Source organism: Bifidobacterium sp. ESL0790 (genome assembly GCF_029395435.1).
Classification (GTDB): domain Bacteria; phylum Actinomycetota; class Actinomycetes; order Actinomycetales; family Bifidobacteriaceae; genus Bifidobacterium.
In genome coordinates this window covers 1,095,758-1,326,443 of sequence record NZ_CP113915.1, presented here as the reverse complement: position 1 = coordinate 1,326,443, position 230,686 = coordinate 1,095,758, and the positions used below count along the sequence as shown (strand labels likewise).

The window sequence follows — 230,686 nt, the reverse complement described above, 5'->3', positions numbered from 1 at the left end:
TGGAACGTGGTGACGTTGACGCTTTCCGGTGCTCTCTCGGCCGTGGGCTGCTGGGGCTATACGTTCCTCACGCACTTGCAGGGCTTCCAACTCACGGGCGCGTACGGCGTCTGGAACCTCGTCGCCACGCTCATCTCCGGCGGCCTGGTGGCGGGCCTGCTGATGTGGTACCTCTATATCGCCATCGCGAGGACGGGCGCGATCGACAAGTTCGCCTCGGGCCGGCAGGTTCGCGTGTCCAACAAATAGGTGTCGCGTCGTCAAAGGAATGATGACGGACTATATTGACGGTATCGGTGGCAAGCACAAAGGGACGTATGCGTAGCAACAGGAGAATGTCTCCCGGCGATGGCGGGGACGCACGGCTGTCGGGAGGCCAGGGGGAGACCCGGACCTCACCGACGGTCGATGGCGCGGGCGATGCCGGTACGTCAACGGTTTTGCATGGCCGTCAGGGTGTAGAAAGTTCTACCGATGCAAGCGTTCGCCGTCCGGCCGAACCTGCTTCGATCCGTTTCGACGATTGGGGTTACCGCCACGCCTCACGCCGCCATTTCGCCGTGCGCGGCCTGAACCTTGAGATTCGGGCGGGGGAGCGTGTGCTGTTGCTGGGCGCCTCAGGCATTGGCAAATCCACGATTCTGGAAGGTGCCGCCGGACTGTTGGGCGAGGGAATCGCGCAGCAGGAAGCCGTTGCCGAACACAGCGAGAAAGAGAGCGAATCGCCCGAGACCATCGCCGTCGAGGATTCCGAGGGCGGTGTCACCGAAGGGCGGATTCTCATCGATGGCGTGCCGTCGGCAAACGCCCGTGGTCGCGTGGGACTGGTGCTGCAGGACCCGGACGCGCAGACGATTTTCGAGCGTCTCGGCGACAACGTGGCCTTCGGCCCGGAGAACATGGGCGTGCCGCGGCCTCAAATTTGGCAACAAGTGCGCGAAAGCCTTGCGGCAGTTGGGCTTGATGGCTTGCAATTGCACCGTTCCACCATGCACCTGAGCGGCGGACAGATGCAGCGGTTGGCGCTCGCCGGCGCGCTCGCGATGAGACCAGGCGCTTTGCTGCTGGACGAGCCGACCGCGAACCTCGACCCTGATGGGGTGGCGCAGGTGGTCGACGCGGTTCGCCACGTCCTCGATGATACGAAATCGACGATGCTCTTGGTTGAGCACCGCGCCGGCCCCTGGATCGACATGGTAGACCGTGTGATCGTGCTCGGCCTCGAGTCTCGTGACCAGCAGTGCGCTCGCGTCACCCAAGTCGGCGCGGACTCCGAAATCGACCACAGTGGATTCCGGCGCACCATCGTGGTCGCCGACGGCACGCCCGATGAGGTCTTTGGCGACAAAGCCTTGGATTTCGCGGCACTCGGCATCTGGGTGCCCGGCAAATACCGCCGCTCCGAAGACGAGATCCGTCGCGTCCACACCGATGACGAGCCCGCAAGCGGCCCGGCCATCGGCGACGCCAAGGCGTTGCTGACCACCCATGACCTGTCGATCGGACGTGCGGGCAAGGCCATCGCCAGTCACATCGACATCTCCTTCGCCGCCGGCCAGATCACGGCGCTCGTCGGTCGCAACGGCGTTGGCAAATCCACGTTGTCACTGACGTTGGCGGGGCTCTTGGAACCGGTATCAGGGAGCGTTGAGGCGTCCCCTGAGCTGGCCCGGGGTGCCGATGGAGCCTCGCCAATCACTTGGAAATCAAGGGATTTGGCGGCCCGTATCTCCTACGTGTTCCAGAATCCTGAGCACCAATTCGTCCGTGGCACCGTGCTCGAGGAGGTCATGCTGGGGCTGTTGCGCACCGGCAGCGACGAGGATGGGGCGAAAGCGAAAGCCCGTGCCCTGCTGCGCCGCTTCAGCCTCTCGCAGTACGCTTCGGTCAATCCTTACACGCTTTCCGGCGGCGAGAAGCGCCGCTTGACGGTGGCGGCAGCGCTGGCTTCGGCCCCCCGCGTGATCATCCTCGATGAGCCCACCTTTGGCCAAGATCGCCGTACTTGGATGCAGATCGTCGGTCTCATCCACTCGTTGCGCGGCGATGGTGTGAGCGTCATCGTCGTCACCCATGACCGCGACCTGGTCACGGCTTTGGGCGCGCGCGTTATCGAATTGGAAGCTGAGTCCGAGAATGCCGTAGCCTCTGAAGGCAGTGCCGACGTCGATATCGACGCCAACGCCAATACCAGTATCGATTCAACCAAATCCGGTGACAGCGGCTCCGAAAACCGCGAATCTTTTACCCAAAGCCAGACATCTGCGTCAACTTCAAGCAGCCCCATTCCGGTATCCTCGAGCGAAACCACCATCATCGTCAGCCCGGTCAACGAGCGTGACGAGCAGCCAAGGCCATCGAGCCGCTCGCCGTTCCTGGCCTCCCTCAACCCCTCGTTCCGCCTTATCGGCGGATTTGTCGCCGCCCTGCCGCTGATTCTGAGCCTCGATTGGGTCTCCGCCAGCGTCGCGTTGGCGCTTGAAGTCGTCATCCTCGCCTTCATTGGCTTCTCGCCATGGCGTGTCGTCAAATCGACCTGGCCCGTCTTCATCGGCGCCCCGTGGTCGGCCCTCGCCGTGCTGCTCTACGGCAAGCAGGGCGGCAGAATCTGGTGGCATTGGGCGATGATCACCGTCACCGACCGCTCCGCCACGCTCGCGCTGGCCACCGGCATCCGCATCCTGGCGATCGGTATCCCAGCCATCATCGCCGTGCTCGGTGTGGAGACCACCGACCTGGCCGACTCCTTCAGCCAGATTCTCCACCTGCCCGACCGTTTCGTCTACGGCGGCCTCGCGGGCATGCGCCTCTTCTCCGTGCTGCGAGACGACTGGGCCGCGCTCACCGCCTCCCGCCGCTCGCGTGGCCTCGGCGACGAGAACAAGGTCAAAGCCTTCTTCCCGCAGGCTTTCGCGCTGCTGGTCCTCTCCATCCGCCGCTCCACCATGCTCGCCACCGCGATGGAGGCCCGTGGCTTCGGCGCCGACACCCCCCGCACCCACGCCCGCGTGAGTCGCGTGAATCCGCGCGATTGGGCCTTCGTCATCGTCTGCGCCCTTATCCCCACGCTCGCCCTGATCGCCGCCGCCTTCACCGGTCATTTCGTCTTCTTCGGCGGCTGAGCCCGGCAAGTCACGTGGTTCGGTTTCAGAGCCGGACTTGTTTGCCCTGCAACCGGCCAGTTGCCTCAGCGGTCGCGTAAGCTATGGGTTATGCCTTTCAACCAGCACATCATCGACAATCCGAAATCCGAGCGCGTGCGCCGCGTGGCCGAGCTCGAGAAGACCAAGGCCCGCAAGAAGTCCGGACGCTTCATCGTCGAAGGGCCGCAATCGGTGCGTGAGCTCGTACGGTGGATGCCCAACGTGGTTGAGGATTGCTATGTGCAGTTGGGGGAGCGCCAAGGCGGTCTGATTTCGGAGGTTGTGGACGCCATCGCCCGCGAGGCCGACGACCAGGGCCTCTATATCCACCAGGTCACCGAACCGGTGATGCATCATATGAGCACGGATTCGCAGGGCATCGTCGCGGTCGCCGATCTGGACGCCATGCGTGGACGGATGGCCAACGCCTTCAACAACGGCAATGGCAACGGTAATGGCGATGGCGATAACGACCAGGGCTCCACAAACGGCACCATCGCGGCGTTCTGGCAGATACGCGACCCGGGCAACGCGGGCACGGTCATCCGCTCGGCCGATGCCGCCGGCTGCAAGGCCGTCATCTTCGTCGACGAATGCGTCGACCGTTTCAACCCGAAGGTCATCCGATCCACGGCAGGCTCGCTCTTCCATCTGCCCGTGGTGACGATGGGCACCGACGAGTTCTTCGCTTGGGCGCAGGTCCAGAGTCTCGGGGTGATGGCCGCCGACGTCTATGGCACGCCTGAGGTCAGACCGGAATCGTTGATCGATGTGATCGCGCGATCCAGCGGCTCGCAAGAAAACGACACCAGCATGGCTGGCGGCCGAAAGAACGATGTGTCTGATGCCGGTCCCAAGGATTCCTCGCGCGTGATCATTTTCGGCAACGAGGCCCGTGGCCTGCCCGAGGACGTGTTGCGGCGCGTGCAGTGCATCGTCTCCATACCCCTCTATGGCAAGGCGGAATCGCTCAACCTGGCCACCAGCACCTCGGTGATGCTCTTCTCCCTGGCGATGGCCGACCACGCCCGCGCAAACGGCAGATAAATAGGCAAAACACACTCGCGTTTCGACCTCGCCGAATCGCGGAATCCCGCCTTCTCCAACGCCTGTTATGTCGAGTCATATTGGGAGAATGAAAAGGTTGCAAACGCTTGGATTCCGCGTGTTTCACGAGGCTGGTGCAAGGTGTTTGAAAAGTTGTGAATCAAGGAAAATTGAAGGAAAGGGTACTCGTGGCACAGAGTGCGGTATTCGATGCCGGAGCGGTGACCGACGCGGTCGCCGAGGGCATCGCGAAAATCAAAGAGGCCTCCACGATGGAGGAGCTCAAAGCCATCAGAACGCAGTACGCCGGAGCGGATTCAGCGATGACGCAGGCGAGCCGGGCCATTGGCGGGCTGCCGAAGGATGAGAAGAAGGGCGCGGGCCAGCTCATGGGCAAGCTCCGCGCCGATTTCGGCCGCGCCTTCGGATTGAAGGAGAAAGAGGTCGAAGCCGAGGAGGAGGCCCGCAAGCTGGCCAGCGAGACCGTCGATATGACCCTCCCCGTCAACCGCAAGCCGCTCGGCGCACGCCACCCGCTCGCCAAGGTCATGGAGGACGTCGAGGACCTCTTCGTCTCCATGGGCTGGCAGATTTCCACGGGTCCCGAGGTGGAGACCGAATGGTACGACTTCGACGCCCTGAACTTCGGGCCCGACCATCCCGCCCGCCAGATGCAGGACACGTTCTACGTCAAAGGCAACCAGGCCAAGGACGCCGCCGGATTCGTCGGCTCCAACATGGTGCTGCGCACCCAGACCTCGTCCGACCAGGTGCGCGCGCTGCTCAACCGTGGCGTGCCGCTTTACATCGCCTCTCCCGGCCGTGTGTTCCGCACCGACGAGCTCGACGCCACCCACACCCCGGTCTTCCACCAGTGCGAGGCGCTGGCCGTCGACAAGGGCCTGACGATGGGCGACCTCAAGGGCGTGCTCGACAAGCTCGCCGTCGCGATGTTCGGCCCCGAGGCCAAGAGCCGCCTGCGCCCGAGCTACTTCCCGTTCACCGAGCCCAGCGCCGAGCTCGACCTCTGGTTCCCCGACAAGAAGGGCGGTCCCGGTTGGATCGAATGGGGCGGCTGCGGCATGGTCAACCCGAACGTGCTGAAGTCCGCGGGCCTCGATCCCGAGGTCTACACCGGCTTCGCGTTCGGCGTGGGCATGGAGCGCACGCTGCTGCTGCGCCATGATATCAACGACATGCATGACCTGGTCGAAGGCGACGTGCGTTTCAGCAAACAGTTTGTGATGGGGGAGTGAACCAACTATGCCAATGGTAGATATTGACTGGCTCAAGGAGCATGTCGAGGTTCCGGCCGGTCTGACGTATGAGCAGCTTGCCAAGGATCTGGTTCACGTCGGCCTCGAGGAGGAGGAGATTCACGCCTCGCAGGTCACCGGTCCGATCGTGGTCGGCTATGTGGTCGATTGCACGCCCGAGCCGCAGAAGAACGGCAAGATCATCAACTGGTGCCATGTCGACGTCGGCGACAAGTACAACGACACCGATGAGAACGGCAACAAGGTGCCGCGCGGCATCATCTGCGGCGCGCCCAACATGGCCGCCGACGAGAAAGTCGTCGTCACCATCCCCGGGGCCGTGCTGCCCGGCGATTTCAAGATCGAGCCGCGCAAGACCTACGGCCACATCTCCAACGGCATGTGCGCCTCGGAGCGTGAGCTGGGCCTCGGCGACAACTACGACGGCATCATCCTGCTCAACCACTACGGCCTCGACAAGGACGTGGTCGACAACCTCAAGCCCGGCGACGACCTGATGCACCTGCTGCATCTCGACCAGCCGCTGCTCGAGATCAACATCACCCCCGACCGTGGCTACACGCTGTCCTACCGCGGTGTGGCGCGCGAATACCACCATTCCACCGGCGCCACCTACACCGATCCGGTCGACGCGCTCAATGCCGAGACCCCGCAGGCGAAGCCCAGCGGCGAAGGCGACATCGCCGTCGAGATCGAGGACGACAACCCGATCCACGGCGTGCCCGGCTGCGACCGCTATTACGCCCGTATCGTGCGCGACTTCGATCCCTCGGCCCGCACCCCCAACTGGATGCGCCGCCGCCTGGTCCGCGCCGGCATGCGCTCGATCTCGCTGGCCGTCGACGTCACCAACTACGTGATGATGGATCTGGGCCAGCCGATGCACGCCTACGACCTCGACAAGATCGAGGGCCCCATCGTCGTGCGCCGCGCCAAGCCGGGCGAGACCCTGACCACGCTGGATGGCAAGAAGCACGAGCTGAGCGTCGAGGACCTGCTTATCACCGACTCACCCGAAGGCAGGCGCAGCTCGCGCATCCTTGGCCTGGCCGGCGTGATGGGCGGCCTCTATGGCGAGGTGACCGCCGACACCAAGAACATCCTCCTGGAGTCCGCGCACTTCGACCAGGTGACCATTGCCCGTTCGGCCCGCCGCCACAAGACGCCGTCCGAGGCGTCCAAGCGCTACGAGCGTGGTGTCGACTACGAGCTGCAGCCCGCCGCCGCCCAGATGGCCGCCGACCTGATGGCCAAGTACGGCCACGGCAAGCCCTCCGACACACCTGTCGACGTCGACAATACCCAGCCGCGCGAGGCCATCGATTTCAAGCTCACCGAGACCAAGCGCCTCACCGGGCTCGACACCTCCGACGATCGCATCCGCGAGATCCTCACCGACATCGGCTGCGAGGTCACCGACGGCAAGTCCGCGGGCCACGTCAGCGTGGTGCCGCCCACCTGGAGGCCCGACCTCAACGAGCCGTGCGATCTGGTCGAGGAGATCGCGCGTCTGGTCGGCTACGACGAGATTCCGATCACCATGCCCCCCGCCCCGGTCGATGGGGAAGTGGGGCTGACGCAAGACCAGATCCACCAGCGCCAGGTCGCCGACGAGCTGGCCGAATACGGCTTGGTGGAGACTTTGAGCTACCCGTTCGTGGGTGAGGCCGACTTCAAGGCGTTCGAGTACGATCCGGACGAGATCGAGCCGGTGAGCGTCGAGGTCGCCAACCCGCTGGCGGGTGATCGCCCCTACCTGCGCCGCACCGTGCTGCCCACGCTCGCGCAGACCGTGCAGCGCAACCTGCGCCGCGGTCTTGAGAACATCTCGCTCTACGAGCTTGGCCACGTCTATCTCTGGGACCCGAACGCCCCGGCCATCCCGGCCCTGCCTGGCGGCAAGAAGCCGACCGACGAGCAGCTGAAGGCGCTTGACGCCGGCCTGCCCGACCAGCCGCTGCACGTCGCCGCCATTCTGACAGGCTCGGCCCTTGAGCCCAGCTGGATGGGCGAGGGCCGTGACGTCGATTGGAGCGACGCCGTCGAGGCGATGCGCCGCGTCACCGACAGGCTTGGCGCCAAGGTCTCCCTTGAACAGCCCAAGCCCGAAGACATGCCCGCGCAGTGGCATCCGGGCCGCGCCGCCAAGGTCATGGCCGGAGGCAAGTGCGTCGGCATGGTCGGCGAGCTGCACCCGCACGTCAACGCCGCGCTCGGCTTCCCCGAGCATTCCGCCGCCTTCGAGCTCAACCTGACGGACCTCTTCGCCACGCTCGACGGCAAGCCCGTGCAGGCCAAGCCGATCGCCACCTTCCCGCCGGTCAAGCAGGATCTGGCCTTCACCGTTGACGAGTCGGTCACCGCCGCGCAACTGCAGCAGGTGATCGAGGAGGCCGCCGGTGACAATCTTGAGTCGATCAGCCTCTTCGACGTCTTCTCGGGCGACCAGCTCGGCGAGCACAAGAAGTCGCTGGCCTACGCGGTCACGTTCCGCTCTGCGAAGAAGACGCTGACCGGTGACGACACGGAAGCCATCCGCAAGGCTATTGTCGATAAGGCGGCCGCGTTGGGCGCGCAGCTGCGAGCCTGAAACGCAAGATATAAGGAAGCACCATGAGCGAACCGCAAGACCAATATCCGGCAACCAATCCCGCCAACCAGCCGGGGCAGCCAATCGTCCCCGACCCACAGGCCGCCCCCAACGGAGCCGGCGACGGCGTTGGCTATGGTGAGGTCTCCGCGGTTCGCCCGCAATCCCAGCAGTTGCAGCCCCAGCAGTCCCAGCAGCCGGAATACGGGCAGATGAAGCTCCCCGAATACGGCGCCTTGGCCAGCCAGTTCCCACCGGACTATGATCCGTACGTCTACGGCAGGCCGGACGACGACAAGTCCAAATCAAACGGCAACGGCAATGGCGGGCAGCCGCGTCACCGGCAGGGGAGCCGCGCCGCGAACGGCAACGGCAATGATAACGGTTGGCCCTTCCCCTATACCGGCAACAACAACCAGCCGCAGAACGGCAACCCGTCCGACGGCCATACTCCCGACATGCACAACGGCGTCGATTTCAACGATCCGAACCAGAACCCGCTGCTCGGCCGCTGGGACTCGATATCGATTCTCTCGTTCGTCTTCTCGTTCCTAATCCCCGTCGTCTCGCTGATCTTCGGCGGCATCGGGATCTGGCGCACGCGCAGGTTCCACATGAAAGGCATCGGTTTCGCCATCGCCGGCCTCATCCTGAGCGTGCTGAGCATCGCGGCCGAGATATGGCTGCTCACACACGGCCTCAACCTGGATCAGCTCTCGCAGCAGATGCTCAACCAGACCATGGGCGGCTCCGCGGGTGACGGCTCCGCCAACGCCTGAAGTCCCGGCTTCGCAGAGCGGTCGCGGCCTCTGGGCTGATAACAAGCTGCGTGTAATATTCTTTATCGAACGACAGAGGTGAGTCATATCGACTGCTCTGGTTGACAAGTGTGGGAAAGGCCAACATGGTGGACCAAATACGAGATGACGGGCGTGAAGGCGACGCGGACAAGGGGAGTGCGCGAAACGTGCGTGCCACGGGTTCATCGCCGAGCGGCAAGACCGTCGGCGCCAACGCCCACGATTACCTGCACCGGCCGCCGACCAGGGCGGCGCGCCTTGTGGCGATCGAGGAGATTCTCACCCATCATGTCGTCGAATCGCAGTCCATGCTCTCCAAAATGCTCCTGGACAAGGGGTTCAAGGTAACCCAGGCCACGCTGAGCCGTGATCTGGACGAGCTGAGCGCCGTCAAGGTCCGTCTACGCAACGGCCGCATGGCCTACAAGGTCGGGCGCATGCAGGACCAGGACGGTGTGGAGGCCGAGAAGATCGAGCACCAGCTTTCCCGTGGTTTCTCCACACTCATCGTCTCCGTGGCCTGCGCCGGCAACATCGTCGTGGTCCACACGGTCGATGGCGCGGCGCAATACCTGGCCACCGTGATGGACAAGCAGGAGATCGAGAGCGTTTTGGGCACGTTGGCCGGAGACGACACGCTGCTGCTGATCTGCGCCAGCGACGAGGCGGCCGTGCACCGCTCGAAATGGCTGCTCGACATCGCCTCCAAGGAGCCACGGCAGCGCAAATAGACTCTCCGGAGCCGGTTTCGGGCCTCACAAACGAATAGGGTCTGATCTCGTGATGATGAAAACGAGATCAGACCCTATAATTATTTGTGAAGGTTATGTGAAAACCTTATAAATTAATCCGATATGTGTGTTTTATACACGCTATGAACATACCCCGGCCGAGTAGGTTGTGGACCTGTTCGTGAATTGTATATCTGAAAAATCAGTAATTTTCGTCACACGGGGGAGGCGTTGTCCCTACTGCCTTTTGGGCATCGCCCTAAATGTGATGAAAACGACAAAATCGATGGTTCAATTGTATACAATACGGGGGCTTTATCTCAAAACTAGTCCATGACCATATCGAGATGTGGAATGTTGTCCTCGAGGTAGACGTCCGAGACCGGCTTGAAGCCGAAGGACTCGTAGAACTTCTGCAGGTAGCTCTGCGCCTGGATCTTGATGGACTCGCCGGGCCGGTTGGCACGGATCCAGTCGATCGTCGCCTGCACGACCTGTCTGGCATAGCCGTTGTGGCGGTGCTGCATGGGCACCAGCACGCGTCCGAAGCTGATGTGCTCTCCGTCGTCATGGGGCACGATGCGAGTGTAGCCAACGAGTTCGCCGTCCAGACGCAGCATGACGTGGATCGCCTCGTCGTCCTTCTCGTCGACTTCCTGGTAGTAGCAGGTCTGTTCCACGACAAAGACCTTCACGCGCTCACGCATGATGTCGACCACTTCCTTGGGCCCCAGCTCCGCCGTCGAGCGCACATCCAATGTTGTATCTGCCATGTCTAACTCTCCTTTCGTGATAAGCCCTTCGATTATAGTTTTCCTTCGTGTAACGGTTGTGTAACACCGGTATTTTTGGGCGTAGATTGTATACAATCAGGGTCTAAATTTGTAAAACATAGCGACTTTTCAAAATCGTCGATTTCGCGTTTTCGGGGGTATTCAGAGCCTGATTTGACGCTAGGAAACTTGAGTACCGGCTGTTGCCGGATTTGATGATTTGTGCTGTTTTTGACCTGTTTTACGTCGCGACAAGCCGCAAAACGGCGGAGTTTCAGGCATTTCACGTCAATGGTTGACGAGGGTGGGTCAAGTCGGTATATTTCGAATGGTCCAAGCAATAAATGAAATCAGTTAAGGAGGATTGATTTTATGACTGGTAGACAGGATTCTGTCCCCGATTATGGATACGAAACCCCGATTCACGACAATTCCGAGATTGGCAAGCTGAAGGCCGTCATTCTCAAGCGCCCGGGGCGCGAAGTCGAGAATCTGACGCCCGACACGATGCCGCGTCTGCTTTTCGACGATATTCCGTATCTGCCGATCGCGCAGAAGGAGCATGACTTCTTCGCCCAGACCCTTCGCGACACGGGCACCGAGGTTCTCTACCTCGACGACCTGGCCGCCGATGCGCTGCGTGACGAGTCCGTCCGCACCGAGTTCATCGACCGCATGGTCAAGGAGTCCGGCTTCGATCGGGGTATGACCTATGAGGCGCTCAAGGAGTACCTCGGCAGCATGGATCCCGCCACGATGGTCACCACTGTGATGCAGGGCGTTCGCAAGACCGATCTCGATCTGAACTTCGCCGACCTGCGTCTGCTTTCCGAGGATGCGGACTATCCCTTCCTCATGGACCCGATGCCGAACCTGTACTTCACCCGCGACCCCGCGGCGTCCATCGGCAACGGCCTGTCGATCAACCACATGACCTTCCCGGCCCGCCAGCGCGAGTCGATGTTCATGGAGTACATCATCAAGCACAACCCGCGCTTCGCCAACAAGGGCCTGCACGTGTGGCGCGACCGCAACCACAGCACCCGCATCGAGGGTGGCGACGAGCTCGTGCTGAGCGACCACGTGATGGCCATCGGCATCTCCCAGCGCACCTCCGCGGACGCACTGGAGGACATCGCCCGCAACCTGTTCAAGGAATCCAACTTCGACACCGTCATCGGCCTGAAGATTCCTCACAACCACGCGATGATGCATCTCGACACCGTCTTCACGATGATCAACTACAACCAGTTCACCGTGCACCCGGAGATCCTCGACGGCGGCAAGATCGACATGTGGATCCTGCACCCCGGCAAGGATGGCGAGATCACCAGCGAGCACCGCACCGACCTGGTGGAGGTCCTCAAGCAGGTCCTCAACCAGACCGAGCTCGACCTGATCCCGACCGGCAACGCCGATCCGGTCATCGCTCCTCGCGAGCAGTGGAACGACGGTTCCAACACCCTGGCGATCGCGCCTGGCGAGGTCGTCACCTATGACCGCAACTACGTCTCCAACGAGGCGCTGCGCAAGCATGGCATCAAGGTCCACGAGGTCATTTCCAGCGAGCTCTCCCGTGGTCGCGGCGGCCCGCGCTGCATGTCCATGCCGATCGTCCGCGAAGACCTCTAAGTCCTAGCGAGCCGAAGGTCAGGGGAATACTCGCATAGCCGTGAGAACCATTTTCCCTGGCCCTTATGGGGAGTCGCCGGACCCGATGATGAACAGTCCGGCACTCCCGGCTATGTGAGTTTTTAGACATTATTCAGCTAAATGTTGTATAATGATTGTGCTTTATGCTGTCAAAAACGACGGTGTCAAGAGCGCAATTTGCAGTAGTTATCTAACAAAGGTAGTAATTTATGGTACAAGAGTTTCTTGGTAAGGAAGAGAACGTTTTCCAAGGACGTAGCATTCTCGCTGAGACATCGATGACCCCCGCCGAAATGGAGTATCTCATCGATTTCGGCCTGCATCTCAAGTATCTGCGCAAGCACAACATCCCTCATCGTTACCTTGAGGGCAAGAACATCGCGCTCCTCTTCGAGAAGGGCTCCACCAGGACCCGTTCCTCGTTCGTGACCAGCGCGGTCGAGCTGGGCGCCCACCCCGACTACATGGGTGTCAACGACATCCACCTCGGCAACAAGGAGAGCGTGGAGGACACCGCGCGCATCCTCGGCTCCATGTTCGATGGCATCGAGTTCCGTGGCTTCAAGCAGTCCACGGTCGAGGGCCTCGCGAAGTTCTCGGGCGTCCCGGTCTGGAACGGCCTCACCGATGAGTGGCATCCCACCCAGACCATCCCGGATCTGATGACCGTCAAGGAGAACTTCGGCCATCTCAAGGGCCTGACCCTCACCTACATGGGTGACGGCCGCAACAACGTGGCGAACTCCCTGCTCGTGGCCTGCTCCATGGTGGGCATGAACGTCCACATCGTCACCCCGAAGGAGCTCAACCCCTCGGAGAAGCACGTGGCCATCGCCAAGAAGAACGCCGAGGTCAGCGGCTCCGAGATCCTCATCACCGATGACATCGACAAGGGTGTCAAGGGCTCCAACGTCATCTACACCGACGTGTGGGTCTCCATGGGCGAGAAGAACTGGGAAGAGCGCGTCAACCTGCTCAAGCCCTATCAGGTCAACATGGAGCTGATGAAGAAGACCGGCACCCCGGACGATCAGCTCATCTTCCTGCACTGCCTGCCCGCCTTCCACGACACCAACACCACCTATGGCGAGGATGTCTACGAGAAGTACGGCATCAAGGAGATGGAAGTCACCGACGAGGTGTTCCGCAGCGATTACTGCCGCGCCTTCGAAGAGGGCGAGAACCGTAAGCACGGCATCAAGGCCATCATGGCCGCCACCCTCGGCAACCTCTTCATCCCCTCGGTCGCGCTGCACTGAGCCTGAGTGAGGAGTTAAGAGAATAATGTCGAAAAGAATTGTCGTAGCACTAGGCGGCAACGCGATCGTGACCAAGGACGGCTCCGCCGCCTCGCAGATGGCCTCGATTCGCAAGACCGCTGAGGTCCTGGCGCAGTTCATCAAGGCTGGCGATCAGCTGGTGATCACCCACGGCAACGGCCCGCAGGTCGGCAATCTGCTGCTGCAGATGACCAACGGCCAGGCCGAGGGCAATCCACCGATGCCTCTGGACACCGCTGGCGCGATGACCCAGGGCAGCATCGGCTACTGGCTGCAGAAGAGCCTCGACGACGTGTTCGCCGAGGACGGCATCGACAAGAAGGCCGTCACGATCGTCACCCAGACGATCGTCTCCGGCGACGATCCCGCCTTCGAAGCGCCCAGCAAGCCGATCGGCCCGTTCTACTCCAAGGAGCAGGCGGCCGATGAGAAGGCGAATCATCCCGACTACACGTTCGTCGAGGACGCGGGCCGTGGATATCGCCGGGTCGTGCCTTCGCCGCGCCCGATCGAGATCAAGGAGGCCCCGGTGGCCTCGCTGCTGCTCAACAACGGTATGGTCCCGATCGCCTCCGGTGGCGGCGGCATCCCCGTCGTCCAGAACGCCAAGGGCCAGCTCAATGGTGTTGAAGCCGTCATCGACAAGGACTTCAGCGCCGCCAAGCTCGCCGAGAATGTGAAGGCCGATGAGCTGATCATTCTCACGGCGGTCGACAACGCCTGCATCAACTTCGGCAAGCCCGACCAGAAGAAGCTCGAGGGCACCACGGTTGATGAGATGAACGGCTACATCAAGGATGGCCAGTTCGCCGCGGGAAGCATGCTTCCCAAGGTTCAGGCCGCCTGCTCGTTCGTCGAGCGCACCGGTGGCAAGTCCATCATCACCTCGCTGGAGAATGTCTCCAGCCTCATCGCCGGCGAATCCGGCACGGTGATTACCAAGTAATTCCACTGGATAAGTGACGAAAGGGAGCGCGGCATAACTGTTTATGTTGTGTTTGTGCTCCCTTTTTCTTTGCCCATTTGTGGGGCATATTCGAATTTTTGCGGCTGAAATATCAAGTATGGCCGCGTAAAAAAGAGAAATGAAGGAAAAACAATGGCAACTGAAAAGAAAGGTATCGGCAAAGGCGAACTCGTCGCGCTGATCGTCAGTTCCTCGATTGGAACCGGCGCCTTCGGCATCATGAGCGATCTGGCCGGCGCCTCCGCACCTGGCCCCATGCTTCTCGCATGGCTCTTCGTCGGCATCGGCATCTTCGCCCTGGTCATGTCCCTCAACAACTTGGGCGCCAAGCGTCCCGAGCTCGACGCGGGCATCTTCAGCTATCCTGGCGAGCAGTTCGGCCCCATGGGCGAGTTCGTCTCCGGCTGGCTTTACTGGCTCTCCGCCTGGCTGGGCAACATCGCCTTCGCCACCATGCTCATGAGCTCGTTCGGCACGTTCTTCCCCATGTTCAAGGGCGGCCAGAACATCGCCTCGATCCTCGTGGCGATCGTCTTCGTGTGGCTGCTGACCATGCTGGTCAACAACGGCGTTGAGAGCGCGACGTTCATCAACACCATCGTCACCGTCTGCAAGCTCATCCCGATCTTCATCTTCGCGGTCTTCATGGTCATCAGCTTCAAGGCCGGCGTCTTCACCGCCGACTTCTGGGGCAATGTGGCCAGCAACTTCCCGGGCAACCAGCACGTCTCCATCTTCAACCAGATGAAGGGCTCCGTCATCGTGATGCTCTGGGTCTTCGTCGGCATCGAGGGCGCCTCCGTGCTCGGCAACCGCGCCAAGAAGAAGTCCGACGCCCGCAAGGCCACGACCATCGCTTTGGTCGCCCTGCTCGCCATCTACGTGCTCATCTCCCTGCTGCCGTTCGGCGTCTTCAGCCAGGCCAAGCTCGCCTCGATGGGCCAGCCTGCCATGGGCGAGATTCTCAAGGCCGTCGTCGGCCCCTGGGGATCCATCCTCATCAACGTCGGTCTGATCATCTCCACCTTGGGCTCCTGGCTCTCCTGGACGATGCTGCCAGCCGAGACCACGATGCTCATGGCCCGCGACAAGACCCTGCCGCAGTACTGGGGCAAACTCAACAAGAAGGGCGCTCCCACCACCTCGCTGATCATCACCGGCGTGCTGCAGACCGTCTTCCTCTTCTCCCTGCTCTTCACGGAGTACGCCTACAAGTTCGCCTATAGCCTCTCGACCGCCGCGATTCTGATCTCGTGGTTCCTGGTCGGCTCCTATCAGGTGCAGTACAGCTACAAGCGCAAGGAATGGGGCCAGTTCGTCATTGGCCTCATCGCCGCGGGCTTCCAGCTGCTGGCCATGGTGCTCTCCGGCTGGCGCCAGATGCTCATGGTCTCCATCCTCGTGGTGCCCGGCTTCATCTTCTACTACCTCTCCGGCAAGGAAAACGATCGTCCGCTCACCCGCAACGAGAAGCTGGTCATCGCGGCCTTCGTGCTGATCGCCATCGTCGCCATCGTGCTCATCTGCACCGGCGTCGTCGCGATCGGCTGATAGCCGCTCCATATTGTTCGGTCGCCGGCCGGGAGTCATGCTCGGCCGGTGATTGGACGCTCCTTTGATTATTGCGTTCATTGGGCAAGGCACATTCTTCTTCATGTGCCTTGCCGTTTTTTATATTCAGACGTTGTATCTAGGCAGCGCATTTCTGATGCTTAGGGATATTGGACATCTTGGATGTCTCTGGAACCCTTGGTACCCCGGATATTTCGAGGCATAGGCCACTTCGTGGTGTTTTAGGATTCATATTGTTGTCAGGTGTTGAAATCTGTCTCCTCATGGTCATGATTGCTGGTAATAGCAGAATGGCTGTTTTTCTACGGTTTTCTCAACATTCAGTGCATCGGTTTTCGGTATTCGCGCTCATTTCTGAATCGTTTCGGAGAGATTAAATAACCTCCGACTTTTCCTCGTAAAAAAAGCAGTATGAAACAGCCACTCTTGTAAGGCCGAACTTTAATCATAAACACCACGTTCTGGCTTATAATTCGGTATTTCGTAAGCATATCTTCATGGTTCTTGGTCCCATTTTTGGGATTCTGTCTGTGTATGACAACAACAATTCCATTTCCTTATTGTTATGGGCAGGGGAGTGGCGATTGAAGTCCGAAGAACGGTTTTGTGTGTCGTGCGATACCTTGCCGCGAGTAGGATTTGCCATGGAGAGCCATACGTTTCAAGGGGCAAGGGGAGAAGTTTGGACGGCATGAATCTACTCGTCATCTCGGGGGCGTGCGTCTCCGCGGCGTTCAGCTGCTCCTACGTCATCTCGACCATCAAGGGGACCGTCAAACCCAACCGTGTCACCTGGCTGCTCTGGTCGGTTTCCCCGATGATCGCCACTGCGGCGGCGCTCTCCACCGGCGTCACCTGGTCGATCCTGCCGGTGTTCATGTCCGGCTTCATGCCGTTTCTGGTATTCCTTTCCAGCTTTCTCAACAAGAAGAGCTTCTGGAAGATCGGGCCCGTCGACGTGTGCTGCGGAGCGTTGTCTCTGATTGCGCTGGCGATTTGGGCGATGACCAAGGAGCCCAACATGGCCGTGCTTCTTTCGATACTTTCGGACGCCCTCGCCGCGCTGCCCACCTACATCAAGATTTTCAAGGCCCCGCAGACCGAGCGGGCCTATTTCTACCTCGGCGGTCTCTATTCGGCGACCACGAGCCTCATCGCTGCGCCAAATTACCATTTCTCGACCATCGCCTTCGCGGTCTATCTGGTATGCCTTGACGGCTCACTCATGCTCTCCATCATCCTATGCAACCACATTCGCAAGCGCAGGATCGCTCGTGAAAATATGCAACAGGTTGAGACGCGGCCAAAAGCGTAGCCGCGACTAGACCTGGGTAGTCCCAGTATCTTATTTCAAGCATTGGCAAAAACACCATCAAAAACGCGGCGCCCCGAAGTGGTCCATCACTCCGGGGCGCCGCGAAATTCGTTACGACAGGCCCTCAACTACGCGGGCAGTCATTTCCAATTATCGTAAAGCGCGTAGATGCCGTTCCAGTGCACGTCCTCGATGTAGTGGCGCAGTTCCGAGCCGTCCTTGGCGCGGAAGAGCTTCAGAATCTGGCGGTGCTCGTCGTTGGAGACCAGAAGCAGATCCTTGAGTTTCGGCGAATTGACATGCTCGTAGGTCTTGCCCACGAAGGCGCTTTTCTTCGTCTTGAGGTCGGCCACCAGGTATGGGTTCGGGTGCTTCTTGATATAGATGTTGTGGAATTGCGCCTGCAACTCGTTATATTTGGTATACAATCCGTTTTCCACCGCGGAGTCCATGCTGTCGATCAGGAAGCTCATCAGCGAGAGATCCTCCTCGCTCATCAGGTCGACGGTGCCCTCGGCCACCTTGCCGTCGAGCAGGCCGATGAGCTGGTAGAGGTCCCTGGCGTCCTGCTTAGTGTAGCGCCTGAAGCGGTAGCCCCGGCGGGGGATCTTCTCGAGGATGTTCTCGGCGGACAGCTCGACGAGCGCTTCCCGCACGGGAGTGCGGCTCAGGCCGAGGTTATCGGCCAGGTACTGCTCGGTTATATAGTCGCCGCGCTCGATCTCCCCCTTGCTCAGCGCATCGGAAAGAAAATCGTACACTCTGCTCGTCGTATCCAACATGATTCCCCTGGTATAACTCTAGTCATCTATAGTATTTGACCATTCAATTATACATCATTCCCTGTCGTCTTGGTGGTTTGTATCCAAAGGTATACATCGTGATTTACGACACGCTTGGGAGCGTTTTGACTAGTTCGTATGTTCGTTGTATACTATCTAGTACCACCTCAAATGAAAGGAAGTTGGTACTATGTTCACCAATGTTGTTGTTAGAGTGCCGGGCAAGTCTTTGGCTGATGGCCTTTCGGGTGCCGATCTCGGCAAGCCGAATTACACGAATGCCATTGTTCAGCATGAGTATTACATCAACGCGCTCACCAAGACCGGCGTGAATATCACCGTTCTGCCTCCGATGGAGGAGTTCCCTGATTCTTGCTTCATCGAGGACAACGCGCTGTGCACGCCGAAGTGCGCGATCATCAGCCGTCCTGGCGCCCCGACCCGTCGCAAGGAGGTCCAGTCCCCGGACCTGCGTGCCACGCTCGAGCAGCACTATGATCACATCGAAGAGATCAAGGCTCCTGGCACCATCGAGCCCGGCGACATCATGATGGTCGGCGATCACTTCTACATCGGCCTGTCGGCCCGTACGAACAAGGAAGGCGCCGAGCAGATGATCGGCTACCTCGAGAAGTACGGCATGTCCGGCGAGACCGTGACCATGAAGGAAATGCTGCACCTGAAGACGGGCGTCAACTATCTGGAGCACAACAACCTGCTGATCTCCGGCGAGTTCAAGTCCGATCCTCGCTTCGATAAGTTCAACAAGATCGAGATTCCGGAGGACGAGGGCTACGCGGCCAACTGCATCTGGATCAACGATTATGTGATCGTCCCCAAGGGCTATCCGAAGACCAAGAAGGCCATCGAGGATCTCGGCCAGTACAAGGTTCTCGAGTGCGACACCTCCGAGTACAAGAAGGTTGATGGCGGCCTGAGCTGCCTGTCGCTGCGCTTCTGATCTCCTTTACGTAGTAGTAAACCTATAGAAACTTGTGCAAAGATGGAACGTTATGCGCCCGTGTTTGCACAAGTTTTTATTGTATTTGTTCAACGACGAGCTTTGAATTACATTGAATACAAGGAAGAGGATTATGGTGTCCAGTTTTCCTAAATTAATTGTGCATACAAAGAAAATCGAACATAACGCACGCGTCGTCGTCGACCTGTGCGCGAAGAACGGAATCACCGTCTCCGGGGTGATCAAGGGCGCCAGTGGCCTCTTGCCCGTCGCCAACGCGTTCCGCAAAGGCGGGGTGACCTCGCTGAGCAGTTCGCGCATGCCACAGCTGCGCGCCATCAAGGAGATCTGGCCTGACGAGGAGACGTTGCTGCTTCGCATCCCCATGATGTGCGAACTCGACGAAGTGGTGCGTTACGCCGACGTCAGCCTGGAAAGCGATGTGCAGACACTCAAGGCTTTGGACGAGCGCTGCGTCGCACTCGGCCGCACCCATCGCGTCATCCTCATGGTCGATCTGGGGGACCTGCGCGAAGGCTTCATGGACGACGACGAACTCTATGCCGCCGCCGAACAGGTCGAGAACGCCAAGGGCCTCGTCCTCGAAGGCGTGGGCACCAATCTCGGCTGCTACGGCTCCATCGAGCCCGACGTGACCAACCTTGGCCGCCTGTGCTCGCTCGCCGAGCATATCGAGGCGAAGATCGGACGAAAGCTCAACACCATCTCCGGAGGCTCGACCACCAGCATCCCCATGTTGCTCAACAACGTGATGCCGGAGCGCGTCAACCAGCTGCGCATCGGCACCGAGGTGCTGATGCGCGACGAGCAGGAGGACCACAACTTCGAGGTCCCCGGCATCTACGGCGACGCGTTCACCCTCGAGGCGCAGATCATCGAGAAGAGGCGCAAGCCCACCTTCCCGATCGGCACCCTGAGCGTCGACGCGTTCGGCAACAAGCCGCACTATGTCGACGAGGGCAAGCGCGTGCGTGGCCTGATCGCCGTCGGCCGTCAGGACGTGGGCGACATGACCCAGCTGCATCCCCAGGACCAGCGCATCAGGGTCTATGGCGGTTCGAGCGACCACACCATCCTCGACTTGAACGACTGCGCGGACGATTACGGCATCGGGGACGTCGTGAGCTTCACGATGGACTATGAGAACCTGATGCACTGCTCGCTCAGCCCCTATGTGTCCAAGGAATTCGTCGACGACTGACGAAACCAAATCGATAAAAAGACATGGGAAGATGAACCAGGCCCGCAAGGGCCCGTTGCGCGACGACACCAAACATCGTGACGCGTGATGGGCCCGGTGCCGGCCGCATCGCAACCATGCGGAGAACGGAAGGAAAAGTAATGTCAGATTATCCACAACTTACCGTCAATCTGACCAAGCTGCGTGAGAACGTCAAGACCGTGCTGGGGTTGTGCAGCGAGAACGGCATCGACGTGGCCGTGGTCATCAAGGGCGCCAACGGGCTCATGCCCATCGTCAGCGCCTACCGCGACGCCGGCGCCAAGACCATCGCCAGCTCGAGGCTCCCCCAGCTCGAGGCCGTGCGCGACATGTGGCCCGACCAGCAGACCCTCGACCTGCGCATTCCCATGCAAAGCGAGCTGCAGGAGATGGTCGACTGCGCCGACATCAGCCTGGAGAGCGAGCTCGAGACCCTGAAGATGCTCGACGAGTTGTGCGTGAGTCAGAACCGCACCCACCGCGTCATCCTCATGGTCGACCTGGGCGACCTGCGCGAGGGCTTCTTCAAGGAGGAGGACCTCTACGAGGCGGCCAACTTCGTCGAGAAGTCGAAGGGACTGGTGCTCGAGGGCATCGGCACGAACCTCGGCTGCTACGGCTCCATCGAGCCCGACGAGACCAACCTGGGCAGGCTCTGCGAGCTGGCTGAGCACATCGAGGGCGAGATCGGGCGCAAGCTCAACGTCGTCTCTGGCGGCGCATCCACCAGCCTGACGCTCCTGACCCACCACACCATGCCCAAGGGCATCAACCACCTGCGCATCGGCGACAACATCCTGCTGCGCGACATGGAATACTACTTCGACTACAAGCTGCCGGGCCTCAACGGCGACGCATTCACCCTGCAGGCGGAGATCGTCGAGAAGCGCGAGAAGCCGACCTACCCGATCGGCCACATCAGCGTCGACGCCTTCGGCAACACCCCGGAGTATGTCGACGAGGGCATCCGCACCAGGGGCCTGCTCGCCGTCGGCCGCCAGGACATCGGTGACATGACCAAGCTGCATCCCATCGACAAGCGGATCAAGATCTACGGCGGCTCCAGCGACCACACGATCATCGACCTGACCGATTGCAAGGACGACTACCAGCTCGGCGACACCGTCGACTTCACGCTCGAATACGAGAACGTCCTCTATTCGACAGGCTCGCCGTACATCCACAAGAACTACGTCGACTAGCAAACCTCAATATTCTCAACAATTGGGAGAAAGAATATGGAAAAAGAAGAGAAAAAGGTAGGCCTACTGGGCCTCATCGCCCTGACGGTCACCTCGGTGGTCGGCGGCGGCGTGTTCAACCTGATGAGCGACATGGCCAAGAACGCCTCAGTCGGCCCCATCATCATCGCCCTGCTCATCTCCGGGCTCGGCATGGGCATGTTCGTGATGTGCCTTAACCAGTTGACCACACGCTTCCCCGAGCTCAACGCCGGCATCTACAGCTTCGCGCAGAAGGGATTCGGCAACTTCGTCGGGTTCGTCAGCGCGCTGGGCTATTGGGCCTCCATCTTCATCGGCAACGTGGCCTTCGGCTGCCTGGTCTTCAGCGCCCTGGGCTATTTCTTCCCGATCTTCGGTGACGGGCAGAATGTCTACGGCGTCATCGGCGCGACCGTCGTGCTGTGGCTGATGCACTTCCTGATTCTCCGCGGCTCCGATTTCGCCTCGAAGATCAACGGCTTCATCACCGTGGCCAAGATGGTGCCGCTGGGCATCTTCGTGCTCACGATGATCATCGCCTTCAAGTACAACATGTTTACGGCCGACTTCTGGGGCACCGTGAGCGGCAACTTCGAGTGGGGCCAGGTGCTCCCGCAGATCCGTAAGGCCATGGTCTCCGTGGTCTGGGTGTTCGTCGGCGTCGAGGGCGCTGTGGTCTACTCCGCCCGTGCGAAGAGCAAGAAGATCGTCGCCAAGGCGACCGTGCTGGCCTTCGCCATCATCACCTCCATCTACCTGCTGTGCACCGTGCTCTCCTTCGCCGTGATGTCCCGTTCGAACATCGCCAAGCTCGACAAGCCCGCGATGGCCGGCGTGATGGAAAGCGTGGTCGGTCCCTGGGGCGCGATCCTCATCAACATCGGCGTGGTGATCTCCGTGCTTGGCGCCTGGTTCGCCTGCACGATGTTCTCCGGCGAGATCCTCTTCCAGGCCGCCGAGGGCCAGATCTTCCCGAAGATCTTCACCCACACCAACAAGCACGGCGCCCCGTCCTACGCGCTGCTGCTGAGCGATGGCCTCGTGCAGTTCTTCCTGCTCTCGCTGCTCTTCAGCAAGAGCGCCTACAACCTGATGGCCCTTCTGGCCTCCAGCACCATGCTGGTGCCGTACTTCTTCGTCTCGCTCTCCTTCTTCAAGCTGAGCGTGCAGGAGAAGACGAAGAACGTGGGGCACATCATCATGGGCGCGCTGACGACGATCTACATGGGCCTGGTGCTCTACCTGTCGGGCTTCAACTATCTGTTCGTCACCACCTTGCTCTTTACCCCGGGCATCCTCGTCTACATCTGGGCCCGCAAGGAGAACAAGCTGAAGGTGTTCAACAAGCCCGAGGCGGTGGGCGCGATTCTGCTGGCGATCTGCGGCATCCTGTGCGTCGTGTTCATGGCCACCGGCACCATCGACATCACCCAGATGTAGCGATGGCTATGTCTATGGCTCGTTGAGCCTGCAATCCAATTCGTTTCGCCCCCGCCGGGTCTCTGGCGGGGGCGAAACGAGTATCTGCGCGGCTTGTTTGGGTATGGCGCGTGTGGGCGCGCCGGCGCGTGGGTAGGCCTGTTTAATATAATGAATAATGACAACCGATAATGAAGGAAGAAAAAGGTATGGCTAAGAAGTTTGTGGTCGATGATTCGTTCTGGAAGATCTTCCCGGAGGTGAGGATCGCGGTGATCGAGGCGAAGGGGATCGACAACACTGATTACTCCAACATGCCCGACGACCTACTCAAGAAGGCAAACGCCGAGGCGGTCAAGTGGGTGCCCGACGACCCGATCAGCGCCAACAAGATCGTCGCCGACTGGCGCGAGGCCTACCGTAAGTTCAAGACCAAGAAGGGCGCGCGCTGCGCCGTCGAGGCGCTGCTCAAGCGAGCCAAGCAGGGCAAGGGCGTCTCCAAGATCAACCCGGTGGTCGACATGTACAACTCCGTGACGTTGCGCTGGGCGTTCCCCATCGGCGGCGAGGACCTCGACAACATCGAGGGCGACGTGCGCCTGACCGTGGCCAAGGGCGGGGAGAAGTTCTGGCCCATCTCCGACGAGGACGGCGATCCGCAGGAGGCGCTGCCCGGCGAGGTCATCTACGCCGACGATCACTCCGTGCTCAGCCGCTGCCTTTCTTGGAGGGACAGCGCCCGCGCCGAGGCCCGCGAGACCAGCCACAACATCCTCTTCTACATGGAGAACATCACCCCCGAGCGCGCCGACGATCATGAGAAGGCCACCCAGGAGCTTCTGGGCAAGTTGCACGACTACTTCGGTGTCGACGCCACCTCGTGGGTCGTCTCACGCGACAATCCGACGATCGAGCTGCTCTAGCCCAGTCGTTGAGGCTGTAGGCTCGGGCGTCGGCCCAAGATTGCGGCAATCCTTTTTCGGTGACGGTGCATATTTGCACGAAAGGGGAGTCCGAATAGTGGGCAGCCTGGGTTGGCCGGGCCCGGCACTGTAGAATCAAGGACCAGGACGCTTGTCCCGGTCCTTTTTTATGATGTACACAATCGACATCGTAAGCAGACGATTAAGGAAACAAGATGATGGCAGAGAGCTTGACTGTATACCGCATCGCACGTCCGTCTGCCGCAAGAGAGTCCTCACGACGACGTCGTCGCTCACGACGAGTCCGTTGATTTGATGTTCCTTCATTGATTCCACGTTCCAAAGCGCAAGGCCGGGCTTTGCTGTGCCTCGTAAGGGTTGGCGCAAGGTTGTGCCTTTGCGGATGGAATCGGTCATAGGAATTTCGCATTCTCGATTCGCGCACTCAAATCCATCCCTTGAAGCCATGACATTCCATTGGCTTTCAGTCGTCGGAATCACCGCATATAACGATTGACAATTTGACCGACAACAAGGTTGGCGGCGCAGCGCACCCAAACGATTTTCACCATAACAATAAAAGACGAACCAAATAATCAATCCAAGAGAGGATTATCATGGCAGACAACAAACCCATCGTTCTGGCGTATTCTGGAGGACTCGACACCTCCGTGGCCATCTCGTACCTGAAAGAGCAGACCGGCAAGGACGTCGTCGCCGTCTCCCTCGACGTCGGACAGGGCGGCGAGAGCCTCGAGACCGTCAAGCAGCGTGCTCTGGCGTGCGGGGCGATGGAGGCCTATGTGGTCGACGCGCGCGAGGAGTTCGCCAGCCAATACTGCATGCTCGCCCTCAAGGCCAACGCCAAGTACGAGGGGGTCTACCCGCTGGTCTCCGCCATCTCGCGTCCGCTCATCACCAAGCACTTGGTGCGCGCCGCCCACCAGTTCGATGCCGACACCATCGCCCACGGCTGCACGGGCAAGGGCAACGACCAGGTGCGTTTCGAGGTCTCCGTGGCCTCCATCGACCCGACGCTCAAAGCCATCAGCCCTATCCGCGACCTCTCACTGACCCGCGACATCGAGATCCAGTTCGCCAAGGACCACAAGCTGCCCATCACCCAGACCGAAAAGAGCCCCTTCTCCATCGACCAGAACGTGTGGGGCCGCGCCATCGAGACCGGATTCCTCGAGGATCCGTGGAACGGGCCGACCAAGGACTGCTATACCTACACCGACGACCCGGCCTTCCCGCCCGTGGAGGACGAGGTGACCATCGAGTTCAAGCAGGGCGTTCCCGTCAAGATTGACGGACGCGACGTCACGCCGCTGCAGGCCATCGAGGAGATGAACCGCCGCGCCGGAGCCCAGGGCATCGGGCGTATCGACCTGATCGAGGACCGCCTGGTGGGCATCAAGTCCCGTGAGCTCTACGAGGCGCCGGGCGCCGTGGCGCTCATCACCGCCCACGAGGAGCTCGAGAACTGCTGTCTCGAACGCGAGCAGCACCGCATCAAGCGCGACATCGACAAGCGCTGGGGCGAGCTGGTCTACGACGCGCAATGGTTCTCGCCCGCGGTCCGCTCGCTGGACGCCTTCATCGAGGAGACCCAGCGCTACGTCTCCGGAGAGATTCGCATGGTCATGCACGGGGGGAGCGCCGTGGTCACGGGGCGTCGCAGCGACACCTCACTCTACGACTACAAGCTCGCCACCTACGATTCGGGCGACACCTTCGACCAGAACGCCTCCAACGGATTCATCGAGATCTACGGCATGCCCGACAAGGTGGCCGCCGCCCGTGACGTCAAGTTTGGCAACGGAATAGAGGTGCCAGACAACTCTGTGGAGTGATTCAATTATTCCCTTAGTAAGATTTGATAGCTGACAACACTGTTTAGCAATCCTTATCCATGAGGTCTCTTGATGTGGGGAGGGGTTGGAATATACGATGTTCGACACGCTCCGGGCCGCTCGGCCAAGTCATACGGTCGAACATCGTATATTCCAACCCCTCTTTGACTTATGAAATCTTCTAGATTAATCAGGTGAAGAATTGTAATTTATAAGGGTGTATGGCAATAGTTGATTGAGGTCTGGAGATATGCGTTGTTACGGCATAAGACATGGCCGAGCGGCCAAGGAGCGTCCGGAACAACGCATATCTCCGGACCTCCGCACAGTTAGAATATGTATATAGTCATGGAAATGATACGAGAAGGGGATTCGATGACGCAGGGCGAAAAAGGCAATGAGGGGGAGCATCTGGCGCTTTGGGGTGGACGCTTCAAGGCCGGGCCCTCGCCGGAGTTGGCTCGACTCTCGAAATCGACGCAGTTCGACTGGCGGCTGGCGGACGACGACATCGCCGGTTCGCGAGCGCACGCACGGGCGTTGGGGCGCGCCGGGCTGCTGAGTGCCGACGAGCTCAAGCGTATGGAGGAGGCGCTCAACCAGTTGCAACGGATGGTGGATTCGGGGGAGTTCACGCCCGTCGCTGGTGACGAGGACGAGGCCACCGCCTTGGAGCGCGGGCTGCTCGAGATCGCGGGGGACGAGCTCGGCGGCAAGCTTCGTGCTGGGCGCTCGCGCAACGACCAGATCGCCACGCTGATTCGCATGTGGCTGCGGCGCAACGCGCGCTATGTGGCGAGGCTGGTGCTGGGTGTCGTCAACGCGCTCATTGGGCAGGCCGAGAAGGCCGGAGAAGCGGTGATGCCGGGGCGCACGCATATGCAGCACGCCCAGCCGATTCTGCTGGCCCACCAGCTCATGGCGCATGTCTGGCCGCTGCTGCGTGATGTGGAACGGCTCGCCGACTGGGACAAGCGCATGGACGAGAGCCCGTATGGCGCGGGGGCGCTCGCGGGCAGCACGCTTGGCCTTGATCCGGAGGCGGTGGCCCATGAGCTGGGCTTCTCGCGCGTCAACTCGAACTCCATCGACGGGACGGCCAGCCGTGACGGTGTGGCCGAGTTCTCGTTCATCGCCGCGATGATCGGGGTGAACTTGAGCCGTTTGGCCGAGGAGATCGTCATCTGGAACACGCAGGAGTTCGCCTTCGTGCGCCTCGACGACGCCTATTCCACCGGCTCGTCGATCATGCCGCAGAAGAAGAACCCCGACATCGCCGAGCTCACCCGTGGCAAGGCCGGCCGGCTCATCGGCGACATGACTGGGTTCATGGCTACGCTCAAGGGGCTGCCGACCGCCTACGCGCGCGACCTGCAGGAAGACAAGGAGGCCGTCTTCGACCAGGTCGACACGCTTGAGGTCGTGCTGCCGGCGTTCGCGGGCATGGTGCGCACCATGGTCTTCGACAAGGACCGTCTCAAGGCGCAGGCGCCCACCGGGTTCGCCCTGGCTACCGACATCGCCGAATGGTTGGTCAAGCAAGGGGTGCCGTTCCGTCACGCCCACGAGCTTTCAGGAGCTTGCGTAAAACTGGCCGAGGGGCGCGGCGTGGAGCTCTGGGACTTGGCCGACGACGATTTCGTCACGATTTTCAAAGGGTTCGTCTCACCTGAGCTCGCTCCCCAGGTGCGCAAGGTGCTCTCCGTGGAGGGTTCGGTTGACCAGCGCAACGAGAAAGGCGGCACCGCTCCCGAGCGGGTGCGTGAGCAGATCGCCAAAGCTAAGCGGATCGCCGCGAAGGCCCGGCTGTTCGCCGATTCCAGCAGCGATGGCCCGGCATACGTCGCTTCGGGGTCGCTCAAGTGAGTGGATGGTGATCCGTGACCGGCGTCGTGTCGGTGTGGTGAATGAGGTCACGTTCCGTTTTGCGCGGGGCGTGGCCTTTCCTTTCTGTTTGGGTCTTGCTTTGCCGTTTGTAATGGCCGCTTCGGTTGTTTGTTTCGGTTGTTTTTAAAGAGGATACGTTCACGTTGGTCTGTGTGTGACGGCACATCACTGGTTTGGATAATTAGAGATGAGAACATGAGAATAAGGTATGCGATAACTAGGCAATGACATGCGATTTGTGACGATTAGGGAATGCCGGTGACATCCATTCCCAACTGTGGAGGCGACGAAACCTATAATAGGGTACGAATTTGTGCAATTACGAAAGGTGTGGAATCGCTATGACGTTGGGGATCGGGACTCCTGTGGCGACACTCGAGGCTTTGTGGGCGAAGCATACGGTGCATCTGGCCGAGGCGCCCGGGGGAGAGCCGTCCGGCGTCAAGCGGTTCGAGGGCTCCGATGGCGAGGCTGGCGAGCCCCTCACCATGTGCGCCGTGGGCGACTCCATGGTCGCGGGTTGCGGCACGGACGATCAGAGCGAGGGGCTCGTTCCCGACATCGCGGCCGGTCTTGCCGAGCGGCTGCATCGCGATATCGCCTGGCAGGCGCATGGCAAGCTCGGGGCCACGATGCGCCGTGTGCGTTATCGTCTGCTTCCCGAAGTGCTCAAGGAAGGCAAGAAATTCGACATCCTCGTCATCTGCGCGGGCTCCAACGACATCATGGCCAACCGCACGCTCGACGAATGGCGGGCCGATCTCGGGGCCGTGCTCGACGAGGCCAAACCGCTGGGCGAGCATATCTTCGTGCTGAGCCCCGGGCAGATGCAGCACGAGCTCTCGCTGGGGCATGCGCTGCGACGCGCGCTCGAGCATGAGATGGACGAGCAGGCGGCCGTGAGCGAGGAGGTCTGCAAGCAGCATGGCGTGGCGTACGTCAACATGATCCATGAGGACGTGCACGCCGACGCGCCCGACTTCTTCTCGCCCGACCATTTCCATCCCAGCGCCGCGGGCTACCGCTACATGTCTTCCGGCGTCGCCGACAAGTTCTGCAGCCTGATGCGCGGGCGCGATTACGACGAGTGAAGGAATAGCTACATCATTATCTGCTCATCCATGTTTGGCCATGACGGGCGGATGGAATCTTCCAGTCCGTCACCGAACTGGAATAATCCGTGTGCTTATCGCCGTTTAGCGTATGGAATCATCCAGTCCGTCACCGAACTGGAATAATCCGTGTGCTTATCGCCGTTTAGCGTATGGAATTGTCCAGTTCGATTGGGACTGGAACTATTGGTGCTCTTGGGTCTGAGCAGCGGATGGAATCATCCAGTTGGCGGTGCGGGAAGTGTTGCCGTATTGTGATACAAGCGAAGAGGTAGTCTGGTGATTACCTGCGGCTGCGGGATGGCGTGGTGTCGCCGTCTCCTGCGAAAATAGGTAGGTTCGAGAGCGTTCTGCTCTCATGGCTTCTGACAAACGAATAGGGGAATACGGTTATGGCTCACGTCACCAACTTCAAGGAAGCGGGATTCGACTCCCTCTTCGATGAATTGACTTGGCGCGGGCTGATTTCCCAGTCCACGGACCGGGATCAGCTCGCTGAGGCGTTGAATGGCGGGCCGATCACCTACTATTGCGGGTTTGACCCGACGGCGGCTTCGTTGCATATTGGCAACTTGGTGCAGTTGATCAACATGCGGCACCTGCAGGAGGCCGGGCATCATCCCATCGCGCTGGTCGGCGGGGCCACCGGTCTTATCGGCGACCCGCGCCAGAGCGGTGAGCGCACGTTGAATCCGAAGGACGTCGTCGCCAGCTGGGCCAAGCGCCTGCAGAAGCAGATCGGCGGCATCCTGCGCAGCGATGGCGACAATCCGGTGCGTTTCGTCTCCAACTACGATTGGACCGCGCAGATGTCGGTCATCGACTTTTTGCGTGACGTCGGCAAGAACTTCCGCATGGGCACCATGCTCGCCAAAGACACCGTGGCGCGCAGGCTCAAATCCGATGAGGGCATCTCCTTCACCGAATTCAGCTACCAGGTGCTGCAGGGCAACGATTTCCTGCACCTCTACGACGAATACGGCTGCACGCTCGAGCTCGGCGGCTCCGACCAGTGGGGCAACCTGACCAGTGGCCTCGACCTCATCCGCAAGGTGCATGGCGAGTCCGTCAACGTGTTCACCAGCCCCATCATCACCGACGCGCAGGGCAAGAAGTTCGGCAAGTCCGAGGGCAACGCCGTCTGGCTCGACCCGACGATGCTGAGCCCCTACAAGTTCTACCAGTTCTGGTTCAACCAGCCCGACGGCGAGATGGTGAAGCTTTTGAAGGCGTTCACCTTCCTGCCCAAGGACGAGATCGAACGGCTCGGCCACGAGGTCGAAGTCAATCCCGGCGCGCGTGAGGCGCAGAAGACGCTGGCCTGGGAGGTCACCAGCTTTGTGCACGGCGAGGAGGCGACCCGTCAGGCGCTCGACGCGGCGGCTGCGCTCTTCGGGCGTGGCGGGGACATCACGGCCATCTCGATGGAGGTCCTGGAGCCGTCCATCGAAGGCCTGAAAGTCGAGAACGAGGAAGGTGGCAGGGAATTCGCCAAGGTCGTCGTCGGTGAGCGCGTGGCGCAGGCCGGCGTGGCGGCGGGGCTGTTCAAGTCCGTCTCCGAGGCGCGCAAGACCATCAAATCCGGCGGCGTCTACGTCAACAATAAGCGTGTGGAGACCCCGGACCAGGAGCTTTCCGGCTCGGACTTTTTGCACGGCAAGTTCGTGCTGATCCGCCGCGGCAAGAAGGCGATTGGCGCGGTGGAGCTCGGCTGAGCCCGGCCTTTCGGCCCGTCCATCGGCCGCGTGTTTCGGGGCCCGCGGCTGATACCATTCAATCCCCGTTCATTCTCAACGAGATTTCATTCATCTCCCTGGCCCATGACCTATCACAGGCCTGCGAGCCAGGGACAGTCAAACAAAAGGTATAAGGCATTATGGCGCAAGAACAGCACGGCAACCGTGGCGGCAACTCCTACGGTCACGGATCCTCACATTCAGGCGGTTATCGCGGGCATGGCGGCGGCTCGTACGGCGGCCATCGCGGCGGGTTCCACAAGGGTGGCGGCCACGGCGGCTACCGGGGCAACGACCACCGCGACGGCGGGCACCGCGATTTCCATCGTGACGGCGAGCGTGGCGGCTACCGTCACGACGGAGAGCGCAGGGACTTCCACGGCCACCGCGACTTCCACAAGGATGGCGAGCGCGGGGGTTACCGAGGCAACGGCGGCGGGCGTGACTTCCACCGCGACGACAGGCGTGGCGGCTACCGTCACGACGACCGCAGGGATTTCCACCGTGATGGGGATCGTCGTGATTTCCATAAGGATGGCGAGCGTGGCGGATACCGCCATGACAACGACCGCCGCGATTTCCACAGGGACGGTGGCCAGGGCGGTTACCGTGGCAACGGCGGCGGACGCGGTGGATACCGTGGCCGTGACGACCGTCGTGATTTCCATCGTGATGGCGAGCGTGGCGGCTATCGCAGCAATGGCGACGATCGCAGGGACTTCCACCGTGACGACAGGCGCGGTGGGCGCGACGGCTACCGTTCCGGCGGCTACCAGGGGCGTCGCGACGACCGCAGGGGCGGCGGCTACCGTGGCCGTGACGACCGTCGTGATGGTGGCCGCAGGGATTTCCGCAGGGATGACCGCCGTGACTTCAAACGCGACGACAGGCGTTCGGATCGCCGTGATTTCCATCGCGATGATCGCCGTGACGACCGCCGTGGCGGCTTCTACGACAACGGGCGCCGCGCCTATATGGAGAACGGCCCGCGCCGCAACTCCGACGGTACCATGTCGTTCCCCTCGCAGAACCCGTACACCGACCGTCGTCCGGGCGAGCCGCGCATGCCCAAGGGCATGGAGTGGTCCATGCTCTCCAAGGACGAGAAGGAGCGCCTGAGGGGGCTCTCCAAGGAGCATGCCGAGAACATCGGCCTGCACATCCTCGCCGCCTACGCGCTTGAGGAAAGCGATCCGAAGGCCGCGCTCGACCATGCGAAGTGGGTGGCCCGCCAGGCCTCCCGCATCGATTTCGCGCGCGAGACCCTCGCGTTCATCGCCTACCGCCAGGGCGACTACAAGACCGCCCTGCGCGAGTTCCGCACCGCCCAGCGCATGAACGGCTACGACGATTACACGCCGTTCATCGCCGACTGCGAGCGTGGCCTCGGCAATCCCAAGAAGGCCGTCGAGATCGCGCTGTCCGACGAGGCCAAGGAGCTCAATGGCGAGGCGAAGGCCGAGCTGTTCCTGGTCTACGCGGGCGCGCTGGGCGACTTGGGCCTGTGGGACAAGGCCATCGAGGTGGTCCACAAGCTCGGCACCTCCAAGGGTCTGCCTGGCGCCTACCGCATGCGCGCGCTGCAGGCCGAGCAATACTTCCTCGAGGAGGCCGGACGCGGCGACGAGGCGGCCGACCTTGACCCCGTTCTGGAGAAGCTCGAGCAGCGTTACGCCGATGTGGACGAGGACGATGAGGACGCCGAGGAGGTCGTGATCGACTATGACCTCGAGCGCCTGCCTGACGACATGATGGAGGAGCTCGGCATCACCGAGGACGACTCCCAGTACGCTCCCGAGGAGCCGGAGGACGAGTACGACGACGAGTATCGCGACGATGACTATCGTGGCGACGACTCCGAGCAGGATGACGATTCCGATCGTGGCGACGATGGCGAGGACCACGAGTCCGATCAGGCGGCCGAGGCGGCCACCGAGGCCAAGGTCGAGCAGGCCGTGGCTCAGGTGGCGGGCGACGAGCTCGACACCGACGCCGTTGAGGATGACCAGTCGGCCACCGCGCTTGACCCGGAGACCGCCGAGGCCGAGGAGAGCGCGGCCGGCACGGTCGCCGAGGACCCGGAAGGCTTCGAGGTCGCCTCGGACCCCGCCGAAAAGGCGCAGGAGGCCGAAGGCCAGGCCGAGCGATCCGCCGACGCCGATGAGACCGTTCTGCCCGCCGTGGAGACCGACGAGGGTGTGGATAGCCCCGCCGATCCCATCGCCCACCAGGACCGCGTCGACGCCAAGGACGAGGCCGGCGACGAGGAGTAATTCTCGCAATAATCCTCATTAGAAAAGGAGTCGCGAATGCTTAAGGGAACCCGACAGCCGCTGAGCCAGGCCTACGGACTGGCGTTGCTGGATCTCGATGGTGTGGTCTACCGGGGCAAACTGCCGGTGGCGCACGCCGCCCAGAGCATCCGCGACGCCGAAAGCGCGGGCATGGTGGTGGAATACACCACCAACAACTCCTCGCGCGACCAGGCCACCGTGGCCGACCAGCTCAAAGGTTTCGACCTCGATGTCGAGCCACACCAGATCATCACCTCGTCCATCGTCGCCGCCCGCATGGTCGCCCACGCCTTCCCCCAAGGCTCGAAGGTCATCATGTCGGGAGCGCCGCACCTGCGCGAGGAGATCGAGCGGCAGGGGCTCACGCTGGTCGACCACGTCGAGAACGGGCCGGTGGCCGCCATCCAGGGATGGTGCCCGACCATGACTTGGAACGCGTTGGCGAACATCGCCTTCGCCGTGGAGCATGGCGCCGAATACTACGTCACCAACCGCGACCTGACCATTCCCCGCGAGCTTGGCATCGCGCCGGGCAGTGGATCGATGGTCGAGGCGGTCATCACCGCCACGGGTGTCCAGCCGGTCGGATCGGCTGGCAAGCCCGAATCCGCGATGTACGACGAGGCGCGTGCGCTTGCGGCCGAGGACGGCGAGCAGATGGTCGCCAAGGAACGTTGCCTCGCCATCGGCGACCGTCTGGACACCGATGTGGAGGCGGGCAATAGGGGAGGCTACGACTCGCTGGTCGTGCTGACCGGCGTGGCCACACCCCATCAGATCATCCTCGCGCCACGGCATCAGCGGCCGACGTTCGTGGCGGTCGATTTGCGCGACCTCGCCTCGCCGATGCCTGAACCGCAACAGGTCTCGGAGAACGAGTGGACTTGCGGCGACGCCACCGCGCGGCTTGACGGCAAGGCCCTTACGGTCAGCGACGCCACGGATATCAACGCGCTGCGGGCCGCGTGCCAGCTGATGTGGTCGCTCGCCGACGGTGACGCCGATTTCGACGTCTCCGCAATCACACTTCCCGAATTCAAGCTGGGGCGCTGAGATGTCCGACAATGAAACCACATCCACCGATGCCATGAACGAGCCACAGGCGACCCCGGTCGAAAAGCTTTGCGAACGCTACCCGGAACTGGAGCATCTCGACGAGCAGGACGACGAGGAGAGGATCGAGTCCTTCCGTTCCGTCCTTTCCGGCCTGAAGCGTGAGCTGAACGAGGAGTGAACGCCGAAGAACAACCGACGGAGCGGCTTGACACCCTCATCGCGGATCAGGGCCTCGCGCACAGCCGTTCCCAGGCCCAGCGCCTCATTCGCGACGGACATGTGCTGGTCGACGGCGAAATCATGCGCAAGCCGTCCACCCACGTCGATATCTCAGCCAATCTGCGCGTCGACAAAGGCGACGACTATGTCTCGCGCGGCGCCTACAAGCTCAAGGGCGCGTTCGAATGTTTCGCGGCCGATGGTCTCAACGGCCCGCAAGGCAAGCAATGCCTCGACATCGGCGCGTCGACCGGCGGGTTCTGCGACGTGCTGCTGCGTGGGGGAGCCAGCCAGGTGATCGCCCTCGACGTGGGGCATGGCCAGCTCGACCCCCGTATCGCCGACGACCCGCGCATCATCGAGATGAGCGGCGTCAACATCCGCGACGTCGCCGTCGACGACCTGCCGTTCAGGCCCCAGCTGGTCGTCTCCGACGTGTCCTTCATCTCGTTGACCTTCGTCATCCCCGTCATCGCCCGTGTGGCGGCGCCGAAGGCCGATGTGGTGCTGCTGGTCAAACCGCAGTTCGAGGTCGGCCGTGGCCACCTGGGCAAGAACGGCATCGTCGAAGACGACAACGAGCGTCAGGAGGCCTTGCGACGTGTGGTCTCGTGCGCGGCGGACAACGGATTCGACGTGCGGCGCACCGACGTCTCACCCATCGCCGGAACCCACGGCAACATCGAATACCTGCTTTACGCCACCTTGCGCTGAGCCTCGACATCCCGCTCGCCCTCATCGTCGCGGACGCGCCGCATCATGATGACGTTCGAGGAGCGGTCGTAGTTCAGATCGTTGCCATAGATCACCTCCTTGGCACTTGTGTGGGCATTGAGCTGCACGTTCTCGGCCGTTATCTTGCCGCAATCGCAGTTCCAGAGCCGCACGCTATGCGCCTCCGCGCTGTGTATCTCGCTTTTGCCGATATAGTCGCGCATGCCAAAACGCTCGAACATGGCGCTTCGTATCGGTTTGACCACGATATGGTGGGCGCGCAGCAGGGGAGACTCGCCACGGCCGACGAGCTTGAGACCCTCCCGCGCGGCGATGCTCGAGGCGTGCGCGTACCCGACGATGCGCAGCGCGCCCCGGCAGCGCAGGCCGCCATTCACGTTCATCTCGCCGATGAACCGCATCGTCTCGCACCGAAGCCCGCCCGCCACATGGCAGCGCCCGTGGCCCTGGATATCTTCGACATCCACGTCGCCTGAGCAGGTGAGCATCCCCGAGTCGAAGACCACGGCGCCTCCCACGCATTCCGCCGTGTCGACCACCCCATGGATGACCAGTGTGCGGAACCTGACGCCGGGCTCGAGCGTGGAGGTGCCATGCGCGATGATGACGTCGTAATGGCCGGCCTTGATGACGCCGCCGAACGTGTTCAGGTTCATGATTCCTCCTCTCAAAATCGGCCACGGGCCGTGTGTGGTTCCAGTCATACAAGCAATCGGGATCAGAGCCAAGGCCTTGTGGACGTATCTTGTGGATGCATCTTGTGGACGTGGTGGGGGATTGCCGGGAATCCTAGCGATCGCGCCGCGGAAGGGCCGCTTTTGCCCACCAGTGAACATGGTTGCGGGCATGGCTTTGTGACGGTGTTCGGATAGGATTGTGGGTGTTTGGCATAAACGAAAGGCGCGTCATGGCGAAAAGAAGGCATGCGGTGGTGGTGACCCACACCCGGTTGCGCGAAACCAGCCTCGTGGTGCGCGAGGCGGTCGAGCAGCTGCGTCATGTCGGCTTCGAGATCACCATGATCGACGAGCTCAAACCGCCGAAATTCGGCGAGCCCGCGCCCCACGTCGACGACGACACCGAGATCGTCGTGGTGCTCGGTGGCGACGGCACGATTCTTGGCGCCGCGGAACTGGTGCACGGCACCGGAGTGCCCATCCTCGGTGTGAACCTGGGGCACGTCGGCTTCCTCGCCGAGTTCGAGAGCTTCCAGCTGAGCGAGGCCATCAGGCGCGTGGCCGACCATGATTACTCCATCGACGAGCGCATGCTCGCCAGCGTCTCCGTGCTCTCGCCTCGCGGCGAGGTGGTCGCCTCCGACTGGGCGCTGAACGATATCGCCATCCAGCAGGACGACCGCGACCATATGATCGAGCTTTCCGTGGGCGTGGACGGGGTGGAGACCAGCTCGTTCGGCTGCGACGGCGTGGTCGTCTCCACACCCACGGGATCCACCGCCTACGCGTTCTCCGCCGGCGGACCCATCATCTGGCCCAACGTCAAGGCCCTGCAGCTCATCCCGCTGGCCGCCCACGCGCTGTTCACCCGCCCGCTCGTCATCGGCGACGGCTCCACCTTTTCGGTGGACATCCTGCCCGACTCCATCACCGACGGCAGCATCTGCTGCGACGGCAGGCGCAAGATGACCGTGTCGCGGGGCTCGCGCATCACCGTGCATTTCTCGTCGTTGACCCTGCGCCTGGCGAGTCTTTCGGGCGTGCCGTTCACCAGCAGGCTGGTCAAGAAATTCAACCTGCCCAGCGTCAGCCTGCGCGAGCGGGCGCGTCGCGAGGAACGCCAGCGCGAGCAGGTTATCGCCAAGGGCGAGGACAAGGAATCGTTGGCGCAACGGCCGCCGAGGTACGCCGGGGACGACGGATACTTGGAATATCTGCGCAGGACCGGTGACGGCGAAGCTGGTGGTGGTGACGGCGGTGGCCGTAGCGGTGGTGACGGTGACAGTCGTGATGGCCGTGATAAGCAAGACGGTAATGATGACAACGTGAAAGGCCATGCCAAAGGTGGCGACGCGAGCCGCGATGGAGGTGGAGACTGATGTTGGAGGAGCTTGAGGTCCGCAATCTGGGGCCGATTCGCGCCGCGATGCTGCGGCCCGGCAAGGGGATGACCGCCATAACCGGCGAGACCGGCGCGGGCAAGTCCATGCTCCTGAGCGCGGTGCGCATGATTTCCGGCGAATCCGCCAAGGTGGCACGCATCGCGCCCAAGGCGGAGAAGGCCTGGGCGCAGGGCGTGTTCGACGTCGACCCGAACGGTGTGGCGGCTGAACTGGTGAGGGATTCTGGCGTGCTCGCCGACGATGACGAAGGCGACCCCGACCCTGACGAGGCCGGGCATATCGAGCTTTTTTTGACAAGGACGGTGCCGGCTTCCGGGCGCTCGCGTGCGGTTTTATGCGGTCATAGCGTGCCCCGCTCGGTGCTGGGCAATGTGGCGCGTGAGCTGGTGACGATCCACGGGCAGGCCGACCAGCTGCGTATCGCCTCGACGGCGCGCCAGCGGGAGTTCCTCGACATGGTCGCCGACGACGACAAGGAGCTCGCGGATTATCGGGCCGCCTGGGCCGCGTTGCAAGAGATCGACGAGCATCTGTCCAAACTGAGCGGGCAGGAGGCTTCGGCGCGGCAGCGCGCGGATTACCTGCGTGACTCAATCAAGCAGATCAACGCCGTCGACCCCAAACCGGGAGAAGAACAGGAGCTCAAGGAGAAGCGCTCGCGCATCGAGCATTCCACCGAGATCGCCAAGGGTGTGGGCTCCGCCCTTTCCGCGCTCGACGCCTCGCAGGTCGACGCCGATTCGGATTCGACCGGGGCCTCGGACGCCATCACCCACGCCATCCAGGCGTTGCGCACCATCCACGCGGGGGAGGCGTTCGGCGAGGTTGCCGACCGTTTGGAATCGCTCAACGCCGACCTTTCGGATATCGTCTTCTCCTTGTCCAACGAGGTCGACGAGGACGTGAGCGACGAGGGCCTCGACGCCATCAACTCGCGCATCCACGAGCTTGACGAGCTGACGCGGCGTTGGGGGCCTGAGCTGGAGGACGTCATTGCTTGGCGAGACAAGGCCGTTTTCGAAGTCGAGGATCTGGACGCCTCGCCGGAGAAGGTGGACGAGCTGCGCAAGGAACGCCAGGCCGCGTTCAACAAGGCATTGAAAGCCGCGCGGGCGCTGGATGTCAAACGCAAGACCGCCGCTTCTGATCTGGCCGAAACCGTCACTCGTGAACTCAAGTCGCTGGCGATGGCTGGAGCGAAGCTCGAGATTTTGGTCAAGCCGCGGGATGGTGCTGGTACTGGCACAGCTTCTGCTACTTCTGCTTCCGACACTGATGTCCGTCGTTCGGCCACTTGGCCTTTGGACGCCAGCGGCTGCGATGATATCGAGTTCCTGTTCACCCCGTTCCCGGGTTCGCCCCGTCTGCCCATGGGCAAGAGCGCGTCCGGCGGCGAGCTGAGCCGTTTGATGCTCGCCCTCGAGCTTTCGGCCGCGGAGAAGCGTTCCGATTCGTCGGCGTCGTCCGACATGACGTTCATTTTCGACGAGGTGGACGCCGGCGTCGGTGGCAAGGCCGCCGTCGAGCTGGGCCGCAGACTCGCCCGTCTCGCCCAGAGCTCGCAGGTCATAGTCGTCACCCACCTGGCCCAGGTCGCCTCGTGGGCCGGCACCCAGTTCGTCGTTGCCAAAGGCACCGCTGGCAAGGGTTCGACCGTGAAGCCAAAGGCAGCCAAGACCGAGGGCGAAAGCCCGATGGTCGAGACCACGGTCACCGAGGTGACCGGCGAGCCCCGCGTCCACGAGATCGCCCGCATGCTCTCCGGCAGCGAGTCCGAAACCTCCTTGGACCACGCCCGGGAACTCCTGGATTCAAGCAAGCTGTAAAAGTAATGCGTCTGGTTGGCCGCTGTCGGCGCTGACTCGCGGTGTGATACACCTCGGCCCCGATGTTCGTTGTCAAACATCGGGGCCAGCGGCATAAGCAGTGGGATGGAATAGACACCCCAATCCGTCACGGCCTCAACGGGTAAAAGCTTTATGGGCCAGCTAGATTCCGGTGAGTCACCCCCGTAACGGACAAACCCAGTATATCATCAGCCGGGATATATATACCCATTTCACGATAGGATGAGTCCTGCCGTCAAGCTCCTCACCAAAGCTTGTACGACCGTGCGGCTTTCCGGCCGTATCGACCTCGCCGCGCCCGTCGTGGCGTGGCATAAGCAGAAGGACATATTATGTCCCAAAATAGAAAGGGTTCTGACTACCCCGAGGCCATCCAGGCCATCGTGGCGCTGGCCGTCGTTCTGTCGGCCAACGCGGATAACGCGGTGGTGGACGTGCTGCTCGTGATCGTTGTCGGTTGCGGGCTGATCGTCATCTGGAGGTGCCGCAGGCAATAGTTAGAGCCGGCCCGGCGCCGGGCGACCTGCGTCGGGCACTTCCACCTTCTCCCTCTCTGCCGAGATTGCCAGCTACCAGTTCTTGCCGTTCGGGTCCTTGCTGACTTGTTTGGCGTGGTTGATGATGGAGGAAGATACAAGTTAAGTGATTTTAATTTAAAATTATCGATTTATAGCTACAACATTATAAAACCGTGAAGATAGATTTCTCAAATATTATTTATCCGCTCCAGGCCGTGATCTTTGCGCAAGTGAGTACGGTCAGTTTCCTGTAACATGAGCTGGTGGTTGGCATAGACGATGTTCGGGCGTAGGCTTGGCCGAACGGCCTTGAGTGTCCCGAACATCGTCTATGCCAACCACCAGCGACACCGTGTTGATAGAGGAGGAAGAGATGGGGACGAACGAAGGCAAAGCAGCCATCTTTGATTTGGACGGGACTCTTCTTGACTCCATGGACGTGTGGCACCAGGTCGACGTCGACTTCTTCCGCAGCCGCGACATCGAGCTCACCGACGACTACATGGGCATCGTCAACGCGATGCGTCCCGATGAGGTGGCCCGCTATACGATCGAACATTACGGCTTGGACGACACTCCCGCCGAACTCACCAAGCTGTGGGATTCGATGGTGCTCGAGGCCTACGGCCATACCGTCGAGGCCAAGCCGCACGCGGTCGAATATCTGGACTATCTGAAGTCGAGCGGCGCGCGCCTGGCGGTGGCCACTTCGCTCTCGCCGCAGGTCCGCGGGATCGGCATGGAGCATGTGGGCATCCGGCGGTTTTTTGACGTGGTGATCAGCGTGGAGGACACCGACGCGCGGAGCAAACACAGTCCCGAGGTCTATCTGGCCGCCGCCTCGCGTCTAGGAGTCGCCGCGCAGGATTGCACGGTGTTCGAGGACCTGCTGGTGGCGGTGAAGGCCGCGAGGTCCGCCGGCATGCATGTCTGGGCGATGGAGGACGACTATTCGCTCGCCGACCGTCCCGCGATTCGCGAGGCCGCCGATGGTCTCATCGCGGATTTCGCCGATGCTCCCAGAAAGCTGTGAAATCCCGAATAGCCTCTTGTAGGTTTCCTGTCGCTGAGTTGGCAGCGAACGATAGGAAACAAACGAAGATTCACGACACAACTGTTATGGTGACGAGTTGCACAGTTGATTTATCTGTTATATAGTGTTATGTAACAGTTAAGTCAGTGTTGGTTGTAGGATATCTGCGATGGCTTTACTGGATGCAATGAACAGAAAGGGGCATAGATGAAGCTGATCATCTCATCCGTGTCCGGAGAACCGATATACGAGCAAATCAAACGCCAGATTCGCGGGGCGGTGCTGGCCGGCGAGCTCAAGGGCGGCGACCCGTTGCCGAGTCTGCGCAAGCTGGCCCGCGAGCTGCGTGTCTCCGTGCTGACGGTCACGCGAGCGTATAACGAGCTGGCCGACGAGGGCATCGTCGTCAACATGCAGGGCAAGGGTTCGTTCGTCGCCGAAAAGGGCGATGCGCGGATGAAGAAGAAGCTCACCGGCCAGGTGCGCAACGCCCTGCGCCAGGTGGGTGTGGCTGCCAAGGCGGCCGACATCCCGCTCATCGACCTGATGGATATGCTCGAGCAGGCCTACAAGAAAGCCAAGTGATTCTGCTTTACTGCGGGATCACCGATGCGGGAGCCAATACGGTAGCGCGTTGCCGCGTTCGTGCCGCAGGTGTTCCAAGGGCTCCCAGCGTAGGCGGTATCGGTTCGTCGGAGAAAGGAAGGGGAGACGATGATGACCCAGTCATCACCCACAGTGGCGGAGCGAAATCCGCTTGGTGCCTTCGCCGCTGACGACAACGGCAAGGAGCCCATGGCGCTGAGCGTCACCGATGTGACGAAGAGCTATGGTTCCGGTTTCGCGCTTGGCCCGGTGACTTTCGACCTGCCGATGGGCTATATCATGGGGTTGATTGGCCCGAATGGCGCCGGCAAGTCCACGCTGATCAAGCTCATTCTCAACATGGTCCATGGCGATGGCGGTTCCGTCAGCGTGCTCGGCCTCGACAGCGTCGCCGACGAGGTGAGAGTCAAAGAGCAGCTGGGCATCGTCTTCGACACCAGCTATTTCTCAACCTACTGGACGGTGAGGATGGCCGAGGAGTCGATGGCCGCGGCGTATCCCACATGGAACCACGAGTTGTTCGCAAGCTATCTCGAGCAGTTCGGCATCGATATGAAAAAGAAGGTCAAGGACCTTTCGCGCGGCATGCAGATGAAGCTGATGCTCGCCTCCGCTCTGAGCCACGACGCCAAACTGCTGATTTTGGACGAGCCGACGAGCGGCCTCGACGTGCTGGCGCGCGATGACCTGATGGACATCCTGCAGCGCTACATCGAGGACGGGCGCCACAGCGTGCTCTTCAGCACCCATATCACTTCGGACCTCGAGCATGCCGCCGACCTGATCACCTACATCACCCAAGGCAAGCTTTATTTCACCGGCTCCAAGGACGAGTTCGACGACGCCTTCAGGCTGGTCAAGGGAGGCCCCGACGAACTTGACGCCGTCGGTCCGGTCGCGGTGGGTGTGCGCAGCTATTCCACGGGCTTTGACGCCTTGGTCCACACGGAGGAGGTCTCCGCGCTCGCGCAGGCTTATCCGGAGCTATGCGTCGAGCCGGTGAACATCGACGACATCATCAGGCTGACGAACGGACGCGCCTCGTACGCCAGCGGCAAGGGCAAGGGAAAGGTTGTGCGATGAACACCATGAATGTCGAACAGATCAAACGCTCCATACACGTCGATTTCCTGCGTCTTTCGGCATCGGGCAAAAGCTCGGTGTGGATTTTCATCCTGCTTCCTTTCGTGTTCGCCGTGATGGGGCTCATCAGCGGCGACCGGGGAGTGGAGCTGAGCATGACCGGTTCGGTCGCGGGAATCTGCGCGTTGTACGCCGTGTTGATGGGCATGATGATCTTCGCCAACGAGGACATGACGGGCAACATCTCCATGAACGGGATCCTGCCCGTCTCCAGGAGCAACCAGGTCTCCGCGCGTTACGCGCTCATGGCTGTGTTCTCGCTGGTCGCGGCGGTGGAGACGGTGGTCTGCGTGGTGATGCTGTTGCATGAGGACCTGCCCTCGCCGTGGGTTATGGCTGGGATTGGCTGCGGAGTGCTGTTCGTCGCTCTCTTGTTGGGTGGCTTGGTGGTGCCGATCTTCTACCGTTTCCCGATCACCCAGGCCATGGGTTGGGCTTTCGGAGGGCTCGGCGCGTTGTTCCTTCTGGTGTTCATGGTGGTCAGATTCATGCCCAATGACAAGCTCCACCGTGTTGTGGAATGGGTGACCACCACGAAACTGGGCGCAGTGCCATGGGCGGCCATCATCGGAGCCGTGATCTGCGTCGTGGTGTTCGTCGGCTCGTTGCTGATCTCGTCGCGCATCTACCGGCGCAAAGAGCTTTCGTGAGTGAGGTGAAATGAGCTTTGCGGGCTGGATAAACTGTGTAAACGCTGACTGATGAGATTTAATCTGCGCCGTGGATGGTTTCGTCAATCGTTGAGGGGCGTTTGCCTCGCCAAGGGGACATGCGGCCCTCAACGATTATTGGTGACTGTGAGGGCATGGTCGGCTGGTCGAAGAAGCCGGTTCTACAACGTTTTATACGACCGTTGGTGGGAGAGGTTTCTGTGATTTACGTCAGTTTAGCGGGGAAGCTGTAGGCTCCGTCGGTGCAACCACAAGCGCCGTTTCCACGCAAGGCAAGTGTTGACATGAGGCGTTTTACGAGGTGTCGATTGTGATGCACTTGGAGGTTGGAAAGCGTTGGACTGGTTGGCCTTTCGTCATGTTAAGCTTGTTGTTCGTAATGGCATGTTGACTGGTGTCAATCGGTTTGCTGCCAAGAGCCAGCAAAAGCGGGAGGGTCATGGCGGAGGAGTCATCAGCGGTGCCGACGGCGGATAATGATGGAATCTCACCCGATCAGGCGGTGGGGCAGAACGGTGTTCCCGCTGCGTTGAACGACGGGGAAGGCTCACCCGATAAGCAGAATGAGCAGAGCGATGAATTCATGGTGCTGAGCAACGAAGGGAGTTCACCCGACCAGCCGGCAGCGCAGAGTGATGAGCATACGGCGTTGGGTGACGAGGGGAAGTCGTCCGATCATCTGACAGGAGAGTCCGCTGTGCCGATGGCGTTGAGCGACGAAGGAAATTCGCTCGATGAACAGGCTGTTCAGAACGTTGCTCCCACCGCGTTGGGTGATAAGGCGAGTTCACCCGATGGGCAGGCAAACGAGTCCGCCGAGCCCATGGCGTTGAGCGTCGTCGAGGTGACGAAGAGTTATGGTTCCGGTTTTGCGCTCGGGCCAGTGACCTTTGACCTGCCGATGGGCCGCATCATGGGGCTGATTGGCCCTAACGGCGCAGGCAAGACCACGCTTATCAAACTCATCCTCAACATGATCCATCGCGACGGCGGTTCGATCAGCGTGCTCGGCCTCGACAACCTCGCCGAAGAGGCGAAGATCAAGAACGAGCTTGGCGTCGTCTTCGATACCGGCTACTTCTCCGAGACATGGACCGTGAAGATGGCCGGGAAGGTCATCGCGGGCATGTACGACACATGGAATCAGGCGGCTTTTCAGCGATATGCCAAGCATTTCGGCCTTGACATGGGCAAGAAGGTCAAGGATCTCTCGCGGGGCATGAAGATGACGTTGATGCTCGCCGCCGCCCTGAGCCACGACGCCAAGCTGCTGATTCTGGACGAGCCGACCATCGGCCTGGACGTGCTCGCCAGGGACAAGGTGATGGACGTCCTGCGCCAATACGTCGCCGACGGCCGGCACAGCGTGCTCTTCAGCACCCACATCACCGCCGACCTCGAGCATGTCGCGGACCTCATCACCTACATCACCAAAGGCCGGCTGTACTACACCGGGCCCAAGGACGAGTTCGAAGGGGAGTTCCGCCTTGTCAAGGGCGAGCTGGACAAGATCGGGGCCATCGAGCAAGACGCCGTGGGGATTCGTCGCTTCGACACCGATTTCGAGGCGTTGGTCCACCGGGATGTCGCCCTGCGGGTGCTGCTTGATGGCCCAGGATTGGTCTGTGATCCGGTGTCCATCGACGACATCATCCGTTTGACCAATGTCGATTCCGCCGACTTGAGCGGCGAGGGGGAGTAACGATGGATTCGGAACAGATAGGCAAGGCGCTCCGCCTCGATTGGTTTCGCCTGACGCAGATCAACAAGGCTTTGTCCGCCCCGGCATTGCTGGCGCTCGCGCTGGTCCTGTCGATCATCGCCCGCCTGACCAGGAACGGTCTGGTGGGGGCGATCGTCTTCGCCATCTTCTTCATCATGCCGGCGACATCCGGTATTTACCTTTCCGCCTACCAGAAGAAGACCAGCAGCGGGCCGCTCAACGGAATGTTGCCAGCAACTCGCCTCAACCAGGTGGTCGCCAGGTATTTCCTCGTGTTCCTGTTGCTCATGATGACGTTTGTGGCGCAGCTGGTGTGCATGTCCATCATGTATCTGCCGGGTTATCCCCTGTTCGTGTTCGCCGCCAGCCTGCTGGAGTTGGTCGTGGGCATCATCTTCAACGCTCTGGTGCTGCCCGTCGGCTATCGTTTTGACGCCCGGAAGGCTGCCATCGTGATGTTGCTTGTGCTGATGGCGGTGGTCTTGCTCATGTCGCTCGATCCGAACCGATACATCAACGGCATCATGAGCTTCAAGCTGTTCTCGGTCGTCATGCCCATGCCTTGGACATCCGTATTCTGGATCCTCATCGCCATCGTGCTGTTCGTGGTCTCCTGCTTGGCGTCCGTCAGCATTTACGAACATAAGGAAATGTGAATATCGTCAGATATTCGATATCCGAGCCTTACAGCCGACTTACTATTTCAGCCGGCTGCATGGCCATGGACTTGGCTCGAATCTAGAGCCGCCGTGAGGCGTCGCCGACATAATCGCGCATCCGGTCGATGGCGATGACGTCGGTGAACCGTTCCGCGGCGTTTTCGAGACCACGCAGGTTCTTCGGCGCGGTGGTGGCGGTGGCGGAAGCCAGGCGATCCATGCACGCGAAATCACTGCCGGAAGTGTCGAGGCCGAGCGCTTCACCGACCACACGTGGGAATTTGTAAGGGCTGGCGGTGCTCAGCAGCACGCGCGGCATGGCTTCTTTGCGTGCCGTCTGGCCCAGCACATGGTAGCCGCAGGCGGTGTGCGGGTCGATGACGTAATGGTTGTCGTTCCAGCAGTCGGCGATGGCCTGGCTGACCTCATCCTCGTCGGCCCAGCCGCAGGAGAACAGCGTGCGGATTCGGTCGAGCAAAGAAGCGGGAATGGTGAACGATCCTTTAGTCTGCAGGTCATCCATCAGCGAGCTGATAAGCTCAGTGTCGCCATCTGAGAAGTAATAGAGCATGCGCTCGAGGTTCGATGAGACCAGGATGTCCATCGAGGGCGAGGTGGTCTCAAAGAACGGGCGCTCGCGGTTGTAGGTGCCGGTGGTCAGGAAGTCGAAGAGCACGTTGTTGCGGTCGCTGGCCACGGTGAGCCGGCCGACGGGCAGGCCGAGGCGCTTGGCGTAGTAACCGGCGAGGATGTCGCCGAAGTTGCCGGTGGGCACCACGAACTCCACCGGATCGCCCACCTTGATCGCACCGCGCTCCACCAGCTGCGCGTAGGCTGAGAAGTAATAGACGACCTGCGGCACCAGGCGGCCGACGTTGATCGAATTGGCCGAGGAGAGCGTGACATGGTTGCCGTCCTCGAGCTTTTTGGCCAGCCCCTTGTCGCCGAAGATGGCCTTGACGGCGCTCTGGGCGTCGTCGAAATTGCCCTTGACCGCGCACACGTTGACATTGGAGCCAACCTGGGTGGTCATCTGCAGGCGCTGGATCTCGCTGACCTTGCCTTCGGGGTAGAAGACGGTGATGCCGGTGCCCTCGGTGTCGGCGAACCCGGCGAGCGCGGCCTTGCCGGTGTCGCCCGAGGTGGCGGTCAACACCATGACCTTCTCCTTGCCGCTGCTCTTGCCGTCTGATGCACCCGTAGAAATGGCCGTCGAGGCCGTCGTGCGCGCCATGAACTGCGGCAGGATTTGCAAGGCGACGTCCTTGAACGCGCTGGTCGGCCCGTTGAAGAGCTCAAGAATATAGTCATCACCCAAGGGTTTCAGCGGGGTGATCGCCGGGTCCAGCCATTGCGGACCGTAGGCCGCGCCGACGCATTCGTCGAGTTCGGCAACCGTGAAATCGGGCAACAGCACGCCCAGCACCCGACGCGCGATGGCTTGATATGGTTCGCCGACCAGCTGCGCCACGTCGACCTTCGTCTCGTCCAGCTCGTCGCTGACGAACAACCCGCCGTCGCTCGCCAACCCTTGGCGGATGGCCTGGCGGCTGGTCAGCGCGTCGGTGGTGCTGCGTGTGCTGTGAAAAGTGGTGGTCATGCCGGTGCCTCGTTCGTGCGGATTGGTGGGCGTTCGATACAAGCCACCAGTCTAACCGCAACGGATGGCATGGCCCGAGGCGTGTCCACAAACCGTTTCGCCATGCGGAAGCCGAATCCTGTGGATGTGAAGTGTGGCAAAAGCCACATATCCTCTTTAAGCGTGGTATCGGGCGGTTCTTAGACCGCGCCAGGGAATACAATCGAGGCAAAAGCGTCGTGTCTTCCGCGTTCAGCCAGAGTGGCCGGGTGCCGTCGCGCCCTGCAGACCCGATGGTGGGGAGCCGCACGATGCCGTGAAACGTTATGGGCAAGACAATAAAGGGGTATGTGCGCATGGTTGATGATGGTGGCAGGAACGTGGCGTCGCTCGACCCCGAGGTGTTCGAGGACGTCTGCGCCATGGCCGATGCTGCGGGACGGGCGCAGGGCCAGCTCGCCAACGCCGACGCGGACCGCAAGAACGCGCTGCTGCTCGCCATGGCCGACGCGCTCGACGCCGGCAAGGCCGGGATAGCCGAGGCGAACCAAGAGGACATGCGCGCCGCCCGCGAGGCCGGGATGAGCGAGGGCAAGCTCGATAGGCTGCTTTTCGACGGGGCCAGGGTCGCCGCGGCGGCCGAGGGCGTGCGGCATGTGGCCACGCTCGCCGACCCGGTGGGCCAGGTGGTGCGCGGCTCCACGCTGCCCAACGGCCTGCGTCTGAGCCAGGTGCGTGTGCCGATCGGCGTGTTCGGCATGATCTACGAGGCCCGGCCGAATGTCACTGTTGATGTGGCGTCATTGTGCATCAAGTCCGGCAACGCGGTGCTGCTGCGTGGCGGCCACGAGGCCGAGCATACCAACGCGGCCACGCTCAAGGTCATCGGCGGCGTGCTGCGCGAAGCCGGGTTCGATCCGGCGCTGGTCGCCTCGGTCGACAGGTTCGGGCGCATGGGCGCCACGGCGATGATGGAGGCGCGCGGCCATATTGACGTGCTGGTGCCGCGCGGGGGAGCCGGACTCATCCAGGCCGTCGTGCGCAACTCCAAGGTGCCGGTGATCGAGACGGGCGCGGGCAACGTGCACATCTACGTCGACGCCTCGGCCGATTTCGACAAGGCCATCCCCGTCATTCTCAACGCCAAGACGCAACGGGTCGGGGTGTGTAACGCCGCCGAGAAACTCATCGTGCATAAAGGCGTGGCCAAGGCGTTCCTGCCGATCGCCGCCACCGCCCTGGCCGACGCGGGCGTCGAGCTCCACGCCGACGAGACCGCCTACGGCATCATCGAAAACGCAAACGTAGCAGGCCTCAACATGGTGCGCGCCACCGATGAGGATTGGGACACCGAATACCTCGCCCTGCGTATGGGCGTGAAGGTTGTGGATTCCTTAGGCGAGGCCATCGAGCACATCAACACCCACTCCACCGGCCACACCGAATGCATCCTCTCCGAGGACTATTCGGCCATCGAGCGCTTCACCAAGCTCATCGACTCGGCCGTGGTCATGGTCAACGCCTCGTCCCGCTTCACCGACGGTGGCATGTTCGGCTTCGGCGCGGAACTGGGCATATCCACGCAGAAACTGCACGCGCGTGGCCCCATGGGTCTGACCGAGATGACCACCACCAAATGGGTCGGCTACGGCACCGGTCAAGTACGTAAATAAAGAAGGAACGGAAACGAATGGAAGGTGACGACATGGCAGACGACAACGGCGTGAAGATCAGCGATGATTCCATGACCAACGATGGTTCCAAGACCACCGACGGCGGCGCGGCCACCGCTCTGAAAGCCAAGGGCGAGGCCGGCGCGGGGGAGGGGCACGTCGACTACGAGCTTGCCAAGGAACGCGGCATCGACGTCAACAACCCACGGATCGGCCTGAAGATCGCCTCCGAGCGTCTGGCCATCGTGCGTTACGTCTTCCTCGTGCAGGTGGAGGACGGCATCGCCACCGCCGACCAGCGCGCCTGCCTGGAATACGCCGACGCCGTGCTCATCGGCTGGCCCGAGATGGACGCCGACGACATCGCCGATCTCGATGAGGCCGGACGCCAGACCGTCGAGGAGCGCCTGCGCTCGATGGAGGGCTACATCGCCCGGTTCAGCGCCAAAGAAGCCGAGGGCGATGTCGACACGATGACCGACCTGCTGGTGCGCGCCACCGAATGCGTCGCCTCGATCCGCCGGCTCTACCAGCCCGATTTCCCCATCCCCACCTACGCCGAGATCCGCCACGTCGTGCAGGACGAATGGGACGACGACATGGACAAGATCGATTTGAAGGAGCACGACACCACCGTCGAGGCCATCGAGCAGGAGACCGAGAAGGCCGACGAGCAGCGCGACGCCAACGAGACCGACGGTTCCGGCGCCGGTTCGGATGGTTCCAAGGCCGACGGTAAGGCGGCCGCCTCTGATGGCGCTCCGGACGCCAAACACGAGGGCAAGTGAGCATGGCCTCGAAGCAGGATGAGGCCGTGCAAGGCCGCAAGATGTCGGAGCTTTCCCTCGAGACCGGCCCACAGGTGGAATTGGCGTGCCGTGTGCCGACGCGTCACCCCATGAAGCGCCTGCGCCGCATCGGCATCATGGGCGGCACCTTCGACCCGATCCACAACGGCCATTTGGTCGCCGCCAGCGAGGTGGCATGGGTCTACCACTTGGACGAGGTGATTTTCGTGCCCACCGGCCGCCCCGCCTTCAAGCTCGACAAAACCGTCACCAACGCCGAGGACCGCTACCTGATGACGGTGATCGCCACCGCCTCCAACCCCAAGTTCACCGTTTCCCGCGTCGACATCGACCGTCCTGGCGTCACCTACACCATCGACACGTTGCAGGACATCCACGCGCTTTATCCCGACGCCGAGCTCTTCTTCATCACCGGGGCGGACGCCGTCGCCGAGATCCTGAGCTGGAAGGACGCCGGCAAGATGTTCGACCTCGCGCATTTCGTCGCCGTCAGCCGGCCCGGCTACACCAGTCCCGAACGTCTGCGCCCGAGCCTCAAGGCCAAGGTCGACACCCTCGAGATCCCCGCGCTCGCCATCTCCTCGACCGACGTGCGCCAGCGCTCCTTCGAGGGCGAGCCCATCTGGTACCTCGTGCCCGACGGCGTGGTGCAATACATCGCCAAGCACGGCCTCTACCAGCAGACGGGGCCGATCCAGAAAAAGTCGTGAGGCTACGGGGCCTCCGGTCGGCAATATCCGCAACGGCGCAGTGAATCCCGAAAGCCGCCCAGCCGACGTGTGTTCCGGTCGTCCGTCCGGCCATCCAGACAGGTGGGGCGGGCATGTCGCACGCCCGTCGCGTTGGCTGGCTAGTATGGGTCACGGTTCGTGCAAACGCTAACGTTTGGAGACATGGTGAGCGCAATCCTCGAAGGAAAGCCCGATAAGAATCTCATACTCGTCACCGGCCGGGCGCATCCCCAGCTGGCGCAGGACGTCGCAAGCCAACTCGGCATCGACGTTCTCGAGACCACCGCATACGACTTCGCCAACGGCGAGATGTATGTGCGCTACACGGAATCGGTGCGCGGGGCCGACGTCTTCGTGCTGCAAAGCCATGCCGACGACGTCAACAAGGCCATCATGGAGCAGCTCATCATGATCGACGCCTTGAAGCGCGCCTCCGCCCGTTCCATCACCGCCGTCTGCCCGCTTCTGGGCTATTCCCGACAGGACAAGAAGCACCTGGGCCGCGAGCCCATCTCCTGCCGTCTCGTCTTCGATCTGCTGCGCACCGCCGGCGCCGACCGCGTGATGAGCGTCGACCTGCACGCCGCGCAATCCCAAGGTTTCTTCGACGGCCCGGTCGACCATCTGATTGCCATGCCGGTACTCGTCGACTACATCCGCGACCGATTCGAGGGCAATCTCGACAATGTCGCCGTAGTCTCGCCTGACGCCGGACGTATCCGCGTGGCCGAGCAGTGGGCGCAGCGCCTCGGCGGCGGCCCACTCGCGTTCGTGCACAAGACCCGCGACATCAACCGCCCGAACCACGCCGTCTCCAACCGCGTGGTCGGCGACGTCAAGGGCAAGGACTGCGTGCTGGTCGACGATCTGATCGACACCGCCGGCACCATCGTCGGCGCCTGCGACGTGCTCAAGGAGGCCGGCGCGAAGTCGGTCACCGTCGTCGCCACCCACGGCGTGCTCTCCGGCCCCGCCGTCGACCGCCTCAAGAACTGCGGCGCACGCGAGGTCGTGCTCACCGACACCGTGCCGATCGACGACGCCAAGCGCTGGGACGGCCTGACCGTCCTGTCGATCGCCCCGCTGCTGGCCAGCGCCATCAACGCCGTCTTCGAGGACGGATCCGTGGCCAAGCTCTTCGACACCTACCCGGTCCACCACGGCCAGGGCTTCCTGTTCGCCTGATCGCGCGGCGGCTTTGGCCGGTCCTGGCAAGACCTCGCACGACGTGCGGATCGCCGCGCCACGCCGGCGGTCTTTGTCAGCCGGTGACAGCATAATGGAAACCCGAGCCTGACGATTCAGGCCATTCCTCCATGGTGTAAAGGCAGCACACGGGTCTTTGGAACCCTTAGTCTTGGTTCGAATCCAGGTGGAGGAACTTCAACAGTCGGCTGGCTGGTCGTGAAAACGGCCGACCAGCCGATTCGCGTTCATGGCGGGCGACGCCCGGGCGCGTGGCAGCCAGGAATTGGAGTGGCAATGGCATTATCAGCAGCAATCATTCTCGCGGCGGGCGAGGGGACCCGCATGCGTTCCTCCAAGCCGAAGGTCCTGCACAGCCTGGCCGGCAAGACGTTCCTCGAGCGTGTGATGGCATCGGTCGGCGCGCTCGACCCCGCGACCCTCGCCGTCGTGGTGCACTATCAGGCTGATCGTGTCTCCGAAGCCGCCCGCGGCTATGACGAGCACGTCACCATCGTCAACCAGGACGACATCCCCGGTACGGGCCGCGCGGTGCAGTGCGCCATGCGTCAGTTGGGCGAGGCCGGCAAGCTTGAGGGACCGGTGCTCATCGCCGCCAGCGACATGCCCCTGCTCGACACGGTCACCCTGCAGGCCTTGATCGACTTCCACACCCAGAGCGGCAACGACGCCACCGTGCTCACCGCCAACCTCGCCGACCCCACCGGCTACGGCCGCATCATCCGCGACAGCGACGGCGGCGTGCTGCGCATCGTCGAGCAGAAGGACGCCAACAGTAGCGAGCTGGCCGTCCACGAGGTCAACACCTCCGTCTACGTCTTCGACGCCGCCGTGCTGGCCAGCGCCATCCAGGGCCTTGATTCCAAGAACGCGCAGGGCGAGTTCTACCTGACCGACGCCCTGGAGACCGCGCGCGCCACCGGCAAGGTCGGTGCCTTCACCGCCCCCGACGCCCTGAGCGTCGAAGGGGTGAACGACCGTGTGCAGCTCTCCAACCTCGCCCGCGCGCACAACCGCCGCATCTGCGAGCACTGGATGCGCGAGGGCGTCACGATTCTCGACCCCAGCACCACATGGATCGAGGACGACGTGGAGCTTGCCGAGGACGTCACCCTGCTGCCCGGCTGCTTCCTGCAAGGCCACAGCGTCGTCGCCAGTGACGCCGTCGTGGGGCCATACACCACGCTTATTGACGCCAAGGTCGACGCCGGTGCCACCGTCGAGCGCAGCCGCGTGCAGGAGTCGCATATCGGAGCCAACGCCAACATCGGCCCGTGGACCTACATGCGCCAGGGCAACGAGCTCGGGGAGGGCACCAAGGCCGGCGCGTTCGTGGAGATGAAGAAGGCCCACATCGGCAACGGCACCAAGGTGCCGCACCTGAGCTACGTCGGCGACGCCGAGCTGGGGGAGCACAGCAACGTCGGCGGCGGCACCATCACCGCCAACTACGACGGCGTGCACAAGAACCGCACCCGCATCGGCTCCAACGTCCACGTGGGCGCCGGCAACCTCTTCGTCGCGCCCGTCGAGGTGGGCGACGGCGTGACCACCGGGGCCGGCTCGGTCATCCGCCACGCGGTGCCGGACGACTCGATGGTATATTCGGAAAACACACAACACGTAGTAGAGGGCTGGAAGCCCGAATGGGAGCGTTGATCTTATATGTCAGCTTTGCAAAGTTCCATTGACGCCTTGCGTCTCGCCGCCGCGGCCGCCGATCGCGTGAAGGCCACCGACATCGTCGCCTTCGACGTCACCGGCCCCATCGCCATCACCGACGCGATGCTCATCGCCACCGCCTCCAGCGAACGCCAGGTGCTCGCCGTGGCCGAGGAGGTCGAGAAGGAGCTCTACACCAAGGGCGGCAAGCTCGAGCCTCGCAGCCGCGAGGGCCTCGAGGAGGCGCGCTGGGTGCTGTTGGACTACGGCGATTTCGTCATCCACATCATGCACGAGGAGGAGCGCGAATACTACGACCTCGAGCGCCTGTGGAAGGACTGCCCGCAGATCGACCTTCAGATTCCCGCGGCTCCCGACGACGCGAAGGCCAACATCTCCGCCGACAACGATTGATCCCCTGGCCCGCCAAAGGGCCACCGAGGAAAGTGAACGACAATGGATTTCAGCACGCTCTTTGACAACAACGTCCATGTGCGCTCCCTGACGCTCGTGCGCCATGGACGCACGGCATACAACGCCTCCGGGCGCATCCAGGGCAACGTCGACATCCCGCTCGACGAGATTGGCGACTGGCAGGTCCACCAGACCGGCAAGGCCCTGAAGGAGCTCTACGTCGACCGTGTCGAGGACGAGGACCGCCAGCGCCTGGTCATCGCCTCCGACCTGGGGCGCGCCGAGGCCACGGCACACGCCTTCGCCGACCTCATCGGCGCCGAGGTGCACCCCGAGCCGCGTGTGCGCGAACGCAACTACGGCGATTGGGAGGGCATGTACACCCGCGACATCGCCACGCGCTACGCCGAGGACTTCACCTCGTGGATCCATGGCGAGGACGGCGCGCTCAAGCACGGCGTCGAGCCCGACCTGCACGTCGGGGCCCGCGCGGCCGAGGCCATCAACGAATGGGTGGGCAAGGCCAAGCCCGACACCGACCTGTTCGTCTTCTCCCACGGCGCGTGCATCGCCGACACCGTGCGCACCCTGCTCGCCATCCCCGGCGAGGGCGACGCCAACAACGTCATCTTCTCCATGCGCAACGCCCACTGGGCCCGCCTGCTTCCAATCGCGGTGCCGGGCAAGCCGCTGCGCTGGGCGCTCACCGACTACGACAAGGGCCCGGCCATCGCCGACACCGACGAATGGGAGCACCCCAAGCTCTGAGTGAGTACACAGCTTTGCATACATCGTTTTGGGTCTCAATTTTCCTGGACGATTGCTGATTTCGATAAACCCGACCTTCACCTAGGTCGGGTTTCGTCGTTTTTATATGAGTTCCGGTGAAGTCTGCTCTGCTTACGTTGTTCTAAATCATTTCAAGCAGTACTGGTGGAAACCATATGGCCAGCGGTGTTCTGCCGAGGACTCAAGCCGTTCATCGTAAGCCAACGAATTCCGGCTCGCTGGCGTGGCTGATAAGGTGGTGGGAGCCGAAAGATCACGGTGTCGTAGAGGGAAGCGGGTGCGCTATGCGTGACATGAGCCAACGTATTTGGTGGCAGGTCTACCCCTTGGGGTTCTGCGGGGCCCCCGTCCGCCCCGACGACGACACGCAGCGCGACATGGTGCCCCGGCTCTCACGCCTCGAGAACTGGCTTGATTACATGCGCCGCATGGGGTGCGACGGGCTGCTGCTCGGCCCGATCTTCGACTCCGACACCCACGGTTACGACACCACCGATTTCTACCGCATCGATCCTCGCCTCGGCGATGATGCCACCTTCGACGCCTTGGTGCGAGCTTGTCATGAGCGGGGCATCGCGGTGATGCTCGACGGCGTCTTCAACCACGTGGGCCTGGCTTTCCCCGAATTCCAGGCCGAACGTAAGCGCGCCCAGGCCGAGCTGGAGGCGGGAGGCCAGCCAAGCCATCGCGACGATGACATGTTCACGTTCAGCGTCGGCGAGGATGGCAAGCTCGATTACGAGAAGTTCGAGGGCCACGCCATCCTCCCCGCCCTCAACCACGATTCGCCGCACGTCGCCGACCTGGTGGTGGACGTGATGGAGCACTGGATGCGCCGTGGCGTGGATGCCTGGAGGCTCGATGCCTCGACCACCGTGCCGGCCGCGTTTTGGGCCAAAGTGCTGCCTCGTGTGCGCCGCGATTTTCCGCGCGCATGGTTCATGGGCGAGGCCATACAAGGTGACTATCCGAAAATTGTCAGGGACTCGACCATGGACACCGTCACCCAATACGAGCTCTGGAAGGCCATCTGGAGCAGCCTCAAGGACGGCAACTTCTACGAGCTCGACTGGTGCCTCAAACGCCATAACGGCTTCCTCGCCACGTTCACGCCGCAGACCTTCATCGGCAACCACGACGTCACCCGCATCGCCAGTGTGATCGACCCGCCGAGGCTCGCGCTTGCGGCCACCATCCTTTTTACGCTTGGCGGTACGCCCTCGGTCTACTATGGCGACGAACGCGCGATGAAGGGTTTTAAAACCGACGGGGTGGGTGGCGATGACGCCGTGCGTCCGGAATATCCGGAGACGCCCGAGGGCTTGGGCAAGACGGGGGAGTGGATGTACCGGCTCACCGGCCAGCTGGCGGCGTTGCGTCGTTCGCGCCCGTGGCTGCTGGACGCGACGAGCGCCCCGACCCTGGTCGACAACCGTCGCTATTCCTACGATGTCACCGCGCGTGGCGTTGGCGCGGCCACTGGTGATGGCGGCGGTCACGCCCCAAGTCTGCACGTTGATTTGAATCTTGACCCGCGGCCGTACGCCGACATCTATGAGAACGGCCAACTTCTACTCCATGTCGAGCATCACGAGCGCGAGTGATTCAGGATTTCAGGCCGCGTTTGGAGGCAAAAATTCCACATGCCTGTATATAGACATATAGGGCTGGCGATTTCCGAATGTCTATTTACCTATTAAGCGCTATTGCAAACTATTGGCGATAGCTGCTATACGTCAAAAACCAACTGTCGCAATCCCGCAGTCCGCAATCCCGCTCAGAACAGGCTCAGCGGCGTCTCATGGCTCAATGGCTGGATGATCTGCGGCCCGTCGCCCTCGATCTTGGACACCTCGTGGTAGATGAGCTTCTCCGAGACCGCGTAGCCCGCATCGCGCATGCCCCTGATGATGGAGGCGCCGTCGGTGGCCGGGTCGAGCCACAGGTCGGTCTTGTCGCGGGGGATGAGCAGCGGCATGCGCTTGTGGATCTCCCAGAACTCCTCGGTGGCCGCGCAGGTGATCACCGTCGCCGTCAGCTTCCAAGGCGTCGCCGGGTTGGGGCGCCACCACGAGTAGAGCCCGGCCAACGAGAGTGGCGAATCATCGGGGGCATGGAAATAGTGCGGACGGTGGCTTTTGTATTCGAAATACCCCGAGGCGGGGATGATGGCGCGCATGCAGTGCATGGAGTCGCAGTAGAACGGCCGGTACTGCGCCGATTCCACGCGGGCGTTGTAGGTCTGGAAGGGGAGGGCCTCGTTGGGGCTGGAGCGCGGGATGAGCGACCAGTTGGCGCCGCGCAGGTGGCGCACGCCGTTCTTGCCTTGGGCCACCAGGGCGATGGTCTGCTTCGGCTTCACGGCGAAGGTGCGCATCGGCAGCGTCTCGTGCGAAATCTGGTCATCGTCGACGCCGAAATCGTGGCCGATGGCGTCCCAATCAAGGTCCATGGAGAATACGCGGCACATGCCTGGCTCCTTTACAAGCAAACACATGGCGTATTCGTCACTGCAAGAACCATCTCGACGAAACGATGAATATTAACCACATATTTAAATAGATAAGTTACGTCTTTACGTATTCATATATACCGAAATCGACGGAAAATGTCAGGCGGTTCCGCTGTGTTTTGGCGTGTCGACGTCAAACGTTTTTAAAAAGGAATCATTATATTGATGAAGCGATGATTAAAAGACGACTTGATGAACAAGGTTGACGCGCTGATTTGCTGCGTGCGCATATGAAAATCGAGGGCTCCGGAAGCTCCGGAACCCTCGATTGGTGTTGTCATCCCTCAAACAGAGGCGTCGCCCCTTGGGATTGCCGCCATTCAGTCCTTGCTGATGGTGGTGCCGGCCTTGGCGCCGGCGGAGAGGTCCTGGATCTCGGTGATCTCGAGGACGGGGATGCAGGCGGGCTTCTTGGTGCCGTTCTTCTCGGCGACCTTCACCTGCTCGTCGTAGATGGCGTCGTCGGAGTGCAGGGTCACGTTGCCGCGGAAGCGGTAGCCCTTCTTGCTCTCGAGGTTGGCGAAGCAGATGACGAGCTGGCTGCCGTCCTCAAGGTTGCGGTAGTGCTGGCCGGCGGTGCGCTCGTGGTAGGCCAGGTGGTTGTCGTCGAGCACGAACATCGACATCTTCGGGCCGAGGTCGAGCTGTCCGTCCTTGCTCACGGTGGCGATCCACGCGAGGTTGTTGGCGATGAAGTCCTTCATTTCGGGGGTCAAGGTTGCCATGTTGTTTCCTTTCGTTGATTTTTCTTATTGGTTTCATCTTACGTCGTGCGGCGGCTGTTCACTGGGAATGGGCTGTGAGTTAGCTCACCGAACGCCGGGGCTTTGGGGCGGCCTCTCGCGGACTCGTATGGCAGGCCTGCTGCCGGACGGGATTTTGGATTTTGTGACCAACGGGTGAAATCTTCATTCCGACGTGATGTTCCTCGTCATTTCAGGCGTGTTGCGTGTGATGCGGCGATTATCTTTGAAATCAAGGCATATCGAATCGAATCGTTGGGACGACGGAGCGGATATTGTGGCTCGCGCGTCGCGGTCGATGGCACGATTCGCTATGTGGCACATGTCACGACGGCTGGCAACAAGGGAGAGAACGTTGGCTCAGGGCGGCACGGCTGATACCGGTGTGGGGGCTGCGGCCAAACGCGGCCTTCGACAGACAGGCGACTCCACGGATTATTCAGGCGCTGCGGCCGAGACCAGCAACATGAGTATTGCTACCAGTACCTCCGCATGCTCCACAAGTCGCGAGGCGAATTCAGGCATTGGATCGTCGGCGAATCCCCATGTTTGCGCCAACGCCGCGAATCCGAGTGAATCCAAATCTTCAAGCCAAACCGCAACATCCCAGAACACCGCGTCTTGTGGTCAGCCCGGGCAATCCGACAACCCGAAGGTCTCCGTGTCATGCAGCGGCTTCGCGCGCCAGCCGGTTTCCGCCAAGCCAAACGCCGCCGCGAAATCCGGGCCTTTCCTGAAGCCGATACCCGGCGCGAGACCTATATCCATCGTCAGACCGATCAAATCCGTCGCCGCGCACCTGGGTGTGAGCCCCGAGCTCGCCAGCGCCGCGTTCCACCATCCCATCTACGAGACCCGCCGCGGGTTCCAGGGCCTACGAAGCCGCATGTCGCGCAACTTCCCGCCCAACCTCGCGCGCCTGATGCTCCTGTGCTGTGCGGCGCTGTGGGGCGGCAGCTATCTGGTGGCGAAGGTGGCCATGACCGCCATCTCGCCGCAATGGCTCATGGGCCTGCGCACCGGCGGCGCCTGCGTGGTCATGCTCATCCTCTTCCACCGCAGCATCATCCCCGCGCTCAACCGTCACATGATCGTGCCCGCCCTGGTGGTCGGCGTCACCTACTACGGCACGATGGTGATGCAGACCTACGGCCTCAAGACCATCGACCCGGGCCGCAGCGCCTTCCTCACCGCCGCCTACTGCGTGCTCACGCCGTTCGTGGCCTGGCTGGTCGTCAAACGCCGCCCCTATATCATCAACCTGCTCGCCGGCGTCATCTGCCTGCTCGGCGTCGGCTTCATCGCCCTGAAGCCCGGCAGTGTCTCCCTGGCCCTGTCGCAAGGCGACCTGCTGACCATCGGCTGCTCCGTCGTCTTCTCGTTCAACCTCACCTATCTGGGCATCTATTCCAAGAGATTCAACGCCATCGCCGTCACGTTCCTGCAATTCGCGGTGGCCTGCGTGCTCTTTTTGGCCGGGGCGGTGCTCACCGAGCCCGCGCCCAGCATGGCATGGCTGAAGCCCAGCATCGTCGTCAGCTTCATCTACCTCTTCCTCGGCGCCACCACGCTCGCCCAGATCATGCAGAACGTGGGCCTGGCGCACGTCTCCGCCGCCTCGGCCTCGATCGTGCTCTGCACCGAAAGCCTCTTCTCGGAGCTTTTCTCGATCGTCTTCTGGCACGCCCAGGTTAGCCTCACCCTGTTCATCGGGTTCGCGCTGATCTTCTGCGCGGTGCTGCTCTCCATCCTCCACAAGTCCATGTTCGTCTCACTGGTGCGCCGCGTCGAGGACCGTGTGCTCAAGTGAAATTGTCGAGCTTGTCAGTGGAGCTTGCGTCGTCGCGAAATTTACCTTGGGCGAACATCGTGCGTGTGTTGTGAGCATTCGGCGGGACTTCAAAAATCTCCCAGCGTTTCCTCATTTTTTCCGTTACTCTTGGGCTTTACTATGAAGAATTTTTTCAAGGGGATATCGATCTCTCAGATCGTCGCGGGCGCGCTGGCGGCCGTCACCTCCTTCCTGCTTTCCGCCAAGATCGGCATCGCGGGTTCCGTCATCGGCGTGGCGATAGGTTCCATCGTCTCGGCCGTGGCCTCGCAGATCTACCAGAACGTGCTCAAGGAGTCGGGCAAGAAGCTCCAGTCCGCCACGCCCTATGGCGGTGACGACGATGAGGAGACGCATGCCGGGGCGGACGACCGCACCCGCGTCATCGGCTCCAGCGCGGTCGGTACGCTGGGAGGCGACGAGACGTCGGGGCTCGCCCAGCTCGCGCGTGGCGACAAGAGCGACGCGAAAGACAAGGATAAGGATGCCGTCGGCAAGGATTATGGCAAGACCCGCGTGATGCCGGCCGTGGCCGACGGGGGCAAGACCACCGTCATGAAGCCTGTTGGCCCAGGGGCGAAGACGAAGGCGGGGAAGGCCGTCCAGAACCGTCGCGGCGCGGCCATCGCCGGCAAGACGAACTCGGAGGTGCAGAAGCGCAACAAGCGCATCGCCATCATCATCGCGGTGGTCAGCGCGCTCGTGGCCGTGGGCATCACCGCCGGCGTCATCATGCTCGCCACCAAGGGCCAGGGCACCGACGACGTGGTGCGCAACATCGTCAAGGCGCCCACCAGCCAGCAGCAGACGCCCAGCGACGACTCGTCCAAGAACGGCACGTATTCCGACGGCTCGTCCAACGGCACGAATGGCAGCAGCACCAACAAGCAGAACGATTCCAGCACGTCCGGAACCAACGGCGGCACCTCGTCCAACGGCGCCGACAGCTCCACCAGCGGCAGCGGCTCCTCGTCCACGTCCGGCTCCGGATCCACCGGCACGGGCAGCGGCTCCGGTAGCGGCTCAAGCGGCACGGGAAGCGGCACCTCCGGTTCGTCCGGATCCACCGGCACGGGCTCGGGGACCGGCAGCGATGGCTCCTCGTCCGGCTCGACGGGCAGCGGCTCCTCGTCGTCCGGCACCGGTTCGGGTGCCAGCGGCTCCGTCAGCAAGTAGCCCGCGACGAATCGTTTCGGGATGCGGTCAATGCGCCGATGAGACATGCCAATTTGTTGGTTTCCGTCTCATCGGCGCTTTTGCTTACCTGCGCAAAAGCCTTGAAAAGTCGCGGAAACCGGGCCGGCAAAGAACGTTTCGACACGCCGGTTTTGCGTTCCTGCGGGATTGATGTAAGCTATCTAAGGCTTCGCAAGGAGCCAACAACTTAAACAAGACCGGGGCTATGGCGCAGCTGGTAGCGCATCTCCATGGCATGGAGGGGGTCGGGAGTTCGAATCTCCCTAGCTCCACCGGTAAGGCTTCCAAGGATTTCCTTGGAAGCCTTTTTCATATTCCGCACTGGCCATCGGCGGCCGGTATCCCTGGCATTAAGCTGGACGGTATTGCTCAGACGATCGAAAGGGAGGGCGCGGCATGGACGAGATGACGAAGTCGAACGGCACGATGACGAATAAAGGGAGTGTGTGCCAGTGCACGCAAGGCAACGGCGAGGCCGGCAAAACGTGCAAGATGGGTGACGCCGACCAAACCAAGTTGCGCCCGACCGGCGAGCACACCACCAGCCACACCATGAACCTCAACGGCGAGACCCTGCGCTATCAGGCCACCGTCGGCACCATCACCATCGACACCAAGGACGTCAAGCCAGCCGCCAGCGTCTTCTACAGCGCCTTCGAACTGACTGACGAGGCGGGTGAAGTGGACACCACCCGTCCGGTCACCTTCATTTTCAACGGCGGGCCCGGCTCGTCCTCGACCTTCCTGATGATGGGCTCGCTCGGCCCGCGCCGCATCAGCATCCCCGACGCCGCGCCGGTGCCCGCCGCGCCCTACGGCCTCGACGACAACCCCTGCACGATGCTGCCGTTCTCCGACATCGTCTTCATCGACGCCCCCGGCGCCGGGTTCTCGCAGATCGCCGAGAAGGCCAAGAAGGAGCTCTACTCGGTCGACGGCGACGTGAAGGGCTTCAGCGCCTTCATCCGCGCCTACCTCACCCGGTTCCATCGTTGGAACTCGCCGAAATACGTGCTGGGGGAGTCCTATGGCACCACACGCGGGGCCGCTCTCTCGTACCGTCTGCAGCGCGACGGCGTGGCGTTGAACGGCCTGGTGCTCATCTCCAACATCCTCGACTATGCCTTCACCTTCGACACCTCCGACCAGTTCTATATCGGCTATTTCCCCACCTACGCCGACGTCGCCCACTACCACGGACGCGCCGGGCAGGGCGTGAGCATCGAGGACCACCTCAACGCCGCCCGGACCTTCGCCAACGGCGAGCTGCGCGAGGCGCTGGCCGCCGGCGATCGGCTCGACGAGGCCACCAAACGCAAGGTCTCCGAGCGCTACGCCGAGCTGACCGGGATCGACGCCCAATACGTCTACGATTCCAACCTGCGCGTGGTCGACATGCGCTTCCGCAAGCAGCTGCTGCGTGACCAGAGCATGATCGTCGGCCGCTACGACGGGCGCACCAAGGGCTTCGACCTCGACAAGACCGCCCAGGAGGAGACCTTCGTGGTCGACGACTCCTTCCTCGACCCGGCCTATTCGAGCGTCGCCAACGCCTACCTGCGCGACGAGCTCGGCTGGGACGGCGACGAGGAGCGCAAGGGCTTCGCCGATTTCGACTGGGAGTCCATGGAGCCTGGCAAGGGCTGGACCTGGTGGCACACGCTGCCCGAAGGCGCCCTGAGCTCGTGGGGCCCGCACATCCCGTTCCCGACCGTCACCGCCGACCTGGCCGCCGCCATCGCCCGCGAGCCGACGCTCAAGGTGATGATCGGCAACGGCATCTACGACCTGTGCACGCCGTTCAACCAGACCGAATACGACATCGATCACATGGGTCTGCCCGCCCCGTTGCGCCGCAACATCGCTTTTACGTACTATCCAGCCGGGCACATGCTCTACACCGCCCCCGAAAGCATCAGGAAGTTCGCCGGCGACCTCAAGCGCTTCTACGCCGCGGACGTCGAGGGAATAGCCGCCATCAACGAGCGCAAGTAGCGGTCCGGTCGCTCTCGCTGCCCGTTCTCTGCAATTCGCCGTCCGCCAGATATTGACGGACGATCTCGGCTTGGCCGGCCCATGATGCCCGCATGTCGTACATCGTGGGCCGGCGGCACAATGGTGGCATATGCCGCGCCTTGCGCCATGCGCGTGGGTGCGAAGCAACAAGGGGGAACGAATGATCGATGAAGTGATTATGCTGCGCCATGGACGCACGTCATACAATGTGATTCACCGTCTGCAGGGCCAGGTCGACGTGCCGCTCGACATCATCGGCCAATGGCAGGTCGACCAGTCCGGCCTCGAGCTGGCGAAACGCTATTACTGGGCCAAGGTGAGCCATATCGCGCGCAATCCGGAGCTGCTCGCGCAACCCGGCCCGCAGGCGGCGAAACGCAGCGAGATCGACGAATACCAGAAGGCGCCGGCCAGCGGACGGGCGATGAAAGTGATGTCGAGCGACCTTTTCCGCGCCTCGCAGACCGCCCACGCCTTCGCCGACATCCTTGGCCTGCCCGTCACCCTTGACAAAAGCCTGCGCGAGCGCAGTTTCGGCAGTTGGGAGGGCATGACCCGCGACGAGATCCGCGAACTGGACGCCGAGGCCTACCGCTCGTGGCGCGCCCACCAGGGCGGCGAGTCCAAGTACGGCGTCGAATCGCGCGCCGAGGTCGGACGTCGCGGGGCCGAGGCGGTGCTGCGCCTCATCGCGCAGAACGCGGCCGACCAGACGCCCACCACGCTGATGATCGTCAGCCATGGCTCGTTCATCGCCGCCACGCTCGAGACGCTGCTGGGCATGGACGCCGAGGTCGATGAGCTCGGCAACATCCCCAACGCCTTCTGGTCCACGCTCAAACCCACGGCCAGGCCCGACGGTACCTATGCGTGGAAACTCACGGAATTCAACTGTGGTCCGGCCATCGCCGGCGAGACGGATTGGTCCAACGGGCCCGAGGAGCTGCGCAACCCCGACATGCCCGAGATGAAGCCGCTGGCGCCCTCGCAGACGGTATAGCCGCGACGCGCCGCCCAGGCCGGTAACGCCACGCGCGAAGGCGGCACGAAAGTTCCGCCGAGGGGTTATTCTTGAATTTTGGGTTTGAATGCGGGAATCCCTTGGGCCGCGTTCCGTTCGCCGTTCCATCGCATCTGTATGGACGGCGGTAGGGGAGTGTGGGCCAGGGGTGGCCAGGGCGGCGGCAGAACCGGCGCCTCCCGCGGGGACCGTACAGCGATAGCGCGAAAGGCGGGTGGCAGACATGTTGAGGATGTTCAATACCATCAACGGGCAGGTCGAACAGATCAACAAACCGGAAGACGGCTCATGGTTGTGCCTTTCCGACCCCACCGACGTCGAGCTGACCACCGTGGCCCAGGAGACCGGCGTCGACCTCGCCGACCTGCGGGCCCCGCTGGATGACGAGGAGCGCTCGCGTGTGGACGCCGAGGACGACTACACGATGATCATCGTCGACATCCCCACCGTCGAGCAGCGCGACGGCCGCGACCACTACGAGACCATCCCTCTTTCCATCGTGGTCACCGACACCGCCATCATCACCGTGTGCATGCGCGACACGCCGGTGCTGCACCCCTTCATGGAGGGCACGATCCGCGGGTTCAACACCTATATGAAATCCCGGTTCGTCCTGCAGATCCTCTACCGCAACGCCACGATGTACCTGCGCTACCTGCGCATCATCGACCGCAACTCCGACAACCTCGAGTTGAAGCTCCAGCACTCCATGCAGAACCGCGAGATCCTGATGCTGCTCGAGCTCTCCAAGACCTTGGTCTATTTCACCACCAGCCTCAAGTCCAACGAGATCGTGATGGAGAAGCTGCGCGTCACCGAAAAGCTCAACTCGCTCACGCACCTAAAGCAGTACCCCGAGGACGAGGACCTGCTCGACGACGTGATCACCGAGAACAAGCAGGCCATCGAGATGGCCAACATCTACAGCGGGGTTTTGGCGAACATGACCGACGCCTCCGCCTCGATCGTCTCCAACAACCTCAACAACGTGATGAGGATTTTCACGATCATCTCGATCATCATCTCCATCCCCACGCTCATCTTCTCGATGTACGGCATGAACTTCCAGACCGGCATGCTCGGCATGCCCTTCACCGCCTCGAAGTGGGGCTTCGTCATCGTCATCGTCATCTCGCTGGTCATCACCGCGCTGGCGACATGGTGGCTGACCAGATCGAAGCTGTTCAAATGAGCAGGCGGTTCCGGCGATTTGGTCGTTCTGGCTTGCGCGCGCTCGCGGCATCGTTGTGTGGTGTGGCGTTATTGCTGACCACGGCGGGCTGCGGTGCCGAAGCGCCCGAATCCGCCAACGTGCCCCAAGGCCCGACCATCGCCATCGCCGTCCCCAGCGACGAGCCCGGGCTGGGGCTGTTGCACGAGGGCCGCTATTCAGGCTTCGATATCGACGTGGCCCGTTACGTCGCCAAGAAACTCGGCTACGCGAACAAGCAGATCGTCTTCAAACCCGTCGCCCCCGGCCAGCGCGCCTCGATTCTCAAGGACGGCAAGGCCGACATGCTGGTCGCGGCGCTGCCCGCGGGCATGGGCGTGTCGGGGCAATCGGGGGACGACGGCATCGGTGTGTCCAAGCCATATCTGGGCGTCTCGCGTGGGCTGATGGTCTCCTTGCGCCTCAAACGCTTCTTCCATGACCGTGATTCGTTCGCCGGCCGGCAGGTCTGCACGGCCAGCGCCGGCGTCGACACCTCCCGTTTCGTGCAATACCTGCCCGGGGCGGTGCTTCAGACGCGCGACACCTACCAGCAGTGCCTCACCGCCCTCATCGCCGGCGAGGCCGACGCCGTGAGCGCCGACGACGCGCTGTTGAACGGGCTTGTGCAGAGCGACGGGCATGGACGCATCACAGTGCTGGACTCTTCGGCCTTCACCCTTCCGGCGGATGGCGGGTCGGCCGCGAATCCTTCTCCTGATGGGTCTGCTTCCATGTTCCCGCAGGTCGCGGTGGTGGAGCACGCCGTCGCCATCCGCCAATCCAAAGGCGAGCTGACCGCCAAGATCGACACCATCCTGGGCGACATGGCCAAGGACGGCTCGTGGCGCAAGGCCGCCGACACGATGTTCCGCACCATCGGCTACCGCCCTGACCCCTCGTTGAATCCCACCGACGCGTCCTGAGCCCCCACTGCTATACGGGCCCTTACTGCGGGAATAAGCACCTTTTTCGGGTGATTTTGATGCTTTTCCCACTGGTCGGAGAGATACTGCGGGAATAAGCACCTTTTTGAGGGTGGTTTGGCGCTTTTTCCACTGGTTTGGGTTGCAGCCCCGGGGAATGGCCTTTTTCACGGCGACATGACCGAGGTGTGGAAAAGTGGCCACCTGTGTCCAGTTGAGCCACGATAATTTCGAGATATGAGTGACAACGAGCAGAGCGTGGACGGCCACGCCAATTCATCAAGTGAGCCATCCTACCGATACAACGCCAAGATGGCGCAGGGCATCGAAGAGAAATGGCAGAAGACATGGGACGAGAAGGGCACCTTCTGGGCCGCGAACGTCAAGGGTGATCTGACCGACGGCAAGGGCAAGCACGCCGACGGACGCACCCCGTATTTCGCCATGGACATGTTCCCGTACCCCTCCGGCAAGGGCCTGCATGTCGGGCACCCGCTGGGCTACCTCGCCACCGACGTGGTCAGCCGCTACCACCGCATGAAGGGCGAGAACGTGCTGCACGCCATGGGTTACGACGCGTTCGGCCTCCCTGCCGAGCAGTACGCCGTGCAGACCGGCCAGCACCCACGCGTCACGACCGAGGCCAATATCGCCAACATGCGCCGCCAGCTGCACCGCATGGGTCTGAGCTTCGACAACCGCCGCACCTTCGCCACCATCGACCCCGGCTACATGCGCTGGACGCAGTGGATTTTCTCGCGCATCTACGACGCCTGGTACGACCCTGATTTCGTGCGTCCCGACGGCGGCAAGGGCTCCGCCCGTCATATCGATACGCTGATCGACCAGTTCAAGAGCGGTAAGCGAGCCATCCCCGGATTCGAGGATTCCGGAAAATCATGGGATCAGCTCACCGAAGCCGAACAGGCCGACGTGCTCAACGACTTCCGTCTGGCCTACATCTCCAAGTCGCCGGTCAACTGGTGCCCGGGCCTGGGCACGGTGCTCGCCAACGAGGAGGTCACCGCCGAAGGCAAGTCCGAACGCGGCAACTTCCCGGTCTTCCAGCGTGAGCTGCGCCAGTGGTCCATGCGCATCACCGCCTACGGTCACCGCCTCATCGAGGACCTCAACATCATCGACTGGCCGCAGAAGGTCAAGCTGATGCAGCGCAACTGGATCGGCGAATCCCACGGCGCTTCCGTGCACTTCAAGGTCGATACCCCCGACGGCGAGCGGGATATGGAGATTTACACCACTCGTCCCGACACGCTGTTCGGCACCACCTTCGCTGTGGTCTCGCCCGAGCACGACCTGCTCCATCACGTTCCCGCGGCATGGCCCGAGAACACGCCCGAGGACTGGAAGGGCGGCTATACCACGCCGGCCGAGGGTATGAAGGCCTACCGTCTCGCGGCCGAATCCAAGACCGCGCAGGATCGCGTCGACGAGGGCGGCGAGAAGACCGGCCTCTTCACCGGCCTCTACGCCGTTAACCCCATCACTGGCGACAAGCTCCCGCTTTTCACCGCGGACTACGTGCTGATGGACTACGGTACCGGCGCCATCATGGCGGTGCCTGGCGGTGACCAGCGCGATTACGACTTCGCCAAGAAGTTCGGCCTGCCGGTCATCTACACCGTCAAGCCGCTGCCTGATTCCGGCGAGGACCTGAGCAATTACGAGGGCAAGGCGCCGTTCGTCTCCCACGACGGCATCGTCATCAATTCCTCGACCGACTCCACTTCGGCGAAGGGCGACAAGCTGGATCTGAATGGCCTGCGCGTCAACGACGCTATCGAGAAAGTCAACAAGTGGCTCGAATCCGCGGGTGTCGGCGAAGGCACCGTCAGCTACCGTCTGCGCGACTGGCTCTTCTCCCGTCAGCGCTACTGGGGCGAGCCGTTCCCGATCGTCTACGGCGAGGACGGCGTGCCGCACCTGCTGCCCGACTCCATGCTGCCCATCAACCTGCCCGACGTGCCGGACTACAGCCCGAAGACCTTCGACCCGGAGGACGCCGAAAGCAACCCCGAGGCGCCGTTGAGCCGCAACCCTGACTGGGTCAAGGTCACGCTCGATTTGGGCGATGGCCCCAAGACCTACTACCGCGACACCAACACCATGCCCAACTGGGCCGGTTCCTGCTGGTATTACATGCGCTACCTCGACCCGGGCGACACCGAACACATGGTCGATTCGGACGAATACGAGTACTGGATGGGCCCGAACCACAACAAGGAATCGGGCAAGACCGGCGGCGTCGATCTCTACGTCGGCGGCGTGGAGCACGCGGTGCTGCACCTGCTGTACTCGCGCTTCTGGCATAAGATCCTCTTCGATCTGGGCTACGTCGATACCCCGGAACCGTTCTACAAGCTCTTCAACCAGGGCATGATCCAGGCCTACGCCTACACCGACGACCGCGGCCAGTACGTGCCCGCCGCCGAAGTGGAGGAGGGCCCGGCCGACAAGTCCGGCGAGCCGACGTTCACCTGGCGCGGACAGCACGCCAACCGCGAGTTCGGCAAGATGGGCAAGAGCCTCAAGAACATCATCACCCCTGACGACATGTACGCGCGTTACGGCGCCGACACGTTCCGTCTTTACGAGATGAGCATGGGCCCGCTCGACGAGTCCCGCCCGTGGAACGACCGCAACGTCGTGGGCGGCATGCGCTTCCTGCAACGCCTCTGGCGTAACGTTGTCGACGAGAACACCGGCGAGGTCACCGTCTCCGACGTCAAGCCTGACGCCAAGACGCTCAAGTTGCTCAACAACACGATCGCCGCGGTGACCGAGGAGATGGAGCACATGCGCCCCAACACCTCCATCGCCAAGCTCATCGTGCTCAACAACCATCTGACCGGCCTCAAGGCCGTGCCGCGTGCCGCCGTCGAGCCGCTGATCCTCATGCTTTCGCCGATCGCCCCGCATATCTGCGAGGAGCTTTGGGCCAAGCTTGGGCACGCCGAGTCGCTGGCGCACGAGCCGTGGCCCAAGGCCGACGAGCGCTACATGGGCGAGGACACCGTCACCGCCGTGGTGCAGATCAAGGGCAAGGTCCGCGCCAAGCTCGAGGTCAGCCCCTCCATCGACCCCGACGAGCTCAAGGAGATGGCATTGAAGGTCGTCGCCGCGCGTCTGGGTGGCAAGGAGCCACGCAAGGTCATCGTCAAGGCCCCGAAGATCGTCTCCATCGTTCCTGGCGAGTAGTGGCTGGCGGGCTTGGCGAACTCGACGGGCGGTTTGGTTTGTTGAGTTTGTTGAGCTTATCGAGGCTATAGGGCTCCATAGAGCGATTATCAGCGCACGGAAGTATCCAGCTCATGTATTGGTTGAGCGAACTGGACACTTCCGTGCGCTGGTTGCGTTTCAGCGGCCGTTTCGTTCCATTTCATTTCTGGACTGGATGATTTGCTCTGCTGAGCGGGTGCGAGTGTGTGTATCGTTCCAGTTCACCTGTGGGCTGGATGTTCTCGATGGTGACTGGATTTCAGCGTCCCGATCGTTCCAGTCCATGCTTGAACTGGATGATTTGCTTCGCTGTACAGGTGTGAGTGAGTGTATCGTTCCAGTGCGTGTGTGGACTGGATGATTTCGTATGGTGATTGGGCCTCAGTGGCTTTATTATTCCAGTCCATTTGTGGAATGGTTGATTTGCTGCACTGAGTATGTGTGAGCGGTCGGATAGTTCCAGTTCGTCTGTGGACTGGAGGATATATGACGTTGCTGAAGCGTTGGCTTGCGCCTTTTTGACCAGGAATACATGGCTGCTATACGCGACACGCCTCAAATGTGGATAACCCCAACCGTTCGACCACAGTACCCGTTTTGGCTTTTCATTCCGGCGGTGTTCGTGCAAGCTGGAATGCATGAGCACTTTGAATCTTCTGAGAAACGGCGATGGTGGACGCGGCGACGTGATGGAGCGGTTGCGCCTGCCGAATGCTGCCAGCATGACTGGAGACGGTGTTTTCGGCGAGAAACATGGCCACGACGGCTGGGTGGCCAACGAGCTGGAGCTGCCGTCGCGGCGGAAGGCTGAAGCGAGCACGCTGTCGTCGTATAGTAAGCTTTCCGCGTCGCCGGTGGACGAGGGAATCCTTAGGCTTGGTCTGCCGCCGTTGCCCGATAATCCTTTGCCAGCTTTGTCAATGACCTCGCGTTCAAGGACGGTTCCGACCGGCGATTTCGATGCCGTGATCGCGGGCAAGACGCGCGATGCGCCGGTGGGTGATGATGGTCTCGAATGGTATACGGAAAGACCCGAACAGGTTGGTTTTCGCGATGATGCCGTTCGTGATGGTGATGATGTCGTCCACGATAGTGGTGATATCGCTGATGTTCGTGACGATGATGACGAGCGATACGTGGCAAGTTTCAAGTTGGATCAAGCTGAAAAATCTGATTCCGCAGCAGATACCGTAAGCAATATCGACGACGAGGATGAGGAACTTGTGCCTCGCGGAGGGGTCGTCGAACGTAAACATGCCAAACCGGATGACGGGCAAGATGGTTCGCCACGACATGAGAAGGCCCGTAGTCTGCCGCGGTTGCTGTTCAAACCGACCCACGCGCTGATCGCCATCCTCGTGCTGACCGTAGCGTTGTGCGCGAGTCTGACAATGCTGGTGCAGCAGACCATGAACTTCGCCAAGGAGGAGTCGGCGACAACGTCGGTCGTGAGTGGCGCGGATGATTCCAGAGGGTCGTCTCATTCCGGAAACAAGAGCAAGTCACGGAAATCAAAATCGAAGGCCGGCGCCTCGTCGGCGTCGGCGGCGAATCCCAATGTTGCTCAAGCTCCGCAGCAATCAGGTGTAGGCGGAACGGCCAATTCGTCGCTGGTCGACATCAACACCGCCGACGCCACGCGTCTGCAGACCATCAAGGGCGTCGGCCCCGTGATGGCCCAGCGCATTATCGACTACCGCACCGCCAACGGGCCCTTCACCAGCGTCGATCAGCTGCAGCAGGTCAGTGGCGTCGGCCCGAAGACTCTGGAGAAGATGCGCGGGCAGGTGACCGTCTGATGCGTGGTGGTGGATGGGGCGAAGCGCAGGCCAATGGTGAAGAACTGCCTATACGTGCACGCCGTGATCAGTCGAGATTGGGACGTCATCGACTTCGCGTGAGGGATGCGCGATCAACGTACGAGCAACGTGAACAGGGGAGCCGTGACTGGCGCATGCTGCCCATAGCCTTGTGCGTTTGGGTGTCCATGCTTGCCGCCCATACCTGGTTCAAGAAATGGACCGGGCAAGGCTCCGGAGAAGATGAAGGCGTTGGCGGTTCTGGCTCGAACATGGTCTCGTCCCGGGAGCAGCCTCACCTTTTGGCTTCGTTGTCGGATCCGGGTTCGAGTCCCACTTGGTCGTTATGGATGGCCCGTCTTCCTCTGATCGCACTCATGCTGGTTGCTTTCGGCGTGCTCATCTGGTTGGGGCGGCGTTATTGTCGGCTGTGGAAGGCCTTGGGTGGCAGTGATGGAAACTGTGAAGGGAAGCGGGCGCTCGCAGGTGAATCAGATCGCTATCAATCGTCGGTCAAGGAGGAGTCGCGAGGTCGATCAGATTCACGGCGAACGGGAACCGTCGGCCAATGTTTGGAACTGTTGGCGAGTGTGCCCAAGCGGTCGTTCGGGCTATGGGCGCTGCTGCTCATGGGCGTGATGACGGTCTCATGCATGGCCTGCATCGCCGGCGATTACATGGAGTTCCGCGATTCGGCTGTGGCGCTCGCCAGAAGCGGCGAATCGGATGTCGGGGCAGAGGTGAGACTCACGTCTCCAATCACCGCCTCCAACTCGTTCAAGGCCGACTGCCAGGCCAACGCGAGGCTGAAGAACGTGCGGCGCGAGGGCGTCGTGACTGGCAGCAACGCGACCTTGACCGTCTACGCCGATCAGCCGACGTGCGGACGCCTGAACAACGGTGAGACGATAACCCTCTCCGGCAAACTCGAGGAGGCAAAATATGGCGTGCGCCCGTTGTCGCTGACCGCCGATGACGGGCCGGTGCGTGTGGTGGCGAGGGCCCCGCCGGTCGAACGTGTGATTTCGGGGATGCAACGCTCGTTCTTCGCGGTCACCGAGGGGCTTTCCGAACAAGGTCGTGTGCTCGTGCCGGGGCTCACGATCGGGTTGCTGGGCCAGGATTTTATGGGACCCACCACCCGCGAGCCGGTCAACGGGACATTCGCCACGCTGTTGGAACGTCATTTCAAAGATTCCGGCATCATGCACCTGATGGCCGTCTCCGGAGGCCATTTCGCCCTCATCGGGTCTCTGGTGGCCCGGTGCTGTGCGCTGGTCCTTCTGCCTAGGCAGCCGGTGGCTACGCTCACCATGCTGGCCTATGCGGCGCTCGCCAGCGCCATGTATCCCTCGGATTCGGTGCTGCGTGCCCTGATCATGGGCGTCATCGTGGGGATGTCGCGGATGGTCGGCAGACGGCCGCAGGCTCTAAGCGCACTGAGCTGGACGACCATCATCACCCTGCTGGTCGAGCCACGCATGGCCAGGAGCTTCGGGTTCGCGCTCTCGTGCGCCTCGGTGCTGGGCATCGTGCTGTGCGCCTCGCGTCTTGCCGAATGGCTTGGTGGTTTGCTGCCGGGTTTCCTCGCCGAGGGCGTTGCGGTGACGCTCGCAGCCCAACTTTTCACCCTGCCGATACAGGTGCTCATGGACCCTCAGCTGCCATTGCTCTCGGTGCCCGCCAACCTCATCGTGGCGCCATTCGTCGATTTCTCGACGTTGACCGGTCTCGCTGCCTTGCTGTTCGCAGGCATTGCTCCCCGTATCGCGTTCTGTCTCGCCTGGGCGTCGAGTTGTGGAACGGTGGTGATGTGCTGGTGCGCCGACACCATCGGATCCCGGCAAAGCGCCACGATGCCATGGGCCGGAGGGGTGTTCGGCTCACTTGCGGTGGTGGCGGCCGAGGTGGCTGTCGTGTTGCTGGTGCGGGCCGCGACGCGCTGGGTGCTCAACGGGACAAGAGCCGGCGAATCATCCATCGGCTCCCGAGTAAGGCCCGACATCAAGGCGAAGGCAGGGGTGTGGATGAAGGAGACCGAACAAATGTTCGAACATCTTCATCCCGACGGGGATTCGGACTGTATCGGACCGGATTGATATGAAAACTGGAAACAAGGAAAGGAGAAGAATGTTGGGTTTACATTGTTCCTGCTTTGATTCAGGAATCTTGCGTCGGTGGTGATGTCCACCGATGACGCGACATTGAATACAGCAATCGGATTCATATCGGTCGGCATCGCGCGGACGGTATAGGCGGTTCGTGCAAAGACAAACGACGGAAGGAGGCGGCATGGCCAAAGGCAAGACCAACAAGACGCCACGGTTCTCCGTGGTCATGGGCGGCGACGCGTACCTCAACGACCAGGAGGTGCGCGACCTCAAGGCGGCGGCCGCGAGACATGACCCCGACGCCGAGGTCATCGAGCTCGACGCCAGCGAGGCCAGCCAATACGACTTCGACGAGGCCGTGAGCCCATCGTTGTTGAGTCCGACCGCCATCGTCATCGTCCGGCACATCCAGAACGCCGACGAGGAACTCGGCGAGACCATGGTCTCTTACTGCAAGCAGCAAGGCAGGGACGATACCGCCCAGAGCGTGGTCATCGCCCAACATGACGGCGGCCCCAAAGGCAAGCGCATCGTCGACCAACTCGTCAAAGCGGGCGCGGCCAAGCCGGAGGTGCCTGACCTCAAACGCGCCGACGCCAAACTCGGCTTCGTGATGAGGCGCTTCGAACGTGAGCACCGGCGCGTCGACCCTGCCGCCGCGCAACAGCTGGTGGCCGTCCTGGGAGACCAGACCGGCGAGCTGGCCGCGATGTGCTCCCAACTGTGCTTCGACTTCGACGACGACCCGATCGGCCTGGACCTGGTGAACCAATACCTCAACTCCAACCCGCAGGTCACTGGGTTCGCCGTGGCCGACAAGGCGCTCGCGGGCAACGGGGCGCAGGCCATCATCGACATGCGCGCCGCCGTGGAGCAGGGCACTGACCCCATCGCGTTGGTCGGCTCCCTGGCCATGAAGCTCAGGACGCTGGCCAAGGCGTCGGCCGTGCGTGCCGGCGTCATCTCGCGCGCCGAGGCGAAGATCAACCCCTGGGTGCTCAAGAACGCCATGCGCCAGTTGGGCGGCTGGACCTCCGACGGTCTGGCGCGCTGCGTCGAGACGCTTGCCTGGGCCGACGAGCAGAACAAAACCAACGGTGGCGACCCGCTCTACGCGCTGGAGCGGTCCATCGAACTGATTAGCCACAAAGGACGGGTGTCGTAAATGACGGATGATTGCCTGACGTTGCCGGTGCCGACCGGCGACTCCATGAAGAACCTCGGAGCCCGGGTCGCACGTCTCGTGCGCGGCGGCGACGTGTTGCTGCTTTCCGGGCCGTTGGGCGCCGGCAAGACCACGTTCGCCCAAGGTTTCGGCGCGGGGCTTGAGATCAAGGAGCCCATCGTCTCGCCGACCTTCACCATCGCCCGCGAGCTTGACGGGCGTTTCGCCGACGGTTCGCCGGCCCATCTCATCCACGTCGACGCCTACCGGCTCGGTGGCGACGATTACGCGCCGGGGCAGGACACCGTCGGCCGGCTGCTCGACGAGCTTGAGTCGTTGGGCCTCGACGAGGAGCTTGAGGATCCTGGCGAGCATAGCGTCGTGCTGATGGAATGGGGCGAGCAGATGGCCTCCGCGTTGGCGCCCGAACGGCTCGAGGTCCATATCGACAGGGCCTTGGATGAGACCGTGAGCGGGGCCGACGGTGACGCTGACGATGATTCCGCCACGCTGACGGCCGATGGCATGCGCACCGTGAGATTCGTGCCGTGCGGGCCACGCTGGGGCGGTTTCATTGGGCGATTGAACGCCGATTGAGCGCTAGGTGGCTTTGCTTGGCCGAAGTTGCGGAGGCACATGGTATCGGTTCTCCATTTCCGCAAGCGCCGCGTTCATCTCGTCGTGTCGTGTGATATGTCATTCGCAAGGTGACGTGTCGTGGGAAACTATCGTGGTTCCGCACGGCCGTTCGACGGTTAGCGGCGGGTTGTACAGTGGCAACAGCATTACAGGCATCGTTCCGGTCACTCCGCCCTTTCCAGCAAGGGGACAAGACGGGTTTGGAACGTGCATCGGAGGGGATTAATGACACACACGTTGGTGATTGACACTTCATACGGTTCGACGGTCGGCGTCGTCGGCCACGAGCCGATCGTCGAGACCGACTCGCGCACGCACGTCGAGCGGTTGCAGGTCAACATCGGCCGGGCGGTCGACGAGGCCGGGCTCAAGCCCAACGACATCGACCGCATCGTCGTGGGTATCGGCCCCGCGCCGTTCACCGGGTTGCGGGCCGGCGTCGTGGCGGCCAAGGCGCTGGCGTTCGCCACCGGCGCGCAGCTGCTCGGCCAAGACATCCTCGCGGTGCAAGACCGTATGATGCGTCTCTGGCGGGCCGGCGACGAATCACTTCGCGATTGCCCGTTCCTCGCCACTGTGGCTACTTCCGAATCCACCGCTTCGGCGCATCACCTCACGTTGGCCGTCAACGACGCCCGCCGCCGTCAGCTGTACTTCGCGCTATACGACGACAAGGCGACTGATGGCGATGTGTCGAATACCGATGCTCCGCTGATTCCGATGGACATCGACTATCCGGCGCATATCGCTGAACGTGTCACCGAAGCAGTGCAATCCTTGAATCAAGCCGATGATGGCGCGTCGTATGTGATCGATGTCGTCGGTCATGGCGCGGAGAAATACGCCGAGCAGTGGCAAGCTCTTGGTGCAGACCTCGGCTCTATCATCGACGCTTCGGCGCTTGACGCGGGCAGCGCGGGGCTCGAGATGTTCATGGACTGCGCTTTGGCGTCGGCGAAATCCGGGGAGCGTAACGGCCAGAACGTCTCCCAATCTTCTGACGAAAAGCTCACGGACGAGGAGTTCGCGGCCAAGGCCATCAAGGCCAACGGTCCGGTGGAACCGCTGTATCTGCGCCGGCCGGATGTGTCGGTGCCGAATCCGCTCAAGCACGTCCTCAACCATGACGGCGCCACCAAGGCGGCCGAGGGGCGTCGATGATCGTGGACATGCGGTCGCTCGATTCGACGTGGGCACTAGCCCAGGCCACGGCGTTGGACGCGGATCTCTTTGGCGAGGACGCGTGGAGCGCCGATGAGATCGCCGGCGAATTCCACGCCCCCGATCGTGCCTATCTCGCGGACGTCATCGATGAGCGTCAGTGTTCGGAGCAGGAAATCAGCGGCAACGAACGCGCGAAACGGGATATCACAAATCCGGAATCTGCCGCGGGCGACACTTTGAAAACCCGCCAGAATCCGGATACTTCCACGCTGCTCATGCGAGGTTACGCTGGCATGTGGTGCGCGCAGGGCGAGGCCGAGGTGTTGACCGTCGATGTCGCGCGAAACCACCAGCGTCAAGGTGTGGGCGAGCGTTTGCTGCGAACCCTGCTTGACGAGGCCCGGCGACGTGGTGCGAGACGTATGTTGCTGCAGGTGCGGGTCGGCAATGAACCCGCAATCGGGCTGTATGGCAAACTTGGTTTCAAGCGGATTGGAACGCTTAAGGACTATTACGGCCCGCGCAACGGCGACGCCTATGAGCTCGCCTTGGACCTTGCGCCGAGGCCCGTTGGCTTCTCCTCTTCATCCGCTGGCAGTCCGGCTCGGCGGCCTGTGCGACGCGAGATGACGAGATGAATATTACGAACGTTATGAATGAATACGAAAATGTGAGCGCCGGCGGGTTCGGCGGAAAGGCGGACGAACGATGAGCGAACCGATAGTGCTGGGAATCGAATCCACATGCGACGAGACCGCCGCGGCCATCGTGCAAGGCCGGACGCTCGTCTCCAACGTGGTCGCCTCCTCGATGGACGAACACGCCCGCTACGGCGGCGTCATCCCCGAGATCGCCTCCCGTGCCCACGCCGAGGCCTTCGTGCCGGTCGTCTCCAAGGCGCTGGCCGACGCGAACATGGACCTCTCCGACATCGACGCCATAGCCGTCTCCGCTGGCCCCGGACTGGCCGGCTGCCTTGCGGTGGGTGTCTCGGGAGCGAAAGCCCTCGCTTGGGCCGCGAACAAGCCGATCTACGGCATCAACCACGTCATCGGCCACATCGCGGTCACCCAGCTGCAATTCGGCCCGTTCCCGGTCGACACGTTGGCCCTCATCGTCTCAGGCGGCCACACCTCGCTGCTGCACGTCCAGGACGTCGCCCGTCACGTTGATGTCGTGGGCACCACGCTCGACGACGCCGCGGGGGAGTGCTTCGACAAGATCGCGCGCCTGCTTGGCTTCCCCTACCCTGGCGGCCCCCACATCGACCGTCACGGCCAGCTCGGCGATCCGCACGCCATCAAGGTGCCGCAGGGCCTCACCAAGGGCAAGGCGGGCAAGGAACACCCCTACGACTTCAGCTTCTCCGGAGTCAAGACCGCCGTGGCCCGTTGGGTGGAGGCCGAGCGCGCCGCAGGCCGCGAGATTCCCGTGGATGACGTGTGCGCCTCGCTGGCGGACTCGGTGGCCACTGTGCTGGCCAACAAGGCGATCCGTGGCTGTGAGCAATACGATTCCAAAACGCTGATCGTCGGCGGCGGCTTTTCCGCCAACTCCCAGCTACGAGCCAAGCTGCTGGAGGTCGGCGAGGCCCACGGCGTCGAGGTGCGCATCCCACAGCTCAAGCTGTGCACCGACAACGGCGCGATGGTCGCCACGCTCGGCGTGAACCTGGTGGAGGCCGGCGTGCGCCCGTCGAGCATGGACTTCTCCATCGACTCGGCCATGCCCATGGACGTCATCAGCGTCTGAGGCGGCACCCGAGGCGGGCGCAGGATACGGCCGGCTGTGGGGCGACATTGTTTTCGACGTCGTCGTGCGGCCGGCCTACGTATAGCTGAAAGCTGGTTTTTGGGTTGCAAGGTCTTGAGACGTTGCGCTGTCGACCCCGACGAAAGCGGCATCGTGTGGCCAATGGACTAATAGTTATGCGACACGCCACCGACTTGCACAAACCGGGTTTCGGTATATTATTTATTTCTTGTGCGGTGCTTCAAGCGCTGCGAAAGACATTCCCGCATAGCTCAGTTGGCAGAGCGTCTGACTGTTAATCAGAATGTCGCTGGTTCAAGCCCAGCTGCGGGAGCGGAACGAAATCCTAGGACTTACGGGTCCTGGGATTTTTTGATTTCCGAGGTGCCGGGGAAGTCGCCTGCGCCTGTCTGTGCGCAGTGGCTTGGCGAGCTGTGCGGGGCTACCGGAACGGCGGCGTGTCGGCGATGAAAGCCATCTACGCCTCTTGTTAGTCTTCTGTTCGGTGCAGGCACTATCGCCGGCCCGTTATTGGCTGAAAGGCGAAGGCTAAGTTGGTGTTGCGAGGGTCGGAGCAGGAAGACGGGGGACGTGTCGAGCGTCCGAAATCCGCAACAGGCGAGGCCGAAACGAAATCAAGTAAAGCCACAAAAGACGTGCGCCGAGCCAAGACTTCCATGACCGCCAGCCATGATTCCTCGGTCAAGGGCGAAACCACGCAAGATAAGAAGAAAGCTTCTTCAATCGGCATCAATAGCAAGCGCAAAGGCAAGACTGCGAAGGCCACAACTAAGGCATCCTCATCCAAAAGCACTTCCACAGCGAGCGTGAAACGGACCAAGGCCGGCAAGAGCGGTGCGGCAAACGACAGGGGAGAAGCGTCCGCAAGCACGAAACGGACGACTTCAACCAAAACAGGCGCATCCAAGAAGGCTACATCGGCGACCTCGACCAAGAAGAATTCGCCGGAAACCAAGAGCAAGACTCGTGCCACCCAGAAACCGCCCCAGAGTGGCACGAAACAAGCGTCCACTCGCAAGAAGCCAGAATCCGCCGAAACCACCGACCGCAAAGCGACTGGTGAGGTGAGGAAGCGCCAATCCAAAGCGAAGTCCGCCGGCACATCGCGTTCAAAAGCCTCTGCCGCGAACAAGACGAAGGCCGCGCGTTCCGGCAAAAAAGCAGCTGGTAACAGTTCTTCGACCGCCAAGGCTTCAAAGACATCCAAAACCAAAACAACGTCTGCGAAGTCAGTTTCGACCAAGTCTGCGTCCACCAAGACGACATCGGCCAAAACTACGTCGACTAAGTCTGTGTCTACCAAGTCGGCTTCGAGCAAGACTGCGCATTCGAAAGCAGCGGTGACCAAAGTAGCGTCTGATCAGCCCAGCAAGGTCAAGAAGGCTCGCGCGAAATCGACCTCGCCCTCAACCAAAACCAAAACCTCTCGCACGAAGTCAGCCACGAAACCGGCTTCACGCACCAAGCCAACTGTTGCCGCCAGCGGAGTCGTGAACACAAGTGACATGAACGATTCCAAGTCTTCAAAGGCCTTAGATTCTCGTTCGTCAGCCAAGAAAACGAAGGACCAACGGCATTCCGATGTCACAGCCTCAACGTCCGCCAAGACGACGGTGACTGCGACGACGGCAGCGCCTGCAAAATCGCCGAAACCGTCCGCAGACAAAGCCAAGGCGTCCCACCATGTCGATGCCATCGATGGCCTGCGTGCCCTGGCGATCATCGGCGTGGTCGGCTACCACGCCCGTCCGTCGCTACTGCGCGGCGGGTTTCTCGGCGTCACCCTGTTCTTCGTGATCTCGGGCTTCCTGATCACCTCGAGTGTCGAGCGCCGCTTCGCCTCGCCGTGCGGATTCGGCTTCTGGCGCTACCTGTGGAGCAAGATCAAGCGCATCGCCATCCCGGTTTTCGCCCTGATGGCGCTCGTCGTGCCCGCCACCTACGCCTTCTCGCCGGGCCTGCTGCCGAAGGTGCACGCCGACGCGCTGCCGAGCATGCTCTACGCCAGCAACTGGGTCTACATCTTCCGCAAGGTTCCGTATTTCGCGGCCGCCGGCCTGCCATCACCGCTGACGCACCTGTGGTTCCTCGCCGTGACCATGCAGTTCTACCTGGTGTGGACCTGCCTGCTTTGGCTGATGCATCGTTTCCGGCTCAGGAGTAAGGCGAAAACCGCCATCACGTTTGCTTTGGCCGTGGCCTCCACGGCCGCGATGGTGCTGCTATACGCTGGTGGCGCAGGTGTGTCCAGGGTCTACTACGGATTGGATACCCGCTTTTCGGAGCTGATGATCGGTGCGCTGCTGGCGTTCATGCTGGCGAATCGGCATGGTGATGACGCTTCGGATAAAGCGACGAAACCTGCTTCCGGCAAGGCTTCGGACGAGCAGTCCGTCAAGGTTGCGAACGCTGATGCCGATACGATCGCGGCCACGTCTGTAGCTCCTGTGGCGGCCTCCTCACCACGTTCCGGCTCCCTGCTGCGCGCGCTGGCCGGTCTCTGTCTCGTCGCCGCGCTTGTAGTGCTTTATATCTTCTGTGACGGCACCGAACCGCTGCTCTACCGTGCCGGCTACCAGTTCGTGGCCATCATGGTCGCCCTGGCGCTGCTCGTCGCCCTCGACACCAACAACTGGTGCTCGCGCATTCTCGGCTCGCGGATCCTGCGCTATATCGGCTCCAGGTCGTTCTCGATCTACCTGGTGCACTACCCGCTGCTCGAATTCATGAACCCCGCGATCCGCACATCCAAGCCCGCCTGGTGGGAAGTGGTGCTGCAGCTGTTGGTAGTCTGGGCTGTTTCCGAAGCGTTCTACTGGCTCGCCGAGGCCGCGCGGCGCGGGCTCAAGCGCAGGCCGGGCCCGTTCGGCGAGGTCAGGCTCACCTCCAAAGTCCTCGCGGTTCTGGGCGTCGTGGCCACGCTGGTCGTCAGCTTCATCCCGTGCGATTGGACCGCCGTCGCGCAGACCCGCTCGGCCAATCTGCGCCATGAGTTCATCGCCGTCGGCAACGCCATGGGTGTTGGGGGAGCGGTGAAGAAGGACGTGCTGGCCCTGCGCCGCGACGCCGTGCCCAAGCCCTCTCGGAACCTGCCGCCAAGACTGGTACCGAAGGCCGCCAAGGTGCCGAAGAACCTCGACGCCTCGCGCTGGACCTATGACGCGGCCACCGGCACCTGCACCGCCGACCCGCTCATCATCAGTGATTCTGTGGAGATGGGTGCCCAGGATTACGTGCAGGACCACATTCCCGCCGCCTTCCAGGACAATCTCGTCGGCCGGCCATTCAGCGCGGGTCTTGGGCTCTACAACCAGCATCTCGCCGAAGGCCATGGCGGCGTGCTCATCCTGGCGCTGGGCACCAACGGGCCTATCAACAGCCCGCAGGAGGTCGAGGACATCATCAAGGCCGTGGGCGGCCGACCGGTCTATTTCACCACCGTGCGCGCGCCCGTCGCCTGGCAGGACGGCAACAACGCCATCCTGCGTTCCGTGGTCGCCAAGCACAAGAACGCCGGCCTGCTCGACTGGTACACCCTGAGCAACGGCCATTCCGAGTATTTCTATGACGATGGCACCCACCTCACCCCGGGCGAGGGCGGTGGTCGCGAGGCCTACGGCATCATGGTGCGCCAAGGTCTGTGTGGGCAGTGATTAGTCGTGCCATGTGAGTGGGCACACGGGCTTGCGCTTAGATTTGACACTTGTTGGTAAGTATCGGGGTGGTGGCCTGCGCGTCCATTGTTGTCACTTGCCATTTAGGTATAATCGTTGCGATTTCTAGTGCTAAAACGCTTTAGTGGATTGCATGCTGAAACGTTTTAGCAGGTTGCTTACGTTTCAAAGATCCCAAATTCGTCACGCGCAGCAGAAACATCCGGCCGCGTGGTCGTTGACCATGCCGATCGACTGCATATAGGCGTAGATGATCGTCGGCCCCACGAATTTGAAGCCATCTTTCTTCATACGCTTGCTCATCTTCTCGGCCTGCGGCGTCGTCACCGGCACGTCATCCCAGCTGTTCGGCCGGTTGACCTTCGGCCCGTCAGGCGCGAATTGCCAGATATAGTCGGCGAACGGCTCGTCAAGCGAAAGCACGACCTGGGCGTTGTGGATGATGGCCTCGATCTTGCGCCGGTTGCGGATGATCGCCTTGTTCTTCAGCAGTTCCGGAATCTCGGGTGTCATCGCCGCCACCCGTTCGATGTCGAAGTCGTAAAACGCTTTATCAATGCTCTCTCGCTTGTTGAGCACCGTGTTCCACGAGAGTCCCGCCTGCATGGCCTCCAGTCCGAGACGTTCGAACAGCTGTTGGGAATCGTGGCAGGGCACGCCCCATTCGTGGTCGTGGTACTCAGCCATCAGCGGCGATATGACGTCGATCGGCCAGCAGCGTGGCAGGCTGCGATCGACGGTTTCCGGGTTGTCTTTTGGTGTGGCTGCAGGCGTCGTCGTCTGTTTCGCGTTGCCGGCTTTGGCGGCGTCACGCGCCTTGTTTTGTTGTTTCTTGCTCATCACCACCAATATAGACCGCATGGGTGCCGTCGCTAGATATATAGCAGAAATCACCTGTAATGTGGATAACTTTTGCGACACGCCCGGAGCATGTGGATAACCCCAACCGTTCGACCACATGACCCTGTTGGGCTGGATTCGCCAGCTCCCGCACGGCAGTCTGGAATCATCCCGTCGACGAAAGGAGCGGATATGAGGGATGACAAAGAGCGCAGGAGGCGGCGGATCGCTCGGTGGAGTGAACAACAAAAGGAACAGCAGCAGTTCCGGCGGTGGGCGGCCATGGCATGCGTGATGCTGGTGGTCCTGTCGATGTTCGCGTTGCTGCTGGTCGAGGTGGGCACGGATTCCGGGGGAGAGGCGGCGCAAGGCCGGGTCCCGTCGGTAACTGCTGCGCAGATGAGGCCAGTGGAGTCGGTTAATTCAATGGAGCCATTGACGCAAATGCGTCAGCGTCAGATGGGTCAATCACAACGATTTGATCAGGGTTTGTCGGGCGCGTCAGTGAGTCCTATACAGCGAATCAGACCGATGGTGGAGCCTGAGCAAGGGTCCAAAGTTGAGCAATGGGATTTGCTTGAGTCAGTTGGGTCAGCAGGGTCGGTTGAAGCAGTTGATCCGCTTGAGGAGATGCGTGACACCTGTGTGGAAGACACGTTGGACGGGTCGGCGGTGTCGGCAGAGCCAGCCGGTCTGGTAACCGGTAAGGAGTGCAAGGCGCAGTTCATCTGGCCCGTGCATCCGGCGGTGGTCATCAGGAAGTTCAACGGCCCAGCACGCAAGTGGGAGCCGGGACATCGTGGCGTCGATATCGCCGCGGTGGAGGGCACCCCGCTGACTGCCCCGGCCAGCGGGTTCATCTCCTTTGTCGGCCTCGTGGCGGGCAAATCCGTGGTCAGCATCAGGCACGGCCGGTTCACGCTCACCTTCGAGCCCGCGCAGACCGAGCTGCCCATAGGAACACCACTGGTGAAGGGCGCGCCGTTCGCCACGGTCGCGGGTGTCTCCGACCATTGCACCGGCGTGTGCGTGCATTGGGGTGTGAAGGACGCCAAAAGGAACTACACCGATCCCGAGCACAAGGTCCGCAAGGAGAAAATCGTGCTCAAGCCGTTGGATCCATGATCGGAGGACACCAGGTGACCATGGCGGTCCGATGCCATGTCATGTCGCCCGCGAGGGTAGACGTGGGGTCGACGCCTGCGGTTGTTCGGAGCGATACCAAACGGTTGTGAAGCCGCCGAATCAGAGACCGGCGTCGGCCATGGAGATGTAACCCGGCTCGATGAGCTGCGCTTTGAGATTGTCGGCGCTGATGGGAATCAGCCCCTCGCTGATGAATGGAGCGGAGGAGTCTTGTGCTCCCTGCTTCTTGACGAACGTATAGTCGGTGAAGGTCTTGCCGAGGCTCATGCGCGAGGTGATCTTGGCGATGTCCTCGCACAACGCTTGGCTGTCCTCCATGCCGGTCATCCACTGCTTGCCATCGACGATATGCGGGATCATGTCGAGGTAGGCGCCATAGCCGGTGATGATGGGCCATGCCATGTCGACCTTGTTGGGCTGTTTGCCGGACTCGGAGCCGGCGGAACCGTCCGTGGACTCGCCGCCGTCGTTGGTGTCGGTATTGCCCTTTGGTGCGGGCACGGCTAGGCGATCGATGTCCTGCTTGCCGGTGATGGTCCCGACGATGCCCGAGACGGTGATCTCGGGATTGATGTCGGCCGACGAGCCGGTGTATTTGAGATTGGTGAGCTCGTCCACCACGCCGGAGCTGACGAAGTCGTTCATCGCGATGATGCCGTCGATATGGCGCGGGGTGGCGTTGTCCTCGCCGGCGGTGAGACGCTTGTCGAGCGTGTCCCTGATCTCACTGGTCTTGCCGGCCTCGAAGGTCAGCTGCCCCCAGCTGTTCTCGGTGGTCTCCTTGGTGATGAGGCCCGAGGGACTCACCGCCTTGCCCTCCTTGAAGTATGGGCCGAGCACGCCCCAGATGCCCGCGAAGGCCTTCTTGGCGAACTGCATGTCCTCGCTGCCCGTCTCGTCCTTGCCGCCTTTGCCGCTATCGTCCTTGGGATTGATGGGCAGCAGCACCTCGATGGCCTTCGGATGGTTGCTGGTGGCCTTGTCAAGCGCGAGCTTGCTGGCCAGCTGCTGTGCCTGCAGGGCGCCGACTTCTTCGGGAGTCGACATCTGCACATAGGCGTCGGGGGTGAAGCCGTCGATCGGGTCGGCGAGCACCACTACGTGAGCCCCGGCCTTGCGCGCCAGTTTCAGCGCCTTGCCCAGACGCTTGGTCGCCGAAGCGGAAGCCGAAGCTGAGGCCGCGTCGTTGCTCTTGCCCCCTGTGTCCGTGCTTGTGCCTGAACCGTCCTGTGCCCCGGATTCATTCGTCGTGTTCTTCGAGGCGTCACCGGAACCCGAATCCGCTTGTCCATCGGAGGGCTGGGCGTCGGGGGTGGTCACATAGTCGCCGTATTGCCGCAGGTCGTTGTTGGAATCGATCACCGGGGCGACGATGAGCGTGGTGTGCTTGTTCTGGCTTGCGGTGGCCGAGGAGAGGCGGTTGACCACGTAATCCTGCACGTCGTTGCTCTGGTGGGTCAGGTCCTCGTCGGTCTTGGTCGTGATGTTGCCATGCGCGAAACCGGCCTTCACCAGCTGTTTGGTCAAACGTGGCGTGAATTTCGTCCATTTGTTGAGCGGCGTGTGCTGCGAGATGGAGAAACCGTCCTTGGGCGTGAAAATGGCGATGTTGCTGCTCGCGAGCTCCTTGCTGTTCGCCCCGGTGTCCGACGAGGCCGGCGTCGAATCAGCGCCGGACTTGTCGCCGCAGGCGGAAAGCCCGAAGACCAGCGCCGCCGCTGTCAGAAACGTTGTCACACGGGTGAATCGGTGCATGCCTCGCACGGCCATAGGCCCATCCTTCTTACTGCCGGGAAAATCAACATTGCCAATACTAGACCGTGGCCGCTAAGAGACCTTTCGAAGGTCGTCTGGAGCGCCAACAACCTCACATGATTCGCGTTATCGGGCCGATCCAAGTAAACGCCATAACGTCCATCCGGCTTGGCATGGATTGGCGCATGGCTCGGCCCTACAACGCCCTTTCCGACGTCCTACTCAGCCAGCGAGCGCCGCAACCCGTCCTCGAGGGCGTCCATGAACCCCTCGGTGTCGAGCCATGGCTGGTCGGGCCCCACGAGGGTCGCCAGATCCTTGGTCATCTGGCCGCCTTCGACGGTCTGGATGACCACCTGCTCGAGTGTCTCGGCGAACCGCGCGACCTCAGGGGTCTCGTCGAGCTTGGCGCGCTGCTTGAGGGCGCCGGTCCACGCGTAGATCGAGGCGATGGGGTTGGTGGAGGTCTTCTCCCCCTTCTGCCAGCGGCGGTAGTGGCGGGTCACGGTGCCGTGCGCGGCCTCGGCCTCCACGGTCTTGCCATCGGGCGTCATCAGCACCGAAGTCATGAGCCCCAGCGATCCGAAGCCCTGCGCCACCGAATCGGATTGCACGTCACCGTCGTAGTTCTTGCAGGCCCATACGTAGCCGCCGTGCCACTTCATCGAGCTGGCCACCATGTCGTCGATGAGCCGGTGCTGGTAGGTGAGCCCCTCGGCCTCGAAACGCGTCTTGTATTCGGTCTCGAAGACCTCGGCGAAGATGTCCTTGAACCGGCCATCGTAGGCCTTCAGGATGGTGTTCTTGGTCGACAGATACACCGGATAGTGCCGCAGCAGCCCGTAGTTGAAGCAGGCGCGCGCGAAGCCGCGGATGGATTCGTCGAGATTATATTGCACCTGGGCCACGCCGGCACCGGGATAGTCGTAGACCACATGCTCGATCGGCTCACTGCCGTCCTCGGGCGTGAAGGTGACGGTCAGGCGGCCGGGCCTGTCGACCGTGAAATCGGTGGCCTTGTATTGGTCGCCGAAGGCGTGGCGTGCGACGATGATTGGCTTCGTCCAGCCGGGCACGAGGCGCGGGATGTTGGAGATGACGATGGGCTCGCGGAAGATCGTGCCGCCCAGGATGTTGCGGATGGTGCCATTGGGGGACTTCCACATCTTCTTGAGGCCGAATTCCTTGACGCGCGCCTCATCAGGCGTGATGGTGGCGCATTTGACGCCGACGTGGTGCCGCTTGATGGCGTTGGCCGCGTCGATGGTCACCTGGTCGTCGGTCGCGTCGCGATTCTGGATGCCGAGGTCGTAATAGTCAAGGTCGATGTCGAGATAAGGCAGGATGAGACGGTCCTTGATATCCTTCCAAATCACCCTCGTCATCTCGTCGCCGTCCAGTTCGGCCACGGTGCCTTCGACCTTGATCTTGCTCATGCGTTCTCCTTCGGCTTGTTTCGGGGCGTCTGTCGTGGTTCGCGGCGGCGTGGCGTCATTCGTCCGTCGTCCCGCCCGGTCGCCCGCTCGGCTTCGTCGCCTGCCATTGTTACTCGTTTTTGTGTCGGGCACATTGCTTTTTCACACTTCGGAACGGCCCGGCCTGCGCCGCCTCGGCCATGTCGCCCTCGTCACATGCCCGCATTAGTCTTGGAGCTATGAGTCAGGAAATTGAAATCGGTTTGGGCAAGAAGGGCCGTCTGGCCTATTCACTTGACGACATCGCCATCGTGCCCTCACGCCGCACCAGGGATCCGCAGGATGTATCCACCGCTTGGCAGATCGACGCCTACCAGTTCGATGTGCCCGTCATCGGCGCGCCGATGGACTCGGTGACGAGCCCCGCCACCGCCATCGCCATGGGCAAGCTCGGCGCGCTCGGGGTGCTCGACCTCGAGGGCCTGTGGACCCGCTACGACGACCCGCAGCCGTTGTTCGACGAGATCGCCTCGCTCGACGACGCTCACGCCACCCAGCGTCTCCAGGAGATCTACGCCGAGCCCATCAAGCCCGAGCTGATCGCCAAGCGCCTGCACGAGATTCGCGACGCCGGGGTCACCGTCGCCGCCTCGCTCTCCCCGCAGCGCACGCAGGAGTTCTATTCCACCGTGGTCGAGGCGGGCGTCGACCTGTTTGTCATCCGCGGCACCGCCGTCTCGGCCGAGCACGTCTCGCAGGGCCACGAGCCGCTCAACCTCAAGAAATTCATCTACGACCTCGACGTCCCGGTCATCGTCGGCGGCGCCGCCAGCTACACCGCGGCCCTGCACCTGATGCGCACGGGCGCGGCCGGCGTGCTGGTCGGCTTCGGCGGGGGAGCGGTCTCCGCGACCCGCGCCACCATCGGTGTGCAGGCCCCGCTGGCCACCGCGATCTCGGACGTGGCCGAAGCACGTCGCGATTATATGGACGAGTCGGGCGGCCGTTATGTGCAGATCATCGCCGACGGTGGCATGGGCACCTCCGGCAGTTTCGTCAAGGCGCTGGCCATGGGTGCCGACGCCGTCATGCTGGGCGCGCCGCTGGCACGGGCCACCGAGGCTCCCGGCGAGGGCATGCATTGGGGTGCCGAGGCGCGCCATCCCTCACTGCCGCGCGGTTCCCGCACCAACGTGGGCACCGTCGCGCCGCTCGAGCAGATCCTCTTCGGGCCAAGCCACCGCGCCGACGGCACCGCCAACTTCATCGGCGCGCTGCGTCGCGCCATGGCCACCGCCGGGTACGTCGACCTCAAGAGCTTCCAGCATTGCGACGTCGCCGTCTCGCCGCTGCACCGCGGCTGATTCGCAGTTTCGCATTCTTCCGTGTAGCCCGCATGTCTGTTCATGGCATGCGGGCCACACGTTTTTCAGAGAAGTTTTCGGGTACCTCTTATCAGTTTTATTGTTTTCTGATATTGGTTGTTCCTGACTGTAGGTCAGGATGCTTGTTCCTGAATCCTTGCCGGTAAAAGTTCGCTGGAATGTTCATAAGCAGCCGTCAGGGACCGTTTTTCGGCACGGATGTTCCTGGAAGCTGAAGACCGTTCATGTGAAAGCCTTCGGCGATTGTTTTTCGGCATAGAACGTTACGCATGCCGAAGACCGTTCATTCAGAGGCTTTCGGTGATTGTTTTTCGGCATAAGCAAGCGGGAATGCGGAAAACCGTTCAGTGCCGTCGACAGGATTTACAGATTTTCCCGAGGAAAAACAACAGGACGACACATCTAACGCCCGTCAGGTCAGACGCGATCTATTGACCGAATGCCATGGCTTATGATGCCATGATTTCCGTATTGGTCATGACTGTGGACATGTCCAATATCCGAGTGAGGCACAGTCCTAATCGCGGAAATCTTGTGGACAAATGTCCAAAAATGTCCAATGTCCACAAGATTCGTCCACAAGGGTTTGACCTCATCCTCCTTTTCTGTTGTCCTTGAATCAGGCCGACGCTTCGGCGTCGCGCGGGTCACGGCCCGGTCGCCGGGGCCGAAGAACCAGAGGAAAGGAGAAGAGCATGCCGCAGATGGAGCTGGCCCAGCAAAACCCGTTCACGCGGGTGGGGCGCCGCGAGGGACTGCCCGCATACGACGGTTCGATACGCGTGGAGCTTTCCAACAACCCCATTCCCTACCACATATCGCGATGTTTTCCAGGCTCGATGGACGAGGACGAATGTCGGCGCTTCGCGATGCTCTCCTGCCGCATCGCCTGCATGAGCCTCGACGTGGTGCGCGGCCGCACGCCTCCGCAGGTGCTCCAGCGCGCCGTCACGCCGCCGTGCCTCAAACGCCTGGAGACCATGTCCTACCTTCTGGAGAACCACATGCGCACCCACCAGGACCTCAAGAAACGCCTGTGCTATCTGCCCGCGATCCCTTCGCTGGTCTATGGCACGCTGGTGAGCCCCGAGACCACCGAGATCGTGGTGAGCCTCAACATCGGAGAGATCTGCTACTGGGTCAACCTCGTGCTCAAACAGGTCGGCACGCGGTGGGTCTGCACCCTGGCCGACCTCGGCTGACTCTCGGATTCGCGACGGTCAATAGGCGCAGAGAAAGTTACGTTACCGTAGGAATTGGGGTTACGGTTGCGTATAGTTGGAGATATGTTGCGAGAATTCTATCTTGAGCCCGTCCATCCCACCACGGACAAGGACACGATTTACTCATTGCTATCCAAGCGCGCCGAAAAGGATCCCGACGGTGCCATCGCCGAATGGCAGGACCCACAGACACAACAATGGCATGTGGTCACCGCCGGCCAGATGCTCGCCCGCGTGCGCAAGACCGCCAAGGGACTTCTGGGCCTCGGCGTGAAGGCCGGAAGCATGGTCGTCATCTATGCGGCCACCAGCTACCAGTGGGGCGTCGTCGACTTCGCCTGCGCCGCGATCGGCGCCGTCAGCGTGCCTATCTACGAGACCGACTCGCCCAAGCAGGCCGAGGGCATCGTCTCCGACGTCGACCCGATCGTCGCCTTCGGCGGTGACGAGCAGCACGCCCAGACCTTGGAGCGCCTGCGTCAGGAGCGCGAGGGCCTCAAATACGTCTTCGACTTCGCCGAGGGCGGCCTCGACGCGGTGGCCGATTTCGGCACCTCCGTCGACGACGCCGAGCTCGACCGCGCCATCTCGCGCGTGCGGGCCGACGACATGCTCACCATCGTCTACACCTCCGGCTCCACCGGCAAGCCCAAGGGCGTGATGCTCTCGCACCGCAATTTCGTCTCCACGACCTTCATCGGTTGGGCCGTGCTCGACGAGATGCTCTACCAGCCCAGCCGATTGCTGCTCTTCCTGCCGCTGGCCCACTGCTTCGCCCGCTACATCCAGTACGTGGCCATTGGCGCGCAGGGCGTCGTGGGTTACACTTCGAGCGCCAAGCACCTGCTCACCGACCTGCGCACCTTCAAGCCGACCTACCTGCTCGGCGTGCCGCGCGTCTTCGAGAAGGTCTACAACGCCGCCTCGCAGAAGGCCGGCGCAGGCCTGCAGGGCCGCGTGTTCAACAAGGCCTTCGACCACTTCGTCAAGTGGAGCAAGGACGAGCAGGAGGGCCGCGGCCACACCGGCAGCGAGCGGATCATGCACAAGTTCTACATGAAGACCGTCGGCGCCTCCGTGCGCAGCGCCCTGGGCCCGAACCTCAAGTTCGTCGCCTGCGGCGGCGCGCCGATGAACGCGGACCTCGCCCACTTCTTCAACGGCATGGACGGCATCACCTTCATCCAGGGCTATGGCATGACCGAAACCGCCGCGCCCTGCATCGTCAGCTTCCAGGACTTCAACAAAGTCGGCTCCGTGGGCCGCCCCGGCAACGGCATCGCCATCAAGCTGGCGGACGACGACGAGCTGCTGATCAACGGCGAGGACGTCTTCCTCGGCTACTACAAGCAGCCCGAGCTCACTGCCGAGGCCACCGAGCCCGGCGGCTGGGTCCACTCCGGCGACATCGCCCAGATCGACGACGACGGCTTCGTCTACATCACCGGCCGCAAGAAGGACATCATCATTACCGCCGGCGGCAAGAACGTGAGCCCCGCCCCGATGGAGGACACGATCGGCACCTGCCCGCTCGTCTCCCACGCCGTGGTGATCGGCGACGGCAGGCCTTTCATCGCCGCCCTGATCGAGCTTGATCACGAGATGACGCGCTCGTGGCTGGGCAACCACGGCATGGACGCCAACATGCCGATCGACGAGATTTGCAACAACGACGCCGTGCGCTCGTGCATCCAGCAATACATCGACCAGGCCAACAGCTCGGTCTCCCGCGCCGAGTCCGTGCGCAAGTTCGTCATCGTCCCCGACGAGTTCACCCAGGAGAACGACATGCTCACCCCGAGCATGAAGGTCGTGCGCCCCAAGGTGCTCGAGCACTACGCCAACCTCATCAACACCCGCATCTATACTCCGAAGTCGAAGACCAAGGCCGCCCCGTCCGCGACGGCCGGTTTCATCGACAAGACGGCCGAAAGCGTCCGCCAGGCCACCGACACGGTCACCCCCAAGGTCCGCAAGGCCTATGAGCAGGCCAAGCAGAGCGCCAACGCCCGCAAGACCGAGCGTGCCCGCGATCCGTGGAACGAGAAGCCCGGCAACGATGGGCCCGCGGCTCAGTCGCCGGTCGATGGAAACAAGACCCCGGAGGAGTAAAGCAGTGTCCATTCGTGAGATTCGAGTCGTTCCAGATCCCGTGCTCCGCACCCCGTGCGATCCCGTCAAGGAGATAACCCCCGCCGTGCGCAAGCTGGTGCAGGACCTGCTCGACACCGTCGACGACCCGGGCCGCGCCGGCCTTTCCGCCAACCAGATCGGCGTGAGCCTGCGCGTCTTCTCCTACAACATCGACGGCAAGCTCGGCTACGTCATCAACCCGGTGGTCGAGGAGACCAGCGGCGAGCAGTACGGCGACGAGGGCTGCCTCTCCCTGCCGCAGCTGTGGTACAAGACCCGCCGCGCCGACTACGCCCGCGTGCGCGGCATCGACCTCGACGGCAAGACCATCGTCGTGGAGGGCCGCGGCATCATGGGCCGCATGCTCCAGCACGAGACCGACCATCTCGACGGCCACATCTATATCGACCGCCTCGAGAAGGAAGAGCGCCGCGAAGCCATGCGCCGCATGCGCCAGGCCCGCTGAGCCAGACGCTACAAGCGTTTGAAGACCCGGAATCGGAATCATATCCGTTCCGGGCCTTCGTCGTCTTTCGGAATGAATAGGGGCGGGCCGAATATCGGTCACTTTCGCACCTCGTTGGTATCTCGAATGCAACGGTCTTATTCAAGAGAATACCAGACTACACATATGTTCATTCCCGACCAAACTGCCCCGAAATCCCTCCGGTTACGGTGAAGCCGCCAGAGAAACCCATATACCTCGCCTATGCTATCCTCAATTCTGTGCGCCAATTCGGTTCATCGATTGTCACGTCGTCGCTGAACCACACGAATCATCGTCAACCAAGGCGCGCGAAAATCGCGTCATGCACGTGATGGGCTGTGTCGGTCGGCGGATTCGCCTTGCGGGTTCGTTGCACTCAGCTTCGCATGACCAGGCAATAACCGACTGAAAGGTAGCATTATCATGGCTCAGATCACTATGAGCGAAATGCTGAAGGCAGGCTTGCACTTCGGCCATCAGACCCGTCGCTGGAACCCCAAGATGAAGCAGTACATCCTGATGGAGCGCAACGGCATCCACATCATCGACCTGTTCAAGTCCCTTGACCTGATCGACAAGGCCTACGACTTCATCAAGCAGACCGTGGCCCACAATGGCACCGTGCTCTTCGTCGGCACCAAGAAGCAGGCCCAGGAAGCCATCAAGGCCCAGGCCACCCGCGTCAACATGCCGTATGTCTCCGAGCGTTGGCTCGGCGGCATGCTCACCAACTTCCAGACGGTCTCCAAGCGCGTCGCGCGCCTGAAGGAGCTCGAGGAGATGGACTTCAGCGACGTGCACGGCTCCGGCCTCACCAAGAAGGAGCTCCTGCTCCTCGAGCGCGAGAAGAACAAGCTGGAGAAGCAGCTGGGCGGCATCCGCAACATGAACCGCACCCCGTCGGCCATGTTCGTCGTCGACATCAACAAGGAGGCGCTGGCCGTCCAGGAAGCCCACAAGCTGAGCATCCCGGTCGTCGCCATCGTCGACACCAACACCGATCCCGACCTCGTGGACTACCCGATTCCGGCCAACGATGACGCCATCCGCGGCATCGAGCTCTTGACCAGCCTCATGGCCGACGCCGTCGCCGACGGTCTGCTCGAGCGCAGCGGCAAGGCCGAGAAGACCGAGGACAAGGCCGAGCAGCCGATGGCCGCTTGGGAGAAGGACCTTCTCAAGGACAACGAGAAGCCCGCGGACGAGGCGACGGCCACCGCCGAGACCAGCCCCGCCGAAGCCAAGGCCGAGGAGACCAAGGTCGAAGAGGCCAAGGCCTGAAGTCAACACCAGCAAAAGGCGGTGTCGGAAACTTCTGGCTTCCGCGCCGCCTTTGGTGCATTGATTCGCAAATAGCATTTTAAAGGAGATACACATGGCAGCAATTACCGCAGCTTTGATCAAGAAGGTCCGCGAGGACACGGGCGCAGGCATGATGGACGTCAAGAAGGCGCTCACCGAGGCCGAGGGCGACGTCGATCGCGCCAAGGAGATCATCCGCGCCAAGGGCATCCAGGCCGCAGGCAAGCGCGAGGGCCGCAGCGCCCAGGAGGGCACCATCGCCTCCCGCGTCGTCGACACCGCCAACGGCCAGGCCGGATACGCCGTCGAGCTCAACTCGGAGACCGACTTCGTGGCCAAGACCCCGAAGTTCGTCGCCTTCGTCGACAAGGTGCTCGACGACGCCATCGCCGCCGACGCCTCCACCGCCGACGAGGTCCTCGCGGCCAAGTCCGAGGACGGCACCGTCAAGGAGTCCGTCGAAGAGGCGGCCGCCCTGTTCGGCGAGCACGTCAAGGTCGGCCAGGTCGCCAAGGTCGAGGGCCCCAAGGTCGAGATCTACGCGCACAAGAAGTCCGCCGAGATGCCGCCGAGCATCGTCGCCATCGTCGCCACCGACGAGAAGGGCGCTTCCGTGGCCCATGAGGCCGCGCTGCAGATCTCCGCGATGGGCGCCAAGTGGCTCACCCGCGAGGACGTGCCGGCCGAGGTCGTCGAGTCCGAGCGCCGCGTGGCCACCGAGAAGTCGCAGGCCGAGGGCAAGCCCGAGAAGATCATCCCGAAGATTGTCGAGGGCCGCATGAACGCCTTCTACAAGGAGAACGTGCTGCTCGAGCAGGAGTATGTCAAGGACACCTCCAAGCGCGTCGGCGACCTCTTCAAGGAGGTCGGCGGCCAGCTGCTCGCCTTCGCGCGCATCGAGGTCGGCAAGGGCGACGAGGAGTAGTCCCGTCCGGACGTTCGTCCCTCGCCTGCGCGGTTCATGGTGAACGCGCCGGGTGACGGGCATATGTTCTTAAATACAAATGGGGATGGCATCATCACGATGCCGTCCCCGTTTCGTGTAATGGGGCGGATTTTGGTGTATTACATGCGTTGCCGACTGATGGTCGACACGTCATGAAGGCCAGCGCGCCTGTCGCTGTGAACGGATACCCTAGAGTACCAGTGATATGCCCACCAAACAGGACGGAGAGGCCGCAGATGACAGACGATGACCAAGGCAACAAAGTTCGACGAGTGCTTCTGAAACTCTCCGGCGAGGCGTTTGGCGGAGGCAAGGTCGGCATCGACACCCACGTCATCCGTCGCATCGCCCAGGAGATCCACAAGGCGCAGCTGCAGGGCGTGCAGACCGCCATCGTGGTCGGCGGCGGCAACTTCTTCCGTGGCGCCGAGCTGCAGCAGGCCGGCATCGAGCGCAGCCGCGGCGATTACATGGGCATGCTCGGCACCGTCATGAACTGCCTGGCGCTGCAGGACTTCCTCGAGCAGGAGGGCCAGGCCACGCGCGTGCAGACCGCCATCACCATGGGCCAGGTCGCCGAGCCCTACATCCCGCTGAAGGCCATCCGCCACCTCGAAAAGGGGCGCGTCGTCATCTTCGGCGCGGGCGCGGGCATGCCGTACTTCTCCACCGACACCGTCTCCATCCAGCGTTCCCTCGAGATCCAGTGCGACGAGGTGCTCATGGGCAAGAACGGCGTCGATGGCGTCTACACCGCCGACCCTGAGAAAGACCCGAACGCCAAGCGTTTCAACACCTTGAGCTACCGTCGCGCGCTGGTCGACGACCTGGGCGTCATGGATTCCGCGGCGCTTTCGATGGCCCGCGACAACAACAAGCACATCCGCGTCTTCGGCCTCGAGCAGGCCGGCAACGTCACGCGCGCGCTGACCGGCGAGCCCATCGGCACCCTGGTGTCGAACATCGATTCGCAACTCGCAGACTGATCCGCTTGGCCCAAGCTTTCGAGCGACGGTCCACGAGCAAAACACGACAAGGCAACCAACAATTTCACCGTATACAAAGGAGCACAACATGGCAAACGCCGTAGAACAAGCCAAGGCGCAGATGAACAAGTCTGTGGAGGCCACCAAGGAGAACTTCTCCGGCATCCGCACCGGCCGCGCTAACCCGGCCCTCTTGAACGGCATCGTGGTCGACTATTATGGCGCGCCCACGCCGATCAAGTCCGTCGCCTCCATCGGCGTGCCGGAGCCCCGCACCCTGTCGATCACCCCGTTCGACGGCTCCCAGGCCAACGCCGTCGAGAAGGCCATCCGTGACTCCGACCTGGGTGGCAGCACCCGACGTGACGGCAACGTCATCCACCTGACCATGCCCGAGCTCACCGAGGACCGCCGCAAGGAATACGTCAAGCTCGCCAAGACCAAGGCCGAGGACGGCAAGGTCGCGGTGCGCAACATCCGCCGCAAGGCCAAGGAGACCATCGACAAGGCCGTCAAGGACGGCGACATGGGCGAGGATCAGGGCGACCGTCAGCTCAAGGACCTCGACAAGGTCACCCGCGAGACCACCGAGACGATCGACAAGCTGCTCGAGGCCAAGCAGCAGGAGATCATGGAGGTCTGAGCCTTTCGCGGCCACAAGCCGGAAAGCAGCGGAAACAGCGCGAAAGACGGGACGATGACACAGCACAACCAAGGTGAGGCGCTCGGCGAGGCCGAGACCGCGATTGACGACATCAACAAGAAGACCGGGCGCAACATGCCCCAGGCGGTGGCGACCGCGGTCCTGCTGATAGCCATCATCGTGGCCTGCCTGCTGGTGAGGATCGACCTCTATATCCTGCTCATCGTCGTCTTCCTCACGCTGGCGCTGATCGAGCTTCGCGTCGACTTCGCCACGGTCGGCCTGCACATACCGGCCGTCACGCTCGTGCTGTGCTGCGCCGGCACGCTGCTGGGCGTCTACTACGCGCCCAACCACGTCATGGCCGGGGCTGTGGGCGTGGCCGTCTCGCTGGTGGCCGTGGCCATCATGGGCAGCCTGCGCCATCAGGTCGGCGATCGCCTGGCCACCGCCGTCGAGGGTAAGAAAACCGCCGCCGGTGTGCAGTCCGGTGCTGGGGATGGGGCCAAGTCCGACAAGGCCTCGCAGCCCGAGACCAGCATCGGCAACGTGGCGGTCTCGATGTTCATCGTCCTCTATATCTTGGTGCTCGCCAGCTGCATCATCCTGCCCGAGACGTTCAACGGCCATCCCGTCGCGCATGCCATCATGGTCATCTTCCTGCCGGCGCTCTCCGACACGGGCGGCCTCTTCGCGGGCGCATGGCTCGGCAAACACAAGCTCTCGCCGCGCATCTCGCCGAAGAAATCCGTCGAGGGCCTGATCGGCTCCATCCTCTTCGCCATGGTCGGCGCGTTCGTCATCTTCGCGATCACCTACCCGGGCCTGTGGGCCAGCCGCTGGTGGGTGCCGGTGGTCATGGGCGTGATGGTCGGCGTCGTCGGCACGTTCGGCGACCTGTGCGCCTCCATGCTCAAGCGTGACATGGGCATCAAAGACATGGGCCACCTGCTCAAGGGCCACGGCGGCGTGATGGACCGCGTCGATTCGATCCTGCTGTGCGCCCCGTTCTTCACGCTCTTGCTCTGGGCCACCGGCATGTGAGCGATAGGTTTTACATCTTCGTGGTTGGTAACGATTCGGCTTTGGGCCGTTGACCGTACTTGAATATTATGGTCGTGAATCGCCAATATTGGTTTTGATATTGATGACGATTGTTAACGTGCTTATTTGAATAATGATTGGTGATATTCACAATGACTGACGCACAACCGCAAACCGCCTCCGCGCCCACGCAAACCACTCGTGACGACGCCCCCGAATCGGGCATCACCCAGGGCGGCAAATCCGGCGCGTTCCGCGACGTGCTCGCCAAGAACCACGCCCGTCGCGGCAAGCCGCCGCTGCATTTCGCCGACATGAGCGAGGACCAGCGCATCGAGACCGCCAAGGCGCTCGGCATGCCCAAGTTCCGCGTCAAGCAGCTCGCCAACCACTATTTCGCGCATTTCGACACCGATGTCGAATCGTTCACCGACTTTCCGGAGGCCATGCGCGGCAAGGCCAAGGAAGCGTTCTTCCCAACGCTCATCACCGAAGTGACCCATCAGGTCGCCGACGACGGCATGACGGTCAAGACCCTCTGGGAGCTTTTTGACGGCTCGCATATCGAGTCCGTGCTCATGCGCTACCCGAACCGCGCCACGCTCTGCATATCCAGCCAGGTCGGCTGCGGCATGGGCTGCCCCTTCTGCGCCACCGGGCAGCTGGGCCTGACCCGCAACCTCTCCACCGCCGAGATTCTGGAGCAGGTGCGCGTCGCCGCGAAAGCCATGGAGGAAGGCAGGATGGCCGGAGGGCCGGGCCGTCTGAGCAACGTTGTGTTCATGGGCGAGGGCGAGCCGATGGGCAACTACAAGTCCGTGCTCTCCGCCGTCCGCCAGATCAGTGCCATGCCTCCCGAGGGCTTCGGCATCTCCGCGCGCAACATCACCGTCTCCACCGTCGGCGTGGTGCCGGGCATCAAGAAACTGACCGCCGAGGGCATCCCGGTGCGCCTGGCCGTCTCGCTGCACGCGCCCAACGACGAGCTGCGCGACGAGCTGGTGCCGATGAACAAACGCTTCAATTCCGAGCAGGTCCTTGACGCCGCCCACGACTATTATCTGGCCTCGCACCGCCGCGTGAGCATCGAATACGCCCTCATGCGCGGCATCAACGACCAGGCCGAGCATGCCCGCCAGCTGGCCCACCGCCTCAACCGCTACGGCAGCGACTGGGTGCACGTCAACCCCATCCCGTTGAACCCCATCGAGGGCTCGAAATGGACCGCCTCCGAGCCCGAGGACGAGCGGCGTTTCCTGGAGATCCTGCACAGCGCCGGCATCACCGCCACCCTTCGCGACACCCGCGGCTCCGACATCGACGGCGCCTGCGGCCAGCTCGCGGCCAAGGCCATCAAAGGCTGAAACGCTTCTCGCGCGAGTTTAGCGTAATGTCGTACTCGAGGTATCTGAGGGAGTCCCAGATACCTCTTTCGCTATGTTTGCCCAGTTTCGTATATCGATATTCACCGCCTATCGCGCTTGCCAAATGAGACGGGAAGCCACGCCAATCCTCATTCCGGTTAGTCTTGGAACAATAATCAACGGCTGAAAGGCTGCCCTCACAAGGCTTGGAGGCGAGCAATGGCATTGGCGGTTCGGGTCATCCCGTGTCTGGACGTGGACGACGGGCGCGTGGTCAAGGGCGTGCATTTCGAGAACCTCAAGGACGCCGGCGACCCCGTGGAGCTCGCGGCCCGCTACTACGCCGAGGGCGCCGACGAGCTCACCTTCCTCGACGTCACCGCCTCAAGCGGCCACCGCCGCACCATGATGGACGTCGTCACCCGCACCGCCGGACAGCTCTTCATCCCGCTGACCGTTGGCGGGGGAGTCCGCACCGCCGACGACGTGGACGCGTTGCTGCGTTCTGGCGCCGACAAGGTGAGCGTCAACACCGCCGCCATCAACGACCCCACGCTGATCAGCAAGGTCGCCAAGCGCTTCGGCAACCAGGTGCTCGTCCTCTCTGTCGACGCGCGGCGCGAACGTGGGGAGCAGCACACCAAGTCCGGCTACGAGGTCACCACGATGGGCGGCCGTCATTCCACGGGCATCGACGCGCTGTGGTGGGTGAAACGCGCCGAGCAGCTGGGCGTCGGCGAGATCCTGCTCAACTCCATGGACGCCGATGGCACCGGCGACGGCTTTGATCTTGAGATGATTCGCGCGGTGCGTGGCATCGTCGATTTGCCGTTGATCGCCAGTGGCGGGGCCGGGAAGCTTGAGGATTTCCCGCCGGCCATCGAGGCCGGTGCCGACGCGGTGCTCGCCGCCTCGGTCTTTCATTTCGGCAAGCTCACGATCAGCCAGGTCAAAGAGACCATGCGCGCCCACGGCATAACGGTTCGATAGTCCTGGCGTCCCCCCGCCGCGTTTCGGCATGCGGAATGATGCCTGTTTTAAAGCCGTTTCTCGGCTAGGCTGGCCTGCAAAGACTTTTAATCACAAGGGGATAGACAAGGCATGGCACAAGACGAGACGCAATACGACAACACGGTCTCCCTCGATCCCCGCATTGCCGCACGGCTCAAGCGCGACGCCAAAGGCCTCGTGGCCGCCGTCATCCAGCAATATGATTCCGGCCAGGTGCTGATGGTCGGCTACATGAACGACGAGGCGTTGCGGCGCACCCTGAGCACCGGCCGCGTCACATTCTGGTCGCGTTCCCGGCAGGAGTATTGGCGCAAAGGCGACACCTCCGGCCACGTGCAATATGTGAAGGCGCTTTCGATCGATTGCGACGGCGACGCGCTGCTCGTCGAGGTGGACCAGGTGGGGGCCGCGTGCCACACCGGTGCCCGTTCATGCTTCGAGGCCGGCGGCCAGATTCCGGTGGTCGTGGGCCACAGAAAACCAGAGGAGGTTGATGATGGAAACAGCAAGCGTTGAGCACCTCGAGTGGGGCGGCACCTGGCCGAGCCGCGAGCAATTCCATCATCTCGCCGAAGAGGGCTATCGCGTGGTGCCCGTCGTGCGTCGCCTTCTGGCGGATTCGCTCACTCCGGTAGGCCTTTACGAACGCCTGGCCCAGGGTCGGAGCGGTACCTTCATCCTCGAATCGGCGGAATATGGCGGCCAGTGGAGCCGTTACAGCTTCATCGGCGTCAATGCCATGGCGCAGTTACGCTCCAACGGTGGCCAGGCGGATTGGCTCGGCCAGGTGCCCGCGGGCGTGCCGCGCGAGGGCGACGCGATTGAAGTTGCCCGCCGTGCCCTTGAGGTGCTCAAGGCGCCCAAGGTCGAAGGCCTGCCGAGCCTCACCAGCGGTCTCGTCGGCTCCGTGGGCTGGGACTCCCTGCGCCATTGGGAGCCGAAGCTTCGCGGCAACGCGCCTGATGAGACGGGGCAGCCCGAGATGGTGCTGGCCCTGGCCACCGACATCGCCGTGGTCGACCACGTCAACGGATCAGTATGGCTCATCGCCAACGCCGTGAACGTCGACGACAAGCCGACCCGCGAGAGCGAGGCCTACGACGCCGCGATATCAAGGCTTGAGAAGATGCAGCGTGCCGCGGCCACGCCGGTGGCGGGGGAGTCGCGCGTCAATGTCCTCGATTCGAACCGGTCCCAGCCTGAGCTGCGCTTCCGCACCCCGAAAGGCGAATACGAGCATGCGGTCGAGGAGGCCAAGCGTCATATCGTCGACGGCGACGCCTTCCAGATCGTCGTCTCGCAGCGCCTCGAGGTCGATTCGCCGGCCGACCCCTTCGACGTCTACCGCGTCCTGCGCACGCTCAACCCGAGCCCCTACATGTATTTCTTCGCCCTCACCGACCCGCAGGGCCGTCTCTTCAACGTCATCGGCTCAAGCCCCGAGACGCTGATCAAGGTGGAGGACGGCCACGCGATGACCTTCCCGATCGCCGGATCACGCCCGCGCGGCGCCACCCCCGAGGAGGACGAGAGCCTGGCCAAGGAGCTGCTTGCCGACCCCAAGGAACGCAGCGAGCACATCATGCTGGTCGACCTCTCGCGCAACGACCTGAGTCGTGTCTGCAAACCCGAGACGGTGGCCGTGGTCTCGCTGATGGACATCAAGCGTTTCAGCCATATCATGCACATCTGCTCGACGGTCACCGGCCAGGTCGACCCGGAGCTCAGCACCTTCGACGTCTTCACCTCGGCGTTCCCGGCAGGCACGTTGTCGGGCGCCCCGAAGCCCCGCGCCATCGAGATCATCGACGAGCTGGAGCCGGCCGACCGCGGCATCTACGGCGGCACCGTCGGCTACTTCGACTTCTCCGGCAACATGGACATGGCCATCACCATCCGCACCGCCTTCCTGCGCGACCACAAGGCCTACGTGCAGGCCGGCGCGGGCATCGTGCTCGATTCCGTGCCCGCCAACGAGTGGCAGGAGACCCGCAACAAGGCCGCGGCGAGCGTCGAGGCTGTCCAGATTGCGGCCCAGCTACGCGGCGTGTGAGCCTCCTCGCTACACTACGAAGTATCCGTCTCGCCCATCCTTTCATATCTTGGATAGACCATAACGGATGATTGTTTTTATATCGGAAATCAGGTGAAGGAGGCAAACTCGACCGAAGACGGCAAGGCAAGATAACCAGTTCAACAACCACAGGAAAACAACAAGACGATTACCTGCCGAAAGCGGGGATTCCGGGGTCAAAGCAGTGGCGTGACCCGAGGGGATTCCGGCGTATAGCGGCGGATAACGGAGGCAAAAATGTCGGTACTCGACGAACTGGTGGCGGGAGCCACCGAAGACATGCAACAACGCGAGCGATTGGTGTCGCTCAAGCAACTGCAGCGGATGGCGCAGGACGCGCCCCAGGCCATCGACGCCACGCGATGGCTCCGTTCGTCGGACGGCATACCCGTCATCGCCGAGATCAAGCGCGCCTCGCCCTCCAAGGGTCATCTGGCCGACATCGACGACCCGGCCGCCCTCGCCCGCGAATACGAGCGTGGGGGAGCCAACGCCATCTCCGTGCTGACGGAGGGACGTTGCTTCCTGGGCTCGCTCGATGACTTCGACAAGGTGCGTGCCGCGGTCCACATCCCGCTGTTGCGCAAGGATTTCGTGGTCGACGAATACCAGGTCTGGGAGTCCCGGGTCCACGGCGCCGACATCATCCTGCTGATCGTCGCCGCGCTTGACGACGACAAGCTGGCCTCGTTGTTGAATCTGGCGACCCATCTTGGCATGACCACTTTGGTCGAGACCCACAGCCGCGAGGAGATCGACCGCGCCGTGAAGGCCGGAGCGAAGGTCATCGGCATCAACGCCCGGAACCTGAAGGACCTCAAGGTCGACGTGAGCAGGTACGCCGAATTGGCGAAGGATCTGCCCGACGACGTCATCAAGGTGGCCGAGTCCGGAGTCTTCGGTTCCGTCGAATTGAACGATTACGCCGAGGCCGGCGCGGATGCCGTGCTGGTCGGTGAGGGCGTCGCCACCGCGAGCGACCACGCACAGGTCGTGCACCGTCTGGTCGTGGAGGGTGAGCGCTTCAAGGCCTCCAGCACCCTGCCGTTGAGTGAGCACCAAGGGCCGTATTTCGGCCGTTTCGGTGGCCGCTATGTGCCCGAGGCGCTGATCGGCGCGTTGGACGAGCTGAACGACATCTACACCAAGGCCAAGGCCGATCCGGAATTCCAAAACGAGTTCGCCACGTTGAGCCGTGAATATGTCGGTCGTCCCTCGCCGCTCACCGAAGCGCCGCGCTTCGCCCAACGGTTGAACGAGCGCACCGGCCTCAATGCCCGTGTGTTCCTCAAACGTGAGGACCTGAACCACACCGGCGCCCACAAGATCAACAACGCGCTGGGCCAGGCACTACTGGTCAAGCGCATGGGCAAGAAGCGCGTCATCGCCGAGACCGGAGCCGGGCAGCACGGCGTGGCCTGCGCCACCGTCTGCGCCAAGTTCGGCCTCAAATGCCGGGTCTACATGGGCCAGATCGACGCGCGTCGCCAGGCGCTGAACGTCGCCCGCATGAGGATGCTCGGCGCCGAGGTCGTGGAGATCACGCAAGGCACCAGGATTCTGAAGGACGCCATCAACGAGGCGCTGCGCGACTGGGTCACCAATGTGGAGGACACGCACTATATGCTGGGCACGGTCGCCGGCCCGCATCCCTTCCCCTCGATGGTCCGTGATTTCCAGAAGATCATCGGCGAGGAGATCGCCCGCCAGCTGAACGAGGACTACGGCATCGACCATCCCGACGCCGTGTGCGCGTGTGTCGGCGGCGGATCCAACGCCATCGGCGCGATGAACGCGTTCCTCGACGACGACCGCGTGAACCTCTATGCTTACGAGGCGGGCGGCCACGGGCCCAAGTCCGGCCACCACGCCATCCGCCTGACCCCCGGAACCGGCCAGCTCGGCATGTTCCAAGGCGCCAAGTCCTACCTGCTGGAGAACGACGAGGGCCAGACCCTCGACACCTACTCCATCTCCGCCGGCCTCGACTACGCCTCGGTGGGCCCCGAACACGCCTGGCTCCAGGAGATCGGCCGCGTCAACTACTCGTATGCGACCGACGACGAGGCCATGGACGCCTTCAAGGACCTGTGCGAGACCGAGGGCATCATTCCCGCGCTCGAAAGCTCCCACGCCGTCGCCGGTGCCTACAAGGCCGCCGCCGACCTCAAGGCCAAGGGTTACAAGAACCCTGTCATCGTGGTCAACATCTCCGGTCGAGGAGACAAGGATGTGGCCACCGCCGGCAAGTGGTTCGGCTTCCTGACCGACGAGCAGAGCCGCGCGCTCGACGCCAACGGCGCGCCCGGCATGACCCTGGATGACGCCAAGAAGGACGGAGAGTGAAATGAGCAACACAACCACAGTGAACACGCCTTCAGGCCAGCCCCTCGGCATCAGCCACACGCCCAGCAAGACCGCGCAACGCCTCGACAAGTGCAAGGCCGAGGGCCGTCCGGCCTTCATCGGCTATCTGCCGCTCGGCTTCCCGAACCCGGAATACTCGCCACGCGCCTTCGAGACGCTGGTTAAGCACGGCGTCGACATCGTCGAGGTCGGTCTGCCCTACACCGACCCGGTGATGGATGGCCCGGTCATCCAGGCCGCGTCCCGTCTGGCGCTTGAGGCCGGCGAGCGTATCGCCGACACCTTCGAGGCCGTCGAGGCGGTGGCCAACGCCGGCGGCGTGCCGCTGTTGATGGGCTATTGGAACCTCATCTTCCATTATGGCGTCGAGCGCTTCGCCACCGACCTGGCCAATGCCGGCGGCGCGGGCATCATCACCCCCGACCTCATCCCCGACGAATCCGGCGAATGGATCGAATCCTCCGACCGCCACGGCCTCGACCGCGTCTACCTGGTCGCCCCCGACTCCACCGACGAGCGTCTGAAGGCGGTCGCCCGGAACTACCGTGGCTTCGTCTACGCGGCTAGCCGCATGGGCGTCACCGGCGAGCGCGAGTCCATCTCGGCCACACCCGAACACCTGGTCGAGCGCGTGCGCAAGGCCGGAGCCGAGCACGTGTGCGTCGGCATCGGCGTCTCCACGCCCGAGCAGGCCCGCGAGGTCGGCTCCTACGCGGACGGCGTCATCGTCGGCTCGGCCCTCGTCCACACGCTGCTCGACGAAAGCGGCGAGGCCATCTGCGACCCCGAACAAGGCCTCAAGGCGCTGGCCGCCAAGACCGAGGAACTGACCGAAGGCGTGCGCACCGCCCGCAAGTAGCCGGCAATCGCCGAAATCGTCAAATCCAAAATAGACATCCGCGGTGGTCCGCTTCTGTATTTCAGAAAGTGGACCATCGCGGATTCCTTTATACAAGCCATTTGCAAGGCGATGGCGTATGATGGCTTGCAGTTGCATATTTCCCATCAATGAGGTGCCATGTTACTGAGCTATATCCCGTCGCCGACGATCTCGCAGTTCTCCATAGGCCCGGTGACCATACGCTTCTACGCGCTGTGCATCCTCGTGGGCATCATCCTGGCCGTCTGGATCACCAACCGTCGCTGGAAGCGCTACGGCGGCGACTTCGACCAGATCCTCGACATCACCCTGTGCGCCGTGCCCGCCGGCATCATCGGCGCGCGCCTCTACCACGTGGTGACCACCCCCGAGCGCTTCTTCGGCCCGAACGGCGACCCGATGGAGATCGTGCGTATCTGGCACGGCGGGCTCGGCATCTGGGGCGGCGTGCTCCTCGGTGCGCTGGCGGCCTGGGTGTGGTGCCGCCACAAGCATTACCCGATGGCCCTATTGGCCGACGCAGTGGCCCCGGCGCTCCTGGTGGCCCAGGCGGTCGGCAGGCTCGGCAACTGGTTCAACCAGGAGCTCTACGGCGCCCCGACGAAACTTCCCTGGGGCCTCAAGCTCAACACGGTGGGCACGGCCATCGGCCACGGCGAGCAATGCTACGACGGCGCCAGCTGCCCCACAGGCACCCTCTTCCAACCCACGTTCCTCTACGAGATGATCTGGAACCTCATCGGCGCCGCGCTCATCGTCTGGATCGGCGCCAAGCTCGCGCACTGGCTCAAGGCCGGCAGCCTCTTCGCCATCTACATCATGTGGTACACGGCCGGCCGCACCTGGATCGAGGCGCTGCGCATCGACTTCGCCCACGAGTTCCTCGGCGTGCGCATCAACGTGTGGGTCTCGATGGTCGTCTTCATTCTCGGAGTCATCACCTTCGTCGTGCTGCAACGCGTCGGCGGCCACACCCCGGAGCTGGCCGAACGGCTGCGCACCCTGACCGAGGTGGAGGAGCGCGCCGAAGCCGAGCAGGAGCGCGAGCAGTCCAGGCGCAAGGCTGAATCGAAGGCCGAATCACGGTCTGTGGGAGGCTCGAACGACAAGAAACACGGGCAAAAATAGACACATGGTATCGCAAGTGTCCATCTATTCGCCTGACCTGGTGAGGCGACGCTCACAACGGCGGCGCAGGGCCCTTCAAGTCGTTCATATCGCATAAGATAGAAGGCTATGACCATTCAAATCGCACCAAGCATTCTTTCAGCCGATTTCTGCAATCTCCAACGTGACCTCGAGGCCATCAGCCATGCCGACCTCGTCCACGTCGACGTGATGGACCACCATTTCGTGCCCAACCTCACCTTGGGCGAGCCTGTGGTCAAGCGCATCTGCGAGGTGACCGACCTGCCGGTCGACGTACATCTGATGATCGAGGATCCGGACCGTTGGGCCCCGGAGTACGCCAAGCTGGGCGCCGCCTCGGTGACTTTCCATATGGGTGCCGCGCACGCCCCGGTGCGTCTGGCGCGCCAGCTGCACGAGATGGGCTGCAAGGCCTGCTTCGCCGTGCGCCCCGCCGAGCCGGTCGAGCCGATTTTCGACATCCTCGACGAGTTCGACATGATTCTCGTCATGACCGTCGAGCCCGGATTTGGCGGCCAGAAGTTCCTCGACAACCAGATGGCCAAGGTGCGCCGCCTGCGTGACGAGATCACCCGCCGCGGGCTCGGCACCCACATCCAGGTCGATGGCGGCGTGAGCTCCAAGACCGCGCATATCGTCGCCGAGGCCGGCGCCGACGTGCTCGTGGCCGGTTCCGCCGTCTATGGCGCCGAGGACCGTGCCCAGGCGATCGACGACATCCGCTCCAAGGCCGAGGCCGCCTACCGCGCCTGAACGGCTGGGAATGGCGGGGCTCGAAACACGGAGAGCCATGTGGTGTCGTCGGTGAGCCTGCGCTGTGGCGTATGCGTGACGGACGATGAGTAACGCGTAAAAAAAGAAGACAAGGAAGACGGAAGACAGATGAAGACATTCGAATCGCTCTTCAAGGAGCTTGAGGAGAAGGCCAAGACCAGACCGGCGGGCTCAAAGACCGTCGACGAGCTCGACCGAGGTACCCATTTCATCGGCAAGAAGATCACCGAGGAGGCCGGCGAGACGTGGATCGCCGCCGAATACGAGGGCGCCGACCGCACGGCCGAGGAGATGAGCCAGCTCATCTACCATCTCCAGGTCATGATGATCGACCGCGGCATCACCCTCGACGACATCTACAAGAACCTTTAGGGCAGCAAAGGAGGCAACGGCCCATGTTACGAATCGCGGTGCCCAACAAAGGCATGCTTTCAGAACCGGCGTGGAACCTGCTCGGCGAGTCGGGCTACCAGCTGCGCACCCAACCGCGCCAGCTGGTCGTCGAGGACCACGACAACGACGTGGAGCTCTTCTACCTGCGTCCGCTCGACATCGCGATTTACGTGGGCCAGGGCGCCATCGACGTCGGCATCACCGGCCGTGACATGCTGCTCAACACCACCACCGAGGCCAGCGAGGACATCCCGCTTGGTTTCGGCGCCTCCACCTTCCGCTTCGCCGCGCCCAAAGACTCGCCAATCACCAAGCTCGAGGACGTCGACGGCAAGCGCATCGCCAGCTCCTTCGACAAGCTCGTGGCCGACTACCTGGCCGCCCACGGCCTCAAGGCCGACATCACCCACCTGGACGGCGCCGTCGAATCGTCGGTGCAGCTCGGGGTGGCCGATCTCATCGCCGACGTCGTCTCCACCGGCACCACGCTGCGCAACGCGGGCCTGCGGACTTTCGGCGAGCCGCTGCTGCACTCCGAGGCTGTGCTCATCCGTTCGCCCCACATCGCCGAGGACGACAAGCGGCTCATCACCTTCCGACGAAGGCTCGAAGGCGTGCTCACCGCCCGCCGCTACGTGATGATGGACTACGACGTGCCCATCGCCAAGGTCTCCGCCGCCGTCAACATCGCCGGAGGGCTCGAAAGCCCGACCATCTCGCCGCTGCATGACCACGAGTGGTGCGCCGTGCGCGTGATGGTGCCCCGCAGCGAGGTCAACCAGATCATGGATCGTCTCTACGACGTCGGAGCCCGGGCCATCATCGTCACCGCCCTGCAGGCCTCGAGAATCTGAGGCAGCCGTACACCAATGAGAATCCCCAGAATACCAAGCCGATACAGCCCCGACGCCAGGGACATCTACTTCACCGTCCCCAACCTCATCAGCCTGCTGCGCATCGTTTCCATACCCTTCATCGCGATGTTCACCGCCGAGCGCAAGATGATCCCGGCGCTTATCGTCCTCGCCCTTTCGGCGGCCAGCGACGGGCTTGACGGCATCATCGCCAGGAAGTTCAACCAGGTCAGCAAGATCGGCCAGATCCTCGACCCGGTGGCCGACAGGCTCCTTATCTTCTGCAGTATCCTCGCCCTGGGGCTGGCGGGCATCATCCCATGGTGGATGCTCATCATCGTGGGCATCCGAGACCTGATACTGCTGGTGCTCATCGTCGTGCTCGCCCAGCACGACTACGGCCCGCTGCCCGTCCACTTCGTCGGCAAGGCCGGCACGGCGCTGCTCATGATCGCCATCACCGCGCTTATCTTCGCGGACCTGTGGCAGAACCTCTTCACCCAGATCCTGCATCTCGCGGCGTTGGCCGCCGGCATCTGGGGCATCGTGCTCTATTGGCTCGCCGGCTACATCTACATCCGCCAGGGCGTCACCCTGATCCGCCACGACCATGACGGCGACACCACCCACGACGTCGAGCGCGGGTAGCGGCCTATGGCAAGCCTTTCCGACACACCAACCCCCACCTCCTTCCCGGTCAGCCCGGACGAGACGCCCATCAGACGCAGGGCGGCCTTCTCCAAGCTCGCCCGCCAGCTCGGCACCCGCCACGCCCTGACCGAGGACGAGACCAACACGCTCGAGAACCGGCACCGCCGCAAAGTTGACGACGACAGCCTGCGCCTCATCGACGACCTCACCAACAGGCCGCTCGACCCGCTTTTCTCCGATGCGAGGCTCACCCAGCGCAAACCCCGCTCCGCCTTCACCATCTGGGCCACGCGTGTGGTCGTATTCCTGATCTGCGTGGCCGTGGGCCTTTCCGGCAGCGTCTTCGTGCGCCAGCTCAACACCGACCCGCGCAAGCAGGTGCGCAAAAGCCTCATCGCCGAGCTCCAGCAGCAGAACACCGAGCTCAACAAGCTGAGCTCCCAAGTCACCGACCTGCACTCCCAGGTCACCAAACGCTCCGACTCCATGCCCTCCACGGCGCTCGACCCCACGCTGGCCAACGACGAGATGGTCAACGGCGTGCTCAAGGTCAAGGGCCCCGGCGTGGTCATCACCATGGCCGACCCCATCGCCACCAACGGCCAGAAGAACTCGGGCGCCACCCCGCGGGAGACCAACGGCGAGCACATCCGCGTGGTCACCGACGCCGACATCCAGACCATGGTCTCCCTGTTATGGAGCCTCAAGGCCGAGGCGATCTCGGTCAACGGATACCGCATCGGCGCCTCAACCTCGGTGCGCACCGCGGGGCAGACCATCCTCATCGGCGTCAACCAGGTGTCAAGCCCGTATAAGATAGAGGCGATAGGGGATCGTAGGGCATTGTCGAACGGGCTGAGCAAACGCGCGCAACCGGAGCTATACAGCCAGTTCGAGCAGATGGGCATCCATCCGCAGGTCTCGACGTCCTCCTCGTTGACATTGGACGCCGCCGAGACCACGAATCTCACGCAAGCGAAAAGGAGCAAGTGATGGCAGCTGTTTTGGGCCTCATCATAGGCGTGATCATCGGCATCTTCGTCAAACCGGACATCCCGATCATGCTGCAGCCTTACCTGCCGATCATGGTGGTGGCCGCGCTCGATGCCCTGCTCGGGGCCGCGCGCTCGTACTTCGAACGCTCGTTCTCCGACAAGGTCTTCGTCATCTCCTTCATCTCCAACGTGCTCACCGCCACGCTCCTGGTGCTGCTCGGCAACCAGCTCGGCGTCGGCTCCCAGCTGCAGACCGCCGTCATCGTCGTGCTCGGCATCCGCATCTTCTCCAACGTTTCGGCGATTCGTCGCTTCATCTTCAAGGGCTGATCGCTGATGGCGAAAAACAAGACGACAAGGGATCTGGTCAGCAAACTGCACGTCCAGCACGCGCAGGACGAGCGCAACGACAGCACCGACACGGGCTCGTTCCCGGTGGTGCGGCGCAAGCCCAACCTGCGCGCCAACGGCAAGCTGACCAGGCTCATGACGAGCATTCTGATCGTCGTGCTGTGCGCGCTGCTCGGCTTCGGCTACGCCATCCAGCTCAACAACAAATCCTCCACCTACGAGACGATGAGCGAGGAGGAGCTCACCCGTCTGATCAGCGAGACCAGCACCCAGGTGCAGAACCTCCAGCAGCGCAAGGCCGAGCTCACCGGCCAGCTCAACTCCCTGAAGGCCGCGGCCAACAAGCAGCAGGAGGCCGAGCGCATCGCCAAGGAGAACGAGGAGACCAGCGGCATCCTCTCCGGGCGTCTGCCGGCCACCGGCAAGGGCGTGGTCATCACCATCTCCGAGGGCTCGAAGGACCGCATCGACGCCTCCACGATGTTCCAGCTGCTTGAGGAGCTGCGCAATGCCGGCGTGGAGGTCATGGAGCTCAACGACGTGCGCATCATCACCTCGTCCTACGTCTTCGACACGAAGACCGGCCTCGATTGCGACGGCACGAAGATTCACGCGCCCTACACGTTGAAGGCGATCGGCGACCCGCAAAACCTGCAGAACGCCGTCAACATCGCCGGCGGCGTGGGCTCGCGCCTCAAGGTCAAGTTCGGCGCGCAGGTCAACGTGACCCCGTCGGATAGTGTGGATATCAGTCAGACCCGGGATGTCGGCCAATATAAGTACGCGAAGACGGTAGAATAGAGCTATGACTAATCCGATTCCAAGCGCGGGGGAGACCACGATCATCGGTCTGCCCGCCGTCAATATTCCCGTGACCGCCACCGGCGACCGTCCGCTCACGCAGGACGACCTCGACACCATCACCAAGCTGAGTCCGGGCTCCGCCTTGCTCATTTCGACCAGGGGAGCGGTTTCGGGCTCAAGGTATTTGCTGGATGAGGACGAGGTGACCGTCGGGCGCGACCCGCACGCCGACATCCTGCTCGATGATTCCACCGTCTCCAGGAACCATGCGATCTTCAAGCGTATCGGCACGCTTTTCCAGGTGGAGGACGCCGGTAGCCTCAACGGCACGTACGTCAACCGGCAGCGCGTCGACAGCGCCGTGCTCAAGAACGGTGACGAGATCATGATCGGCAAGTTCCGTCTGGTGTTCTTCTCGCCGACTGGCGCCACCGCGTGAATGTAATACATTTGCTCTGATTCTGGATTCGCTAGGAGAGGGAGGCGACATATGAGCATGGACACTCGTCAACCATCGGTGTCTAGGCCAACATCTGTCCCTCCTTCTGCTGGTTCTACTGTCGCTTCCGTTTCTTCCGTTTCCTCTGTTTCTTCAGCGTCGGCATCGAAACCTCAACGCGGCGCGACAAGCGGCGGGGACCTGGTGCAGGGGGAGTTGTTCACCGAATCCTCGGATGACGACGCCACACGCGGCTATCGCGGCACCGTCGCCTCCAAGGTGGCCGGCATCACCTACCGCCAGCTCGATTACTGGGCCCGCAAGCAGATCGTCGTCCCGTCCATCACGCCGTCGCATGGCTCTGGCTCGCGCCGTCTGTATTCGTTCAAGGACGTGCTGATCTTGGCCGTCTCGAAGAAGCTGCTGGACACGGGCGTCAATCTGCAGAACGTCACCGCCGCCATCGGCTTCCTCTCGCGCCACCGCACCAGCGAGCTCGAGCATATGACCATCATCTGCGACGGCCAGGATGTCAGGGAATGCGAGAACGGCGATGAGGTGCTGAGGCTGATCGACCAGGGCACGGCGGTGTTCGCGGTCTCGGTGGGGAAGTTGTGGCATCGCGTCGAGTCCCAGCTTGAGCAGGAAAAGCACGTGGACCTCACGCCCGCCGATTCCTCCGCCATGGCGTCGCCCTTGCCGCCCATCGATGACATCGCCGCCGAGCGCATGCGCCAGAAGCTCGAGACCCAGCATCGTGAGCGCGCCTTGCAGCATTGATGATGGTTTCGAACATTTGTTTGCAGCAAATTATAGTTCTTGTTATTAGTTTATTTATTGGCTAGATTCTAGGATTTAGAGACATCAACCGACATCGACACAACGCAAAGGAATCGAACACATGGCCGCTATACTTCCCGGATTCCTCTGGGTGTTCGCCTTGTTGTGGGCGCTGGGAATCTGCGCGATCTGCCTGGTGAATGGAGCCTTGCGCAAGAAGGACGACCATCGCCAGGTCGAGACGGTGCAATGGTCGGTCATCGCCATGCAGATCGTCTCGATGTTCATGTGCTGTGCGCCCTACGGCATCTACAAGCTGCTATACGACCAAATCCAAGGCGCGGCCCGTCACGTCTACGCCATGTTGGGCATCCCGTCCGCCGTCGTTCTAGGCGTCTTTTTCGTGGCCGAGCTGGTCCTGATGTATCTGCAGGCCAATCGTGCCCAGCGCGACATCATCGACGACGTCCTCACCAAGCGTCACCACGCAAAATAGAATTAGCGGCGCTGTAAGCAGCTCCGTGGACGAATGCGTTTATGCAGGTAGTCTACGAAACGTTATGCCAAGATTCCTGAACATTATCATCAGTAGGGGCGTCTCCACGTTATGTAAGCAAGCTTGTTTGGTACATAACGTGGAGACGTTATGTACAGATTCCTATGCATTAACATCAGTAGGGGCGTCGCTACGTTATGTAAGCCAAGCGCAGCTTGGGTATATAACGTAGCGACGTTATGTCGAGATTTCTTCGAAATCTGACATAACGTACATTATCGGGATTTGGCCAGTTAGGTCAGGAGTTTGGTGCCGCTGATATTAGTTATTTCCTGCAGCTGCGCTTACTGCTGGGTTGCCTCAGCTATTTTACAGTCACGTTTATAGTTTTTCTGTTGTTGACTGTTGACTTATTCGCATTGTCTGTCATCGTCGACAAAGTGTCACTGAACATTCCAGCGCTCGCCAGTTAACATCAGCCCGCATTTCCGTCACTTACCGCCGCAAAAAATACTCCTCAACAGCATCAGCCAGCTCATCGACGTGATCGATAACCCGGTACACACCGTGTTCCTGCAGCTCGCCAGGCTCTGCGTAGCCCCAGCCGCAGCCCAGGCAATCGAGTCCGGCGGCTTTGGCGCCATCGGCGTCGGTCCAGCGGTCACCGACCATCAAAGCCTGGTCGCCATGCGCCTTGCTGAATCCAAGCTCGTCGAAGCCGTGCAGGATGACCTGTTCCTTGCTTTTGACCTTGCCGTCGCGGCTGGCGCCAAAAACGTCGTCCAAGACCGGGCTGAGGCCGAAATGCTCGCAGACCGGAATGGCCTGATATTCGGGCTTGCAGCTGGCCACGGAGAGCCTGTAGCCGGCGTCGTGTAGCTTCTGGAGCTCGTCCATGATGCCCGGATACAGCGTGCTGCAGTATTTTCCGGGCACTTTGTGTCCAGGGTTATTCGGGTCATCGAAAACCGCCAGATCGCCATAATAATCCCTGAACGCCTTCACGCCGACGGCGACCAGTTCCTCGGGCACGTCGTTGCGCCTGAACGATTCGGAGATCGGCGGGCCGATGAACCGACGCAGCTCGGTCTGATCCGGTACCGGTAGTTCCATGGCCTCGTAGGACTTCTTCAAGGCCGCGATGATGCCTTGCTCCGAGCGTGTGAGTGTACCGTCAAGGTCAAGTAGGACGACGTTCATGCTGTGCCGATGCTTCCTCTGGTGTTGATTGGAATATATATGATTCGTATATTTAGTATAACGATTGACGTTGGAGCTTATATGCAAAACGACGGGCAAGCGTTGATTGCTTCCCGTCGTTCGTTTTCATGACTTTCCCCTGATGACGTTCGTGGCGAACCCAAAGAATGGCCTGCGGCCTACTCCCCTGGCCTCACTCGTAATCCGGGAACCAGCCCTCGTTGTGCATCTTCAGGCGCTTGGCGAGCAGCTCCTTGAGCTCGTCCTCGGTGCGGCGCTCCATGAGCATGTCCCAGTGCGTGCGGGTCGGCTTCTTGATTTCGTCCACCTCGGCGTCGTCGGCGTTCTCGCGCTTGGCGACCTCGCCGCAACGGCATTCCCATTCGGCGGGAGGCTCAGCGCCCTCGGCGAATGGCAGGATCGTGCGGTGCCCTTTCGGGCAGACGTACGCCACATCGCTTCGTGCCGCGAAATCCACGTTGTCGTCCGATTCCAGCGATTTCGCCCCGATGCTCATGCCGCGCAGGCTACGTTCGGCCATAGATATGCCTCCTTAAAACATTGCTTCATCCAAGCTACAAAACAGTTTGGACGAGCATCTTATTCCATCAATCCACGAAAAGCCAATGAATTCGCCGCATCCGAAGCGCCGTGAAGCGCAGGGCGCATATAGCGGCGAACGCCATGCCTAGTCGACGCCCGAATAGGCGACGATGCCGCGGTTGACCATCTTGACCGCCGCCCGCGCCGATTCGGCGAGGTTCGGGTTGCCCTTCTCGTAATAAGGGTAGGCCATGGCTATCTGCTGCAGGATGTCGGCCACGCGCTTGGCGTTGCGTACGAAGTCGCCGCCGGTCATCTCGGTGCCGTGCAGAATCTGCGCCAGGTCCTCTCCCCTGGACCAGTCGTACATCACGTCGACGATGCCGAAGTCCAGCGGCTCGGATTCCTCCAGGTCGGCGTCGTCCTTCATGCCCTCGACGTCGGCGAAGATCTCGCGCAGGTCGCCGCACACCTGGGCCACCTGGCCGTCCGGGCCTCCAGGGTAGCGCTTGGGCTCGTTGTCCCCTCCCCTGCGGGCCTGATAGACCAGCGAGGAGAGCACGGCCGCCAGCTCCTCGGGCTCGAGGTCGTCGAAGATCTGAGAACCGATCGCCTCGGCGAGCACCAGGTCGTACTCGCTGTAGAGATGACGCAGCAGCTGGCCGCTTTCGGTCAGGTGATAGGCCTTCTTGTTATTCGCGTCTTGCCGTTTGATGGTATCGTCGTCAATCGTTTCGAGGTGATTGACATTATCGCTATCCGCAGTTGCACCACGCTGTTGCGTGCTCAGATACCCCAGCGACTCGAGGATGGAGCATATACGGTCGAACTGACGGGCCACCGAGCCCGTCCTGGAGTCATAGCGGCTTTGGGCGCGGCGCAGCTCCTTGGACTCGCGCAGCCAGCGGTTGCCCCACTTGAGGTGCTTCTGGAAGTCCGGGCAGGACTTGCACGGGTGGTCAGATTCCTCGTTTTTGAGCTGCGCGATGCGCTGGTCAAGGTCACGGAAGGCCGCGGTGCGCTCCTTCTGGTTGTGGTACTGCCGGCGCTTGAGATGGCGACGCTCATCCTTCTGCAGGTATGAGAGCTTGCGGCGGATCTCCATCAACGATTTGAAATCGCCGTGCGAGCAGGCGAAGGCCTTCTCATAACCCTCGACGGCGCCACGCAAGGTGACGATGCGTGATTCCAGGTCGCCGGCGGACTCGTTGGCCTCCCACTGCGCGAAGGAATGGTCGAGCGTGTCGCGGGCCACGTCGTAATCGCTGGAATTGAGCAGGTTGACGGCCATGTTGAAGGTCGGTTTGAAGCTCGAGTGCAAGGGATAAACGCGTTTGCTGGAAAGGGAGGCGAGCGTGGCCGGCTCGAAGCCGCGATGGTCCACCACCACGGCGTGCCCCACGGTGTCGATGCCACGGCGGCCGGCGCGTCCGGTGAGCTGGGTGAACTCTCCCGGCGTCAACGTGACATGGTCGGTGCCGTTGAATTTCTGCAGCTTCTCCACCACCACGCAGCGTGCGGGCATGTTGATGCCCAGCGCCAGCGTCTCCGTGGCGAAGACCATCTTGACCAGCCCCTCCTCAAAGAGCCGTTCGACGATTTGGCGGAACAGCGCCACCATGCCGGCGTGGTGCGGCGCGAATCCCTCCTCAAGCGCGTAACGGAAACGCGCGAAGTCCAGCGCCTTGAGATCGGTGTGGCTTAATTGCCCCTCGACCATCTCGTCGACGATCTTGCGAATGCGCGCCACCTCGTCCTCGGTGGTGAGTTCAAGTCCGGCGTTGAGGCACTGCTCGACGGCCTGGTCGCAGCCATTGCGCGAGAAGATGAAATAGATGCCCGGCAAGAGGCCAAGGTAGTTGAGCTCGTCGACCACGGCCCAGCGGCGCGGCGCATAACGCTGGATCTGGTAGGACGAGCGGTGGTTGCGCTTGCCATGACGGCGTCGCCGATCGTCGCGGTGCTCGGCGGCTTGGCGTCGCGCTGCCTGCCGGTCGAGCTGGTCGATACGCTCGATCAACTTGGCGTTGAGCTTGGTGGTCTGTTCCCCCTCCTTGTTGTGACGATACAGGTCGATCAGCTGCGGCTCGTGGCGTTCGTCGGACTGCACCATCACCTGCTGCTCCAACGGCACCGGCCGCTTTTCGGAGACCACGAGCTTGGTGGTGCCGCGCACCGACTCCATCCACGCGCAGAAATCTTCCACGTTCGAGACGGTGGCGGAAAGGCCGATCACCTTCACCGATTTCGGCAGGTGGATGATGACCTCCTCCCACACGGGCCCGCGGAACTTGTCGGCCAGGTAATGCACCTCGTCGAGCACCACGTAGCGCAGCGCGCGCAGGGTCTCGGAACGCTCGTAGAGCATGTTGCGCAGCACCTCGGTGGTCATCACCACGATGTTGGCCTCGGAGTTGATGGAGGTGTCGCCAGTCAAAAGGCCCACGTTCTTCTCGCCGTAGAGCGCGACGAGGTCATGGTATTTCTGGTTGCTCAGCGCCTTGATCGGCGTGGTGTAGAAGGCCTTGACGTTGTGCTGCTGGGCCAGGTAGATCGCGAAATCGGCGGCCACCGTCTTGCCCGCGCCCGTGGGTGCCGCCACCAACACGTTGTCGCCCGCCTCGAGCGCCTCGTTGGCCTCGATCTGGAACCGGTCAAGTTCGAAGGGCAGTGTGGAGGCGAAACGCGCGGCCTGGGAGGCATTGTAGGTCTGCTGGCGCTTGAACGAGGCGTAGCGTTCGGCCGGCGAGGGAGAGGACTCCTCGGCGCTCTCCTCCTGCCCGTCATTGATGATGCGTTCGATGGAGGTGCCGGGAATGCGATGTGAACGGTGGGAATGATGCGAATGGGTCATGACTGTATTGGTTTGTCGCTCCAAAAAATAATGTCTCTATGGTTCTTAGATGGTATCGGCGAGGCTGTTCGTCGGTTGGCCGCTGTTGCCATTGCTACCAGCGCCGGTCCCGGCTCCGCTATTGCTGTTGCTATTGACAACACCGTTCGCTTGGCTGGCGTCGCTACCGGCGTTCGAGGATTGGGTGGTCCCGTTCGACGAACTCGCCCCAGTCTTGTCTGCCGCCACGCTTCCGGGCACGGGGTTGTCGCGCCACAGCGCCCACTTGCCCTCATGGCGCTGACGTTTCCTCGCGTCACGCGTCACGACGCCCTCATGCGCCTTGCTATACCGGCGTGAGGCCGTCTCCAATGGTTCCGTGAACGACGGGCGCGGAACCTTCGAACCGTGGTGATTGTCGTCGCCTTGCATGGCGCCAAGATAATGTTGGATGTTGTTGACCGTGCCGGAGGCGCTTTTCGCGGCGCGCACCGCATGAATCCCAGCGTAGGCCACGCCGCACGCGAAGACGGCGAGCACGACGACCGCCACTATGATCCAACCCCACCAAGGCATAGACGATTCCTTACTTTACTTCTGCTCGAGGCTGAGCTCGCGGTGGGCCCTGGCCACGATCATCAGGCGAAGCGTCTCGGGGGCCACGGCGACGATATGGCGGGCGTGCGCGATGCAGAAGGCCACGAACCAGGAATCCGAGGAGACCGTAAGGTGCACCTTTTCACCCTCGCCGCAAGGCTCCAATGTGGCGCCGGGCAGGGTCTTGATGAAGGAGAGGCCAGGCTTGTCGGTGATGAAGACGGCCGGCGTGCCGTTGTCGAAGCTCCACTTGCGCAGCTCGGCGACCGGAACGTTGGGGATGTCGAGCTTGGCGGTCGGCTCGACCAGCGTGGCCTTCTCGATGCGCGAGAGGCGCAGCACCTGCCAGATGCGCGGCAGGCCGTTGGCCTTGTTGATGGTCGTGTCTTTGGCGACGAACTGCTTCTCGTCCTTCGGCGCGGCCTTGGCCACATCCGTCCAGACGGCGACGTAGTACACGCCTTCGTCCACGAAAATCTTGGAGGGTGCCACCAGCTTGCGGCGCGTGCGGCCGGTGCCGTCGGTGTATTCCATGTCGAGCAGGGAGTCGGTGGAGATGGCGCGCTTGATGATGCCGAAGCTGCGCGGCTCCACCTCGTAGCCGGTGAGGCTCAGCCATGGGGTCTCCCCCGGCTTGACATGCTGCTGCAGGCGCTCGTAAAGTTGCTCGGCCTGCTCACGCTGCTGGTCTGGCAGCAGGGAGGAATGGGCGAGATAGCTCACCGAGGCGGTCAGCATGCTCAGGTATTGCTGCGAGATGCCGGCTAGGCGCTCGAGGCCCAGCGAGTTGGTGGCCGAGACGATGCCCTCTTCGTCGAGCAGTGACCAATCGATGTCGAAGAACTGGCTGCCGGCCATCTCCCCGTCGTCCGAGACGGTGGTCAGCGTGTTGATGTCCTTGCGGATCACCGCGATCGACTTGCGCTTCTCGTCGTCGTTCTTGGGCTCTCCGATGAAACGGTCGGCCAGCTCCTCGAGCGAATACTCCTCGCCCAGGTGGGCGGAGAGGAAGAGCATGAGGCGCAGCCTGCGGTCCACCTCGCTGCCGGTTTGGAAGGAGTTGCCGTGCTTCTGGTGGTTCTTGGATTCCTCCATGTCGCTGTCGGCGCTCGCCTTGCTGATCGAGTTGGAGACGATGGTCTCCTTCACCTCGTTCTGCGACTCGTCGGCCAGCGTGAAGTTCGAGGCGGCGTTGAGCCTGCGGTTCAGGGCGTCCACGGCCTCCTGTGGGGAGAGCACGCACGCGCCGGGATGCTCGAGGACGAACATGGCCAGATCGTCGGAATCGCTGTAGGCGACGTTCATCTGCTCGCCGTCCACATCCACGGTGGCCGCGAAGCGACGTGAATCGATGACCTTCACCAGCGTGTCGGGAATCGGCTGCGTGCCCAGGCCCGGGGCGATGGAATCAAGACCGAGTCCCGGCGTCGGGGTCTGCGGGACGCGCGGCGCGGTGCGGGAGGTGTGCTGTTGCTGCTCCTCCTCATGCTTGGCTGAGAGCGAAGAAATCGACATGGAACGGGCCAGATAATTCGCGGCGGCCAGAACCGGCAGGTCCTCCTGGCGAAAGCGCAGGCGCACGCGAGGCTCGTCGCCGAGCTGCAGACGGTACGATGCGAAATCCTGGCCTTCGGATTTCGATGAGTATTCTGGCTGGCGTGATTCGATGGCGATGCCCATCGCCGCGAGCTTGGCGCGGTCGCGCTGGAACTGTTTGGCGAACGCGGCCTTGGCGGCCTGGTCGGCCAGCTCCCCGTAGGAATCGGCGTAGGCCTTGACGCGTTGCGCTATCTGGCGTGAGGTGAGCCATTGTGGAAACGCGGATGACAATACAGCCAACACGTCCAGCTCATGTTTGCCCCACTTGTCGGAAAAACGTCGTCTCCCGTTGCTTCCTTCTGCCATTAGTCCTCACGTATCGTTAGTGTGCAAGTATGTCGTGCGTCTTTTAACGCACCGTTACTATATTAGATGTTTTTCTGGGAGAATTGCGCGATTTTTCAAATTTGACGTATTCCTCTCACTTTTTGCCTCTTCACCTGACTGTGGTATAATCCCGGCCTTTTCGACGCTTGGTTCGTTTGTGGTAACGATTGCCGTCGCCGACCGTGACATCGAATTTGATAGCGCTGCCGGCGACGCCTTGAGGCAGGGCTATCTCCACTCGTCGGGCTCGACGCCCTGCGGTCCCACGAACTCGCCGTTGGGCACGTAGCTTGGCTTGCCCTCGTCCTTCAGCAGCGCGTCGCCATAGAAGACGACGTTCTGCCCGAAGGTCCAGTCCCCCTCGATCGTCACCGAGTTGGCGGCCGCCAGCGACGGCACCGAATACGGGAAGCGCTCGTTGAAGTCCTCGATGTTCTTGTAGTACTCGGGGTTGAGCTTGATGTCGGGGAAGATGTAGTTGCCATCCTCCATCTCGTAGGAGTCCGTGAGATGGAAGCGGTCGGAGCGCATGATGAACAGGTCGTCGGTGGTCTTCACCGGCAGGAAGCGCATGCGGTCCACCTGCACGCAGATCGCGCCCTCGAACAGGCCGACAGCCGCGCCCATGGCCGTCTCGAGCTGCACGACCTTGGTGGTGCTCGGGTCGGTGGGGTCGACGGTCTTGTAGTTGCGGATGACCGGCAGGGGCAGCACGCCGTCGTATTCGGCGAGCTTGTCGCGCAAGGCGTCGATGCGCACCCAGATGCTGTTGGTGTTGAAGTAGGGATGGCGTTCGATGTCCTGGGCCATCTCCTCGTCGTCGGGATGCACCTGCGTCATCTCGCGCAGCATGAGCTGGCCGGTCTTCCTGTCACGCACGAAATGGCCGCCTTTGCGGTCCGCGTAGGTGCGGTTGGCGACCTCCATCATGAAGGGCGCGCCGGTGTTCTCGAAATACTGCGCCAGCGTGCGCGAGGGGCGTGCGCCGAGGTTGTCGGAATTCGAGATGAACAGATACTTGAAGCCCTGCTCCTCCAGCGTGTCGAGCAGGCCGGACTCCCAGATCGTCGAGAAGAGGTCGCCGTGCCCCGGCGGGCACCATTCCATATTCGGATCGTCGGGGAAACTCACGGGCTCGCCGGTCTCGAGGTCGATCTTCGGCTCCTGGTGCTGCACAATCTCCATGGGCACGTCGGTCTGCTTGAACTTCTTGCTGTGCTTGAGCACGCGCATCGTGTCGGCCGAGGTGCGGAACGAGTTCATCAGGGTTAGCGGCAGCGGGACGTTCAGGCGCTCGCGGGCCGTGACCACCTGGCCCAGGATGATGTCGATGAAGCGCATGCGGCGGGCCTTGTGGCGGCGCACGGGCAGCAGGGACTTGGCCTGGTCGAGGCCCATCGAGGTGCCCAGGCCGCCGTTGAGCTTGAGGAAGGCGGTCTTGGCGAAGGCGTGGACGGCCTTGTCGTGGTCGATGGTCTTGTAGACGTCGTGGAAGCTCGGGACGTCGTGCACCGGCTCGATGTCGTCCTCGCGGATCCAGCCGGCCTCGTCGTTGCCAATCCAGTCCTCATAGAGACGCTTGAACTGCGAGACGGCCATCTCGCTCATGCCGTGCTCGCGCATCTTTCGTTCCGAAGCCTCGAATGCGTCTTCCACGCCGCACCCCTTTCGTCGTTGTCGCTTGCCTGTTCACATGCCATCGGCACTCGGCCAACGGCGATAACTCCATACAAGTGTAGCCGCTTATCTCAAAGCTTGCTGAATGTTTGCGGGATGCGGCGTGCCCAGGTGGTGATTCTCACAGGTCGCAGGTTGGGGCGAGCTCTGCCTCCACTTTATTTTGAACCTTACCTTTTACTTTCCAGCTGCGTTCAGTCCCTGCTCGAGAAATATGGTCAATTGCAGCGGTTCTTTTTCGTTAGGACTTCGCGTTTTTACCCGCATAACGTTCGAAGAGCGAGGGATACTCCGCTGGGTCGAGCATGATACCGATGGTTTGGGTTGGTACATATTCGCCATTGCTTAGTGCCTTGGGATTAGGACCTGCGACGAGCGGTTCGTCCAACGGTTTGACGATGGTGTCGAACATTTGGATCAGCAATGTCAGATTGTCGTCACGCATAGCGGTGATTGAAGCTTGATCGTTGAAACTCTTCGTCACCAATCCCCAATCGAAATGCCAACCGGCATCGTGTGCGATGAGCTCCCAAAAGATTCGTTGGGCGCGGCCATTGTCCTCGCGAAACGGATGTAGGTTGTTAAGGTTGTCGTAGTTGACGCTCAGTCGTTTGATGAAAGTCTCTCGGTCCATATCTTTGAGCATGTTGTCTTGCCGCAGAATAGACTCGACATATCGCGATCCGGTCTCCAGGAACGCGACTGGCAGGAATGTCTGACCGCCTTTTGAGATATCGACGGTTCGGAATTTGCCAGCCCACGGATAGACTTCTTGAAATAAAGCATGATGAATCGAGCATAATTGGCTGATTGTTCCATCAGCTTCCAGATGTTCGCCACGTAACTGCGCGCTCGAGTAAGTGACAAGCAGGCATTCGGCATACAGCAACTCTTCCTGCGTTTGCGCGTTCACGAGGTTTACCAGGACGTTGTTGCCTCTGATGAGATATGGGTCGATGAATCCGTTCTCGTCAGGCATGTGCTAGCTTTCGTCGAACGCGATCTCTGACGCGCTGCCCCCATTCATCAATATCGATATTGCCAAAGATGTATTCCTTGGCGTCGACCATAAACTCTTCATCGACATACTGTCCTTCCATTTCAGAGGAATGAACGGCCTGGTACACATCCTGCGCGCGTTTCTCCACAATGGTCATGAGTGGCATCCCTCCAAGGAAGACGACAGATATTTCAGCTATATCCAGCATAATGCATGCTACGGCGATATGTCTTGTGGCTATTTATGCCACGTCGAGTCCTGACGACTTGAATTTCTTCACGGACGACATGTACTCAGTTCACAGAATCACGCGGGAGTGAGCAGGATACCGAGCATAAAACACCGCCGAAACAAGACCTTTATGTGAGGGTGGTGATTCGGCGCCGAGTCGGTATACGAGTGTTTGTGCAATGGCTTCTCAGAGCTTCGCGTAGTGCAGGAGGGTGCGGACCATGTTGCAGGTGAAGCCGTATTCGTTGTCGTACCAGGCGTGCACTTTGGCGAGCTCGCCCTCGCCCTCGCCCTTGCCGAGGCCGATCACCTCGGTCATCGTCGGGTCGAAGATCGCGCCGTGGGTGTCGCCGATTACGTCCGAGGAGACCAGGCCGCTGTCGTCGTAGCCGAACGACTCGTTGCCTGCGGTAATCGAACGGAACATATCGTTGATCTCCTCGGCGCTTGGCGACTGCTCCAACACCAGCGCCAGCTCGGTGAGCGAGCCGGAGCGGACCGGGACGCGCTGCGCCTTGCCTTTCATCTTGCCGTCGAGCTCGGGGATGACCAAGCCAATGGCCTTGGCCGCGCCGCTGGAATGCGGGATGATGTTTTCCCCGGCGGCTCGGTTGACACGTGGCTTGCCGCTTTTGGGACCATCGGTCAGGCTTTGCGAGGCGGTGTAGGCGTGAGTCGTGGTCAGGGAGCCGGCGCGGATGCCGTACCGGTCGTTCATCGGTTTGGCCAGCAGCGCCACGGACTGCGTGGTGCACGAGCCGGGCGAAATGATTGTGTCGTTGGCTGCGAGGATGTCTTGGTTGACGCCGTAGACCACGGTAGGCACGTCGCCGGCTGGCGCGGAGATAAGCACCTTTGCCACGCCGGCGTCCAGATGCGCCTGTGACTTGGCGTCGCTGGTGTAGAAGCCTGTCGATTCGACCACGAGCTCGACGCCGTTGTTGCGCGCCCAAGGAATCTTTGAGGCGTCGCGCTCGGCGTAGACGTCGTAGTGTTTGCCGCCCACGATGATGCCGGTCTCGTCGCTGGAGACCTCCGTTGGGAACCTGCCCTGCACGGTGTCGTGCTGCAGGAGGTAGGCGAGCATGGCCGGGTCGGTGAGGTCGTTGATGGCCGCTACCTCCACCTCGTCGCCGCCCAGCTCGAAGAGCCTGCGGAACGTCAGCCGGCCGATGCGGCCGAATCCGTTGATGCCGATTTTCACTGTCATCTTGGTATCCTTTCCGTGCCGGAGCGCTTCTGGAATGCTTCGAACGCTTCTTGGTTATGGTTACGAAGATAACGAGAAATGGGGTGCGTGCATAGTACCTGAAAATGACAGATATATCAGTTTTGATGATATATAGAACTTCGAGGTTCTAGTAAAATGCTTATTGCTTAAGTTATTCTAGCGTTGATTTCTTTTCAGATACATCGTGATTAATGATATATTGAACATTCAAGCAATTTAGCAATCAGGTAATCCGGCAATTAGATAATCACAAGGAGCGGCCGCTATGAATCTCAACGATCTGGACATTTTCTGCGCCATCATCGACGAAGGCTCGCTCAACAAGGCCGCGAAGGCGCTCGGTTACGCGCAATCCAACGTCAGCGCGCGCCTCAAGACCCTCGAACACGAATTCCAAACCACCCTGCTGGTCCGCCAAACGCGGGGTGTCACGCCGACCGCCGTGGGCAGGCGTCTCTACGACGCGTCCGTGCGCATCAACGCGGAGCTCGGCGAGGTGCGTCGTGTGGCGGCCGGCACGCCCGGCGACCTGCTTGTCACCGAAACCCTGCTGCACCATCTGATGACCAACGACCCCACCTTCTCTCCCGGCCGGTTCGACACTGTGGCCGTGCGCCGCCAGAGCGAAATCATCCCCGAGGCGCGGCGCCACCAATACGCCGCGGTCATCTCGTTTATGGACCTCTCCACCTTGACCAACTATCGCAAAGCCGGAACGTTGACGCTCAAAGCCGCATATCTTGTTGGATTGGATGACGAAAGTGCGACAAGCGAAACGACGGCTGGTGCTAACCGAACTGGCGAAAACAATGTTGGCGAGAATGAGACGCTTCCCATACTGATCAACAGCGACCGCGAATGCGCGTTCCGCAAGCAAACGCTGCAGGACCTCAGAACCTCGGCGGGAATAGACTCCAAAGACGCGCCCCGAAAGACGATGGAGGTCGACTCGCTGGAAACCATCATCACCATGGTCGAGCAGCGCAAAGGAATCGCCCTCCTCCCCACCTACCTAACTCACCAGCGTAAGCTGCGGGCTATGGACAGTACTGAAATCGACCTCCGCTACACCATCTACGAAGATGTTTCGCTTCTCTCCTAATAAAGAATAAAACAGAAGTCTTGTCACGTTAAACATTCATGTGGTTTCTTGTGATTGATAGGTTGAGATTCCTGCCGCCATTGTCCCTTTCGTGGTGAGTACTGAGTTTCGGATCTAGAATGCTTAATTCCTTACGTTGCTTGAATTCTCAAGTCAAAGGAAAGCGTGACGGCTTTTGAATCGTGTTCAGTCACCATTGCCATTCGCCTCGATTTCTGCGAATTTGTTTTTCATGGTCTCGTTGCCCCGGGTGAGTCTGCGTATGGTCACTTTCTGCGCCTTGTCGTTGGCGAGGCGCAGATTGCGTTCCGATCCGAGCAGGTTCTCCTTGATCTTCTTGAGGTGGTCGATGGACTTGTCGATCTCGGATATCGCGGTCGTGAATTTCTTCGAGGCGAGCTCGTAGTTGCGGCCGAACGCGCCCTTGAAGTCATCGAGCTGCTCCTCGAAATGCGTGATGTCGAGGTTCTGGGCCTTGACCTCGTTCAGCTCTACCTTGTACTTCAACGCGTCCTGGGCGGCGTTGCGCAGCAGCGTGATCATGGGGATGAAGAACTGCGGGCGGATCACGTACATCTTCGGATACCGGTAGGAGACATCCACGATGCCGGTGTTGTACAGGTCGCTGTCCGGCTCCAGCATCGTCACCAGGACCGCGTACTCGCAGTTCTTCTCCCTGCGGTCCTTGTCCAGCTCCTTGAAGAAGTCCTCGTTCCTGCGCTTCCTGGATGCGCTGTCGGTCTCGTTCTTCATCTCGAACATGATCGACACCAGTTCGGTGCCGTCCGAGTCCGTCTCACGGAAGATGAAATCGCCCTTGCTACCTGTTCGCGCGTCGTTGTCCTTCTCGAAATACGCCGTCGGGAACGCGGTCGGACGGATCTTGTTGAACTCGTCCTGGCAAAAACGCTCCAACGACTCCCCGACCATCTTCGTCGACTGCCTCGTCTGGAAGTCCCGCAGACGCTCGATCTCGTCATCCCGGTCCTTGAGCTGCACCTCGTAACGATCCTTCATCGACTTCTGATCCAATTCCCGCTTGAGGCTTGTCTGTTTGAGGCTGCTCTGAAGCTCGGCGATCTCCTTGTCCTTCTCGGCGGTGATTTTCTGACGTTCCGACTCCAACGTGGACTTGGCGAGCCTGTCGGCCGACTCTCTCTCAAGACAGGCCTTGTCCAGGTCGCTTTTCAGCCCGTCGCGCTCTTTCTCCACCTTGGCGATGGCGGACTCCAGATCATGTTTGCGCGAGGCCTTCAAAGCGTCAAGCTCGTTTCTGAGCTTCGCTGCCTCGGCCTCCTTTTCGGAGACGCTCTTCTGCAACTCCGTCTGAGACTGGGCCTTAGCCACCTCCAACGCCTTCTCCTGCTCCAGCTTGGCCTGGTCCAACTGGGCCTTTAGCTCGTCACGTTGCTTCTCGATGGGGCGCACCGCCTCGTTGACCGCCATATCCTTGGCCGAGCCGCTGGCGTCCAGCTTTGCCTGCAAGTCCTGAATCTGCGCATCCTTGCTCGACTCAGCCTTCTGCAACTCCGCTTTGGCCCTGCTGCGCTCGAGCTCAAGAGCCTTCTCCTGCTCGCGCCCAGCCGCCTCAAGCCGCTCGCCAAGCTGCTTGTCGAACTCCTTGTCCCGCACCTGCTTGACGATATCCGCATACCCGGCCTCGTCAACCGTGAACACTTTCCCACAATTCGGGCATTTAATCTCCGCCATCGAATTCTCCTTGATGAATTCTAAAAAGTTAGTAGCGTATTAGCAATTAAAAAACTTGCATTACAAAATAAACACTCAGTAGAACAAGTCCAATATTTTTCTTAAATTTTACAAGTTTAAACGCTATTCTTCATGACTGTTCTCTTCATCAAGAAGTTCCGTTAGCCTCCTGTAAGACTCTTTAAGATGCGAATCAGATAAATCGATAATAGGTTCATACATAAATGCGTTTACGTGAATACTTTCGGGAGTCATTAATACAGCTTCGTCTACTATTTCTCTATTTTCAGGATTTCCATTATTGAGAGTCTTAAATCGTCCATACAAAACCCCAGTTTGATCAGAGGAAATATTGGACACAAAATCATCATCGTCGATTTTCGAGATCATATATCTTTCGGCTTCGAGACGAACCGCTATTGTAAGAACAAGCTTATTCTCAAGATTAGGGCTTTCTGGAGATTCCAAGAGTCGATTAGCCTGTTTGAAAATTAGTGCAACAACAGATTCTGGCTGCCCACTGACGTTAAACGAACCTTCTTCCATAAAAAAGCTATTGAAGATGTTATCTAAATCAGTTTGGTTAATTTTTTGGGTATCACCTTTCCAATGTAAAAGAGACGTAAGTGTCATGTAATCCTTATCATCTGTGCCGCGAGTGTATTCAATAAGGTTTCTGACAAAAGGAATTGATGCAATTCGTTTTGTGGCGTCATCATACAGATGCAATTTAAAATCAGCAACAAAAGGATTTTTAATGCCAGTAGCCTGTTTAAGTTCTATTCCGGTATCATTCTTATAAGCAATAAGGCAAGACCCATAACTAACTACATGCCTTAATTCGATCGTTCTAAAGAAATCAAAATTATGAGTCAATATAATAAGATGAAATATACTCTCTTCCGACATCTCTTTTAAATATTGAATAATTGCATATTTGTTCTTATAATCAAAGGAATCTGCAATATCATCAATGATGAACAGAGTTTCTTTTCCAAGTTTCTTCCGTTCTTCTACTTCAAAAAGAATATCTAGGATATAGAGAGCCTTCTTCTCTCCGTTACTAAGTACTCTAAGTAGGGAGTCTCTTTGGATGGGTTCAAGTTGTTCATTGTCAACGAAATCAAAGGACAACTGCGGAATTGTTTCCTTTCCGACTATCATTTCTGTTCTATTTTTTATCGAAACTTTAAAAGGCACATAAAATCGTGCATTAAAAAGATTGATTATATTTTCCCAAGTAGTTTTTTGTTGACGCGCAGTCTCTTCAATTCTAGCCTTTTCATCATTTGAATTAGCGACCGAACACATCAATTCATTTAGAAGCTCTTCATTTTTCTGGAAGTAAGATATCCAAACTTTCTTTTCAAATTGTTTAATATCTGCTAATTCTGGCATATACTCCACATGTGAAGAAATAAAATCATAAAAATCTCTCGTATCGATATTTTTATTAATAATTTTCCCCATTTTATTCAATCTTTTTTTCAATTCTTTATCTGAGGAAATTCTTTCCTTCTCAGAGTCAATCAATTCTTGAAAGCTTTGACTGCTCGTCACTCTTTTTTCTTCGTCAGAATTTTTATTTCTCAATAAAAGAGCATGTTGAGCATCAAAAAAACGATTTGCAGATAGTGACTCGGTAATTTTTTCCGCATTATAATAATTAAAATGGTTTTGACCGAAAAAATCAGAGTCAACTAACAAAGAATTTAACTTAGTTATATATTCATCCAACAATCTTTGAAAATCTTCCGCTTCGAACAATTTTTTAACTTTCGCATTGAAAATTACGTCAAATTGTATATCAGAGAAAGATGAATCAGAATTATTCAGTTGGCTCTCAATTATGGTACATGCTTCGATAAAACTTTCACAAGAAAAGAGATTAGTAATTTCTTCAGAAATCTGATCTAGATGCAGATTGGTATGAGCTGTATCTTTAATACTCTTAAGTAACTCATTTTGTTTCTCGTTAAGTATGGACTCGATTTTTCCGTATTCAGTTCTTAAATTTGCGTCTACTAGCAAAGTTGATACATCATCGGTTAAGCCCAAAGTTTCATCATAGGAATTAATAACTACCACAGAAGAACTTTCAATCGGGCTTCCGGACTCATCTTCTATTCGGCGAACACTTTGTCTTAAAGGAAAAACAACATCTTGTGTATCTTGATTATTTTTCAAATCCTCAAAGGTTTGCGCGAAAGAAGTTTTCATTGTGCCATTTGGAGCGTAAATTGCGTAAGAAGAATATCGCCTAAAATTAAAAGTCGCGTTCAGCTTTCCGATGCCATGACAATTCTGGAATTCTACTTGTAAATGACGCATATTTAATTCTCCATTCAATAAAATATATTATTAAATAGAAGTATACTTCTGAAATCAGTAACGGCAAAGTCATACATTTCGTTTTTGATAACTTTCAGTTTGTTGCGAACTTTGGTTTTGAGTCTTGATTGTATTGACAAATTGTTCTGTGCGAAAAGTGTAATCACCTAAATAATTATTTCTTGGCAGTTGCTTCAGCTTTATTTGTCATCGTCAACCGCATTTTAGCTCAGTTTGGCTGCGCGCTTGGAGACCTGTGACATGAGCGTGGCGGCTAAATGGGTTGGGGCGATTGGTGGATTGGCATCTAGACTGTCGGTGAGGACGTTCCATAGGCCGCCTACGACGAAGAGGTCCGCCAGGCGCTCCTCGCCCAATTCGGGCTCGTGCCAGGGCAGGTTCAACTGTGGGAAGCGTCGGGCGAACACCTCGTTTTGAATCGGCAGGGCCAAGTCCAACAGCCCATTGTTCCGTAACAGTCGGAGACGCGGCGCCTGATCCTGGAAATACATGAAATAATGCCGGATTCCTTGGGCGAACGACATGTCGTCCATTTGTTCGTCCTCATCGACCAACTCCGACATCAGTCCCTCAAGATATCGACGTACCACATTTGTCTTGTCGCTGAAATGCCGATAGAACGTCTTGCGTGAGATTCCAGCTGCGGCGGCGATTTCAGAGACGGTCAGGGACGCGAAGGTGTTCGTCTCCAACTTGGCAAACAGCGCATCAATGACACGATCCTCGGCTCCGGTTCCATTACCAGTCATATCAACCTCAATATTCCTCCACGCCAAGGTGACAATTCGCATGAATCTGTGTCATCCGTTGGACGTTCGCTTCACGAGAGACCTACCTTCTTAGGGTAACAAATGTCACCCTTGACGGAAAGGCCGATATCGTGTCGATATTCTTAAGCTATTGGATCCTGCCCATTGTCTTCATTCTTCACGACTTCGAGGAGATGATCTTGGTGCCCGCGTGGAAACGGCGGGAGTCGGGCAGCGCGAGCCTTATCGAGCGACGGGCTTTCGGCGTCACCACGGACGGTCCGGCGCTTTGCTCCGGTGTGGCTGAGGAGATGGTGGTGCTTGTCGTTGTCTCTATTGTTTGTGAACTCGCCGGCAACACGACTCTGTATCTGGCAAGCTGCGTGGCCTATACCTTCCATCTTTCCGTACACATCTTCACCTGCCCACTAGTGTTCGGCTATATCCCCGGCGCCATCACCTCGCTGATTGAGATGCCGTTCATGATCTGGCTCATCATCAGCTACTGGCGCATCGATCGGTCGGGAATGCCAGTTTATTTGCTCTGGCAGGTCGCCGCGCTCTTGGTGTTTGCCGCGAATCTTATGCTCATCCACAAACTCATGCCTAAGGTCCAAGTCATCCTTCTCAACTACGCACAAAGTAAATGACCCAAAATCGTTGGCCTGATCAGATCGGAATGCTGTTTCGCCTCGTTTCAATCGGAACTTTGCCTTGCACCTTTCTATCTTTTAGAGACGATATGAATCGTGTTAGCGGATGACGGTGTGCCGGAACCCGAATATGGCTACGTCAATGCAGTTCTCTACGTACGTGTGCGGTCACGAGCGCACGCGCCTCATCGTTCAGCTCAATGCCCAGGTCATCGACAATCGACCATACCCGTTGCAGATCCGACGCAAGGTTGAGCATCGCGCGCACGCCATCGATGTAGGTAAGGTCCTTGCACTCATCGTCCTTTTGGAACCCGTTCGTCAGATATCGGTCCCTCGTTGCGTCATCGGGCACGTATCCCAAGCGATATAGCCGGAAACCATTTGGCGCTCGCTGTGTGGTCTCCACCAGGCATACCGCGCCTGTCACCCACTTGCCGGCCGAAAACCAGCAGGACCCGACCAGGCCATAGGTGTCTGGTATGTTCCACGGCAGGCCCTCCCAGTCATACAGCAATTCATGCAGCCAACGTCCCGTCACATACTGTTTTCTGCGTTCCTTTCGAATGGCGTCGGTGACAGCCCGGCCCGTGCCATCTTCGTCATAGGCCATCAACAGCTCTATTCTCAATTGCAAGGCCGGCAGAGAATGCACCACGGCAATCTGCCTGTCGATATGCCCATGATCCTCATCCTTGCTATGAATTTCGAACGACCCGTCCTCACGCGCTCGCACTGACAAGGCGTGCCCGTGATAATGGGTTGGATTCAGATCTATGACGCCGCTGCCTTTCCATTGCGTGTGCCATCCATATCGATATAGCTGGGGGTTCAGGATTCTTTCGACATTCTGGTCGGCCTCTGACTCTATTCGCACGTTCGCTTGGTGAGGTGGGGTCGATGGCTTGGATGTCTTCGTGAAAAGCCTCTTCGGGCTTCTGTCCTTCTGCTCGAATGGGCGCGCCGTCAATTCGTCCACCTGCGACCACCACGTCACCACCTCACGCACGGCGTCGTCCACTTCCACATCGAGGCCATCAACGACGGACCACACCCATTGCAGGTTCCTCGCGGCCTCGAACATCCTGCGCGTGGCCTCCGCATACGGCAGGCACGAGCATAGATCCTCATCGAGAAACTCACCTTGTGAAAACCGGCGTTTCATTCCTTCATTGGCGACATAAGCGAGCCGATACAGCTCGTCGCTTCCTGTGTCGACCAGGCATATTTTGCCCGTTTCCCAGCGGCCAACCGAAAACCATCGAGGATCGACCATTCCCTGCACGTCCGGCAACTCTCCAGGCCTGCCGTCCCAATAGTCCAAGAGCCCCTGCAAGTCGGATTTCCAACGCAGGTTTTTCAAACACTCATCACGCACCCAATCCGAGGCGTCCTCGCCCGGACCGTAAAAAGACGTCAAACGCAGTGCCAAGTCGACTTGCAAAGCCGGCAGGGAACGCACCAGGGACGTCATTCTCCTGCCCGCCATGCGACGATATGACTCATTAAGCATTTGCACCTTGAAAGAACCGTCGTCCAGTATCGTCACGGTGCAAGAAGGCTTTTTGAGCGAAGAAGGCAGTTGCGCATCATGCCATGTCTCCAAGTTCAGCAGATTATCCTCACTGGATGAGGCATGCCAGCCATATTCTCGCAGCAACGGCTCGATGGCTTCCGCTTCTCGCCAATTTTTGTAATACTTCATCGTAGCCACCTGCCGCGCTCTTGTTCGTTCAAGGTTCGTAGGCTTCCCGTCCGGATTCAGCAAAGCCTGGAATTCTTACGTTAGCAAAAACATGAGAATTCCAGGCTCTATTCGTCGGGTCGGCGGGATTTGAACCCGCGACCCCTTGACCCCCAGTCAAGTGCGCTACCAAACTGCGCTACGACCCGAACAGTGCTAAAAGCACCGAGTTGTTAGTTTAGCACTGTTCGCCCCGACCGTCTAGACGGCGTGGCGCGGATGATTCTTTTTCAGAGGTGTCAGAGGGGGTGTCAAGGAAAATAAGAGAAGTGGGCCGATCAGCAAACCAATCAACCCACTTCACCAACGCCTCGGACAGACGGCCCTACTTCTTCTTTTTATTGGCCTTGCGCTCGCGGATGTGCACCGAGATCTGGATCGGGGTGCCTTCGAAGCCATACTCCTCGCGCAGCTGGCGCTCGATGTAACGGCGGTAGCCGTGCTCCAAGAACCCGGTGGCGAAGATGACGAAGCGCGGTGGCCTGGTCGACGCCTGGGTGGCGAAGAGGATGCGCGGCTGCTTGCCACCACGCAGCGGATGCGGGTGCGCCGACTGGATGCGTCCGAGGAATGAGTTGAGCTTGCCGGTGGGTATGCGCTGGTCCCACGACTCGAGCGCGCCGTTCATCGCGGAAAGCAGGCGGTTGGTGTGCCAGCCGGTCTTCGCCGAGAGGTTCACTCGCTGCGCCCAGGTGACGCGGTCAAATTCGGTCTGCCACAGCCGCTCGAGGCGCTGGCGGTCGAAGTCGTCCATCAGGTCCCACTTGTTGAAGACCAGCACGATGGCGCGTCCGGCGTCCACGGCCTGGCTCATCACCTTGAGGTCCTGGTCGGCGATGGGTTGCGAGGCGTCGAAGAGCACCAGGGCGAGCTCGGAGCGCTCGATGGCGGCCTGGGTGCGCAGCGACGAGTAGTACTCGGCTCCGGAGAGCTTGTGCAGCCTGCGCTTGATGCCGGCGGTGTCGATGAAGAGCCATTTCTGCCCGTCGATGGTGATGACCTCGTCCACCGGGTCGCGCGTCGTTCCGGCCAGATCGTTGACCACGGCGCGTTCCTCGTGGGCCAGCTCGTTGAGCAGCGAGGACTTGCCGACGTTCGGCCGTCCGATCAGCGCCACGCGACGCAGGTCGGTGGGCGTGAGGAATCCGGAGGTCTTCTTGGCCTTCGCCAGGGTGTCGACCGCCACGTCGAGCAAATCGCCGACTCCCCTGCCGTGCATGGCCGAGATGCCGTAGGGCTCCCCCATGCCGAGCTTCCAGAATTCGGCGGTCAGGTATTCGTTGGAACCGTCGTCGACCTTGTTGACCGCGAGTATCACGGGCTTGCCGGATTCGCGCAGCATCTGGACGATGCGCTGGTCGGTGGAGGTGATGCCCACCTGCCCGTCGACCACGAAGATCACCGCGTCCGAAAGCCCCACGGCCACCTGGGCCTGCGAGGCGATGGCGGATTCGATGCCCTCCACGTCGCTCTCCCAGCCGCCCGTGTCGACCAGCTTGAACTCGGTGCCGGCCCATTCCGCGTCATAGCTCACGCGGTCGCGGGTGACGCCGGGAGTGTCCTCCACGACGGCGGCGCGACGGCCGAGGATACGGTTGACCAGCGTCGACTTGCCGACGTTCGGCCGTCCGACCACCGCGAGCACGCCCACGGCCTTCTCACGGGCGGCCGAGCGGCCTTCGTCGCCGGTTCCCGCGAGCAGCGCCTGGTCCTCCTCGTCGAGGTCATAGCCCTCGAGGTTGGCGGCGTAACGCGCGTATTCCTGTTCCTCCACGGCATCGTCGACCAGCTGCACCAGTTGGTCAAGCGTCTGCTCGAAGGTGAGGTCGGAGTTGTCGACGGTGGTCACGCCGTCGGCGGCCTTGAGGAAGCTCGTGGTCTTGGCGTCGGCCTTGTCGCGAGCGGCGACGTTCTCGGCGCCCACCCCTTCCTGAGCCTGCCCGGTGCGTCGTGCCTGGCGCACTTCCGGACGCGCGGTCAACAGCACGCGCACCTCGGCGTCGGGAGCCACCACGGTGGTGATGTCACGCCCCTCGGCCACCACGCCCGCCCCCTTGGAGAAGGAGTCGGCGTCGGCCTCGCGGTTGATATAGGCCTGCTGCGCCGCGATAAGCAGATGGCGTACGGGGATGATGTTGGAGACCTTCGAGACATGCGTGGAGACGGCCGAATCGCGGATCGCCTCGCTGATGTCCTCGCCGTCCACCGAGACGAACGGGTCGTCCGGGTCGACGCCGATATCGAAGTGATCGCCGGTGAAGAGCTCCCCCACCATTTCGGTGATGGTCTGCTCGTCCACTTGTTCGGCGTCCAGATCGGCGCCCTGGCTCATGCACCACCAGGCCGCGGCCCGGTACATCGCGCCGGTGTCGAGATAGGCGTAGTCGAAGTATTTGGCCAGCGCCTTGGAGGTCGAGGATTTGCCCACGCCCGCGGGCCCGTCGATGGCTACTCGTATCACAGTCCGACCTCCTTGGAAAGCGTGCGCACCTCGGTCTGCGAAAGCACACGGTAGGAGCCCGGCTTGATCTCGCCGAGCTTGATGGGTCCGATCTGCGTGCGCACCAGGCGGCGCACCGGGAAGCCGATGGCGCCGAAGATGCGGCGGACGATGCGGTTCTTGCCCGAATGCAGCACGACCTTGACCATCGTCTCGTCGCGCTTGGAGTCGATGATGGCGCAGTGGTCGAGGCGAATGAGCCCGTCGTCAAGGTTCACGCCCTGGGTGACCAGGCGACGGCACACGTTGCCGCTGATACGCCCCTCAAGCGTGGCGATATAGGTCTTCTTGACCTCGTAACGCGGGTGCATCACGTGCTGGCTCAGCTCGCCGTCGTTGGTCATCAGGATCAGACCCTCGGAATCGTAATCGAGGCGGCCCATGTGGAAGATGCGCTCGTACCTGTCGCCGACGATGTCGCGCAACGTGAAGCGGCCCTTGGGGTCGTCCATGGTCGAAAGCACCTTCTTGGGCTTGTTGAGCGCCAGGGTGATGTGGCGGGTGTCAAGCCGGATGCGAGAGCCGTCCACACGGATCTGCTGCTTGTGCGGGTCGACGCGGGTGCCCAGCTCGGTGGTCAGCTCGCCGTCGACCTCAACGCGGCCGTCGGTGATGATCTGCTCGCACTTGCGCCGCGAGCCGAAACCGGCTTGCGCCAGCACCTTTTGAAGGCGGACGCCCTCGTTATTATCTTGATGCGCCTTCTCGGCGCGGGAATATGCGTGTGGCATCGTTCTCCCAACGTGGCCATGCGGAATTATCGGCCTTATATGGCCGGTTCCGTCGCGTACAGAAATGAAAAATCATGATATCAGCCGGGCGGCATAAGACACGCGTCGCGGTGTTGAACACGATAACGAAACTATTATACAGGACTTACGCGCCTCCTGCTAGCATTGGTATTTGCGCGGCGTCCTGACGCCGGGAACATAATGTGAAAAGGAATGCAATATGACACAAGCGCAATCACAGCATAATGGTGGCAAGGGCAGGAATGTGCCCAAGATGTTTTCCGCAGCGGGCGGTGAGTTCGTCGGCAGCTTCTTCATCTTCGTGGCCATCTACATGGTCTCGGCGTTGAGCCCGGCGCTCTATGGCCCGAGCATCTTCCTGATCGCCATCGCCACAGGCCTGGCCTACGCGGTCATGACCGTGGTCTTCGGCAAGCTTTCGGGCGGCCAGTTCAACCCGGCCGTCACGCTGGCCGCGATGCTGACCTACAAGACCAAGTTCCTTGATGGCGTCCTCTACATCGTCGCCCAGATCCTCGGTGGCATCGCCGCCGGTGGCGTCGTCAAGCTCATCATCCCCACCTCCCAGACCGCCACGGCGAAGATGTGGTTCGCCAACGCCGTCAACGGCTTCGCTAAGGGCTCGATTTCCGACACGCAGCTGGCCAACGCCAAGGTGACCTTCGGCGTCTGGCTCGCCATTGCCGTCGAGGTGATCGCCGTGGCCATCATCGTCGCGGTCGCCATGCGTACGCTCGATGAGGACGGCAAGGCCACTTCCGCCTCGGCTCTCGCCATGGGCGCGGCCTATGCGCTCGGCGTCACCTTCACCTATCCGATCACCGGCGCGTCGCTCAACCCGGCGCGTTCCACCGGCATCGCCCTCTTCACCATGAAATCTGGCCTGGCCGTCAACCCTGTCAGCCAGCTCTGGCTCTTCTGGATCTGCCCGATTCTCGCGGCCGCCGTGGTCGCGCTGGTGCTGATTCTGGGTCAGCTCATCTCCGACAAGCTCGCCGACAAGGCCAACATGCAGGTCGCGGATGTCGCCGATTTCGGTGCTGAAGAGGTTCCCGCCGAGGCGCAGGCCCAGTTCGACGAGGCCATCAACGTCGCGGAGAACAATGAGGCGCCCGGAAACGACGATGCGCAGGGCAACTTCGAGATGCCTTCGCTCGACTCGCCTTCCGCTCCCGAGTCAGGTTCTGAATCCGATGAGGATTCCGAGGCTAAGTAATGGCCTCAGTAATGGTTTTGGGCGGTAACGCTCAGAGCATCAACCTGATGCTGAAATAAACAACAAGCAATCCGATGCCGAGCGCGATGCCGATAAAGGCGTCGAAGCCGATGGAACGAATCTTCCAAGGGCTCCGGTTCCGCAGAATCAAGCGGATCAGCCCGGTCGCGATGGCCGTCACAGCGAACACCACTGTGGCGGCCATCGTGTGTCCCATGGCGGCGATGACGGCGCAGGCGACGACGATGAGGGCCACGGCCCACTCGAATGCGGGCTTTCCCTCGTTGTCCTCGGAGACAAAGGGATGGTGTGCTGACATGTCGTCGCCTTTCGCCGGATGTTTCGTGCGCCGCCCGTTGCCGGGCCGCGTTTTGCGAACTGCGGCCCATTCTAATTCGACTCATGCCATTTGCGCGGTTGGTCGATGGTTGCGTGCGGTCTAGAAGAGAATATCGCAGTTGATATTCATCTCATTGATTCGGATATACAACAACACCGAAACGAACCTTGGCGGCGGATTTCACACGTGTGTTTGAGCACATCTGGATTGCGAATATATCCGTGAATATGGCGGATGTATCCCGCTTGCCTGAGTATTTGGTTCGTTTCGGCGTTGACTTATTTTTTTGGGCTTATTTTGCCGCCCTCCTCACGGAGCTAGTGGCGCGACGACTATCAGTGGAAGAAATGGCGGGTGTGCGTCAGATACATGGTGGTGCCATGCGTCTGCGCCGCGTCGATGACCTCCTGGTCGCGGATCGAGCCGCCAGGTTGCACGATGGCCTTCACACCCGCGTCGATCAGTGCTTCGGCGCCATCGGCGAACGGGAAGAACGCGTCCGAGGCCGCCACCGAACCCTTGGCCCGGTTTTCGCCGTCGGCCAGTGTGTTGGCGCGCTCCACGGCCAAGTGGCAGGAATCCACGCGGTTGACCTGACCCATGCCGATGCCGACCGTGGCTTGGTCGTGGGCCAGCAGGATCGCGTTCGACTTGACGCAGCGAATGGCCCGCCATGCGAAGGCCAGATCCTTGAGCGTGGCCCTGTCCGCAGGATCGCCGGAGACCAGCTGCCAGTTGGCGGAGTCGTCGCCCTCGGCGTCGATGCGGTCGATGGATTGGACGAGCACGCCGCCGTCGATCTGGCGGAACTGTGTCCGGGTGTGAGGTCGGTTCGCCACGCGCAAGATCCTCAGGTTCTTCTTCTTGGTCTTCAGCAGCTCCAGCGCCTCGGGCTCATAGTCGGGGGCGACGATGACCTCGGTGAAAATCGGGCGCACGTTCTGCGCCATCTCCAGGGTGACCGTGCTGTTCGCGGCGATGACGCCGCCGTAGGCGCTCATCGGGTCGCAGGCGTGGGCCTTGAGATGCGCCTCGGCCACGGTCTCGCCGATGGCCAGGCCGCAGGGGTTGTTGTGCTTGCAGACGGCCACGGCGATCTGTGGCGCGAAATCCCAGACGGCGCGCCAGGCGGCGTCGGCGTCCACATAGTTGTTGTAGCTCATCGGCTTGCCGTTGAGCTGCTCGGCATGGGCGAAGCCGTCGCGGTCAAGACCGTCGGCGTAGAGGCAGGCCTGCTGGTGCGGGTTCTCGCCGTAGCGCAGCGTGTGGGCCCGTTCCCAGGTGCGCGTGAAGGTCGGCGGGAATTGAGGATTGTCGGCCGGGGCCGTTGTTTTGGCGGCGTTAGTCGCGTCATTGCTCTCATCGGCATTCACCGGCGGAACGTTGATGGTGCCGGGCTTGGCCCAATGCTTGCTGGTCCATTCGGTGATTGTGGCGTCATACGAGGCCGTCCTGGCGAAGGCCTTGGCGGCCAGACAACGGCGTTCATCAAGCGTGAATCCCTCACCGGAGTCGACGCGTTGGGCCGCGAGCTGGTAATCCTCCGGGTCGGTGATCACGGCGACACTCGCGCTGTTCTTCGCCGCTGCGCGGATCATGGAAGGCCCGCCGATGTCGATCTTCTCGATGACGTCGGACTCGCCAGCTCCGGAACGTACGGTGTCGGCGAAGGGATAGAGATTGACGACGACCATGTCGAACGGCTTGATGCCAAGCCTCTTAAGTTCCTTGGCCTGGTCGGGATTGGTCATATCGGCCAGGATGCCGGCGTGGATATGCGGGTCGAGCGTCTTGACCCTGCCACCGAGGCTCTCCGGGAATCCGGTCACCTTCTCGACTTCCGTGACCTTGACACCCAACTCCCCCAGCCTCCGGGCCGTGGAACCCGTTGACACGACCTCCGTGCCCTGGCGCTTGAAGGCCTCCGCGAGCACCTCGATGCCGTCTTTGTCGTAGACCGACACCAACGCGCGGCGTATCGGACGATTCGTGTTCATGTTCCTCCTCCGTTGTGGGGATATGACAACAATCTTGACTTAGGGTTCTTCGGGGGCGGCGCCGCCTTGGGTGCCTGTTTTGGTCTTGGCTACTTCGGATTTGCTTTCGCTGGAGGACGCCGCCGCGATGTTTCTCTGGTGCTTGGAGAGCATGCGCACGCCGATGATGGCGGCGATGAGGACGACGGCTACGGTCCAGGCCGCGCCCAAGCCGATAGTGGTCGGTTTGACGGCCGCCTGCGTGGCCGCGGCGGCGTCCACGCCCACATGCCTCAGGCGGTACCGGCCCAACGCGCCCGACGAGAAGACGAACGCGAGGTTGGCGACCAGCGACATCAGCACGCTCGAGATGACGAACGTGACCAACGGATACAGCAGGTTGACGATCAGTTTGCCGACTTTGACGCGCTGGCCCGGCTTGCCGGCGTTGAGCGCGAAGCCTTGGGGATGGAAGAGCTCGACGAGGCCCACGCACAGCCCGCACAATAGTGGAATGCTCAGGAGGATGTCACGCGCGCCATCGCTGGAGAGCGACTGTGGGAAGAGGCCGAAGACGGGCACCGCGGGAAGGCCCGAGGCGTGGTCGGACCAGAGGGTGAAGCTCGCGAGGTCGCCGATGGAGAAGCCAGCGCCGAACAGCCACGAGACGGCCCACAGGCACAGGTTGGGCAGCCAGGCCAGCGTGCAGATCGTGGTGACGATGCGCGAGCCGACCTGCATGCCGGCCAGGTGGAAGACCTTGAACATCGCGGCGTGGTTCTGGATGATCCAGACCAGCACCGTCACCAGGCCCACGCCAAGATAGGCCACCAGCAGCCACAAGGCGTTCTTGATGCCAAGCGACAACGTCTTGTAGACACGTTCGGAGATGGTGGACTGGACCTTGCCCATCGCGTTTTTGAGGGCTTTGGAGCCGGGCAGCGCGCCGAGCAGATAACCGATGGTGAAGACGATGGCCGTCTTGCCGATGACGATGGGCAGGGCGTCGGCCAGCACCACGGTGACGTTGACGCTGTAGAGGAACATGGCCGCCACCCAGAGCAGCACCGCCATGACGTAGGATTTGAAGTTCTGTGCGAAGCGTTTGGTGAGCCACGCGACCAGCCACACGAAAAGGATCGTGAGCAGCAACGGCGTGATGGTCAGGGTGATCGACCCGGCGTGGAAGCCCACTCCTTGGCTCAGCAGCACGACCGAGAGGGTCATGGGAATGGTGGCATCCATGATGCCGGAGCCGCCCTCCTCCATCGAGACGACGAAGAAGACGATCAGAAGGAACAGCCAAAGCAGCAGTGTGTAGATGGCAAGGGAGAGCCCCGCGATCTCCGCGCCTTTGAGCCAGGGCCGTCCTTTTTTGCTCATGCCTGGCTGGTGCCGTTCAACGCGTTCCTGAGCAGGGTCGCCGCTTGCGCGGGAGTCTTCCCCACTGGAATTCCGGCGGCCTCGAGGGCCTCCTTCTTGTCTTGCGCGGTGCCTTTGCCGCCCGAGACGATGGCGCCGGCATGGCCCATCTGCTTGCCTTCAGGGGCGGTGAAGCCGGCGATGTAGGCGACGACGGGCTTGCTCATGTGCTCCTGGGCCCACTTCGCCGCGTCCTGCTCGGCGTTGCCGCCGATCTCGCCAATCATCATGACGGCCTTCGTGGCGTCATCGGCCTCGAACTGCTGGAGCGCCTCGAGCAGCGTGGTGCCGACGATGGGGTCGCCGCCCACGCCGATGCAGGCGGTGAAGCCGAGGTCGGAGAGCTCGCCCATCAGCTGGTAGGTCAGCGTGCCCGACTTGGAGACCAGGCCCACGGGGCCGGGACCGACGATGCCGTTGGGAATGATGCCGAGGTTGTCGTTATGGCCGTCGGTGGCCGAAGGCACGAGCAGACCCGGGCAGTTCGGCCCGATGATGCGGATGCCGCGCCGCAGGGCGAGCTCGACGCAATAGGCCGTGTCGGCCACGGGGATGCCCTCGGTGATCACGACGATGAGCTTGATGTCGGCTTCGATGGCCTCGAGCATCGCGCTTTTGGCGAAGCGTGGCGGCACGAAGATGACACTTGCCTCGGCTCCGGTGGCCTTTTTGGCCTCGGAGCAGGTCGCATAGACGGGAAGGTTCACATCGGTGTCGGCCTCGTCAATATGGAAGGCGACGGTGGTGCCGGCCTTGCGGGGGTTGACCCCGCCGACCACGTTGGTGCCCGCGTTGAGCATGCGTCGCGTGTGGGTCATGCCCTGATGGCCGGTCATGCCTTGGACGATGACCTGTGCGGAATGCCTGATGAACAGCGTCATTTCGTGGCCTCCTTCTTGCTCGAGGCGTATTTCGCGGCGGCCTGCGCCGCATCCTCCATCGTGTCGTAGACGTGGAGGTTCGGGTTGTTCGCGGACTTGAGGATCTGCAGCCCCTCGTTGGCGGCGTTGCCGTCGAAACGGACCACGATCGGCTTCGAGACGTTGAGCTCGTTGAGGGAATCGATGATGCCTTGGGCGACCTGATCACACGCGGTGATGCCGCCATAGACGTTGATGAACACCGACTCGACCTGTGGGTCGGAAAGAACGATGGAGAGGCTGGCGCTCATCACCTTGGCCGAAGCTCCACCGCCGATATCGAGGAAGTTCGCCGGTTTGACGCCTGTGCCCAAGCTCTCCCCCGCGCCGGAAACCGCGTCGAGTGAGCTCATCACGAGTCCCGCGCCGTTGCCGATCACGCCGACCTCGCCCTTCAGATGCACATAGTGCAGGCCATGCTCCCGGGCACGGGCCTCGAAGGGGTCGGGATGGGAGTTCTGCGAGAACGCCTTCCAATCGTCGTGGCGGAAGGCGGCGTTGTCGTCCAGCGAGATCTTGGCGTCCAGGGCGCACAGTGATTTGGACGCCTCGTCGTCAGGGTCGCCGATCTTGGCCAGAGGGTTGATCTCGACCAGCGTGGCGTCGTTCTCCTTGAAGCATTTCCACATCTTCAGCAGCACCTGGGCCGCCTGGTCCACGTCGGCGTGGTAGAAGCCGATGGACTCGGCCATCTTGCGGGCCGCGGCCTCGTCGAAATCCTCAAGAGCGCTGATATGCAGGCGTTTGACGGACTCGGGATGCTCCCTGGCGATCTCCTCGACCTCGGTGCCGCCGTTGGCGGTGGCCAGCACGTCGAAGTCCCTCGACGAACGGTCAAGGGAGATGGAGACGTAATACTCGTGCAGGACGTTCTTGGCCTGGGCCACCAGCACGCCGTTGACCTTGTGGCCGCTGATGGTCATGGGCAGGATCTGTTCCGAATCGAGAATGGCTTGGTCCTGGTCGTGGGCGATCTTCACGCCGCCGGCCTGACCACGGTGCCCGGTGCGCACCTGCGCCTTGACGACGCAGGGGTAGCCGATCTTGTCGGCAGCCTCGGCGACCTCATGCGAGTTCTGAGCGAAAATGGCGTCAGGGGTATCGATGCCCTGGTCGCTCAGCAGTTCTCTTGCCTGGTATTCATACAGATCCATTGAAGTCCTCTATATCGATGTTTGGAAACGTTGGTCTGTTGGGGAAACCGCTTGATTCAGGCGGGCATCCTCGTCAGCGAGCTGATGGGGTAATCCTTGAGGTCATCCCTGCCGCTCAGGCCGTTGAGCTCCATGACGAAGCTGAAGCCAGCGACCATGCCGCCGGCCTTGGTGATGAGGTCGGCGGCCGCCTTGGCGGTGCCTCCCGTGGCCATCAGGTCGTCGACGATGAGCACGCGCCCACCAGGCTTGATGGAGTTTTTCTCAATCTCGACGCAGGCCTCGCCGTATTCGAGCGAATAGGTCTCCTTGAGCGTCTCCGGCGGCAGCTTGCCCGCCTTGCGCACGGCGATGAAGCCCTTGCCGAGCTGCTGGGCAAGGGGCGGGCCGATGAGGAAGCCACGCGCCTCGAGGCCCGCGACATAGTCGAAGGAATCCGCGGGCACCGGCAAAGCCAGCTGCAGGGCCTTGATCATGATCGAGAATCCCCGATGATCGGCGACGGCGGGAATGAAATCCCTGAAGAGCACGCCCTTCTTGGGAAAATCCGGGATGGTGCGGATGAGCGATACCAGATAATCCGCGTCCTCCCCGCCTACTTTTTCAAGCTGATCGATCGTGATATCGGAATCTTCCATGTGCAAAGCTTTACCTCTGTCTATATAACTACAATTGCCGGTGCTGAAGATTGGAGCGGATTACTTGTCCGCCTTCTCCTTGGTATCCGAATCAGACTTCGCCTCGTCCTCGGCTTCAGAGGTCTGCTTGGCATCCTCCTGCGCGTCATCTTCCGCGTTCTCGTCATCTTCCGTGCTCTCGTCATCTTCCGTGCTCTGAGCGGCGTCATCGGCGTTATCGAACGGCTTCTGGGCCTGGTCATCGGCATCGGTGGGCTGCTGCGAGTCCTCGTCGTCCTTCTTGATGGGGTTGCCGTCCTCGTCCACGTCCTCATCGTCGATGAAGGCCGGACGCTCGTACTTCTTGCTGATCGCGGGGAAGGAGAAACGCATCAGGGAGCCGTCGGAATCGATGACGATCTCCTCATACTTGGTATCGACGGAGACGACCTTGCCGATGACACCGCCGATGGTCTGCACCAACTCACCGGGCTGCAGGGACTGGCGGAAATCCTTGACCTTCTGCTGCTGTTGCTTGCTCTTGCGGGACTGCCACCACATCAATGCGACCATCAGCACGAGGATGACGATGAAAATCAGATTGCCATTATTGCCCACTTTGAAACTCCTAACGGACGTATGTTTTACGGTGGACCATGATAATGCCCAACGTATGGGATTTTAGAATAACTTGTTGACATCATCCTTGGGTTCAAGCCCCAAGTGACGCCATGCCTTTTCGGTGGCGACGCGGCCGCGCGGGGTGCGCACGAGGAAGCCCTCGCGCACCAGATACGGCTCGCAGACCGTCTCCACGGTCTCCGCTTCCTCGCCGATCATCGCCGAAAGGTTGTTGAGGCCGACCGGGCCGCCGTCAAAGCGTTTGACGATGGCGTCGAGCACGGCCAGGTCAAGCCTGTCCAAGCCCTCGGAATCGACCTGGTAGAGCGCCAGCGCCTGCTCCACGTCGTTGGGTTCGACCTGGTCGAGCTCGTGGACGATGGCCCAGTCGCGCACACGGCGCAGTAGACGGTTGGCGATACGCGGTGTGCCGCGGCTGCGCAGGGAGAGCTGCTTGGCACTCCCCTCGGCGAGTTTGATGTCGAGCACCACGGCGCTGCGCTCGATGAGCCGCTCAAGCTCCTCATGCGGGTAGAAGTCGAGATGTGCGGTGAAGCCGAACCTCGCGCGCAATGGCGAGGGCAGCATACCCTCACGGGTGGTCGCGCCGATGACGGTGAAGCGCGGAAGGGTCAGCGGAATCGAGGTGGCTCCCGGACCCTTGCCCACCATCACGTCCACGCGGAAATCCTCCATGGCGATGTAGAGCAGCTCCTCCGCGGCCCGGGGCAGGCGATGAATCTCGTCGATGAAGAGCACCTCGCCGGAATCAAGCGAGCTCAGGATCGAGGCCAGGTCTCCGGCGTGCTGGATGGCGGGGCCGGAAGTCACGCGGATCGGCACCTGCAGCTCGTTGGCCACGATCATCGCCAGCGTGGTCTTGCCCAGTCCAGGAGGGCCGGCCAACAGGATGTGGTCTGGAGGAACGGCACGCTTCTTGGCGGCGTCGAGGAAGAGTTGCAGCTGGGCCTTGAGGCGTGGTTGACCGATGAAGTTGGCGAGCGTCTGCGGGCGCAGCTCCTCGTCGCTGACCGGCTCGTTGCCGATCGGTTCGGAGGAGACCATGCGCAGCGACTCCTCGTTGGCTCCTTGGTTGGCTTGGAAGTCCGGGGTTTCCTGTGCCATCTCAGCGCCCCCGATCCAGCGAGGTCAGGGCGAGCCTGAGCACCTTGGGGATGTCGGTGTCGCTCAACGGCGTGGCGATGTCGTTGGCCTTGCACACCTTGGTGACGGCATGGGCGGCGTCGTTCTCGCGCCAGCCCAGCGAGACCAGGCCTTCGATGACCTGCGTGGTGCCTTGGTCGTAACGTGGCTCGTCGGAGGTCTGCCGGCCCTCGATCTCGTCGAGGTTGATCGATCCGCGCAGCTCGAGGATGATCTTCTGCGCGCCCTTCTTGCCGAGTCCGGGAGCCTTGGCCAGCGCGGCCGCGTCGCCGTCCATCACCGTCTTGGCCAGCCTGTCGGGCGGCAAGGTGGAAAGCAGCGAGAGGGCGACCTTGGGGCCGATGCCGCTGACCTTCTGCAACTGCAGGAACATGCGCCTCGAGGCCTGCGAAAGGAATCCGTACAAGGTGATCGCGTCTTGCGAGACGTTGAGATACGTGTATATTTTGGCGTCTTGACCGGCGTGCATGGAGGACAGTTCGGCGGAGGGCATGCGCACCTCGTAGCCGACGCCTGAGACCATGATGAGCGCCGAGCTTTGCTCGATCGACTCCACCTGGCCCTGGAGCATTCCGATCATTGTCTCTCCTCCACTCTCGTGCGGCCCTTACATGCTAACGATAAAAACGAATGTCGTCACAAGTGCGGAATCCAGCAAATTCCAACGAATTCGAGTGAATCCGGCCTCGTGACAATATTCGAACATCTGTTCGATAGCCTACATGCCCCTATCGACGCCGCCGTGCCTCTTCGCGCGTTGGGCTGCCTGCGCCCATTGGCGTTGCGCCGTGGTGAGATGCTGCTCGCGTTCCCCGCCCTGCAGCGCCCCGGAGGGCCTCAGCGCGTGGCAGATGGCCTGCGCCAGCGCGTCGGCCGCGTCGGCGGGTTGGGGCAGCTTGTTGAGGTTGAGAATGTGGGCGACCATGCGCTCCACTTGGATCTTCTCGGCGCGTCCGTTGCCGGTGACCGCCATCTTCGCCTCGGTCGGGGTGTGCAGCGCCACGGGGATGTTGCGTTGCGCGGCGGCCAGCATGGCCAGTCCCGCCGCCTGCGCGGTGCCCAGCACGGTGTTGCGGTTCTCCTGGGCGAAGACCCGCTCGATGGAGACGGTGTCGGGGGCGAACCTGTCGATCTTCTCGGCCAGACCGTTGTAGATGGTGAGCAAACGCAAGTCCTGCGAGGTGTGCGGGTCCGAGCGGATCACGTCCACATGAACAAAAGAAAGCCGACGGGATGCGTCGGCTTCTATGACGCCGACCCCGCAGCGGGTGAGCCCGGGGTCGACTCCAAGGATGATCACTTGGTCACTCCTGTTCGGCGAGCTGGGCCATCACCTCGTCCGAGGCGGTCCAATTGCTGTAGATGTTCTGCACATCGTCCAGGTCGTCGAGGTTGTCGATGAGCTTGGTGACCTTCTGCGCGTCCTCGAGGCTCAGGTCGATCTCGTTCTTCGGATTCATGACCAGATCGGCCGAATTGTAGTCGATGTTGGCCTTCTGCAGCGCCTCACGCACAGTGACCAGGTCGGTCGGCGCGGTGATGACGGTGTAGACATCGCCATCGTCCGAGACGTCCTCGGCGCCAGCTTCAGCGGCGATCTCGAAGAGCTTGTCGTAGTCAAGGCCCTCGGAGGGAACCTCGATCTGGCCCTTGCGCTCGAAGTTGAAGCTCACGGCGCCGGAAGTGGCCAGCGAGCCGTTGCCCTTGGTCAGCGCCGAACGTACCTCGGCGGCCGCGCGGTTGCGGTTGTCGGTGAGGCACTCGATGATCAGGCCCACGCCCGCGGGGGCGTAGCCCTCGTAGTTGATGGTCTCGTAGTCGGCGGCGCCGGCCTCGGCTCCGCTGCCACGCTTGACCGCGCGCTTGATGTTGTCGGCCGGCATGGAGGCCTTCTTGGCCTTGACGATGGCGTCATACAGCGTCGGATTGCCGTCTGGATCACCGCCGCCCAGACGGGCCGCGATCTCGATGTTCTTGATGAGTTTGGCGAACAGCTTGCCGCGCTTCGCGTCGATGGCGGCCTTCTTGTTTTTGGTGGTCGCCCACTTGGAATGCCCTGACATAATGCTCCTAGTAGGTATACGAATACGTTAAACGAAGCAATTCTAAAGCACTTTCACGACAAAACGCGCGCGTAGACCTCGAGCACACGGTCGGCCACGACGGACCAATCGTACTGGCTGGAACGCTTGAATCCGGCGACGCGCAGACGCTCCAGGCGTTCGGTGTCGCCAAGCAGTTCGACGATGCGTGCGGCGCAGTCGGCGGCGTCCTCGTTGCCGAAGAGGGCCGCGTCCCTGCCGTCCTCCGCCACATCCCGGAAGGCCTTGAGATCACTGGCGACGACGGCGCATGAGGCGGCCATGGCCTCCACCAGCACGATGCCGAAGCTCTCGCCGCCGGTCTGCGGGGCGACATAGAGGTCAAGGGACTGGTAGAACCGTGCCTTCTCGCGGTCGCTGATGCGCCCGAGGAACTCGAAATGGCTGGCCAGGGCGCCGGTCCTGTCGATCGATTCGAGGATTTTCCTGCCGTCGGCCTCGCCATCGCCGGCGCATAGGAACCGGGCGCCCGGGTAGCTCGAGAGCACACGGGAGGCGGCCTTGGCGAAGACCGCGAAGCCCTTGCGGCTCTCCCCCATGCGGCCCAGATAGCCTATGGTCGGCGCATCCGGCGTGCCCTGCCATTCCGGCCTCGGCTTGGCGTCGGCGAAGAACGGACGGTTGATGCCGTTGGGGATGATGTCGCGTTCGATGTCGCGCGGGGCGTAATGGTCCACCGTCTCCATGGCGGCCGGCGAGACGCCGATGATCGCCTTGAGCGGCGAGATGTAGTGCCGCAGATAATCCTGGAATATGCGCAACGCCAGCGGGTACGGGTCGAACGAGGCGTGGAACGTGCCGACGAAGGGCGGATGATGGAGCATCGTCAACGGTTTGTGGCTCAGCGACGGCGTCTCCGGCTCGTGCAGGTGGACGATGTCGAAATGCCCTTGCTTGACCCAGCGGCGGGTGCGCGGGCCCACGAAGCCGAAATAGCTCAGCCGGGCAATGGAGCCGTTGTAGGGAATGGAGAACGAGGAGTCGTTCGTGGTCACCCACAGCGGCATGTCGCGCGTGCGGCGGCCCGGGGCCAGCACTGCCACGTGGTGGCCGCGCCTCATCAGCTCCTCGGCGAAATCTCGGATATGGAATTGCACGCCGCCAGGCGTCTCGAACGAATAGGGCGCGATGATGCCGACGTTGAGCTTGCGGCCGTTCAGCGGGTCCTTGCGTATGGAAGGTTCGGTGGTTGCGTTGGCGGGGTTGGTGGGTTCCATTTCAGACATGATGACCTATTGTCGCATGGACTGTATATTTCGCAATTCGTCAATCACCTCGTCGGGCACGTCCTTGAGGCGGCTGAGATCGAGGTCCTCGGCGAAGATCGGCTGGAGCATGTGCCAGTCCTCGGGGTGCGCAGTGATGTCGCGGCTCCACACGTCGACCCAGGCCTGGCTGATCTCGTGGATCGCCTCCTCGCGGGGTAGCGAGCGGAACCTGTCGATGTCAACCGGCGCGCTGATATCGACCACGTAGCCGTACGGCACACCAGCCCTGTGGCGGGCCTCGCCATGCAGACGTTCGCGGTACATATTGACGACGAACAGCGGTTTGCCGGTGTCGAGAGCGAGCGTGGCCGGGCCGCGGGCCACACGGATGATGGAGCCGAACGCATGCACGAACTCGCCGTGGCGGCTCAGGTCCCTGTCGGCCAGCAACGGCACGAGAACGTGCGGCTCCTCTAGAACCTTCTCCAGCTTCTCCACAAGGTTCGGCTGGCCGGTCAGGAAAACGGTGATGTCCATGCGCTTGCGGATGGCGATGAATGTGTCGAGCAGTTTCTTGTTGGCCAGCCGTTCCGCGGTCACGGTCACCGGCGCGAGGACCTTGGCCGCCAGGAATCCCTCGTAATCCCAGTTGCCTTGGTGGCTGATGGCCATGGGTGCGCTGCCTGGATTGTCGTGCACGAGTTCCTTGCAGATGGGCAGCCCCGGGCCGATGGGCCTGGCGCGGGCGAGCAGCCGTTCGTCTGATTGTCCGCCGACCGTCATCGCCTCGGCGAAATAGGTGAAATACGAGCGCATGCCGCGATGGCTCGTCTTGCGAAGCGTCTTGCGCGCCACCTCGCCATCCCTCGCTTCGAGAACGTGGTGAAGATTACGCTCGAGCTGCTTCACTCCCCCGATACGGAAGAGCCAGCAGACGTCGGCGGCGAGCAGAAAGAGGCCCCGCAGCAATGGTTCGGGGATTATCCGGGGATGTTTGGCGAGGAATATCAGGACATTGTCGAACATGGAGATAATCGGACTTTCGTGAGCGATGAATCGTCAAATAGTGAAGGCTTTATGGTTTTTAAATTTAAGGTTTTATATACAAGTTACAGCAACATGATATACGAAAGCCTGTCTCGCTTTCTCAATGGGAAAATACGAGACAGGCTTTCGCGACAATCAGATGGCGCCGTCGGCCTTCATCTGGCGGCGCACCTCGAAGATGCGCTGGAAGACGGTGATGGTGCCGAGCACGGCCAGGATGACCACAAAGGCCATCATCCAGCGTGAATCGTGGAAGATTCCCGCGAAGAGCATGCCGACGAGGATGATCACCAGGCGGTCGCTGCGGGTGGCGATGCCGTTCTTGGCCTCATATCCCACCGATTCGGCGCGTGCCCTGGCGTACGAGGTGACGAACGAGGTCATCATCGCGTAAAGCGAGGCGCCGATGCCAATCCAACCGACGATGTCATCGCTCGAGATGCTCCCGGAGGCGATGGACATGCCACCGTGCAGCAGGAAGTAGAGCACGACGGCGAAGAGCACCGCCCAGTCGGCTATGCGGTCGAGCGTCGAGTCGAGAAAGGCGCCGAACTTGGTGCCTCCCGTCGTCAGCGCGGCCACGGAGCCGTCGAGCGAGTCGAAGGCGGCCAGCACGGCCAGCACCACGGCGCCGGGAATCAGCCAGCCGGTGATGCCGGTGGCGATGGCTGCCAGAATGGTGCCCACCGCCCCGATGATGGTGACCGCGTTCGCGCTGAGTCCCAAAGCCACCAGGGCCCTGGCAATCGGCGCTATCAGTCGTTTGAACGGCGGGCGTAGTTTCTCAAGCATGCTGGATTCTCAAAACCTGTCTGTTGGCCGCGTCACTTGGTCGCGGCGGCGAAATCGTCGGCGTTGTTGACCTGGGCGCGGGACTTGATGACCTTGAGGATGTCGGCCTTCGCCTCGTCCACCGGCACGCCATTCAACTGGCTGCCGTCGCGGAAGCGGAAGCTCACGGCGTTCTTGGAGACGTCGTCCTGGCCGACGATCAGCGTGAACGGCACCTTCGACTTGGAGGCGTTGCGAATCTTCTTGCCGAAGCGGTCGTCCGACATGTCCATCTCGCAGCGCACCGTCTCCTGGTTGAGGGAGTCGATGAACTTCTGCAGATGCGGGGCGAACTCATCGGCCACCGGGATGCCCGTGACCTGCACGGGGGCCAGCCAGACCGGGAAGGCACCGGCATAGTGCTCGAGCAGGATCGCGAAGAAGCGCTCGATGGAGCCGAACAGGGCGCGGTGAATCATCACCGGGCGCTGGTGCGTGCCATCCTTGGCGATGTACTCGAGCTTGAAACGCTCGGGCAGGTTGAAGTCGAGCTGGATGGTCGAGACCTGCCATGTGCGGCCGATGGCGTCGCGCGCCTGCACCGAGATCTTCGGGCCATAGAACGCGGCCCCGCCCGGATCGGCCACGAGGTCGAGGCCGGAATCCTCGGCCACCTCGCGCAGCGTGTCCGTCGCCTCCGTCCAGATCTCGTCGGAGCCCACGAACTTCTTCTCGTCCTTGGTGGAAAGCTCGAGGTAGAAGTCGTTGAGGCCGAAGTCCTTCAGCACCTTCAGCACGAACTGGAGAATGGAGGTCAGCTCGCCCTTCATCTGGTCACGGGTGCAGTAGATATGGGAATCATCCTGCGTCAAGCCGCGCACACGGGTGAGGCCGTGGACCTCGCCGCTCTTCTCATAGCGGTAGACGGTGCCGAACTCGAAGAGACGCAGCGGCAGCTCCTTGTAGGAGCGCTGGCGGGACTTGAAGATCAAGTTGTGCATCGGGCAGTTCATCGGCTTCAGGTAATAGTCGAAGCCCTGCTTGGTGATGTTGCCGTTCTCGTCCTGCTCCTCATCGAGGTGCATCGGCGGGAACATGCCGTCCTTGTACCACTGCAGGTGGCCGCTGGTCTCGTAAAGGCCGCCCTTGGTGATGTGCGGGGTCTGCACGAAGCTGTAGCCGGCCTTGCGGTGCATTTCGCGGGAGTAGTCCTCCATCGCGTTGATGATCGCGCCGCCCTTCGGGTGGAAGACGGGCAGGCCGGGTCCGATCTCCTCCGGGAAGGAGAAGAGGTCCATCTCGGCGCCGAGCTTGCGGTGGTCACGCTTGGCGGCCTCCTCCATGCGAGCCTGATAGGCCTTGAGATCATCCTTGGTGGCCCAGGCGGTGCCATAGATGCGCTGCATCGAAGGGTTGTGCTCGTCGCCCAGCCAATACGCGGCGGCGGCGCGCTCCACCTTGAACGCCTTGATATACCGGGTGTTCGGCAGGTGCGGACCCTGGCAGAGGTCCTTCCAGAGCACATTGCCCTCGCGGTCCACGTTGTCGTAGAAGGTCAGCTCGCCCTGGTTGGGGACCTCGGTGCCGATGGTCTCGTCGATGGCGGCCTTCTTCTTGTCGATCAGCTCGAGCTTGTACGGCTGGTCGGCCTCCTCCTTCTTGGCCTCTTCCTTGCTCACCACACGGCGGCGGAAGGCCTGGGAGGACTTGACGATGCGCTTCATGCGCTTCTCGATCTCCTTGAGATCGTCGGGCGTGAAGGGCTGGTCGACGTCGAAATCGTAATAGAAGCCATTGTCGATGACCGGGCCGATGCCGAGCTTGGCGTCGGGACGAATCTCCTGTACGGCCTGCGCCATGACGTGGGTGGCCGAATGGCGCATGATCGCCAGGCCGTCCTCGCTGTCGAGGGTGATGGATTCCACGGTGTCTCCGTCATTGAGCGGGGTGTAGAGGTCGCGCGGCTTGCCGTTGAGACGGACGGCGATGATGTTCTTGTCATCCGAGAAGAGTTCGGTGCCGGTCTGCGTGGCTGGCACCTCCTTCGCTTCGCCGTTGAGTGTTATGGAGATGGTCTTTTCAGCCATGGTATATGTGTCCTTTGCTTTCAGGGCCCGCGTTACTAGGGGCAGGCCATGGACGGTAGGTAAATCAACAGTGCCAACGATATGGGCTATGGCCGACATGGGAGCTTACTGGTGTGCGCTCGTGTGGCGGGGCTTGGAAAATATGCTTTGCTCGGGACGCTCCTTGGCCGCTCGGCCGTGTCTTACGCCCGAGCAAAGCATATTTTCCAAGCCCAATCAGGATTGATAAAGAAGGTCGGTAAGTTTTCAGGGACGCAGTGGGAATCGTTGGCACTGTTAGGGGATTTTTAAGCGGAGATAAAGAAAAAAAATCTGAGAAAAATAATGGAGCGGACAACGGGACTCGAACCCGCGCTCTCGACCTTGGCAAGGTCGCGCTTTACCAACTAAGCTATGTCCGCGAAGACAACAATGTGAGAATATACAGGACGGTCGGGATTTACGCAACTCACGGCGGGTTGCGCGTGCCATTGCGGGTTTCACCCGCTCGGCACGACGGTCAGAATCTGGCTTGCCACGACGGGCTGCGCCCGCGTGACCAGTATGGATTATTGGTATTTGTTTAGCCGGTAACCCACTTGTCGCTTTGGTGTGGGTTTCTGATTGTGGTTTCAATTACGAAACCCAGATGCCTTTATTCCTGGTTGTCGGTTAAGGCTTCGGGTTGCTTGGCGGGGCGATAGAGGTCGGGTTCTACGTAGATTTCGAAACGGTAGAACGGGAGGGCTGCGCGGACGGCGGCCTCGATCTTGTTGACCGTCTCCACGTCAAAGTCGCGGTCGAGCTTCGAGGTCTGCACTTTCAGGCACAGCAGGATGTCGTCCTCGGCCATGTGCATCGCCTGCATGTTGATGAGCCGCTCGACGCCCGGGGTGCCTTCCACAGCCGAACGAATGCGGTCGACCATCTGCTGATCCAACGATTCGCCGATGAGCAGCGAGCCGGACTTGAAGCCCAGTGCCAGCGCGCCGACGATCAGCACCACACCGACGCACAAGCCGCCCACCGCGTCCCAGAGCTCATCGCCGGTCAGCAGCGCCACACCGATGCCTGCGCCGGCGAACACCAGGCCGACCAGCGCCAGGGTGTCCTCCATCATCACCGAGGCGAGCTCGGCGCTTTTGGTGCGCCGCCAGAAGACGAAGAGGTTGCTGATGTTCAGGTCAAGCCGCTTCATGCGTTCTCGCGCCTCACGGATCGAGGTGTGCAGGCCGTAGCCCTCCATGAGGGCGGAGACGATGATCACCGCCAGGGAGGCCAGCAGCTCGACCGGTTCGATGGTGTGTGCCACGCTGCCGTTGGCCAGGCCCGTCAGTTTCTCGACGCTTTGCGAGGCCGAGAACCAGCCGCCGACGAAGAAGAGGAGCGTGGCCACGAGGAAGGAGGCGAGGTATTTGGCGCGGTAGAGGCCGAAGGGGTGGCGGGTGTCGAAGCGGCGGGCCACCTTGTCGCCGACCATCAGCACCAGCTCGTTGGCGCAGTCGGCCACGGAGTGCACCGATTCGGAGAGCATCGCCGACGAGCCCGTGAACGCGGCCGCGAGCCCCTTGGCCACGGCCACCCCGACGTTCGCCAGCAGTGCGGTCTTCACCGAATTGTTTGCCATGGTTGCCACTCCCCTATTATCGGATGTTGTCGCTGGGCCCAATGCGTATTGAGCCACTAAATGTTGGTGCAATACTATATTGACGTTATTGACGTTCGTTGCGAAACGAGGTGTTCGCGGGCATTGCTCGGCGAACATGATATCGCCATCATTCTATGGGTCGCCGCCGTCAAGCGATACGAAACGAATAATAGATATGAAAAATCACATAGTAAGAAAAAGAAAACAAACAGAAATAAAAACCAAAACCGTGGGTGATACTGGAATCGAACCAGTGACCCCTTCCGTGTGAGGGAAGTGCGCTAACCGCTGCGCTAATCACCCGAGATATTCAATTATGAAACAAAAACCGGAGTCTCCTCCGGTCCTTGTGGGCGATACAAGATTCGAACTTGTGACCCCTTCCGTGTCAGGGAAGTGCGCTAGCCTCTGCGCCAACCGCCCAGGTTGCTTGGGAATCGAGACCTTAGTCTCTCTTCCGAGGTGGGTACGAGAGTCGAACTCGTCTATACGGCTTTGCAGGCCGCTGCCTAACCGATTGGCTAACCCACCGTAAGGTCGTGTACAACTCCTCGGACCTAGAGCGGACAACGGGACTCGGACCCGCGCTCTCGACCTTGGCAAGGTCGCGCTTTACCAACTAAGCTATGTCCGCAGTAAAACTGCTGTGCAGTCTGTGGCGTGAACACCACCGAAGCACGAGAGATAACTATACATGCCCGACCCCCATTTCGCAAATCCTGCGTGTCGTGAATAGGTGTTGCTACGGCGGGTTAATGAGGCGTTAATACGACAGTAATACCGGGGCTGTCGTGTTCTTTGGCGGGTTCCCCTGAGAGTGGAAACTGCTTCACCAATGGCGAAGCCCTCGAATCATCGTGTTTTCTCAGGCTAGATTAGGGAACATGACTGATGAATCTACCAGCAGTAAATCTATGATGATTTGCGCCTTTGAAGGATGGAACGACGCGTGCCAGGCAGCCACGAACGTGATACGCCATCTTGCCTCGCATTATGAGTACCGCGAGGTGCGCCATATTCGGTCAGACGGTTTTTATGATTACCAGCTGGCGAGGCCGATGATCTGTCATGTGACGGGCTCGGCCAGAATCGTGTGGCCGCAGACTCGTTTCTACGAGATTTCCGTGGCCCCCGACCTCCGCGTCTACGCGCAGATCGGCCCGGAGCCCAACTATCGCTGGATGGAGTACACGCGGCGCAGCCTGAGCATCGCCGACGAGCTTGAGGTCGACGAGATCGTCACCCTGGGCTCGATGTACGCCGATTGCCCGCATACCCGGCCGCTGCCCATCGACCAGTCCGCGTTGCGCCGGCACGAGAGCAGCATCCGCGGCGCTGGCGTGAAGAAGGACACGGCATGCGGTTCGAACCCCTACGACGGCCCGGTCGGCATCCCCACCGTCATCGACACCGTGGCCAACGAGGAGGGCTTCGACACCACGGCCATGTGGGTCTCCGTGCCGCAATACCTTGGCGGTGACGAGTGCGCGCAAGGAACGCTGGAGATCTTGCGCCGGCTTTCCGACCTGCTCGGCGTCGAGCTCGACGAGGGTGATTTGCCCGTGAAAGCCGAGCATTGGAAGGCGCAGGCCTCCGTGCTCACCTCGTGCAACGACGACCTGGCCGAATATGTCACCAGGCTCGAGAACCAGTACGACCTGAACCAGCAGATGGAATGCCTCAGGAGTTCCGACGAACCGCAGTCCGAACAGCTCGCGCGGGAGGCTGAGGAGTTCCTGGAGCATATGGACGACTGAGGTCGCGTGATATCGCGGATTGCGAATCCTGAATAGCTGATATCGAACCGCGGATTACGGATTACGGATTAGGTTGAATAAACTAGTGGCGGCGCGTCACCCTTACGATAGGTGACGCGCCGCCATCAATTTATTTGCCTGTTTTTCTATGCGTATCAATACATAGAAAGACGTACCTATATAGACGCCTTTTCCAGCAAGCAGTCAGTTATGTCGCTATTTACACTGCCGCGACCGTCGCCTGCGCGACAGCTTGCGCCGCCTCAGGTGTAGCGGGCAGCGCTCCAACGATAAGCAGGATCGCCACCACCACTGCCAAACCGATGCGATAGATGGCGAAGGCCTTGTAGGAGAAGGTCGACACGAACTTCAGGAACGCGATGATGACCAGGTATCCGACCACGAAGCTCACCACGCTGGCCGCCAGCGTCGCGCCCCAGCCGGGGAATTCCGGCTCGGACCGGTAGTCGGTGAACGCCTTGAACGCCTCAAGCAGGCCGGAGCCGAAGACCGCGGGGATGGCCATGATGAAGCTCACCCGCACGGCCGATTCGCGCGTATAGCCCATCGCGCGGCCGAAGGTGATGGTGCCGCCGGAACGCGAGACGCCGGGAATGAGGGCGAGCATCTGGCCGACGCCGAAAAGCAGGGCGTCTTTCCAGTTCATCTCGCGGATGGTCTTGCGTTGCGGGGAGCGCTCGTCGACGATCCACAGCAGGATGCCGAAGAGCAGCAGCACCGTCACCGTGATCCACAGGTTGCGCAGCGTGGTCTCGATGGTCTTCTGGAAAAGCAGGCCGGCGACGAGGATCGGCAGGGTTCCGATGATGATGTACCAGCCGAAGGTCGCGTCCGGATCCTTGCGGCCCATACGAGAACGCCAATCTGGGCCATTGTGGCCAGCCAGGCAGGAGAACCAGTGCGAGAGTATGCGCGCGATGTCATGGCGAAAATAGAGGATCACCGCGAGCTCCGTGCCCAGCTGGATGATGGCCGTGAACGCCGAGCCGGGGTCGCTTTTGAGCATCAGCTCGCCGACGATGCGGATGTGGGCGCTCGAGGAGACGGGCAGGTATTCGGTCAGCGCCTGCACCAGCCCCAGGATGATGGCTTGGAAGAAATTCATAACCCCTCTTTATCGTTTCTTGTCTTCACAGCACCTTACACATACCCCGGGTTGCGCCGGCAGGCCTGGCGCGCGAGAATCGTGCGGTGCCACTGTGATTTCGGCAACCAACGTCATGGCCGACGGAAAACGACGATATGGTCGGTGTGAATACGCGAGTTACTGGATAATTCCGTACGCCTGACAGATAACGAGAGCAGCAAAACATCCGGTTCAAGCTTGGAGTGGATAATTCCGTACGCTGACAGATAACAAAGGTGGCAAAGCGTCCACTGCAGGTTTGAACTGGATGTTTTCGTACGCTGGCAGGTAACGAGGGTAACAAAGTATCCACTTCGGACTTGAACTGGACGGTTGCATGCGCTCACTGGTAATGAGCGTTTTAGATTATCCGGTTCGGGATGGCACTGGGCGATTCCATATGCCGGATGGCGATAAACAACTCGAAATATCCAGTCTGGATGTGAACTGGATGATTATGCGCGCTGGCGGGCGATGGAAAACATGGCGTGGTACGTTGGTGGTTGGGTTACGCCTTGTGGGTGGGCCATGGCTCGTTTGTGCATTGTTCGTTATTTCGGCTTCAAGGAGATACAACATGGCAACATATCGCAAAAGCAGGGCCTTCGCGCCCAAGGGATTCTTCGAATGCGAGGGCAGGGGACTTCAGTGGCTCGGCGAGGCGCAGGAGCAGGGCGGCCCAAAGGTCGTCGACGTCTACGGATGGAGCGACGGCTGGCTCGACATCGAACGCGTGAACTCCTGCTCCCCCACGCCTAAGGCCGCGCATGATTTCGGGGCTGCTCTGGCGCATATGCATGATGCGGGCGCCGATTACTTCGGTTCGGCACCGGCGGGTTACGAGGGCACCTGCTATTTCGGCCCCTTGCAGGACCCGGTGCCGATGGCGACCAGCACATGGACGAGCGTCGTCGATTACCTCGCCGAAGGGCGGCTCATTCCGATGGTCAAGCTTGGCATCGAACGCGGGTCGCTCGACAAGAGTGACCTTGAGTTGACTCAGGAAGTCATCGACGCGCTGCCCAAGCTGCTGGGCCCGGCCGCGGACGACAAGCCCGCCCGCGTGCACGGCGACCTGTGGAGCGGCAACGTGATGTGGTCCGCCGACTTCGGCGACCCGCAGGCCGTGCTCATTGATCCTGCCGCCCACGGTGGCCACCGAGAGGAGGACTTGGCCATGCTGAACCTCTTCGGCATGCCCTACCTCGACGAGATCATCGACGGCTACCAGAGCGTTCATCCCCTCAAGAAAGGCTTCGAGGAGCGGATCACCATCTGGCAGCTCTACCCCATCGCTGGCCACTGCGTCTTCTTCGGTGGCGGGTACGTGAGCGAATACCGCGCCATGTGCCGTTCGCTGCTTGGGTGAGCGCGTTTGAGGCATGGTTTGTCTTTGAAAATACATGTGCATTAGACACGGATGCACATCTGTTCAGTGGACTGATAACAACTGTTCGTCATTGAATATAACAGTTATATAACAGTGGTTCGATGCTCCGAATAGCAGAGCGAGAATCAATAGAATATATAGAATTCAATAGCAGTGTGGGTCTGGCAGGAATTACTCCGTGCCAGACCCACACTGCTATATCGCGGGTGTAATCAGTCTCATTCAGAGACCGCCATTTGCGATTTCACCAAGACACAGGCGCCGCAGAAACCGAACTCAGCCAAGCGCGTCCTTCAACTTGCTGAAGAAGCCCTTGCGCTCGCCGGCCGGCCGCGAGCTCTGCTTGACCTGCGCCTTGCCCTTGTCGTGGCTCTTGCCGAACTTGGTGATCAGCTCACGCTCGTCGTTGCTGAGCTTGGTGGGGATGTGCACGCTGAAGTGCGCGACCAGGTCGCCACGCTCCTGCGGCCTCTTCACCTTCGCGACACCGAGGCCCTTGAGCGAGACGGTCTGCTCAGGCTGGCAGCCTTCGGGGATATCGATCTCCTGCTTGCCGTCGAAGGTCTCGATGTCGAGCTGATGGCCGAGGACGGCCCAGCTCATGGGGATCTGGATCCAGCAATGCAGGTCGTCGCCCTCGCGGGTGAACTGCTTGTCACGCTTGACGCGGATGTCGACATACAGGTCGCCGGCCGCGCCGCCGCCCTCGCCGACCTCGCCCTGGTGGGCCAGACGCAGACGCGTGTTGTCGTCGATGCCGGCGGGCACGCTCACCCCGACCTTGCGCGAGGTGCGGATGCGGCCGTGGCCCTGGCACTTGGGGCACGGATGCTCGATGATGGTGCCGTGGCCCTCGCACCGCTCGCACGGGGCGGTGGTCATCATCTGGCCGAGCATGGAGCGCACGACCTTCTGGCGCATGCCGCGCCCTTGGCAATCCGGGCAGGTCACGGGCTTTTCGTCGTTGGCCGTGCCGGTGCCACCGCACTCCGGGCACAGTCCGAAGGTGTTGATCGTCACCTGCGCGGTGCCGCCGAACACGGTGGTCTTCAGGTCGATGGATGCGGTGGCCAGCGAGTCGCGGCCCGGCTGCGTGCGCGGGATCGGCCCCTGGTTGCCACCACCGAAGGCGTTGCCGAAGAACTGGCCGAAGATGTCGCCCATATCGCCGAATCCAGCCGAGGAGAAACCGGCCGAGGCGTTCGGGTCGTTGGGATCGACGCCGGAATCGTACATCCGCTTCTTGTCGGGGTCGGAGAGCACCTCGTAGGCGTTGTTGACCTCTTTGAACTTGTCCTCGTACTCCGGCCCGGCGATGTCGGGGTGGTATTTGCGGCTCATCTTCCGGTAAGCCTTCTTGATCTGCTCGTCACTCGCCGAGCGTTCTACGCCGAGCACCTCATAATAGTCTGTCACTGAATATCCTTTGTATCAGTTGGTTTCCGCGAATCATTGTTCCATCGAGGCTGGTCAGTCCGGCTTCGCCTCGTCGTGCGAGATCAGCTCGGTGAGGTATCTCGCCACCGCTCGCACCGCCGTCATCGTCGCGGCATAATCCATATGCGTCGGCCCGATCGAGCCCACGAACGCCACCGGGGCGTCACGCTTGGTGTTCGAATCGCCTTTGTCCGAGTCAGAGTTCGCGCTGTCGTCTTGGTCGTCTTCCGACGTCGTGCCGCCGCTATGGCCATAACCACTGGAGACCACCGAGGCGTTCATCAGGCCGGGCGTGTGCGTCTCGGAGCCGATGGCCACACCGACCTCGGCGTTCTCCTCGCTCAGCTCGCTCATCAGGCGCATGATGACCACCTGCTCCTCAAGCGCGTCAAAGAGCGGCCTCAGGCTGTCGACGGACTCCTGGCGGGCCAGGCCGGAGGTGCCGGCCATGTACATCTGGCTGGAGCGCTCGTCGTTGGCCATGCGCTCAAGCGTGGAGGCCAACGCTTCGCCGAGCATCTTGACGCTTTTGCTGTCGCGGGTGTTGACGATCGTGCGGATACGTCTGGCGGCCTGCGAAAGCGGCAGGTCAAGGCATTGACGGTTGATGAGCTCTGAGAAATCCGCCAAGGTATGAGAATCTGGGACCAGAGGCGACGAGAGGGTGTGCTGGGCCACCGAGCCAGCGTCGGTGATGACCACGGCCAGCAGCATCGTCGAGGTCAGGGGCACGATCTCGATGCGGCGCAGCTTCGATTTGGAAAGCGCTGGCGAGGAGACCACGGCGACCTGGCCGGTGATGTTGGCCAGCAGGCGGGCGGCGCGCTGCAAGGCGTCCTGCAGGCTCACCGAACCGGAGAGGAAGCTGATGATGCCGCGGCGCTGCGCCTCGCTGAGCGGGACGACGGTGGCCAGGCGGTCGACGAAATAGCGGTAGCCGCGCTCCGTGGGGATGCGGCCGGCCGAGGTATGCGGTTGGATGAGGTAGCCCTCGTTCTCCAAAGCCGACATGTCGGCGCGGATGGTCGCCGAGCTGACGCCGAGGTTGTGGTTGCGGGTAAGCGCGGTCGAGCCGACCGGCTCCTGAGAGCGGATGTAATCCTCCACCACCGCACGCAGTACCAACATACGACGTGATTGCCTCATGCGATTCCTTTCCTGGCCAATGGATTACGTCCCTTGATGTATCCGTGAATATATAAGTATACTCTTGTATTAGCACTCTCCACAAGTGAGTGCTAATCACTTTCCTCTCAGAGGATTTTGGCGCATCGAAATCCGACGATAATCATTGTTAACGTTAACGGAACATATGCATTCAAAAAACGCTTTGAGCATGATTCCTCGTCGTCTACAAAAGCTAGGATTAAAGCGCAATGTTTGGGATTTTAGGGCCTGTCACAAGACGGGTTTCCATGCCCAAAATATTGGAAGGAAAGTAAGAACCTATGACCGATTTCACATGGTCGGATTTGGACGAGCGCGCCGTCAACATGGCGAAGGTACTCTCAGCTGACGCTGTCGAGAGGGCTGGCAGTGGCCACCCGGGCTCCCCCATTTCCTTGGCGCCGATCGCCTACACGCTTTACCAGCATTACATCAAGCACGACCCCAACGATCCCCATTGGGCTGGCCGCGACAGGTTCATCCTTTCGGGCGGCCATGCCTCGCTGACACAGTATGTGCAGCTCTATTTCTCGGGTTACGGGCTCACGCTCGACGACCTCAAGTACTTCCGCGGCGGCGCCGACACCCGCACGCCGGGCCACCCCGAGGTCGGCCTGACCCCGGGCCTCGAGATGACCACCGGCCCGCTCGGCCAGGGTCTCGCCTCCGCCGTCGGCTTCGCCTATGGCCAGCGCTTTGAGCGCGGCCTGCTCGACCCCGACGCGCCTGAGGGCACCTCGCCCTTCGACCACAAGGTCTGGGTCATCTGCGGTGAGGGCGACGTCGAGGAAGGCGTCTCCTCCGAGGCCAGCTCCCTGGCCGGCAACGAGCATCTCGGCAATCTCACCGTGATCTTCGATGCCAACCACATTCAGATCGAGGGCGACACCAAGCTCACCTTCACCGAGGACATCCTCAAGCGTTACGAGGCCTACGGCTGGTACACCGACGAGGTCAGCTTCATCCAGCCCGACGGCTCCTACAAGGAAGACACCGTGGCCCTCGCCGCGGCGCTCGACAAGGCCGCCAAGGTCACCGACCGCCCGAAGTTCATCAAGGTCGACACCCTGATGGCCTGGCCCACCCCGGGCAAGACCAACAACGAGTCGGCCCACGGCTCCAAGCTCGGCCCCGAGGCCGTCGCCGGACTCAAGAAGGCCGTCGGCTTCGACCCGTCGGTCGACTTCCCCATCGACGAGGAGGCCCTGGCCCACGCGCGCAAGGTCGCCGACCGTGGCCTCGAGGCCCACAAGGAGTGGGACGAGAAGTACGCCGCCTGGCGCGACGCCAATCCCGACAAGGCCAAGCTCTACGACCGCATCAAGGCCCACAAGCTGCCCGAAGGCTTCGACGAGGCCATCGACAAGCTCGAGAAAAGCTTCGCCGTCGGCGACAAGAACGCCACCCGCAAGTCCTCCGGCCAGGTGATCAACGCCATCGCCGCCGTGATGCCCGAGATGTGGGGCGGCTCCGCCGACCTCGCCGGCTCCAACAAGACCGACATCGAAGGTGCCTCCACCTTCGGCCCCAAGGCCGACGAGACCCGCACCTGGCCCAAGGCCAGCGAGTATGGCCGCCAGCTGCACTTCGGCGTGCGCGAGTTCGCCATGGGCGCCATCACCAATGGCATCCTGCTCGGCAGCGACACCCGCCCCTACGGCGGCACGTTCTTCCAGTTCTCGGATTACGAGCGTCCGGCCGTGCGTCTGGCCGCGCTGATGAAGATCCCGAACCTCTACGTGTGGACCCACGATTCCGTGGCCCTCGGCGAGGATGGCCCGACCCACCAGCCCATCGAGCACCTCGCGGCCTTCCGCGCCATGCCCGACATGGAGGTCGTGCGTCCGGCCGACGAGTTCGAGACCGCCGAGGCCTACCGCTACTTCTTCGAGAAGAAGAACACGCTGCCCACCGCGATGATTCTCACCCGCCAGGGCGTGCCGACGCTCCCCGAGACCGCCGAGAAGGCGCGTGAGGGCGTGCGCAAGGGCGCCTACGTGCTCGTCGACACTGATGGCGAGCCTGATGTCATCATCATGGCTTCCGGCTCCGAGGTCCAGTGGGCCGTCGAGGGCGCCAAGACGCTCGCCGGCAAGGGCGTGAAGGCCCGCGTGGTCTCCGTGCCGTCCATGGAATGGTTCGAGGAGCAGGACGACGACTACAAGGAGGCCGTGCTTCCCAAGTCTGTTCGTGCCCGTGTCTCCATCGAGGCCGGCGTGGCCCAGCCCTGGTACAAGTACCTCGGCAGCTACGGCAAGCCAATCTCCATCGAGCGTTTCGGCCTGCAGGGCGACGGCGCCCAGAACATGATCGACCTTGGCATCACCGCCGAGCACGTGGTCGAGGCCGCCGAAGCATCCATCGAAGAGGCCCGCGCCTGAGCGTGAGGCTGACTTGGCGCGGTCCATGGATCGGATTCATGAATACATGAACACCACGGGCCGCGCCACCAAATACCAAGCTTTCCAATGATTTTGGAATAAGGAGAAAAATATGACTGAAGCAACACAGCGTACCACCGATTCGGGCGTGTCCATCTGGCTTGACGACCTGGACCGCACCCGCATCGAGTCGGGCAATCTGCAGGATCTCATCGCCAACAAGAACGTCGTCGGCGTGACCACCAACCCCTCCATCTTCCAGAAGGCGCTCTCGCAGGTCGGCCCCTACGACGCGCAGCTCAAGGAGCTGGGCCGCATCAACGTCGATGACGCCGTGCGCGAGCTCACCACCACCGACGTGCGCAACGCCACCGACATCTTCCGCGACGTCGCCGAGAAGAGCGACTACGTCGACGGCCGTGTCTCCATCGAGGTCGACCCCCGTCTGGCGCACGACACCGAGAACACCGAGAAGCAGGCGGAGATCCTGTGGAACAAGGTCAACCGCCCCAACGCGATGATCAAGATTCCGGCGACCCTCGAGGGTCTGCCGGCCATCACCGCCACCCTGGCGAAGGGCATCTCCGTCAACGTCACGCTCATCTTCTCGCTCGAGCGCTACGAGCAGGTCATGGACGCCTTCATCGAGGGCATGGTCCAGGCCGACAAGAACGGCCACGACCTGAAGCACATCGGCTCCGTCGGCTCCTTCTTCGTCTCCCGCGTCGACACCGCGGTCGACAAGCTGCTCGAGCAGAACGGCTCCAGCGAGGCCAAAGCGCTCGAGGGCAAGGCCGCCGTGGCCAACGCCCGCCTCGCCTACAAGATGTGGCAAGACAAGTTCGCTTCCGATCCCCGCTGGCCCGCGCTCGAGGCCAAGGGCGCCAAGAAGCAGCGTCCGCTGTGGGCCTCCACCGGCACCAAGAACGCCGCCTACTCCGACTGCAAGTACGTCGACGAACTCGTCGCCCCCGACGTCGTCAACACCATGCCGGAAAAGACGCTGAACGCCCTCGCCGCCCACGGTGACGGCAAGCCTAGCATCGAAGGCACCTATGAGGAGAGCCAGGCCGTCATGGACAAGCTCGCCGCCCTCGGCATCAACATCAAGGATGTCACCGACCAGCTCGAAGCCGACGGCGTGGCCAAGTTCATCGCCTCCTGGGATTCGGTGCTCGCCGACACCCAGGCCGGAATCGACCGAGTCAATGGCTGATTCCCTTTAACGGGTAGTCGTAGACCCCTGGAATTTGCGTTGTTGCGGACGCTCCTTGGCCGCTCGGCCATGTCTTACGCCGCAACAACGCAAATTCCAGGGGTCTACTCATGCCAAAGGAGACTCTTTCTCACAAGGGCTTTAACAACAATGAGGTTGTTGGTGCTAGCGGGATCCTAATGTGGAGGTGTGCGTTTTCTATCGCTGAATTCAATTCAGCGATAGAAAACGTGCGGGGGTTAGAGGAGCTGGGTGGCCCAGGCTGTTAGGAGGGGCTTTAGGGATGTGGGGTTGTCGATGTGGATGTTGTGGCCGGCGGGGTCGATGACCTTGTAGGTGGCGTTTGGGTAGTGCGGGAGGAGTGCACGCTGGTCCTCGTAACCGACGATTTGGTCCTCTTTGCCGGTGACGATCAGGGTGGGCCCGGTGTAGGTTCCCAGACGTTCTTCGGGGTCGTTGTCAAGCCAATAGCGCTGGCCCAGCCTGGCGTTGGCCTCGCGGTCGCAGAGCTTGGTGCCGGGGAGGATGTAGCGCTGGTAGCGGCGCCAGGCGTCGAAGGACTGGTTGACGCCCATCGTGACGAAATCGATGACCTTGTCTTGCGGAAGACTGTGGGTGAAATCGGGATTGGGCTCACTTACGATATGATCGGCCAAGTGGCGATGCGACATGACCGGATCGACCACGGGCGCGATCAACGCCATGCCGGCGACGCGCTTCGGTTCACGGGACAACGTATCGCGGACTAGCGCGCCGCCCATCGAATTGCCGAGCAGGGCGAAACGGTTGCCGTCGGCCAGGCGGTTCACCTCGTCGTAGAACCAGTCGGCGAGCTCCTGCAAACCACCGACGCCGTTGAGCGCGGGTGTGCGGCCGTAGCCGGGCAGGTCCATGTAGATACGCTGCGTGCCGTCGGGGAAAGCGTCGTCGAGCATCATCAGCGAACGGTGGTCGACGCCCATGCCGTGGGCGATGATGATGGGCAGCCCCTCCCCTTTGACGACCGTGTACGCTTCAGGCTGCGTCATGTTGTACTTCCTTTAATATATGTTTTGAGTTTATGTGGTGGACGGTGTCAATCGTGTGTTTTGGCCAAGTCGGAAACTCACCTGATGCCTCTATAAGATCTTCGCGTCCATTCAATGTCGAAGAATAAAGGCCGTGGATTATTGGTATTCGACCGATACCGCATCCGTTGGTGAATAATTTTTGCAAATATCAAACGACATGAAAAAAATGCGCTTCATGAACCGGCATGAAACGCATTCTTTGAAAGACTAGATACTCACTTGATGAGGTTGAACTTGGTCATCAGACCGAGGGCGATGATGATGGCGACCCAGAGCAGCGCGATGATGACCGTCCAGCGGTTCAGGTTCTTTTCCGCGACGCCCGAGGTGCCGGCGTTCTGGGTGAGGCCGCCGCCGAACATGTCGGAGAGGCCGCCGCCCTTGCCCTTGTGCATGAGGATGAGCAGCGTCAGGAGGACACTGAAAATGACCAGAATGATTTGCAGAACCAGCTTAACGATTGCCATAGTCGACACAGTTGAACCTCCAATGAAAAACTTTCTGGAATTAGTCTAGCGTAAGGTGCCGAGAACGGAACGGTACGTTTGCCGTTGGCTTTCCAAGCGTCCTACACCATTCACTGGTGACAAATCAGGGATGAATACGACGAACGCCAATAATATTCAACGCCCGAAAGAATAGTGCTTCCGTGACACTTTGCCGACGTTCGCGTTCGACCATCAAGCGATTGCCAAACCAGGACGAACGTCTCGCATTCAATCGCACATCCACTCGTGGATTCAATGCCAGTTGGCACAACCGCTTCAGCCCAAATTTATCGCCGGGACGTGACGGTCTTGAGCGTGAGCCTGCAGATCTTGGCCAGCTCGTCGGCGTCGAGCGAGGCGCCACCGATGAGGAACCCGTCGACATCCGGCTGGCTGATGAGCTCGACGGCGTTCTTGGACGATACGGAGCCGCCGTAGAGGATGCGCACGCTCTCCCCCACCTTGCTATCGAAGGTCTTGGTGAGGTCGCTGCGCACGGCGTTGGCCGCGTCCTGCGCGGTCTGCGGGGTGGCCACCAGGCCGGTGCCGATGGCCCAGACGGGCTCGTAGGCAATGATGAGTTTCGAGGCCTCCTCGTCGGAAAGATCGCGCGTGACGTCGTGGACTTGCCCGACGGCGAAATCCAGCTCGATGCCCTTGCGGCGCTCCTCCATGCTTTCGCCGACGCACAGAATCGGCTGCATGCCGGCGGTGAGCACGGCGCGCACCTGGTCAACGATGTTGGCGTCGTCCTCGGGATGGTATTTGCGGCGCTCGGAATGGCCGACGATCACATATTTGCAGCCAAGTTGGGCGAGCATATCGGCGTTGACGTCGCCGGTGAACGCGCCCTGGTTGGTCACCGAGACGGTCTGGGCGCCGTAGTTGATCTTGAGCTTGTCGGCCTCGATGAGCACCTGAACGCTGCGGATCGAGGTGAAGGTGGGCATAAGCGCCACTTCGACTTTTTTGTAGTCGAAATGCGCGTCGCGCAGGAGCCATGCGAGTTTTTGCACGAAATACGTGGCCTCGAGATGATCGAAGTTCATCTTCCAATTGCCTGCCACCAACGGAATACGTGCAGAGGACATTGCTTTCCTTCCCAACCCGGAATCGAGGTTTACCCGCGTCAAGCCGCCGCGACGGCCTTGGCTCGGCGTCGGCGACGGCTTTTCATGAAAAACGCGGACATACCAAACGGCATGTCCGCGAACATTCCTACTACCAGTGTAGCGTACTCAGGCTACGCGCCCTCGCCGCGCCACACCCGCGACATTGTACGAGGCGATTACTCGAGCACTGCCAGGCCGGGGAGCTTCTTGCCCTCGAGGAACTCGAGGGAGGCGCCGCCGCCGGTGGAGATGTGCGAGAAGCCATCCTCCGGGAAGCCGAGGTTGCGCACGGCCGAGGCGGAGTCGCCACCGCCGACGATGGTGAAGGCGCCCTTGGCGGTCGCGTCGACCAGACCCTGGGCCACTGCCCTGGTGCCGGCCTGGAACTGCTCGACCTCGAAGACGCCGGCGGGGCCGTTCCACACGACGGTCTTGGAGTCGACGATCTTGTCGTGGAAGAGCTTCTGGGTCTTGGGGCCGATATCGAGGCCCATCATGTCGGACGGGATCTTGTCGGCGTCCACGACCTTGGGGTTGACCGGGGCGGTGCCGTCGGGGAAGTCCTTGTTGACCACGATGTCGACGGGAAGGATGAGCTCCACACCGTTCTTCTTGGCCTCGTCCATGTAGCCCTTGACGGTCTCGATCTGGTCCTTCTCGAGCAGCGAGGTGCCGACCTCGTAGCCCTTGGCCGCGAGGAAGGTGTAAGCCATGCCGCCGCCGATGAGCAGACGGTCGGCCTTGTCGAGCAGGTTCTTGATGACGCCCAGCTTGTCGGAGACTTTGGAGCCGCCGAGCACGACGGTGAACGGACGCTCCGGGTTCTCGGTGGCGCGGGAGAGGGCCTTGACTTCCTTCTCGATGAGCTTGCCGGCGGCGCTGGGCAGGTCGGCGGCCACATCGTAGTCGGAGCCCTGGGCGCGGTGGACCACGCCGAAGCCGTCGGAGACGAAGACGTCGCCCAGGGCGGCGATCTTCTTGGCGTAGGCGGCGCGCTCGGCGTCGTCCTTGCTGGTCTCTTCGGGGTTGTAGCGCACGTTCTGCAGCAGGACGACGTCGCCGTCGTTCATCGCCGCCACCTTGGCCTTGGCGTCATCGCCGTAGGTGTCGGCGGCCAGCGGAACGTTGATGCCGAGCAGCTCGCCCAGGCGCTTGGCGACCGGGGCCAGCGAGAGCTCCGGGACGACCTTGCCCTTCGGACGGCCGAGGTGGGCCATCAGGATGACCTTGGCACCATCGGCGCGCAGCTGCTTGATGGTCGGCAGGGCGGCGCGGATGCGGCCGTCATCGGTGATGGTGGTTCCCTTGAGCGGAACGTTGAAATCCGCGCGAACCAAGACTTTCTTGCCCTTGAGATCTCCAAGATCCTTCAGTGTCTTCATGGAATTCCTTTCGTCTCATTGTTTCGCCGCCCCACACTACCTGCTTGGGGTGGAAAGCGCGATGAATGATGATGTCTAACAAGTCACATTCTACAGGCATCGACTAACAATAACGCTTGGAAAACCTCGATTTCGGGGATGATTTCCAAGCGTTATGTGAACGTTAACATAGCTTTTCCAGCAATACTGGCCCTATGAAACCGGTCTTTTGCCGGCATATTCATACATGGGAACAGCCGCTCAGGCGTCCTCTTCGGACTTTGCCTTCCGGGCCTTCTCGGTCTTGGTGGCCAGCTGGAGCAGCCTGCGGATGCGGCCGGCGATGGCGTCCTTGGTGATGGGCGGATCGGCCAGACGGCCAAGCTCCTCGAGGCTGGCGTCGGTGTGCTTGAGGCGCAGGTCGCCGGCGGCTTTGAGGTTCGGCGGGATGTCGTCGCCGAGGATTTCGAAGGCGTGGTGCACCTTCTGCGTGGCCTCGGCCGCGGCCTTGGCGCTGCGGCGCATGTTGGCGTCGTCGAAGTTGGCCAGACGGTTGGCTTTGCCGCGGGCCTCGCCGTCAGAACGCTTGCCGGTCCATTCGCGGGCGGAACGCGGGGCGCCCATGAGGTTGAGCATGCGCTCGATGGCGTCGGCGTCACGGAGCGTGATGCGCTCGGAGCTGCGGACCTTGCGGGTCTGGGCGGTGATGCCGAGCCTGCGGGCCGCTCCCTGCAGGGCTGTCGCGGTCTCGTGGGTCGGACAGATGATCTCGAGATAGCTCGCTTTGCCCGGGTCGGAGATGATGCCACGGGCCAGGAAAGCGCCGCGCCATGCGGCCTTGATCTGGGCGATGTTGCCGCTGATCACCTCGGCGGGCAGGCCGGGAACCAGGCGCATGCGACGGTCGAGCAGACCGGTCTGCAGGGCGAGGGCCGTGGCGCCATGCTCGACCAGAAGGTCATAGCGCTGGATGATGCCGGTGGGGGTTTGGCGAGTTACCTTGCTGACCTTGGCCTCGCGCTGGAAATAGTGGGCGATGGTGGAACGAAGCCATTCCGTGGCTTCCAACGAGTCGAACTGGGCGTGGATGACGGCCTTGTGGTTCACCGGACGGAGCCCGCCGCCGAATCGCATCATGGTGGCCGCCTGCGCCATTTTCGCGGCCGGAAGATCCGAATCAAAACTTGCCAGCTCGCTTTTGACGTCGTTGAGAAGAGCCAAAGCCCAACCTCCTACTTCCCGTTCTTCCTAAAGTCCAATGAAACCGTCGGCAGATAAATCTTTCAAGTCTACGGCTATCTGTCATATCGAACGACTTGGACAAGATGCAACAAATCGAAGCCGATTGACTATTTATAGCTAAGATCGAAAAATTTCGACTCAATGCCTCTTGTGGTGTTCAAGTTCGCGGGCCGAGACCGTGACCGAAAGACCATGAGATTGAAGCCGTTGAGCCAACGCTTCGCTCATTGCCACCGAACGATGTTGACCACCCGTGCAACCGACAGCAATAGTAACATAATGCTTATCTTCCTGGGCGTATCCTTTCAAGGCGATGAGGATCACTTTTTCGTAGGCGTCCAGGAAGTCCTGCGCCCCGTCGCTGCCCAGCACGTAGTCGCTCACCGGCTTGTCCGAGCCGTTGAGCTCGCGCAGGCTCGGCACCCAATAGGGGTTCGGCAGAAAGCGGACGTCGGCGACGAAATCGGCGTCGAGCGGAAGGCCGTATTTGAAACCGAAGCTGAAGATGTGCACGGAGACCGTCGAGGGGCCCGCGCCCAGCATGGCCTCATAGAGTTTCGTGGAAAGCTGGTGGATGCTCAGCGACGAGGTGTCAATGACAGTGTCGGCTCGCGCCTTGAGGTTTGAGAGCAGCTCGCGTTCCTCGCGGATACCGTCGATCAGGCGGTTGCCGCGCTGGAGCGGATGCGGGCGACGGACGGACTCGTAGCGGCGCACGAGCTCGCGGTCGTTGGCGTCGAGGAAGAGGATGCGCGTGCGCACGCCCAAGTCGTCCAAGTGGCTCAGGACGGCCGAAAGGTCGTCGAAATACGTGCGGGAGCGTACGTCGATGACGGCGGCCAGACGATGAACCTTGGAACCCGAGGAGGTCATCATGTCGACCAAGGGAATCAGGAGCTTCGGGGGCAGGTTGTCGACGACGTACCAGCCCATGTCCTCCACGCAATCGGCCGCATGCGACCGGCCGGCGCCGCTCATGCCGGTGATCAGCAGCACCTCGAACTGGCTGGCGGGCTCGGGGCGGATCGCCTCGGGGGCTTGATTCGACGGTGTCGCCTTCTTGGCGGAACCACTCTCGTTTGAACTCACAATGCCTCCCGCAGGGCCGTTCTCATGGCTTGTTCCAAACCCTTGAACGAACCCGCCGTATCCGTTTTCCATCTGTCTGCCATACTACTCTCGGCCGTACCTGCGGCGAATAGAGAGTGAGCGCCGGTGGAAGCCGTGATTCGCTGGTTTTTCTGGCTCGAGTTGGCGTCATAGGGTTCGCCCGGTGCACGGATGCCTGTCATCAAGAGCACCTGGTCGATGGCCTGGTAAAGCAGCATCTCCTCGCCACCAATGATGGTGCCACCGAAGGCATTCCATGTCTTCATCAGCTTGGTTGGCCGCGGATCGTAGACCACGTCGAGCAGGGTGCCTGAGATGTGGGCGCCGCTCCCCCGCAACGCATCTTCGAGCTTTTGGGCCGCGTCGTCGGCGCCGAGGCCGGGAATGGTGTTGACGGCGACATCGGCCTCCGGCAGGTAACTCCAAGCCTCCGTCAACGGTGCGGTTTCGAAGGAGAATCGGTCGGCATATTTGCCGGCGAGCTCTTGCAACGCCGTGTTCTTGGACTCGTTGCGGGCGCAGACGGTCACCGAGGAGAGGCCGCCCAATCCGGGCATCTGAAGTTCGGTGAAGGCCGCCAGTGCGGACAGCGCGGTGTTGCCGTTGCCCAGGATCACCGCCTTGAAACCCTTACGGCGATGCCTTGCGTGGGTGGTTTTTTCTTCGCTGCCACCTGTTTGTTTGGAATCTGAGCGTTGCTGGTCGAAGGCGTGGCCAAAAGCGTGTCTGATGCCATCCACGTCCGTGTTATAGAGGCGGATGCCGGGCTTCGCGCCTTCTCCCGCTGACGACCAGTCGAACACTGCTGTGTTGGCCACCTGCAGCGTGGACGACCACTTGTCGCAGGTGGGGCCGTACGGGATGATGGTGCGTTTCAAAGGCATGGTGAGGCTTAGGCCAGACCAGGTGGAGTCCAATTGCTCGAGGAACCCGGCAAGATCGTCCTTGCCGACCTCCGCGCGCGTGTAACTCCAATTCGGCAGGCCAAGAAACTCGTATGCGGCGTTGTGCAGCACCGGCGAAAGCGAGTGCGCGATCGGCTTGCCCAGCACGGCGCATTGATGGGTGGGGCTTGTCATTCGTTGCTCCTTTGAACGTTAGGACACGGGAAAATGATGTTGGGACAAGAAGGTGCCTGACTTGCCATGAAGCGTTGCCTATTAGGCGGTTTCAGGACAATGCCGACCACTGAAAGACCATACCGCGCGAACGAATCAATGAGGGTTCGAGTTCCGTCGAACGCACGTTGAAGAAGCGTCATCATGCGGAGGCTCCTTTCGTGGAGGACTCCCTCGTTATCTTTGTCACGTTTTCGGGCTGGTTTTCGATGGATGCTTTCGAGGCTTGGCTGGAATCCTCATCCGAGTTGTCATTGGATTCAGGATGGTCCGGCGAACCTTTGGGATGCAAGGCGTTGAAAATGGCCTCGGCCTTGGCCTCGCCGATTCCGTTGACCGCCTTGAGATCCTCGATATCGGCCTCACGCATGCGCTTGACCGACCCGAAGGCGCGCAGCAGTTTCTTCTGGTAGACCTCGCCCACGCCGGGGATGTCGTCGAGGGCCGAGCGCAGAGCGCCTTTGCGACGCGTTTTGCGATGGTAGGTGATGGCGAAGCGGTGCGACTCATCGCGTACACGCTGGAGCAGATACATGCCTTCTGATTGACGTTTGAGGATGATCGGGTAATCGTCGCCAGGCACCCACACCTCCTCGAGACGCTTGGCCAGACCACATACCGCCACATCGTCGACACCGCAATCCTGCAGGGCCTTGGCCGCCGCCTCCACCTGCGGTTTGCCGCCGTCGACGACAATGAGGTTCGGTTTGTAGGCGAAATGGCGCGGTTGGGTGTTCTGCTGGACGATGGCCTCTGCATCGGTGATTCTGTTGTTAGCGCCGTCTGATGCGCTTAAAGTCACCGGGATCGACGAAACAATTTCGGAAGCCTCGGAAGCTTTTAATGTTGACGCCTCCGTCTCCGATTGCGAAGCCTCGGCTTTCTGGGCCAGCTCCTTGATGCGTTTCTCGTTGTCGATGCTCTCGCCCGAGTCGCCGGCGATGTTGCCGTGCCTGAACCTTCTGGTCAACGTCTCGTACAATGCGCTCAGATCGTCAAGTGCGCCCTTGCCGTCCTTGCCACGGATGGCGAAGCGACGGTATTCGGATTTCTTGGCGATGCCGTCCTCGAAGACCACCATGGAGGCGACCTGGAAGATGCCGCCGATGGTGTTGGAGATGTCGTAGCCTTCGATGCGCAGTGGCGACTCACTGAGACCGAGGGCCTTGGCCACATCGTTCATCGCACGCGTTCGTGTGCCGATATCCCTGATTCGGCTGAGCTTGCTGCGCTGCAACGCTTGCTTGGCATTGTTGTTCGCACGCTCCATCAACGTTCGTTTCTCGCCCCTGCTGGGCACGCGGATGGTCACCGCTGAACCGCGGAGCTCACCGAGCCATTGCTCGAGTTCCTGATGACGGGCTGGCATGATGGGCACCAGCACCTCGCGCGGTATCGGCGAGATCGGGGCGAGCAGATCGCTGCGTCCGGTTTGCATCTGACGTTCGCGTCTTGTGCGGGTCGCCTGCGCGCGCGAAAGGCTGTCGGTGGCGGTGACGCTTTGCGTGGCGCCAAGGGCGTCGCGACGTTCGATGATGGAGATGGCGTCGGTGCCTGCCGCCTCGTTTGCAGAGGATCCCGGCTCGTCGGACGCGGATTCTTCTTGGCTGTCGACATCACTGGAATCGTCTGTGATCTTGTTTTGCGATTCGTCCTGCTTCTCGAGCAGATCCTCGCCGTTGCTGGGCAGGTTGAGCGGCGTGCGCACCTCACTGGCCGTCTCCCCCATCATGTCGGAATAGACCTGAGTGATGAGGTCGGAGATCAACTCACTGTCGTCGATGTCCTCGACGCGTTTCACGCTCCAGTTGCGTTCGCCACGAATCGACCCGGAACGCACGAAGAACGCGTGGACGGAGGCCTCGAGCTCGTCGGAGGCGATGCCGAACACGTCGGCGTCCACGTCCTGGTCGAAGACGACGGCGTTCTGCTCGGAGACCGTCTTGAGCATGGAGATCTGGTCGCGCAGCCGGGCCGCCTTCTCGAACTCCATTTCGGCGCTGGCCTCTTTCATCTCCTTGGTGAGCGTGTTGATGAACGAGGTGCCGTAGCGGCCGGTGAGCACGCCGACAAGGCGTTCGGCCATGCGGTGATGGTCCTTCTCGCTGATGCGTCCGACGCAGGGCGCCGAGCATTTGCCGATGGAGGCCAGCAGGCAGGGCCGGTTGGTCATCTGGGCGCGGTGAAACACGTTCTTGGAGCAGGTGCGTACCGGGAAGGCCTTCAACAGTTGGTCGAGGCTATGCCGAAGGTCCCAAGCCTTCGCATAGGGACCGAAATACCGGGTGTCTTTGCGCTGGCGGTTGCGGGTGACCCATACCCTGGGGTATTTCTCACCCAACGAGACGGCCAGATATGGATACGTCTTGTCATCTCGGAAGACGACGTTGAAGCGTGGATCGAATTCCTTGATCCACGTGTATTCGAGGGTGAGGGCCTCGAGCTCGGTGCCGACCACCGTCCATTCGAGGCTGCGCGCGGTGAGTACCATGGATTGGGTGCGCGGGTGCAGCTGGTGCAGCGGCTGGAAATAGAAGGTCAGGCGGTTGCGCAGGTTCTTGGCCTTGCCCACATAAATCACACGGCCGTCGCCGTCACGCCATTTGTAGACGCCCGGGTCAGTCGGAATGTCTTTGGTCGCGGGACGGAAAAGGTCGCGGGTGTCCCCCAGCTTGCGGGTGGTCTTCCGCCAACCCGCCTCGTTGGGTTCCCCAGCCTCGGATGTCATGGGCCGCCTTTCCGTCCTTCGCGATGATGCCATGTGATGTATGTTCTATTATGCTGCCATTATTTCTTGGCGAGCATCGGGGCTAGGAACTTGCCGGTCCAGCTCTTCTCGCACTTGGCTACATGCTCAGGAGTGCCCTGGCTGACGATGGTGCCGCCGCCATCACCACCCTCGGGGCCGAGGTCGATGATCCAGTCCGCGGACTTGACGACGTCGAGGTTGTGCTCGATGACGATGACGGTGTTGCCCTTGTCGACCAGGCCTTGCAGCACCTGGAGCAGCTTCCTGACGTCCTCGAAATGCAGGCCGGTGGTCGGCTCGTCGAGGATGTAGACGGTTTTGCCGGTGGAACGGCGCTGGAGCTCGGTGGCTAGTTTGACCCTCTGCGATTCGCCGCCTGAAAGCGTGGTGGCGGGCTGGCCCAAGCGGATGTAACCCAGCCCGACGTCGACCAACGTGTCGAGGTAGCGGGAGATGCCCGTATAGGCCTTGAAGAAGTCCGCGGCCTCCGAAATCGGCATGTTGAGCACGTCGGCGACGGTCTTGCCGTTGTATTTCACCTCAAGCGTCTCGCGGTTGTAGCGCTGTCCATGGCATTCCTCGCACTGCACATAGACGTCCGGCAGGAAGTTCATCTCGATCTTGATGGTGCCGTCGCCGTGGCAGGCCTCACAGCGACCACCCTTGACGTTGAACGAGAACCGGCCAGGGCCATAGCCACGGACCTGAGCCTCAGGCGTCTTGGCGAAGAGCTGGCGAATCTTGTCCCAGACGCCGGTGTAGGTGGCCGGGTTGCTCCTCGGCGTGCGGCCAATCGGGTTCTGGTCGACGTGGATGACCTTGTCGCACTGGTCGACGCCTTCGATGCGGGTGTGCTTGCCCGGCACGATGCGCGCGCCGTTGAGCTTGTCGGCCAGCGAGGGATAGAGGATCGAGTTGATGAGTGTCGACTTGCCGGAACCGGAGACGCCGGTGATGCAGGTCATGACGCCCAGCGGGATGGAGACGTTGATGTTCTTGAGGTTGTTCTCGCGCGCACCGATGACCTTCAGCTGGCGCGTCTTGTCGGTTTTGCGGCGCTTCTTCGGCGTTTCGATCTGACGACGGCCCGCGATGTAGTCGCCGGTGATCGACCGTGGAGCGTCCACGACATGGGCGGCGGGGCCCGAATAGACCACTTCCCCGCCCTTCTCACCGGCTCCTGGGCCGATGTCGACAAGCCAGTCGGCCTTCTCGATGGTCTCCTCGTCATGTTCCACGACGATCAGGGTGTTGCCAAGGTCGCGCAGGTGGTGCAGCGTCTTGATGAGACGCTCGTTGTCACGCTGGTGCAGGCCGATGGAGGGCTCATCGAGCACATACATGACGCCGACCAGGCCGCTGCCGATCTGGGTGGCGAGCCTGATGCGCTGCGCCTCGCCGCCGGAAAGCGTCTTGGCGGCGCGGGAAAGCGTCAGATAATTCAGGCCGACGTCATTCATGAAGCCGAGGCGGGCGCGAATCTCCTTGAGGACCTCGCCCGCGATGACGGCGGCGGAACCTTCGAGTTTCAATCCCCGCACCCATTTGAGACTCTTCTCGATGGGCATGTCGCACACGTCGGCGATCGATTCGCCATCGACGGTGACCGCGAGCACCTCGGGGCGCAGGCGGCGGCCGTGACATTCCTGACAGGGCACCTCACGCATGTAGGACTCGTAATAGAGCTTCATCTGGTCAGAGTCGGTCTCGTCATGGCGGCGCATCAACGTGCGCACCACGCCTTCGAAGCCGGTGCTGTATTCGCGCAGCCTGCCCCAACGGTTGCGGTACGAGACCTTCACCTTGAAGTCATGGCCGTACATGATGGCGTGGCGGACTTCCTTGGAAAGCTTCTCCCAAGGGGTGTCGAGGCTGAAGCCCATCTCCTCGCCCAGGCCCTCGAGCACGTGTCGGTAATATTCGCCCGTGCCCTTGGTCATGCCCCAGGGCTCGATGGCGTTCTCGTTGAGCGATTTGCTCGGGTCGGGAATGACGAGCTCGGGGTCGATCTCCAGCTTGTAGCCGATGCCGTCGCAGGCTGGGCACGCACCATACGGGGCGTTGAAGGAGAAGGTGCGAGGCTCGATCTCGTCAAGTTCCAGCTGGTGGCCGTTGGGGCAGGAACGCTTCTCGCTGAACGGCTGGCGGCGGTTCGGATCCTTTTCATCGCGGTCTACGAAATCGACGACGATGATGCCCTTGGCGAGCTTCAGCGCCGTTTCGATGGAGTCGGTGAGGCGCTGCCTGATGCCGTCCTTGATGGCCAGGCGGTCGACAACCACCTCGATGGTGTGCTTTTTCTGCTTGGTCAGCTTGATGTCGTCGGAGAGCTGGCGCATCTCGCCGTCGATCAACGCGCGCGAATAGCCGTCGCCGCGCAGCAGCTCGAGCAGGTCCTCGAACTCGCCCTTGCGGCCGCGCACGACCGGGGCCAGAATCTGGAAGCGCGTGCGGTCGGGGTTCTTGAGCAACATGTCGACCATCTGCTGGGGCGTCTGGGCGCTGACCAACGCGCCGCATTCCGGGCAGTGCGGCACACCGGTGCGGGAGAAGAGCAGACGCAGGTAATCGTAGATCTCGGTGATGGTGCCGACCGTCGAGCGCGGATTGCGGTTCGTGGTCTTCTGGTCGATGGAGACGGCCGGGCTCAGTCCCTCGATGAAGTCGACGTCGGGCTTGTCCATTTGCCCGAGGAACTGGCGGGCGTAGGCGCTCAACGATTCGACGTAGCGCCGCTGCCCTTCGGCGAAGAGGGTGTCGAACGCCAGCGACGACTTGCCGGAGCCCGAAAGACCGGTGAAGACGACCATACGGCTACGCGGGATGGAGATGTCGACGTTCTTGAGGTTGTGCTCGCGGGCACCCTGGATGGTGATCTTGAGATCGCTGGGGATGTGCGAGATGTCCGCGACGAGCGAACCGTTCTTCTCGCGCAGCGGCGCCTTCGCTATCTCCTGCGACAGGAATGAATCGCTGTCCATCAGCTTTTGCGCCACAACGCTCTCCGGGGATTCACCCTTCGAATCGGACTTGCGCGCCGTCGATGCTGTTGCCACTGCTTACCTCCGCTTGATGCCTATTGCCTCACTGTAGGATAACCCATCATAGCGAACGGTTCGAACAATTGTTCGAGTCCGTGTCGCGGCGCATGTCGCCCGGAATTCCATACTTGGGATAGCCGTGAAAGATTCAAACGCCGCCTAAAAATTCATTCGTAAGCCGACAATAAGCGACAAGCTGATCGTCGAAAATCTCAACTTTCGAACGCCTGTTCGATTCGTCACGCGTTCCGCTATGATGGTCTACGCATAATATAGGTGCGCAATCTTTTACAAACACGGCTCGTACGATGGGATAGGTAACAAGGCATGGCAATCGAGGGGAAAGGTCTGGAAATTCAGATCGGAGCCAGGACTCTGCTCAATCCGACTGATTTTCATGTGAACAAAGGCGACAAGATCGGCCTGGTGGGCCGCAACGGTGCCGGCAAGACCACACTCACCCGCGTCATCACCGGCGACATGCTCCCCTCGGCGGGCAAGGTCCGCATCTCCGGAAAGCTCGGCTACCTCCCGCAGGACACGCATGCCGACGACCCCGAGCAGACCGCGCTCGACCGCATGATGAGCGCGCGCGACATCGCCAGCATCATCAAGCGCATGCGCAAGGCCGAGAAGGACATGACCAGCGAGGACCCGAAGGTCATGGAAAAGGCGATGGACAAGTACGACAAGGCCATGCAGGCGTTCGAGAAGGCCGGCGGCTATGCGGCGCAGTCCGAGGCGATTTCGATGGCCGCTAGCCTTGGCCTGCCCAACGAGACGATGCAACAGCCCATCGGCACGCTTTCCGGCGGCCAGAAACGACGCATCGAGCTGGCGCGAATCCTGTATTCCGACGCCGACACGTTGATCCTCGACGAGCCAACCAACCACTTGGACGCCGACTCCATCGAATGGCTACGTGGCTACTTGAAGCGTTTCGAGGGTGGATTCCTCGTCATCTCCCACTCCACCGAGCTGCTCGACGAGGTGGTGAACAAGGTCTGGCATCTCGATGCGCAGACCGCGCAGATCGACATGTATTCGCTGGGTTGGAAGGCCTATCTCAAGCAGCGCGTCGTCGACGAGGAGCGTCGCCGCCGTGAGCGCGAGGTGGCCGAGAAGAAGGCCGACCGACTGATGAAGCAGGGCATCCGCCTGCACGCCAAGGCCACCAAGGCCGTCGCCGCGCAGAACATGATGCGCCGCGCCCAGCGCCTGCTCAGCGAGACCAGCGAGGCCGAGACCAAGGAGAAGGTGGCCGATATCCGCTTTCCCGAGCCAGCGCCGTGCGGCAAGACGCCGATCATGGCCAAGGAGATCTCGAAGGCGTTCGGCTCCAACATCGTGTTCAGCGGCATCAACCTCGCCATCGACAAGGGCTCGCGCGTGGTCATCCTGGGTTACAACGGCGCGGGCAAGACCACGACGCTGCGCATCCTGGCCGGCGAGGACAAGCCCGACACCGGCGAGGTCATTTACGGCCACGGCTGCAAGATCGGCTATTTCGCGCAGGAGCACGACACCTTGGAGCTTGACGCGACCGTGCTCGAGAACCTCCAGCACGTCGCCCCCGACCTCGACGACACCCACGCCCGCTCGATTCTCGGCAGCTTCCTCTTCTCTGGTGACGACGCGTTCAAGCCAGCGAAGGTGCTTTCCGGCGGCGAGCAGACCAGGCTCGCGCTGGCCACGCTGGTGACCTCGCGCGCCAACGTGCTGCTGCTTGACGAGCCGACCAACAACCTCGACCCGGTCTCGCGCGACGAGATCCTCAAGGCCATCGCCAAATACGAGGGCGCCATCATTCTGGTGACCCACGACGAGGGCGCGGTCAAGGCGCTCAACCCTGAGCGCGTGCTGCTGATGCCCGACGGTGACGAGGACCTGTGGAGCGACGACTATCTCGACTTAGTCGCCGAGGAGTAGACAGACGCCATAATTTCGTTCTTTTTACGTAGTCCGGTCACACGACGGCTTGCCAAGATTCCAAGACGCTGTCGTATGACAGGATTGTTGTTTGCTGCCACGAAACGGAATGTGGCAACCATCAAAAGGCGGCTTCGTAACCGATTCTTATGTTCCTGTTACGAGGCGGACTCCAGAGGCTTCGGATAGTCCGTCTCGTGACAGGAATAGGTGGTCCCTGTTAGGAAACGACATGTGGCGGCTGGCTATGGTCCGTCTCATGACAGGAATATTCGCTGCCTGTTATGTAACGGATTCTGCGGAATAGCGTGTTGCGGTTTATCGAGGATTCCGCTGATTGCGACTCCATGTGACCGCGGCGGGGTAGCATCGAGCTAGATATCGGCGGACACAGGAGGCTGAACATGGACGAGCGCATGGCGGATTTGAAACGGCAGCAACAGTTGCGCCACAACGCCTACGACGTGGAGACGGTACGTGGCTTGGAACGGCCGCTGCTCGACCGGGGCGTGCCGCTGATGCGTATGGCCGCCTCCGCAGCCGCGCACGTGACCGCCGACCTGCTTGAAGATAACGGCATCGAGGTGGCGAGCGCGCGAGTCGTGCTGCTCGCCGGGGCTGGAGATAACGGCGGCGACGGACTGTACGCCGCGGCTCATTTGGCCAACGCCGGTGCCCAAGTGACCGCGGTGGCTGTTGGTAAAACGCTTCATCTCGCGGGGCTTGTAGCCTTCACCCATGCGGGCGGGCGGCTTTTGGTGCTCGATCCGAATTCCAAGATTCCCGGTGGAGCGAACGGTTTCAGCGCCGGAGAAGCCGGGGAACGGCTGAAAACCTCCATTGGTCTCGCCTCGCGGGCCGACGTGGTGCTCGACGCGATGACCGGCATCGGCGTGCACGGCGCGTTGCGCGGCCTGGCCGCGACCATGGCCCACGAATTGCGCAAGGTTGTCGAGAAACCGGCCAATAAACCTGCTTCCATGCCGCTTTCCGCAACGGTTTCCGACGACGACACCGCTCCCTTGGTGGTCGCCATCGATACGCCCTCGGGCATGGACGTGGATGGTGGCACGTTGCCCGGCGACTTCATCCCCGCTGATGTCACGACGATGTTCGGAGCGATGAAGCCTTGCGCCATGCTGCCGCCGGCGTCGTTCGCGTGCGGACGTGTGGTGCTGGTCGATTTCGGCTTCGACATCAGCCACGCGAAGCCTGCGATTACGGCGATGGACGAGCAGGCGGCCAATCTTTTGAGGCAACCTGAACCCACTGATTCCAAGTATTCGCGGGGCGTCGCCGGGCTCATCACCGGATCGGCCCGCTACCCCGGAGCGGCCGTGCTTAGTTCAAGGGCTGCGGTGCGCTCGAACGTGGGTATGGTGCGCTATATCGGCCCCGCCAACGCCAGCGACATGGTGCTGCGCAACACTCCTGAGATCGTCATCGGCAAAGGCCACGTGCAGGCGTGGGCCGTCGGTTCCGGCGTGCCGACCGGGGCCGCGCTCGGCAATGAGACCATTGGACGTCACGGTTCGCCGTCGCAGGATTCGCAACGTTCCGCGATCGCCGCGCTGCTCTCGCATTATTCATTGGACGATTCGACGCGATCCGCATCTCAGACCTCCGAGGCAATCGATTTTGACAAGGAACCTTGGAGCATGCCTCCCATCTGCGTGGACGCCGGGGCTTTGGATCTGCTGCCCGAGCGCGTTCCGGCACATGTGGTCATCACGCCTCACGCCGGCGAAATGGCCGCGTTGCTGGCCTCACGAGGCGAAGAGGTCGAGGTCGACGACATTCTTGCGGAGCCGTTGCGTTGGGCGAAGAAGGCGCACGAACTCACCGGAGCCACCGTGTTGCTGAAAGGCGCGGTCACCATCGTGGTCGGCGATGCCGAGCTTCGACAGGCATCCGGCGAACCTAGTGATAGCGGTAATGCCGATAAGTGCGGAACAGAGCCGTTTGTTCTGGTATCCGGTAGCGGTCCATCCTGGCTGGCCACGGCCGGAGCCGGCGACGTGTTGGCCGGGCTCATGGCTGGCATGCTCGCCCAGCAGGGTGACGACGCGTTGCAGCGCAATCCGAAACTGTGTGTCGCCACAGCCGCGGCCGCTAGTTACATCCATGGTTATGCCGCCCAGCTCGCGTCCGATGGCGACCAATGCGGTTGGCGGGCTCCGCAGATTTTCGACGCCACCGATGACGAGGATGACGATGATCCCGGCCACCCCATCGTCGCCTCGGATGTCGTCACAGTCTTGCCGAAGGCCATCGGCCGGTTGCTCGCGCTTTGAGTTTCGGAATTGGTCCAGCGGGCTTTGAATCGTATATCGAAGACGCACGCTGGAACGCTGCGGTAATAAGGTTCTTGTTCTTGTAGCGGGCAAGGGAAACGTTTGCTTGCCCGCATTGGACGAATCGTGCGTCAGAAGATGCGCAACGATACAGTTGAATAAACAGCGAGAATAAAGATGCGCGAGACAAATGCAGGAGCAGCTATGACTAACCAGGTGAACAGCGAAGGTACGCCGATTGATGGAGGCATCGTTGCTGAGTCTCATAACCAGCGCGTCACGGACGTGATCTTCGACTTCTGCGGCGTGCTGGTCGACCTTGATTACCGTCCGTGTCTGCAAGGGCATTCCCCGGCCGATGTCGTGGACAAATTATGCGCCGATGAAGATGATGTCTACGGATTTTTCGCCGCTGAGGCCCGCATGGACGCCGGCGAGGATTTCGCCGTGGTCATCAAGGATTATCGACGTGATTATGGCGACGATTTGGCCACGATGTTCCGGTACTATATCGAACACTACGACGACGCGCTCCCCCGCATGATTCCAGGCATGGAGCGGTTGCTCAACGATTTGAGCGACCATGGATACCGCTTATGGGGCCTGACGAATTGGTCGGGCGAGACCTTCCACTTCGCCTTCGAGAAATTCCCGCAGATCAAGAAATTGCTAGGCGGCACCATCGTCTCCGGCGCGGAAAAGATGCACAAGCCCAACGCCGACATCTATGAGCTGGCGCTGAGCCGTTTTGGCCTCGATGCCGGGCATTGCGTGTTCTTCGACGACACCGCCGCCAACGTCGCTGGAGCCGAGGCCGTCGGCATCAACGGTTGCCGGTTCACTGGCGCTGACGACGCACGAAAGCAGCTGAAAGAGCTCGGCGTACATCTGTGAAGCTGCAAGACTGCGCCCCGTTGGTTCCATTGGCACACAGCCTAGTAACGAAAGTATGCGAGACATCCAACATCCTTAAAAAAAATAGGCATTTCTCACATCATCGTTTTGTAAAGAATAACAACATCTCATATTTCGTTATAAGTTAACTCGCGCGATACAAGCTTTGCTATAAGCTGTGTATATGACACTGCTGCAACTGAAATACATCGTGAAGATCGTCGAGTGCGGCTCGATGAACGAGGCCTCGCACGAGCTCTACGTCTCCCAGCCGGCGCTGAGCTCGTCGGTCAAGGAACTCGAGCACGAGATGGGCATCGAGATCTTCACCCGCTCGTCGCAGGGCATCGCGCTCACCGTCGACGGCGCGGAATTCCTCACGTATGCGCGCCAAGTACTTGATCAGGCCGAGCTCATGGAGGAGCGCTACAAGCACGCCAAGCCCCGCAAGCAGCTCTGCAGCGTCTCCACCCAGCATTACATGTTCGCCGTCGAGGCGTTCGTCGAGATGATCAACTCCAACAAATCCGACGAATACGAGTTCACGCTGCGCGAGACCCGCACGCGCGACATCATCGACCAGGTCGCCAACATGCTCTCCGAGATCGGCATCCTCTACCTCTCCGATTTCAACAAGGACGTCATCGGCAAGCTGCTGCGCGGCAAGCACCTCGAGTTCCATCCGCTCTTCCGCGCGCCGTTGCACGTCTTCCTCTCGCGCAGCAATCCGCTCGCCACGAAGAAGAAGGTCACGATGGACGATCTCAAGCCCTATCCGTTCATCCAGTACGAGCAGGGCGAGGAGGGCAGTTTCTACTTCGCGGAGGAGGCCGTGTGGCCCAAGGACTCCCCCAAGCTCATCACCGTCACCGACCGCGCCACGATCCTGAACTTCATCATCGGGCTCAACGGCTACACGGTGTGCACCGGCATCGACAACGGCGACCTCAACAACGAGAAGATCGTCACCGTCCCGCTTGACACCGACGAGACGATGCTGCTCGGCTGGATCAGCAACGAGCGCGCCAACCTCTCCAACGCCGCCGAAAGCTACCTCGCCAAGCTCAAGTCGGTAATCGCCAGCCACGGCTACCAGCTGATTGGGTGATTCTTAGAATAGGGTGATTAATTCGGTAGTTGGCTTATAAACTAAGGATTTCATTAGTTGCGTAGATAACCATTTTTCGATAGACTATATACGCACGTACAGGGTTGTATCTGATGTTTTTTAAACATCGTGATCCCCAAGTGTTCAGGAAGCAGCTTCGGTTGCTTCCTGAATTTTTTTATAGAAGCGAGGAGGCTATGGCTGAAGGTAAGAATGTGAAATCAAATAAACCTGTTATCGATGTTGATTCACAAATCAAAGTCATGGCATCGCATGGGATTACTTTCAAGCGTTGTTCTCCTGAAGAAGCAAAAGAATTTCTCAAAAACCATACCATTTCTTCAAACTTAAGGCTTTTGACAAGGAATTCCATAAAAGCGCAAATGGAACCTAGAATAATCTAGATTTTGCTGATCTCAAGGAGCTATCAACAATTGATTATCAAATTAGGCAATTTGTGTTGATTGGAAGCGGCGAAATAGAACATGCAATGAAGACACGATTCAATCTGTTGCTGATGAGTACAGCGATGGATGGTTATAAATTGACGGCAGACTTTGAAATAAGTGAGAAAGAATTCTATCAAACTCGTTTTCATACCTCGTTTTCGCTTCAAAATTCAATGAATAAAAATAGGTACAACCAGTGGATGATAGAAAAATACAGTTCCCATATCCCACCTTGGGTTGTCTGGGAAACTTGCCCATTTTATTTGAACATTGCGTTTTATCGATATTTTCTTAAACAGAGCCGTTATCACGATGTTATTTTCACGACTTTGGATGGAGTCAGACATTTGCGTAACGCTGCAGCTCATCACAATTGTCTGCTTATTCCCACTTCGCAGTCAATTAATCCTACAGAACAATTGGCCCCTTTGCTGATGAATCTATTCGAAACCAGCAACGTAAATAATGATTCAGCAATGACGCTAGCCAAGTCTGATCCCTTAATACACGATTTCGCCTGTCTGATCTGCACCAACGTGAATCTCATCCGTGATTCTGCACATAATTCTGCAGTATTAGCTGCTACTGATCTTCTGAAAAATCTTGTAAACTTATATGCTAATTATCAAACGGAAAACCATCTATACAAACAGCCGGAAGCCGTCATCTCCTTACTTTCAGCATTCGTAAATATTGATAGAAACACTCCTTGTCTGTTGACAAGTCGACCAACCAGAAAGCAAGGCAGAAGGCTCATCAAGCGGAAAGATAACAAATAGCTATATTGGCTACTAGCTAATACTTAATCTATATACGTATTACTGTATCTCAGCACCTACGGCACAGCCCGTATCCCATTCCTCGCCGCGGTAGGTACCATGATAATCCTTGAACAAATCATTGAGATTGGGAACATCATAGCCAACCAGCTTCAATCGTTCTTGCATCGGTAATGATGTGTCTTGGATAATCCTGTTTTTACGCTCCATATCATCGTCTATGATTGAATATTATCAAATATCTTTCAGAAATTACATGGAACAATAGTTCCTATTTTCGGTTTAGCGGACCGCCGATTCCGCCGTATTTCTTACCGGCGTAAACGCTATAGACCGCGAACGCAGCCACTATTGCCAAACCGACAACAAGGATGGCATACCTGCCGACGAAACGAGATGAATGGGCGACGAGACCTACGGCAATCAGGACGATTCCTCCGACGATGAACTCGAACCCGCCAAAACGTTGGCAACGACGCCACGACTCGCGGCTTTTGAAGGCTCCCGGCATACGCATGCCGGACCATCCATTCGGTTTTATACCCGGCATGACGTTGCCGAAAATGATGAGTGCCAAGCCGGTGACCACATTCATGATTGGCCCCAACGGTATGTCGGAACCCATGTTTCCTTTGCTGAAGGCATCGGCGATGATCCAAATGTTCATAATATTGGACATCAGACATACGCAGCACCCACCCATGATCCACATGCGCACCGTTGTTCTCGGGCTCATATCCGAATTCGACTGTTTGCGTACGGAACGTTCAAGGGGAATCTCACACAGCAACCAAATCGCACAAAAGAGCAGTGCCATCAAAGCGATGAAGAGCCCCTCGTATTTGCTGCCCCAGTGGTCGAGCTCGTTCTTACCGTTGTAATGCATAGGTATGGTGCTCGGCATGTACGGCAAGGCCAGCAGATAGACAATCAAGGGCAAGAAAGCAAGAAGCACCATCGCAAGATTCCAGTTTTTGGCGCCAAAAATCACAGCTTTCCAACTGGTCTGCTGTTCGATCATTATGGATTCGTCGTCGCTAGGTTTTTGAACTTCTGCCTGATTATTGTTGAGCGTTCGCATTCTTCACCATTTCGGTTGCTATCTTCTTTGAATGGGATACAATCTTTTCGAAGGTCGCATCGCCCTCAATCATCCTCGTTGATCGGGCCGCCGATGTCGCCGTATTTGCGGGCAGCATAGGGGCCATAGGCAAGAACCACCACGAGCATGATGAGCATGACGCCCAGCAATGCGAAGACGTTGACGGCGTCTCCCCTGCATGTGATGCCAATAATGACGATCACGATGCCCGCGACGATGAACGCCAGTCCGCCGAAACGCTGGCACCGCCGCCATGCTTCGCGGCTTGCGTAGGCGCCTGGGATTCTCACGCCGGTGACCCTGTTGGGCTTGGCGTACGGCAGCAGATTGCCGCTGACGATGAACACCAGACCGAGCGTGACGTTGATGATCTGCCCTGTCGGAAGCTCGGGTCCGCCGGCTCCGTGGGCGTTCACTCTGGCGAACGCGTCCCAGATGAAAATCCCATTGATCACATTGATCACCACGAATACCAGGCAACCGCCAATGGCCGTGGCGCGGATTGTTGAAGTCGAGTCATTGTTGCCACGTTTGGCCGTGGACCGAGCCGTCCACATCTCTATCGCCACCCAAACCACGCACATCAATACGGAGAAAATCGGCAGGAACAGCCCCTCCGTCTTGCTTCCCCATCGATCGACTCCATCCGGTCCGGCATGCATCGGCACCTTATTTGGCATATAGGGGAAGAGCAGCAGATACGCGATAAGAGGCAACAGGCCAAGCGCGGCCATCACGATATTCCAACCATGGATGTTGCGGAGGCTGCTTACGAGAGACAGGCCTTCTTTTTGGTAGTTTTCATTTTCGGTTTGGACATCTTGGTTTTGCCTTTTCTCAAGGTTGCCTTGCACGCTCCCGCTCTTGCTTGGTTCGGTGGAGCTTTCATGCTTGTCGAGGTTGTTACCGCCGTGCCCATTAGTGGTACGCGCGTCTAAACCTTGCTTCTCATCAAGATTTTTCATCGTTCTTTCTTCGTCGTTGTGGCCAGACGTGAACTGCGACATCGCGTTCCGTCATTGGCAATTAAGTCTTATTTATCGTTGGGGATTCGGATAGATATTGGATCTCATACAGGTTTTCGAGGCCGATTTTCCGAGTCGTTTTATGACTTGGCCTTTTTCGTCGTTCGAATTTCGGTCGACCGCGACTTCCTCTTCTTCGAGGAACTTGTCTTATATCGCGAGGCCTTCTCAATCTGGCTGTCGCGACGAAGCTCCTTCATCCAGACGATGGTGTCGTCGAGAACGGTCAGGTTTGGCTCGTACCAGATGGTCGTGCCGTCCCGGCTGTCGGTGACCAGTTCGGCCTCCTTGAGCTTGCGCAGATGGTACGAAAGCCGTGACGCCGAAAGTCCCGTGGCCTCCGCAAGCTCGCCGGCGTTCATGACCCTCTGTCGTAGCAACTGAAGAATCTCTCGTCGCGCCGGGTCCGCGAGCGCCGACAACGTGGTTTGCACTCCCATATCCCCTCTTTTCATGTCTTTATGTTCTGTTGCTATTTCAAATAACGTTGAAATATGGTTCCAGCATAACGCAGATTGTTTAATATTTCAAATTCTGTTGAAATAGCTGAGAACTCTTCGCCGGCAACGCCAGCTCTCACAGGCCGCCCTCGCCGAAGCGGTTGGCGTGAGCCGTCAGACCATCATCTCCATCGAAAAGGGCCGTTTCGACCCATCCCTACCCTGGCCTTCCGCCTGGCCACCCTGTTCAATTGCACCATTGAAGACATCTTCGACCCAGAATCGTGAACGAGACTTGAATCTGAAATGAGTCACAAGTGCGCTTTGTATTCGCTACTGTAAGACTGTGACTGCAAAGCGCATTTACTTACCTCAATGGCAGAAGTTACATCAATCGCATCAGCGCATTATTTCTCGGCGTCCTCTGCGTCGTCATCCTTCGAAAACAGTCCGCGAAGCTTTTGCTTGGGCTTCGCTGCGTCCTTAGCACGTTCTTCGGCGAGCTTCTCGGTCAACTTGCTGCGACCTTCCTTAAGGTTCTCGTTGAATTGCCCTGCGTAATCGCCGACTAACTCGGCACCTTCGCCAATCTTTTGACCAGCGCCCTTACCAAGTTTCACGGCCCCACTACCAATCTGCTTGGCATTTTCTCCAATTTCGACGGCGTTTTCGGTAATAAGTTTGCCAACGGCGTCTGTCCAGTGCGGCGCCATCTCGATCTCCACATAGTCAGCATCAACGCCAATGGCCTTGGCGAAAGTCGATAATCGTTTATTGGTCGACTGAAGAGTGTCAAGCCTGTCCTCGACGGTGCGAGGATGCTTGACTTTCTGATCACGAATGGTGTCTGCAAGCCCTTGTATATCCTTGCTCAAATTAGATAGCTCACCCTGGATACCGTGCAATCGTTGACGACGGGCCTCGTTGATACCCTCTCGATATCGTTCCACCTCCTCCGGCTGCTCAGTCATTACCCGGTCGAGTTCGAGAATGTATAGCTCGTTCTGGCTTTGTATGGATTGCCCAATGACGGCTAACCAGTCGGATGTGTCTCGAAGAAGTTGATCGATGACTTCTTTGTCGTCTTTCGCATCAATCTTTTCAGGTAGCTTTTTCGTGAGATTTCTTATCTTTATTAACGCATAGCTTTGTGCGCTGGCCAAATCTCTCGGACAATCTTCGATTTTCGACCATGTGGTATCGCTCAGTGTTCCGACTTTGTCACGGATAGTCTTGGTCTCGCCAATCATTTGTGCGGCACCCATCAGATTCGCGAGGGTTTGGTCCTTCTGATCTTGGAGTAAATCATCGATTTTCCCGTCAATCTTTTTAAGACAATCCTCAATCTCGTCCATCGACTGCTGGAGTGCCATCTGCGTCATGACTCCTCCAATATCGGCCAACATCTGCGGATTGACTTTTGAAGTAACTTTGGTCATGTCCTCGAACTTAAGATGATGGACGATTTGTCCATGTTCATTTCTTAAGACACCAGTTCCCGTTGGGCCGAATTTCTTCGTCTGGTCAGCCGACTCTTTGGTGAGTTTCACCCAACGGCCGCTTTGCTGCTTCGCATCCGCAAGCGCTTGAATCCCATTGCCGCAAGCTTGCAATGCATGGCTGTCCAGATTTCGCTGGGTTTCTTTATCCAATCCTTCGCTTTTCAACCAGGCATCAACCGCGGAATTATCTCCAAACACCATCAGTTCTTGGCCGTCTTGAATAACTTCGACTGATTGCTTGTCATCTGGCTCTGGAACCAAGTCCTCTGAACTCATCGATACTTCTCCTTATACAGCTTTAAAGCAGTGTTAATGAAAAACAGACTGCTATGTCACTCGCCGACAACGGCGGCGAACACACTGTTGTATAGCGTGCTGGCACGCTTTTCGAGCGCCTTGACCTTCTTCGGGTCATTTCCCTGCGCTTCCCTGATGAGTTCGACGCCGGTGCGAATCTTTTCGACTTCAACACGCCACGCGGCGATGGGCGCGTCTTCGGATAGGATTGCTGATTTCGTCCGAATCAACTCCTCGACGGCGTCACACAAGTTCTCGACCTTCGCGAGCGGGTTGTGCTTGTCCGGAAGATGAATTTTCTTGGTCAGCTCAATGAATTTGTCGGAGAACTGCTGCTCCTTAAGCCAATCCACAGCTTCTTTCACTTGCTCGGGAGTGACGATCTGCTCAACTACCCTGACGATATCTGCAGCGGCGTTGAGCTTGCCAAGTACCTTGCCTTTTGGCTTCGTCGTAGATTTTGCGACTGGTTTCTTCGCAGTGGTCATGGCAACTCCATCGTTTGTTTATCCCAATACTTAATTATTGCATTACTAAAACGGCTAACGCAAATGAAACGACGTCAACACCCTCAACTCTTCTTTGGGGTGTAGATGACGTTGTCGATGAGGGATTTGTAGTGGTCGGTGATGACCTGGCGCTTGGCCTTAAGGCTCGGGGTGATCATGCCGTTCTCCTCGGTGAATTCGTCGGGGACAATCTCGAACTTGCGGATGGACTCGGCGCGCGAGACCAGCTCGTTGGCCTTGTTGACCGCACGCTCGACTTCGGCGTGGACGATGGGGTTCGCCACGGCCTCCTTCAAATCCTTGACCGGTTCGGCACCTTCGGATTTGAGCCATTCGTTGGTCTCCTGCAGGTCCAGAGAGATGATCGCCGCGATGAAGGGCTTGCGGTCGCCGACCATGACGCATTGGCTCACCACCGGCGAGGTCATGACCGCGGTCTCCACCTCGGCGGGCGAGACGTTCTTGCCGCCGGCGGTGATGATGATGTCCTTCTTGCGGCCGGTCAGCGTGACGAAACCGTCGGCGTCGATGGAGCCGAGGTCGCCGGTGTGGAGCCATCCGTCGACGATCTGCTCCTTGGTGATCTCGGGATGGTTGTGGTAGCCGACGCACACCGCCCGGCTCTTGATGCACAGCTCGCCGTCGTCGCTCACACCAACGGTGACTCCCTGCAGTGGCAGGCCGACGGTGCCGATCTTGTAGCCTTTGGTGGGGTTGACCATGGCGGGTGCGCAGGTCTCGGTCATGCCGTAGCCCTCGAGCAGGGGCAGGCCGACGCCGTTGAAGAAGTGCGCGATGGACGCGTTGAGCGGGGCGCCGCCGGAGACCGCGTACTCGACCTTGCCGCCGAAGATCTGCATGATGGTGGAATAGACGAGCTTGTTGTACAGCGCGTGACGCATGGTGAGCGCCCTCGGAATCGGCTCGCCCGACTGCTGCGCCCTCGACCAGGCGATGGCGGTCGTCGTGGCGTCGGAGAAGACGCGCCCGGCGAATCCGGAGCCGGCCTTCTGCGAGGCGGCGTTGTAGATCTTCTCGAAGATGCGGGGCACGGCGAGGATGAAGGTCGGCTTGAACGTGCGGAAATCGGCGAGGATGGTCTTGAGGTTGCTGGAGAGGCCCAGCGTGACCGTGCCGGCGAAGCAGACGAGCTGCATGAAGCGGGCGAAGACGTGCGCCAGCGGGAGAAACAGCAGGAGCCTGCGGCCGGGCTTGTTGAGGATGTCGCCCATGGAGCGCACGCCCGAGATGGTGATGAACATGAAGTTCTGATGGCTCAGCTCGATGCCCTTCGGCGTGCCGGTGGAGCCCGACGTGTAGACGATGGTCGCCAGGTCCTTGCCTTGTACAGCCTTCTCACGCTCCCAGAACTCTTGGTCGTTGACGCCTTGGCCAAATTTCTCGATGGTCTCGATGGCGCCCATGGCAATCACGTAGACGTCCTTGAGATCGGCGCAACGCTCGCGCACGGACTCAATCTTGTCGCGCTGGTCGTCATCCTCGGCAAACGCCATCCTGACGTTGGAATCGTTGAAGATCATCTCGACCTGGGCCGGAGAGTTGGTCTCGTAGACCGGCACGGTGAGCGCGCCGATCGACATGATGGCCACGTCAAGCGCGGTCCACTGCCACGAGGTGTGCGCGATGATGGCCACCGAATCGCCGGGCATGACGCCACGGGCGATGAGCCCCTTCGCCAGGCCGATGACCTTGTCGCGGAACTGCGTGGCCGTGAACGACTGCCAGGTGCCGTCGTCGCCGACGTACTCGACCAGGGAGTCCTCGGGCGAGCGTTGCGCGCGATCGTCCAGCAAAGAGAAGATGTTCCGGTCGCTGTCGATCGGCTCTTCCAACGTCCTTGTGTATTCCTGCTTCATACGGCTCCCTCATCGACGCGATACATTGACGCGATACGGGTTAAATTTTAGTCCAAGCGTAAGAAATCTCACAAAGGCGTCGTGTCCGACCAGTAAGCCCGTAATGGCGGGCAACGGAACGTCAAGCGCCGTAGCGCTTGAGATAGTCCTCGGCGCTGTGCTTGATGGCGTCGCTGAGCAGGGGTTGGCCGTCGAGGGTGACCATGCGGGAGGCGGCGGCGAAGATCTCACGGACGTTGGCGATGGCGATGACCGGGAAGCCGAATTCCTGCTCGACGGACTTGACGGCGGAGATGTCGGAATCCTTGGTTTTCTCCATGCGATCGACGGACAACACGAGACCCACGATATCGACGTCGGCGGCGGCCTTGAGCTTGGGGACCACCTCGCGCACGGCGGTGCCGGCGGTCATGACGTCGTCGACGAGCAGCACCTTCATGCCGTCCTCGAGCGGGGTGCCGACCAGGATGCCGCCGTCGCCGTGGTCCTTCTTCTCCTTGCGGTCGAAGGTGTAGCCAACCTCCATGCCGTGCATGCTGGTGAGCGCGATGGCGGTGGAGACGGCCAGCGGGATGCCCTTGTAGGCCGGGCCGAAAATGGTGGCGATGTCTTGCGGCAGCGTGCCGTCGGCGATGGCGGCGGTGATTTTCTCGGCGTAGAAGGCACCCAGGGTGGCGATCTTGCGGCCGTCGTTGAACGCGCCGGCGTTGATGAAGTAGGGCGAGCGCCGGCCTGATTTGAGGGTGAAGTCGCCGAATCGCAGCGCCCCGGATTGCAGCATGAATTCGGTGAAGCGCTGGTCCAGCGGCGTCATCTTGTTGGCCTCGTTGTGGTTGTGTGTCTGATTCATGATTATTCCTTTCATTGCTTTACCTGTGTGCCCAACGCCGTTTCTACAGTTGCGCCATAAATAAGCCTCTGAGCGCCGGTCAACGGCTCAAAAATGGCGGGAAAATTTGATTCCGCCATAAACGAGCCACTCAGCGCCGGTCAACGGCTCAAAAATGGCGGGAAAATACTGCTGCGACATAAACGAGCCGCTAAGCGGCGATCAGTGGCTCATTTATGACATGATTGTTTGACTTTTTGCGGTGTAGCTAACGGACACAGTCACCATGTCTGCCCCTTGGCCAGTTTCGCGGCAAGTTCAGGGCGCGAATCGAGCAGGTTATCCAATTCTCGCGCTACACGCATTGGGGCGGTCGGGTCTATGAGCGCGGCGGCGCCCACCTCCACGGCGTTGGCTCCGGCGTAGAGGTATTCCAGCGCCTTCTCCCCCGAGTCGATGCCGCCGATGCCGATGATGGGGATGTCGGGAATGGACTGGCGGACGCGCCAGACGAAGCTCAGCGCAATCGGGAAGATGGCGGGCCCGGAGACGCCGCCGGTGCGGTTGGCGATGATGGGCTTGCCGGTGTTGATGTCGATGCGCATGCCGACCAGCGTGTTGATGAGGCTGAGCGCGTCGGCCCCCGCGTCGACCGCGGCGTGGGCGATCTCGACGATGTCGGTGACGTTCGGCGAGAGCTTGACGATCATCGGCTTGTCGGTCAGCGTGCGCAAGTGCTTGATGAGCCTGCTCAGCGCGACCGGATCCGTGCCCACGCTCATGCCGCCGTGGCTGACGTTCGGGCAGCTGACGTTGATTTCGAGCATGTCGGCGGGCGAATCGGCGAGCTTCTCGACCACCTGCGCATAGTCCTCGTCGCTGTGCCCGGCCACGTTGGTGACCACGGTCGCGCCCAACGCCTTCAGGCGGGGCAGCTCGTCCACCAGATAATGGTCGACTCCAGGATTCTGCAGGCCGACCGCGTTGACCATGCCAGCTGGCGATTCGGCCGTGCGCGGCGCGGGATTGCCCTCCCATGGCACCGGCGAGACGCCCTTGGTGCTGATGGCACCGAGCTGGGCCACGTCGTAATAGTCGCCGCACGCGTCGAGCTGGAACGTGCCCGAGGCGGTGCCGACCGGGTTCTTCCATTCCACGCCCGCCACGATAGTTTTGTGTCGCCACTCATGTGGTGCCAGCACATCCATCGGCTCGCCTTGATTCTGTTGATTCGCCACGATATCCCCCATATCCGTCTTTTCCGTCTTTTGTTTTCCGTCCATCGTTCAGGCCGCCCAACCGAGCTGCTCGGTGGTGAAAACCGGCCCGTCCTTGCAGACTTTCAGCCGTCCGCTCGGCGTATCGACGACGCAGGCGACGCAGGCCCCGTAACCGCAGCCCATGCGCGCCTCTAGGCTCAATTGCGCCGGAATGCCACGCTTGCTCGCCCATGCCGCCACGGCCCTCATCATCGGCGTCGGGCCACAGGAGAGGATGACAGGCGGTTGTGCAGCGACCTTGAGCTCGTCTTCGATGTCATTGAGCAAGTCGACCACGTTGCCTTCGGCGTTGGTGATGCTGTGCGCCGCGTTGACATAGCCGCGCACCAGCTCGTCGGCGAAGCGCTCGTCGCGATAGCCAAACACCGAAGTGACGCGCGCGTCGTCGCGTCGGCAGAGCGTCTGCGCCGCATACAGCAGGGGTGGCACACCCAGTCCCCCGCCGACCAGCACGTAATTGGCGGGCTTGCCAAGGTCGAACGGCTTGCCCAGCGGCCCCAGCGCATCGATGGCGTCGCCGGCCTCGAGCGTGGAGAACTCCTCGGTGCCGTGCCCCACAATTTGGTAGATGAGCGTCACGTCGTCGCCGTCGACACCGGCCACGCCGAACGGCCTGGGCAGCATCATCCGCGCATCGTGGGGATAGAGGTTGACGAACTGCGCCGGCGACGCGTGGCGGGCGACGTACGGATCACGAATCACCAACCTGAAAATGCCATGCGAAAGCATCGAGGCGCCGACCACCTCGACCGTGCGCCGACCAGGTTTGCGTCCGGCCTCGTGGGCCTCGCGCTCGACGGTTTGCGCCGGCAAGGTCGGTGTGAATGATGTGGCTGTCATCGTGCTCCTTCATTATCTTGGTCTGCTGAAGTTGTGGAATTTCGTTGCGTCGGTTTAGTGGTTTTAGCTCACTGGTTTGCGGTGCTGGAAAGTTTTGTCAGTGTCGCTCTTTTTGTTATTTTGTTCTGTCTCATGAGCGCAACGCCTCACGCAGGTCGTCGCGCATGGCGATCGCCGCGGCCCGGGCGCTGCGCCCGACCAAGTCCAGGGCCTCTTCCGAGGTCATGTCATTGCGGTACTCCCCCGACTTCTTCCACGCGCCAATGATGCCGCGCGACGAGTTGACGATGGCACCGCGCCCGTTCTTGTCGAACATGCCCGCGACGTCCTTGGCGGTGCCACCCTGCGCGCCGTAGCCCGGCACCAGGAAGAACGTGTGCGGCATGCATTCGCGCAGCTCACGACCCTGTTCGGGATGCGTCGCCCCGACCACCGCACCAAGCTGCGAATAGCCATACTTGCCGATGGAGTCGGCGCCCCAACCTTCCACCAGGTCGGCCACATGCTCATAGAGCTTGTCGCCGTCGGCGAGCTCGAGTTCCTGAATCTCCTTACTGGAGGGGTTCGAGGTGCGCACCAGCGCGAACACGTCCTTGTCGGTTTGCTTGGCGGCGTCGGTGAACGGGATGATGCCGTCGGTGCCGAAATAGGGATTGACGGTGATGCCGTCCTCATGCCATGGTTGGCCATTGCAGTCATGTTCGCGTGAGTTGATGCGGGTCAGATGCTTGGCGTAGGCCGTGGCCGTAGAACCGATATCACCCCGCTTGATATCCCCGAGCACATACAGTCCTTGTTTCTGCGCATATTCGCAGGTAAAGCGGTAGATATCAAAACCGATGGAACCGTAAGCCTCATACATGGCGACCTGTGGCTTGACGGCCGGCACGACGTCTTTCACGGCGTCGATGATCGCACGATTGAATTCGTAAAAACCTTCAACGATTTGGGCACCCGGCTCGGCCCGCTCCAAAGCGTCGTCAGCGACCTTTTGCTTGGCTTCAGCACTATCCGCATTGTTCAGAGAAGCCAGAAGCCGTTGAGCATCGGGATCGTCTACGCCTTTCAAAGAATCAATCAGCGCGTTAAGACCCTTTTCATCAAATTCATTTTCTGAGGTGAAGACCTGCGGCGGCACCAGCGCCCGGGTCGGATCCAGCCCTACGATGCTGGGATTGTGCTTGGCTTCGATGGCCTCGATCAGTCGGTCCATTGGCTTGTCTCGTTCCTTTAGGTGTTATGCCCTCAACTGTACAGCTGAAAGGACTGTTGTGGTCGTATGTATATCAGTGTGATGTCATGGAATTGTTGATATCAAGACGTTTTGCGGGTCGTGTTTGGCAAGTGGCTGAACACCAGTTTCGATCCGATGATGGTCGCCATCGGCCTGCCGGTGAGCTTCCAGCCGTCGAACGGGGTGTTGCGTCCCTTGGAATGGAATCGTGACGAATCCACCGTCCATTCCTGGCTGGTATCGATTAGCGTAAGATCGACGGACTCAGGATGCTCCACCTTGCCCAGATCAAGCACCCGTTTCGTCGCGCATTTCGATGACGTGTTGAGCAGCATGGCCACATCGGTCGGCGTATGGCCCATGAGCCGTTCCGGAGCGAGTGACATGAGCTCGATGAGCCGTTGCTCGCTGATGGCACCACTTTCGACCAGCACCTTCCGGCAGACGCCGTAGGCGCATTCGAGGCCGATGATGCCGTTGGGCGCCTCGGCCAGGCCGGCCTGTTTCTCGGCCAGGGTGTGCGGGGCGTGGTCGGTGGCGATCATGTCGACCGTTCCGTCGGCCACGGCCGCGATGGTCGCCTTGCGGTCGGCCTCCGAGCGCAGCGGTGGGTTCATCTTCGCCATGCTCCCGTAGCACAAGAGGTCCTTGTCGCACAACGCCAGGTAATGCGGCGCGGTCTCGCAGGTGATGGGCAGCCCCTCGGCCTTGGCGGCCCGTATCGCGTCGAACGCGGAGGCGGTGGAGACGTGCTGGAAGTGGATGTGGACGCCGGTGCGTCGGGCCGCCTCGATGTCCCGGGTGACGATGGAGAGTTCCGTGCTCGACGGGATGCCGGGAAGGCCGAGCTTTCGGCTCACTGCACCCTCGTTGACCGCACCGGTATCGTGATGCTCACAATGCTCGAGAATTGGCAGACCTGTCGATTTCGCGTTGGTGAGCACCGCGTCGAGTGTCTTATCGGTGATGGCGGAACCGTCGTCGCTGATGGCGCGTAGCGGGTGTTCAGACACGGCATTCGGCACGGTTCTCGTAGATTTCCGAGCCATTCCGCCGACAGCACTTTCTGCAGGCCTGAGATCCATGAACCGCTCGAAATCCTTTGGATTGGTCGGCAGCCTGCCCGCGCGCCCCAGTGAGGCGCATACGCTCAGGTCGTAGCGCACCGGAAGCTCGATGCCATGCGACTGCTCGTAACGCTGCAAGTAGTCGAGCGTGTTGTAGGTGCCGACGTTCTGAAGCCCATCGTCAGGTGAATCGGTATTTCTGCGCTTCACATCGCTTCCAGCCCCTGTGGCAGCGGCCTCCTGCACTTCGACGTCGCGCCCGTCGGCCGCAGGCAGCGTGTTCGGCATGATGAGCACGCGCGTATAGCCGCCCGCGGCCGCCGCGGAGGCACCGCTGACCATCGTCTCCTTGTCCAGCTGCCCGGGGTCACGGAAGTGGACGTGCGGATCGGTGAGCCCCGGCGCGACCAGCAGCGACGAACCGTCGATATCGCCTTCGACGCACGCTCCCGACTCGACCAACGAACGTCGCTCGTCAACCGAGGGGACGACAAGGTCGATGCGTTCGCCGGTGTCCCACACCTTGGTGTCATGGATGGTCAGCATGTCACTCTCCCGTCATCCGCGCGCTTTCGAAGTCGCTGCATATTCGTTTTGCATATGCAATCCTCGGTCGAAAGCGTGCTGATTCTCATAATTCCCAACATATTCAGGCCAAACGCGGCCCAGTCCAAATCCAAGCCATATCCAGCCCAAACCCGGACCGGAACCCGGCCAGCGTCCACAGAAAGTCCCGACAATCAGAACTCGCGGCAACGGACGCCGGCCAAGTCCCATGATTTCCTACCGCTCGGCCGCCTCGTCGCAATAATCGCAACGGTATTCGCGCCGCTCGGCGCTGGCCAGGTGGAAGCGCTGGTCGAGCCCGCGCTCCGTGGTGGTGACGCACCGAGGGTTCTTGCAGGTGATGACCCCGACCAGGTGCTTGGGCAGTCCGGGCTTGTGCTTCTCGACGATCTCGCCGCCGCGCACGATGTTGATGGTCGCGTGGGGCGCCACGAAGCCGAGCGCGTCCAGGTTCAGGTCCTCGACATCCTCGATCTTGATGATGTCCTTAGCTCCGAGCGCGTGGCTGGTGGCGTTCATGATCAGGGCCAGTTTGGCCTTGGTGGGGTCGACCTTGATATAGCGCAGCACGGTGAGCGCCGTGCCCGCGTCGACGTGGTCGATGATGATGCCGTTGGTGATGCTGGTGACTTCCATCAGGCTTGGACCTCCTTGTTCTCGTCGTAACCGGGCAGCTCGTCGCTAAGCAGCGAGCTCTCCAGGGCCATGCGCATGAGCATGCCGCGCTTGACCTGCTCGAAGTAGGCGGCGCGAGGATCGTCGTCGACCTCCTTGGCGATCTCGTTGACGCGCGGCAGCGGGTGCAGCACCGCCATGGTCGGCTTGGCCAGCGCCATCTTGGGCGCGTCGAGGATGTAGGTGTCGCGCAGGCGCAGGTAGTCGTCCTCGTTGAAGAAGCGCTCCTTCTGCACGCGGGTCATGTAGAGCACGTCCAGGTCGCCGATGACGGCCGAGAGGTCGCTCGCCTCGACGTAGGAGCAGGTGGGGCTCTGGTTGATGCGGTCGAGCACGTACTGCGGGGTCTTGAGCTCGGCCGGGCTGATGAGCACGAAGCGCACGTTGCCGAAGCGGCAGAGCGTCTCGATGAGCGAGTGGACCGTGCGCCCGAAGGTCAGGTCGCCGCACAGGCCCACCGTGAGGTCGGAGACGCGGCCGAAGCGCGCCTCGATGGTGGAGAGGTCGGCCAGGGTCTGCGTGGGGTGCATGTGCCCGCCGTCGCCGCCGTTGATGACCGGCACCTCGCTGGCCTCGGCCGCCACCAAGGCCGCGCCCTCCTTGGGGTGGCGCATGGCGATGATGTCGGCGTACTGGGAGACGACCTTCACCGTGTCGTGGATGGTCTCGCCCTTGGTCGCCGAGGAGAGCTGCGAGCCGGCGAAGCCGATCACCTTGCCGCCCAAGCGCAGCATCGCGGTCTCGAAGCTCAGGCGCGTGCGCGTGCTGGGCTCATAAAACAAAGTGGCCAACACTCTGCCGGAACAGGTGTCAGCCACTTCTTTTCTGTGGGAATCGATGTATCGCGCCTTGTCGAGCAACGACTGGATTCCCGTGGTCGGTATGTCATCCAACGTGACGACGCTGGAACCGGCCAATGAGGATTTCGGTCCGTTTTTCGCCGGGCCGGAATCGGGGAATTGAGATTTTCGGATTCCGTCTTGGGAATCCGCCATGGGATTTTTCACTATCGACAACAGCTCACCTTTCTCGTTGAAGGTGGCCACTCCGTGTGACCATTGACAAGATACCCGCACATGCTGACAGCGGTGAGTCGCCTTGAACAAACAGGGCAAAGCCGGTTTTGCTGTCGTTTTTATATGGCGTGAAGAGGTGAGTTGGGGGTGGTTTTCATTTTTATTCCGTCGCTCCGTATCGCCGACATCACCGCGACTCTTGCTGGCTCTGCTGGCCTTACTGGCCGTAGAAGAGACGCTCCATCACCTCGCGGCAACGGCGCATGGCGGCGGTCATGTCGTTGACGAAATACTGCCCACGATTGGCGCCGTAGCCCAGGAACGTGGCCACGCCGCCCAGTGAGAACAGGTCGTCGGGCAGCACGTCGGCGCGGGCCATGCGCGCGCCCCACAGGTAGTTGCCATTGCGCGCGTCCGTGAGCATTTGCCACGCCTCGCGCAAGGATTTGGCGTCGGTGTGATTGATATATCCAAGACGTTCCAACTCGCTGAGCGCGCCCAACGTGGACGTGGTTCGCAGCTGCCGATGCTCGCCGGCGTGCTCGAGCTGGAGCAGCTGCACGGTCCATTCGACGTCGGAAAGCCCGCCTGCGCCGAGCTTGAGATGGCGGTCCCGACGCACGCCACGTGGCAGGCGCTCGGCCTCCATGCGGGCCTTGAGGGTTCGTATCTCGCCGATCTCGGCCTCCGTGAGCGGCCGGTCCATATAGCGCAGCGGGTCGGCCACCTGGGTGAGGAAATCCTCGGCAAGACGCTGGTCGCCGGCGGCGTAGCGCGCACGGAGCAGGGCCTGGCGCTCCCACGTGCTGAACCACGAGGTGTAATACTCCCTGTACGAGTCGAAGGAGCGCACCAGCGGGCCGTTCTTGCCCTCCGGGCGCAACCCGAGGTCCAAGTCGATGACGGCCTCCACGCTCACCGGTCCCTGCAGGATCTGACGCAGGTCGGTGACGACCTTGCCCGCGAACACGGAGGCGGATATGGGTGCCGTACCGGTAGGTTCGACGGTGCTGTTTGGCGATTCGGCTTGCCTTGATTCACCATCCTTGACTTGCGTCGGACGGTAGATGATCATGGCGTCGGCGTCGGAGCAGAAATTGACCTCGCGGCCGCCGTAGCGTCCCATGGCGATGACGCATAACGTGGCCGGCGCCTGCTCCAACTTATTCTCGCGCAGCTGGTTGCGTACCGCCCAGCTCAGCGCGGCGTCAATCACCGCGTCGTACACGTCGGTCATGCCGGTGAGGCTGGTGGCGCCATCCATTACCCCGGTGGTCCACGCCAGGCCGATGCGTTCGATCTCGTGGCGGCGCAGCTCGCGCACGGAGGTGGCGAAATCCTTGACATTGGTGGCGTAACGCTTGGCGATGGAGGCCAGCTGGGTGTCGAGGCTCTGCCGGTCACGCGCCTGGAGTTTCGCGTCGTCGCCCAGCCACCGCACCGATTCGATGGACTTGTTGAGCGCGTCGCCCAGCAGCCGTGAGTTCGAGAGCACGTGGCACAGGCGCGTCAACGCCTGGGGAGAGTCCCGCAAGAAACCCAGATAAGAGCTGCTGCCGCCAAAATGTTCCTCGAGCTTGCGCCATTGCAGCAGGCCCATGTCAGGGTTCTGGCCCTCGGCGAGCCATTGGAGGATGGACGGCAGCAGTATCCGGTTGATCTTGGCGGCGCGCGAGATGCCTTGGGTCAGCGCGTCGACGTGTCGCATAGCCGCGTCTGGATCGGCGAAACCGATGGCTGCGAAACGTTCCTTGCTGGCCTCATGGCTCAGGGTGACCTGGTCGTCGTCGAGCTGGGCGTTGATTGGCAGCATCGGACGGTAGTAGATGTCGACGTGCAGGCGGCGCACCTCGCGGCGGGTCTCGTCGTAGCGTTTCACCAGCTCGTCCGGAAGCAGCCCGAAGGCGCGGGCGAGCCTGGTCAGCTCGGCGTTGCCGTTGAGCTCGCGCATGTCGTATTTGCGCTTGGTCTCCAGCCCCTCGCCGTCCGAGGTGCCGATATCGGGGAAGAGATGGGTGCGTTTGAGCTGCCACATCTGCTGGCGGTGCTCGAGCACGCGTTCGAAACGATAGTCCTGCCCAAGCTTCGTCGCCTGCGGGCGCGCGATATATCCGCCTTCTGCCAGCGCCTCCAAGGCCCCAAGCGTGGACCGCACGCGCAGCGACTCGTCGGAACGTCCGTGCACGAGCTGGAGCATCTGCGCGGTGAACTCCACGTCGCGCAGGCCGCCCTTGCCCAGTTTGATCTCGCGGTCACGGAGCTCAGGCTCGATGGTGTCTTCGACGCGTTTGCGCATGCGCTGGCATTCGCGCACGAAATCGTCGCGTTTTGACGCCGACCAGACCAGCGGCCGCGTCATATCCTCATACGCCTTGCCAAGCTCGCGATCCCCGGCGACGGCACGTGCCTTGAGCAGCGCCTGGAACTCCCAGTTGCGCGCCCACTTGTCGTAATAGGCCTGGTGCGAGGCGAGGGTGCGCACCAGTGGGCCGTCCCTGCCTTCCGGCCGCAGGGCGGTGTCGATCTGCCAAAGCGGGGGCATGGTGACGCCCGGCACCACGGACTGGCAGACCTTCTGCATCGTCATCGCGATTCGCGTCCCGATGCGCGTCAATGTGGCCGTGTCGGTTTTGGACCCATCCTCAGGCTCAACCACGTAGATCAGGTCGACGTCCGAGACGTAATTGAGCTCCTGCGCGCCGAGTTTGCCCATGCCGATGATGGCGAAACGGCAACGCTCCGAATCCACGACATTGGCCTTGGCGATCTCCAGTGCCGCGTTGAGCGAGGCGTCCGCGAGGTCCGAGAGTTTGGCGCTGATCGTCGGCTGGATGTCGATGGGGTTGTCGGATTCCACGTCGTGGGCCATGATCGCGGCCAGCTGGCGATAATAGGACTTGCGCAGCGCGTTGGCCGCGGCGGACAGGTCACCCGGAGTGACGGCCGACGAGGTGTTGGCTGCTTCCTGAGCGGTACTGGTTGGTGTTGAAACTCCACTCCCCTGGTTTTTGGCGGCGTCCGTCGTGTTGTTCGCCCCGATCGCCGAGAGCATGTGGTCGATTCGTTCCTGGCGGCTGAACTTGAAACTGCTGCACTTGTCGAAGGCCGCCGCTTCGGTCAGGTCCGGATGCCCGACCATGAGCTTGCCCATGGAATCCGAGGCCCCCAGCACCCGAACCAGACGCGTCATCGCGCCGTCATCGGCCATGAAACGGACACGCTGGTTCTCGTTCATGTTTCCAAGAATCATCGTTAGATGCTCGAGCACGATGTCCGGCTCGCAGGCGTGCGAAAGGGCGTCAAGCATCCATGGAAGACGCGCGTCGTCCATGCCGTAATCCGCAAGCTTGGCGAATGCTCCCCGCGCCGCGTTGAGATCGTTCAGTCCCGCGCGGATGAGCTCTCGCGCCCGCAGCTTCGCACCCATCGAATCGTCCATAGTCCCAAGATACAACCAAGGTCGCGCAATGCCTCCGCTTTGCCCAAGCTCGGGAGACGAAAGCCGTCAACGGGATGATCTGGTCGCGGCGTAGGAAATATCGTGCTATCAATCCCGACAAACCCACCAGGCACGTTGATTTCGCCTTGTCGGTTTATCATCAAGGTATCGAATCAGCGCGGAACACGGTCGCGGCGCGGCCGGAACTGCAAAGGAGCGTCATGGACACCATCAGCATCGTCGTCACCGTCGTCTGCACCATCGCGGGCCTGGCCACGGGAATCCTGTTCGGCGCGGTGCCGTTGAAGGCGAGCCGCATGACCGAGACACAGAACAAGTGGCAGCAATATCTTGGCGTCGGTTTCGTCGTGGTCGTCTTTCTGCTGATGTACGTCAAGCAGGACGCCGCCTCGTGGGCCATCATCATCGCCGCCATCGTCGGCCTGGTCATCGCGAAGATCCCGCCGATCCACACCTCGCTGCTCGCCCATTTCCCCTCACTCCGCCCGAAAGAGGAGGAAGATGAAAAACGAAGCAAGAAGAGTAAAAAGAACAAGAAAAACAAGAAATAAAAGGTCTATGGAATAAGCCGAACATAGACTTTGGGCTGGTAGTCGTCAGATAACGATTACCAGCCCAAAGTCATAAATCAGGGTCGTGAACGATCCGCGACTCCCTATTGCGTGATGGTGAACAGGGATTCTACGTTCGCCCAAATGCGGCGGGCCAGCGCCGGTCGGTTCATCGTGTACAGATGCACGCCATCGACGCCGTGCGCCACCAAATCGGCGATCTGCTCGGAGGCGTAGACGATGCCCGCCTGCTGCAGGCTCGGCACGTCGTCACCCCACTTGTCGACCATGCGCTGCACAGCCGGCGGGACCTTGGAGCCGTTGCGTTTGGTCATGTTGTTGATTGATTTGACGCTGCGCACCGGCATGATTCCCGCCTCGATCGGAACTTCGACACCCTTTGCGCGCGCGAGGTCGAGGAACCGGTAGAAATCCTCGTTGTCGTAGAAGAGCTGCGTGATCAGGTGCGTGACGCCCGCGTCGACCTTCTTCTTGAGATTGTCGACATCCTCTTCAAGGCACGAGCACTCGAGATGGCATTCCGGGTAGCAGGCGCCCATGATCTGCATTTCGGGATCGCGTTTACTGATATAGGCGGCCAGATCGCTGGCGTGCTCGAAATCTCCGCAGGGCTCATTGCCTTCGACATAGTCACCACGCAACGCCAGCACGCCAAACACTCCGGCCTCGCGGAAGAGGTCCAAAGCCTCGTCCACGGTCGCCCGGCTGCTATACAAGGCGGTCAGGTGCGCCACGACGGGGATGTGGTAGTCGAAATTGATGGTGTGGGCGATTCCGGCGGTCTTGACGCGGTCGGCGTGGGTGCCGTGGCGGTAGGTCACCGAGATGAAATCGGGGTCGAGGCCCTGGAGCCCGTCGAGCGCGTCATAGATGGTGCCCACCGGGGCGTGCGGCTTGGGCGGGAAGACCTCAAGCGAGAAAATCGGCGAATGCATGGCTGTCTCCTGTGACAAATCGTGTGGCCGGCATCATGTTGGTTAAGTTTGATGCCGGCCACACGTTGGTAGTACTTGATATTTGCTTAGTTGCGCGAGGCCTGCGAGGCGTTCGCGAGTTCGGCGCGAACGGTCTTGGCCGCCTCAACCATATGCTCGAGGCTGGGCCAAGTCTCCTCGTTGCCGCGGGTCTTCAGGCCGCAATCGGGGTTGATCCAGACGCGGCTAGCGTCGGCCTTCTTCAAGATTGCGTGGATACGCTCCACCAATTCCTTGGTGGACGGGATGCGCGGCGAATGGATGTCGTAGACGCCCGGGCCCACCTCGGTCTCGAAGTGCGCGTCATGGATGGCGTCGAGCACCACCAGGTCGCCACGGGAGGCCTCGAACGAGATCACGTCGGCGTCCATGTTGTCGATGTCCTTGATGATGTCGTTGAACTCGGAGTAGCACATGTGCGTGTGAATCTGTGTGGTCGGCTTGACGGCGGAATGCACCAGGCGGAAGGCGGGGATGGCCCAGTCGAGGTACTTCTTGTGCCAGTCGGAGCGGCGCAGCGGCAGCTTCTCGCGCAGCGCGGCCTCGTCGATCTGGATAACCTTGATGCCGGCGGCCTCGAGGTCGAGCACCTCGTCGCGAATGGCCAGGGCCAGCTGCTGGGTCTGCAGCTCGTTGCTGATGTCCTCGCGCGGCCAGGACCAGTTGAGGATGGTGACCGGGCCCGTGAGCATGCCCTTGACGACATGCTGGGTGCGACTCTGCGCGTACTGGCTCCAACGCACGGTGATCGGCTCGGCGCGGGAGACGTCACCCCAGACGATCGGAGGCTTGACGCAGCGGGTGCCGTAGGACTGCACCCAGGCGTTCTTGGTGAAGAGGAAGCCGTTCAAATGCTGGCCGAAGTACTCGACCATGTCGTTGCGCTCGAACTCGCCATGGACCAGCACGTCGAGGCCGATCTGCTCCTGGTGGGCGATGACCTGGTCGATCTGGCCGGCGATGAAATCGTCGTAGGTCTTCTGGTCAATCTCGCCCTTGCGGAACTTGGCGCGGGTGGAGCGCACCTCGCGCGTCTGCGGGAACGAGCCGATGGTCGTGGTGGGCAGCTCGGGCAGGCCCAACGCCTCGTGCTGCAGTTTGCGGCGCTCCGCGCGGGCGGGCTGGCGCACGAAGTCCTTGTCGCTGAGCGCGGCGAGACGGTCGGCCACGGCCTGGTCGGGAGCCACGCGGCTGCCGTCGAAGAGCGCCTGGTTGTCGGCCAGTGCCTTGGCGGTTTTGCGCGCGTCATCGTCGAGGTCAGCCAGAGTGGCGATGTCCTTGGTCTCGCCCAGCTTCTCGACCGCGAAGGCGAAGTGCTTGCGGATATCGGGCTCGATGCCGGTCTCCCCCTCCGTGCTGAACGGCACGTGGAGCAGCGACGAGGCGGTGGAGACGGCGACCTTGGGCGCCACGGTCTTCAGCGCGTCCACGAGGCCGAGGCTTGCGGCGTAGTCGTTGCGCCAAATGTTGCGCCCGTTGACCACGCCGGCGAAGATGGTGGTGCAATCGGCCACGCCGTACTTCTTGACCGCCGCGAGGTTCTCGTCGCGCCCCTCGATCAGGTCGAGGCCGATGCCGTCGAAGTTCAGCGAGTTGACGGTCTCGTAGATGTCGGCGATGTTGCCGAAATAGGTGTTGATGAGCAGCTTGACCGAGCCGTCCACGCTGTTGCGCGCGGGCAGGAGCTTGGCATAGAGCGCCTTGAAGAGGTCGACGTCGCCGGGCTCCTTGTCGAGCACGAGATAGGGCTCGTCAAACTGCGCCCAGTCGGCGCCGTGGCCAGCGAAGAGGCGGAGCATGTCGGCGTAGACAGAGGCGACGGAGTTGATGAGGCCGGCGTCGAGCTCCAGCTCCTCGGCCTGCGGGTTGCGGGCCAGCTTGAGGAAGGTGTAGGGGCCGATGAGCACCGGCTTGGTGCGGATGCCGAGCTCCAACGCCTCGTCGAACTCGTCGATGGCCTTGAGCGACGAGAGCCTGATGTCGGTGGAGGCGTCGATCTCAGGGACGATGTAGTGGTAGTTGGTGGTGAACCACTTCTTCATCGGCAGCGCGGTGACGTCGCCCTCGGGGCCCTGGTAGCCGCGGGCCATGGCGAAAAGCATGTCCTCGGGGTTCTCGAAATCGAGGCGGCGGTAGCGCTGCGGCACGGCGCCAAGCATGATGGCCGTGTCGAGCATCTGGTCGTAATAGCTGAAATCATTGCTGGGGACGAGGTCGATGCCCGCCTGCGCCTGGAGCTTCCAATGCTCGGCGCGCAGGTTCTTGGCGGTGGCGCGCACGTCGTCGAGGCTCGCGTTGCCCCTCCAATAACCTTCGATGATTTTCTTCAGTTCCCGGTCGCGGCCGATGCGCGGGAAGCCTGAGACGGATGTGAGCATGGGCATAATTCCTCCAGTGGTTGACCATTTGCTTCTCTGAGACTGCCAAAAAACCGCGTTCTAAGGTCATCAAGCCACTTAGTGTGTCGTTATAAGAGGAGGTTATATCGTCAAGCAAAAGTAATTAACCCCTTTAGGGCCATGGACAGTAGTTCTCCGGCAGATGCTATAGCTACTTTTCTACTAACTTCTTTACTTGCTTTTGCCAGGTTCGATTTATTTATATTCTTACGAATAAAATCAGCAGGCGTTTCTTTTTTTTGATCTATTCTTTCTTGATCAAAAAGGCCATCGAGCATTTTCACATAAGTATCTCGAGTATTTTGTGATTTATTACTTTTTTTATTATTTGCGAATTTAAGACTTTCTTCTTCTAACACCTCTTTTAAGGCATTCCGATTTACTTTTAGGACGTCAGAACCCGGATAAGTCCAAGTTACAGATGCATGCTCTTTTAATCTGTTACGAAGGAAATCTGCATATAATCCATTCTCAATCTGTACAAAAGCATGATTTTTGTCGTCAGGTTCAAAATTAATATCTGCCTTTTCAATAACTACAGAAAAATCTAATTTCCTATCTTTGAGTTTTTGCTGTTCAAATCGATACCTTAAAGTTTTCGCCTTCATAGGTGTAATCTGAAGGAGCATAGCGAGTTCATAATTTGAAAGATTTTTGGCATTAGCTGTCTTAAATGAAATTTTTCCGGTATCGACTAAAAGGATAAAAACTAAAGTTTCAAGTTGAGTCTTAGACATAGACCCCCAAGGCACTTTCATAATTTCATCGAAAAACTCATTAATTGCCTTATCACTAGCATCACTCATCTTTACCCTTTCTCGCGATTTAGTTAATTAACTTTCTAACATTCAAATTTTATAATTAATCATCTGTACTTGAAATCCTAAGTCGCGCAGCACACGGCGGAGCTTGCGGTCGCTGATGTCGCGCAGCTCGAGGTCGGCGAGGCGGGCCTGACGCTGCTCGTCGGTCAGCGAATCGACGTCGGTGACGGTGTCTTTGGTGGCGCGGTCGCGCTTGCGCAGGGCCTTGAAGCCCTCGGCCATGGCGCGGGTGACGACGAGGAAACCGGTGTGGCCGATCATCTGATGGTCGGGACGCACAGCCAGCCCCTGCGCCTTCCATGTGCGCTCGAACGTTTCCTGCACCTCGGGCTCGGTCCAACAGCCGGCCTCACGCAGCCCCTCGCAGAGGCGTGACATCTGCGTGGTGGTGGTGACGTAGGCGATGAGCACGCCACCAGGAGCGATCACGCGATAGGCCTGCTCGAGCCGATTCCACGGGTCGAGCATGTCGAGCATGATGCGGTCGAAGGAATGTTCCGGCAGCGTGGCCGCCACCGAATCGAAGTCGCCGGTGAGCAGATTCCACCATTCCGGGCGTCGGCCATAATAGAGCGTCGCGTTCGCCTCGGTGATCTTGGCGAATTCCGGGCGCATCTCGATGGTGGTCAAGTGGCCCGTCTCCCCCACGGCGTCGAGCAGGTTCAGGCTCATCGCCCCCGAGCCCGCGCCGGACTCGAGCACATTGAGGCCGGGGCGCATGTCGCCGAGCTGGACGACCTGGGCGATGTCCTTGGGGTACATGATCTGCGCGCCGCGGGGCATGGAGAGCACATAGTCGGCCAGCCGCGGACGCATCACGGCGTAGTCCCAGCCACCGATCGCGCGCGCCGCCTTCCACGGCTTGTCCTTGTCACGCTGCGGGTTGACCTTGTTGATCTGGTCCTCACGCTTCGAGGTGACGGTGGTGACGACGATGCCCTCGCTGCGGCCGATGACCTCGTCGTGCAGGATCAGGCCGTGGTCGGTCTGTGTGGAGCCGCCGGCGACGAGCTGCTCGGTGATCTTCTTGCCCTTACGGTCCGTGAACTGGACCTTCTCACCCTCGCGCAGCTTTCCGGTTCTCGGCATCCCCATCCACACTTTCCATCGATTACGAACTTGATGAGCCCATGCTCTCACATCATCTCGATGAGGGGCGAGAAATCAGTTTCATGTATAAAAAGCGATGGAAATTGATGATTTTTACATTGTTAATACCGATATTGCAAGTTAAGTGGGTGCTTTACTGGTTAAGCGGGTGTCTTAATCCATGTATTCTGAGCCCAGACATACCAAATACACCGAAAACGGCACCCACTTAACCCCGCAGGCACCCACTTAACTCAATCGAGCCTGAGATTCACACCGCGTAAGCGTTCCAGCGGCCACCGTCGTGGGTCACCTTGAGCGGCAGGCCGAAGATGTGGCTGAGGCGTTCGGTGGTGAAGCCGTGCTCGAGGTCGCCGGTGTAGATGATGGTGCCGGGCTGCGGGTCGGCGCCCGCCACGTTGTCGGCGTGGGCGTCGGTCTCGTTGCCGGCCAGGCGGCCCATGATGGCGACGTGGTCGAAGCCCTGCGGAATCTCCTCAAGACGATGGGTCACCAAGAGCACCGTGCGGTCGGTGTCGTGGCGGCCGATGTCGCTCAGCGCACGCAACGCCAGCTCGCGCCCGCCGAGGTCGAGGCCCGTGGTCGGCTCGTCGAGAATCAGCAGATCCGGGTCACCCATCAGGGCGCGGCAGATGAGCACGCGGGTGCGTTCGCCTTCGGAGAGCTTGAACATCTGCTTGCCCTCGAGGTATTCGATGCCGAATTGCGCCATCAAGCCGCGCGCCTTGGCGTAGTCCTCTTTGGTGTAGGTGTCGCGCCAGCGGCCGGTGGTCGCGGTGAGCGCGGTCACCACGGCGTCGAGCGGATCCTCCTGCGGCGGGAACGAGCGCGAGAGTTCGGCGGAGCTCAGGCCGATGCGCTTGCGGTAGGAGAAGACGTCCACCTTGCCGAGCCGGTTGCCGAGGATGTCGACGGTGCCGACGGAGGGGAAGCCACGCGTGGCCATCATGGCGACGAGGCTGGATTTGCCGATGCCGTTGGGGCCGAACAGCACCCACTTCTCGCCTTGCTTGATGTCAAGATTCACATCCGTCAAAATGACGCGCCTGTTGCGCCTGAATTCGACCCCGCTCAGTTTCAATGCTGAAACGCCTTCGCCCATGGATGCTCACCTCGTCTCGTCGGCCGCCAATCGGCCGGTCCAATGTCTATATAGACACAAGGATAATGACGTCTCGAGCTTGATATGAGCCGAATTTCATATGGTGGGGCGGCAAATCAGGCAACGCCCGTTCCACGCTCAGGTCAGGAAGCGGCAGACGATGAGGATGACGGCGAAGAAATAGAGCAGCGCGCTCAGCCAGGTCTTGAGCTTGCGGTGCGATGTGTCTTTGCGCAGCGCGGCGGAGAACGAGAGCAGCACGGCGACCAGAAGGACGACGACAATGAGTATGACCAGCACATCCTGCAGCATCGTTGTCTTCCTCCGTTCGTGGGCGACGGCCGCGATATCAAGCCGCCGGAACCAACGTGGCGGCATTCATAAAGCACTCAAAGGATACCATTTTCACTGAACAGGGCCGCTCCAGGTATTCATCGGTGAGACAACCACGCCGCGCTGAATTCAAGGCGAGACCGAGTCGTCGTGAATCAAGACGACATCTCGAAGGCGCGAGGCTTTGCTAACGCAGCGCCTGGCGGTAGACGTCCATCGTCTCGTCGGCGATGCGCTCCCAACTGAACTCGTCGCGCGCGCGACGGTAGCCGGCCTCGCCCATCGCCTTGGCACGCTCCGGGTCGGCCATCATGTGGTCGATGGCCTCGGCCATGTCGTGGACGAAACGGTCGGGATCCTTCGGGGTGCCGGAGCCGTCGTGCGCCTGGTCGATCGGCACCAAATAGCCGGTCTCGCCATCCTTGACGACCTCGGGAATGCCGCCGGTGGCCGTGGCGACGATGGGCAGGCGGCAGGCCATGGCCTCGAGGTTGACGATGCCGAGCGGCTCGTAGATGCTCGGGCAGACGAACGCGTCGCAGCCATGCTCCAGGGCGTTGAGCTCGTCGCGTGGCATCATCTTCTCGATCCACACCACATTGCCACGATCCTCTTTGAGACGCCTGAACGAGTCGCGCACCTCGTCGCCGAGCAGCTTCGTGTCGGGGGCGCCGGCGCAGATCACGACCTGAATGTCCTTGCTGATGAGACGTATGGCGTCCAGCAGATACGGCAGGCCCTTCTGGCGGGTGATTCTGCCGACGAAAAGCAACGTGGGGCGGTCGCGGGCGATATGGTAGCGTTCGAAAACCTGCCAGCCCGGGTCGTCGGCTTTCGGGGTTTGGAAATCGGCGAGCGTGATGCCGTTGTGCACCACAGAGATCTTCGATGCGTCGATGGCGGGATAGGCCATCAGAATATCCTGCTTCATGCCGTTGGAGACGGCGATGAGGCGGTCGGCGTGGGTGAAGGCGTCGCGTTCGGCCCAGGAGCTCAAATCGTAGCCGCCGCCGAGCTGCTCGCGCTTCCATGGGCGGAACGGCTCGAGGCTGTGGGCGGTGACGACGAGCGGGACGTGGTGCAATTGCTGACCGAGGCGGCCGGCGAGGCTGGCGTACCAGGTGTGGGCGTGGATGATGTCGCCGTCGATGTCGTTGGCCATCTGCAGGTCCACGCCGAACGCTTTCAAGGCGGGATTGGCGCTTGCCAACTGCGCAGGCACGTCATAGCCGACGACAAGCAGGTTGTCGATATGCGGAATCCGGGCAGCGTTTCTCGGCCCGTCGAAGGCGCGGACGGTGACCTTGGCGCGGCTGGCGAGCACCTTCGAGAGCTCGTCGACGTGCACGCCCGCTCCCCCGTAGACGTGTGGCGGATACTCCCGCGTCAGCAAATCGATTCTCATCCTGCCACCTTCGCCGTCGCGCGGCGCCATATCACATATGTTGGCGAGCGGCGGTCAGACCGCGGTGCCGTTGTCATCGAGGTTGGGATTGTGGTGGTAGTCGCCGGCGGTGAGGAAGAGGCTCAGCACGCCGACGATGAAGACGGCGGAGACCGTGATGATCAGCCACATCGGGTGGGCCGGCAGCCACATGACCACGATGAAGGCGATGGCCGCGATGACGATCAGCGTCCAACTGGCCACACGGAACCATTGGCGCAGCGAATGCGGGGCTCGGGCGATCTTCGGGTCGTTGTAGTTGGGGTCGGTGTGCTCGCTCTCTGAGATCTTGCTGGCGGACGGCACCCATTCGCCGTTCGCGTTCTCCTCGAGGCGGCGGCTGCGCTCCTGCAGGGAGTACTCGTCGACGATGCCCCCGCGGCCACGCTCCTGCTCGTCTGGCTGTCTGACTTCGCCCCTGCGGCTTCGTTTGGCTTGGGCACGGCGTTCGGCGCGGTTCGGCATGGCGTTTCCTTTCGACTCGATACCTTCGATAGTACCGCGACGACTGCCGAGACGCCGTGTTGGTTTTCAACTTTTCCAAAAGACGCTCAGAAGCACGCGGAACGCCCAGATCACCTCGCCAATGGCAACGACATCGGCCTCTGGTCGGGCGTGATCGGCGAGGAAAGTTCCGTGGCGCCTTGCAGGAAGCGGTCGACGGCGGAGGCGCAGCTGCGGCCCTCGGCAATCGCCCAGACCACCAGGCTCTGGCCGCGTCCGGCGTCACCGCAGACGAACACGCCGTCCTGGCTGGTGGCGAAGTCGTCGTCGCGCGCGATGTTGCCACGACGGTCGAGCTCGACGGGCAGCTGGTCGACGATGGTCGTGGTGTCGGGATGAAGGAAACCGGTGGAAATCAAGACCAAATCCGCGTCCAACACTCGTTCGGTGCCTTCGATATGGGTGCGGCGGCCGTCGGCCTCACGTTGCACGTCGATCACCTTCACGCCGGTGACGTGTCCGTTTTCGTCGGCGAGGAACCCGGTGGCCAGGCCTGTGTCGTCAAGGGTGACGACGTCTTCGCGCTCCTCGGTCTCGATGCCCTCGAATCCGACGGTGTCGGTGCTGTATTCGTAGACGCCACCCTCCTCCATGGAGGTGGTCTTCTGGTAGAGGCGGGCGTAGGTGGGCCATGGCTGGCTGTCCGGCCGCTCGCTGGGCTCTTTGGGATTGATCTGCAGCACGGTGACGCTGGTGGCGCCCTGGCGGATGGCGGTGCCCAGGCAGTCGGAGCCGGTGTCGCCGCCGCCGATGATGACGACCTTCTTGCCCTTGGCGCTGATGTTGTTGACCAACGGCTTGCCTTCGACCAGACGCGTGGAATCGGGTAGGAAGTCCATTGCGAAATGGATGCCGTCGAGCTCGCGCCCGGGAACATTGACATCGCGCGGCACGCCGGAGCCGATGGCGACCACCACGGCGTCGTAGCGGGAGCGCAGATCGTCCCAGCTCACGTCCTTGCCGACCTCCATGTTGGGGCGGAAGACGGTGCCTTCGGCCTCCATCTGCTCGATGCGGCGGTCGATGAGGTGCTTGTCGAGTTTGAAGGTGGGGATGCCGTAGCGCATGAGCCCGCCGATCTCGTCGTCGCGCTCGTAGACGACCACGGTGTGGCCGGCGCGGGTGAGCTGCTGGGCGCAGGCCAGGCCGGCGGGGCCGGAGCCGACGACCGCGATGGTCATGTCGGTCAGGCGCTGCGGCGGCATGGGTTTGACGTATCCGAGCTTCCACGCCTGGTCGATGATGGTCTGCTCGTCGGCCTTGATCATGGTCGGCGGCTGGTGGATGCCCAATACGCAGGCCTGCTCGCACGGGGCCGGGCAGATGAGACCGGTGACCTCCGGGAAGTTGTTGGTCACCGAGAGGCGTTGGTAGGCCTCCTCCCACTTGCCTTGGCGCACCAGGTCGTTGAATTCCGGGATGAGGTTGCCCAGCGGGCAGCCGGTCATGCAAAATGGGGTGCCGCAGTCCATGCAGCGGGCGGCCTGCTCCTTGGTCCATGGCTGGAAGCCGTTCTGGGCGTGCACGTCGTTCCAGTCGTGGATGCGCTCGGCGACCGGGCGGTCCTGCGCCTCGTGGCGGGTGCGTACTTTGAGGAATCCTCTGGGGTCGCTCATGTCAGTGGGCTCCTTCCATCACGTGTTCATAGACGTCTTCCCATGCGCCGGGCTCATTGAAATCGACGTCGTTGGCCTTCGCCTCGTCCATGGCCTCGGTCATCGCCACAAACTGCTTGGGGACGATATGGGTGATGCGTCGGCGCGTGGACTCCCAATCATCGAGCAGGCTCGCGGCGAACGCCGAACCGGTCTCCTCGGCATGTCGTTTGACCAGTCCCCTGACCATCTGCGAGGCGTCATCATCCAACGGCTCGATCAGCAGCGAGCCGGTGTTGGCGGCCTGCGGATTGACCTGGTCGATATCGAGGTCGAGCACATAGGCGTTGCCTCCAGAGAAGCCCGCGCCGAAGTTGCGACCTGTGGGGCCGAGCACCACAACGGTGCCACCGGTCATGTATTCGCAGCCGTGGTCGCCCACGCCCTCCACGACGAAGGTGGCACCGCCGTTGCGCACGGCGAAGCGCTCCCCCGCGCGGCCGGCGACGAACATCTCGCCGCTGGTGGCGCCGAAACCGGTGACGTTGCCGGCGATGACGTTGGTGTGTGGGTCGAAGGTGGTCTCCTCGCCGGGACGGACAACGATATGACCGCCGGAGAGGCCCTTGGCCGCGTAGTCGTTGACCTCGCCGTAGATGCGCAACGTCTCGCCGCGTGGAATGAACGCGCCCATGGACTGGCCGCCGGAGCCATGGAGCGTCATGTCGATGGTGTCGTCGGGCAGGCCCTGCGCCCCGTAACGCTTGGTGATCTCGTAGCCGACCATGGTGCCGACGCTGCGGTTGACATTGCGGATCGGCACGTCGATGCGCACCGGCTCCCTGTCTTCCAGCGCGGGGCGCGACAACTCTATGAGCCGGTTGTCGAGCGCCTTGTCGAGCTCGTGGTTCTGCGCGATGGTGTGGTGCAGGATGGTGCCGGGGTTCGGGCCGGATTGCGCCAAGACGTTGCTCAGGTCTATGCCGTCGGATTTCCAACGTTGGATGGCCTCGTTCTGGTCGAGGCACTCCACGTGGCCGACCGCCTCCTCAAGGGTGTGGAATCCGAGCTGGGCCAGCAGCTCGCGCACCTCGCGGGCGATGAACATGAAGAAGTTGACCACATATTCGGGCTTGCCCGTGTAACGCGCACGAAGCTCCGGATCCTGCGTGGCGATGCCCTGAGGGCAGGTGTTGAGGTTGCAGGCGCGCATCATGACGCAGCCTTCGGCCATCAATGCCGTGGTGGCGAAGCCGAATTCCTCGGCGCCCAGCAGCGCTGCGATGACCACGTCGCGGCCGGTCTTGAGCTCGCCGTCGCACTGCACGACGATGCGGGAACGTAGACCATTCAGGATCAGCGTCTGCTGGGTCTCGGAAAGGCCGATCTCCCAAGGGGTGCCGGCATGCTTGATGGCGTTGAGCGGAGCAGCGCCCGTGCCGCCGTCCGAACCTGAAATCAGCACCACGTCGGCATGGCATTTGGCCACGCCGGCCGCCACAGTGCCCACGCCGAACTCGGAGACGAGCTTGACGTGGATGCGGGCCTTCGGATTGGCCATTTTCGCATCGTAGATCAGCTGTTTCAGGTCCTCGATGGAGTAGATATCGTGGTGGGGCGGCGGCGAGATGAGCTCGACGCCGGGCGTGGCGTGGCGAACCTTCGCGATCCACGGCGGCACCTTCGCGCCGGGCAGATGGCCGCCCTCACCGGGCTTGGCCCCCTGCGCGAGCTTGATCTGCAGGTCGGTGGCGTGCACGAGATAGTCGCTGGTGACACCGAAGCGCGCCGAGGCGATCTGCTTGATGCGGCTAGAACGGCGCGGATCCTCGATGCGGTCGTCGGATTCGCCGCCCTCGCCGGAGTTGGAGCGGGCGCCGATGGAGTTCATCGCGATGGCGAGTGTCTCGTGCGCCTCCTGCGAGATGGAGCCGTAGCTCATCGCGCCGGTGGAGAAGCGCTTGACGATTTCGCTTTCCGGCTCCACTTCCTCAATCGGAATGGGCTTGCGGCCGCTGGTGAACTTCATCAGCCCGCGCAGGGTCATGATGCGGTTTGACGTGTCATTGACGTGCTGCGAATACTTCTTGAAGAGGCCGTAGTCACCGCGCTGGGTGGCCTGCTGCAACAGGAACACGGATTCGGGGTCGTTTAAGTGGTCCTCGCCGGTGCGACGCCACTTGTATTCGCCGCCGGTGCGCAGCTTGCGGTGCGGGGCCGCGGTCCATTGGTTCGGATAGGCGGCCTGGTGGCGCAGCGCGACCTCCTCGGCGATCTGCTCGAGGCCGATGCCGCCGACACGTGAGGTGGTGCCGGTGAAGTACTTGTCGATGACGTCCTTGTCGAGGCCGACGGCTTCGAAGAGCTGCGCGCCACGGTAGCTCATGATGGTGGAGACGCCCATCTTGCTCATGATCTTGAGCACGCCGGTGGAAAGCGCCTTGCGCAGGTTCTCCACGCCGGTCTTGGCGTCGACGTTGAGGAAGCCGGAGCGCGCAAGGTCCTCGACGGATTCGAGCGCGAGGTATGGGTTCACGCAGGCCGCGCCGTAGGCGATGAGCAGGGCGACATGGTGGATCTCGCGCACGTCGCCGGCCTCCACGGCCATCGAGACCTGCGTGCGGGTGTGGGTGCGCAGCAGGTGGTGCTGCACCGCGCTGGTGAGCAGCAACGAGGGAATCGGACCCCACGTATGGTTGGAATCGCGGTCGGAAAGAACGATGAAGTTCTTGCCGTCGGCGATGGCCTGGTCGACCTCGTCGAAGATCTCGTTAAGCCGGGCCTCGAGTGCCTCGCCGCCACCGGCGACCTGGTAGAGTCCGTGGACGATGAACGGCTTGTAGTAGCCGCCGAGCACCTTGGCCTTGTCGAGACGCTTGAGCTGCGCCATCTCGTCGGAGTCGACGATGGGGTCGGGAATGACGATCTTCTTGGCCGAAAGCTCCAGATCCTCGAGCAGATTCGGTTCGGGACCGATCGCGGAGGCCAGCGAGGTGACGATCTCCTCGCGTTCCCAGTCCAGCGGCGGGTTGGTGACCTGCGCGAACTTCTGGGTGAAGTAGTCAAAGAGCATGCGGCTGCGGTTGGAGAGCACGGCCTGCGGCGCGTCATTGCCCATGGCGCCGATCGGCTCCTTGCCGGTGTTGGCCATCGGGGTGAGCAGGATCTTCAGGTCCTCCTCGGTGTAGCCGAAGGCGCGCTGGCGCCGAACGACGGAGACGTTGGAGTGGCGGACGTGTTCGCGGGCGGGCAGCTCGTTGAGGCTGACACTGTTGCCCTCGATCCACTGGCGGTAAGGATGTTGGTTCGCCAGGTCGTGCTTGATCTCGTCGTCGGGGATAAAACGGCCTTGAGCGGTATCGATCAGGAACATCTTTCCCGGTTCGAGGCGGCCGCGTTCCACGATATGTTTCGGATCGGTGCGTGGCAACACGCCCGCCTCGCTGGCCAGGACCACGTAGCCGTCGTCGGTCACCTGCCAGCGTCCCGGGCGGAAACCGTTGCGGTCGAGCTGGGCGCCGACCAAAGTGCCGTCGGTGAAGACAATGTCGGCCGGACCGTCCCACGGCTCGATCAGCGAGTTGTTGTATTCGTAGAACGCCCGGATGTCGGGGTCGAGCTGGTCGTTCTTCTCCCAGGCGGGCGGCAGCATCATCAGCACCGCGTGCGGCAGGCTGCGGCCGGCGAGGTGCAGCAGTTCCAGGCATTCGTCGAACGTGCCGGAATCCGAATAGCCGGGTGTGGACACGGGCAGCAACGGCTCAAACTCCCCCAACAACTCGCTGCTGAGCTTGCCTTCACGTGCGGAAAGCCAGTTGCGGTTGCCTTGGATGGTGTTGATCTCGCCGTTGTGCGCGATGAGGCGGAACGGCTGGGCGAGCGGCCAGCTGGGGAACGTGTTGGTCGAGAAGCGCGAGTGCACGATTGCGATGGTCGTCTTCATCTCGGGCGAGAGCAGATCCGGGAAGAAGCCCGTCAATTGCATCGTGGTGAGCATGCCCTTGTAGGTGATGGTGCGTGCGGAAAGCGAGGCGAAATAGACGCCGACCTCATGCTCGACGCGCTTGCGCACACGGAAGGTCTTGCGGTCGAGGTCGATGCCACCAAGCATCGCGTTCTCGCCGTCGGAAGGCGAGGCGACAATCAACATTTCAAACGACGGCATGGAAGCCAACGCTTGTAATCCCAGCCCGTCCGGGTTGGTCGGCACGCCTCGCCAGGCCAGTACTTCCAGCCCTTCTTCGGCGACGATGGCCGCGATTCGACGCTTCTGCTCACCCGATTTGGCCAGGTCACGATTGAGGAAGGCGATACCGGCCGCGTATTTCCCGGCTTCCGGAAGCTCAACCCCCGCAACGGCACGCATGAACTCGTCGGGCATGGCCATGAGGATGCCGGCCCCGTCGCCGGTGTTCTCCTCGGCGCCCACGGCCCCGCGATGGTTGAGGTTGACGAGCACCTCGATAGCGTCGTCCACGATCTTGCGCTCGGCCCGCCTGTTCAATGTGGTGACCATGCCGACACCGCACGCGTCGTGCTCCCCCGCCGGGTCGTACATGCCTTGCGCGGGATGAATCGTCAAATCAAGTGGGGTCTTACGCGTCACCACAATCACCTCTGGTCGCCGGGGATTCGTTGTCTTGCACACAAGTGCTCTCATAGATTAGCCGCAAGGCATGTCGGGAATGTGTCAGTGTCCATTTTCGTCCAGAATCTTCCGAATCGTGGACATCCGTCTATCGCCATTGTTCATCCGCGTTTCACTGCGTTCACAAGCAAAATAAACCGCCGATTATTCTGCTTGTGAACGCGCTGAGATGAACATTCGCGTCGAAAAGCAGAGTTTAGCCTCCAAAAATCTGCTTGTCGACGCAGGCTATGGCAAAACTGACGCGGTCGTCACCAACCGCAGATATCGAGCACACGTTCGATGACGAGATCGTTGAGCAAACGGCCCCGCAACGTGGGGATAATGCGGTTGTCGTCATGAAGATCGATGAGACCATCGTGCTGCAACTGTCGCAGTTTCACGCGATTGACGGCGTAGCCGGAAGCCTGTTCAATGCGTGAGATATCGATACCCTCACGCACCCGCAGGCCGAGCATGACCGTCTCCTCGAGGTTCTCCTCGTGGGTGATAGCCTCACTGCCCTGCCATGGCACGTCGCCCGCTTGCATCGTCTCGGCCCATTTGCGGGGATGCGCGATGTCCCATGCACGGACGCCGAATTGGGTGGCATCGCTAAGTGGTGATTCGCTGACCGACGTCTCAGAAATGGCGTCATCTGACGTAGTCGCATCAGTAATTTTTTCATCGCTATACGTTCTTACAGCCGCCGCGCCCGCCGAATTCGTCTTGCGGAATCCCTGCTCGTCCGTTTCACGCAAGCCGACTTGTTTGGATTCGTGCTCAAGCCACGCACCGACATCGGATGTGCGATAGTGCGAATGCGCTCCGGGGCCGATGCCGGCCCAATCGACGTTGCGCCAATAGCCGAGGTTGTGCTGGCTCTCATAGCCTGGCTTGGCCCAGTTCGAGATCTCGTACCATTGCAATCCAGCCTGCCTGAACAGGTCGTCGGCAATCTCGTATTTCGCCGCCTCGTCATCGTCATCGGGCTTGGTGATGGTTCCGGCCTTGATCTGCCGGCCCATTTTCGTCGTGGGCTCGACCGTCAACGCGTAGGCGGAGATATGGTTCACACCGAGCTCGACGGCGGTTTCCACGGACTTGCGCCAATCGTCCATGCTCTCCCCCGGCGCCCCATAAATAAGATCGACACTGGAGCGCAGACCGACCTTGTTCGCTGCAGCGACACCGGCGGTCACATTGGCCGGTGTGTGCGTGCGGTCGAGCGTCTTCAACACGTGCGCCACGGCCGATTGCATGCCGAAAGAAATGCGCGTGAATCCGGCTTCCGCCAACGTTTCCAGATATTGTTCGTCCACGGTGTCGGGGTTTGCCTCGGTGGTGATTTCAGCACCGTCCTCGATACCCCAGGTTTCCTTGACCGCATGAAGCATCCGGCCGAGGTCGTCCGCCGGAAGCAGGGTCGGCGTCCCTCCCCCGAAAAACACCGTCGAGGCGGCGTGCTCGTGGATGCCATGCCGTTCCTGCCAGGCTTTCACCAGTTCCATCTCATCAATGGCGAGGTTCGCATAGTTGCCGCGCGACGCGCCACCACCCATATCGACGGCGGTGTACGTGTTGAAATCGCAGTAACCGCAACGCCGATAACAAAACGGCACGTGAATATAAACCTCGAACATAGCCCTCTACCCTAGCGGCAACCCCTTCCAGACGGTATGTCGGAAGTGGTTGAGTCACATTGCCAGCGAAACTATTGGCATTTCACCAACGTCGCCGCATAGGTCAGGAGCGGGCGCTCTCTTTGCGTCGCTTGGGCGACCCCAAGGCCAGGCCAATGCAGACCAGCGCGAGGGCGAAAAGCGCCACCATGCCGGTCGACGTGGCCCATCCCGCAAGGCCTGACGTGCCGCCGGCGTATGAGCCGATGCCCATGGCACGGTCGATGGCGTCGAGGTACCAGCGTCCGCACAGGAGCTTGCCGACCAACGCCACGGGACCGGTCATCACCGACGAGCCAAACGACCATGCACCGGACGTGAAGGCGATGGCGAGGCCGATGACGTTGGCCATGCCGTTCGCGGCGCTCGCGGAGAGGGCGAGACGGCCGAGCACGAAGCCGATCGAGATGCCGAAGAGCACGTAGATGGCCATCGAACACGTCGCCAACAGCACCGGGCGCAACGTCAGTCCCGCCAGCGAGCCGGTCATGATGGCGGTCACGACCAACGACAGGAGGAGATAGTAGACCGTCACCAAGGCTCCGATGCCCGCGCAGGCCGCCAACAGCCCAAGACCGGTGGCACGCGGACGTTCCGGAGAGGCCTCCATGCGCCGACGCGTCGATTCTTCGGAGAAGGCACCGATCACCATGGCGATGACCACAATCATGGACGTCACTATTGGGTATGAGCCCAGAGAGAGCGATCGGCCAAACACCAACGTGGCCGAAGCGTTGCCGGAAGCGCTTTTCGTAGCTACGACAGCTACGTGGGCATCCGACTTGGCGGAATCGCCTGCACGCACGACCTCGCGGACGGCGCTATGCATGATGGTGGAATCATCCGCTTGCGAAGTCGTGTTTGGGACTGTGGTCGTCGCGGCCGTTTCAGCCACAGCGTTCGAAGCCTTGGTTTGCGGAATACTTCCGGCAATGTAGGCGGTGCGCAGATTTGAGAGAAACGTCGAGACCTTGGTTTCCGAAAGATCTTGGGTATTCTGGGCTTTGAGAACAACGTCAAGCTGTTTCGGAGCATGGCCGCTGGACGCAGCGCTGGCGAAATCACGCATATAGCCTTTCGGCACCACGTAGATGGCATCCGTGGCATCAGTTGCTATCGCGTCCTGCATCGCGCGGCGGTTGTCATCGACGTGCACGACGGTGTTGACCTGGCCAAGATAATCCCGCAAGCCGGACGCGATGCCGCCGGCGTCACCGTCCCTGTCGATCACCGCCACACGCGAGGTATACGGCGAATACGTCGGTGACGAGCCGTGCGTATCGGAGACGCTTTGGAACAGGATGGCCGTCATAATCAGGCTGAACGCCACCAAGTAGAAGAGAATATAGGTCAGATGCCGTTTCGCTACGGTGAGCGCGGCTTTACAGATGTTCATAACGTTGCCTCCTCAGCATCGCCACGACGATTAGGACGAAGACGACCGTGGTGGCGGCCATGACGGCCAGGCCGATAAAGAACGGATGATAATTGTCGTAATATAGCAAGTCGTAGAACAGGTCGCTCACTTGCCGAGCGGGGTTTATCCGCGCAATGACGGGCGCCTTTCGCTGCAACGCATCCCCCAGCGCCATCGCACCGGTTCCATAAAGTCCCGTGAACATCGACAGGAAGCAGGTGAGGATGACATTGACCGAAAGCTTGGCACGTGTCGAAAGCTTCGGCAAGGCACCGATAACAAGCCCTAGGGCACTGGCCATCAGGGTCGAGGCCGCCACCGCAAGCACCGCCGCCGGTTCCCGACCCGCGACGCCGACGCCGATGACGTAGCGCATCGCGAAGAAAGCGACCAGCATACAGACAAACGAGATGACCCAAGAGGCCAAAAGCGTGGCGATCGTCTGCCAGATCTTCGGCAACGGCGAGACGCTTGCGCGTATCCCCAAAGCGGTGAGATTGGCCTGGGTAAGCGTGATGAGGTAGATGGATATGGTCGCGCCGAGCAGGCAGGCCATGCCGAGCATCGAGAAATAGTAACGCGCGAAACGATGCGGTTTGATGGTCGTCACGGTGACCTGCTTCATGAATCCGTCGGAAGCGCCGATACTCGATCTGACTTGTGGATTGGCCATGACGGCATGGTTTTTCGCCGCGACGGCGCTGACCACCTGACCGGTCTCGTTGTATTGCTGCAGGGCGTAATCGAGCGCGGTCACACTCATCGAAACGGCCTCGTCGCCGGAATTCACAGTCGTGTCCGCGAGCGCCATGCGCAGCGCTCCCGAATCGCTTATGTAGAGATAGCCTTTGGCTTTGCCGTCGGCGACCATGCGTTTGGCGTCCGGGACGTCGGATGCCTGTTTGATGGTGATGAGCTTCTGGTCGTCGTTTGTGGTCGTCTTGCCTTCGGTTTGGCTTTTGCCGCCTGCACCTTGCTCGCCCGCGAGCGCCTTGACCACCTGTGCGGCCCCGCTCGCCTTGCCCCAGTTGGAGTCCTCGGCCACGGCCATCGGCTGAGGGTCGACATGAATCATATCGTTGATATCGCTGAACATGAGATGGAGCATCGCCAGCATGATCAGAGGAAAGGCGAACACCCAGAAGACGTTGCTGGGATTTCGCACCCCCGCTTTGAGAAATGTCTTGAAAGACGTGAACATACCGCGCCCCTAGTCCCTCAGCGCCTTGCCGGTCATCTCGAGGAACACGTCGTTCAGGGTCGGCGGGTTCGAGGAGACATGGCCGATGTTGGCGCCGGAACGTTCCAGGAGGTCGAGGATGTCGACCAGATTACGCTCGCCGGGTCTGCAACGTACGGTCAGCGTCTTGCCGTCGTAGTCGGCGTCGACGATGGTCGGCAGTCCCTTGAGATCGGCAAGTGCCGTGTCGGCGAGATCGAGTGTTTCGATGAGTATGCGGTCGCCGGTGGAGACCATTGCCTTGAGCTCGGGCACCGTGCCTTCCGCGACATGGCGGCCGTGGTCCATGATGAGTATCTGGTCGCAGATCTGCTCGACCTCCTCCATGTAATGGCTGGTATAGACCACGGTCGCTCCAGCACCGTTGAGGCGCTGAATGCCTTCTAAAATGGCGTTGCGGCTTTGCGGGTCGACGGCCACGGTCGGCTCGTCGAAGAAGATGAGGTCTGGCTTGTGCGCGATACCACAGGCGATGTTCAAACGGCGTTTCAATCCCCCGGAAAGCTTCTTTGGCCGATATTTGCGGAAATCGCCAAGTCCGACAAGCTCGATGGCTTCGTCGACAAGCGGCTTGTGCTGCTCCTTCTTCGGCACATAGAGCGAGCAGAAATAGTCGATGTTCTCCTCCACCGTCAGTTCTTCAAGCACCGCGACATCTTGCGGCACCAAACCGATGCGAGCTTTGAGCGCGTAGGCGCTCGGCGTCATCGGTTCGCTAAAAATCTTGATATTCCCCGAATCGTAAGTCAAAAGCGCCAGGATGCAATTGATCAGCGTGGTCTTGCCGCTGCCGTTGGGGCCGAGCAAGCCGAATATCCTGCCTTGCGGCACGTCGAGGTCGAAGTCGTCGAGCACCAGATGGTCGCCGTAGCGTTTGACCAGATGGCTCACCTGCAGCGCGGGAGCGGCGTCGGCCCCGGCCGGGTCATGTCTCATATCCATATCAGTCACCTATTCAGTATCCTTTAGGTTGTGGTTGGTTGTCGATTCCATTCTCACCCGCCGGCGCGCACCGGGCATGATGAGTGTCGTCATGTTCTTGGGCCACGATGGTGACATTTGTCATCTCTTTTTCGCCTTCGCCGCGCCGTTTCAGCGTTATTAACATCACCGAACCAAAACTCGGCACATAGCCTGGGTGATACCCTCGAATCGTGAACGGACGATATCGTGACGATGCGGCGCGGGTGGCGTTGCTGGCGTGCTGCGCCCTGCTTGAGGCGGCACGGCAACGCGGTTCGTTCGACACGAAGGCCATCGCCGCGCTGTTGTTGGCGCTCTGCTGCTCCGCTCTGACGCAATGGCTAGGCAACACCGAGCAGACTCTGGGAGCCAAAATATCGTCCATTGCATGGCTGCCATCCGCATTATTCTGCATTCCCGCGTTACTACTGCCTGAGTTTCTCGCGTTCATGCCCCTGCTTGCCTTCGACGCGATGACGACCATGCCGAATCAACCCAAAACGACGGTGCCGTGGCGCACGTTGCTGTGGTGGTGCTGGACGATTCCGCTGATACGAGCGTATTGGACGTATCAGGCCGCTTCGCCGTCGTTGTCGAAAATAATCCGGCAGACCGCCATCGGCCCCATGTTGTGCGCCGCCATCATCATTCTGTTCTCTTGTCTCTCGGCGCTTCTGGGACACGTCTTGTCGGTCTCAGACGCCGAACATCGCACGTTGCTCGCCCTGCAGGACAACATACGCATGGCCCGCCGCCGCAACAGGACGCAGGTCGACTCTCTACGTGAGCAGCAGGAGGAATCGACCCATGTGGCCACTTTGCGCGAGCGCACCCGCATCGCGCGCGAGATTCACGACAACGTGGGCCATCTGCTCACCCGCGCCCTCATGCAGACGCAGGCGGCAGGCGTGGTGGCCAACGCCGCCGGAGAGAGCAATTCCGCCAAACAACTGGAAGGCATCGGCGCGAGTCTTGATGAGGCGATGACAATGGTACGACGCTCCGTGCATGATCTCGAGGACGACGGTACTGATTTCCGGGCGCAAATTGCCGACGCCGTGCATGTCATGGATTCGGCACGGCCTGATTTTTCAGTCACATTGGACTGCGACGTGGATGACGCTCCCGCTCCGGTGGCTCGTTGCCTCACCGCCGTCATCCGCGAGGCGCTGACCAACGTGGTGCGTCATTCCGACGCCAGCCATGCCACCGTCTCCCTGCATGATTATCCGGCGTTCTGGCAGCTCGCCGTGTTCAACACGACCGAAACCAAGCCGTCCGCGAATCTAGGCAACGAAGCGGGCAATCGCGATCTTCGAGGTATGGGATTGTCCGACATCGAACAGCGTGTCCACGCCCTAGACGGCACCTCGCTGTGCGGCCCGTACCGCGATGGCTGGCGCGTCTTCGTCTCGCTGCCCAAGGAGCCGTGGACAGACGCGGGCGCAGAAGGCAATTCGGACATGAAAACAAATACGATCAAGAACAACAATCTGTCGGCGAAGACGGATAGCCACAGGAACAACATGGCGGGTGCTGGAATGAACACGACCAACACCCAGCATGCAGATATGCGAACCCGCGCGAACACGGAGGAAGAAACGGCATGAAAACGGCAATCGTCGACGATGATCCCATTGTCTGCTCCTCGCTCACCACGATTCTCGAGGCGACCAACGCCGCCGAGGTGCTGTGGACGGCGAACGACGGCGAGACGGCCGTGACGAAGTATTTCGACAACCCGGCAAACCACCCCGATGTGCTGCTCATCGATATCCAGATGCCCGGAGTCGACGGACTCGAGGCCGCACGGCGCATCCTCGGCCGCGACAAGGCCGCCCGCATCCTCTTCCTCACCACCTTCGACGACAAGGAATGCATCGACCAGGCGATCGCGCTCGGCGCCAAAGGCTACCTCATCAAGCAGGACGCCGCTTCCGTAGGCCCGGCATTGCAAGCGGTGATGGCCGGCCAGGTCGTCCTCGGCGCGCAAGTGCTGGGCAAGCTCTCCGCCGCAAACGGGAGCAACATCAATACCTCAAGCGAAGCTAAACGCAATGCCGATAGCCTGACTTCGTTCAATACTTCATCAACCATGCCTTCTGATGGCTTTGCCAGTGTTCCCGTTTCGGCGTTCTCAACATTGAGTCCCCGCGAACGCGACATCGCCCGCCTGGTCGCCCAAGGCCTCGACAACCGCGACATCGCCGCCCAGCTCTATTTGAGCGAAGGCACCATCCGCAACCGCATCACCGACATCCTCGACAAGCTGTCCCTAGCCAACCGCACCCAGCTCGCCATAGCCTGGCTCAACGCCGGTCAGCGCTAGCGTTTTCACCCCTTAGTAACGGATTAATTCCATTCACCCGGTTGTATTTGTGTACCAATACGAAGCGAATTAGGTTGGATAAGTCTACTATTTTGAGAAAAATAAGGTTGGATTTATCCTACATTCAGCTCAATAACGGGTTGTATTTATCCCCAAAATATGCCAGAATAAGGTTGTATTTATCCGTTTGGAGGCTCATGATGGCACTGTTTCGTAAGGCTTACCAGCAATTGCTGGATTGGAAGAACAATTCTACTTCTCAGGCATGTCTCGTCACCGGCGCTCGTCAAGTCGGCAAGACCTTTATCGTCGAAGAATTCGGTCAACAAGAATACAAACATTTCGTCCATCTGGACTTCATTGCGCAGCCGCAAATCCTCGATGCTTTCAATACAGAGCAAGGCTCCAGTGAGCTGTTCATGGCCATTTCCGCGTTTGCCGGAGCGGATATGGTTCCGGGTAACACCCTGATTTTCATTGATGAGATACAGGAATGCGACAAAATCGTCACGGCAATAAAATACCTGGCGCAACGCAACGGCTATGATTTCATTCTTTCTGGTTCGTTGCTTGGCGTCGAGCTTAAGGACGTTCGCTCATTCCCTGTCGGATATCTGCACCTTATCGAAATGTTTCCCCTTGATTTCGAGGAATTCGTAACAGCAAACGGTGTTGGAAAAGACATTCTTGAAAACGCAAAATCAGCATTTCAAAATCAGCAACCCGTCAACCCCATCGTACACAACAGGCTTATGGACCTCTTCCATCAATACCTCATCGTCGGAGGCATGCCACAGGCGGTCAACGAATTCGTAAACACTCAAAACCTTGGTCAGGTCAACACGCTTCAGAACGATATCTTGCGCCTTTATCGCGCCGATATCACAAAATACGCCCGAGAGGACAAACTGGCAATCCGCGAGGTCTTCGACCAGATGCCGGCACAACTCAACTCACAATCAAAGCGATTCAACTTCAGCGATATTGCTCCAAAAGGAACGTACGAGCGTTATCGAGACGATTTCCTGTGGTTGGTCGACGCGGGTGTCGCTCTGCCCGTGCGCAACGTGAAAGAACCACGCACACCACTCAAACTGGCAGAAAATCGTCAATATTTCAAGCTTTTCTTTAACGATGTCGGCCTACTCGCCGCCGCATGCGGCATGCAGGTCACCCGTAGCATCATCAGCGACAAGCTCGGGGTAAATTACGGTTCTATTTACGAAAACGTTGTTGCCGAGGAACTTCATGCCCACGGCCATGAGCTTTATTATTATCGCAACAAAAAGTTCGGAGAACTCGATTTCGTCATCGACACACCGATATCGGGAGCAATACCGATCGAGGTCAAATCAGGCAAGGATTACAAGCGACATAGCGCCCTAAGCAACGTGATGAAAGCTCCGAATTGGGACATCGACCATGCCATCGTCTTGTGCGAGGACAACCTTTCGGTAGCGGATAATATCATCTATTGCCCTGTCTACATGGTCGCGTTTTTATAGGTTCATGATCAAATCAGACGTCAATAAAAAATGTAGACACTGACAAAAGCTAAAATCTTACGCCCACACAAAATCGGCATCGGAGCCGGCGCCGATCTCGAAATGGTATTTCGCGATTCCTAGGTCGGTGTGGGCGCAGGGGCCCAAGCCGGCCTTCGCTGACACCTTGCGGCCGTCGGGCTGCAGTGTGAAGACGAATTTCTGCTGGTTGAGCGAGGTGGGCGCAAGCAGCGCGGCCTCGACGCCGCGACGGAACCAATCTGGTGTCGCCATTCCCGACGGAACCCGCGCGACCTGGTCGTAGCGCTTGGACTTGTGCTGGTGGCCATGGTTGACGCCGTAGCCCAGCACAATGGCGAAGCGGGGCCGCTCCCCTTGCTCGAGCTCCACATGCTTGGAAAGATGCCTGCCGAACTGACGCACCCAGCCGGTGTCGAGCCCAAGCTGCGTGGCCCGCAGCAGAACGTGGGCGCCATAATAGCCGCAACGCTCCTCCCAATCCGGCGTGCGGTCGGAGACGATGGCGACGACGTTGCGCGCGCCCTTGTAGATGCCGTAATCGGTGAGGAACCCCTCGAATGCGACCGGGTCGTTGAGCTTGAGCTGCATGCTCAAGTCGCCTTCGCGATTGCATTCGTCAATGGTCTTTTGAAGTTCGTCGGCTATATCCTGCGGAATCGGCTTGTCGGTATAATGCCGAACCGCATGCCGTACCCGAATCGCTTCGCTCAGTTCCATCATCGTCCCTCGGCTTTCTTCATAATTGGGCCATATTGGACCACTCAACATCTCTCAGTGGCTTCAATATGTCGGAAACGGCACATAAGCGACATAAATAGGCCACTGACACTCGCCAAGCGGCCCGAATATGTCCGAAATGACACATTTCGACATAAATAGACCGCTCACTATCACTGAGTGGCTTCAATATGTCGAAAATTGCAAGTACCGCCATAAATAAGCCACTGACACTCGCCAAGCGGCTTATTTATGGTGCTATTGACGCGACGCCGCATGGGGGAGCTTGGCATTCCTGCGGCTGAAGTTACTTCACCGCTTTTTCGGCGGCGCGAATCTTATTTTTGGTGTCGATGTCCATGGACTTGCTTGAGCCACTCTCGCCGGTGGACAGCGCGGCGACGAACGCCTCCTGCGGCACCTCCACATGGCCGAGCATCTTCATGCGCTTCTTGCCGGCCTTCTGCTTCTCGAGCAGCTTGCGCTTTCGCGTGATGTCGCCACCGTAGCACTTGGCGAGCACGTCCTTGCGCAGGGCGCGGATGTTCTCGCGGGCGATGATGCGCGAGCCAATGGCCGCCTGGATGGGGATCTCGAACTGCTGGCGCGGGATGAGCTTCTGCAGCTTCTTGGTCATCATCACCCCGTAGCTATACGACTTGTCGCGGTGAACGATGGCGCTGAACGCGTCGACCTTCTCGCCCTGGATGAGGATGTCGACCTTCACCAGGTCGGCGCTCTGCTCGCCGTCCTCATGGTAGTCGAGCGAGGCGTAGCCTTTGGTGCGGCTTTTGAGCTGATCGAAGAAGTCGAAGACGATCTCGGCCAGCGGGATGCGATAGTGCATCTCGACGCGCTCCGGGCTCAGGTATTCCATCGTGCCCATCTCGCCGCGGTGATCCTGGCAGAGCTCCATGACCGAACCGATGAACTCCTTGGGCGTGATGATGTCGGCCGCGACCATGGGCTCGACGATCTGCTTGATCTTGCCGTCGGGGAACTCGCTGGGGTTCTTGACCTCGTGCACGGTGCCGTCCTCGGCGGTCACCTTGTAGGTCACGTTCGGTGCCGTGGAGATGAGGTCCAGCCCGAACTCGCGGCTCAGGCGCTCCACCACGATCTCCATATGCAACAGGCCGAGGAATCCGCAACGGAAGCCAAAGCCCAGCGCCACGGAGGTCTCAGGCTCGTAGGTCAGGGCCGCGTCGTTGAGCTTGAGCTTGTCGAGCGCGTCGCGCAGCTCGGGGAACTGGGCGTTGTCGATCGGGAACAAGCCGGCGTAAACCATCGGATGCGGGTCACGGTAGCCAGGCAGGGGCTCGGTCGCCGGGCGGACGGCCGAGGTGACGGTGTCACCGACCTTGGATTGGCTCACGTCCTTGGCGCCGGTGATGATGTAGCCCACCTCACCCGCGCCGAGCGCCTGGGTGGGGGTCATGTCGGGGCTGATCACGCCGATCTCGATGGGCTCGTGCGTCATGCCGATGCCCATCATGTGCACCTTCTCGCGCTTCTTGAGCTCGCCGTCGACCATGCGGATGTAGGTGACGATGCCGCGGTACGAGTCGTAGACCGAGTCGAAAATCAGGGCGCGCGCGGGAGCCTTCGGGTCGCCGTGCGGAGCGGGAATCTCCAGAACAATCTGATCAAGCAGGTCCTTGATGCCCTCACCGGTCTTTCCGGAAACACGCAGCACATCGGAGGGCTTGCATCCCAACAGGTTCGCGATCTCCTCGGCATGCTTATCCGGTTCGGCGCTAGGCAGGTCGATCTTGTTGAGCACTGGAATGATGGTCAGATCATCCTCGATGGCCATGTAGAGGTTGGAGAGCGTCTGCGCCTCGATGCCCTGCGTGGCGTCGACCAGCAGCACCGCTCCCTCGCAGGCGGCCAGCGCGCGCGAGACCTCGTAGGTGAAATCGACGTGGCCCGGGGTGTCGATCATGCCGAGCGTGTATTCCTTGCCGTCGAAGTTCCACGGCACGCGCACGGCCTGCGATTTGATGGTGATGCCGCGCTCCTGCTCGATGTCCATGCGGTCGAGGAACCGGTCGCGCATCTCGCGTTCGGGCACGATGCCGGAAAGCTGGAGGATGCGGTCGGCCACGGTGGACTTGCCGTGGTCGATATGCGCGATGATGCAGAAGTTGCGGATCAGTGATTGGTCGGTAAATCCCGGTTTGTTCTTCGACTCAATCACTGAACGCACTCCTTCACGCACTCGAAACCCGCGGGAAACCAAATGGTTCCGCGTCTTGACATACTTTCCCCATTCTATCGGCTAAGGTGGGCAAAGCGGAACGGCGCCAAGTCGGGTGAACGCACGCCAATATCGCCATGAAGTGTTATCATTACTTTTTGTATGTCCTTAAAAGAAAACGTTGTTTGGAGAAATTGTGGCAAACATTAAGTCGCAGAAGAAGCGCGTTCTGACGAACGAGAAGGCGCACAAGCGCAACGTGTCCGTGAAGTCCGGTCTGAAGACCGCGATTCGCAACACGCGCGAGGCCATCGAGTCGGGCGATAAGTCCGCCGCCGAGGCCGCCTACAAGATTGCGGGCCAGAAGCTCGACAAGGCCGCTGGCACGGGCGTGATTCACAAGAACCAGGCCGCCAACCGTAAGTCAAGCCTCGCCACGGCGATTAACGCCCTGTGAGCCTTCCGCTTTAGGCATCGACCTTAGGGTCAGTAAAACTCCTCCGGTTTCCAGGATTTCAATGTCCTTTGGAAACCGGAGGAGTTTTGTTATTACACCGTCGACCCCGCCATGTCGGAACCGTGGCTCAGAACGAAATCCTGGTCAGCGCGAAGAAGAGGAACGCCGCCAAGGTGAAGATGAACAGCGGTGAGCGCCAGCCTCGGTAGGTGTGCTTGGGGCTACGGTTGCGACGGTACCAAGCCGTGACCTTGTCCCTGTTCACCACCACCAACACGATGGCGACGACGAAGAAGACACCATCGAACGTCCACTGCGCCACGGTCTGCATGGGCTCGGCAAGCAAGCCGAACAGTCTGCCGACTCCTTCACAAATCACGAGATTGTAGAAGATGTGCATGCTCATCAACCACGCGACGGAATACTCGCTGGCCATCCAACCGAGCACCAAGCCCCCCAGCACGGCATTGAATCCTTGGCTGATGTCGCCATGGATGAAGCCGAACAACAACGCTGACGTTACGATGGCGAAAATTCTGCCATAGCGTTCCAGATTCGGCATCACAATGCCACGCATCAGCAGCTCCTCGATCACGGGTCCGACAAAACCCAACGAAAGCAAACCGAAGATTGAGCTGCTCACCATCTGGTCGATCTCGTCGCCATTGCTATGTTGCGACCATCCCAACAAATCCAGCGCGCTTTGGAAACCTTGGGCGAACAGGTCACCGACCGCCGCGAAAGCCAGCATCGCGATAAGCGAGCAGAGCCACATCCGCCAGTTCATCGGTTTTCGGGATGAGAGACGTATCGTGAAACGGATTGACCTTGAGCCTTGCGATTTGTCGATATAAAGCTTCCGACACGCCAGCAGCAGGACGAGGATGGCGATCGGCTCGCTGACGGTGCCGACCACGGCGTCTGTCTTCTCTACCGGCATATGGCCAAGCATGGCGAAAACAACACCAATCACCTGCAACACGAGCCACAGCACTATGAAGCCCCAGATGATCGCGGCCTGGTGCCCCACATCGTGGCGTCTTTGCTCGTCTGGACTCAACGGTTTGGCTTCGGCTTGCGGCTGCTGGAATGGCGCAGGCGGGTTGGAAGGTCCACCTTGAACATTCGGTGCAAAGGCAGCTCGTTCACTCGTTTCTCCTTCTGCAGCAATGGCGTTCCCACCACTTTCACCGTCAAC

186 protein-coding genes, 9 tRNA genes and 3 pseudogenes (2 of these 198 cut by a window edge) are annotated in these 230,686 nt (G+C 60.9%); 106 read left to right on the top strand and 92 right to left on the bottom strand.

Annotated features, from left to right (window positions below; translation table 11 throughout):
• The 7 genes from OZY47_RS04995 to argR form a co-directional block, all read left to right on the top strand.
• A protein-coding gene (locus tag OZY47_RS04995) for an ECF transporter S component (protein WP_277177258.1) crosses the window boundary here: on the top strand, positions 1-249 show its 3' portion. It extends 381 nt beyond the left edge of the window; only the last 249 of its 630 coding nucleotides appear in the window; the start codon falls outside the window, past its left edge; the stop codon is at positions 247-249.
• 68 nt (positions 250-317) lie between these two features.
• Positions 318-3,122, top strand: coding sequence for an ATP-binding cassette domain-containing protein (locus OZY47_RS04990; RefSeq protein ID WP_277177257.1), 2,805 nt, complete (start codon positions 318-320; stop codon positions 3,120-3,122).
• Between the two features lie 90 nt (positions 3,123-3,212).
• Positions 3,213-4,190: an RNA methyltransferase gene (locus OZY47_RS04985; protein WP_277177256.1), complete on the top strand. Its 978-nt coding sequence runs from the start codon at positions 3,213-3,215 to the stop codon at positions 4,188-4,190.
• 188 nt (positions 4,191-4,378) lie between these two features.
• Positions 4,379-5,446, top strand: a complete 1,068-nt coding sequence (gene pheS / locus OZY47_RS04980) for a phenylalanine--tRNA ligase subunit alpha (protein WP_277177255.1) — start codon at positions 4,379-4,381, stop codon at positions 5,444-5,446.
• A gap of 7 nt (positions 5,447-5,453) precedes the next feature.
• Positions 5,454-8,057 (top strand): phenylalanine--tRNA ligase subunit beta, encoded by a 2,604-nt coding sequence (gene pheT, locus OZY47_RS04975; RefSeq protein ID WP_277177254.1) that lies wholly within the window; start codon positions 5,454-5,456, stop codon positions 8,055-8,057.
• A gap of 23 nt (positions 8,058-8,080) precedes the next feature.
• On the top strand, positions 8,081-8,836 hold the full coding sequence (locus OZY47_RS04970) for a DUF4190 domain-containing protein (RefSeq protein ID WP_277177253.1): 756 nt from the start codon (positions 8,081-8,083) through the stop codon (positions 8,834-8,836).
• 125 nt (positions 8,837-8,961) lie between these two features.
• Positions 8,962-9,588, top strand: a complete 627-nt coding sequence (gene argR / locus OZY47_RS04965) for an arginine repressor (RefSeq protein ID WP_277177252.1) — start codon at positions 8,962-8,964, stop codon at positions 9,586-9,588.
• A 326-nt stretch (positions 9,589-9,914) separates the two neighbouring features.
• Here argR and OZY47_RS04960 read toward each other — a convergent pair whose 3' ends face one another.
• On the bottom strand, positions 9,915-10,361 hold the full coding sequence (locus OZY47_RS04960) for a GNAT family N-acetyltransferase (RefSeq protein WP_277177250.1): 447 nt from the start codon (positions 10,359-10,361) through the stop codon (positions 9,915-9,917).
• A gap of 372 nt (positions 10,362-10,733) precedes the next feature.
• Between OZY47_RS04960 and arcA the strand changes: the two genes are divergently transcribed.
• The 5 genes from arcA (at position 10,734) to OZY47_RS04935 (ending at position 17,148) form a co-directional block, all read left to right on the top strand.
• Complete coding sequence (gene arcA, locus OZY47_RS04955) at positions 10,734-11,993, top strand: arginine deiminase (RefSeq protein WP_277177249.1); 1,260 nt, start codon at positions 10,734-10,736, stop codon at positions 11,991-11,993.
• Between the two features lie 230 nt (positions 11,994-12,223).
• The gene (gene argF, locus OZY47_RS04950; protein WP_277177247.1) at positions 12,224-13,273 is read left to right on the top strand and encodes an ornithine carbamoyltransferase; all 1,050 of its coding nucleotides are present in this window, start codon (positions 12,224-12,226) and stop codon (positions 13,271-13,273) included.
• A gap of 25 nt (positions 13,274-13,298) precedes the next feature.
• Entirely contained in the window at positions 13,299-14,240 is a 942-nt protein-coding gene (gene arcC, locus OZY47_RS04945) for a carbamate kinase (protein ID WP_277177246.1), read from the top strand.
• A 153-nt stretch (positions 14,241-14,393) separates the two neighbouring features.
• Positions 14,394-15,812, top strand: coding sequence for a basic amino acid/polyamine antiporter (locus tag OZY47_RS04940; RefSeq protein WP_277177245.1), 1,419 nt, complete (start codon positions 14,394-14,396; stop codon positions 15,810-15,812).
• Between the two features lie 703 nt (positions 15,813-16,515).
• Positions 16,516-17,148 (top strand): hypothetical protein, encoded by a 633-nt coding sequence (locus OZY47_RS04935; RefSeq protein ID WP_277177244.1) that lies wholly within the window; start codon positions 16,516-16,518, stop codon positions 17,146-17,148.
• 140 nt (positions 17,149-17,288) lie between these two features.
• On the opposite strand, the gene OZY47_RS04930 is transcribed toward OZY47_RS04935, so the two are convergent.
• Positions 17,289-17,930: a GntR family transcriptional regulator gene (locus tag OZY47_RS04930; RefSeq protein WP_277177243.1), complete on the bottom strand. Its 642-nt coding sequence runs from the start codon at positions 17,928-17,930 to the stop codon at positions 17,289-17,291.
• A 190-nt stretch (positions 17,931-18,120) separates the two neighbouring features.
• On the opposite strand from OZY47_RS04930, the gene OZY47_RS04925 reads away from it, so the two are divergent.
• From OZY47_RS04925 to OZY47_RS04865, 13 genes are all read left to right on the top strand, one after another.
• Positions 18,121-18,891 carry an arginine deiminase family protein gene (locus tag OZY47_RS04925; RefSeq protein WP_277177242.1) on the top strand — a complete coding sequence of 257 codons (771 nt, stop codon included), beginning with the start codon at positions 18,121-18,123 and terminating at the stop codon, positions 18,889-18,891.
• Positions 18,892-19,051: 160 nt separating this feature from the next.
• Positions 19,052-20,113: an alanine/ornithine racemase family PLP-dependent enzyme gene (locus tag OZY47_RS04920; protein ID WP_277177241.1), complete on the top strand. Its 1,062-nt coding sequence runs from the start codon at positions 19,052-19,054 to the stop codon at positions 20,111-20,113.
• Positions 20,114-20,253: 140 nt separating this feature from the next.
• Complete coding sequence (locus OZY47_RS04915) at positions 20,254-21,336, top strand: alanine/ornithine racemase family PLP-dependent enzyme (RefSeq protein WP_277177240.1); 1,083 nt, start codon at positions 20,254-20,256, stop codon at positions 21,334-21,336.
• A 36-nt stretch (positions 21,337-21,372) separates the two neighbouring features.
• Positions 21,373-22,797 carry a basic amino acid/polyamine antiporter gene (locus tag OZY47_RS04910; protein ID WP_277177239.1) on the top strand — a complete coding sequence of 475 codons (1,425 nt, stop codon included), beginning with the start codon at positions 21,373-21,375 and terminating at the stop codon, positions 22,795-22,797.
• A gap of 188 nt (positions 22,798-22,985) precedes the next feature.
• Positions 22,986-23,699: a phenylalanine--tRNA ligase beta subunit-related protein gene (locus OZY47_RS04905; RefSeq protein WP_277177238.1), complete on the top strand. Its 714-nt coding sequence runs from the start codon at positions 22,986-22,988 to the stop codon at positions 23,697-23,699.
• 617 nt (positions 23,700-24,316) lie between these two features.
• A complete protein-coding gene (locus OZY47_RS04900; RefSeq protein WP_277177237.1) occupies positions 24,317-25,555 on the top strand; it encodes an argininosuccinate synthase in 1,239 nt (412 codons plus the stop codon).
• Between the two features lie 375 nt (positions 25,556-25,930).
• Positions 25,931-27,421, top strand: a complete 1,491-nt coding sequence (gene argH / locus OZY47_RS04895) for an argininosuccinate lyase (protein ID WP_277177236.1) — start codon at positions 25,931-25,933, stop codon at positions 27,419-27,421.
• Positions 27,422-27,783: 362 nt separating this feature from the next.
• A complete protein-coding gene (locus OZY47_RS04890; RefSeq protein WP_277177235.1) occupies positions 27,784-28,533 on the top strand; it encodes an SGNH/GDSL hydrolase family protein in 750 nt (249 codons plus the stop codon).
• Positions 28,534-28,946: 413 nt separating this feature from the next.
• The gene (gene tyrS / locus OZY47_RS04885; RefSeq protein ID WP_277177234.1) at positions 28,947-30,269 is read left to right on the top strand and encodes a tyrosine--tRNA ligase; all 1,323 of its coding nucleotides are present in this window, start codon (positions 28,947-28,949) and stop codon (positions 30,267-30,269) included.
• Positions 30,270-30,430: 161 nt separating this feature from the next.
• Complete coding sequence (locus OZY47_RS04880) at positions 30,431-32,563, top strand: helicase (RefSeq protein WP_277177233.1); 2,133 nt, start codon at positions 30,431-30,433, stop codon at positions 32,561-32,563.
• Positions 32,564-32,599: 36 nt separating this feature from the next.
• Positions 32,600-33,637, top strand: a complete 1,038-nt coding sequence (locus OZY47_RS04875) for an HAD-IIA family hydrolase (protein ID WP_277177232.1) — start codon at positions 32,600-32,602, stop codon at positions 33,635-33,637.
• 1 nt (position 33,638) lies between these two features.
• Positions 33,639-33,818 (top strand): hypothetical protein, encoded by a 180-nt coding sequence (locus OZY47_RS04870; RefSeq protein WP_277177231.1) that lies wholly within the window; start codon positions 33,639-33,641, stop codon positions 33,816-33,818.
• On the top strand, positions 33,815-34,573 hold the full coding sequence (locus OZY47_RS04865; RefSeq protein ID WP_277177230.1) for a TlyA family RNA methyltransferase: 759 nt from the start codon (positions 33,815-33,817) through the stop codon (positions 34,571-34,573). Before OZY47_RS04870 ends, OZY47_RS04865 begins: the two co-directional genes overlap by 4 nt.
• On the opposite strand, the gene OZY47_RS04860 is transcribed toward OZY47_RS04865, so the two are convergent.
• Entirely contained in the window at positions 34,555-35,250 is a 696-nt protein-coding gene (locus OZY47_RS04860) for a hypothetical protein (RefSeq protein WP_277177229.1), read from the bottom strand. The genes OZY47_RS04865 and OZY47_RS04860 overlap by 19 nt on opposite strands.
• Positions 35,251-35,501: 251 nt before the next feature.
• On the opposite strand from OZY47_RS04860, the pseudogene OZY47_RS04855 reads away from it, so the two are divergent.
• The 9 genes and pseudogenes from OZY47_RS04855 to OZY47_RS04815 form a co-directional block, all read left to right on the top strand.
• Positions 35,502-36,383: pseudogene (locus OZY47_RS04855) on the top strand (NAD kinase); the annotation flags it as partial.
• Positions 36,384-36,649: 266 nt separating this feature from the next.
• Positions 36,650-38,500, top strand: coding sequence for a DNA repair protein RecN (recN, locus tag OZY47_RS04850; protein WP_277177228.1), 1,851 nt, complete (start codon positions 36,650-36,652; stop codon positions 38,498-38,500).
• Positions 38,501-38,853: 353 nt separating this feature from the next.
• Positions 38,854-39,018, top strand: coding sequence for a hypothetical protein (locus OZY47_RS04845; RefSeq protein WP_277177227.1), 165 nt, complete (start codon positions 38,854-38,856; stop codon positions 39,016-39,018).
• A 394-nt stretch (positions 39,019-39,412) separates the two neighbouring features.
• Positions 39,413-40,072, top strand: a complete 660-nt coding sequence (locus tag OZY47_RS04840; protein ID WP_277177226.1) for an HAD family phosphatase — start codon at positions 39,413-39,415, stop codon at positions 40,070-40,072.
• A 207-nt stretch (positions 40,073-40,279) separates the two neighbouring features.
• Positions 40,280-40,657: a GntR family transcriptional regulator gene (locus OZY47_RS04835; RefSeq protein WP_277177225.1), complete on the top strand. Its 378-nt coding sequence runs from the start codon at positions 40,280-40,282 to the stop codon at positions 40,655-40,657.
• Between the two features lie 210 nt (positions 40,658-40,867).
• Entirely contained in the window at positions 40,868-41,761 is an 894-nt protein-coding gene (locus OZY47_RS04830; RefSeq protein WP_277179167.1) for an ABC transporter ATP-binding protein, read from the top strand.
• Complete coding sequence (locus OZY47_RS04825; RefSeq protein ID WP_277177224.1) at positions 41,758-42,471, top strand: ABC-2 transporter permease; 714 nt, start codon at positions 41,758-41,760, stop codon at positions 42,469-42,471. The genes OZY47_RS04830 and OZY47_RS04825 overlap by 4 nt, the downstream gene beginning before the upstream one ends.
• An 844-nt stretch (positions 42,472-43,315) precedes the next feature.
• Entirely contained in the window at positions 43,316-44,194 is an 879-nt protein-coding gene (locus OZY47_RS04820) for an ABC transporter ATP-binding protein (RefSeq protein ID WP_277179165.1), read from the top strand.
• A gap of 2 nt (positions 44,195-44,196) precedes the next feature.
• Positions 44,197-44,871, top strand: a complete 675-nt coding sequence (locus OZY47_RS04815; protein WP_277177223.1) for an ABC-2 transporter permease — start codon at positions 44,197-44,199, stop codon at positions 44,869-44,871.
• Between the two features lie 82 nt (positions 44,872-44,953).
• On the opposite strand, the gene thrC is transcribed toward OZY47_RS04815, so the two are convergent.
• On the bottom strand, positions 44,954-46,474 hold the full coding sequence (gene thrC / locus OZY47_RS04810) for a threonine synthase (protein ID WP_277177222.1): 1,521 nt from the start codon (positions 46,472-46,474) through the stop codon (positions 44,954-44,956).
• Between the two features lie 335 nt (positions 46,475-46,809).
• Here thrC and OZY47_RS04805 point away from each other — a divergent pair, with 335 nt between their 5' ends.
• The 9 genes from OZY47_RS04805 (at position 46,810) to OZY47_RS04765 (ending at position 55,341) form a co-directional block, all read left to right on the top strand.
• A complete protein-coding gene (locus tag OZY47_RS04805; RefSeq protein ID WP_277179163.1) occupies positions 46,810-48,126 on the top strand; it encodes a glutamate-5-semialdehyde dehydrogenase in 1,317 nt (438 codons plus the stop codon).
• 188 nt (positions 48,127-48,314) lie between these two features.
• Positions 48,315-48,914, top strand: a complete 600-nt coding sequence (locus OZY47_RS04800) for a phosphoribosylglycinamide synthetase (protein ID WP_277179161.1) — start codon at positions 48,315-48,317, stop codon at positions 48,912-48,914.
• Positions 48,915-48,916: 2 nt separating this feature from the next.
• The gene (gene nadD, locus OZY47_RS04795; RefSeq protein WP_277177221.1) at positions 48,917-49,645 is read left to right on the top strand and encodes a nicotinate-nucleotide adenylyltransferase; all 729 of its coding nucleotides are present in this window, start codon (positions 48,917-48,919) and stop codon (positions 49,643-49,645) included.
• Between the two features lie 183 nt (positions 49,646-49,828).
• The gene (locus OZY47_RS04790) at positions 49,829-50,851 is read left to right on the top strand and encodes a ribose-phosphate diphosphokinase (RefSeq protein ID WP_277177220.1); all 1,023 of its coding nucleotides are present in this window, start codon (positions 49,829-49,831) and stop codon (positions 50,849-50,851) included.
• 125 nt (positions 50,852-50,976) lie between these two features.
• A tRNA-Gln gene (locus tag OZY47_RS04785) sits at positions 50,977-51,047 on the top strand.
• Between the two features lie 101 nt (positions 51,048-51,148).
• On the top strand, positions 51,149-52,531 hold the full coding sequence (gene glmU, locus OZY47_RS04780; RefSeq protein ID WP_277177219.1) for a bifunctional UDP-N-acetylglucosamine diphosphorylase/glucosamine-1-phosphate N-acetyltransferase GlmU: 1,383 nt from the start codon (positions 51,149-51,151) through the stop codon (positions 52,529-52,531).
• Positions 52,532-52,537: 6 nt separating this feature from the next.
• Complete coding sequence (gene rsfS, locus OZY47_RS04775; RefSeq protein ID WP_277177218.1) at positions 52,538-52,948, top strand: ribosome silencing factor; 411 nt, start codon at positions 52,538-52,540, stop codon at positions 52,946-52,948.
• Positions 52,949-52,990: 42 nt separating this feature from the next.
• Complete coding sequence (locus tag OZY47_RS04770) at positions 52,991-53,716, top strand: histidine phosphatase family protein (RefSeq protein WP_277177217.1); 726 nt, start codon at positions 52,991-52,993, stop codon at positions 53,714-53,716.
• 314 nt (positions 53,717-54,030) lie between these two features.
• Complete coding sequence (locus tag OZY47_RS04765) at positions 54,031-55,341, top strand: alpha-amylase family protein (RefSeq protein WP_277177216.1); 1,311 nt, start codon at positions 54,031-54,033, stop codon at positions 55,339-55,341.
• A 173-nt stretch (positions 55,342-55,514) separates the two neighbouring features.
• Here OZY47_RS04765 and OZY47_RS04760 read toward each other — a convergent pair whose 3' ends face one another.
• Together OZY47_RS04760 and OZY47_RS04755 are read right to left on the bottom strand one after the other, a co-directional pair.
• On the bottom strand, positions 55,515-56,207 hold the full coding sequence (locus OZY47_RS04760; RefSeq protein ID WP_277177215.1) for an SOS response-associated peptidase family protein: 693 nt from the start codon (positions 56,205-56,207) through the stop codon (positions 55,515-55,517).
• Between the two features lie 362 nt (positions 56,208-56,569).
• Positions 56,570-56,974 carry a pyridoxamine 5'-phosphate oxidase family protein gene (locus OZY47_RS04755; protein WP_277177214.1) on the bottom strand — a complete coding sequence of 135 codons (405 nt, stop codon included), beginning with the start codon at positions 56,972-56,974 and terminating at the stop codon, positions 56,570-56,572.
• 373 nt (positions 56,975-57,347) lie between these two features.
• On the opposite strand from OZY47_RS04755, the gene OZY47_RS04750 reads away from it, so the two are divergent.
• The 16 genes from OZY47_RS04750 to OZY47_RS04675 all read left to right on the top strand — a co-directional run bounded on the left by OZY47_RS04750 (position 57,348) and on the right by OZY47_RS04675 (position 77,394).
• A complete protein-coding gene (locus OZY47_RS04750; protein WP_277177213.1) occupies positions 57,348-58,802 on the top strand; it encodes a DMT family transporter in 1,455 nt (484 codons plus the stop codon).
• A gap of 141 nt (positions 58,803-58,943) precedes the next feature.
• A complete protein-coding gene (locus OZY47_RS04745) occupies positions 58,944-59,999 on the top strand; it encodes a hypothetical protein (protein WP_277177212.1) in 1,056 nt (351 codons plus the stop codon).
• A gap of 220 nt (positions 60,000-60,219) precedes the next feature.
• Positions 60,220-60,292, top strand: a tRNA-Ala gene (locus OZY47_RS04740).
• A 124-nt stretch (positions 60,293-60,416) separates the two neighbouring features.
• On the top strand, positions 60,417-62,015 hold the full coding sequence (locus tag OZY47_RS04735) for a carboxypeptidase (RefSeq protein ID WP_277177211.1): 1,599 nt from the start codon (positions 60,417-60,419) through the stop codon (positions 62,013-62,015).
• A 181-nt stretch (positions 62,016-62,196) separates the two neighbouring features.
• Entirely contained in the window at positions 62,197-63,036 is an 840-nt protein-coding gene (locus OZY47_RS04730) for a histidine phosphatase family protein (protein WP_277177210.1), read from the top strand.
• A 244-nt stretch (positions 63,037-63,280) separates the two neighbouring features.
• Complete coding sequence (locus OZY47_RS04725) at positions 63,281-64,249, top strand: magnesium transporter CorA family protein (protein ID WP_277177209.1); 969 nt, start codon at positions 63,281-63,283, stop codon at positions 64,247-64,249.
• Between the two features lie 71 nt (positions 64,250-64,320).
• Positions 64,321-65,193, top strand: a complete 873-nt coding sequence (locus tag OZY47_RS04720) for a transporter substrate-binding domain-containing protein (protein ID WP_277177208.1) — start codon at positions 64,321-64,323, stop codon at positions 65,191-65,193.
• A 237-nt stretch (positions 65,194-65,430) separates the two neighbouring features.
• Positions 65,431-68,409, top strand: coding sequence for a leucine--tRNA ligase (leuS, locus tag OZY47_RS04715; RefSeq protein WP_277177207.1), 2,979 nt, complete (start codon positions 65,431-65,433; stop codon positions 68,407-68,409).
• Between the two features lie 659 nt (positions 68,410-69,068).
• The gene (locus OZY47_RS04710) at positions 69,069-70,229 is read left to right on the top strand and encodes a helix-hairpin-helix domain-containing protein (RefSeq protein ID WP_277177206.1); all 1,161 of its coding nucleotides are present in this window, start codon (positions 69,069-69,071) and stop codon (positions 70,227-70,229) included.
• A gap of 572 nt (positions 70,230-70,801) precedes the next feature.
• Entirely contained in the window at positions 70,802-72,328 is a 1,527-nt protein-coding gene (locus OZY47_RS04705) for a ComEC/Rec2 family competence protein (RefSeq protein ID WP_277177205.1), read from the top strand.
• 193 nt (positions 72,329-72,521) lie between these two features.
• Entirely contained in the window at positions 72,522-73,505 is a 984-nt protein-coding gene (gene holA / locus OZY47_RS04700) for a DNA polymerase III subunit delta (RefSeq protein WP_277177204.1), read from the top strand.
• Positions 73,506-74,102 (top strand): tRNA (adenosine(37)-N6)-threonylcarbamoyltransferase complex ATPase subunit type 1 TsaE, encoded by a 597-nt coding sequence (gene tsaE, locus OZY47_RS04695; RefSeq protein WP_277177203.1) that lies wholly within the window; start codon positions 73,506-73,508, stop codon positions 74,100-74,102.
• A gap of 267 nt (positions 74,103-74,369) precedes the next feature.
• The gene (gene tsaB / locus OZY47_RS04690; protein WP_277177202.1) at positions 74,370-75,305 is read left to right on the top strand and encodes a tRNA (adenosine(37)-N6)-threonylcarbamoyltransferase complex dimerization subunit type 1 TsaB; all 936 of its coding nucleotides are present in this window, start codon (positions 74,370-74,372) and stop codon (positions 75,303-75,305) included.
• Positions 75,302-75,946, top strand: coding sequence for a GNAT family N-acetyltransferase (locus tag OZY47_RS04685; protein WP_277177201.1), 645 nt, complete (start codon positions 75,302-75,304; stop codon positions 75,944-75,946). Before tsaB ends, OZY47_RS04685 begins: the two co-directional genes overlap by 4 nt.
• A 70-nt stretch (positions 75,947-76,016) precedes the next feature.
• The gene (tsaD, locus tag OZY47_RS04680) at positions 76,017-77,060 is read left to right on the top strand and encodes a tRNA (adenosine(37)-N6)-threonylcarbamoyltransferase complex transferase subunit TsaD (protein ID WP_277177200.1); all 1,044 of its coding nucleotides are present in this window, start codon (positions 76,017-76,019) and stop codon (positions 77,058-77,060) included.
• A 261-nt stretch (positions 77,061-77,321) separates the two neighbouring features.
• Positions 77,322-77,394: transfer RNA gene (locus tag OZY47_RS04675), tRNA-Asn, on the top strand.
• A gap of 180 nt (positions 77,395-77,574) precedes the next feature.
• Here OZY47_RS04675 and OZY47_RS04670 read toward each other — a convergent pair.
• The gene (locus tag OZY47_RS04670; protein WP_277177199.1) at positions 77,575-78,399 is read right to left on the bottom strand and encodes a hypothetical protein; all 825 of its coding nucleotides are present in this window, start codon (positions 78,397-78,399) and stop codon (positions 77,575-77,577) included.
• Between the two features lie 42 nt (positions 78,400-78,441).
• Complete coding sequence (locus OZY47_RS04665; protein WP_277177198.1) at positions 78,442-78,636, bottom strand: hypothetical protein; 195 nt, start codon at positions 78,634-78,636, stop codon at positions 78,442-78,444.
• Between the two features lie 58 nt (positions 78,637-78,694).
• On the opposite strand from OZY47_RS04665, the gene OZY47_RS04660 reads away from it, so the two are divergent.
• Positions 78,695-80,734, top strand: a complete 2,040-nt coding sequence (locus OZY47_RS04660; RefSeq protein ID WP_277177197.1) for an acyltransferase family protein — start codon at positions 78,695-78,697, stop codon at positions 80,732-80,734.
• Between the two features lie 204 nt (positions 80,735-80,938).
• On the opposite strand, the gene OZY47_RS04655 is transcribed toward OZY47_RS04660, so the two are convergent.
• The gene (locus tag OZY47_RS04655) at positions 80,939-81,595 is read right to left on the bottom strand and encodes a DNA-3-methyladenine glycosylase I (RefSeq protein ID WP_277177196.1); all 657 of its coding nucleotides are present in this window, start codon (positions 81,593-81,595) and stop codon (positions 80,939-80,941) included.
• A 630-nt stretch (positions 81,596-82,225) separates the two neighbouring features.
• Here OZY47_RS04655 and OZY47_RS04650 point away from each other — a divergent pair.
• The gene (locus OZY47_RS04650) at positions 82,226-82,720 is read left to right on the top strand and encodes a peptidoglycan DD-metalloendopeptidase family protein (RefSeq protein ID WP_277177195.1); all 495 of its coding nucleotides are present in this window, start codon (positions 82,226-82,228) and stop codon (positions 82,718-82,720) included.
• A gap of 120 nt (positions 82,721-82,840) precedes the next feature.
• Here OZY47_RS04650 and OZY47_RS04645 read toward each other — a convergent pair whose 3' ends face one another.
• Both OZY47_RS04645 and OZY47_RS04640 read right to left on the bottom strand, forming a co-directional pair.
• Positions 82,841-84,478 carry a hypothetical protein gene (locus OZY47_RS04645; protein ID WP_277177194.1) on the bottom strand — a complete coding sequence of 546 codons (1,638 nt, stop codon included), beginning with the start codon at positions 84,476-84,478 and terminating at the stop codon, positions 82,841-82,843.
• Between the two features lie 236 nt (positions 84,479-84,714).
• Complete coding sequence (locus OZY47_RS04640) at positions 84,715-85,932, bottom strand: NADP-dependent isocitrate dehydrogenase (protein ID WP_277177193.1); 1,218 nt, start codon at positions 85,930-85,932, stop codon at positions 84,715-84,717.
• A 218-nt stretch (positions 85,933-86,150) separates the two neighbouring features.
• Between OZY47_RS04640 and OZY47_RS04635 the strand changes: the two genes are divergently transcribed.
• The 26 genes from OZY47_RS04635 to OZY47_RS04510 all read left to right on the top strand — a co-directional run bounded on the left by OZY47_RS04635 (position 86,151) and on the right by OZY47_RS04510 (position 111,442).
• Positions 86,151-87,275 (top strand): GuaB3 family IMP dehydrogenase-related protein, encoded by a 1,125-nt coding sequence (locus tag OZY47_RS04635; protein WP_277177192.1) that lies wholly within the window; start codon positions 86,151-86,153, stop codon positions 87,273-87,275.
• A gap of 716 nt (positions 87,276-87,991) precedes the next feature.
• Positions 87,992-88,498, top strand: a complete 507-nt coding sequence (locus tag OZY47_RS04630) for an Rv3235 family protein (protein ID WP_277177191.1) — start codon at positions 87,992-87,994, stop codon at positions 88,496-88,498.
• Positions 88,499-88,582: 84 nt separating this feature from the next.
• Positions 88,583-90,631 carry an AMP-dependent synthetase/ligase gene (locus OZY47_RS04625; protein ID WP_277177190.1) on the top strand — a complete coding sequence of 683 codons (2,049 nt, stop codon included), beginning with the start codon at positions 88,583-88,585 and terminating at the stop codon, positions 90,629-90,631.
• Positions 90,632-90,635: 4 nt separating this feature from the next.
• Positions 90,636-91,118, top strand: coding sequence for a peptide deformylase (def, locus tag OZY47_RS04620; protein ID WP_277177189.1), 483 nt, complete (start codon positions 90,636-90,638; stop codon positions 91,116-91,118).
• A gap of 444 nt (positions 91,119-91,562) precedes the next feature.
• Positions 91,563-92,420 carry a 30S ribosomal protein S2 gene (gene rpsB / locus OZY47_RS04615; RefSeq protein ID WP_277177188.1) on the top strand — a complete coding sequence of 286 codons (858 nt, stop codon included), beginning with the start codon at positions 91,563-91,565 and terminating at the stop codon, positions 92,418-92,420.
• A 94-nt stretch (positions 92,421-92,514) separates the two neighbouring features.
• Entirely contained in the window at positions 92,515-93,366 is an 852-nt protein-coding gene (gene tsf / locus OZY47_RS04610) for a translation elongation factor Ts (RefSeq protein WP_277177187.1), read from the top strand.
• Between the two features lie 257 nt (positions 93,367-93,623).
• Entirely contained in the window at positions 93,624-94,373 is a 750-nt protein-coding gene (gene pyrH / locus OZY47_RS04605) for a UMP kinase (protein ID WP_277177186.1), read from the top strand.
• An 88-nt stretch (positions 94,374-94,461) separates the two neighbouring features.
• The gene (gene frr, locus OZY47_RS04600; protein ID WP_277177185.1) at positions 94,462-95,016 is read left to right on the top strand and encodes a ribosome recycling factor; all 555 of its coding nucleotides are present in this window, start codon (positions 94,462-94,464) and stop codon (positions 95,014-95,016) included.
• 54 nt (positions 95,017-95,070) lie between these two features.
• On the top strand, positions 95,071-96,060 hold the full coding sequence (locus OZY47_RS04595) for a phosphatidate cytidylyltransferase (protein WP_277177184.1): 990 nt from the start codon (positions 95,071-95,073) through the stop codon (positions 96,058-96,060).
• Between the two features lie 152 nt (positions 96,061-96,212).
• Positions 96,213-97,424: a 23S rRNA (adenine(2503)-C(2))-methyltransferase RlmN gene (gene rlmN / locus OZY47_RS04590; protein ID WP_277177183.1), complete on the top strand. Its 1,212-nt coding sequence runs from the start codon at positions 96,213-96,215 to the stop codon at positions 97,422-97,424.
• Between the two features lie 219 nt (positions 97,425-97,643).
• Positions 97,644-98,414: an imidazole glycerol phosphate synthase subunit HisF gene (gene hisF / locus OZY47_RS04585; protein WP_277177181.1), complete on the top strand. Its 771-nt coding sequence runs from the start codon at positions 97,644-97,646 to the stop codon at positions 98,412-98,414.
• Between the two features lie 111 nt (positions 98,415-98,525).
• Positions 98,526-98,951, top strand: coding sequence for a phosphoribosyl-AMP cyclohydrolase (hisI, locus tag OZY47_RS04580; protein ID WP_277177180.1), 426 nt, complete (start codon positions 98,526-98,528; stop codon positions 98,949-98,951).
• On the top strand, positions 98,932-100,488 hold the full coding sequence (locus tag OZY47_RS04575; RefSeq protein WP_277179159.1) for an anthranilate synthase component I: 1,557 nt from the start codon (positions 98,932-98,934) through the stop codon (positions 100,486-100,488). The genes hisI and OZY47_RS04575 overlap by 20 nt, the downstream gene beginning before the upstream one ends.
• Before the next feature lie 258 nt (positions 100,489-100,746).
• Positions 100,747-102,855, top strand: coding sequence for a tryptophan synthase subunit beta (gene trpB, locus OZY47_RS04570; protein WP_277177179.1), 2,109 nt, complete (start codon positions 100,747-100,749; stop codon positions 102,853-102,855).
• Between the two features lies 1 nt (position 102,856).
• Positions 102,857-103,735: a tryptophan synthase subunit alpha gene (gene trpA, locus OZY47_RS04565; RefSeq protein ID WP_277177178.1), complete on the top strand. Its 879-nt coding sequence runs from the start codon at positions 102,857-102,859 to the stop codon at positions 103,733-103,735.
• 159 nt (positions 103,736-103,894) lie between these two features.
• Complete coding sequence (gene lgt / locus OZY47_RS04560) at positions 103,895-104,884, top strand: prolipoprotein diacylglyceryl transferase (RefSeq protein ID WP_277177177.1); 990 nt, start codon at positions 103,895-103,897, stop codon at positions 104,882-104,884.
• A gap of 108 nt (positions 104,885-104,992) precedes the next feature.
• Positions 104,993-105,658 carry a ribulose-phosphate 3-epimerase gene (rpe, locus tag OZY47_RS04555; RefSeq protein ID WP_277177176.1) on the top strand — a complete coding sequence of 222 codons (666 nt, stop codon included), beginning with the start codon at positions 104,993-104,995 and terminating at the stop codon, positions 105,656-105,658.
• Positions 105,659-105,787: 129 nt separating this feature from the next.
• Positions 105,788-106,051 (top strand): phosphoribosyl-ATP diphosphatase, encoded by a 264-nt coding sequence (locus OZY47_RS04550; RefSeq protein ID WP_277177175.1) that lies wholly within the window; start codon positions 105,788-105,790, stop codon positions 106,049-106,051.
• 23 nt (positions 106,052-106,074) lie between these two features.
• Entirely contained in the window at positions 106,075-106,926 is an 852-nt protein-coding gene (hisG, locus tag OZY47_RS04545; RefSeq protein WP_277177174.1) for an ATP phosphoribosyltransferase, read from the top strand.
• 15 nt (positions 106,927-106,941) lie between these two features.
• Positions 106,942-107,574, top strand: a complete 633-nt coding sequence (locus tag OZY47_RS04540) for a CDP-alcohol phosphatidyltransferase family protein (RefSeq protein WP_277177173.1) — start codon at positions 106,942-106,944, stop codon at positions 107,572-107,574.
• 6 nt (positions 107,575-107,580) lie between these two features.
• Positions 107,581-108,570 (top strand): DUF881 domain-containing protein, encoded by a 990-nt coding sequence (locus tag OZY47_RS04535; protein ID WP_277177172.1) that lies wholly within the window; start codon positions 107,581-107,583, stop codon positions 108,568-108,570.
• Positions 108,570-108,902, top strand: coding sequence for a small basic family protein (locus OZY47_RS04530; RefSeq protein WP_277177171.1), 333 nt, complete (start codon positions 108,570-108,572; stop codon positions 108,900-108,902). Before OZY47_RS04535 ends, OZY47_RS04530 begins: the two co-directional genes overlap by 1 nt.
• A 6-nt stretch (positions 108,903-108,908) precedes the next feature.
• The gene (locus tag OZY47_RS04525) at positions 108,909-109,724 is read left to right on the top strand and encodes a DUF881 domain-containing protein (protein WP_277177170.1); all 816 of its coding nucleotides are present in this window, start codon (positions 108,909-108,911) and stop codon (positions 109,722-109,724) included.
• Between the two features lie 4 nt (positions 109,725-109,728).
• Positions 109,729-110,166, top strand: coding sequence for an FHA domain-containing protein (locus tag OZY47_RS04520; protein WP_277177169.1), 438 nt, complete (start codon positions 109,729-109,731; stop codon positions 110,164-110,166).
• A gap of 201 nt (positions 110,167-110,367) precedes the next feature.
• Complete coding sequence (locus OZY47_RS04515) at positions 110,368-110,946, top strand: MerR family transcriptional regulator (protein ID WP_277179157.1); 579 nt, start codon at positions 110,368-110,370, stop codon at positions 110,944-110,946.
• A gap of 121 nt (positions 110,947-111,067) precedes the next feature.
• Positions 111,068-111,442, top strand: a complete 375-nt coding sequence (locus OZY47_RS04510) for a hypothetical protein (protein ID WP_277177168.1) — start codon at positions 111,068-111,070, stop codon at positions 111,440-111,442.
• A gap of 495 nt (positions 111,443-111,937) precedes the next feature.
• Here OZY47_RS04510 and OZY47_RS04505 read toward each other — a convergent pair whose 3' ends face one another.
• The 9 genes from OZY47_RS04505 to gap all read right to left on the bottom strand — a co-directional run bounded on the left by OZY47_RS04505 (position 111,938) and on the right by gap (position 122,659).
• The gene (locus tag OZY47_RS04505) at positions 111,938-112,642 is read right to left on the bottom strand and encodes an HAD hydrolase-like protein (protein WP_277177167.1); all 705 of its coding nucleotides are present in this window, start codon (positions 112,640-112,642) and stop codon (positions 111,938-111,940) included.
• A 193-nt stretch (positions 112,643-112,835) separates the two neighbouring features.
• Complete coding sequence (locus tag OZY47_RS04500; protein ID WP_277177166.1) at positions 112,836-113,183, bottom strand: RNA polymerase-binding protein RbpA; 348 nt, start codon at positions 113,181-113,183, stop codon at positions 112,836-112,838.
• A 147-nt stretch (positions 113,184-113,330) separates the two neighbouring features.
• On the bottom strand, positions 113,331-116,039 hold the full coding sequence (locus OZY47_RS04495; protein WP_277177165.1) for a DEAD/DEAH box helicase: 2,709 nt from the start codon (positions 116,037-116,039) through the stop codon (positions 113,331-113,333).
• Between the two features lie 45 nt (positions 116,040-116,084).
• On the bottom strand, positions 116,085-116,594 hold the full coding sequence (locus OZY47_RS04490) for a hypothetical protein (RefSeq protein WP_277177164.1): 510 nt from the start codon (positions 116,592-116,594) through the stop codon (positions 116,085-116,087).
• A 15-nt stretch (positions 116,595-116,609) separates the two neighbouring features.
• Complete coding sequence (locus tag OZY47_RS04485) at positions 116,610-118,520, bottom strand: WYL domain-containing protein (protein ID WP_277177163.1); 1,911 nt, start codon at positions 118,518-118,520, stop codon at positions 116,610-116,612.
• Positions 118,521-118,769: 249 nt separating this feature from the next.
• A complete protein-coding gene (locus OZY47_RS04480; RefSeq protein WP_277179155.1) occupies positions 118,770-120,164 on the bottom strand; it encodes a UTP--glucose-1-phosphate uridylyltransferase in 1,395 nt (464 codons plus the stop codon).
• Positions 120,165-120,459: 295 nt separating this feature from the next.
• Positions 120,460-121,197, bottom strand: coding sequence for a Fic family protein (locus OZY47_RS04475; RefSeq protein ID WP_277177162.1), 738 nt, complete (start codon positions 121,195-121,197; stop codon positions 120,460-120,462).
• Positions 121,190-121,375, bottom strand: coding sequence for a hypothetical protein (locus tag OZY47_RS04470; protein WP_277177161.1), 186 nt, complete (start codon positions 121,373-121,375; stop codon positions 121,190-121,192). Before OZY47_RS04470 ends, OZY47_RS04475 begins: the two co-directional genes overlap by 8 nt.
• A 261-nt stretch (positions 121,376-121,636) precedes the next feature.
• Positions 121,637-122,659, bottom strand: coding sequence for a type I glyceraldehyde-3-phosphate dehydrogenase (gene gap, locus OZY47_RS04465; RefSeq protein WP_277177160.1), 1,023 nt, complete (start codon positions 122,657-122,659; stop codon positions 121,637-121,639).
• A gap of 286 nt (positions 122,660-122,945) precedes the next feature.
• Here gap and OZY47_RS04460 point away from each other — a divergent pair, with 286 nt between their 5' ends.
• Positions 122,946-123,782: a LysR family transcriptional regulator gene (locus tag OZY47_RS04460; protein WP_277177159.1), complete on the top strand. Its 837-nt coding sequence runs from the start codon at positions 122,946-122,948 to the stop codon at positions 123,780-123,782.
• 186 nt (positions 123,783-123,968) lie between these two features.
• Here OZY47_RS04460 and OZY47_RS04455 read toward each other — a convergent pair whose 3' ends face one another.
• The 3 genes from OZY47_RS04455 to OZY47_RS04445 all read right to left on the bottom strand — a co-directional run bounded on the left by OZY47_RS04455 (position 123,969) and on the right by OZY47_RS04445 (position 128,593).
• On the bottom strand, positions 123,969-125,492 hold the full coding sequence (locus tag OZY47_RS04455) for a DUF2130 domain-containing protein (RefSeq protein ID WP_277177158.1): 1,524 nt from the start codon (positions 125,490-125,492) through the stop codon (positions 123,969-123,971).
• Positions 125,493-125,615: 123 nt separating this feature from the next.
• A complete protein-coding gene (locus tag OZY47_RS04450) occupies positions 125,616-127,823 on the bottom strand; it encodes a hypothetical protein (RefSeq protein WP_277177157.1) in 2,208 nt (735 codons plus the stop codon).
• Between the two features lie 224 nt (positions 127,824-128,047).
• Positions 128,048-128,593 (bottom strand): TetR/AcrR family transcriptional regulator, encoded by a 546-nt coding sequence (locus OZY47_RS04445; protein ID WP_277177156.1) that lies wholly within the window; start codon positions 128,591-128,593, stop codon positions 128,048-128,050.
• Positions 128,594-128,724: 131 nt separating this feature from the next.
• On the opposite strand from OZY47_RS04445, the gene OZY47_RS04440 reads away from it, so the two are divergent.
• Positions 128,725-129,243, top strand: a complete 519-nt coding sequence (locus OZY47_RS04440; protein ID WP_277177155.1) for an HXXEE domain-containing protein — start codon at positions 128,725-128,727, stop codon at positions 129,241-129,243.
• A 142-nt stretch (positions 129,244-129,385) separates the two neighbouring features.
• On the opposite strand, the gene OZY47_RS04435 is transcribed toward OZY47_RS04440, so the two are convergent.
• The 4 genes from OZY47_RS04435 to OZY47_RS04420 form a co-directional block, all read right to left on the bottom strand.
• On the bottom strand, positions 129,386-130,951 hold the full coding sequence (locus tag OZY47_RS04435; protein WP_277177154.1) for a hypothetical protein: 1,566 nt from the start codon (positions 130,949-130,951) through the stop codon (positions 129,386-129,388).
• A gap of 114 nt (positions 130,952-131,065) precedes the next feature.
• Positions 131,066-131,139: transfer RNA gene (locus tag OZY47_RS04430), tRNA-Pro, on the bottom strand.
• Positions 131,140-131,315: 176 nt separating this feature from the next.
• Entirely contained in the window at positions 131,316-133,451 is a 2,136-nt protein-coding gene (gene der / locus OZY47_RS04425; RefSeq protein WP_277177153.1) for a bifunctional cytidylate kinase/GTPase Der, read from the bottom strand.
• Positions 133,448-134,221: a pseudouridine synthase gene (locus OZY47_RS04420; protein WP_277177152.1), complete on the bottom strand. Its 774-nt coding sequence runs from the start codon at positions 134,219-134,221 to the stop codon at positions 133,448-133,450. Before OZY47_RS04420 ends, der begins: the two co-directional genes overlap by 4 nt.
• Positions 134,222-134,441: 220 nt before the next feature.
• Here OZY47_RS04420 and OZY47_RS04415 point away from each other — a divergent pair, with 220 nt between their 5' ends.
• A complete protein-coding gene (locus OZY47_RS04415) occupies positions 134,442-135,458 on the top strand; it encodes an aquaporin (protein WP_277177151.1) in 1,017 nt (338 codons plus the stop codon).
• Positions 135,459-135,489: 31 nt separating this feature from the next.
• Here OZY47_RS04415 and OZY47_RS04410 read toward each other — a convergent pair whose 3' ends face one another.
• The 21 genes and pseudogenes from OZY47_RS04410 to OZY47_RS04310 all read right to left on the bottom strand — a co-directional run bounded on the left by OZY47_RS04410 (position 135,490) and on the right by OZY47_RS04310 (position 153,148).
• Complete coding sequence (locus OZY47_RS04410) at positions 135,490-135,777, bottom strand: DUF3017 domain-containing protein (protein WP_277177150.1); 288 nt, start codon at positions 135,775-135,777, stop codon at positions 135,490-135,492.
• Between the two features lie 356 nt (positions 135,778-136,133).
• Positions 136,134-137,795 carry a bifunctional phosphoribosylaminoimidazolecarboxamide formyltransferase/IMP cyclohydrolase gene (gene purH, locus OZY47_RS04405; protein ID WP_277177149.1) on the bottom strand — a complete coding sequence of 554 codons (1,662 nt, stop codon included), beginning with the start codon at positions 137,793-137,795 and terminating at the stop codon, positions 136,134-136,136.
• Between the two features lie 39 nt (positions 137,796-137,834).
• Positions 137,835-139,157 (bottom strand): DUF6350 family protein, encoded by a 1,323-nt coding sequence (locus tag OZY47_RS04400; protein WP_277177148.1) that lies wholly within the window; start codon positions 139,155-139,157, stop codon positions 137,835-137,837.
• Positions 139,154-140,077 (bottom strand): succinate--CoA ligase subunit alpha, encoded by a 924-nt coding sequence (gene sucD, locus OZY47_RS04395; RefSeq protein ID WP_277177147.1) that lies wholly within the window; start codon positions 140,075-140,077, stop codon positions 139,154-139,156. The genes OZY47_RS04400 and sucD overlap by 4 nt, the downstream gene beginning before the upstream one ends.
• Positions 140,074-141,270 carry an ADP-forming succinate--CoA ligase subunit beta gene (gene sucC / locus OZY47_RS04390; protein ID WP_277177146.1) on the bottom strand — a complete coding sequence of 399 codons (1,197 nt, stop codon included), beginning with the start codon at positions 141,268-141,270 and terminating at the stop codon, positions 140,074-140,076. Before sucC ends, sucD begins: the two co-directional genes overlap by 4 nt.
• A 56-nt stretch (positions 141,271-141,326) precedes the next feature.
• Entirely contained in the window at positions 141,327-141,908 is a 582-nt protein-coding gene (locus OZY47_RS04385) for an adenine phosphoribosyltransferase (RefSeq protein WP_277177145.1), read from the bottom strand.
• Between the two features lie 168 nt (positions 141,909-142,076).
• Positions 142,077-142,460, bottom strand: a pseudogene (locus OZY47_RS04380) (preprotein translocase subunit YajC); the annotation flags it as partial.
• 108 nt (positions 142,461-142,568) lie between these two features.
• Positions 142,569-143,633 carry a Holliday junction branch migration DNA helicase RuvB gene (ruvB, locus tag OZY47_RS04375; RefSeq protein ID WP_277177144.1) on the bottom strand — a complete coding sequence of 355 codons (1,065 nt, stop codon included), beginning with the start codon at positions 143,631-143,633 and terminating at the stop codon, positions 142,569-142,571.
• A 1-nt stretch (position 143,634) separates the two neighbouring features.
• Positions 143,635-144,252 carry a Holliday junction branch migration protein RuvA gene (gene ruvA, locus OZY47_RS04370; protein ID WP_277177143.1) on the bottom strand — a complete coding sequence of 206 codons (618 nt, stop codon included), beginning with the start codon at positions 144,250-144,252 and terminating at the stop codon, positions 143,635-143,637.
• 138 nt (positions 144,253-144,390) lie between these two features.
• Positions 144,391-144,972 carry a crossover junction endodeoxyribonuclease RuvC gene (ruvC, locus tag OZY47_RS04365; RefSeq protein WP_277177142.1) on the bottom strand — a complete coding sequence of 194 codons (582 nt, stop codon included), beginning with the start codon at positions 144,970-144,972 and terminating at the stop codon, positions 144,391-144,393.
• A 4-nt stretch (positions 144,973-144,976) separates the two neighbouring features.
• Positions 144,977-145,735 (bottom strand): YebC/PmpR family DNA-binding transcriptional regulator, encoded by a 759-nt coding sequence (locus tag OZY47_RS04360; RefSeq protein WP_277177141.1) that lies wholly within the window; start codon positions 145,733-145,735, stop codon positions 144,977-144,979.
• Between the two features lie 53 nt (positions 145,736-145,788).
• On the bottom strand, positions 145,789-146,991 hold the full coding sequence (locus tag OZY47_RS04355; protein ID WP_277179153.1) for a glycosyltransferase family 4 protein: 1,203 nt from the start codon (positions 146,989-146,991) through the stop codon (positions 145,789-145,791).
• 15 nt (positions 146,992-147,006) lie between these two features.
• On the bottom strand, positions 147,007-148,008 hold the full coding sequence (locus OZY47_RS04350; protein ID WP_277177140.1) for a phosphatidylinositol mannoside acyltransferase: 1,002 nt from the start codon (positions 148,006-148,008) through the stop codon (positions 147,007-147,009).
• Positions 148,009-148,164: 156 nt separating this feature from the next.
• On the bottom strand, positions 148,165-148,821 hold the full coding sequence (gene pgsA / locus OZY47_RS04345; RefSeq protein WP_277177139.1) for a phosphatidylinositol phosphate synthase: 657 nt from the start codon (positions 148,819-148,821) through the stop codon (positions 148,165-148,167).
• A 32-nt stretch (positions 148,822-148,853) separates the two neighbouring features.
• Positions 148,854-150,887 (bottom strand): threonine--tRNA ligase, encoded by a 2,034-nt coding sequence (gene thrS / locus OZY47_RS04340; protein ID WP_277177138.1) that lies wholly within the window; start codon positions 150,885-150,887, stop codon positions 148,854-148,856.
• 325 nt (positions 150,888-151,212) lie between these two features.
• A tRNA-Gly gene (locus tag OZY47_RS04335) sits at positions 151,213-151,288 on the bottom strand.
• A 233-nt stretch (positions 151,289-151,521) separates the two neighbouring features.
• Positions 151,522-152,493 (bottom strand): cation diffusion facilitator family transporter, encoded by a 972-nt coding sequence (locus OZY47_RS04330; protein ID WP_277177137.1) that lies wholly within the window; start codon positions 152,491-152,493, stop codon positions 151,522-151,524.
• 251 nt (positions 152,494-152,744) lie between these two features.
• Positions 152,745-152,817 (bottom strand) — tRNA-Val (locus OZY47_RS04325).
• A gap of 47 nt (positions 152,818-152,864) precedes the next feature.
• A tRNA-Val gene (locus tag OZY47_RS04320) sits at positions 152,865-152,937 on the bottom strand.
• A 37-nt stretch (positions 152,938-152,974) separates the two neighbouring features.
• Positions 152,975-153,045, bottom strand: a tRNA-Cys gene (locus tag OZY47_RS04315).
• Between the two features lie 30 nt (positions 153,046-153,075).
• Positions 153,076-153,148: transfer RNA gene (locus OZY47_RS04310), tRNA-Gly, on the bottom strand.
• 250 nt (positions 153,149-153,398) lie between these two features.
• Between OZY47_RS04310 and OZY47_RS04305 the strand changes: the two genes are divergently transcribed.
• On the top strand, positions 153,399-154,271 hold the full coding sequence (locus OZY47_RS04305) for a PAC2 family protein (RefSeq protein ID WP_277177136.1): 873 nt from the start codon (positions 153,399-153,401) through the stop codon (positions 154,269-154,271).
• Positions 154,272-154,491: 220 nt separating this feature from the next.
• Here OZY47_RS04305 and uppP read toward each other — a convergent pair whose 3' ends face one another.
• Entirely contained in the window at positions 154,492-155,397 is a 906-nt protein-coding gene (uppP, locus tag OZY47_RS04300; protein WP_277177135.1) for an undecaprenyl-diphosphatase UppP, read from the bottom strand.
• Between the two features lie 598 nt (positions 155,398-155,995).
• On the opposite strand from uppP, the gene OZY47_RS04295 reads away from it, so the two are divergent.
• Positions 155,996-156,787: a fructosamine kinase family protein gene (locus OZY47_RS04295; RefSeq protein WP_277177134.1), complete on the top strand. Its 792-nt coding sequence runs from the start codon at positions 155,996-155,998 to the stop codon at positions 156,785-156,787.
• A gap of 297 nt (positions 156,788-157,084) precedes the next feature.
• On the opposite strand, the gene dnaJ is transcribed toward OZY47_RS04295, so the two are convergent.
• Both dnaJ and hrcA read right to left on the bottom strand, forming a co-directional pair.
• A complete protein-coding gene (gene dnaJ, locus OZY47_RS04290; protein WP_277177133.1) occupies positions 157,085-158,224 on the bottom strand; it encodes a molecular chaperone DnaJ in 1,140 nt (379 codons plus the stop codon).
• Between the two features lie 54 nt (positions 158,225-158,278).
• A complete protein-coding gene (hrcA, locus tag OZY47_RS04285) occupies positions 158,279-159,391 on the bottom strand; it encodes a heat-inducible transcriptional repressor HrcA (RefSeq protein ID WP_277177132.1) in 1,113 nt (370 codons plus the stop codon).
• A gap of 302 nt (positions 159,392-159,693) precedes the next feature.
• On the opposite strand from hrcA, the gene tkt reads away from it, so the two are divergent.
• Both tkt and tal read left to right on the top strand, forming a co-directional pair.
• Positions 159,694-161,793: a transketolase gene (gene tkt / locus OZY47_RS04280; protein WP_277177131.1), complete on the top strand. Its 2,100-nt coding sequence runs from the start codon at positions 159,694-159,696 to the stop codon at positions 161,791-161,793.
• Positions 161,794-161,905: 112 nt separating this feature from the next.
• The gene (tal, locus tag OZY47_RS04275) at positions 161,906-163,009 is read left to right on the top strand and encodes a transaldolase (RefSeq protein WP_277177130.1); all 1,104 of its coding nucleotides are present in this window, start codon (positions 161,906-161,908) and stop codon (positions 163,007-163,009) included.
• 239 nt (positions 163,010-163,248) lie between these two features.
• On the opposite strand, the gene OZY47_RS04270 is transcribed toward tal, so the two are convergent.
• From OZY47_RS04270 to uvrA, 9 genes are all read right to left on the bottom strand, one after another.
• Positions 163,249-164,037, bottom strand: a complete 789-nt coding sequence (locus tag OZY47_RS04270) for an alpha/beta fold hydrolase (RefSeq protein ID WP_277177129.1) — start codon at positions 164,035-164,037, stop codon at positions 163,249-163,251.
• 257 nt (positions 164,038-164,294) lie between these two features.
• A complete protein-coding gene (gene secG, locus OZY47_RS04265) occupies positions 164,295-164,546 on the bottom strand; it encodes a preprotein translocase subunit SecG (RefSeq protein ID WP_277168286.1) in 252 nt (83 codons plus the stop codon).
• 308 nt (positions 164,547-164,854) lie between these two features.
• Positions 164,855-165,658: a triose-phosphate isomerase gene (tpiA, locus tag OZY47_RS04260; protein ID WP_277177128.1), complete on the bottom strand. Its 804-nt coding sequence runs from the start codon at positions 165,656-165,658 to the stop codon at positions 164,855-164,857.
• 197 nt (positions 165,659-165,855) lie between these two features.
• Positions 165,856-167,061 carry a phosphoglycerate kinase gene (locus OZY47_RS04255; RefSeq protein ID WP_277177127.1) on the bottom strand — a complete coding sequence of 402 codons (1,206 nt, stop codon included), beginning with the start codon at positions 167,059-167,061 and terminating at the stop codon, positions 165,856-165,858.
• 240 nt (positions 167,062-167,301) lie between these two features.
• Positions 167,302-168,261 carry a DNA-binding protein WhiA gene (gene whiA / locus OZY47_RS04250; RefSeq protein WP_277177126.1) on the bottom strand — a complete coding sequence of 320 codons (960 nt, stop codon included), beginning with the start codon at positions 168,259-168,261 and terminating at the stop codon, positions 167,302-167,304.
• Positions 168,262-168,420: 159 nt separating this feature from the next.
• Positions 168,421-169,308 carry an RNase adapter RapZ gene (gene rapZ / locus OZY47_RS04245; protein ID WP_277179151.1) on the bottom strand — a complete coding sequence of 296 codons (888 nt, stop codon included), beginning with the start codon at positions 169,306-169,308 and terminating at the stop codon, positions 168,421-168,423.
• 59 nt (positions 169,309-169,367) lie between these two features.
• Positions 169,368-170,471: a shikimate dehydrogenase gene (locus OZY47_RS04240; protein WP_277177125.1), complete on the bottom strand. Its 1,104-nt coding sequence runs from the start codon at positions 170,469-170,471 to the stop codon at positions 169,368-169,370.
• Positions 170,472-170,652: 181 nt separating this feature from the next.
• Positions 170,653-173,238: an excinuclease ABC subunit UvrC gene (gene uvrC / locus OZY47_RS04235; RefSeq protein WP_277177124.1), complete on the bottom strand. Its 2,586-nt coding sequence runs from the start codon at positions 173,236-173,238 to the stop codon at positions 170,653-170,655.
• 59 nt (positions 173,239-173,297) lie between these two features.
• A complete protein-coding gene (gene uvrA / locus OZY47_RS04230) occupies positions 173,298-176,240 on the bottom strand; it encodes an excinuclease ABC subunit UvrA (protein WP_277179149.1) in 2,943 nt (980 codons plus the stop codon).
• A gap of 387 nt (positions 176,241-176,627) precedes the next feature.
• On the opposite strand from uvrA, the gene OZY47_RS04225 reads away from it, so the two are divergent.
• The 6 genes from OZY47_RS04225 (at position 176,628) to OZY47_RS04200 (ending at position 183,753) form a co-directional block, all read left to right on the top strand.
• Complete coding sequence (locus OZY47_RS04225) at positions 176,628-178,229, top strand: ABC-F family ATP-binding cassette domain-containing protein (protein WP_277177123.1); 1,602 nt, start codon at positions 176,628-176,630, stop codon at positions 178,227-178,229.
• A 404-nt stretch (positions 178,230-178,633) separates the two neighbouring features.
• The gene (locus OZY47_RS04220; protein ID WP_277177122.1) at positions 178,634-180,523 is read left to right on the top strand and encodes a bifunctional ADP-dependent NAD(P)H-hydrate dehydratase/NAD(P)H-hydrate epimerase; all 1,890 of its coding nucleotides are present in this window, start codon (positions 178,634-178,636) and stop codon (positions 180,521-180,523) included.
• A 204-nt stretch (positions 180,524-180,727) separates the two neighbouring features.
• Positions 180,728-181,417 carry an HAD family phosphatase gene (locus tag OZY47_RS04215; RefSeq protein WP_277177121.1) on the top strand — a complete coding sequence of 230 codons (690 nt, stop codon included), beginning with the start codon at positions 180,728-180,730 and terminating at the stop codon, positions 181,415-181,417.
• Positions 181,418-181,601: 184 nt separating this feature from the next.
• A complete protein-coding gene (locus OZY47_RS04210) occupies positions 181,602-182,525 on the top strand; it encodes a LysR family transcriptional regulator (protein ID WP_277177120.1) in 924 nt (307 codons plus the stop codon).
• Between the two features lie 197 nt (positions 182,526-182,722).
• A complete protein-coding gene (locus tag OZY47_RS04205; RefSeq protein WP_277177119.1) occupies positions 182,723-182,929 on the top strand; it encodes a hypothetical protein in 207 nt (68 codons plus the stop codon).
• Positions 182,930-182,982: 53 nt separating this feature from the next.
• Positions 182,983-183,753 carry an Abi family protein gene (locus tag OZY47_RS04200; protein ID WP_277177118.1) on the top strand — a complete coding sequence of 257 codons (771 nt, stop codon included), beginning with the start codon at positions 182,983-182,985 and terminating at the stop codon, positions 183,751-183,753.
• A 39-nt stretch (positions 183,754-183,792) separates the two neighbouring features.
• Here OZY47_RS04200 and OZY47_RS04195 read toward each other — a convergent pair whose 3' ends face one another.
• From OZY47_RS04195 to OZY47_RS04180, 4 genes are all read right to left on the bottom strand, one after another.
• Complete coding sequence (locus tag OZY47_RS04195) at positions 183,793-183,963, bottom strand: hypothetical protein (protein ID WP_277177117.1); 171 nt, start codon at positions 183,961-183,963, stop codon at positions 183,793-183,795.
• Between the two features lie 61 nt (positions 183,964-184,024).
• Positions 184,025-184,834 (bottom strand): SdpI family protein, encoded by an 810-nt coding sequence (locus OZY47_RS04190; RefSeq protein WP_277177116.1) that lies wholly within the window; start codon positions 184,832-184,834, stop codon positions 184,025-184,027.
• Between the two features lie 65 nt (positions 184,835-184,899).
• Positions 184,900-185,862, bottom strand: coding sequence for an SdpI family protein (locus OZY47_RS04185; protein ID WP_277177115.1), 963 nt, complete (start codon positions 185,860-185,862; stop codon positions 184,900-184,902).
• Positions 185,863-185,960: 98 nt separating this feature from the next.
• Positions 185,961-186,320: a metalloregulator ArsR/SmtB family transcription factor gene (locus OZY47_RS04180; RefSeq protein WP_277177114.1), complete on the bottom strand. Its 360-nt coding sequence runs from the start codon at positions 186,318-186,320 to the stop codon at positions 185,961-185,963.
• Between the two features lie 106 nt (positions 186,321-186,426).
• Between OZY47_RS04180 and OZY47_RS04175 the strand changes: the two genes are divergently transcribed.
• Positions 186,427-186,630 carry a helix-turn-helix domain-containing protein gene (locus OZY47_RS04175; protein WP_277179147.1) on the top strand — a complete coding sequence of 68 codons (204 nt, stop codon included), beginning with the start codon at positions 186,427-186,429 and terminating at the stop codon, positions 186,628-186,630.
• 97 nt (positions 186,631-186,727) lie between these two features.
• On the opposite strand, the gene OZY47_RS04170 is transcribed toward OZY47_RS04175, so the two are convergent.
• From OZY47_RS04170 to OZY47_RS04120, 11 genes and pseudogenes are all read right to left on the bottom strand, one after another.
• On the bottom strand, positions 186,728-188,098 hold the full coding sequence (locus tag OZY47_RS04170; protein ID WP_277177113.1) for a hypothetical protein: 1,371 nt from the start codon (positions 188,096-188,098) through the stop codon (positions 186,728-186,730).
• Positions 188,099-188,154: 56 nt separating this feature from the next.
• Positions 188,155-188,607 carry a hypothetical protein gene (locus OZY47_RS04165; protein WP_277177112.1) on the bottom strand — a complete coding sequence of 151 codons (453 nt, stop codon included), beginning with the start codon at positions 188,605-188,607 and terminating at the stop codon, positions 188,155-188,157.
• Between the two features lie 83 nt (positions 188,608-188,690).
• Positions 188,691-190,505 carry an AMP-dependent synthetase/ligase gene (locus tag OZY47_RS04160; RefSeq protein WP_277177110.1) on the bottom strand — a complete coding sequence of 605 codons (1,815 nt, stop codon included), beginning with the start codon at positions 190,503-190,505 and terminating at the stop codon, positions 188,691-188,693.
• A 121-nt stretch (positions 190,506-190,626) separates the two neighbouring features.
• On the bottom strand, positions 190,627-191,319 hold the full coding sequence (gene pyrE / locus OZY47_RS04155) for an orotate phosphoribosyltransferase (RefSeq protein ID WP_277179145.1): 693 nt from the start codon (positions 191,317-191,319) through the stop codon (positions 190,627-190,629).
• A gap of 296 nt (positions 191,320-191,615) precedes the next feature.
• Positions 191,616-192,542 (bottom strand): dihydroorotate dehydrogenase, encoded by a 927-nt coding sequence (locus OZY47_RS04150; RefSeq protein WP_277179143.1) that lies wholly within the window; start codon positions 192,540-192,542, stop codon positions 191,616-191,618.
• Between the two features lie 78 nt (positions 192,543-192,620).
• Positions 192,621-193,454, bottom strand: a complete 834-nt coding sequence (locus tag OZY47_RS04145; RefSeq protein WP_277177109.1) for a dihydroorotate dehydrogenase electron transfer subunit — start codon at positions 193,452-193,454, stop codon at positions 192,621-192,623.
• 130 nt (positions 193,455-193,584) lie between these two features.
• Positions 193,585-194,604, bottom strand: a pseudogene (gene pyrF, locus OZY47_RS04140) (orotidine-5'-phosphate decarboxylase); the annotation flags it as partial.
• Positions 194,605-194,768: 164 nt separating this feature from the next.
• Positions 194,769-196,301: a dihydroorotase gene (locus OZY47_RS04135; protein ID WP_277177107.1), complete on the bottom strand. Its 1,533-nt coding sequence runs from the start codon at positions 196,299-196,301 to the stop codon at positions 194,769-194,771.
• Positions 196,302-196,538: 237 nt separating this feature from the next.
• Positions 196,539-196,958 carry an aspartate carbamoyltransferase regulatory subunit gene (locus OZY47_RS04130; RefSeq protein WP_277177106.1) on the bottom strand — a complete coding sequence of 140 codons (420 nt, stop codon included), beginning with the start codon at positions 196,956-196,958 and terminating at the stop codon, positions 196,539-196,541.
• Positions 196,958-197,914 (bottom strand): aspartate carbamoyltransferase, encoded by a 957-nt coding sequence (pyrB, locus tag OZY47_RS04125; RefSeq protein ID WP_277179141.1) that lies wholly within the window; start codon positions 197,912-197,914, stop codon positions 196,958-196,960. The genes OZY47_RS04130 and pyrB overlap by 1 nt, the downstream gene beginning before the upstream one ends.
• Before the next feature lie 316 nt (positions 197,915-198,230).
• Entirely contained in the window at positions 198,231-201,452 is a 3,222-nt protein-coding gene (locus OZY47_RS04120) for a bifunctional [glutamine synthetase] adenylyltransferase/[glutamine synthetase]-adenylyl-L-tyrosine phosphorylase (protein WP_277179013.1), read from the bottom strand.
• A 221-nt stretch (positions 201,453-201,673) separates the two neighbouring features.
• On the opposite strand from OZY47_RS04120, the gene OZY47_RS04115 reads away from it, so the two are divergent.
• Entirely contained in the window at positions 201,674-202,024 is a 351-nt protein-coding gene (locus tag OZY47_RS04115; protein ID WP_277179011.1) for a hypothetical protein, read from the top strand.
• Between the two features lie 104 nt (positions 202,025-202,128).
• On the opposite strand, the gene OZY47_RS04110 is transcribed toward OZY47_RS04115, so the two are convergent.
• The 14 genes from OZY47_RS04110 to OZY47_RS04045 form a co-directional block, all read right to left on the bottom strand.
• Positions 202,129-202,980, bottom strand: a complete 852-nt coding sequence (locus OZY47_RS04110) for a methylenetetrahydrofolate reductase (protein WP_277179008.1) — start codon at positions 202,978-202,980, stop codon at positions 202,129-202,131.
• An 86-nt stretch (positions 202,981-203,066) separates the two neighbouring features.
• Positions 203,067-205,403 (bottom strand): 5-methyltetrahydropteroyltriglutamate--homocysteine S-methyltransferase, encoded by a 2,337-nt coding sequence (gene metE, locus OZY47_RS04105; RefSeq protein WP_277179006.1) that lies wholly within the window; start codon positions 205,401-205,403, stop codon positions 203,067-203,069.
• Positions 205,404-205,507: 104 nt separating this feature from the next.
• Complete coding sequence (locus OZY47_RS04100) at positions 205,508-206,224, bottom strand: hypothetical protein (RefSeq protein ID WP_277179004.1); 717 nt, start codon at positions 206,222-206,224, stop codon at positions 205,508-205,510.
• A 42-nt stretch (positions 206,225-206,266) separates the two neighbouring features.
• The gene (locus tag OZY47_RS04095; RefSeq protein WP_277179002.1) at positions 206,267-207,337 is read right to left on the bottom strand and encodes a tRNA (adenine-N1)-methyltransferase; all 1,071 of its coding nucleotides are present in this window, start codon (positions 207,335-207,337) and stop codon (positions 206,267-206,269) included.
• Between the two features lie 265 nt (positions 207,338-207,602).
• The gene (locus OZY47_RS04090) at positions 207,603-208,454 is read right to left on the bottom strand and encodes an ATP-binding cassette domain-containing protein (protein WP_277179000.1); all 852 of its coding nucleotides are present in this window, start codon (positions 208,452-208,454) and stop codon (positions 207,603-207,605) included.
• 138 nt (positions 208,455-208,592) lie between these two features.
• A complete protein-coding gene (locus OZY47_RS04085) occupies positions 208,593-208,766 on the bottom strand; it encodes a hypothetical protein (RefSeq protein ID WP_277178999.1) in 174 nt (57 codons plus the stop codon).
• Positions 208,767-208,974: 208 nt separating this feature from the next.
• Positions 208,975-210,192, bottom strand: coding sequence for a glycogen synthase (gene glgA, locus OZY47_RS04080; RefSeq protein WP_277178997.1), 1,218 nt, complete (start codon positions 210,190-210,192; stop codon positions 208,975-208,977).
• A 54-nt stretch (positions 210,193-210,246) separates the two neighbouring features.
• Complete coding sequence (locus OZY47_RS04075; RefSeq protein ID WP_277178995.1) at positions 210,247-210,696, bottom strand: tripartite tricarboxylate transporter TctB family protein; 450 nt, start codon at positions 210,694-210,696, stop codon at positions 210,247-210,249.
• Positions 210,697-210,806: 110 nt separating this feature from the next.
• Positions 210,807-212,351: a glutamate synthase subunit beta gene (locus OZY47_RS04070; protein ID WP_277178993.1), complete on the bottom strand. Its 1,545-nt coding sequence runs from the start codon at positions 212,349-212,351 to the stop codon at positions 210,807-210,809.
• 1 nt (position 212,352) lies between these two features.
• On the bottom strand, positions 212,353-216,936 hold the full coding sequence (gene gltB, locus OZY47_RS04065) for a glutamate synthase large subunit (protein WP_277179139.1): 4,584 nt from the start codon (positions 216,934-216,936) through the stop codon (positions 212,353-212,355).
• 293 nt (positions 216,937-217,229) lie between these two features.
• Complete coding sequence (gene hemW, locus OZY47_RS04060) at positions 217,230-218,600, bottom strand: radical SAM family heme chaperone HemW (RefSeq protein ID WP_277178991.1); 1,371 nt, start codon at positions 218,598-218,600, stop codon at positions 217,230-217,232.
• 103 nt (positions 218,601-218,703) lie between these two features.
• Positions 218,704-220,035: an ABC transporter permease gene (locus tag OZY47_RS04055; RefSeq protein ID WP_277178989.1), complete on the bottom strand. Its 1,332-nt coding sequence runs from the start codon at positions 220,033-220,035 to the stop codon at positions 218,704-218,706.
• Positions 220,022-221,221, bottom strand: a complete 1,200-nt coding sequence (locus OZY47_RS04050; protein ID WP_277178987.1) for an ABC transporter permease — start codon at positions 221,219-221,221, stop codon at positions 220,022-220,024. The genes OZY47_RS04055 and OZY47_RS04050 overlap by 14 nt, the downstream gene beginning before the upstream one ends.
• A 45-nt stretch (positions 221,222-221,266) precedes the next feature.
• Complete coding sequence (locus tag OZY47_RS04045) at positions 221,267-222,238, bottom strand: ABC transporter ATP-binding protein (protein ID WP_277178985.1); 972 nt, start codon at positions 222,236-222,238, stop codon at positions 221,267-221,269.
• A 212-nt stretch (positions 222,239-222,450) separates the two neighbouring features.
• Between OZY47_RS04045 and OZY47_RS04040 the strand changes: the two genes are divergently transcribed.
• The 3 genes from OZY47_RS04040 (at position 222,451) to OZY47_RS04030 (ending at position 226,093) form a co-directional block, all read left to right on the top strand.
• Positions 222,451-223,869, top strand: a complete 1,419-nt coding sequence (locus OZY47_RS04040) for a histidine kinase (protein ID WP_277178984.1) — start codon at positions 222,451-222,453, stop codon at positions 223,867-223,869.
• Entirely contained in the window at positions 223,866-224,588 is a 723-nt protein-coding gene (locus tag OZY47_RS04035) for a response regulator transcription factor (RefSeq protein ID WP_277178982.1), read from the top strand. The genes OZY47_RS04040 and OZY47_RS04035 overlap by 4 nt, the downstream gene beginning before the upstream one ends.
• Positions 224,589-224,785: 197 nt before the next feature.
• Positions 224,786-226,093, top strand: a complete 1,308-nt coding sequence (locus tag OZY47_RS04030) for an ATP-binding protein (RefSeq protein WP_277178980.1) — start codon at positions 224,786-224,788, stop codon at positions 226,091-226,093.
• Positions 226,094-226,150: 57 nt separating this feature from the next.
• Here OZY47_RS04030 and OZY47_RS04025 read toward each other — a convergent pair whose 3' ends face one another.
• The gene (locus OZY47_RS04025; protein WP_277178978.1) at positions 226,151-226,834 is read right to left on the bottom strand and encodes a nitroreductase family protein; all 684 of its coding nucleotides are present in this window, start codon (positions 226,832-226,834) and stop codon (positions 226,151-226,153) included.
• Between the two features lie 304 nt (positions 226,835-227,138).
• Entirely contained in the window at positions 227,139-229,031 is a 1,893-nt protein-coding gene (gene lepA / locus OZY47_RS04020) for a translation elongation factor 4 (RefSeq protein ID WP_277178976.1), read from the bottom strand.
• A 196-nt stretch (positions 229,032-229,227) separates the two neighbouring features.
• Here lepA and rpsT point away from each other — a divergent pair, with 196 nt between their 5' ends.
• On the top strand, positions 229,228-229,488 hold the full coding sequence (gene rpsT, locus OZY47_RS04015; protein ID WP_277178974.1) for a 30S ribosomal protein S20: 261 nt from the start codon (positions 229,228-229,230) through the stop codon (positions 229,486-229,488).
• A 127-nt stretch (positions 229,489-229,615) separates the two neighbouring features.
• Here rpsT and OZY47_RS04010 read toward each other — a convergent pair whose 3' ends face one another.
• On the bottom strand, positions 229,616-230,686 hold the 3' portion of the coding sequence (locus OZY47_RS04010) for a type II CAAX endopeptidase family protein (RefSeq protein ID WP_277178973.1). It continues 258 nt past the right edge of the window; 1,071 of the gene's 1,329 nt are visible here — the last part of the coding sequence; its start codon lies off the right edge, out of view; its stop codon occupies positions 229,616-229,618.

Coding starts and splice junctions, on each gene's coding strand:
- OZY47_RS04990 (WP_277177257.1), top strand. CDS start 318: ATGCGTAGCAACAGGAGAATGTCTCCCGGCGATGGCGGGGACGCACGG.
- OZY47_RS04985 (WP_277177256.1), top strand. CDS start 3,213: ATGCCTTTCAACCAGCACATCATCGACAATCCGAAATCCGAGCGCGTG.
- pheT (WP_277177254.1), top strand. CDS start 5,454: ATGCCAATGGTAGATATTGACTGGCTCAAGGAGCATGTCGAGGTTCCG.
- OZY47_RS04970 (WP_277177253.1), top strand. CDS start 8,081: ATGAGCGAACCGCAAGACCAATATCCGGCAACCAATCCCGCCAACCAG.
- argR (WP_277177252.1), top strand. CDS start 8,962: ATGGTGGACCAAATACGAGATGACGGGCGTGAAGGCGACGCGGACAAG.
- OZY47_RS04960 (WP_277177250.1), bottom strand. CDS start 10,361: ATGGCAGATACAACATTGGATGTGCGCTCGACGGCGGAGCTGGGGCCC.
- arcA (WP_277177249.1), top strand. CDS start 10,734: ATGACTGGTAGACAGGATTCTGTCCCCGATTATGGATACGAAACCCCG.
- argF (WP_277177247.1), top strand. CDS start 12,224: ATGGTACAAGAGTTTCTTGGTAAGGAAGAGAACGTTTTCCAAGGACGT.
- arcC (WP_277177246.1), top strand. CDS start 13,299: ATGTCGAAAAGAATTGTCGTAGCACTAGGCGGCAACGCGATCGTGACC.
- OZY47_RS04940 (WP_277177245.1), top strand. CDS start 14,394: ATGGCAACTGAAAAGAAAGGTATCGGCAAAGGCGAACTCGTCGCGCTG.
- OZY47_RS04930 (WP_277177243.1), bottom strand. CDS start 17,930: ATGTTGGATACGACGAGCAGAGTGTACGATTTTCTTTCCGATGCGCTG.
- OZY47_RS04925 (WP_277177242.1), top strand. CDS start 18,121: ATGTTCACCAATGTTGTTGTTAGAGTGCCGGGCAAGTCTTTGGCTGAT.
- OZY47_RS04915 (WP_277177240.1), top strand. CDS start 20,254: ATGTCAGATTATCCACAACTTACCGTCAATCTGACCAAGCTGCGTGAG.
- OZY47_RS04910 (WP_277177239.1), top strand. CDS start 21,373: ATGGAAAAAGAAGAGAAAAAGGTAGGCCTACTGGGCCTCATCGCCCTG.
- OZY47_RS04905 (WP_277177238.1), top strand. CDS start 22,986: ATGGCTAAGAAGTTTGTGGTCGATGATTCGTTCTGGAAGATCTTCCCG.
- OZY47_RS04900 (WP_277177237.1), top strand. CDS start 24,317: ATGGCAGACAACAAACCCATCGTTCTGGCGTATTCTGGAGGACTCGAC.
- argH (WP_277177236.1), top strand. CDS start 25,931: ATGACGCAGGGCGAAAAAGGCAATGAGGGGGAGCATCTGGCGCTTTGG.
- OZY47_RS04890 (WP_277177235.1), top strand. CDS start 27,784: ATGACGTTGGGGATCGGGACTCCTGTGGCGACACTCGAGGCTTTGTGG.
- tyrS (WP_277177234.1), top strand. CDS start 28,947: ATGGCTCACGTCACCAACTTCAAGGAAGCGGGATTCGACTCCCTCTTC.
- OZY47_RS04880 (WP_277177233.1), top strand. CDS start 30,431: ATGGCGCAAGAACAGCACGGCAACCGTGGCGGCAACTCCTACGGTCAC.
- OZY47_RS04875 (WP_277177232.1), top strand. CDS start 32,600: ATGCTTAAGGGAACCCGACAGCCGCTGAGCCAGGCCTACGGACTGGCG.
- OZY47_RS04870 (WP_277177231.1), top strand. CDS start 33,639: ATGTCCGACAATGAAACCACATCCACCGATGCCATGAACGAGCCACAG.
- OZY47_RS04860 (WP_277177229.1), bottom strand. CDS start 35,250: ATGAACCTGAACACGTTCGGCGGCGTCATCAAGGCCGGCCATTACGAC.
- recN (WP_277177228.1), top strand. CDS start 36,650: ATGTTGGAGGAGCTTGAGGTCCGCAATCTGGGGCCGATTCGCGCCGCG.
- OZY47_RS04845 (WP_277177227.1), top strand. CDS start 38,854: ATGTCCCAAAATAGAAAGGGTTCTGACTACCCCGAGGCCATCCAGGCC.
- OZY47_RS04840 (WP_277177226.1), top strand. CDS start 39,413: ATGGGGACGAACGAAGGCAAAGCAGCCATCTTTGATTTGGACGGGACT.
- OZY47_RS04835 (WP_277177225.1), top strand. CDS start 40,280: ATGAAGCTGATCATCTCATCCGTGTCCGGAGAACCGATATACGAGCAA.
- OZY47_RS04830 (WP_277179167.1), top strand. CDS start 40,868: ATGGCGCTGAGCGTCACCGATGTGACGAAGAGCTATGGTTCCGGTTTC.
- OZY47_RS04825 (WP_277177224.1), top strand. CDS start 41,758: ATGAACACCATGAATGTCGAACAGATCAAACGCTCCATACACGTCGAT.
- OZY47_RS04820 (WP_277179165.1), top strand. CDS start 43,316: ATGGCGTTGAGCGTCGTCGAGGTGACGAAGAGTTATGGTTCCGGTTTT.
- OZY47_RS04815 (WP_277177223.1), top strand. CDS start 44,197: ATGGATTCGGAACAGATAGGCAAGGCGCTCCGCCTCGATTGGTTTCGC.
- thrC (WP_277177222.1), bottom strand. CDS start 46,474: ATGACCACCACTTTTCACAGCACACGCAGCACCACCGACGCGCTGACC.
- OZY47_RS04805 (WP_277179163.1), top strand. CDS start 46,810: ATGGTTGATGATGGTGGCAGGAACGTGGCGTCGCTCGACCCCGAGGTG.
- nadD (WP_277177221.1), top strand. CDS start 48,917: ATGGCCTCGAAGCAGGATGAGGCCGTGCAAGGCCGCAAGATGTCGGAG.
- OZY47_RS04790 (WP_277177220.1), top strand. CDS start 49,829: ATGGTGAGCGCAATCCTCGAAGGAAAGCCCGATAAGAATCTCATACTC.
- glmU (WP_277177219.1), top strand. CDS start 51,149: ATGGCATTATCAGCAGCAATCATTCTCGCGGCGGGCGAGGGGACCCGC.
- rsfS (WP_277177218.1), top strand. CDS start 52,538: ATGTCAGCTTTGCAAAGTTCCATTGACGCCTTGCGTCTCGCCGCCGCG.
- OZY47_RS04770 (WP_277177217.1), top strand. CDS start 52,991: ATGGATTTCAGCACGCTCTTTGACAACAACGTCCATGTGCGCTCCCTG.
- OZY47_RS04765 (WP_277177216.1), top strand. CDS start 54,031: ATGAGCCAACGTATTTGGTGGCAGGTCTACCCCTTGGGGTTCTGCGGG.
- OZY47_RS04760 (WP_277177215.1), bottom strand. CDS start 56,207: ATGTGCCGCGTATTCTCCATGGACCTTGATTGGGACGCCATCGGCCAC.
- OZY47_RS04755 (WP_277177214.1), bottom strand. CDS start 56,974: ATGGCAACCTTGACCCCCGAAATGAAGGACTTCATCGCCAACAACCTC.
- OZY47_RS04745 (WP_277177212.1), top strand. CDS start 58,944: ATGAAGAATTTTTTCAAGGGGATATCGATCTCTCAGATCGTCGCGGGC.
- OZY47_RS04735 (WP_277177211.1), top strand. CDS start 60,417: ATGGACGAGATGACGAAGTCGAACGGCACGATGACGAATAAAGGGAGT.
- OZY47_RS04730 (WP_277177210.1), top strand. CDS start 62,197: ATGATCGATGAAGTGATTATGCTGCGCCATGGACGCACGTCATACAAT.
- OZY47_RS04725 (WP_277177209.1), top strand. CDS start 63,281: ATGTTGAGGATGTTCAATACCATCAACGGGCAGGTCGAACAGATCAAC.
- leuS (WP_277177207.1), top strand. CDS start 65,431: ATGAGTGACAACGAGCAGAGCGTGGACGGCCACGCCAATTCATCAAGT.
- OZY47_RS04710 (WP_277177206.1), top strand. CDS start 69,069: ATGAGCACTTTGAATCTTCTGAGAAACGGCGATGGTGGACGCGGCGAC.
- holA (WP_277177204.1), top strand. CDS start 72,522: ATGGCCAAAGGCAAGACCAACAAGACGCCACGGTTCTCCGTGGTCATG.
- tsaE (WP_277177203.1), top strand. CDS start 73,506: ATGACGGATGATTGCCTGACGTTGCCGGTGCCGACCGGCGACTCCATG.
- tsaB (WP_277177202.1), top strand. CDS start 74,370: ATGACACACACGTTGGTGATTGACACTTCATACGGTTCGACGGTCGGC.
- OZY47_RS04685 (WP_277177201.1), top strand. CDS start 75,302: ATGATCGTGGACATGCGGTCGCTCGATTCGACGTGGGCACTAGCCCAG.
- tsaD (WP_277177200.1), top strand. CDS start 76,017: ATGAGCGAACCGATAGTGCTGGGAATCGAATCCACATGCGACGAGACC.
- OZY47_RS04655 (WP_277177196.1), bottom strand. CDS start 81,595: ATGAGCAAGAAACAACAAAACAAGGCGCGTGACGCCGCCAAAGCCGGC.
- OZY47_RS04650 (WP_277177195.1), top strand. CDS start 82,226: ATGCGTGACACCTGTGTGGAAGACACGTTGGACGGGTCGGCGGTGTCG.
- OZY47_RS04640 (WP_277177193.1), bottom strand. CDS start 85,932: ATGAGCAAGATCAAGGTCGAAGGCACCGTGGCCGAACTGGACGGCGAC.
- OZY47_RS04635 (WP_277177192.1), top strand. CDS start 86,151: ATGAGTCAGGAAATTGAAATCGGTTTGGGCAAGAAGGGCCGTCTGGCC.
- OZY47_RS04630 (WP_277177191.1), top strand. CDS start 87,992: ATGCCGCAGATGGAGCTGGCCCAGCAAAACCCGTTCACGCGGGTGGGG.
- OZY47_RS04625 (WP_277177190.1), top strand. CDS start 88,583: ATGTTGCGAGAATTCTATCTTGAGCCCGTCCATCCCACCACGGACAAG.
- rpsB (WP_277177188.1), top strand. CDS start 91,563: ATGGCTCAGATCACTATGAGCGAAATGCTGAAGGCAGGCTTGCACTTC.
- tsf (WP_277177187.1), top strand. CDS start 92,515: ATGGCAGCAATTACCGCAGCTTTGATCAAGAAGGTCCGCGAGGACACG.
- pyrH (WP_277177186.1), top strand. CDS start 93,624: ATGACAGACGATGACCAAGGCAACAAAGTTCGACGAGTGCTTCTGAAA.
- frr (WP_277177185.1), top strand. CDS start 94,462: ATGGCAAACGCCGTAGAACAAGCCAAGGCGCAGATGAACAAGTCTGTG.
- OZY47_RS04595 (WP_277177184.1), top strand. CDS start 95,071: ATGACACAGCACAACCAAGGTGAGGCGCTCGGCGAGGCCGAGACCGCG.
- rlmN (WP_277177183.1), top strand. CDS start 96,213: ATGACTGACGCACAACCGCAAACCGCCTCCGCGCCCACGCAAACCACT.
- hisF (WP_277177181.1), top strand. CDS start 97,644: ATGGCATTGGCGGTTCGGGTCATCCCGTGTCTGGACGTGGACGACGGG.
- hisI (WP_277177180.1), top strand. CDS start 98,526: ATGGCACAAGACGAGACGCAATACGACAACACGGTCTCCCTCGATCCC.
- OZY47_RS04575 (WP_277179159.1), top strand. CDS start 98,932: ATGGAAACAGCAAGCGTTGAGCACCTCGAGTGGGGCGGCACCTGGCCG.
- trpB (WP_277177179.1), top strand. CDS start 100,747: ATGTCGGTACTCGACGAACTGGTGGCGGGAGCCACCGAAGACATGCAA.
- trpA (WP_277177178.1), top strand. CDS start 102,857: ATGAGCAACACAACCACAGTGAACACGCCTTCAGGCCAGCCCCTCGGC.
- lgt (WP_277177177.1), top strand. CDS start 103,895: ATGTTACTGAGCTATATCCCGTCGCCGACGATCTCGCAGTTCTCCATA.
- rpe (WP_277177176.1), top strand. CDS start 104,993: ATGACCATTCAAATCGCACCAAGCATTCTTTCAGCCGATTTCTGCAAT.
- OZY47_RS04550 (WP_277177175.1), top strand. CDS start 105,788: ATGAAGACATTCGAATCGCTCTTCAAGGAGCTTGAGGAGAAGGCCAAG.
- hisG (WP_277177174.1), top strand. CDS start 106,075: ATGTTACGAATCGCGGTGCCCAACAAAGGCATGCTTTCAGAACCGGCG.
- OZY47_RS04540 (WP_277177173.1), top strand. CDS start 106,942: ATGAGAATCCCCAGAATACCAAGCCGATACAGCCCCGACGCCAGGGAC.
- OZY47_RS04535 (WP_277177172.1), top strand. CDS start 107,581: ATGGCAAGCCTTTCCGACACACCAACCCCCACCTCCTTCCCGGTCAGC.
- OZY47_RS04530 (WP_277177171.1), top strand. CDS start 108,570: ATGGCAGCTGTTTTGGGCCTCATCATAGGCGTGATCATCGGCATCTTC.
- OZY47_RS04525 (WP_277177170.1), top strand. CDS start 108,909: ATGGCGAAAAACAAGACGACAAGGGATCTGGTCAGCAAACTGCACGTC.
- OZY47_RS04520 (WP_277177169.1), top strand. CDS start 109,729: ATGACTAATCCGATTCCAAGCGCGGGGGAGACCACGATCATCGGTCTG.
- OZY47_RS04510 (WP_277177168.1), top strand. CDS start 111,068: ATGGCCGCTATACTTCCCGGATTCCTCTGGGTGTTCGCCTTGTTGTGG.
- OZY47_RS04505 (WP_277177167.1), bottom strand. CDS start 112,642: ATGAACGTCGTCCTACTTGACCTTGACGGTACACTCACACGCTCGGAG.
- OZY47_RS04500 (WP_277177166.1), bottom strand. CDS start 113,183: ATGGCCGAACGTAGCCTGCGCGGCATGAGCATCGGGGCGAAATCGCTG.
- OZY47_RS04495 (WP_277177165.1), bottom strand. CDS start 116,039: ATGACCCATTCGCATCATTCCCACCGTTCACATCGCATTCCCGGCACC.
- OZY47_RS04490 (WP_277177164.1), bottom strand. CDS start 116,594: ATGCCTTGGTGGGGTTGGATCATAGTGGCGGTCGTCGTGCTCGCCGTC.
- OZY47_RS04485 (WP_277177163.1), bottom strand. CDS start 118,520: ATGGCAGAAGGAAGCAACGGGAGACGACGTTTTTCCGACAAGTGGGGC.
- OZY47_RS04480 (WP_277179155.1), bottom strand. CDS start 120,164: ATGCGCGAGCACGGCATGAGCGAGATGGCCGTCTCGCAGTTCAAGCGT.
- OZY47_RS04475 (WP_277177162.1), bottom strand. CDS start 121,197: ATGCCTGACGAGAACGGATTCATCGACCCATATCTCATCAGAGGCAAC.
- OZY47_RS04470 (WP_277177161.1), bottom strand. CDS start 121,375: ATGACCATTGTGGAGAAACGCGCGCAGGATGTGTACCAGGCCGTTCAT.
- gap (WP_277177160.1), bottom strand. CDS start 122,659: ATGACAGTGAAAATCGGCATCAACGGATTCGGCCGCATCGGCCGGCTG.
- OZY47_RS04460 (WP_277177159.1), top strand. CDS start 122,946: ATGAATCTCAACGATCTGGACATTTTCTGCGCCATCATCGACGAAGGC.
- OZY47_RS04455 (WP_277177158.1), bottom strand. CDS start 125,492: ATGGCGGAGATTAAATGCCCGAATTGTGGGAAAGTGTTCACGGTTGAC.
- OZY47_RS04450 (WP_277177157.1), bottom strand. CDS start 127,823: ATGCGTCATTTACAAGTAGAATTCCAGAATTGTCATGGCATCGGAAAG.
- OZY47_RS04445 (WP_277177156.1), bottom strand. CDS start 128,593: ATGACTGGTAATGGAACCGGAGCCGAGGATCGTGTCATTGATGCGCTG.
- OZY47_RS04435 (WP_277177154.1), bottom strand. CDS start 130,951: ATGAAGTATTACAAAAATTGGCGAGAAGCGGAAGCCATCGAGCCGTTG.
- OZY47_RS04420 (WP_277177152.1), bottom strand. CDS start 134,221: ATGCCACACGCATATTCCCGCGCCGAGAAGGCGCATCAAGATAATAAC.
- OZY47_RS04415 (WP_277177151.1), top strand. CDS start 134,442: ATGACACAAGCGCAATCACAGCATAATGGTGGCAAGGGCAGGAATGTG.
- OZY47_RS04410 (WP_277177150.1), bottom strand. CDS start 135,777: ATGTCAGCACACCATCCCTTTGTCTCCGAGGACAACGAGGGAAAGCCC.
- purH (WP_277177149.1), bottom strand. CDS start 137,795: ATGAACACGAATCGTCCGATACGCCGCGCGTTGGTGTCGGTCTACGAC.
- OZY47_RS04400 (WP_277177148.1), bottom strand. CDS start 139,157: ATGAGCAAAAAAGGACGGCCCTGGCTCAAAGGCGCGGAGATCGCGGGG.
- sucD (WP_277177147.1), bottom strand. CDS start 140,077: ATGACGCTGTTCATCAGGCATTCCGCACAGGTCATCGTCCAAGGCATG.
- sucC (WP_277177146.1), bottom strand. CDS start 141,270: ATGGATCTGTATGAATACCAGGCAAGAGAACTGCTGAGCGACCAGGGC.
- OZY47_RS04385 (WP_277177145.1), bottom strand. CDS start 141,908: ATGGAAGATTCCGATATCACGATCGATCAGCTTGAAAAAGTAGGCGGG.
- ruvB (WP_277177144.1), bottom strand. CDS start 143,633: ATGGCACAGGAAACCCCGGACTTCCAAGCCAACCAAGGAGCCAACGAG.
- ruvA (WP_277177143.1), bottom strand. CDS start 144,252: ATGATCGGAATGCTCCAGGGCCAGGTGGAGTCGATCGAGCAAAGCTCG.
- OZY47_RS04360 (WP_277177141.1), bottom strand. CDS start 145,735: ATGTCAGGGCATTCCAAGTGGGCGACCACCAAAAACAAGAAGGCCGCC.
- OZY47_RS04355 (WP_277179153.1), bottom strand. CDS start 146,991: ATGGAACCCACCAACCCCGCCAACGCAACCACCGAACCTTCCATACGC.
- OZY47_RS04350 (WP_277177140.1), bottom strand. CDS start 148,008: ATGTTCGACAATGTCCTGATATTCCTCGCCAAACATCCCCGGATAATC.
- pgsA (WP_277177139.1), bottom strand. CDS start 148,821: ATGCTTGAGAAACTACGCCCGCCGTTCAAACGACTGATAGCGCCGATT.
- thrS (WP_277177138.1), bottom strand. CDS start 150,887: ATGGCTGAAAAGACCATCTCCATAACACTCAACGGCGAAGCGAAGGAG.
- OZY47_RS04330 (WP_277177137.1), bottom strand. CDS start 152,493: ATGGCAAACAATTCGGTGAAGACCGCACTGCTGGCGAACGTCGGGGTG.
- OZY47_RS04305 (WP_277177136.1), top strand. CDS start 153,399: ATGACTGATGAATCTACCAGCAGTAAATCTATGATGATTTGCGCCTTT.
- uppP (WP_277177135.1), bottom strand. CDS start 155,397: ATGAATTTCTTCCAAGCCATCATCCTGGGGCTGGTGCAGGCGCTGACC.
- OZY47_RS04295 (WP_277177134.1), top strand. CDS start 155,996: ATGGCAACATATCGCAAAAGCAGGGCCTTCGCGCCCAAGGGATTCTTC.
- hrcA (WP_277177132.1), bottom strand. CDS start 159,391: ATGAGGCAATCACGTCGTATGTTGGTACTGCGTGCGGTGGTGGAGGAT.
- tkt (WP_277177131.1), top strand. CDS start 159,694: ATGACCGATTTCACATGGTCGGATTTGGACGAGCGCGCCGTCAACATG.
- tal (WP_277177130.1), top strand. CDS start 161,906: ATGACTGAAGCAACACAGCGTACCACCGATTCGGGCGTGTCCATCTGG.
- OZY47_RS04270 (WP_277177129.1), bottom strand. CDS start 164,037: ATGACGCAGCCTGAAGCGTACACGGTCGTCAAAGGGGAGGGGCTGCCC.
- secG (WP_277168286.1), bottom strand. CDS start 164,546: ATGGCAATCGTTAAGCTGGTTCTGCAAATCATTCTGGTCATTTTCAGT.
- tpiA (WP_277177128.1), bottom strand. CDS start 165,658: ATGTCCTCTGCACGTATTCCGTTGGTGGCAGGCAATTGGAAGATGAAC.
- OZY47_RS04255 (WP_277177127.1), bottom strand. CDS start 167,061: ATGAAGACACTGAAGGATCTTGGAGATCTCAAGGGCAAGAAAGTCTTG.
- OZY47_RS04240 (WP_277177125.1), bottom strand. CDS start 170,471: ATGACAAGCCCCACCCATCAATGCGCCGTGCTGGGCAAGCCGATCGCG.
- uvrC (WP_277177124.1), bottom strand. CDS start 173,238: ATGACATCCGAGGCTGGGGAACCCAACGAGGCGGGTTGGCGGAAGACC.
- uvrA (WP_277179149.1), bottom strand. CDS start 176,240: ATGGACAGCGATTCATTCCTGTCGCAGGAGATAGCGAAGGCGCCGCTG.
- OZY47_RS04225 (WP_277177123.1), top strand. CDS start 176,628: ATGGCAATCGAGGGGAAAGGTCTGGAAATTCAGATCGGAGCCAGGACT.
- OZY47_RS04220 (WP_277177122.1), top strand. CDS start 178,634: ATGGACGAGCGCATGGCGGATTTGAAACGGCAGCAACAGTTGCGCCAC.
- OZY47_RS04215 (WP_277177121.1), top strand. CDS start 180,728: ATGACTAACCAGGTGAACAGCGAAGGTACGCCGATTGATGGAGGCATC.
- OZY47_RS04210 (WP_277177120.1), top strand. CDS start 181,602: ATGACACTGCTGCAACTGAAATACATCGTGAAGATCGTCGAGTGCGGC.
- OZY47_RS04205 (WP_277177119.1), top strand. CDS start 182,723: ATGGCTGAAGGTAAGAATGTGAAATCAAATAAACCTGTTATCGATGTT.
- OZY47_RS04195 (WP_277177117.1), bottom strand. CDS start 183,963: ATGGAGCGTAAAAACAGGATTATCCAAGACACATCATTACCGATGCAA.
- OZY47_RS04190 (WP_277177116.1), bottom strand. CDS start 184,834: ATGCGAACGCTCAACAATAATCAGGCAGAAGTTCAAAAACCTAGCGAC.
- OZY47_RS04185 (WP_277177115.1), bottom strand. CDS start 185,862: ATGTCGCAGTTCACGTCTGGCCACAACGACGAAGAAAGAACGATGAAA.
- OZY47_RS04180 (WP_277177114.1), bottom strand. CDS start 186,320: ATGGGAGTGCAAACCACGTTGTCGGCGCTCGCGGACCCGGCGCGACGA.
- OZY47_RS04170 (WP_277177113.1), bottom strand. CDS start 188,098: ATGAGTTCAGAGGACTTGGTTCCAGAGCCAGATGACAAGCAATCAGTC.
- OZY47_RS04165 (WP_277177112.1), bottom strand. CDS start 188,607: ATGACCACTGCGAAGAAACCAGTCGCAAAATCTACGACGAAGCCAAAA.
- OZY47_RS04160 (WP_277177110.1), bottom strand. CDS start 190,505: ATGAAGCAGGAATACACAAGGACGTTGGAAGAGCCGATCGACAGCGAC.
- pyrE (WP_277179145.1), bottom strand. CDS start 191,319: ATGACGCCGCTGGACCAGCGCTTCACCGAATTCATGCTGCAATCCGGG.
- OZY47_RS04150 (WP_277179143.1), bottom strand. CDS start 192,542: ATGGATGTGCTGGCACCACATGAGTGGCGACACAAAACTATCGTGGCG.
- OZY47_RS04145 (WP_277177109.1), bottom strand. CDS start 193,454: ATGACAGCCACATCATTCACACCGACCTTGCCGGCGCAAACCGTCGAG.
- OZY47_RS04135 (WP_277177107.1), bottom strand. CDS start 196,301: ATGCTGACCATCCATGACACCAAGGTGTGGGACACCGGCGAACGCATC.
- OZY47_RS04130 (WP_277177106.1), bottom strand. CDS start 196,958: ATGGAAGTCACCAGCATCACCAACGGCATCATCATCGACCACGTCGAC.
- OZY47_RS04120 (WP_277179013.1), bottom strand. CDS start 201,452: ATGGACGATTCGATGGGTGCGAAGCTGCGGGCGCGAGAGCTCATCCGC.
- OZY47_RS04115 (WP_277179011.1), top strand. CDS start 201,674: ATGGACACCATCAGCATCGTCGTCACCGTCGTCTGCACCATCGCGGGC.
- OZY47_RS04110 (WP_277179008.1), bottom strand. CDS start 202,980: ATGCATTCGCCGATTTTCTCGCTTGAGGTCTTCCCGCCCAAGCCGCAC.
- metE (WP_277179006.1), bottom strand. CDS start 205,403: ATGCCCATGCTCACATCCGTCTCAGGCTTCCCGCGCATCGGCCGCGAC.
- OZY47_RS04100 (WP_277179004.1), bottom strand. CDS start 206,224: ATGAGTGATGCTAGTGATAAGGCAATTAATGAGTTTTTCGATGAAATT.
- OZY47_RS04095 (WP_277179002.1), bottom strand. CDS start 207,337: ATGGGGATGCCGAGAACCGGAAAGCTGCGCGAGGGTGAGAAGGTCCAG.
- OZY47_RS04090 (WP_277179000.1), bottom strand. CDS start 208,454: ATGGGCGAAGGCGTTTCAGCATTGAAACTGAGCGGGGTCGAATTCAGG.
- OZY47_RS04085 (WP_277178999.1), bottom strand. CDS start 208,766: ATGCTGCAGGATGTGCTGGTCATACTCATTGTCGTCGTCCTTCTGGTC.
- glgA (WP_277178997.1), bottom strand. CDS start 210,192: ATGAGAATCGATTTGCTGACGCGGGAGTATCCGCCACACGTCTACGGG.
- OZY47_RS04075 (WP_277178995.1), bottom strand. CDS start 210,696: ATGCCGAACCGCGCCGAACGCCGTGCCCAAGCCAAACGAAGCCGCAGG.
- OZY47_RS04070 (WP_277178993.1), bottom strand. CDS start 212,351: ATGAGCGACCCCAGAGGATTCCTCAAAGTACGCACCCGCCACGAGGCG.
- hemW (WP_277178991.1), bottom strand. CDS start 218,600: ATGTTCGAGGTTTATATTCACGTGCCGTTTTGTTATCGGCGTTGCGGT.
- OZY47_RS04055 (WP_277178989.1), bottom strand. CDS start 220,035: ATGAACATCTGTAAAGCCGCGCTCACCGTAGCGAAACGGCATCTGACC.
- OZY47_RS04045 (WP_277178985.1), bottom strand. CDS start 222,238: ATGGATATGAGACATGACCCGGCCGGGGCCGACGCCGCTCCCGCGCTG.
- OZY47_RS04035 (WP_277178982.1), top strand. CDS start 223,866: ATGAAAACGGCAATCGTCGACGATGATCCCATTGTCTGCTCCTCGCTC.
- OZY47_RS04030 (WP_277178980.1), top strand. CDS start 224,786: ATGATGGCACTGTTTCGTAAGGCTTACCAGCAATTGCTGGATTGGAAG.
- OZY47_RS04025 (WP_277178978.1), bottom strand. CDS start 226,834: ATGATGGAACTGAGCGAAGCGATTCGGGTACGGCATGCGGTTCGGCAT.